The sequence below is a fragment of the Coprobacter fastidiosus genome (genome assembly GCF_030296935.1).
In the GTDB taxonomy this organism is placed as follows: domain Bacteria; phylum Bacteroidota; class Bacteroidia; order Bacteroidales; family Coprobacteraceae; genus Coprobacter; species Coprobacter fastidiosus.
In genome coordinates this window covers 3114256-3344941 of the sequence record NZ_AP028032.1, presented here as the reverse complement: position 1 = coordinate 3344941, position 230686 = coordinate 3114256, and the positions used below count along the sequence as shown (strand labels likewise).

Annotated in this window: 180 protein-coding genes, 3 tRNA genes and 4 pseudogenes (2 of these 187 running past the window's edge); 67 read left to right on the top strand and 120 right to left on the bottom strand. The window is 38.0% G+C overall.

All coding sequences use genetic code 11. The features are described from left to right. From QUE35_RS13230 to QUE35_RS13175, 12 genes and pseudogenes are all read right to left on the bottom strand, one after another. Positions 1-1075 carry the start of a cytochrome c biogenesis protein CcsA gene (locus QUE35_RS13230; RefSeq protein ID WP_022599755.1) on the bottom strand. Its footprint begins 1634 nt before the window's first position, so only the first 1075 of its 2709 coding nucleotides appear in the window; its start codon is at positions 1073-1075; the stop codon falls past the left edge of the window. A 33-nt stretch (positions 1076-1108) separates the two neighbouring features. Further along, positions 1109-1825 carry a GDSL-type esterase/lipase family protein gene (locus QUE35_RS13225; protein ID WP_022599753.1) on the bottom strand — a complete coding sequence of 239 codons (717 nt, stop codon included), beginning with the start codon at positions 1823-1825 and terminating at the stop codon, positions 1109-1111. A 152-nt stretch (positions 1826-1977) separates the two neighbouring features. Continuing rightward, positions 1978-5008, bottom strand: a pseudogene (locus tag QUE35_RS13220) (glycoside hydrolase family 95 protein). 338 nt (positions 5009-5346) lie between these two features. Then, positions 5347-6495 carry a chorismate transformation FkbO/Hyg5 family protein gene (locus QUE35_RS13215; RefSeq protein ID WP_022599720.1) on the bottom strand — a complete coding sequence of 383 codons (1149 nt, stop codon included), beginning with the start codon at positions 6493-6495 and terminating at the stop codon, positions 5347-5349. 241 nt (positions 6496-6736) lie between these two features. Then, positions 6737-9643 (bottom strand): glycoside hydrolase family 2 protein, encoded by a 2907-nt coding sequence (locus QUE35_RS13210; RefSeq protein ID WP_031258096.1) that lies wholly within the window; start codon positions 9641-9643, stop codon positions 6737-6739. 10 nt (positions 9644-9653) lie between these two features. Further along, on the bottom strand, positions 9654-11957 hold the full coding sequence (locus QUE35_RS13205) for a GH92 family glycosyl hydrolase (protein ID WP_022599718.1): 2304 nt from the start codon (positions 11955-11957) through the stop codon (positions 9654-9656). 24 nt (positions 11958-11981) lie between these two features. Next, the gene (locus QUE35_RS13200; protein WP_031258094.1) at positions 11982-13211 is read right to left on the bottom strand and encodes a glycoside hydrolase family 99 protein; all 1230 of its coding nucleotides are present in this window, start codon (positions 13209-13211) and stop codon (positions 11982-11984) included. Between the two features lie 216 nt (positions 13212-13427). Beyond that, on the bottom strand, positions 13428-15194 hold the full coding sequence (locus tag QUE35_RS13195) for a hypothetical protein (protein ID WP_022599716.1): 1767 nt from the start codon (positions 15192-15194) through the stop codon (positions 13428-13430). An 8-nt stretch (positions 15195-15202) separates the two neighbouring features. Further along, a complete protein-coding gene (locus QUE35_RS13190; RefSeq protein ID WP_286261028.1) occupies positions 15203-15757 on the bottom strand; it encodes a hypothetical protein in 555 nt (184 codons plus the stop codon). Then, positions 15732-17162 (bottom strand): alginate lyase family protein, encoded by a 1431-nt coding sequence (locus QUE35_RS13185; protein ID WP_286261026.1) that lies wholly within the window; start codon positions 17160-17162, stop codon positions 15732-15734. The genes QUE35_RS13190 and QUE35_RS13185 overlap by 26 nt, the downstream gene beginning before the upstream one ends. Positions 17163-17485: 323 nt before the next feature. Continuing rightward, a complete protein-coding gene (locus QUE35_RS13180; protein ID WP_022599712.1) occupies positions 17486-19264 on the bottom strand; it encodes a trypsin-like peptidase domain-containing protein in 1779 nt (592 codons plus the stop codon). 59 nt (positions 19265-19323) lie between these two features. Continuing rightward, the gene (locus QUE35_RS13175) at positions 19324-20754 is read right to left on the bottom strand and encodes a DUF3078 domain-containing protein (RefSeq protein ID WP_147404900.1); all 1431 of its coding nucleotides are present in this window, start codon (positions 20752-20754) and stop codon (positions 19324-19326) included. 261 nt (positions 20755-21015) lie between these two features. Here QUE35_RS13175 and pyrG point away from each other — a divergent pair, with 261 nt between their 5' ends. Beyond that, on the top strand, positions 21016-22626 hold the full coding sequence (gene pyrG / locus QUE35_RS13170; RefSeq protein WP_031258088.1) for a CTP synthase: 1611 nt from the start codon (positions 21016-21018) through the stop codon (positions 22624-22626). A 40-nt stretch (positions 22627-22666) separates the two neighbouring features. Then, the gene (gene yidC, locus QUE35_RS13165; RefSeq protein ID WP_022599705.1) at positions 22667-24562 is read left to right on the top strand and encodes a membrane protein insertase YidC; all 1896 of its coding nucleotides are present in this window, start codon (positions 22667-22669) and stop codon (positions 24560-24562) included. Positions 24563-24693: 131 nt separating this feature from the next. Here the strand turns inward: yidC and QUE35_RS13160 are convergent, their stop codons facing one another. The 3 genes from QUE35_RS13160 to dapF are packed head-to-tail and all read right to left on the bottom strand — an operon-like array spanning position 24694 to position 29011. Continuing rightward, positions 24694-26883 carry a glutamine synthetase III family protein gene (locus QUE35_RS13160; RefSeq protein ID WP_009317399.1) on the bottom strand — a complete coding sequence of 730 codons (2190 nt, stop codon included), beginning with the start codon at positions 26881-26883 and terminating at the stop codon, positions 24694-24696. Positions 26884-26920: 37 nt separating this feature from the next. Next, on the bottom strand, positions 26921-28150 hold the full coding sequence (locus tag QUE35_RS13155) for an LL-diaminopimelate aminotransferase (protein ID WP_009317400.1): 1230 nt from the start codon (positions 28148-28150) through the stop codon (positions 26921-26923). Positions 28151-28171: 21 nt separating this feature from the next. Next, positions 28172-29011, bottom strand: coding sequence for a diaminopimelate epimerase (gene dapF / locus QUE35_RS13150; protein ID WP_022599704.1), 840 nt, complete (start codon positions 29009-29011; stop codon positions 28172-28174). Between the two features lie 601 nt (positions 29012-29612). On the opposite strand from dapF, the gene glmS reads away from it, so the two are divergent. The 5 genes from glmS (at position 29613) to QUE35_RS13125 (ending at position 40305) form a co-directional block, all read left to right on the top strand. Next, entirely contained in the window at positions 29613-31457 is a 1845-nt protein-coding gene (glmS, locus tag QUE35_RS13145) for a glutamine--fructose-6-phosphate transaminase (isomerizing) (protein WP_022599702.1), read from the top strand. Positions 31458-31475: 18 nt separating this feature from the next. Continuing rightward, positions 31476-33353 carry an amidophosphoribosyltransferase gene (locus QUE35_RS13140; RefSeq protein ID WP_022599700.1) on the top strand — a complete coding sequence of 626 codons (1878 nt, stop codon included), beginning with the start codon at positions 31476-31478 and terminating at the stop codon, positions 33351-33353. Positions 33354-33375: 22 nt separating this feature from the next. Continuing rightward, positions 33376-34446 (top strand): glutamine-hydrolyzing carbamoyl-phosphate synthase small subunit, encoded by a 1071-nt coding sequence (gene carA / locus QUE35_RS13135; RefSeq protein ID WP_022599698.1) that lies wholly within the window; start codon positions 33376-33378, stop codon positions 34444-34446. An 11-nt stretch (positions 34447-34457) separates the two neighbouring features. Continuing rightward, positions 34458-37676: a carbamoyl-phosphate synthase (glutamine-hydrolyzing) large subunit gene (gene carB, locus QUE35_RS13130; RefSeq protein ID WP_087879936.1), complete on the top strand. Its 3219-nt coding sequence runs from the start codon at positions 34458-34460 to the stop codon at positions 37674-37676. 265 nt (positions 37677-37941) lie between these two features. Continuing rightward, positions 37942-40305: a glycoside hydrolase family 31 protein gene (locus QUE35_RS13125; RefSeq protein ID WP_031258086.1), complete on the top strand. Its 2364-nt coding sequence runs from the start codon at positions 37942-37944 to the stop codon at positions 40303-40305. A gap of 66 nt (positions 40306-40371) precedes the next feature. Here QUE35_RS13125 and QUE35_RS13120 read toward each other — a convergent pair whose 3' ends face one another. After that, positions 40372-41376 (bottom strand): Gfo/Idh/MocA family protein, encoded by a 1005-nt coding sequence (locus QUE35_RS13120; protein ID WP_022599693.1) that lies wholly within the window; start codon positions 41374-41376, stop codon positions 40372-40374. A 54-nt stretch (positions 41377-41430) separates the two neighbouring features. Beyond that, complete coding sequence (locus tag QUE35_RS13115) at positions 41431-42312, bottom strand: hypothetical protein (RefSeq protein ID WP_022599691.1); 882 nt, start codon at positions 42310-42312, stop codon at positions 41431-41433. A gap of 202 nt (positions 42313-42514) precedes the next feature. Between QUE35_RS13115 and QUE35_RS13110 the strand changes: the two genes are divergently transcribed. The 3 genes from QUE35_RS13110 to QUE35_RS13100 are packed head-to-tail and all read left to right on the top strand — an operon-like array spanning position 42515 to position 45820. Continuing rightward, on the top strand, positions 42515-43882 hold the full coding sequence (locus tag QUE35_RS13110; protein ID WP_022599690.1) for a DUF5690 family protein: 1368 nt from the start codon (positions 42515-42517) through the stop codon (positions 43880-43882). A 37-nt stretch (positions 43883-43919) separates the two neighbouring features. Next, positions 43920-44723: a phosphonoacetaldehyde hydrolase gene (gene phnX / locus QUE35_RS13105; protein WP_022599689.1), complete on the top strand. Its 804-nt coding sequence runs from the start codon at positions 43920-43922 to the stop codon at positions 44721-44723. 8 nt (positions 44724-44731) lie between these two features. Next, entirely contained in the window at positions 44732-45820 is a 1089-nt protein-coding gene (locus tag QUE35_RS13100; protein WP_009317415.1) for a 2-aminoethylphosphonate--pyruvate transaminase, read from the top strand. Positions 45821-45944: 124 nt separating this feature from the next. Here QUE35_RS13100 and QUE35_RS13095 read toward each other — a convergent pair whose 3' ends face one another. The 8 genes from QUE35_RS13095 to QUE35_RS13060 all read right to left on the bottom strand — a co-directional run bounded on the left by QUE35_RS13095 (position 45945) and on the right by QUE35_RS13060 (position 52934). Then, positions 45945-46640 (bottom strand): YjjG family noncanonical pyrimidine nucleotidase, encoded by a 696-nt coding sequence (locus QUE35_RS13095; protein WP_022599687.1) that lies wholly within the window; start codon positions 46638-46640, stop codon positions 45945-45947. Positions 46641-46730: 90 nt separating this feature from the next. Then, positions 46731-47609 carry a Cbp1 family collagen-binding glycoprotein adhesin gene (locus tag QUE35_RS13090; RefSeq protein ID WP_022599685.1) on the bottom strand — a complete coding sequence of 293 codons (879 nt, stop codon included), beginning with the start codon at positions 47607-47609 and terminating at the stop codon, positions 46731-46733. A gap of 11 nt (positions 47610-47620) precedes the next feature. Further along, positions 47621-48316, bottom strand: coding sequence for a 16S rRNA (cytidine(1402)-2'-O)-methyltransferase (gene rsmI, locus QUE35_RS13085; RefSeq protein WP_009317418.1), 696 nt, complete (start codon positions 48314-48316; stop codon positions 47621-47623). A gap of 7 nt (positions 48317-48323) precedes the next feature. Then, the gene (locus tag QUE35_RS13080) at positions 48324-48980 is read right to left on the bottom strand and encodes a DUF8457 domain-containing protein (protein WP_147404901.1); all 657 of its coding nucleotides are present in this window, start codon (positions 48978-48980) and stop codon (positions 48324-48326) included. Positions 48981-49366: 386 nt separating this feature from the next. Then, positions 49367-50341 (bottom strand): flotillin-like protein FloA, encoded by a 975-nt coding sequence (floA, locus tag QUE35_RS13075; protein WP_022599681.1) that lies wholly within the window; start codon positions 50339-50341, stop codon positions 49367-49369. A 24-nt stretch (positions 50342-50365) separates the two neighbouring features. Then, on the bottom strand, positions 50366-50848 hold the full coding sequence (locus tag QUE35_RS13070; protein WP_022599679.1) for an NfeD family protein: 483 nt from the start codon (positions 50846-50848) through the stop codon (positions 50366-50368). A gap of 12 nt (positions 50849-50860) precedes the next feature. After that, positions 50861-52318 carry a tetratricopeptide repeat protein gene (locus QUE35_RS13065; protein ID WP_022599678.1) on the bottom strand — a complete coding sequence of 486 codons (1458 nt, stop codon included), beginning with the start codon at positions 52316-52318 and terminating at the stop codon, positions 50861-50863. Between the two features lie 52 nt (positions 52319-52370). Next, positions 52371-52934, bottom strand: a complete 564-nt coding sequence (locus tag QUE35_RS13060; RefSeq protein WP_022599675.1) for a YcxB family protein — start codon at positions 52932-52934, stop codon at positions 52371-52373. A gap of 44 nt (positions 52935-52978) precedes the next feature. Here QUE35_RS13060 and QUE35_RS13055 point away from each other — a divergent pair, with 44 nt between their 5' ends. Beyond that, the gene (locus tag QUE35_RS13055) at positions 52979-53755 is read left to right on the top strand and encodes a tRNA 2-thiocytidine biosynthesis TtcA family protein (RefSeq protein WP_022599674.1); all 777 of its coding nucleotides are present in this window, start codon (positions 52979-52981) and stop codon (positions 53753-53755) included. A 29-nt stretch (positions 53756-53784) separates the two neighbouring features. Continuing rightward, positions 53785-54153, top strand: a complete 369-nt coding sequence (locus tag QUE35_RS13050; RefSeq protein WP_031258083.1) for a DMT family protein — start codon at positions 53785-53787, stop codon at positions 54151-54153. A 37-nt stretch (positions 54154-54190) separates the two neighbouring features. Here QUE35_RS13050 and QUE35_RS13045 read toward each other — a convergent pair whose 3' ends face one another. Beyond that, the gene (locus QUE35_RS13045; RefSeq protein ID WP_022599670.1) at positions 54191-54379 is read right to left on the bottom strand and encodes a PLD nuclease N-terminal domain-containing protein; all 189 of its coding nucleotides are present in this window, start codon (positions 54377-54379) and stop codon (positions 54191-54193) included. 333 nt (positions 54380-54712) lie between these two features. On the opposite strand from QUE35_RS13045, the gene QUE35_RS13040 reads away from it, so the two are divergent. Continuing rightward, positions 54713-55612 (top strand): helix-turn-helix domain-containing protein, encoded by a 900-nt coding sequence (locus QUE35_RS13040; RefSeq protein ID WP_009317427.1) that lies wholly within the window; start codon positions 54713-54715, stop codon positions 55610-55612. A 26-nt stretch (positions 55613-55638) separates the two neighbouring features. Then, complete coding sequence (locus QUE35_RS13035) at positions 55639-56514, top strand: helix-turn-helix domain-containing protein (RefSeq protein ID WP_022599668.1); 876 nt, start codon at positions 55639-55641, stop codon at positions 56512-56514. 87 nt (positions 56515-56601) lie between these two features. Here QUE35_RS13035 and spt read toward each other — a convergent pair whose 3' ends face one another. Then, positions 56602-57789: a serine palmitoyltransferase gene (gene spt, locus QUE35_RS13030; protein ID WP_009317429.1), complete on the bottom strand. Its 1188-nt coding sequence runs from the start codon at positions 57787-57789 to the stop codon at positions 56602-56604. 544 nt (positions 57790-58333) lie between these two features. Here spt and lpxD point away from each other — a divergent pair. The 4 genes from lpxD to QUE35_RS13010 all read left to right on the top strand — a co-directional run bounded on the left by lpxD (position 58334) and on the right by QUE35_RS13010 (position 62372). Further along, entirely contained in the window at positions 58334-59374 is a 1041-nt protein-coding gene (gene lpxD, locus QUE35_RS13025; protein ID WP_022599665.1) for a UDP-3-O-(3-hydroxymyristoyl)glucosamine N-acyltransferase, read from the top strand. 40 nt (positions 59375-59414) lie between these two features. Then, entirely contained in the window at positions 59415-60797 is a 1383-nt protein-coding gene (locus QUE35_RS13020; RefSeq protein WP_022599664.1) for a bifunctional UDP-3-O-[3-hydroxymyristoyl] N-acetylglucosamine deacetylase/3-hydroxyacyl-ACP dehydratase, read from the top strand. A gap of 11 nt (positions 60798-60808) precedes the next feature. After that, positions 60809-61585: an acyl-ACP--UDP-N-acetylglucosamine O-acyltransferase gene (gene lpxA / locus QUE35_RS13015; protein WP_009317553.1), complete on the top strand. Its 777-nt coding sequence runs from the start codon at positions 60809-60811 to the stop codon at positions 61583-61585. Between the two features lie 226 nt (positions 61586-61811). Next, a complete protein-coding gene (locus QUE35_RS13010; RefSeq protein WP_022599663.1) occupies positions 61812-62372 on the top strand; it encodes an IS1096 element passenger TnpR family protein in 561 nt (186 codons plus the stop codon). A 184-nt stretch (positions 62373-62556) separates the two neighbouring features. Here QUE35_RS13010 and recA read toward each other — a convergent pair whose 3' ends face one another. After that, positions 62557-63597 (bottom strand): recombinase RecA, encoded by a 1041-nt coding sequence (recA, locus tag QUE35_RS13005; RefSeq protein WP_009317555.1) that lies wholly within the window; start codon positions 63595-63597, stop codon positions 62557-62559. Positions 63598-63609: 12 nt separating this feature from the next. After that, positions 63610-64065, bottom strand: a complete 456-nt coding sequence (bcp, locus tag QUE35_RS13000; RefSeq protein WP_009317556.1) for a thioredoxin-dependent thiol peroxidase — start codon at positions 64063-64065, stop codon at positions 63610-63612. Positions 64066-64339: 274 nt separating this feature from the next. On the opposite strand from bcp, the gene QUE35_RS12995 reads away from it, so the two are divergent. After that, positions 64340-65239 carry a glycerophosphodiester phosphodiesterase family protein gene (locus QUE35_RS12995; RefSeq protein ID WP_022599662.1) on the top strand — a complete coding sequence of 300 codons (900 nt, stop codon included), beginning with the start codon at positions 64340-64342 and terminating at the stop codon, positions 65237-65239. Between the two features lie 140 nt (positions 65240-65379). Here the strand turns inward: QUE35_RS12995 and QUE35_RS12990 are convergent, their stop codons facing one another. From QUE35_RS12990 to QUE35_RS12950, 9 genes are all read right to left on the bottom strand, one after another. Further along, complete coding sequence (locus QUE35_RS12990; RefSeq protein WP_009317558.1) at positions 65380-66576, bottom strand: saccharopine dehydrogenase family protein; 1197 nt, start codon at positions 66574-66576, stop codon at positions 65380-65382. A 193-nt stretch (positions 66577-66769) separates the two neighbouring features. Then, positions 66770-67687: a CDP-alcohol phosphatidyltransferase family protein gene (locus QUE35_RS12985; protein WP_022599657.1), complete on the bottom strand. Its 918-nt coding sequence runs from the start codon at positions 67685-67687 to the stop codon at positions 66770-66772. 639 nt (positions 67688-68326) lie between these two features. Continuing rightward, on the bottom strand, positions 68327-69427 hold the full coding sequence (gene pdxA, locus QUE35_RS12980) for a 4-hydroxythreonine-4-phosphate dehydrogenase PdxA (RefSeq protein ID WP_022390663.1): 1101 nt from the start codon (positions 69425-69427) through the stop codon (positions 68327-68329). Positions 69428-69552: 125 nt separating this feature from the next. Beyond that, positions 69553-70590, bottom strand: a complete 1038-nt coding sequence (gene rlmN / locus QUE35_RS12975; protein WP_022599653.1) for a dual-specificity RNA methyltransferase RlmN — start codon at positions 70588-70590, stop codon at positions 69553-69555. A 134-nt stretch (positions 70591-70724) separates the two neighbouring features. Further along, entirely contained in the window at positions 70725-72857 is a 2133-nt protein-coding gene (locus tag QUE35_RS12970; protein WP_022601018.1) for a peptidylprolyl isomerase, read from the bottom strand. Between the two features lie 110 nt (positions 72858-72967). Continuing rightward, complete coding sequence (locus tag QUE35_RS12965; protein WP_022601019.1) at positions 72968-74227, bottom strand: hemolysin family protein; 1260 nt, start codon at positions 74225-74227, stop codon at positions 72968-72970. Further along, positions 74224-74907, bottom strand: a complete 684-nt coding sequence (gene lptC, locus QUE35_RS12960; protein ID WP_022389825.1) for an LPS export ABC transporter periplasmic protein LptC — start codon at positions 74905-74907, stop codon at positions 74224-74226. Before lptC ends, QUE35_RS12965 begins: the two co-directional genes overlap by 4 nt. Before the next feature lie 153 nt (positions 74908-75060). Beyond that, positions 75061-76308 carry a BamG family beta-barrel-assembly machinery protein gene (gene bamG / locus QUE35_RS12955; protein WP_022601021.1) on the bottom strand — a complete coding sequence of 416 codons (1248 nt, stop codon included), beginning with the start codon at positions 76306-76308 and terminating at the stop codon, positions 75061-75063. Then, the gene (locus QUE35_RS12950) at positions 76295-77023 is read right to left on the bottom strand and encodes a type III pantothenate kinase (RefSeq protein ID WP_031258515.1); all 729 of its coding nucleotides are present in this window, start codon (positions 77021-77023) and stop codon (positions 76295-76297) included. Before QUE35_RS12950 ends, bamG begins: the two co-directional genes overlap by 14 nt. Before the next feature lie 194 nt (positions 77024-77217). On the opposite strand from QUE35_RS12950, the gene QUE35_RS12945 reads away from it, so the two are divergent. Then, positions 77218-77535, top strand: a complete 318-nt coding sequence (locus QUE35_RS12945) for an FtsB family cell division protein (RefSeq protein WP_022389828.1) — start codon at positions 77218-77220, stop codon at positions 77533-77535. Beyond that, positions 77532-77870: a hypothetical protein gene (locus QUE35_RS12940; RefSeq protein WP_022601023.1), complete on the top strand. Its 339-nt coding sequence runs from the start codon at positions 77532-77534 to the stop codon at positions 77868-77870. The genes QUE35_RS12945 and QUE35_RS12940 overlap by 4 nt, the downstream gene beginning before the upstream one ends. Positions 77871-77941: 71 nt before the next feature. On the opposite strand, the gene rplI is transcribed toward QUE35_RS12940, so the two are convergent. Genes rplI through rpsF form a run of 3 tightly spaced genes read right to left on the bottom strand, consistent with a single transcriptional unit; the run spans position 77942 to position 79032 of the window. Continuing rightward, the gene (rplI, locus tag QUE35_RS12935) at positions 77942-78385 is read right to left on the bottom strand and encodes a 50S ribosomal protein L9 (RefSeq protein WP_009317569.1); all 444 of its coding nucleotides are present in this window, start codon (positions 78383-78385) and stop codon (positions 77942-77944) included. 23 nt (positions 78386-78408) lie between these two features. After that, complete coding sequence (rpsR, locus tag QUE35_RS12930) at positions 78409-78681, bottom strand: 30S ribosomal protein S18 (RefSeq protein WP_009317570.1); 273 nt, start codon at positions 78679-78681, stop codon at positions 78409-78411. Positions 78682-78684: 3 nt separating this feature from the next. Then, complete coding sequence (rpsF, locus tag QUE35_RS12925) at positions 78685-79032, bottom strand: 30S ribosomal protein S6 (RefSeq protein WP_009317571.1); 348 nt, start codon at positions 79030-79032, stop codon at positions 78685-78687. 279 nt (positions 79033-79311) lie between these two features. On the opposite strand from rpsF, the gene QUE35_RS12920 reads away from it, so the two are divergent. The 3 genes from QUE35_RS12920 to QUE35_RS12910 all read left to right on the top strand — a co-directional run bounded on the left by QUE35_RS12920 (position 79312) and on the right by QUE35_RS12910 (position 81668). Then, entirely contained in the window at positions 79312-79770 is a 459-nt protein-coding gene (locus tag QUE35_RS12920) for a MarR family winged helix-turn-helix transcriptional regulator (protein WP_031258517.1), read from the top strand. Positions 79771-79826: 56 nt separating this feature from the next. Beyond that, the gene (locus tag QUE35_RS12915) at positions 79827-80837 is read left to right on the top strand and encodes an alpha/beta hydrolase (protein WP_022601025.1); all 1011 of its coding nucleotides are present in this window, start codon (positions 79827-79829) and stop codon (positions 80835-80837) included. A gap of 609 nt (positions 80838-81446) precedes the next feature. Continuing rightward, entirely contained in the window at positions 81447-81668 is a 222-nt protein-coding gene (locus tag QUE35_RS12910) for a winged helix-turn-helix domain-containing protein (protein WP_009317574.1), read from the top strand. Positions 81669-81872: 204 nt separating this feature from the next. Here the strand turns inward: QUE35_RS12910 and QUE35_RS12905 are convergent, their stop codons facing one another. The 3 genes from QUE35_RS12905 to QUE35_RS12895 all read right to left on the bottom strand — a co-directional run bounded on the left by QUE35_RS12905 (position 81873) and on the right by QUE35_RS12895 (position 86298). Further along, the gene (locus QUE35_RS12905) at positions 81873-82628 is read right to left on the bottom strand and encodes a hypothetical protein (protein WP_009317575.1); all 756 of its coding nucleotides are present in this window, start codon (positions 82626-82628) and stop codon (positions 81873-81875) included. Between the two features lie 573 nt (positions 82629-83201). Further along, on the bottom strand, positions 83202-84059 hold the full coding sequence (locus QUE35_RS12900; RefSeq protein ID WP_009317576.1) for a hypothetical protein: 858 nt from the start codon (positions 84057-84059) through the stop codon (positions 83202-83204). A gap of 22 nt (positions 84060-84081) precedes the next feature. Then, positions 84082-86298: a RelA/SpoT family protein gene (locus QUE35_RS12895; RefSeq protein ID WP_286260970.1), complete on the bottom strand. Its 2217-nt coding sequence runs from the start codon at positions 86296-86298 to the stop codon at positions 84082-84084. 127 nt (positions 86299-86425) lie between these two features. Here QUE35_RS12895 and QUE35_RS12890 point away from each other — a divergent pair, with 127 nt between their 5' ends. Then, on the top strand, positions 86426-87946 hold the full coding sequence (locus QUE35_RS12890; RefSeq protein ID WP_022601028.1) for a DUF4301 family protein: 1521 nt from the start codon (positions 86426-86428) through the stop codon (positions 87944-87946). A gap of 135 nt (positions 87947-88081) precedes the next feature. Here QUE35_RS12890 and QUE35_RS12885 read toward each other — a convergent pair whose 3' ends face one another. The 8 genes from QUE35_RS12885 to QUE35_RS12850 form a co-directional block, all read right to left on the bottom strand. Next, complete coding sequence (locus tag QUE35_RS12885) at positions 88082-88768, bottom strand: Dph6-related ATP pyrophosphatase (protein ID WP_044261808.1); 687 nt, start codon at positions 88766-88768, stop codon at positions 88082-88084. Between the two features lie 45 nt (positions 88769-88813). Beyond that, entirely contained in the window at positions 88814-90265 is a 1452-nt protein-coding gene (rodA, locus tag QUE35_RS12880) for a rod shape-determining protein RodA (protein ID WP_122329741.1), read from the bottom strand. Continuing rightward, positions 90246-92108: a penicillin-binding protein 2 gene (gene mrdA / locus QUE35_RS12875; protein WP_009317580.1), complete on the bottom strand. Its 1863-nt coding sequence runs from the start codon at positions 92106-92108 to the stop codon at positions 90246-90248. Before mrdA ends, rodA begins: the two co-directional genes overlap by 20 nt. Continuing rightward, positions 92105-92614, bottom strand: coding sequence for a rod shape-determining protein MreD (mreD, locus tag QUE35_RS12870; RefSeq protein WP_009317581.1), 510 nt, complete (start codon positions 92612-92614; stop codon positions 92105-92107). Before mreD ends, mrdA begins: the two co-directional genes overlap by 4 nt. Beyond that, entirely contained in the window at positions 92607-93455 is an 849-nt protein-coding gene (gene mreC / locus QUE35_RS12865; RefSeq protein WP_022602153.1) for a rod shape-determining protein MreC, read from the bottom strand. The genes mreD and mreC overlap by 8 nt, the downstream gene beginning before the upstream one ends. A gap of 102 nt (positions 93456-93557) precedes the next feature. Next, entirely contained in the window at positions 93558-94577 is a 1020-nt protein-coding gene (locus QUE35_RS12860) for a rod shape-determining protein (RefSeq protein WP_009317583.1), read from the bottom strand. Between the two features lie 69 nt (positions 94578-94646). After that, positions 94647-96170, bottom strand: a complete 1524-nt coding sequence (gene purH / locus QUE35_RS12855) for a bifunctional phosphoribosylaminoimidazolecarboxamide formyltransferase/IMP cyclohydrolase (RefSeq protein WP_022602150.1) — start codon at positions 96168-96170, stop codon at positions 94647-94649. 355 nt (positions 96171-96525) lie between these two features. Beyond that, a complete protein-coding gene (locus QUE35_RS12850; RefSeq protein ID WP_022602148.1) occupies positions 96526-97815 on the bottom strand; it encodes an O-acetylhomoserine aminocarboxypropyltransferase/cysteine synthase family protein in 1290 nt (429 codons plus the stop codon). Positions 97816-98455: 640 nt separating this feature from the next. Between QUE35_RS12850 and QUE35_RS12845 the strand changes: the two genes are divergently transcribed. Further along, positions 98456-98926, top strand: a complete 471-nt coding sequence (locus QUE35_RS12845; RefSeq protein WP_022602146.1) for an Lrp/AsnC family transcriptional regulator — start codon at positions 98456-98458, stop codon at positions 98924-98926. A 131-nt stretch (positions 98927-99057) separates the two neighbouring features. Here QUE35_RS12845 and QUE35_RS12840 read toward each other — a convergent pair whose 3' ends face one another. The 9 genes from QUE35_RS12840 to QUE35_RS12800 form a co-directional block, all read right to left on the bottom strand. Then, positions 99058-100878 (bottom strand): peptidase U32 family protein, encoded by a 1821-nt coding sequence (locus tag QUE35_RS12840; protein WP_031258842.1) that lies wholly within the window; start codon positions 100876-100878, stop codon positions 99058-99060. Continuing rightward, complete coding sequence (gene metA, locus QUE35_RS12835) at positions 100875-101792, bottom strand: homoserine O-acetyltransferase MetA (protein WP_022602142.1); 918 nt, start codon at positions 101790-101792, stop codon at positions 100875-100877. The genes QUE35_RS12840 and metA overlap by 4 nt, the downstream gene beginning before the upstream one ends. Positions 101793-101917: 125 nt before the next feature. Continuing rightward, positions 101918-103534: an ABC-F family ATP-binding cassette domain-containing protein gene (locus QUE35_RS12830; RefSeq protein WP_022389840.1), complete on the bottom strand. Its 1617-nt coding sequence runs from the start codon at positions 103532-103534 to the stop codon at positions 101918-101920. Between the two features lie 195 nt (positions 103535-103729). After that, positions 103730-104464, bottom strand: coding sequence for a porin family protein (locus QUE35_RS12825; protein WP_052330529.1), 735 nt, complete (start codon positions 104462-104464; stop codon positions 103730-103732). A gap of 11 nt (positions 104465-104475) precedes the next feature. Continuing rightward, positions 104476-105654 (bottom strand): PCMD domain-containing protein, encoded by a 1179-nt coding sequence (locus QUE35_RS12820; RefSeq protein WP_022602138.1) that lies wholly within the window; start codon positions 105652-105654, stop codon positions 104476-104478. Positions 105655-105970: 316 nt separating this feature from the next. Continuing rightward, complete coding sequence (locus tag QUE35_RS12815) at positions 105971-106909, bottom strand: ribose-phosphate pyrophosphokinase (RefSeq protein ID WP_009317595.1); 939 nt, start codon at positions 106907-106909, stop codon at positions 105971-105973. A gap of 71 nt (positions 106910-106980) precedes the next feature. Beyond that, positions 106981-108696, bottom strand: coding sequence for an alpha-amylase family protein (locus QUE35_RS12810; RefSeq protein WP_031258841.1), 1716 nt, complete (start codon positions 108694-108696; stop codon positions 106981-106983). 15 nt (positions 108697-108711) lie between these two features. Further along, positions 108712-109533 carry a patatin-like phospholipase family protein gene (locus QUE35_RS12805; protein ID WP_009317599.1) on the bottom strand — a complete coding sequence of 274 codons (822 nt, stop codon included), beginning with the start codon at positions 109531-109533 and terminating at the stop codon, positions 108712-108714. A gap of 252 nt (positions 109534-109785) precedes the next feature. Next, complete coding sequence (locus QUE35_RS12800) at positions 109786-110085, bottom strand: Dabb family protein (protein WP_022602134.1); 300 nt, start codon at positions 110083-110085, stop codon at positions 109786-109788. Between the two features lie 112 nt (positions 110086-110197). On the opposite strand from QUE35_RS12800, the gene udk reads away from it, so the two are divergent. The 7 genes from udk (at position 110198) to QUE35_RS12765 (ending at position 116280) form a co-directional block, all read left to right on the top strand. Then, a complete protein-coding gene (udk, locus tag QUE35_RS12795) occupies positions 110198-110809 on the top strand; it encodes a uridine kinase (protein WP_009317603.1) in 612 nt (203 codons plus the stop codon). An 11-nt stretch (positions 110810-110820) separates the two neighbouring features. Then, complete coding sequence (locus tag QUE35_RS12790; protein WP_022602132.1) at positions 110821-112200, top strand: MltF family protein; 1380 nt, start codon at positions 110821-110823, stop codon at positions 112198-112200. Positions 112201-112213: 13 nt separating this feature from the next. After that, entirely contained in the window at positions 112214-113071 is an 858-nt protein-coding gene (locus tag QUE35_RS12785; protein WP_022602130.1) for an alpha/beta hydrolase, read from the top strand. Positions 113072-113305: 234 nt separating this feature from the next. Continuing rightward, entirely contained in the window at positions 113306-113863 is a 558-nt protein-coding gene (locus tag QUE35_RS12780; RefSeq protein WP_009317609.1) for a DUF3332 domain-containing protein, read from the top strand. A 316-nt stretch (positions 113864-114179) separates the two neighbouring features. After that, positions 114180-114365 carry a type II toxin-antitoxin system YafQ family toxin gene (locus QUE35_RS12775; RefSeq protein ID WP_081705735.1) on the top strand — a complete coding sequence of 62 codons (186 nt, stop codon included), beginning with the start codon at positions 114180-114182 and terminating at the stop codon, positions 114363-114365. 499 nt (positions 114366-114864) lie between these two features. Continuing rightward, complete coding sequence (locus tag QUE35_RS12770; RefSeq protein ID WP_022602128.1) at positions 114865-115434, top strand: hypothetical protein; 570 nt, start codon at positions 114865-114867, stop codon at positions 115432-115434. A gap of 369 nt (positions 115435-115803) precedes the next feature. Continuing rightward, a complete protein-coding gene (locus tag QUE35_RS12765) occupies positions 115804-116280 on the top strand; it encodes an RNA polymerase sigma factor (protein ID WP_022602126.1) in 477 nt (158 codons plus the stop codon). 175 nt (positions 116281-116455) lie between these two features. Here QUE35_RS12765 and QUE35_RS12760 read toward each other — a convergent pair whose 3' ends face one another. Both QUE35_RS12760 and asnA read right to left on the bottom strand, forming a co-directional pair. After that, entirely contained in the window at positions 116456-118645 is a 2190-nt protein-coding gene (locus QUE35_RS12760) for a glutamine synthetase III family protein (RefSeq protein ID WP_022389538.1), read from the bottom strand. A 123-nt stretch (positions 118646-118768) separates the two neighbouring features. Continuing rightward, positions 118769-119803, bottom strand: coding sequence for an aspartate--ammonia ligase (gene asnA / locus QUE35_RS12755; protein ID WP_022602124.1), 1035 nt, complete (start codon positions 119801-119803; stop codon positions 118769-118771). Between the two features lie 287 nt (positions 119804-120090). Between asnA and QUE35_RS12750 the strand changes: the two genes are divergently transcribed. Next, positions 120091-120591 carry a 3'-5' exonuclease gene (locus tag QUE35_RS12750; protein WP_009317617.1) on the top strand — a complete coding sequence of 167 codons (501 nt, stop codon included), beginning with the start codon at positions 120091-120093 and terminating at the stop codon, positions 120589-120591. Positions 120592-120617: 26 nt separating this feature from the next. Here the strand turns inward: QUE35_RS12750 and QUE35_RS12745 are convergent, their stop codons facing one another. Next, on the bottom strand, positions 120618-121790 hold the full coding sequence (locus QUE35_RS12745) for an exo-beta-N-acetylmuramidase NamZ family protein (protein ID WP_022602122.1): 1173 nt from the start codon (positions 121788-121790) through the stop codon (positions 120618-120620). 129 nt (positions 121791-121919) lie between these two features. Here QUE35_RS12745 and QUE35_RS12740 point away from each other — a divergent pair, with 129 nt between their 5' ends. Together QUE35_RS12740 and QUE35_RS12735 are read left to right on the top strand one after the other, a co-directional pair. Continuing rightward, positions 121920-122435 (top strand): hypothetical protein, encoded by a 516-nt coding sequence (locus tag QUE35_RS12740; protein WP_009317619.1) that lies wholly within the window; start codon positions 121920-121922, stop codon positions 122433-122435. Between the two features lie 166 nt (positions 122436-122601). Next, complete coding sequence (locus tag QUE35_RS12735; protein WP_009317620.1) at positions 122602-123027, top strand: Hsp20/alpha crystallin family protein; 426 nt, start codon at positions 122602-122604, stop codon at positions 123025-123027. A 99-nt stretch (positions 123028-123126) separates the two neighbouring features. Here QUE35_RS12735 and QUE35_RS12730 read toward each other — a convergent pair whose 3' ends face one another. From QUE35_RS12730 to QUE35_RS12720, 3 genes are all read right to left on the bottom strand, one after another. Further along, positions 123127-124293: an AIR synthase-related protein gene (locus QUE35_RS12730; RefSeq protein WP_009317621.1), complete on the bottom strand. Its 1167-nt coding sequence runs from the start codon at positions 124291-124293 to the stop codon at positions 123127-123129. Positions 124294-124378: 85 nt separating this feature from the next. Beyond that, positions 124379-124921 (bottom strand): nitroreductase family protein, encoded by a 543-nt coding sequence (locus QUE35_RS12725; RefSeq protein ID WP_022602119.1) that lies wholly within the window; start codon positions 124919-124921, stop codon positions 124379-124381. Between the two features lie 10 nt (positions 124922-124931). After that, positions 124932-125537, bottom strand: a complete 606-nt coding sequence (locus QUE35_RS12720; RefSeq protein WP_009317623.1) for a riboflavin synthase — start codon at positions 125535-125537, stop codon at positions 124932-124934. A 125-nt stretch (positions 125538-125662) separates the two neighbouring features. Between QUE35_RS12720 and QUE35_RS12715 the strand changes: the two genes are divergently transcribed. From QUE35_RS12715 to QUE35_RS12705, 3 genes are read left to right on the top strand one after another with little or no spacing between them, the layout of a single operon-like run. After that, positions 125663-127243, top strand: a complete 1581-nt coding sequence (locus QUE35_RS12715) for a DUF4435 domain-containing protein (RefSeq protein WP_022602117.1) — start codon at positions 125663-125665, stop codon at positions 127241-127243. A gap of 12 nt (positions 127244-127255) precedes the next feature. Continuing rightward, on the top strand, positions 127256-128140 hold the full coding sequence (locus QUE35_RS12710) for a 1,4-dihydroxy-2-naphthoate polyprenyltransferase (RefSeq protein ID WP_022602115.1): 885 nt from the start codon (positions 127256-127258) through the stop codon (positions 128138-128140). Between the two features lie 12 nt (positions 128141-128152). Beyond that, positions 128153-129046, top strand: a complete 894-nt coding sequence (locus tag QUE35_RS12705) for a CPBP family intramembrane glutamic endopeptidase (RefSeq protein WP_081705729.1) — start codon at positions 128153-128155, stop codon at positions 129044-129046. Between the two features lie 29 nt (positions 129047-129075). On the opposite strand, the gene lptB is transcribed toward QUE35_RS12705, so the two are convergent. Continuing rightward, complete coding sequence (lptB, locus tag QUE35_RS12700; RefSeq protein ID WP_009317627.1) at positions 129076-129891, bottom strand: LPS export ABC transporter ATP-binding protein; 816 nt, start codon at positions 129889-129891, stop codon at positions 129076-129078. Positions 129892-130552: 661 nt separating this feature from the next. Between lptB and QUE35_RS12695 the strand changes: the two genes are divergently transcribed. The 8 genes from QUE35_RS12695 (at position 130553) to QUE35_RS12660 (ending at position 139500) form a co-directional block, all read left to right on the top strand. Continuing rightward, the gene (locus QUE35_RS12695) at positions 130553-131296 is read left to right on the top strand and encodes an MlaE family ABC transporter permease (protein WP_195596639.1); all 744 of its coding nucleotides are present in this window, start codon (positions 130553-130555) and stop codon (positions 131294-131296) included. After that, complete coding sequence (locus QUE35_RS12690; protein ID WP_022602101.1) at positions 131293-132078, top strand: ABC transporter ATP-binding protein; 786 nt, start codon at positions 131293-131295, stop codon at positions 132076-132078. The genes QUE35_RS12695 and QUE35_RS12690 overlap by 4 nt, the downstream gene beginning before the upstream one ends. Before the next feature lie 165 nt (positions 132079-132243). Further along, positions 132244-133287: a sugar kinase gene (locus tag QUE35_RS12685; RefSeq protein WP_022602099.1), complete on the top strand. Its 1044-nt coding sequence runs from the start codon at positions 132244-132246 to the stop codon at positions 133285-133287. 133 nt (positions 133288-133420) lie between these two features. Continuing rightward, complete coding sequence (locus tag QUE35_RS12680; protein WP_031258837.1) at positions 133421-134089, top strand: bifunctional 4-hydroxy-2-oxoglutarate aldolase/2-dehydro-3-deoxy-phosphogluconate aldolase; 669 nt, start codon at positions 133421-133423, stop codon at positions 134087-134089. Between the two features lie 79 nt (positions 134090-134168). Beyond that, positions 134169-135608, top strand: coding sequence for an MFS transporter (locus QUE35_RS12675; RefSeq protein ID WP_022602095.1), 1440 nt, complete (start codon positions 134169-134171; stop codon positions 135606-135608). Positions 135609-135782: 174 nt separating this feature from the next. After that, a complete protein-coding gene (gene pckA / locus QUE35_RS12670; RefSeq protein WP_122329733.1) occupies positions 135783-137384 on the top strand; it encodes a phosphoenolpyruvate carboxykinase (ATP) in 1602 nt (533 codons plus the stop codon). A gap of 495 nt (positions 137385-137879) precedes the next feature. After that, a tRNA-Ser gene (locus QUE35_RS12665) sits at positions 137880-137969 on the top strand. A gap of 109 nt (positions 137970-138078) precedes the next feature. Continuing rightward, the gene (locus QUE35_RS12660) at positions 138079-139500 is read left to right on the top strand and encodes a lipopolysaccharide biosynthesis protein (protein WP_022601410.1); all 1422 of its coding nucleotides are present in this window, start codon (positions 138079-138081) and stop codon (positions 139498-139500) included. A gap of 13 nt (positions 139501-139513) precedes the next feature. Here the strand turns inward: QUE35_RS12660 and QUE35_RS12655 are convergent, their stop codons facing one another. Further along, a complete protein-coding gene (locus QUE35_RS12655; protein WP_022601411.1) occupies positions 139514-140473 on the bottom strand; it encodes a glycosyltransferase family 2 protein in 960 nt (319 codons plus the stop codon). Positions 140474-140651: 178 nt separating this feature from the next. Here QUE35_RS12655 and QUE35_RS12650 point away from each other — a divergent pair, with 178 nt between their 5' ends. Next, positions 140652-141218: a pentapeptide repeat-containing protein gene (locus QUE35_RS12650; protein WP_022389585.1), complete on the top strand. Its 567-nt coding sequence runs from the start codon at positions 140652-140654 to the stop codon at positions 141216-141218. A gap of 230 nt (positions 141219-141448) precedes the next feature. On the opposite strand, the gene QUE35_RS12645 is transcribed toward QUE35_RS12650, so the two are convergent. Genes QUE35_RS12645 through mce form a run of 5 tightly spaced genes read right to left on the bottom strand, consistent with a single transcriptional unit; the run spans position 141449 to position 145959 of the window. Continuing rightward, a complete protein-coding gene (locus QUE35_RS12645) occupies positions 141449-142609 on the bottom strand; it encodes a sodium ion-translocating decarboxylase subunit beta (protein ID WP_022389584.1) in 1161 nt (386 codons plus the stop codon). A gap of 4 nt (positions 142610-142613) precedes the next feature. Further along, entirely contained in the window at positions 142614-143045 is a 432-nt protein-coding gene (locus QUE35_RS12640; RefSeq protein ID WP_022389583.1) for a biotin/lipoyl-containing protein, read from the bottom strand. Positions 143046-143063: 18 nt separating this feature from the next. Beyond that, on the bottom strand, positions 143064-143951 hold the full coding sequence (locus QUE35_RS12635; RefSeq protein ID WP_022389582.1) for an OadG family transporter subunit: 888 nt from the start codon (positions 143949-143951) through the stop codon (positions 143064-143066). Positions 143952-143974: 23 nt separating this feature from the next. Continuing rightward, positions 143975-145528, bottom strand: a complete 1554-nt coding sequence (locus QUE35_RS12630) for an acyl-CoA carboxylase subunit beta (RefSeq protein WP_022601414.1) — start codon at positions 145526-145528, stop codon at positions 143975-143977. A gap of 17 nt (positions 145529-145545) precedes the next feature. After that, the gene (gene mce / locus QUE35_RS12625) at positions 145546-145959 is read right to left on the bottom strand and encodes a methylmalonyl-CoA epimerase (protein WP_009317641.1); all 414 of its coding nucleotides are present in this window, start codon (positions 145957-145959) and stop codon (positions 145546-145548) included. 635 nt (positions 145960-146594) lie between these two features. Between mce and dnaK the strand changes: the two genes are divergently transcribed. Continuing rightward, a complete protein-coding gene (gene dnaK, locus QUE35_RS12620) occupies positions 146595-148505 on the top strand; it encodes a molecular chaperone DnaK (RefSeq protein ID WP_022601418.1) in 1911 nt (636 codons plus the stop codon). Positions 148506-149090: 585 nt separating this feature from the next. Further along, positions 149091-149504: a GtrA family protein gene (locus QUE35_RS12615; protein ID WP_044261709.1), complete on the top strand. Its 414-nt coding sequence runs from the start codon at positions 149091-149093 to the stop codon at positions 149502-149504. Between the two features lie 25 nt (positions 149505-149529). On the opposite strand, the gene QUE35_RS12610 is transcribed toward QUE35_RS12615, so the two are convergent. From QUE35_RS12610 to QUE35_RS12485, 26 genes and pseudogenes are all read right to left on the bottom strand, one after another. Continuing rightward, positions 149530-149982, bottom strand: coding sequence for a GNAT family N-acetyltransferase (locus QUE35_RS12610; RefSeq protein ID WP_022601422.1), 453 nt, complete (start codon positions 149980-149982; stop codon positions 149530-149532). A gap of 380 nt (positions 149983-150362) precedes the next feature. Then, complete coding sequence (locus QUE35_RS12605; protein ID WP_022601424.1) at positions 150363-151844, bottom strand: T9SS type A sorting domain-containing protein; 1482 nt, start codon at positions 151842-151844, stop codon at positions 150363-150365. Between the two features lie 68 nt (positions 151845-151912). Continuing rightward, a complete protein-coding gene (locus QUE35_RS12600; protein ID WP_022601426.1) occupies positions 151913-153364 on the bottom strand; it encodes a hypothetical protein in 1452 nt (483 codons plus the stop codon). A gap of 28 nt (positions 153365-153392) precedes the next feature. Next, a complete protein-coding gene (locus tag QUE35_RS12595) occupies positions 153393-154271 on the bottom strand; it encodes a DUF4843 domain-containing protein (RefSeq protein WP_147404896.1) in 879 nt (292 codons plus the stop codon). Between the two features lie 25 nt (positions 154272-154296). Beyond that, positions 154297-155769 (bottom strand): RagB/SusD family nutrient uptake outer membrane protein, encoded by a 1473-nt coding sequence (locus QUE35_RS12590; RefSeq protein ID WP_022601429.1) that lies wholly within the window; start codon positions 155767-155769, stop codon positions 154297-154299. A gap of 33 nt (positions 155770-155802) precedes the next feature. Then, the gene (locus QUE35_RS12585; protein WP_031258648.1) at positions 155803-158892 is read right to left on the bottom strand and encodes a SusC/RagA family TonB-linked outer membrane protein; all 3090 of its coding nucleotides are present in this window, start codon (positions 158890-158892) and stop codon (positions 155803-155805) included. Positions 158893-159092: 200 nt separating this feature from the next. Continuing rightward, positions 159093-161768 carry a zinc-dependent metalloprotease gene (locus tag QUE35_RS12580; RefSeq protein WP_022601434.1) on the bottom strand — a complete coding sequence of 892 codons (2676 nt, stop codon included), beginning with the start codon at positions 161766-161768 and terminating at the stop codon, positions 159093-159095. Positions 161769-161948: 180 nt separating this feature from the next. Beyond that, positions 161949-164312 carry a leucine-rich repeat domain-containing protein gene (locus QUE35_RS12575; RefSeq protein ID WP_122329734.1) on the bottom strand — a complete coding sequence of 788 codons (2364 nt, stop codon included), beginning with the start codon at positions 164310-164312 and terminating at the stop codon, positions 161949-161951. Between the two features lie 741 nt (positions 164313-165053). Beyond that, a pseudogene (locus tag QUE35_RS12570) lies at positions 165054-165230 on the bottom strand (GGGtGRT protein); the annotation flags it as partial. A gap of 166 nt (positions 165231-165396) precedes the next feature. Further along, complete coding sequence (locus tag QUE35_RS12565; protein ID WP_022601437.1) at positions 165397-165990, bottom strand: putative polyvalent protein kinase domain-containing protein; 594 nt, start codon at positions 165988-165990, stop codon at positions 165397-165399. A 77-nt stretch (positions 165991-166067) separates the two neighbouring features. Next, positions 166068-166454 carry a hypothetical protein gene (locus tag QUE35_RS12560; RefSeq protein WP_022601438.1) on the bottom strand — a complete coding sequence of 129 codons (387 nt, stop codon included), beginning with the start codon at positions 166452-166454 and terminating at the stop codon, positions 166068-166070. A 135-nt stretch (positions 166455-166589) separates the two neighbouring features. Next, complete coding sequence (locus tag QUE35_RS12555; protein ID WP_022601439.1) at positions 166590-167045, bottom strand: lipocalin-like domain-containing protein; 456 nt, start codon at positions 167043-167045, stop codon at positions 166590-166592. Next, a complete protein-coding gene (locus QUE35_RS12550) occupies positions 167042-168115 on the bottom strand; it encodes a penicillin-binding transpeptidase domain-containing protein (protein WP_022601440.1) in 1074 nt (357 codons plus the stop codon). Before QUE35_RS12550 ends, QUE35_RS12555 begins: the two co-directional genes overlap by 4 nt. After that, positions 168116-168541, bottom strand: coding sequence for a hypothetical protein (locus tag QUE35_RS12545; RefSeq protein ID WP_022601442.1), 426 nt, complete (start codon positions 168539-168541; stop codon positions 168116-168118). Between the two features lie 23 nt (positions 168542-168564). Then, entirely contained in the window at positions 168565-168768 is a 204-nt protein-coding gene (locus QUE35_RS12540) for a hypothetical protein (protein ID WP_022601444.1), read from the bottom strand. A gap of 13 nt (positions 168769-168781) precedes the next feature. Beyond that, positions 168782-169102 (bottom strand): hypothetical protein, encoded by a 321-nt coding sequence (locus QUE35_RS12535; RefSeq protein ID WP_022601446.1) that lies wholly within the window; start codon positions 169100-169102, stop codon positions 168782-168784. Positions 169103-169854: 752 nt separating this feature from the next. Continuing rightward, positions 169855-170442 (bottom strand): tyrosine-type recombinase/integrase, encoded by a 588-nt coding sequence (locus tag QUE35_RS12530; protein WP_022601449.1) that lies wholly within the window; start codon positions 170440-170442, stop codon positions 169855-169857. 150 nt (positions 170443-170592) lie between these two features. After that, positions 170593-171039, bottom strand: coding sequence for a JAB domain-containing protein (locus QUE35_RS12525; protein WP_022601451.1), 447 nt, complete (start codon positions 171037-171039; stop codon positions 170593-170595). 88 nt (positions 171040-171127) lie between these two features. Next, the gene (locus QUE35_RS12520) at positions 171128-172147 is read right to left on the bottom strand and encodes a DUF3871 family protein (protein WP_031258650.1); all 1020 of its coding nucleotides are present in this window, start codon (positions 172145-172147) and stop codon (positions 171128-171130) included. Positions 172148-172621: 474 nt separating this feature from the next. Next, positions 172622-173278 (bottom strand): hypothetical protein, encoded by a 657-nt coding sequence (locus QUE35_RS12515; protein WP_031258651.1) that lies wholly within the window; start codon positions 173276-173278, stop codon positions 172622-172624. Next, positions 173232-173414, bottom strand: a complete 183-nt coding sequence (locus QUE35_RS12510) for a hypothetical protein (protein WP_081705678.1) — start codon at positions 173412-173414, stop codon at positions 173232-173234. Before QUE35_RS12510 ends, QUE35_RS12515 begins: the two co-directional genes overlap by 47 nt. A gap of 397 nt (positions 173415-173811) precedes the next feature. After that, the gene (locus tag QUE35_RS12505; RefSeq protein WP_022601458.1) at positions 173812-174903 is read right to left on the bottom strand and encodes a hypothetical protein; all 1092 of its coding nucleotides are present in this window, start codon (positions 174901-174903) and stop codon (positions 173812-173814) included. A gap of 286 nt (positions 174904-175189) precedes the next feature. Continuing rightward, positions 175190-176029: a hypothetical protein gene (locus QUE35_RS12500; protein ID WP_022601460.1), complete on the bottom strand. Its 840-nt coding sequence runs from the start codon at positions 176027-176029 to the stop codon at positions 175190-175192. A gap of 80 nt (positions 176030-176109) precedes the next feature. Then, positions 176110-177327, bottom strand: a complete 1218-nt coding sequence (locus tag QUE35_RS12495; protein WP_031258653.1) for a site-specific integrase — start codon at positions 177325-177327, stop codon at positions 176110-176112. Positions 177328-177671: 344 nt separating this feature from the next. Next, positions 177672-178682: a GGGtGRT protein gene (locus QUE35_RS12490; protein ID WP_022601464.1), complete on the bottom strand. Its 1011-nt coding sequence runs from the start codon at positions 178680-178682 to the stop codon at positions 177672-177674. A gap of 18 nt (positions 178683-178700) precedes the next feature. Beyond that, complete coding sequence (locus QUE35_RS12485; RefSeq protein ID WP_009317717.1) at positions 178701-179402, bottom strand: iron-sulfur cluster assembly scaffold protein; 702 nt, start codon at positions 179400-179402, stop codon at positions 178701-178703. Between the two features lie 224 nt (positions 179403-179626). Here QUE35_RS12485 and QUE35_RS12480 point away from each other — a divergent pair, with 224 nt between their 5' ends. The 3 genes from QUE35_RS12480 (at position 179627) to QUE35_RS12470 (ending at position 182776) form a co-directional block, all read left to right on the top strand. Next, positions 179627-180349, top strand: a complete 723-nt coding sequence (locus QUE35_RS12480; RefSeq protein WP_009317718.1) for a hypothetical protein — start codon at positions 179627-179629, stop codon at positions 180347-180349. Between the two features lie 18 nt (positions 180350-180367). Beyond that, the gene (locus QUE35_RS12475) at positions 180368-180937 is read left to right on the top strand and encodes a hypothetical protein (protein ID WP_009317719.1); all 570 of its coding nucleotides are present in this window, start codon (positions 180368-180370) and stop codon (positions 180935-180937) included. 195 nt (positions 180938-181132) lie between these two features. Next, positions 181133-182776: a diphosphate--fructose-6-phosphate 1-phosphotransferase gene (locus tag QUE35_RS12470; RefSeq protein WP_009317720.1), complete on the top strand. Its 1644-nt coding sequence runs from the start codon at positions 181133-181135 to the stop codon at positions 182774-182776. A gap of 167 nt (positions 182777-182943) precedes the next feature. Here the strand turns inward: QUE35_RS12470 and QUE35_RS12465 are convergent, their stop codons facing one another. From QUE35_RS12465 to QUE35_RS12435, 7 genes are all read right to left on the bottom strand, one after another. Further along, positions 182944-184266, bottom strand: a complete 1323-nt coding sequence (locus QUE35_RS12465) for a glycoside hydrolase family 99-like domain-containing protein (RefSeq protein WP_009317721.1) — start codon at positions 184264-184266, stop codon at positions 182944-182946. Between the two features lie 41 nt (positions 184267-184307). Then, positions 184308-186248, bottom strand: coding sequence for a SusD/RagB family nutrient-binding outer membrane lipoprotein (locus QUE35_RS12460; RefSeq protein WP_169721133.1), 1941 nt, complete (start codon positions 186246-186248; stop codon positions 184308-184310). 15 nt (positions 186249-186263) lie between these two features. Beyond that, positions 186264-189593: a SusC/RagA family TonB-linked outer membrane protein gene (locus QUE35_RS12455; protein WP_022601467.1), complete on the bottom strand. Its 3330-nt coding sequence runs from the start codon at positions 189591-189593 to the stop codon at positions 186264-186266. A gap of 232 nt (positions 189594-189825) precedes the next feature. Beyond that, a complete protein-coding gene (locus QUE35_RS12450) occupies positions 189826-191973 on the bottom strand; it encodes a T9SS type A sorting domain-containing protein (protein WP_022601469.1) in 2148 nt (715 codons plus the stop codon). Positions 191974-192923: 950 nt separating this feature from the next. Then, positions 192924-195131 carry a glycoside hydrolase family 3 C-terminal domain-containing protein gene (locus QUE35_RS12445; RefSeq protein ID WP_009317725.1) on the bottom strand — a complete coding sequence of 736 codons (2208 nt, stop codon included), beginning with the start codon at positions 195129-195131 and terminating at the stop codon, positions 192924-192926. 124 nt (positions 195132-195255) lie between these two features. Next, the gene (locus QUE35_RS12440; protein ID WP_244925462.1) at positions 195256-195480 is read right to left on the bottom strand and encodes an Arm DNA-binding domain-containing protein; all 225 of its coding nucleotides are present in this window, start codon (positions 195478-195480) and stop codon (positions 195256-195258) included. A 162-nt stretch (positions 195481-195642) separates the two neighbouring features. Beyond that, positions 195643-195715: transfer RNA gene (locus QUE35_RS12435), tRNA-Lys, on the bottom strand. A 340-nt stretch (positions 195716-196055) separates the two neighbouring features. On the opposite strand from QUE35_RS12435, the gene QUE35_RS12430 reads away from it, so the two are divergent. From QUE35_RS12430 to QUE35_RS12410, 5 genes and pseudogenes are all read left to right on the top strand, one after another. Then, positions 196056-196646: a hypothetical protein gene (locus tag QUE35_RS12430; RefSeq protein WP_022601470.1), complete on the top strand. Its 591-nt coding sequence runs from the start codon at positions 196056-196058 to the stop codon at positions 196644-196646. Positions 196647-197142: 496 nt separating this feature from the next. Further along, on the top strand, positions 197143-198384 hold the full coding sequence (gene cls, locus QUE35_RS12425; RefSeq protein ID WP_031258658.1) for a cardiolipin synthase: 1242 nt from the start codon (positions 197143-197145) through the stop codon (positions 198382-198384). 199 nt (positions 198385-198583) lie between these two features. Continuing rightward, positions 198584-199270: an SGNH/GDSL hydrolase family protein gene (locus tag QUE35_RS12420; RefSeq protein ID WP_009317732.1), complete on the top strand. Its 687-nt coding sequence runs from the start codon at positions 198584-198586 to the stop codon at positions 199268-199270. A 106-nt stretch (positions 199271-199376) separates the two neighbouring features. Continuing rightward, a pseudogene (locus QUE35_RS12415) lies at positions 199377-200009 on the top strand (GDSL-type esterase/lipase family protein); the annotation flags it as partial. Next, positions 199945-200694: an alpha/beta fold hydrolase gene (locus tag QUE35_RS12410; RefSeq protein WP_286260918.1), complete on the top strand. Its 750-nt coding sequence runs from the start codon at positions 199945-199947 to the stop codon at positions 200692-200694. The pseudogene QUE35_RS12415 and the gene QUE35_RS12410, both read left to right, overlap by 65 nt. A 107-nt stretch (positions 200695-200801) precedes the next feature. On the opposite strand, the gene QUE35_RS12405 is transcribed toward QUE35_RS12410, so the two are convergent. The 3 genes from QUE35_RS12405 to tamL (QUE35_RS12395) all read right to left on the bottom strand — a co-directional run bounded on the left by QUE35_RS12405 (position 200802) and on the right by tamL (QUE35_RS12395) (position 204785). Next, positions 200802-201425: a DUF975 family protein gene (locus QUE35_RS12405; RefSeq protein ID WP_009317734.1), complete on the bottom strand. Its 624-nt coding sequence runs from the start codon at positions 201423-201425 to the stop codon at positions 200802-200804. 877 nt (positions 201426-202302) lie between these two features. Continuing rightward, positions 202303-202376 (bottom strand) — tRNA-Arg (locus tag QUE35_RS12400). An 87-nt stretch (positions 202377-202463) separates the two neighbouring features. Then, a complete protein-coding gene (gene tamL / locus QUE35_RS12395; protein WP_022389594.1) occupies positions 202464-204785 on the bottom strand; it encodes a translocation and assembly module lipoprotein TamL in 2322 nt (773 codons plus the stop codon). A 496-nt stretch (positions 204786-205281) separates the two neighbouring features. Between tamL (QUE35_RS12395) and ilvD the strand changes: the two genes are divergently transcribed. The 7 genes and pseudogenes from ilvD to QUE35_RS12360 all read left to right on the top strand — a co-directional run. Then, positions 205282-207111: a dihydroxy-acid dehydratase gene (ilvD, locus tag QUE35_RS12390; RefSeq protein ID WP_009317738.1), complete on the top strand. Its 1830-nt coding sequence runs from the start codon at positions 205282-205284 to the stop codon at positions 207109-207111. A 30-nt stretch (positions 207112-207141) separates the two neighbouring features. Continuing rightward, positions 207142-208851: a biosynthetic-type acetolactate synthase large subunit gene (gene ilvB / locus QUE35_RS12385; protein WP_022601477.1), complete on the top strand. Its 1710-nt coding sequence runs from the start codon at positions 207142-207144 to the stop codon at positions 208849-208851. 13 nt (positions 208852-208864) lie between these two features. Next, entirely contained in the window at positions 208865-209413 is a 549-nt protein-coding gene (gene ilvN / locus QUE35_RS12380) for an acetolactate synthase small subunit (protein WP_009317740.1), read from the top strand. A 4-nt stretch (positions 209414-209417) separates the two neighbouring features. Further along, positions 209418-210167, top strand: coding sequence for an acyl-[acyl-carrier-protein] thioesterase (locus tag QUE35_RS12375; protein WP_022601478.1), 750 nt, complete (start codon positions 209418-209420; stop codon positions 210165-210167). A gap of 51 nt (positions 210168-210218) precedes the next feature. Then, positions 210219-211265, top strand: a complete 1047-nt coding sequence (gene ilvC / locus QUE35_RS12370; protein WP_009317742.1) for a ketol-acid reductoisomerase — start codon at positions 210219-210221, stop codon at positions 211263-211265. Positions 211266-211729: 464 nt separating this feature from the next. Further along, positions 211730-213310: a hypothetical protein gene (locus QUE35_RS12365; protein WP_022601479.1), complete on the top strand. Its 1581-nt coding sequence runs from the start codon at positions 211730-211732 to the stop codon at positions 213308-213310. 335 nt (positions 213311-213645) lie between these two features. Further along, a pseudogene (locus QUE35_RS12360) lies at positions 213646-213996 on the top strand (MobV family relaxase); the annotation flags it as partial. Between the two features lie 93 nt (positions 213997-214089). On the opposite strand, the gene QUE35_RS12355 reads toward QUE35_RS12360, so the two are convergent. The 3 genes from QUE35_RS12355 to QUE35_RS12345 all read right to left on the bottom strand — a co-directional run bounded on the left by QUE35_RS12355 (position 214090) and on the right by QUE35_RS12345 (position 216700). Then, a complete protein-coding gene (locus tag QUE35_RS12355; RefSeq protein WP_022389598.1) occupies positions 214090-214851 on the bottom strand; it encodes a class I SAM-dependent methyltransferase in 762 nt (253 codons plus the stop codon). 59 nt (positions 214852-214910) lie between these two features. Beyond that, a complete protein-coding gene (locus tag QUE35_RS12350; RefSeq protein WP_022389599.1) occupies positions 214911-215717 on the bottom strand; it encodes a KilA-N domain-containing protein in 807 nt (268 codons plus the stop codon). Positions 215718-216241: 524 nt separating this feature from the next. Continuing rightward, positions 216242-216700, bottom strand: coding sequence for a PepSY-like domain-containing protein (locus QUE35_RS12345; protein WP_022389600.1), 459 nt, complete (start codon positions 216698-216700; stop codon positions 216242-216244). A 186-nt stretch (positions 216701-216886) separates the two neighbouring features. Between QUE35_RS12345 and QUE35_RS12340 the strand changes: the two genes are divergently transcribed. Further along, complete coding sequence (locus QUE35_RS12340) at positions 216887-221608, top strand: translocation/assembly module TamB domain-containing protein (protein WP_022601482.1); 4722 nt, start codon at positions 216887-216889, stop codon at positions 221606-221608. Beyond that, positions 221608-223920: a translocation and assembly module lipoprotein TamL gene (tamL, locus tag QUE35_RS12335; RefSeq protein ID WP_022389602.1), complete on the top strand. Its 2313-nt coding sequence runs from the start codon at positions 221608-221610 to the stop codon at positions 223918-223920. The genes QUE35_RS12340 and tamL (QUE35_RS12335) overlap by 1 nt, the downstream gene beginning before the upstream one ends. A gap of 71 nt (positions 223921-223991) precedes the next feature. On the opposite strand, the gene QUE35_RS12330 is transcribed toward tamL (QUE35_RS12335), so the two are convergent. The 7 genes from QUE35_RS12330 to QUE35_RS12300 all read right to left on the bottom strand — a co-directional run. Further along, on the bottom strand, positions 223992-224870 hold the full coding sequence (locus tag QUE35_RS12330) for a phosphate ABC transporter ATP-binding protein (protein ID WP_022601486.1): 879 nt from the start codon (positions 224868-224870) through the stop codon (positions 223992-223994). Then, positions 224870-225718: a PstA family ABC transporter permease gene (locus tag QUE35_RS12325; RefSeq protein ID WP_031258663.1), complete on the bottom strand. Its 849-nt coding sequence runs from the start codon at positions 225716-225718 to the stop codon at positions 224870-224872. Before QUE35_RS12325 ends, QUE35_RS12330 begins: the two co-directional genes overlap by 1 nt. 13 nt (positions 225719-225731) lie before the next feature. Further along, complete coding sequence (gene pstC / locus QUE35_RS12320) at positions 225732-226598, bottom strand: phosphate ABC transporter permease subunit PstC (protein WP_256998645.1); 867 nt, start codon at positions 226596-226598, stop codon at positions 225732-225734. 46 nt (positions 226599-226644) lie between these two features. Further along, positions 226645-227595, bottom strand: a complete 951-nt coding sequence (locus QUE35_RS12315; protein ID WP_022389606.1) for a PstS family phosphate ABC transporter substrate-binding protein — start codon at positions 227593-227595, stop codon at positions 226645-226647. 332 nt (positions 227596-227927) lie between these two features. Beyond that, entirely contained in the window at positions 227928-228539 is a 612-nt protein-coding gene (locus tag QUE35_RS12310) for a C40 family peptidase (RefSeq protein WP_022601491.1), read from the bottom strand. A 145-nt stretch (positions 228540-228684) separates the two neighbouring features. Then, on the bottom strand, positions 228685-230391 hold the full coding sequence (locus QUE35_RS12305; RefSeq protein WP_022389609.1) for a phosphoethanolamine transferase family protein: 1707 nt from the start codon (positions 230389-230391) through the stop codon (positions 228685-228687). Further along, positions 230378-230686, bottom strand: the 3' end of a protein-coding gene (locus QUE35_RS12300; protein WP_244925464.1) for a BamA/TamA family outer membrane protein. The gene runs 936 nt beyond the window's last position; 309 of the gene's 1245 nt are visible here — the last part of the coding sequence; its start codon lies beyond the right edge, outside the window — the gene reads right to left on this strand; it ends in the stop codon at positions 230378-230380. Before QUE35_RS12300 ends, QUE35_RS12305 begins: the two co-directional genes overlap by 14 nt.

The window sequence follows — 230686 nt, the reverse complement described above, 5'->3', positions numbered from 1 at the left end:
ATACAGAAACAGAGAAAAACAACAAAAAAGACAAACCAATTGTTTTTCTATTTCCGGTAAGAACAGTCAATTTCCTGTTCAGAATTCTGAAACGAGAATCCTTATGTGCAAAAATCGAAATCATACCCAATAACAACATGGCATACCCAATATATGTTACAGATGTACCGAACGTATCATTATTTACCGAAAGAACAGTTCCCTGTTCATCGGTATCATAAGATGATTGATACAAACGATAGTTCTGTTCATATACAACTCTATTCATGTATATCTTTTCTTCCCGAACCGTACCTCCTGAAATAAGGATCAAATCACTCTCAAAAGAAGAAGGACTATGTGAACCCGGATAGCGAATCAATCTGAAATCCTGAAGACGAATCGTAAACGGTAACGTCTTGAAAACAGAACCATAAGCAATGGATATGTCGACATTTCCGACTTTTACATTCTCCGGCTCGCCGACCTGATAATCTTTCCCCGACAAAAAGACCGTACGTTCATCATTTCCGACTCTCAAAGACATTTCCAATAAATGATCGCCATTTTGCAACGATGAATATTTTACTTTATCAAGTCTGATACGGATTTTCTTATCTTCCAAACTGATTATTTCAGAAAAAGGCTGCGTAAACAATGAGTTGATCTCTACCGGAAATTCAAAATTTACAGAATGCCCTTTACTCTCGGCTACACCGGAAATGTAACACTGGTGTGTTAACATCCGGGACGTTTGTTCTCCCTCCCGAATATGTATAATCCCTTCATATCCCCAAATGCGGGTGATCAACGCTCCGGCTAACACGACAGCAAAAGCCCAATGAAATATAATAACCCCATATTTCCGATGCCTCCATAAATGTACTTTCAATGAAATCCCGACAAAATTTATGATTAAAAGCAGTTGTAAGAGATAGAACAGGACATTGTTATACACAACCGCACGAGCTGCCGAAGATCCGTAACGACTTTCGATAAATGTCGCAGCAGCCAATAATACGGCATATAACGCCAATAATATCAGCATCAATTTATAAGAGGTAAAAAAGGATAAACAACGGATACTTTTTTTCATGTGATTATTTTCTTCCGGTATAGAGAACTCAAATTATTTTTCTTTCTCCTGCATTAATAAATCATACATTTTATTCGCCATCATTTTCGCACCCTCAGCATTGGGATGTATTTTATCTTTCAATAAATCGGGACGATCTTCCAATAAAGGATGCATATCAATAATTTCTACTCCCTCTTTACTCGCTGCTTTTTTAGTCATAGGAACAATATCCCTTGCAATAACCGTATTCCATATCCCGGTTGTATCGGTCACGAACGAAACAATAGGCGTCAACAATATAACTCGTGGATTCGAAGGCAAATTCCTAAAAGAACGTATCATGGCTCTGCAATCAGCCTCAAACTCATTCAGATACTTCCGATTAATCAATTTACTGTCATTTCCTCCCAAATCGATAAACACAACATCCGGACTACAAGATAATGCTTGCAGATACTCCTTTGTATTCCAATAAGACAGATTGCCTTTTTTCAACATCGTACAACCGCTTACCCCGTAATTAAATACTTCATACCCTACACCAAGCAATGCCCCCAACTGAGCCGGATAAGCATACTTCTCTCTTTCCGGTATCGTAGCGCCATAAGTAATACTCGCTCCTATACAAGCTACACGCTGTGCATACATTTTTGCATTTCCTAAAAAGAATATAAAAACACAGATCAAATATTTATACATATAATCAATCATTAAATCTAAAAAAGAGTGAAGATGCCGACTAATAAAAATATCTCCACTCTTTTCCATCTTTCATAGCTAAATTTTACACAGACATTCTTTATGTTATTTTCAAAAACATTTTTTCAGCTCCAACAAGAAACAAATCAAAGAATAAACTCAAAAAGATCAAATATATATTTTTATCGCAAAACTTAAACAGACTCTTAATATTTTATTTTTTATCTACAAATTTCATATACCGCACCTGCTGTTGTAATAAATGATATTTTATCATTATCGATGACTTTTTTTGCTACAGTATCTCCATTTTTCGACTTAACTATCAAATTTTTTGCGTCAGGATATTTTATAACGCATTCTTTGCCTGAATTAGAAGTTAGCTCGGCCGTAACGAGAACTCCGTTTTTCCATTCGGCATCGATCTCAAAATTTCCTCTCGCTTTTAACCCCTCGAATGTTCCATTCGCCCAATCATCCGGTATGGCAGGAAGCAATTCTATATAACCGCCTTGACTTTGAAGCAACATCTCCGCAATACCCGAAGTTGCTCCAAAATTTCCATCTATCTGGAAAGGCGGATGCGTATCGAACAAATTCTGATAAACTCCTCCGATATTAGCCGGATTACCTGTATATGTAAGGGTCAGCGCCTCTTTCAATAATTTATGAGCGCGGTTACCGTCTCTCAGACGAGCCCAGAAATTAATCTTCCATGCTTTACTCCAGCCCGTACCGCCATCACCTCTTGTTTCCAAAGTTTTTTTCATTGCCTCCACATACTTATCTTCCTGTACGCTTCTTCCGGCAACAATCTGTGATCCCGGATGCAACCAAAACAGATGATTGACATGTCTGTGCTGCCCGTCTCCGGTTATATCTTTCGTTACTTCGTCTTTCCACTCCATAAACTGTCCGCCTAATCCTATTTGAGGACCTGCCAATTTACTTTTCGCCGCCTTTATCTCGGCAACCTCTTTCGTATCTTTTCCCAAATCCTCACTCGCTTTAATTACAATATCGAATATTTCGGCAATCATCGCCTGGACCGTAGAACAGCCTAATGAATATTCGCCATGTTCAGGAGAATGAGACGGATTAGCGACCAACGTTCCATCCCGTTCATCCGTCCACAAGTTATCCACCCAAAACAAGGCTGCGCCTAAAAGCGTATTATAGTTTTGTTCCAAAAATTTCTTGTCACAATTAAATTGATAATACTCCCATATATCCTGACACATCCATGCTGCCCCGGCAGGAAAATGAAATGCCCCGTAACTCGTTCCCGGAGCAGTATTCCCCCATATATTATTTTCATGATGCGTTACCCAACCACGCACATCACCGCCATCAGGTTTGCAATAATAGTGCCGAGCTGTTATCTTGCCTCTGGGAACTAAACTGTTAATATAAGAAATCAACGGTATATGACAAGGGCTTAAATTGGTTTGCTGTGCCGGCCAATAATTCATCTGTACGTTAATATTGGTATGATAATCGGCATTCCACGGATTGGACAATCTTTCGCCCCATACACCTTGTAAATTCGCCGGCAAAGAGTTCTCCCGAGAGGAAGCGATCAGCAAATATCGTCCGAATTGATAATATAACATTTCGGTATATAGATTTTCTTCAACAGTATTGCCTTTGTAAAAATCTTTCAACAATATATCGGTAGTCTTAGTCGGCATTCCGGTTATATTTCCCAAATTCAAACTCATTCTGTCATACAATGCCTTATAATCCTTTTTATGCGAAGAGAGTAAATCTTCGTATGTTTTCGACTCTGGCCGCTATCAGCGTCTGTTTTACGGTCGTCAGAGGATCTTCATCCGAGAAATAATCGAATTTTTCATCCATAGACTGCTGATAATTCGTTGCTGCAGACATAAGCAAGATCACTTCATCAGCATCTTTCACTCGAATTTTTTTATTACCGACAACTTCAGAATGCCCACCTTTATTCAACACTTTTACTTGCTGGGCAAACTTCAATCCGTTTTCCTTATGCAAAACAGGTTGTCCCGTCATCGTTATTGTATTTCCAGATGCAGATATTTGCTTTTTTGACTGAAGGGACGTTATCGCAAATGTACGAGAGATTTTACCCTTTTTATCTGCCTTCAATCGCATTACCATTACATTATCCGGATAACTCATAAAACATTCACGGGTAAACGTCGTTCCGTTCTCCTTATAAGTTACCGAATGTACTGCATTATCTATATCAAGCATCCGCACATAATCACTATACGGCTCTAAAGGTTCATCTAATTGTTCATATTCGAGCTCTATATCCGATAGTTGCGGAGGTGTAGTCATATTGCCGGCTGCAACACCTGTAATCTCTAATTTAAAAAATTTATAACTCACTTCTCTTTTTAACGGAAACTTCAAAGTTTTTTTACGACTCTCAAAACTTATATTAGACTGTTTATCAATCAATAAATATCTTTTACCATCATTTGAACCATAAAAATTCCACGATATGGGATCTCTATCCGGAACATCATCTCCCGATGTAAGACTATAAGATTTTATTTTCTGTTTCGTCTCGTACTCCCAAGCAACATAACAGGGAAATTTCTGTTGAAACCCTTTATCAGCATACCATTTCGTATCACGATTTCCGTCAAACAATTTATCCACCCGCTGATCATAATTATTGATATTATCACAATCACTATCAAATCTTATGACATCCGGAATAACCAATGAATTATAGGCTATTTCAATATTACCTAAAGTCTGATACGAACCAAAATTATTCTTAGCTCCGCGAAGACTTTCGATGAGAGGTTTTATTCCGTCTTTTTCCTCATTACCATAATCTTTGGTAATCAACTTTCCGGTAGAATTAAAATGAGCAGCATCATTTTTAGAAAATTCATTCATTTTCTGCTGTAAAGCTCTCCTGACTTTCTGCAAATTAGCTCTATTTTCTGCAGATGTTCCCAAATGCCCCCCATCATAATCAGGATTCTCTCCCGGACCACCGGACCATAACGAATGCTCATTAACTTGAATGACATCCCGATAAACATCGCCGAAAATCATAGCCCCCATATATCCGTTACCGATAGGAAGCGCTTCGCTTTCCCATACTTTAGCCGGTTTATTATACACAGCTTTCATTTCAGGTTGACGAAAACCAGAAAAAGATGCAGCATCTGTTTTCCAAGGACACAGGAATATCAACAGTATTCCCCAATAAATTCTACTTATTCCTCTCATCTTATAGATAAATTTCATATTAAAAACATATTTATTCGACCGACAACAGGAACTCATTCACCAATTAAAAAAGTAACATTATTTCTCTCTGTTACTTATTCTCCAACTAAAAAGATTCCTGATATCATCTTCAAAAGGGAAACTGAGACATCCTGTTCATTACTGGTCCTTTCATAACCTACCCAATAATACATCAACATCTAATGATCAGTAATAAAGTTCTTATTCAAGATTCTAACCTTACGAAGAATTTTAATTACAGATCAAATATAAAAATTGTTTTTCGATATAAAAAGGAATTAAAAATAATTTGAAGACTTTATTAACTATGCGAAAACTTTACAATTCAAAATCAATCATACAGAAGCGATTCCTTCTATTTCTATCAATAATTCATCCCGACACACATCAGCTAAAAGATAAATAGACTCAACATCGGAATATAGCTTTTCAACAATCACTCGGGCATTTTCCATTAAAGAAATATCTTTCAGATATACTCGGCAACTTTTTAATCTATAAGAAGACCCGAAAAACGAAATACCTTGCCTTCGAATATTTTCTTCTGAAATCAGATAATCGATATTTTCTATTGTTGCTTGAGTCTGCTTTTCAATACCGACTTCCAAAAGACTTTCTTCTCCACGTATAGCTGCAGTTCCCGACACATAAACTATTTCATAATTTTCCTGCTTTACCCGTTTAGCACGTTCAAATTTAGGAGTAGTCTTACTTTGAAAACGAGGATCTTTCTCTCCGAATAGAACATTTTGCGAATAAGCATGTGCCGCGACTTGCCAACCATTATCTATTGCATCGATCTTTATAGAAGCGTCATCCGCATAAACCGCATTGATATCGACAACAATTCCTCCACACGCCATTCCTATTCCTGTTGCCGCAGGATAACCTTCAGGCCATTGTGAATAATTATAAAAAAAACTTCGTGCATCATTAAAATCCTGATAATGTTGATGTTCTCCGTCAAATGCCGTAATCTGTTCAATATAATTCCATTGTCGGACGATAGAATGTACAGGCATGTTCTCTATCTGCAATATCTTTTCGACAATATCAAATACATTGTAAGATTGAACGGAAAAACTTTCGTCTAAATTATCGCTCATTACTCCTCCTAAAAAGAGATGTTTCACATGAGAGGATGTCACTGTAATATAAAAATTTGTCCACAACGATTTATATTCAACCGTCTCCCCTTGAAGTATTTTCAATTCATGAGCTTCCATAACCAAACCGCTACCGTCCAAGGGTTTCTGAGCTACATAACTAATTACAGGGAGTTTATCTCCAAAATGGATATCGGCTTCTTTTCGAATAATATCAAGCTCTTCCCGATAACGGACATTATCCGTAACGTCTCCGAAAAAGACCAGACGGACAGGGACATTTTTCGGTTGATACCTATTCAATAAAGACCTTACCATGGCAGAAAAGTCCGCCTGGCTTTCCCTTAAAGAGCGACATATATAACGACAATCATTCATTCCTGCTATTCTTATTTTTTCGCAATATTTTTTGCAACGCTTAATTTTGATACAAAAGTACAAAATGATACAATCCTGTTGCAATACCTAAAAATAGGTAAAAATAAAAATGCCCGAACATCAAATGACGACCGGACATTCTTAAAGCCTATCTAAATTTTACGATGAGGAAATTCTCAAACTCGACCTGTACAAAATTCAAACAGACTCTTACCCCTAATAATGAAAACCTAATAATTATTTATTTACTATCTACAGGTCCGTCCAACAATAAATCGTGCTGTACCTTTTTACTTTTTCCAGACTGTACATTATCCTTATTCAAATCTATTTTCATCACAGAAAAGAATCGTTCCCAAAAAGCCGCAGTCTCTTTTGTATCGACAAGATAGTTTATAGAAGAAACTGCTATCACCGATTTTCCTAAAGGATAGGTAACCATTGCTACCCCTGATGGTTTCTGTAGCTTTTCATATAATACTACTTGTGCACATTTCCTATTCTCCGGAGCCCGATTAAAGAGAGACCAATCGACTCCCGAGGCATCGAAAACGATAGTTCCCTCATCGACAAAAGCTCCTGAGAGTCCCTGTTTAAGGATGGGTTCTTTACTATCTATTTCTGAAAAATAAAGTGCCGGGACAGTAAAATATCCTCCCCATTCAGATCTTTCACCGGGATTAAATGCCGTCGCCGTTCTATTTGTCGTTTCAATATTTGCAGGCAATAACGGTAAAATCTTCGAATCAATACCTTTAGTGGCCGTCATTATCAGAATCGTACGACCGGATTTTTTAGCAGATTTCATAACAGCGGCAAATTGCTTCAATTGATCGTCACCGATGTTCTCTCCATCAACAATTACCACAGAAGACTTTTTATTCTTAGAAAACGTTATCCCTGTTTTTCTTAAATGACCAGCCAATGCTCCGGTTTTATCTCCGATAAAAAATACTTCGGAATGCACCGGCTGAGGAAGAGCTGCGGGTTTCGGAATTTTCAACTCCGTATAATGATCCCATTCGCAAGGTTTATCTGCTAATGCAGCCTTTAAGGCATGAAACATAGGCAACGGTTTATAGAGAGGCAATGAAGGATCGATTCCCGGATTAAAAGTTGTCACATAAGGCGGAATGCGCTCAAATTGATATCCAGGCTTACCCTCTTCATAAACTTTTCCAGCAAATACACCGTCCTGCCCATCTGGTAAACGGGAATAATCGCCATAACCGAGATTCAGATGTTCCAATCCGAACCAACAAACTTCGGACGGTGAATAATAAGCCAAAAACGGTTTTGCCATTTTCTGTACATTCTGATATACATCTACTGCCAAAGCTTCATTACGTCCGTAATAAGAAATATATGGCTTATCTCCTGCAAACTGATACAATTGATCAGGTTTCCCATAATAGGTGGCTCCCGATTCTCCGACAATCATCGGTTTATCTTTCTTCTCCGGTAATAAATCCAATTTCAGCCCGTGCCCGAAATGCTTACTCCACACAGGCAATCGCCCGTCTAAATCCCGGTCTCCGTCACAAGTTATAAAACCCCTCGTCGGATCCCATGCCGGCACACGATCTGCAAGTTCTACAATTTTATCATCCCATTTTTTCGCCACCTCTTTAGACGGTTTATTTAAAAGAGCAATAGCAAATAATTCATTACCGACACTCCAACCAATTACAGAAGGGTGATTTCTGTCTCGAAGAATCAGACGTTCCAAATGTTCCGCATAATGTTCCCAAGCTTCAGGTGCTTCAAAATTAAGATTGATAGAACTTCCGAACAATCCGGTTTCATCCAATACCATAATTCCCATCTCATCCGCCAAATCATAATACACACGCGGCCACGGCTGTGCGTGAGGACGTACCGAATTCCCTCCAAAATCCTTAATCATCTGCAACCATGCCCAAGCAAAACGACGTGAACAGATATAAGGACCGAAAGGGTGCTGTATATCACCGACACACTGAATTTTCTTACCGTTCAACAAAAAGTCTGTTCCCGACAGTTTGAACTGACGCCATCCGAAACGAATATCCTTAATATCATACGTTTGTTTCTTATCTGAAATTTTCAAAGAAAGCATATACAAATTAGGGGTTTCGGGTGACCAAAGTTTCAATCGATTTCCTACTTTAGTTTGCAAAGTTACTTTTTGTGTTTCTCCCGGTTTTAAAGTCACAGATACCGGATCTATCGTCAATGCCGTATGTCCTAATGTCCATTTAATCTCAGGAGCATCCAAAATCGTTTTTCCGGCATTGTTAATCCACTCACGAGCATCACCTCCTAATAAAATAGTTTTAAGTTGTCGAGACTGATTGATTATATTTACATCTATTTCCAATTCATCACGATCTACCCAAGGCTTTATAAAAGCTTCCGTTACCCGAACTTCAGGTACAGCCCACAAAAATACATCTTGCCAAATACCGACGATCTTATCGGTATTAGAACCCAATGCATAAGTTGTTTTCATTTTTTTATATTCCGGATGAAATTTCTGGAAAAGAGTATTATGGCGTACACCTACTAACAACTCATTCGGCTTATTCCAATCAATATAATCGGTAACATCCGCATCAAACGGCAAATATTGGTCAAAATTCCGACAAACTTCTTTACCATTGACCTTTACAACACATTCTCCTGCAACAGCTTCAAAATGAAGTATTAGACGATTATCTTTTTTCCAATCGGCAGGTATCGAAAACTCCCGGCGTAACCACCCCATTTTTTCTCGTATCCAAGAGGATGGATATGAGGGATAATAAACAGAACTCGGAGCGTAAGGATTCTTTGAACCCTCTCCGGTCTCTATTCCACCGCCCCAATCATTTACATTCCACGGTGACGGAATTTTTATTTTTACTTGTTCCCACTGCCCCTCTCGAGGCTCTGTCAATATGGGGGCAACTCCATTCCCCTGCTTCCAATCACGAGGCACGGCTACCGGTTGAAAATCCCACAACCCGTTCAAACATATTTCTTGCCGATACGGTTTTTCTTGCGGTGACACAAGTCCTTCTGCAGGAGAAAAATCCCGATTAAACACGACTTTATCCTTTGCAAACAACAAATCTCCTCCCGTCAATAATGCTGCCGTCAAACTCAAAATTGCAATAGTATCTCTCATGTAAATCAAATTAATACGTTTTAAATAATTCCTTATTCGGTTCTTTCCCCATTTCAAACTCCAATACTCCCCCACTGGCAAGCATTTGATGAGAAAAACGAGGTTCGGATAACGGTAAACCGTTCCATTTTACAGACTGGACATACTTATTTTCTTTACTGTTATTTAATGCTTTTACTACAAATGTCTTATCCCCGGACAATCGCACCGTAACTTCGTCAAACAACGGACGGCCGATCTCATAAACCGGAATACCCGGACAGAAAGAATAAAATCCCATGGAATTAAGGACATACCAAGCCGACATTTGACCACAATCTTCATTTCCCGAAATTCCATCCGGATCATCGTGATATAAAGTACAAAGAATAGAATCGACCAAAGCCTGGGTCTTCCATGCTTCATCTACATAATTATAAAGATAAGGGATATGATGACTGGGTTCATTTCCATGTGCATATTGTCCTATCATTCCTGTAACATCGAGAGCTGCACCGGCATCTCCGGTCAACTCCGAGGACATTGAAAACATAGAATCCAACTTGGCAACAAAAGCATCCTTTCCTCCCATTTCTTCGATCAATCCGGGGACATCTTGAGGAATAAACCAACTCCACTGCCACGCATTCCCCTCTACATAGCAAGAACCCTTAAAAGTCGCTCTCGGATCAAAAGGCGTTACCCATGAACCATTCATATTGCGACCTCTCATCAAACGGGTCTCAGGATCGACGTAGTTTTTCCAATATTCTCCTCTTTTCGTATAAGCATCAGCTATATCTTTCTGATCCAAAGCCTCTGCCATCTGTGCGATCAGCCAGTCATTATATGCAAACTCTATACCTTGCGAGACCGATCTTCCGCAACGATCGGCCGGTACATAACCTAATTCGTTTTTATACTTTAATTCCAAAGGCATAATACGAGCAACAATAGAAGCCGGCATCATAGGTGTAATGCCCGTCGTATCATAAGTAGATGAACGGACACATGCCGACAAAGCTCTATTTACGTCAAAATTACGTTGATTCTTGAAAAAAGCATCGGCAATTACCGATACAGCATGATAACCGATCATCGTACCGGTTTCGTTCGAAGCCAGTTCCCATTTGGGAAGTACGCCGCTCTCATCGTATTTTCTCAAGAAAGCCCGGATAAATGCCTGATTAATATCGGGACGAATCACCGTATATAACGGATGCAATGCCCGGAAAGTATCCCACAAAGAAAAAAGAGTATAATTCGTATAAGAAGTGTCTTGTACGATCGTGTGTCCCATTGTCCGGTAACGTCCGTCAACATCAGAAGCGATACAAGGCGATATGGCCGTATGATATAAGGCTGTATAGAAAATTTCCCTTTGTTCAGCATCATCGGTCTTGACATCGATAACCGAAAGTTCGTTATTCCATATTTTACGGGCATCCGCTACGGTTTTATCAAAATCCCATCCCGAAATATCAGCCTTCATATTTTTCTTCGCACCTTCACAATCGACAGAAGAAATGCCGACTTTAACCAGAACCTCTTTTTTTGCCTCCTCAGGAATAAAAGTCAACAACGCCTTTGCCGTTTTCGCTTTCACGAGATTTCCCTCAATTAATGTATCTCCCGAATACAACGTATGAGTAAATGGTCTTGAAAACTCTGCATAAAAATAAACATAATGATTTTTTGCCCATCCCGTCGTATATTTCATTCCCGAAACAGTAGAATCATTTATAATCCGTATTTCCGTAACCGGATGTTGATGACCATGAATCGTAGGCTCCATATCTATAATCAAATTGGCAGCTTTACCTTCCGGATATGTATAACGATGAAAACCTGTTCTCAGGGCAGCAGTCAACTCAGCGGTAATATCATAATCGGACAACCTAACTTTGTAATATCCCGGAACAGCCTCTTCTTCTTTATGAGAAAAACGAGAACGATAGCCTGAATCAGGATCTTCCGCACTTCCTGATACCATAAATTTATTTTCTCCGGAAGTAGGCATCATCAGTATGTCCCCGTAATCTCCGATTCCCGTACCGCTCAAATGCGTATGACTGAACCCGATTATAGAGCTATCAGCATAATAATATCCGGAACAGCCGTCCCACCCGAACAATCGCGTATCAGGGCTCAACTGCACCATACCGTGAGGCAACGTAGCACCGGGATAGGTGTGGCCGTGCCCACCTGTCCCGATGAATACATTAACATAATCTACATACTCTTTGACAACATGAGTTTGCGAACAAGAAAAAAACAATCCTGAAAAAACAATAACTGCTGCCAGATGACACCCTATTAATTTCATATTCTTCATAACTATTCTTAATTAATTCTGCGATTATTTTCTAACAGGTTGGGATATACTCAACGGTATCTCTTTCCTCAACATTTTCCCGGCTTCCCCTACCAACCATAAATAATGATCGCTTTGCAATCCCTCTTCTATCGGCACAAACGATTCCGGGACACGGGTAGCGCATTTAAATATCGCAGTTCCCTCGTCTATTTCATCGAACATAGCTATATACAACATCTCTGCACCCATAGAAATAGCTCCGGATAACTGTGCCCAGAAAAAATCACCTTTATTTCTCGGTATTTGAGTAGTATTAGGACCGTACATATTTTTCCAAGAAAAACCGGGAAAAGCCAATGGTGCATAATCAACCCCATTTTTATTACACCAATCTAAATGTTCCGCTATAATCGGCTGCATATTCAGATATACCTTATCATTATACCATCCCACAAACCAAGGCATTACGATATCACATTTTTTTATTAGATCTAATAACTTGAGCTGATCTGCAGAGGGCTTTTTCCCCTCTTTGGGAAGCCATCTCGCCGGAGTCCCTAACATAACGCTGTATCCCCGTTTTTGAATTCCCTCTACCAACTTCGCAGCATCTTCTACATCATAAGAACGGCCGGGGAATCCCACTCCCCAAACAGCTACCAACGGTTTTTTATTATGGAAAAGATAGGTCGGCACTTTTTTTCTTTTCTTAAACTTATAAGTACTATCCAGCTCATCTAAATCCGACAGTACAAAATCGACATCAGCCTTTTTCATTCCGCTCAGATCATACATTATGCAAATCGCCCTGTCATATTTTCGGGCAGAAGAAACAGCAGAATCTAACACTTTATTAAAATGCATTTTCCCACTCTTCCCTTTTACTTCATTGACAAATCGTTGCATGAATACTCCATTTAAACCATACTCTTTCATCCAACGGAAATGGGTATCTACCGTAGAAGGGTCATGTGAACTGAATGTGTAAGCCGGAGTACCGTCATCAAAAACAAACTTCGTCTTATAGACTTTTTCATATTCCCGTACATCAGGCCACATATCGATAGTACAACATCCCGGTTCGAAACGACCTTTCGGTCCTGAATAATGATACCAGCCCCGTCCCGCACCGTCATCGGGAGCATTGAACCAACCTTGGTAGCCTGCCATTATCAGTCCCTTATATGAATTATATTTTGTATTTTTCGCAGAGATCGTGATAAACGGAAAGATCATTATAATCACGAAAAATAAACGATTCTTGTTCTTCATGCGTATATGCTTTTAATATTCCTTTTTCATTATCGATTACGAAAACAAAGTAAAAACCCCATTATTAATTTTTACTTAATAAGCCGATAAATAAATTCTTAAAAAAGTGTACAATTGACCTTTTAACTGCATTTTCTCAAAAAAAATATCCGCTGACAAAGATTTTCTGCCCCTGTCAACGGATATTCTTACTCGATCACAGTCTATACCGCTATATTATTTCAGCATCGATTTCCAATTTCCCGAATAATATGCAACAGTCAACTGTTTTAATTTTTCCTGATCTCCTTTCTGCATAAAAGTGTGTTCAAGATCTTTATAGATATAGAACTGCAACCAATAACCGTTATTGTATTGCTGACGGACAGAAAGCGCCTGCATCAATTTAGCATACCACAATGTCTGTACATTATATTTATGCGCAACTTGAACGGCAGTCATTGCATTTTTCCACATCGACTTAGACATTTTCTTCATCATAGAAGTATAATCTTTATATTTGAATGTAGAAATATCAATCAACTCACAGCGATCATCCAGCCCCAGTGCCTTTAAATCTATCGTCATCTCGAACTTTTTATCTCCGTCAAGATCATATTCGATATAATCGAAAAAGCCGTTGTCATCTTTATCGGTATATTTTACAGTACCGAATTTTCCGGGCTGCCGGTCCATACCCATCCACATACGATCCCAGCCTTGATAATAATTGGCATTCTGGTCTATGCGCCAGCAACCCCATTCAGCTCCATATAAATGTAAACGACCGTCGAACTTACCTACATATAATTTACCTTTTCCCGAATTATCCATATCCCATTCTCCCCGGTCTCCGGCAGCATCAGACTGTTTATTATTATCAATACCGCCATTTTTCCAGCCGATTTTGAACGGATCTAACGGATCATAAAATTCTACTCGCTCCCAACGTCCGCAATCATCGTCCTCGTCATATACAAAATTGACTCTCGACCACTCTCCTCTTTTAAAGATCATCTCTTTAGCACTTTTATGGTCGGGATACAAAAATTCTGTCAATTGACGGTAACGAGGATCCATGAAAAATTTATCCGCCTCAGGCATGCCTCGCAAATTATTAACTTTATGTACCTGATCGGTATAATCAAAACCTTTACCCTGGAAACCTATTGTAAAATCAAAATCAAATTCGTTACCAGGAGCATTGTCGTTATCTAAATCGACAGCCATAGAAACCCAATCGATACGTCCTTCCAACTGACGGTTTACATAACTATTCGAAGGTTTGCTTCTATCTTTTATTTTAGGAGAATCGACAAACCGTATGGCCATTTCGGTCAGACCATCGCCATCTTCATCATAAAACAAAAACGGATTTTCCCAATTCAAACGTAAATCTTTAATGTCATAAGTAGATGTATGAATTTTCATGAACATCGTCTGACCGCTATAATCTTCATAAAAATCGCAAACTCCGTTTTTATCCCAACAGCGTAAACTAAAATCATTCCAATTAATATAATTGAAAATATTATCTTTATCCAAATCACGCATAATCATATAATGCCCGTTCGGCCAGACTTCTCCGGTATTTTTTTTCGGATATTCGATTACGATCTGCATATCTGCTTTACCGTCATCATCCGTATCGACCCAATCGATAATCAAGTCCCCTTGTCCACCATAAATTCCATCTTTATTACGGTCAATCAACAAACAATCATTGATCATATCTCCCTCAATATCCCCTTCTTTCATGTTACCGTCGTCATCTAACCAAAGAATAGGAGTATCGTTTACTGTAACGGATTTAATCGCGTCAGGCTTTCCATCTCCATTTAAATCGATATACTCTACCTGATAACCTACCGGAGGCAAAGGCAGACGAAACGGTTCGATCTGTAATTTCTGATTCCAGTACTTCTGGTCATACGGCAAAGCCTGTGCTGTAGAAACAGCAAAAACTCCCAACATTGCCAGATAAATAAATTTACATTTTTTCATTGTGTGTGTTATTTATTAGTATTCGCATTAAATATCGTCCATCTCGCACTTATCCGCATATTCTTCGATCCTTGTAAACGAACAATGACAGGATAACATAACTGAGCTCCTGTTCCCTCTTCTGCAAGTTTCAACGCAGGTATTCCGGGAGCTTCACCAACCAACAGCTCCTTAACCGGCGCTTCCGATAACTTCAAGAGCAGATCTCCCGAAGGAGTTTTAAATGAAACTTTTTTACCGACTTTATATTTCTTTACATTTTTAATCCGCGAATGTACTTTCGACTCATCCAACACGACAGACTGTCCCTTTCCGGCTTTAAACACAGGCTTTTCATTGAATAAAAGTACATACTCATACACATGTACAGAATCTGAAGCACAATCAAACGTATCGTCCAAGATATTTCCCTCCAGATTCATCTTCCGTAACATTCTCACTCCTGAATAAGCTGTCGTACACTCAGCTTCTGCCCGACCTCCGTTCGGAGTAGCCTCATAGCTGATCAATTTTCCTAAAGCCTTGCGATTCTGGTCCTTATAATCTACGGTTACCATGATCATGAGGCAACGAGTTTCGATACCAATCTAAATACAATTTAAGTCCGTAAGCACACGTACCGAAATCAGAAATCAGTTCTTTTTCTCCGTTATGTATCGTTATAGATAATTTATCGGGATGTCCGTGCCCTATTCCCTGACCACCGAATTTTAATACCGAAGAAACAGCTCCGCTTCGCAAACAAAGAAATCCGGATTGCGGGTAACAATAACTCGGTTGTATCATCGGTTCTTTAACAGGCTTTATATCCTGCCCCGTAAGCAACGATTCATATGCCGTTCGATCTGTCATTCCGTAAGCATGTTCCAAGACAGTTTCAATAACCGGGTCTTTTAAACGGGCGAAAGCCAGTTCATGAATAGGCAACTCACTCAAAACACTCGCACCATACCAACCGTCACTATGTGCAGGATAGCTTAAATCGGGGTAAGTTCCCTTAATCGGAGCAACAAACATCTTCCTCATATCCTCATTATACAAATTTATTCCACGACAGCGCATGACATCTGCCGTATGAATTAAAGCTTGTAACGGGAAATAATGATAATTAGGAGAACCTTCATCTATCCACCCGTCGGGTTTCAAATGCTTTTTCATCAAAGCATAATATCCCCTTACCGGATCATTCATAGCAACGTCGATAATAGAGTCATTCTCTAAAGCAACTCCCAAAACCGCAAGACCGCTATTATGCCACATCTGCCAATTTGCCCCGGCAGGGCGATTAAGCAATAATTCAGCGCAAGGACGCAAAAGTCCGCTTTCTATCTTACCGATCTCTTCTTGTGTCAGATATTTCTTTATAACCGTGTAGGACGGAAGTGCATAGGTAGCCCAAGTCGCTTCATCTAAACTTTGCGCAAAAGCCTTGCCGCTATGTTTGTCACTAATAACCCGAGCAGCATTATACTCTTTATATGCTGCATATTTCGATGCATAATCGAGCAACATATCTTTGATATAATTGACATACAGCAAATCTCCCGTAGCCATATAAGCATACATACAAGCTTGCAGATACTCTTGATTTTTACGGTGTACCATATAAATCCAAGCCCAATCGAAACGGTTTACATGGGTATAAGTCGTTTTACAAGCCGAGCAATAGTGCGCATGAGGCTTATCCCAGTCAAAAGTCAACCGCTGACCGTCTTTATCACAATAATAATGATGAATATGTCCTCCTTCGACAACGGGAACTGTAAGATCATGGGAACGGCGTTCAGCTATATCCGTTTTAATCCGGTCAAGAATCTTCCTCCCCCATGAAGTCTGCGCAGATTTTCGAATTTGAATGATGTCATCCGGAGAATAACAATAATATGATTGTCCACCTGCAAATACAGGTAATACGGTTAAGACAAAAACAAAAAGAAACAAAAGGCTTTTTAGTGATGTGTGTTTCATAAGATATTTCTTTGCATTAAACTTTATTGCAAAGAAAAAACCGACACATTAAAAAGTGCTTAAAATTTACACAAAAAACAATTAATATATCAAGTAATACGAAAAAAATCAGAGATAAGAGTCTGTTTAATTTTTTCAAGAAGATTTTAAGACAGATTCAGTACAAACCCAAAAATCCAAATAACCTTCAATATTATAGAAATACAGGTTTTATTGTAGAACTTATTCGAATTTTCCAATAAAAATATGGTCAGTCACCTTGCTCTTTCTTCCAGACTGTTTTATTGTTCTCAAAACTGATTGAACAAAATTGAAACACTCCCTTACCGGTATCTTTCTAACCACTGTGCGGCATCCTCATCACCCATTGAAGCTGCCTGCTCCATATCCAACCGAGCTCCGGCAAAGTCTTTTAAAGCAAACTTAGCCAAGGCCCTGAAATAATAAGCAGTCGTTATTCTGTTTCCTTTTTCAATTGTACGAGTAAGATCATCGATACATTTCCCATAATCTCTCAAATAATAATAAATACAGCCCCGAACTTCATAACTTTTTGCATCAGACTCATCTGCTATAATTGCTTTATCTATGGTTTCCAACGCACCATTGTACGCTCCGACAAATGCCTGACAAATAGATTTATTCTGGTATATTTCCGACAAAGAATAGTTTGTACTTTTTCCTTTATGATATTTCAAAACAGAATCATAATCAAGAATCGCCTCATTTTGCCGTCCCAGTGCAGAATAACATAAAGCTCTGAAATAATAAGCATCAGCCCAAAGAGAGTCTTTTTGCAATTCTTCGGAAAGGATATTCACCGCGTCTTCATAATTTCCTGAACGGTGTTTCTCTTTCACTTCATTCAGGACAGAAACACGATTGCCATTATCCTGTAATTCCGGACGAGGTATCGAATTTATCGATTTATCGGTAACTATATTATTTTTAGAACTTTCAGGCTCACTATTGCTGACTTTTATTAAATATACATTATCTTTCACCTGCCTGACAATCTCGGTCAACGACCTTTTTACAAGTATAGGTTTAAAAGTCAACTTTCTTAAAACAGGATCACTCTCCAACAACAATTTAAGATAAGATGCCTTCACGGCAAGATTTGCCATATACCCGGCTTTATCTCCATAACCGGCAGAAATTATACCCAAAACATTTCCATTACCATCGATCAGAGGTCCTCCGCTGTTTCCGTAGGTCACCGGAACGGATATCTGGCAAAAGACAGGTCCGGCTTTTCCTGCATTCACAGCACTGATGATCCCATTCGTCACCTTCACATTATCCCCCAAAAGATCGGCACGTGGATATCCTATTGCATAACAAGGTTCTCCTTCGACAGGGACATCTGTCCGTAAATCATAATTTACCTCCCCCAAAGTCTTAAACTCAGGATCATTGATTTTTATAACAGAAAGATCTGTCATGGGATCGGAAAGAATGACTTGAGCATTATAAAAACGAGTAAAATCACCGTTGATTCCTGTCACCTGAATATGCTTTGCATCTTCTGTTACATGATTGCAAGTAGCGATATACCCGTCAGAAGAAAGAGCAAAACCGCTTCCCGTCCCGGTATAAGAATCCTCTGCCGATTTCGACTCAGAAGTAGGATAAACTTTCATAAGTCTGAAATTCCATAACCAGCCTTCTATATCGAGACGATTACGATATAGCAACGTCGCTATATGATTTATATATCTGACTTTACCGTATCTGTGGCACACCACAAGATTAAAAGTTCCTTTATCCGCCGTCAATTCTAAAAATCCGTCAACCATTCCCGGCGTCAAATACTTAAAAGTTTTAACCTTGACTATTCGATACTTAAACTGTTCCGGTATATTCTGATCCGTAAAACGTTCTATAGACCATCGTTCTCCATTATAATTTTGCCAAATTCCCTCTATCGGGTCTATTTCTCTGGAATTATGTAAAAGCCGGGCTTCTTCCTCTGTATAACCTTCGACACAATAACTCTGCTTATACCACTTTTTAACAGGTTCATCTTTTTTATCCGACTTTGCAGATACAGATAAAATTAGTGACATCAGCAAAACAAATAAAGAGATATATTTTTTCATGGTTTTAAAGAATCTATAAAAACACGAACCATACTGTTTAAAAAAGGTACAAAAATCAATTAAAAGCTATAATTGAAGCCGAAACTCAGCAATTCTTTAAATTGGAAATGAGTCTTACGGTCTTTTTTCTCCCGGGCATCATCATACCTTAAGTGAAGGAAAAGACGAGTTGAGAAAAAACGATTCAGAATGAAATCAAAACTATTTTCAAAATCAGATTGAATTTGCTCATAATTAGTAAAATAGAATAGTCTTGAGCTCCATTTCATATTTCTGTAAAATTCCCATTTAACGGTTACCTCGAAAGAAGAACCGAACTGATTGAGCGTATTACCCGCATTAATACCGGAATTGGCCGGATTTATATCTCGATCGTTCGCTACAAATTTCAAATTATAAGAAAACGGAGATAATACTACCGATGACTCAAACTTCCACTTCTCTTGTTTATAATTGTATGACATACCGAGACCGGCATTAAACTCTCCAGGAGAAAGGAATTCCGCTAATTTTTCGGTTGTATTGGCCTTATAATTATCAAACAACTGTGTTTTAAAAAATAGTGTAGCAGTATAATACCAACTTTTAAAGGCTTTAAAACCGAACTTTGAATTAATCTGGAAGAGATCTTCGCTTATTCTTATTTTTCGTATAGTATCTTCCGGAGCACTATTAACGTTTACTTTCCACTGAACCGTATTTTCAAAAATCATCCGGTCATAATCATCGAACTTCAACGTATATACCTGATTGCTGACAATATTTAAATTACTTTCTCCACCTTGATACCAATTTTCTGAAATATGTACTTGAGAAAACTGAATAGAGCTTTGGAGTCCTGAAATCCAATGTTTCAATTTTCTTTCTCCGGCATTTATAGATGACTGAGATACCGAAACCGTCATATCCTCCAATTTCAACAGATTTTTTCTCGGAGAAGTTTCCATTACTTTAACTTTAGGAACTTCCGGCAAATTATCCGTATTATATTTTACACATTCCGGATGATTTATAATCACCCAGAAGCGACCTCTCTCCCTCATGGTTTGCAACCCTTTAACCCGCATCAACCATTCGGGTTCTTTAAAAGTATAGGAAAAAGGTTTGAACGATGAATATGTTTTTTTGAACGGAATAAATACATTTAGCGAATCCGGATTTTTATACCGGTCAAAAATAATCGGCAAAAAATAAGGAGAATCCAACAATGACATTTCGTCATCCTGAACTATACTATCCGGGAACAATACCATATCCAAAGCCTCCTGTACCTCCGGAGTCAAAGAAATAGAGTCCGTAGATATCAACTGCAACAACATACTCTGTTTGCCCTGTAATGAATCGGACTGTTCAACAGTAACCGAATCCGGCAAATGTCGTTGAGAAAATGCGCTAACCTGAAAAACCGAATCGTTAGCAGCAGAAGCAGCTATAAAATAAACAAGGCACATTAATGAAAGAACCGTACTCCGGCAAAATTTTAAAAACATATTCCAGTCTTTTAAATAAGATCTATTTGCCGAACCCTTTGCTCTCCAAAACAAGACCGGCACAGCAATATTTTGCAAATGTAATTATTTTATAGTTAAATACATATTTCATAATTACAAAAAACGAAATGCGGAAAGCCTCAAAAGAATATTGTTAATTGATAATTAATTAAAAACAGTTTTCCCGTAAATCTGAAGTTTTTTTTCTACTTTTGCGTTTTGAAAAATTATCTGCACATAAATTAATGTATTAAATATCATATAGTAGTGGATACAAAGTATATTTTCGTTACAGGCGGAGTTGTTTCTTCTTTAGGGAAAGGCATTATCTCAGCATCTCTCGCCAAATTGCTTCAAGCCAGAGGCTATAATGTTACCATTCAAAAGTTCGACCCGTATATAAACATTGATCCGGGGACATTAAATCCTTATGAACATGGGGAATGTTACGTTACAGTAGATGGACATGAAGCCGATCTCGATTTAGGCCACTACGAACGGTTTACCAATATTCGTACAACACGTGCGAACAATATCACCACAGGACGTATTTACCAAAATGTAATTAATAAAGAAAGACGCGGTGATTATTTAGGTAAAACGGTACAAATCATACCGCATATTACCGATGAGATAAAGAGAAACGTAAAATTACTGGGAACTAAGAACGAATTCGATTTCGTTATCACCGAAATCGGCGGTACTGTCGGAGATATAGAATCTCTTCCTTTTCTTGAAAGTGTCCGCCAACTAAAATGGGAACTCGGTAAAAGCTGTCTTTGCATCCATTTGACTTACGTTCCTTTTATTGCTGCGGCAAAAGAGGTAAAGACAAAACCAACTCAACATTCTGTAAAGCAGTTACAGGAAGTAGGGATACAACCGGATATTCTGGTTTTACGAACAGAACACGAACTAAGCAATGAGATTCGTCGTAAAGTAGCATTATTCTGTAATGTAGCACCGGAAGCTGTCATACAGTCTATCGACGTACCTTCTATTTATGAAGTTCCATTAAAAATGCAACAACAAAAACTGGATGAAATAGTACTGACCAAGACCGGCATGCCTGTCGGATCGACCCCCGAGCTGAAACCGTGGAAAGAATTTCTTGCCCGCGTGAAGAATGCTAAAGAAAGCGTTCGCATCGGATTGGTCGGGAAATATGTTGAATTGCAAGACGCATACAAATCGATCGACGAAGCTTTATTTCAAGCAGCAACATACAACGACCGTAAATTGGATCTGCAACTTATTCATTCGGAAAAATTAAACGAGTCCAACGTTGAAGAATTGCTCGGTTCTATGGACGGGCTTCTCATCGCTCCGGGATTCGGACAAAGAGGTATCGAAGGTAAATTCACCGCTATAAAATATGCCCGCGAACATGATGTACCGACATTCGGTATTTGTTTAGGCATGCAATGTATGGTAATCGAATTTGCCAGAAACGTACTGGGCTATGCCGATGCCAACTCGACAGAGATGGAAGTAAGTACCAAACATAACGTAATCGATTTGATGGAAAGCCAAAAAAGCGTTTCTAATATGGGCGGGACCATGCGTTTAGGCGAATATGATTGCGTACTTGATCCGGATTCGAAAACTGCCAAAGCCTATCAATCGACTCATATTAAAGAACGTCACCGTCACCGTTTCGAGTTTAACAGTGATTATCGTGCTGAATTTGAAGCGGCAGGGATGAAATGTGTTGGAGAAAACCCGGAAACACACCTTGTAGAGGTTGTAGAAATACCTTCTCTTTCATGGTTTATAGGAGTACAATACCATCCTGAATATAACAGTACGGTATTACGTCCTAATCCTCTCTTCATAGATTTTATTAAAGCTGTCATTAAAAACAAGAAATAATCCGGAAACCGGAAAAGAATAAAAACGATCATACATATATATGGATAAAAATACGATTATTGGTTTTGTTCTTATCGCTGCCGTTCTTTTCGGCTATTCGTGGTTTACAAAACCTACACCCGAACAATTGCAAGAACTTCAACGCAGAAACGACTCCATTGCTCAGGTTGAACAGAAAAAACTGGAAGAGATACAACAAAGCCAAATGGTAGCCGGTAATGCAGATTCGACTATCACCGTTCTAAACGAGGATTCTCTTCGTCAAGTACAAATGAAAGAAGCGTTCGGAATCTTTTCGGACTTTACGACAGGAGAAAATGAAAAAATAAATCTGAAAAATGATCTTGTATCTCTCTCATTCTCAAGTAAAGGAGGAGCTTTGACCGAAGCTACTTTAAATAAATACAAGACTCATGACTCGCTGCCTCTTACTCTTTTCGACGAAAAGGATAACGAATACGGATTTATTTTCAAGACCGGAGGGCGTATTGTAAACACGACCGATCTTTTCTTTAAACCTATTGCAGGAAAAGACGGAAAATCTGTAACGATGCGGCTCGATTTCGGTAATGGCAAATTCTTTGATCTTGTCTATACTTTACCAGAAAACAGCTATATGGTCAAAATGGATATCCGCCAAAAAGGAATGGAAACTATTCTTCCCGGTAATACGGCAAGTCTGGATTTATTCTGGAATCAGAACCTGCGCAGCCAGGAAAAAGGGCGCATGTTCGAAGAAAGAAATAGTGCATTATATTATAAATTCGTAGGTTCGGACGTCGACCATTTGAGTGAATCTAAAGATGAACAGGAGACCATTTCGTTAGGACTTAAATGGATCGGATATAAGAATCAGTTTTTCTCATCAGCTTTGATACCTGACGGAAAATTCAATGGTGCTCTCATTCGTTCAGGGATGAATAATGATCCGGCATATTTGAAAAACTTCCATACAGAAACGACAGTGGATTATAATCCGGCGGATAATAACGGACCGGGATTTCGTTTTTATTTAGGACCGAACCTTTATCCTCTATTACACAGCTATGACAAAGGCGTCGATGATGACAAAGCCCTCGATCTGGATAAACTTGTACCGCTGGGATTTAAATTTTTCCGATGGATCAACACATGGATAATCATACCCATATTTACTTTCTTAGGAAAATATATTGCAAATTACGGAATCATCATTCTATTGATGACAATCATCATCAAAATATTCTTAGCTCCGCTTACATTTAAATCCTACATGTCCAGCGCCCGTATGCGGGTATTGCGTCCTCAGATCGAAGAAATAAACGCCAAATATCCGGGACAAGACAAAGCTATAGATCGTCAAAGAGCGACAATGGACTTGTACAGCAAAGCAGGAATCAATCCGATGAGCGGATGTTTGCCTATGTTATTGCAGATGCCGATTCTATTAGCGATGTTTGCATTCTTCCCTTCATCTATCGAATTAAGACAACAATCATTCCTTTGGGCTCAAGATTTATCATCTTATGATGCCATATTCAGTTGGGATGCCTATATACCCTTGATTACTCCGTATTTCGGAAATCATATCAGTTTGTTCTGTCTGTTAATGACTATTACGAATATTTTATATACAAAGATCAATATGGACAATACCGGCGGAAGCCAGCAAATGCCGGGTATGAAAGTCATGATGTATCTCATGCCCTTAATGTTCTTGTTCATTTTCAATAACTACGCTTCAGGGTTGAGTTACTATTATTTTGTTTCTACATTGATCACAATTATCCAGACCTACATATTCCGTAAATGTATCAATGAAGAAAAAGTTCTTGCGCAACTTAAAGAAAATCAGAAAAAACCTCGCAAGAAATCAGGATTTATGGCTCGTCTGGAAGAGGCTCAACGACAACAACAAGCAGCTTTGAGACAACAACAAAAAAATAAACGGAGATAAAATCCGTCTATATAGAAAAGAAACGGTCGGAAAGAGATTATTTTCGACCGTTTCTTTTTCATTTATTTTAATCCTATAAGAAATACCTCTTCCGAAAGGCATCTCCAATAAATTAAACATCCTTATTTTTTCTAACGAATAAAAAGCAACTCCCGATATTTCGGCAAAGTCCACATTTGGTCATCCACGATCAGTTCAAGTTTATCGATATGATAACGGATTTCATCAAACTTGGGTGCTACCGTATCATGGTATGCTATCGCCTTTTCTCTTTCATCGGCAATTTTATTAGCCTTTTTACGTGCTTCGATCATCTCTTCGACTTTCTCTTTTATCGCTAATTCCCGATGTCCGATTTCCTCGATAATATCCAAATCCTTACCACACAATAAAACGGCTTTATCTTCAGAAAAAAGACTTCTTATTTTGTAAACATTATCGATAAGTTCAGATTGATATTTCGTCGAAATAGGAATAATATGATTCATGGCGAGATCTCCCAACACACGCGCCTCGATCTGTATCTTTTTAGTATAAGTTTCCCATTTCACTTCATTACGGGCTTCCAATTCTTTACGGGTCATTACTCCGGTAGATTCGAACATTTTAACGGATTCCTCCTTTAGATAATTATCGAAAATAACCGGAACGCTGGTCTCACAATCCAGACCTCTTTTCAGAGCCTCGGCTTTCCATTCCTCACTATAACCGTTACCGTCAAAATGAATCGGTTTACTCTCTTTTATATATTTACGCACGACATCTAAAATAGCAGAGACTTTCGGTTCACCTTTCGCTATCAAGGCATCTACTTCAGATTTGAACTCTATCAATTGCTCTGCAACAGCCGTATTCAAAGCAATCATAGCTGAAGCACAATTCGCCTCAGAGCCTACAGCACGGAACTCAAAACGATTTCCTGTAAAAGCAAAAGGCGAAGTCCGATTACGGTCGGTATTATCAATCAACAATTCCGGAATTTGAGGAATGTCCAACTTCATCCCGTGTTTCCCGCTCAACGCAATCAATTCATCATTAGAACTCTCTTCAAGATGATCGAGTACTTGAGTCAATTGCGTCCCCAAAAAACTCGAAATAATAGCAGGAGGAGCTTCATTCGCACCCAAACGATGGGCATTGGTAGCAGAAGAGATACTGGCTTTTAACAATCCGTTATGACGATAAACCGCCATCAAAACATTTACAATAAACGTCACAAAACGCAAATTGTCCTCTGCCGTTTTTCCGGGAGCCATCAATAAAACCCCGGTATCAGTTCCTAAAGACCAGTTATTATGCTTGCCCGATCCGTTTACACCTTTAAATGGTTTCTCATGAAGCAAAACTCGAAATCCGTGCCGACGAGAAATTTTCCGCATCAAAGCCATAATCAATAAATTATGGTCATTTGCAAGATTACACTCTTCAAATATAGGAGCTAATTCAAATTGATTGGGAGCGACCTCGTTATGTCGAGTTTTCACCGGAATACCCAACTTCAGACTCTCTATCTCGAGATCTTTCATAAAAGCTGCTACACGTGTAGGAATAGCCCCGAAATAATGATCTTCCAACTGTTGGTTTTTCGAACTTTCATGCCCCATAAGCGTACGTCCTGTAAGCAATAAATCTGGACGAGCGGCATACAAGCCTTCATCAACCAAAAAATATTCCTGTTCCCAACCCAAATATGCAAAGACCTTTTTTACATTATGGTCGAAGTAATGACATACATCTACGGCCGCTTTATTGACACTATCCAAGGCTTTCAACAAAGGAGCTTTATAGTCCAACGATTCTCCGGTATAAGCTATAAAAATAGTAGGAATACAAAGTGTATCATCTACAATAAAAGCAGGCGATGAAGGATCCCAAGCCGAATATCCGCGAGCCTCAAACGTATTACGAATACCTCCATTCGGGAAACTCGAAGCATCCGGTTCTTGCTGAATCAATAATTTTCCGGAAAATTCTTCTACAACACCGCCCTTACCGTCATGCTCCACAAAAGCATCATGCTTCTCCGCAGTACCTTCGGTTAAAGGATGAAACCAATGAGTATAATGAGTAGCCCCCATCTCGATAGCCCATTTTTTCATTCCTTCTGCCACAGAATCGGCAATTTCACGATCAAGGGGAGTACCATTGTCGATTGCATCGACCAATTTCCGATATGTCTTTTCCGGAAGATATTTAAACATCTTCGCCCGGTTAAACACATATTTACCGAAATATTCCGAAGGTCTCTCATCCGGAACTGCGACATCCACCGCTTTTTTAGTAAAAGCGGTTTCTACAACTCTAAATCTCAATGTTGACATAATACCTATTGTTTGATTGTTTTTACAAATTAATAAATCAACGCAACCATTTTTTTAGCCGGAACATAGCCTCCATGCAGTCATCCCGATCACCGAATGCCGTTAAACGGGCATATCCTTCTCCAGATGGGCCGAAACCTACTCCCGGAGTACAGACAACGTTCGCTTCATACAACATTCTCTCAAAAAATTTCCATGAAGAAAGACCGTCCGGTGCTTTTACCCATAAATACGGAGCATTCTCCCCGCCATATACTTCCAAACCCGTTTCGGAAAGTCCGGTTTTCATAATACGAGCATTCGTCATATAATACTGAATAATCTCTTTTACCTGCATCTGTCCTTCGGCAGAATAGACAGCTTCAGCTGCCCGTTGGGTAATATAGGACGTTCCATTAAATTTTGTACATTGTCTTCGATTCCATAATCGATTCAAAGGAATCCGTTCTCCAGTAAGAGTAGCGGCACTTACCTCTTTCGGTACGACCGTATACCCGCAACGGACACCTGTAAATCCTGCTGTCTTAGAAAAACTACGGAATTCGATAGCACATTTTTTCGCACCTTTAATTTCATATATAGAATGCGGAACATCCGAATCCTGTATATAAGCCTCATAAGCAGCATCAAAAAGAATCAACGTATCATTAGACAAAGCATAATTCACCCATTTTTTCAATTCTTGTTTCGAAAGTGCCGTACCAGTAGGGTTATTCGGATAACAGAGATAAAGAATATCGATACGATTCTCCGGTATTTCGGGAATAAAACCGTTCTCGCTCCGACAAGGGATATAAGTCACATTACTCCATTTTCCATTTTCTAACGTTCCGGCCCTCCCACACATCACATTAGAATCTATATATACCGGATATATAGGATCAGTTACTCCGATACTATTATCATGCCGCAAAATATCTCCAATGTTTCCAGTATCGCTTTTTGCTCCGTCATTAATAAATATCTCCCCTGGTTCAAAATGGATTCCTTTAGGAACAAAGTCATTTTTTATGACTGCATCAATCAGGAAACTGTATCCCTGTTCAGGACCATATCCTCTGAATGTATCCCTAACCGCCATTTCATCTACTGCTTTATGCATAGCTTCGATTACAGCTTTCGGCAAAGGTCGTGTAACGTCCCCTATCCCCAAAGAGATCACCTTATCTTTCGGGTGGGTTACCTTAAAAGTATTTATTTTCTTAGCTATATCCGAAAATAAATAACTATCCGGAAGTTTCAGAAAATGTTCATTTACGAGCGCCATATTCTTTCTGCATTAAAAAAATTAATCTATTTCTACTTCTCCGTCAAAAACTTTTACGGCATCTCCGGTCATTAAAACATGATCGGTCTCTCCATCCCAACATATCGTCAACACTCCGCCATCCATATTTACGGAAGAAATTCGTTCTGTACGTCCTGTCATAAAACCTGCCACTGCCGTTGCACAAGCACCCGTTCCACAAGCCTGAGTAATTCCCGACCCCCTCTCCCAGACCCTCATTCTAATAGAATTTTTATTTTTCACTTGAGCAAACTCCACATTGATCCGATCGGGAAACAAAGGATTATTTTCCAACATAGACCCCACTTTTTCTAATTCGATTCGATCGACATCATCAACAAAAATCACCAAATGAGGATTCCCCATAGATATTGCCGTCGCTTTAAAGGACTTTTTCCCTACCATTATCGGCATATCAATCATGCAACCAGCATATCCCTCAGACATAATATAAATTGACTCCGGAATACCCATATCTACCGTGACATAAGTTACCTTTCCGTCAACAACCTGCAATTTAAGTAATTTTATGCCCGATAAAGTATCAAGCAAAAGCTCCGTTTTATCTGTCAAATGATTGTCATACAAGTATTTTCCCACACACCGAGATGCGTTCCCGCACATTTTAGCCTCCGAACCATCTGCATTAAAAATGCGCATACTAAAATCTGCCTTATACGAATTGCCGATCAACACCAACCCGTCACTGCCTATACCTGTGTGGTATTTGCTCCATTTTATTGCCAATTTTTCAGGATTTCTAATCGGAAAAACCGATGTATTCACATATATATAATCATTCCCTGCACCTTGCATTTTAGTAAATCCAACTCGATACATAATATATCATTTTGACAATATAAATAAACAATACAATCTTTTTTGCTTTATTTATTCGCAAATATATATCGTTTTGAAAAATAACTACTAAGAATGTGAACTTTTTTCTATTTTAAAAACGAAATATTATAAATCGGATATTCATTTACCATATTTATTACGAAATATTACTTATATGCACACAAAATGGAATAATTATAAGATATTATTTCTTGATCACAAAAAAATTGAAAAGGATTATGAATAAAATTATTCAAGAAAACAGATAATTGCAAGAATAGATTTCGCAGGAAATAGAAATAACAAAATTAATAAATTCTATTCTTTTCTTTTTTATGATTTCGACATTATTAATCTAAAAAAAATTTGATCTTACAGATTAAAATATCACACAATCCACAAATAACAAATTATGAAAAAGAGGAGAATTCAGAAACGAAATAGTAAGATAACTTATTTCTTCTATTCAGAATTACAAATTAACTTTTTAAAATACATATTTCATTTTAAGTATCTTTTTGCTCATTATTTTATATATAAAAGATCAAAATGTCATTTTATATAATTATCTTTGTGCCGAAATAAATTAACCCAATCATTTATGTGTGGAATTGTAGGATATATTGGAGCTCAAAACGCATACCCAATTCTTATCAAAGCTTTGAAAAGGCTGGAGTACAGAGGTTATGACAGTGCAGGTGTAGCACTCATCAGCGATAATCAACAATTAAATGTTTATAAGACAAAAGGGAAAGTTTCAGACTTGGAAGTTTTTGCCGCTCAAAAAGATATTAGTGGAACTATAGGAATAGCGCACACACGCTGGGCTACCCACGGAGAGCCATGTCAAGCGAATGCACATCCTCATTATTCGGAATCTGAAAATCTGGCTATAATACATAACGGTATCATTGAGAATTATGCAGTCCTTAAAGAGAAATTACAGGAAAAAGGATATACATTCAAAAGCAGCACCGATACAGAAGTTCTGGTACAATTAATTGAATATATCAAAGTATCCCATAACCTCGACTTACTGACTTCGGTACAGCTTGCTTTACATGAAGTCATCGGAGCATACGCCATCGCCATCTTAAATCGAAATAATCCCGACGAAATCATCGTAGCGAGAAAAAGCAGTCCGTTGGTGATAGGAATAGGAAAAGATGAATATTTTATCGCATCAGATGCTACTCCCATTGTAGAATACACCGATAAAGTTGTATATTTAGAAGACGGAGAGATCGCTGTAATACACCGCGGACAAGAATTGAAGATCGTAACTCAAGATAATATTGCCGTAAACCCGACAATCAATACTATAGAATTAAACCTCGGACAACTCGAAAAAGGAGGTTATCCCCACTTTATGCTTAAAGAGATATTCGAACAGCCCGACTGTATTCACGATTGCATGCGAGGACGCATTAACATAGAAGGGACTGATATTGCACTATCCGCCATTATCGATCATAAAGAAAAACTGCTTCATGCAAAAAGATTTATTATCGTAGCATGCGGTACATCTTGGCATGCCGCTCTTATCGGGAAATATCTCATCGAAAAATTTTGCCGTTTCCCAGTAGAAGTCGAATACGCTTCCGAATTCCGGTATCGAAATCCCGTCATCAATCCTGGTGACGTCGTTATTGCTATTTCCCAATCGGGAGAAACAGCAGATACATTAGCTGCAGTCGAAGAAGCTAAAAATAAAGGAGCATTTATATACGGAATATGCAATGCTGTCGGATCTTCTATCCCGAGAGCTACGCATACCGGATCGTACATACACGTAGGACCGGAAATTGGTGTTGCTTCTACAAAAGCATTTACCGGTCAAGTTACAGTTCTCACAATGTTGGCTCTTACTTTGGCACGAGAAAAGAACAGTATCGGTAATGAAGAATTTCGACAAGTAGTACATGAGCTGAGCACAATACCCGAAAAGATGAAAAAGGTTCTCGAAAAAAACGACAGCATAGCCAATCTTTCACAAATATTTACCTATGCACATAATTTTATCTACTTAGGCAGAGGATTTAATTATCCGGTCGCTTTAGAAGGAGCTCTCAAATTAAAAGAAATATCATACATCCACGCAGAGGGTTATCCGGCAGCAGAAATGAAACACGGACCAATTGCCCTGATAGATACCGAAATGCCGGTTGTAGTCGTAGCGACGCACAATAACCAATATGAAAAAATAATCAGCAATATACAAGAAATAAAAGCTCGAAAAGGGAAAGTAATAGCCCTTGTGACAGAAGGTGATACAACTATTAAAAATATTGCCGATTTTTGTATCGAATTACCGAAAACAATACCGTGCCTCGATCCGTTAATCACGACAATTCCTCTTCAATTACTGGCATACCATATTGCCATTTGCAAAGGGAAAGATGTAGATCAGCCGAGGAATCTCGCAAAATCGGTAACCGTAGAATAAAAATGATTCTAAAAAGAGATGGAAGAATTAAAACATGAATGCGGAGTAGCAATGATACGTTTGCTAAAACCGCTCGAATATTACGAAAAAAAATACGGGACATGGATGTACGGACTCAATAAGCTTTATTTGCTTATGGAGAAACAACACAACCGAGGACAAGAAGGCGCTGGATTGGCCTGCGTAAAACTCCAAGCCAATCCGGGAGAAGAATACATGTTCAGGGAAAGAGCTTTGGGAACAAGCGCCATTACCGAAATATTCGAGGCCGTACATTCTAATTACGTATCTCTGACAGAGACACAGTTGCACAACGCTGAATATGCCGAACAGGTATTGCCCTTTGCCGGAGAAATCTATATGGGACATCTCCGTTACAGTACGACAGGAAAATCGGGGATTTCATATATACATCCTTTTTTAAGACGCAATAACTGGAGAGCAAAAAATCTGAGTTTGTGCGGTAATTTCAATCTGACCAATGTCGATGAGATATTCGAAAAAATTACGGCTAAAGGACAGCATCCCCGGAAATATGCCGACACATATATCATGTTGGAAGAGGTAGGACACAGACTCGACCGAGAGGTCGAAAGATTATATGCAAAATGTGAAAACGAAGGCCTGGAAGGAATGGATATTACGTATGCCATAGAAGATCAGATCGATCTGGCAAACGTTCTGAAAAAGACTACCCCCGGATGGGATGGCGGATATGTGATCTGCGGCATTACGGGAAGCGGAGAATGTTTTTCGATTCGTGATCCGTGGGGCATTCGTCCGGCATTTTGGTATGCCGATGACGAAGTCGTAGTACTGGCATCGGAACGTCCGGTCATACAAACAGCCTTTAACCTGTCAAGCGATTCTATAAAAGAATTGCTTCCGGGACAGGCTTTATTCGTAAATAAAAAAGGGAATATCCGTACGGAACAAATCAACTCTCCTAAAAAGAACAATGCCTGTAGCTTTGAAAGAATATATTTTTCTCGCGGCAGCGACAAAGATATTTACCAGGAACGCAAGCAATTAGGAAAAAATCTGGTAAAACCGTTACTCGATGCAATAAAAAACGACGTAGATCACACGGTCTTTTCTTTCATCCCCAATACTGCGGAAGTTGCATTCTACGGCATGCTGGAAGGCTTCGAAGTGTACCTGAACCAACTAAAAAAGAGATATCTTACAACGTTAAAAAACGGAGTGTCGGAACAGGAACTCGAACACATATTATCGATGCGCATCCGATTCGAAAAAGCTGTTATTAAGGATATAAAACTCCGCACATTCATCGCCGAGGGAAATACCCGGAACGATCTCGCCGCACATGTATACGATATCACATACGGCAGTGTAGAGCCTTATTCAGACAATCTGGTCGTCATAGATGACAGTATCGTCAGAGGAACTACTCTCAAACAAAGTATTATAGGCATATTAGATCGGCTGCATCCTAAAAAAATCATTATCGTATCATCTTCTCCACAAGTAAGATATCCTGATTACTACGGTATAGATATGTCTCGAATGAAAGAGTTTATCGCTTTCAGAGCAGCGATAGCTTTATTGAAAGAACGAAATATGAAACAGTTAATAGCCGACGTATATCAAAAATGTATTGCCCAGCGTAATTTACCCAAAACCGAAATGGTCAATCACGTGAAAGAAATATACGCGCCTTTTACCGCTAATGAAATTTCAGGAAAGATAGCGGAACTGCTTACTCCTTCAGACACAAAAGCTGAAGTGCAAATTGTTTATCAAACATTAGAAGGTCTGCACTCATCTTGTCCCGACCACCCCGGAGACTGGTACTTTTCTGGAGATTATCCTACTCCGGGAGGAATGAAACTGGTAAACGAGGCTTTTATTAACTATGTAGAACAGGAATTTTAATATAGAATTTATAAAGTTCAAAATGCAAAAACAAAAAAATGTTTCACTAATACTGGACGACGGAAGCAAATTTTCCGGAATCTCTTTCGGATACGAAAGGCCGACAGCCGGAGAAGTCGTTTTTAACACTGCAATGTCCGGTTATCCGGAAAGTCTGACCGATCCATCCTATTCCGGACAAATAATGGTGCTCACTTATCCGCTCATAGGCAACTATGGTGTTCCGGCACGATCGTTTTCAGGGAAACTCTCAACTTTTCTCGAATCTGAAAAGATACATGCCGACGGAATAATCGTATCGGATTATTCTGAAAATTATAGCCACTGGAACGCGACAGAGAGTTTGGGCGAATGGCTGAAACAAGAAAAAATCACAGGAATTACCGGGATCGATACTCGTGAACTTACCAAACTGTTGCGCGAAAAAGGAAGTATGAAAGGCAAAATCGTTTTCTCAGACGAGAATGAAATCGATTTCATCGATCCGAACAAAATCAATCAAGTCGCACGAGTAAGTACGACCGAGATAATTACTTATGGAAACGGGAAGAAACGTATCGTATTAGTAGATTGCGGTGTAAAACATAATATTATACGATGTCTTCTAAAACGAGATGTTACCGTTATCCGTGTTCCTTGGGACTACGATTTCAATGCAATAGAATATGACGGATTGTTCATCTCCAACGGACCGGGTGATCCCGATACTTGTGGAATTACGGTAAAACACATTCGGGAAGCTATGAAAAAAGAAAAACCGATTTTCGGAATTTGCATGGGTAACCAATTGCTCGCCAAAGCCGGAGGAGCTAATACTTATAAACTGAAGTACGGACACAGAAGTCATAATCAGCCGGTACGCTTAGTCGGTACAGAAAAATGTTTTATCACTTCGCAAAACCACGGTTTTGCAGTCGACAATAATACATTAAGCGATGAATGGACACCTTTGTTCGTCAATATGAACGATGGTACAAACGAAGGTATTCAACACAAGAATAAACCTTTTTTCTCCGTACAATTTCATCCTGAAGCCGCCAGCGGTCCTACTGACACAGAATTTTTATTCGACCGATTTATAGAAATGATATAATCTTGTCCGCCATTATGAGTACAATAAAGAAAGTTTTATTATTAGGTTCAGGAGCTTTAAAAATCGGGGAAGCCGGAGAATTTGATTACTCCGGTTCTCAAGCCCTGAAAGCTCTTCGGGAAGAAGGTATAGAAACCGTATTAATCAACCCGAACATCGCCACAGTACAAACTTCGGAAGGGGTAGCCGATCATATTTATTACCTTCCCGTAACTCCGTTTTTCGTAGAAAAAGTAATCAAAAAAGAACATCCCGACGGTATCTTACTTTCCTTCGGAGGGCAAACGGCCTTGAATTGCGGGGTAGAACTTTATAAAAAAGGAATACTCGAGAAATATAACCTTCAGGTATTAGGTACTCCCGTACAAGCAATCATGGACACTGAAGATCGGGAACTTTTTGTCAAAAAACTGGATGAAATACAGGTTAAAACCATTCAAAGCGAAGCTGTAGAAAACATCGAAGACGCTCGCATTGCTGCAAAACGACTCGGATATCCGGTAATCATTCGTGCCGCCTACGCTTTAGGAGGGTTAGGAAGCGGATTTTGCGATAATGAGGAGGAATTGAACAAACTGGCAGAAAAAGCATTTTCTTTCTCTCCGCAAGTATTAGTCGAAAAGTCTTTAAAAGGCTGGAAAGAAGTAGAATATGAAGTTGTCCGCGATCGATTCGACAACTGTATCACGGTATGCAATATGGAAAATTTCGATCCGTTAGGCATCCATACAGGTGAAAGTATTGTAATTGCACCTTCTCAAACACTGACAAACAGCGAATACCACAAACTTCGGGAACTGGCAATCCGCATTATACGCCATATCGGAATTGTCGGTGAATGTAATGTACAATATGCATTAGACCCGAATTCGGAAGACTACAGAGTTATTGAAGTAAATGCCCGACTGAGCCGTTCATCTGCCCTCGCATCAAAAGCGACAGGATATCCGCTAGCATTCGTCGCAGCAAAATTAGGATTAGGCTACGGACTTTTTGATCTGAAAAACTCGGTTACACAAACAACTTCGGCATTTTTTGAACCCGCTCTCGATTATGTTGTTTGCAAAATACCTCGCTGGGATTTAGGAAAATTCCACGGCGTCGATCGCGAACTGGGCAGTAGTATGAAATCGGTAGGAGAAGTTATGGCTATCGGACGCACATTTGAAGAGTCTATACAAAAGGGGCTTCGAATGATCGGGCAAGGTATGCATGGTTTTGTCGAAAATAAAGAACTAGTTATACAGGATATAGATAAAGCGTTGCGAGAACCTACCGACAAACGAATTTTCGTTATCAGCAAAGCCCTACAAAAAGGCTATACGGTGAATCAGATACATGAATTGACAAAAATAGACAAATGGTTTCTGGAAAAATTAAATAATATCATTCACACGGCAAAAGAGATCGAAACTTTTTCTTCTCTGGAAGCTTTACCGTTAGAACTACTGAAAACAGCAAAAAAACAAGGGTTCTCCGATTTCCAGATTGCTCGGGCTCTTTTTAAAGATCAAGGAGATATAGACCGACATCTGCTTGAAGTACGGAAGTTCCGAAAAGAAAAAGGCATCGTACCGGTAGTAAAACAGATAGATACTTTGGCTGCCGAATATCCGGCGCAGACCAACTATCTGTATCTGACTTATAACGGTACGGCAAATGACGTCCATTATCTTGGTGACCACCGTTCAGTCGTTGTATTAGGGTCAGGAGCTTACCGTATCGGCAGTTCGGTAGAATTCGACTGGTGCGGTGTAAATGCCCTTAATACGATCCGTAAAGAAGGGTGGCGCAGTGTTATGATCAACTATAATCCGGAAACCGTATCGACCGACTATGACATGTGCGACCGGCTATATTTCGATGAACTGACATTCGAACGGGTAATGGATATTCTCGAACTGGAATCGCCACATGGCGTTATCGTCTCTACTGGAGGTCAAATTCCGAATAATCTTGCTTTGAAACTCGATGCTCAAGGCGTCAATATTTTGGGAACATCGGCAAAAAGTATCGACAATGCCGAAGACCGGAACAAATTCTCGGCAATGTGTGACCGCTTGGGGATAGACCAGCCCAGATGGAGAGAACTCACCTCGATGAAAGACATTCATCAATTTGTCGATGAGGTGGGTTTCCCGGTGCTGGTTCGTCCATCCTATGTATTGTCGGGAGCTGCAATGAATGTATGTTCAAACAATGATGAACTGGAGCGCTTTCTAAAATTAGCTGCTAACGTATCTCAAAAGCATCCGGTAGTAGTGAGCCAATTTATCGAACACGCAAAAGAGGTAGAAATGGATGCCGTAGCAGATAAAGGTGAAATTATCGCATATGCTATCAGCGAACATATAGAATTTGCGGGTGTACATTCAGGAGATGCCACCATACAGTTCCCTCCGCAAAAATTGTATATGGAGACTATCCGCCGGGTAAAACGTATTTCTAAACTGATCGCAAAAGAATTACAGATATCAGGACCTTTCAATATTCAATTTCTTGCCAAAGGCAATGCAATCAAAGTTATCGAATGTAATTTACGTGCATCGCGAAGTTTTCCGTTTATCAGCAAAGTTTTGAAGATTAATTTTATCGATTTGGCGACACAAATCATGTTAGGTAAAAAGGTCGAAAAACCTCATAAAACATTATTCGACATCGATTATGTCGGGATTAAGGCTTCTCAATTTTCATTCTCCCGATTACAAAAAGCCGATCCTGTTCTGGGTGTAGACATGGTAAGTACCGGAGAAGTGGGTTGTCTTGGAAATGACACGAACGATGCGATTCTTAAATCAATGCTTTCGGTCGGATATAAGATTCCACAACAAAGTATTCTGCTTTCGACCGGAACGGCAAAACAGAAAGTAGACATGCTTGCTGCAGCCGAGCTTTTACATAAAAACGGATATAAACTCTTTGCAACAGGAGGAACACATACCATGCTGGCGGAAAATAATATTCCCTCTATCCGAGTAGCATGGCCGGGTGAAGAAGGTTATCCTCAAGCTCTCAATCTGCTACACGAGAAAAAAATAGATATGGTGGTCAACATTCCTAAAAATCTGACCGCAGGAGAGTTGGATAACGGTTATAAAATACGAAGGGCTGCAATAGACCTGAATATTCCTCTGGTAACCAATTCTCGCCTCGCATCTGCTTTCATTACCGCATTCTGTACGACACCGATAGAAGAACTGGAAATAAAAGCATGGGAAGAATATAAATAAATATTTCCTAATCGATTAGCAAGGATATTCTCAAATCGGGAATATCCTTGTTTTTTATTCATTACTTTACCCCAATTTTAAACGCTAAAATGTTAAATAATAAGAAATAAATAAGGTTTAATAGTTAACATTTTATATCTTTATTGATATAAAAAATGAAATTTACGATCAAACAAATCAGAAAAATACAAGAACATTTTTTATATCCGACAATCTGACAATACATTAAACACTAATTCAATATACACACTAATACACTATGCTCATGAAAAATGTAAAAAATCGATTTTTAGTCTTGCTCACTCTTTTATTTACGGGAAGTTCGCTCGCATCAGCAACAAAACAACCGGACAGAATTTTTGTAAAAGGAGTTTGCACGGAAATAACGTTTTATTCTCCGACTACTGTCAGGATATTAAAATATCCACAAAACAAAACTCCTCTAAAAGAATCTTTGGTCGTCTTGCAAAAACCCGAAAAAGTAAAATTAACCAGAAACAAATCTGAAAACAGTTATTCTATAAAAAGTAAGGAAATAGACGTTACCGTCGATAGCAATACCGGTGAGATCATTTTTAAGGACTCTAAAGGGAACATACTCCTAAAAGACAAAAATACACAATTCTCTCCCCGTAAAGATCTGAACAAAGATTCTTACCAAGTAAAACAAACGTTTAATCTCGATACAAATGAACCGATCTACGGATTGGGACAGATACAAAACGGAAAACTGAACCAACGGAATCAAAAAGAATTATTACGTCAAAGGAACACGGTGATCTGTATCCCGTTCTTCCAGTCTATTAAAGGATATGGTGTCTATCTGGATAATTACTCCCCTACCCGCTTCAGCGACTCACCTGAAGAAACGGTCTTTGATTCTGACTTGGGAACTTGCAGCGATTACTATTTCATGTACGGAAAAAACACAGACGGAGTTGTTAAAGCAATGCGTCAACTGACCGGAAAAGTTCCTATGTTGCCCGAAAGCGGATTCGGATTTTGGCAAAGCCGGGAACGATATGTTTCTCAAAAACAGATTGTCGAAATACTAAAGAAATACCGAGACTTGCAAGTCCCTATCGACGGGATTATTCAGGATTGGAGATATTGGAGCAACGATAATAAACATTGGAACGCTGTAGCTTTCGATAACCCGGAGTTTTCGAATCCACAAAAGATGATTTCTCAGATACACGACATGAACGCCCGATTAATTATATCTATCTGGCCTTCTTTCGGTCCGACAACCGATATCTACAAAGAATTAAAATCCAGAAATATGTTATTCGATTTTGAGACATTCCCCACGAATAACGGAGTTCGGGTATATGACGCATTCAATCCCGAAGCCCGGGACATCTATTGGAGGTATTTCAATAAAAATATGTTCTCTATCGGAATGGACGGCTGGTGGCTCGATGCAACAGAACCGGAATACCAAGACAAAAACGAAACTCATCTCGATTCGGCTTGCTATTTAGGGTCATACCGAAATTACTATAATGCGTTTCCTTTAGTCTCTGTTGAAGGTGTATATAAAAATCAACGTAAGACAAGCAGCGACAAGCGAGTTTTTATTTTGACTCGTTCAGCTTTCGCCGGACAACAAAGAACCGGAGCTATCTCCTGGTCGGGAGATATAGACGGAAATTGGAACGCTTTAAAAGCTCAAATTCCGGCAGGATTGAATTTCTCCATGACCGGTATTCCGTATTGGAACTGCGACATAGGCGGTTTCACTGTTCGTCAATATCCGGGAGGAAACAAAAATCAGGCCTATCAGGAACTATATACCCGATGGACACAATTCGCCGCATTCTTAGGGATGATGCGATCTCACGGGACTTCTACTCAACGAGAAATTTTTCTTTTCGGAGAGAGGGGATCTTGGGCTTTCGATGCACAGGAGAAATTTATCCACCTTCGTTACAAGTTATTGCCTTATATCTATTCTACGGCATGGGATATAACCCGAAATGATGCCTCCCTTATGCGTCCTTTATTTGCCGATTTCGCAGAAGATAAACATACTCACGATCTCAATACTGAATTTTTGTTCGGAAAATCGATCCTCGTTGCTCCTGTTTTAGATCCGCAATATACCGACGGGAAAGGAGCAGACGTGAAAATCGACTTCAGCCGAAACAAATCGATAAAAGTTTACCTTCCTTCAGGCTGTGAATGGTATGATTTCTGGACGAATGAAAAAATATCCGGAGGAAAATCTGTAAATAAGGAGACCCCTATCGATATTATGCCTATTTATATAAAAGCAGGATCGATTCTGCCAATCGGACCTAAAGTGCAATACGCAAAAGAAAAAAAGGACGCACCCCTCGAAATCCGCATTTATCCCGGTAAAAATGCAACTTTCACGTTATACGAAGACGAAGGAGATAACTACAATTACGAAAAAGGGAATTATTCAACCATTGATTTCAAATGGGACGATTCGACTTCCACGCTATCAATCGGACAGAGAAACGGCAACTTCAACGGAATGCTCAAAAAGAGGACATTCAAGGTCGTACTCGCATCTACCGAGTCCGGTATCGGAATGGAGGAAAACAATCCACAGTCGAAAACGATAAACTATAACGGAAAAGCGGTTTCCGTCAAACTTTAATCTCACATATAATACGAGGAGAACCCGGATAATATGACCGGGTTCTCCTCGTATTTATACAAAAGATTAATTTTTATCTGCCGGATATACAACACCTAATTGACGGCGTACCTCATCGATAATTTCAAGAGTTATCAATGAATTCAGATGAGAATTAACAGAAGACTCTCTATCTCCGGATTGCACCAAATCGATAAACTCCTTTACTTCATAATAATATTCATTTTGCCGGTCGGCAACAGAAATATCTTGAGAGATTCCATTCCGGTACTTCAAAAGAATCCGATCCGGAGATTGTATCTTATCAATAACAATAGTCCCCTCTTCACCCTGTATTTCCGACGGAAGCAGAGAATCTGCAACTTTAGAATACAATATCGTAGCACACTTATCCTCATATTCAAAATTTACAGCACCTTGCCCGTCCACACCGGTTGAAAGCAATGTCCCGGTCGCTGAAATCCCGAGCGGTCGTCCCCATAAAACAACCAGAGGATAAATGGTATAGATTCCCAAATCCATCACTGCACCATTGGAAAGTTCCGGTTTGAAGGCATTCATGACCTCACCCGCTTTCAACTTGTCATAGCGTGAAGAATACTGACAATAGGATGCAAAATAACGTCGTACCGTCCCTATTTCAGGTAAATGCTGCAAAACGGCTTTAAATCCCGGCATCAATGTCGATTTCATGGCCTCCATAAATACAACGTCATACTTCTTTGCAGTCTCAATCATCCGACTAAGCTCACGGACATTAGAAGCGGAAGGTTTCTCACATAATACATGCTTGCCATGTTCCATAAAAAGTATAGCTTGTTCAGAATGCAATGCCGTAGGCGACGCAATATAAACGGCATCTATCAAAGGCGATGAGGCCATCTTTTCCAATGAAATAAGCGTGTGCGGAATATTGTGCTTTTCAGCAAAAGCATTTGCTGTATCTTGCGAACGGGAATAAATAGCCGCCACTTCAAATCGGGGATCTTCCGCAGCTCCTTCCAATAACCAGTCCGATACAAAATTCGTCCCGATAACCCCGAATCGTAATTTAAAAGCAGTACAACTCATCGACAACTATTTTATATTAACTTGTTCAAAAATAAGAATATTTAAAATAGGCAGCTATATTTTCAACATTTTTTTCTCCCGTTCTAAATCTTTCTCGTTAAGTTGAGGAGAAGGAACGGTACAGGTTTTAATATAGTCTCCCTCTTGACAAGTATAATTATAATAATGTAATTGTTCTTCCGTCAATTTATCCTTAGGAACGAGTTCTCCTTCCAACTCCAAAAAATCATCCATACAGGTACTATCCGAATATTTTATAAAAAGTATCCGTCTCGCTATCGGATTGCGGTTATAATCCAAACAAAGATACAGTCCTTTCAACATACGGGGATATTCATACATAGGCAGTTGCAAATAAATCGTAAACAACGCTACTTGCGGAGTTTCCCGTTCATTGAACATGATATACGAATTCTGATGGTTACTGAATATACCTACCCCCCAATGTGTCGTATTATATGCGCTCATGTGAGCAACCTTTACATAATCGTTATTCTCCGAAGGGGCAATAAGATAGGGCTCTATTTTTAACGAATCTGAAGATGATGAAAGACTATAACTAATATATATACCGCTATAATTGTACACATCTTGGGCAGAACGCAACATCTCTTCTGTCAGCATATTCATAAAGGGATTATCTTTTTGTCCGTTGTTCATTGCAGGCTCTAATTCGAACAAGGCTTCTTTCAATTCTGTCAAATTTCCCAACAAACGTTTCTTTGAAACATTATTGACCTGCGAAAGAGCATAATCTAAAGCGTCCTCTTCCGGCATACCATTTTTAACACAACTTACAAAAGCCGGAAGAACACTCGAATAAAGAGAAGACAAAACACTGGCCGCCATATTGACATGATCTGCTATCTCTTTCATTTTCACACCCTTATTACGTAAATATTCAATACGTTTATATATATCCAATAGATCATTCATATAAATACAAACAATAGGCAGTTTAACAAAATATATTGCAAATAAATATCTATCATATTATATCGGCATTGCATTAATATTACATTAATGTTACTTTATAAAATGCTATTTACATGAACTTTATTAATAATAAATATTCATTTTTAGTATCATAAACCGCCCATATATTTGCCGTCGAAATCGAAAAATCGACAAATGCAATATGGTTACCGATAGTAAAACAACAATCATCTCTAAAAAGAAATTATCTGACTTCTTATTTATACTTTGGGCCGGAGGTGCTGCTCTTCTTTCTTATTCATTGGTATATGCTTTGCGTAAACCTTTTACGGCCGCAACTTTTGACGGACTCGATTTTTTCGGGATGGATTATAAAACGGCTACCAGCATTGTTCAAATATCAGGATATCTCATTTCAAAATTAATCGGTATCAAGCTAATATCCGAATTAAAAAAAGAAAACCGACTGAAATTTATTATTTCATCCGTAGCTGTGGCCGAATTATCACTGATATTATTCGGAGCATTACCTCGCCCTTTCAACGTATTCGCCTTATTTTTCAACGGTCTCTCATTAGGATGCATGTGGGGAGTTATTTTTAGTTTTCTCGAAGGGCGTAGAGTCACAGATTTATTGGCCAGCCTTATGGGGCTGAGCATTGCTATCAGTTCAGGAACAGCAAAATCAATCGGACTATTTGTTATGAATAATTTGGGAATCGGAGAATTCTGGATGCCAGCTTTAATCGGAGCTTTCGCATTTCCGTTATTATCCGTTTTAGGATGGCTAATGACATGTATGCCACAACCGACAAAAGAGGACATCGAACAGCGGACAGAAAGAGTAACCTTAGACGGAAAAGCCCGTATCAATATATTCAAAAACTTCATGCCCGTATTGGTCATGTTATTTTTTGCCAATTTATTCATTACAGTTTTACAGGATATAAAAGAAGATTTCCTTGTAAAAATTCTGGATATAAAAACCGCAGGACTTTCATCGTGGGCTTTTGCCAAAGTAGATGCAAGCGTAACAGTAATAATCCTTTTAATGTTTGGATTGATGTCATTAATAAAAAGTAATATAAAAGTGCTTTGTTTTTTGTTAGGACTTGTTTCTTGCGGAACTGCAACACTCAGTTTTATCGCATTCAACTACAATTCACTCCAAATTTCCCCTATCATATGGCTGTTTCTCCAAAGTCTTTCGCTCTATACAGTTTATCTCAGCTTTCAAACCATATTTTTCGACCGCTTTATCGCTTGCTTCAAGATAAAAGGGAATGTCGGATTCTTTATCATTACATTAGACTTTATCGGCTATACAGGAACAGTACTCGTCTTAATATTCAAAGAATTTTTAAATCCGGATATCAACTGGCTCGAATTTTATAACTTTATGTCCGGTTATGTCGGCATTATTTGTTGCATTGTTTTCTGTGGTTCTGCTATCTATATAATACAACGGTACAAAAAAGAAAGATTACCGGAAAACAAAAAATCGATATCTGCAGATTCTACAAAGAACGATAGTGAGAATGTACTGATCATAAGATCTCAAACAATTTAATGAATAAAGAAATAATAAATTACATAATAACAGTTTTATGAAAAAAATCGAATGTATCATTATGGACTGGGCCGGAACAGCAGTCGATTATGGTTGTTTTGCTCCTGTTGCGGCATTTCTAAAAGCTTTTAAGGAAATTGGAATCACGATAAGTATGGAACAAGCCCGCCGACCGATGGGAATGGCTAAAATTGATCATATCCGGGAACTTTTCAAAATGGACGGTATCGGAGACGCTTTTGAAAAAGTTTATGACCGGCAATGGACAGAAGATGATGTTATTGCTATGAATAAAAAATTTGAAGGTTATCTTTTCGCTTCATTGGCTGACTATACAGATCCGATTCCCGGTGTTATAGAAACTCTGCAAAATCTCAGATCTCAAGACCTAAAAATCGGCTCTACAACCGGTTATACCCAAGCTATGATGGATGTAGTATTACCAAATGCGGCTGCAAAAGGATATAAAACAGACAACTGCGTAACTCCCGACAGATTGCCTGCCGGACGCCCTTATCCATATATGATATATCAAAATATGATTGATCTCGATATCCCGTCTGTCGATTATATTCTGAAATACGGTGATACTATCGCTGATATTAAGGAAGGTCGGAATGCTAAAGTGTGGACTGTCGGTGTAATACTCGGCAGTAACGAAATGGGACTGACAGAAAAAGAAGTTGCCGACATGCCGGATCAGGAACTGGAAACACGCAAAGCCGAAGTAAGAAAACGTATGCTCGATGCCGGAGCACACTTCGTGGTCGATACGATCAAAGAACTTCCGTCCGTAATCGACACTATAAATAAAAAACTAAATAACAACAATTCTAAATAATAATTATTATGAGACCCTATATTTTACTAACTCCCGGACCGCTTACGACATCCGAATCTGTAAAAGCAACCATGATGACCGACTGGTGTACATGGGACGAAGATTATAACCTCCATATTGTCGAAGAAATAAGAAAATCTCTTGTCGAACTGGCAACCAAAGCGACAGATGAATACACCTCCATATTGCTTCAAGGAAGCGGAACTTATTGTGTAGAAGCTGTTATCGGAAGCACCATAAAAGCCGGAGATAAACTACTTATACTAAGCAATGGTGCATACGGTGACAGAATGGGTAACATTGCAGAATATCATGGTATCCATTATGACATGCTGGCTTTTGACGAAACAGAACAGGTTTCTGTAGAGTACGTAGATGACTATCTTGCCCATAATGCCGAGATTACGCACGTTGCAATAGTTCACTGTGAAACTACTACCGGAGTACTGAATCCACTGAAAGAAATTGCCCATATTGTAAAAATGCACGGGAAAAAACTAATTGTAGATGCAATGAGCAGTTTCGGCGGAGTTCCTTTAGATGTTCAGGAACTCGGTATCGATTTCATGATCAGCAGTGCAAATAAGTGTATCCAAGGTGTTCCCGGATTCGGCTTTATTATTGCCCGGAAATCGGAACTTAAATACTGTAAAGGTGTATCCAAATCCTTATCTCTCGATATCTACGATCAATGGGAAACTATGGAAAAAGGTCACGGCAAATGGCGTTTTACTTCCCCGACACATGTAGTACGAGCATTTAAACAAGCCATGGAAGAGTTAAAAGAAGAGGGAGGTGTCACAGCCCGCTACAAAAGATATTGTGAGAATCACGACATTTTGGTAAAAGGTATGCGTTCTTTAGGCTTCGAAACATTATTGCCCGACAATATACAATCTCCTATTATTACCTCTTTCCTCTATCCGAAAAAAGATTTTGATTTTAAGAGTTTCTATGCTCAGTTGAAAGAAAAAGGATTCGTCATCTATCCGGGAAAAATATCTCAAGCAGATACTTTCCGTATCGGCAATATCGGTGACGTTTACCCTGAAGATTTCAAGCATCTGATCGAAGCCGTACAAAGCACCAAATATTAACTATAAGAGTTCACTTAGATTTAGACTCTAATCTATATAAATCGGGGCTGATTAATAATCAAAGAATTAACTAGCCCCGATTTTATTTCTCCGAAATCCGGAAATTACCACGAAGTCTGTTTTTCTACAATATATCACAGATCTCAGATAATGTTTGTACTTCATAAGTAGGAAATTCATCCGGAATTTGTTTCTGAAGAGGATTAAAATACACTTGATCTAAACCGCTTCGCATAGCTCCCAAAATATCGGCATCATAATTATCTCCGATCATTAACGATGTATTTTTCGATGAACCGGTTTTATTCAACGCATACCTGAAAATATCAGGATGCGGTTTATTGACTCCGACCTCATCCGATAATATTATTTTCTCAAAGTAGTTCTCTATACCGGCAGATTTCATCTTTTTAAACTGGACTTCTTTAAAACCGTTACTGATAATATGCAAACGATACGAACGGCTTTTCAAATAATCAAGCAACTCCCTTGCCTGCGGAACAAGTTCTCCTTGTTCTGACAATACTGACAGGTAATCTGCATTCAATTGTAAAACCAGTTTATCGTTATATGCTCCCACCCGCTGCAAAGGGTAACGAAATCGCTCTACAATTAGTGTCTCTTTACTGATACGATTATGATGATACAAAGACCACAACTCCGTATTTTTCTCACTATATACTCTATAATATTCATCAAACAACGGATAATACTCACTCAACCCATAACGATCGTAAATTATTTCTAATGCAATTTTAGAATTCGTACGAAAATCCCAAATCGTATCATCCAAATCAACGAATATATTCTGATATTTCATTTACTTATATCCCCTAAAAATAGATGCGAAAATAACATTTTTAGAGGTTATTTCCGCATCTATCTATAAAACTTTATCCGAATCGAGAGATCAATCTACATTTACTACTAAATATTTAGATAAGCTCCAGAAATTTTGAGGATCGCTAATCACTAATGTCAAAAGTCCTTTATCGTTTTTTACCAGAGAATAAGAGCCTTCGGGATGATTGGTTAGAATCTTTGCTTTTTTCATTTCAAGAGGAATCTCTTTTAACGTCCGCAAATCGGCTTTAGTAAAATAATCCTTGTTAAAATCCCCTTTCATCACCTCTTTTGCCTTAAACAAACCACCACCGGAAAGAATCTTCTGTTCTTTCAACTCCTTGGTAGTTCCAAATACATAAAATACAGTATTCAATTCTTTATCCTGAGTAGAAATCGTATTTTTTTGTTCTTCGGTTTCTTGAGAAAGATCTGTCACCTTACCCGAAAGATCTGAAACAGCATCATCGAGTTCTTTAATACGAATATCCCGTTTTGCCAGATCTTCCTGCAATGAAGTAATCATAGCCGTCTTGCTCTCTATTTCTGCAGACAACCGATCTACAGTTTGTTTTAACTGAGAAGACTGATATTTACTGTTTTTCAACTGACTTTGCAACTGCGCCAATTTTTCTTTATTTTCTTTCAAAGTCTGGGCAACTAATTGCATATCCGACTTTAATTTCTCCCGAGTCGTTTTATCTACATCACCCGTTGCATTTTGTTGCACGATAAGATAATTTTCCGCTTCTTTCATTTGACGGAATCCATCCTCGACTTCATTCATCAATTGCAACATTTCTTCAAAATCCGCTTTTGTCTGGACATTGACCTGCATCAAAGAATCATTTTCTTGCTTCAGCCTCTGAACCTCTTTTCCGCCTCCTTGGCAAGAAATCAAACATGTCGAAGCTATTACGGCAACTGTCAAAAAAAACTTTTTCATAACTTTTTCTTTTAGATTTCTACATATCTTGTTTTACCCGGAAGACCGCCTACCACAATTACAAATTCACCTTTCGGCTCTCTTTCAGTAAAATGAGCAATAATTTCCGATAATGTTCCACGAACAGTTTCTTCATGGATCTTCGATATTTCCCGGCTTACCGAAGCATCTCTATCTGCACCGAATACTTCAGCAAACTGAATTAATGTCTTCAACAAGCGAAAAGGAGATTCATAAAAAATCATCGTACGCGTTTCGTTCGCCAATTCGGACAAACGTGTAGAACGACCTTTTTTCTGAGGCAAAAAGCCTTCAAAACAAAATCTGTCATTCGGTAGTCCTGAAGCAACCAAAGCCGGAACAAATGCTGTCGCACCCGGTAAACATTCTACATCGATTCCTGCTTTCCGACATTCCCGAACCAATAAAAAACCGGGATCAGAAATTGCAGGAGTACCGGCATCCGATATGAGTGCTATATTTTCACCCCCTTGTAATCGGGCAACAAGTCCTTCTACCGTTTTATGCTCGTTGAATTTATGATGCGACTGCATACGGGTTTTTATATCAAAATGTTTCATCAAAATACCACTTGTACGGGTATCTTCTGCTAAAACACAATCCGCTTCTTTCAATACTCTGATCGCTCTCATCGTCATATCTTCAAGATTTCCCACCGGGGTAGGAACTACATAGAGCTTTGCCATGCTAATATCAATTAGTAAAACGTTTCTCCAAAATATTAAAAAATTCTACAGCCGGCTCATTATTTTCTATATCCCAGCCAAACTGATCCTGAAGAAAAGCGACCGATTCTTCAAAAGAAGAAATTTCATTCAACGCCTCAAGAGTATTATTCATCACCTCATCGCTGTTGACAAATAACTCACGTCTAAAACGGAATTTATCATTCAAACTCATCAACTTACGAATATCTTTCAACTCTCTCTCTTTTTCAACTGCACTCAGATTTTCAGACTCGGGACAAGACTCTTCCATCCCACCTGTAACAACAAAATCCAACGAATTTTGTTCCATCATTAAAGAATCTTGCACAAGTTCAACCTTCTTTTCTTGAAAACTCTTCTCATCAGATCGAGTCGCCGATGTCTCCGGTTCTTCTGTTTCCATGCGCTTTTCTCCGCCGCAAGCGCATGTATCAACAATAACATCCTCACTATCATTACCGGACACCATCTTATCTTCAGGAATACCAGAATTCACACTTGGTAAACCTTTTACTTTTTCGGTAACGGCCTCTGCCTTTTCTACCGCCAGTTTATATAAGATATCAGGAACTTCCGGAGAACTTTTATCTATTAGTTTCAGCAGTTCCTCCAATTCCTGCAGAGTCCGAAAAATCTGTTCCATATACATAATCGTAACAATTTGATCGTTTTATCCTCATTATATTACAAATGTAAGTATAAAATAGATACGAACCCTTCACTTGCACTTATTTATTTTACTCTAAAAATTAAATGCAACACAATATCTATAAACTGTCTACCAATTATACTACAAGAATGATACCTTATAAAGAAAAGAATAATAAATAAATGATTATCAGATAAATAATTTCAAGATAAGAAAATATACGATATTGATACCACTCCACATATTTGTAGATAAATTCTACACATCAAACCACACATCAACATGTTGTACGGTTAAAAATAAAAAACGAAGTGCATCTCAAAAGTCTTACGTCCGACTTTTGAAATGCACCTCACTAATATTCTATATTAAATATTTTCTTATTTAGAAGGGCCAGCTGAAGGTTTCGCTATGGCTTCCCGCATCGTCGTATCCGCCTCTATATTTTTCATTTTATAATAATCCATTATGCCAAGATTACCCGACCGGAACGCTTCAGCCATAGCTTTCGGAACTTCAGCCTCAGCCTCTATTACCTTAGCCCGAGCTTCCTGAGCTTTCGCCTTCATCTCCTGTTCAAGGGCTATGGCCATTGCTCGCCTTTCTTCAGCCTTTGCCTGAGCAATATTTTTATCTGCTTGAGCTTGGTCGATCTGTAAACCGGCACCGATATTTTTGCCTATATCAATGTCGGCTATATCGATAGAAAGTATTTCAAATGCAGTTCCCGAATCTAATCCTTTTTTCAAAACTAATTTAGATATAGAGTCCGGATTTTCCAATACAGATTTATGGGATTCCGATGAACCGATAGAAGAGACAATACCCTCTCCTACACGAGCCAAAATAGTATCTTCTCCAGCTCCACCAACCAACTGACGGATATTCGCACGTACAGTTACCCGTGCCTTAGCGATCAGTTGTATTCCATCTTTTGCCACAGCAACAACCGGAGGAGTATCTATCACTTTCGGATTTACCGACATCTGTACCGCCTCAAATACGTCACGACCCGCAAGATCGATGGCCGTCGCCATTTGGAATCCCAGATCGATATTCGCTTTAGACGCCGATACCAAAGCATGAACAACACGTTCTACATGACCACCGGCAAGATAATGAGCCTCCAATTCATCTCGGGTTATTGCGTTTAGTCCAGCTTTGTGCGCCTCAATCATTGCCCGTACGATAATTTGCGGCGGAACTTTACGAATACGCATCAGGAAAAGCTGTAAAAGAGAGATATTGACACCGGATACTATTGCCGATATCCACAATAGAAACGGAACAAAATAAAAGAAAATTACTACTAATACAATAATAGCGATCAGTAGCAAAAAACTGAATCCCACCATAAAATTTACATTTTTAATTTATACTTATTTCTCATTCTCTTTTTTCTGCACAATCACCGTAGTCCGATCTACTTTTTCAACGACAACCGGAGTATCCTCATCAATAAAATCTTCTCGTGTACGGGCTTCTACAGTAACATCATTTATCAAAACAGACCCCATCGGATTAAGACGAGACAAAGTAACTCCTTCATCTCCGACTTTTATTTGATCCGAAACTAACGTAGGAGCAACTGAGTCTATCGTAGTCTTCAAAGCCATCCGATCAAGGCTACGAGAGCGAATAAATATAACTATTCCGACAATGGTTACAATAACCGAAACAGCAATCGTAATATAACCGGCAAATTCGCCCAATTGCATGAATGCATAAAAAACAGCTCCTACAAAAAAAAGAACAGCACTGATTCCGGCAATCGTTATTCCCGGTAAAAAAAAGACTTCCAGAATAACCATTACCAACCCTATAAAAATCAATAAGGCAATAATAAAAATATCCATTCCCATGATCGGTTTCTACTATTTTTTCTTTTGATTCTGCATTTTGATAAGGTATGAAATTTCTTCAGCTCTGCTTTTTGCCTCCAACTCTTCAGGTTGGCCATAAAGTTTAAGTAAAATCTGTTCCAATCTGACAATCTGCGACTCAAACGGTTTCTTGTTCTGAGCAAGTCGATATTCATTCCTCAATCGCTGTAATTTATCTTCAGTTTCTTGAATCGATTTCCGAATGTCTTGTGCTTTAATAAACAAGTTTCGGGCTTCATCACTATCAAAATCCTTTAATGTGATATAAGTAATTCTGTTATTAATCTGAAACAAGAAATCTCCCTTTTTTATATTACCTTCATCTGGATTGCCTATACGGGCAATCTTTTCAAGTATAGGTTTATAATCAGCGCCTTTTATCCACGAATCCTTAATCGCACTGATTCGTGCCAAAGAACGAGCATGAGCTTCATCTCCTCCCCGATAAATCTTTTTCTCCGTATTCGGAATAAATAAATAGACGATCAACTTATCCTCCTCCTGAAAACGGTCACTGACAAACCATCCCACATTATTCAATTCATCGATAACCAACATATAGTCATTATAAATCGAATTGAAAGGCATTCCTATATTTTCAGGAACCAAGTAATTCCCTGTATTCAAATTCAAACGAGTGACAAATATATCATAGCCCCCTAATGATTCTTCACCGGAAGACGCAAAATAGAGCGTTGTTCCATCCGATAACAAATAAGGGTAATTTTCATTTGCCGAGGAGTTAACCGGTGCAGGTAATGCTATCTCTTCGCCCCAATTATCATCGATCAATTTACTACGAGTCATAATATCATACCCGTTCTTTGCTGTCTTCGCTCCATAAAGGATTTTATCACCCCGCTGATTTTGATAAACAGTACTGCTATTTTTCGATGAAAGATTGAAAAACGTATTGTAATCATGCAGTGTTCCCGACTCGGAAGAAAGTTTATATTGTTTAAAGAATGATGCTTTATCTACAATAAGACTATCGATTATCTGGACTTCTTCAACACGACGAAGCATTTGGGCGGCTCGTTCGGCATTTTTAATCAACTTCTCCGCCTCCGCCGTATTCATCTTTTTCTTCTTCAATTGTTCCAAATATTTATTATATTGACTCAAAGCGTCTTCAAAACGATAATCCAAATAATATAAGTTTCCTAAATAACGAAATGATTCCAATATATTACGGGATGCTGCATATTTAAGATACTTCTCGGCCGCTTTATAATCTCCAGTTTCAAAAAGACAAACTCCATACCATTGGTTCAAACTCGAGTTGGAAGGATTCTTTCGAATATTTTCCTCAAAAATAGGTTTAGCCTCTGCAAATTTACCGGCCTTATATAATTCTTTTGCCCGTTCTAAACCCTGTCCGCAAAGCGATATGCTCCAACTCAAGGCAACAATAGAAATAATAAAAGGTTTCAATATATCCAATCTCATTTTTCCAGTTTTTTATCACATCCAATATGATGATACACAAAGATATTCTTTTTTAAGGAATGTTTTGCCTATTCCGATACATTATTTTAAACAAAATCTCCCGTTCGAACCAAATACGATCCTCATCATTGTAAAATATATTCTTAGGAATATAGAAAAAACGATTCTTATCAAGGTAAAGCAGATAGTATGACGAGAACGGTTCTGCATTAATTACATCAGACCACCTGACAGTTTCCGTCTTATCATCTTCAAAATGAAAAATCATCTGCTCATTATCCATATCCAACTGTTTCTCTAATAAGAGAAAACGGTTATGAGGGCGAGTAGCGATCTTAAAATAGGCATTTAACAACAAAAAAGGAAATGCCCCGAATACCAATATAATAACTACATACACGACATCTGAAGTATGAAAAGCCAACGCCGATAAAATAAATACCGGCAAAAGAAACCAGCCCCAGTTTCTTTTCCAATATTGCCGGAAAAGAAGTTTCAGATACCGTTCTCCGGAAATTTTATACGGTTGCGTAACAATCACCTCTATGTATGTTCTGATTATAAAATTATGAGGGTAAAGATAAAAATATTTTCCTAAATCCGATTCTCCGATCATCTAAAATATACTACTTTTGTCAACTTAAAAAAACAGAGAGGGGTATGGCTGAAAAAAGTGAAAAGGATCTATTATTATATCACCTTGACCGAAAAATAAAAAAAGCGATAGAATCGTACCGGTTAATAGAAAACGGAGACCGCATTCTTATCGGATTATCAGGAGGAAAGGATTCTATCGCTCTGGTCGAGTTGTTAGGAAAACGGATGAAAATATTTTCTCCCCGATTTACGGCAATAGCCGTCCACATACGTATGAAAAATATTTCATATAAAAGCGACACGTCTTATTTGAAAAAGCATTGTGAACAATCGGACATTCCATTCCTCGAATACACGACGGAGTTTGATCCTGAAAACGACAAACGAAAATCTCCTTGTTTCCTCTGTTCATGGTATCGGCGCAAAGCGATGTTCTCCATAGCCAAAGAACAGCAATGTAATAAAATAGCTCTGGGGCATCATCAAGACGATATAATACAAACCTTGCTTATGAATATGGCATTTCAAGGCTCATTCGGGACTATGCCTCCTCGTTTATCGATGAGTAAATTTAAAATGACTCTTATCCGTCCGCTTTGTCTGATAGAGGAAAAAGACCTCCTCCGATTATCACAACTATCGGGATATGTCAAACAAGAAAAAGTCTGTCCTTATGAAAAATCATCAAATCGTACTGAAATGAAAGAGGTATTAAGAAACTTAGAAAAAATAAGTCCTCAAGTACGTAACCATATATGGAATAGCATGACCCATATACAACCTGAATACTTACCGGGATTTATAGAACCCGACCCGAGCAAAATTAAGACAGACTCATAAAACAACACAACATAAAAAACAATTATAACATGCAAGGACTTTACACTATTCTACTATTAACCGTATCGAACATTTTTATGACTTTTGCATGGTACGGTCATCTGAAACTTCAAGAAATGAAAGTCATTTCGAACTGGCCTTTATACGCTGTAATCTTATTTTCATGGGGAATTGCTCTCGCCGAATATTCATTTCAAATACCGGCAAACCGTATCGGATTTAACGGGAACGGAGGACCTTTCAGCTTAATGCAATTAAAAGTAATTCAAGAAGTCATCACTCTTATTGTCTTCACCATATTTACTACCGTTCTTTTTAAAGGAGAAGCTTTACACTGGAATCATTTTGCAGCTTTTATATGTCTGATATTGGCCGTTTATTTCGTATTTATGAAGTAAAGGCAAAGAATTTAAATTCTTTGCTTTTACTTTAATTTTACGATTTACACCATTCTTCGATATGATCTTTCCCATAAAATAGATAAAACAACAATCCTATCCAACTCGTAAGCAACAGAATTATCGTCACTCCTAATTTACAAGCTGTAGATATATTCTTTTTAAAAACATCCATAATCGCATAAACCGTTGCGATAATACCGATAATGTAAATAATCAATCCCATAACTTTTTATTTTACAAACAAATTATTACTCAAAAAACAAAGATAAATATAATTGGTTCTTCTCCAGGCACTGATATTAACGTAGAATCCCATGCTTTAGACATATTAATCTACTTAACACGTCATCCAAAATAGAATAAAATCTATTTTCAAAACATTTTGAGGTCAGATAAGCTCAAATTTTAAGAAATCCCAGAAACAAAAAAATTACCTCCATACAGATATTTGTGTAAATATTACGGATAGTTGTAACATAATTACTGATTCCGAATAAAGAGGAGCGGCACTCATGTTTATATTGATTACATTTGTAACGGAATAAAATAAAGCGCTATGGAAAAAATCTTAAAGTTGGACACAGTAGATCGGTATAACGAATTATTCGGTCTTGAAACACTACATCCGTTAGTAGGTGTAGTAGATTTATCGAAAGCCACAAAATTTCCAACTCATTTCACACTGAATTACGGACTATATGCATTATTTCTGAAAGAAACCAAATGCGGAGATATTCGCTATGGAAAGCAGATTTATGATTACCAAGAAGGTACTGTTACCAGTTTTGCTCCCGGACAAGTCGTCGAAACAGAAATTACAGACGGAATAAAACTAAGTGCTCATGGTATTTTATTTCATCCGGATTTGATAAAAGGTACATCATTAGGTAAGAATATAAAACAATACTCTTTCTTTTCCTATGCTTCGAACGAGGCTTTGCACTTGTCAGAAGAAGAAAAAGAAATTTTTCTCGACTGCTTGAAAAAAATAAGTATAGAACTTAGTCATCCGATAGATAATTATAGTAAATGCTTAATATCAAAAAACATCGAATTATTATTAGATTATTGCATGCGGTTCTATGCACGGCAATTTATTACAAGATCGACTGTCAATAAAGATATTCTCTCAAAATTCGAAAATTTACTTGAAGAATATTTTGCAGATAATAAACCTAAAGTAGACGGTTTGCCTTCTGTTAAATATTTTGCAGATAAAGTGTGCCTTTCTCCCAACTATTTCGGAGATTTAATAAAAAGAGAGACCGGAAAAACAGCACAAGAATATATACAAAATAAAATCATAGATCTTGCCAAAGAGATGATTATCGGGACAGAAAAAACGATTAGTCAGATATCTTATGAACTGGGATTCCAATATTCACAACATTTTAACCGTATATTCAAAAAAAATGTGGGGTACACCCCGAATGAATACAGAAAGCTTCAGGTTTAAGAACAACGAAAATTTATCAGGTAGACATGATAGTGCAATGTGACAAATCGTTACACAGCAAAACAATACATCCGTTGATAAACATAGGCTGTTTATCCGATATATCGAATACTTTTATAGAAACCGGTTTTTACCGTATTATACTAAAAGGCAGATCTTCATGCCCTGACTTCGGAAGATTGTGTTGCGATTACCAAGATGCAAGCGTAATATTCTTATCTCCTGAATATTCTCTGTCTTGTTTAACATCAGAAGACTTGAGTTTTTATAAAAAAAGCATATTTTTGTCTATCCATGCAGATCTGATCAACACTTCTGCTATAAAAAAACATTTTAACGATTACTCCTTTTTCAATTATCGACAGAACGAGTCTTTACACATCTCACTACGAGAAAAGAAAATTCTCACGACACGCTTCGAAGATATTTCTGATGAATTGAACTGGGGCATAGACAAATACACCAATATCTTGATCTCAGGAAAAATCGAACTACTCTTGAATTATTGCAAACGTTTTTATACCCGACAATTTATTACAAGATCAGAGGTGAACAGATGTATAATACAAAAAACTAAAAGGTTGATCGATGAATATTTCTTTATGAATAAAATATCGGAAAAAGGTCTACCCACTTCCGACTACTGTTCAAATAATTTGAATCTGTCTTCTGCATATTTCGAAGATCTGTTTAATCACGAAACAGGAATGAGTATAGCCGAATATATTCAATTAAGACGTGTGCATCTGGCAAAAGAACGTCTTTGCAATACGAATAAAACAGTCTCTTGTATTGCCCGAGAATTAGGTTATCCATCCCAACAATATTTCTGCAAATTATTTAAAAAATTATCAGGATATACACCGGATGAATACCGAAATCCTTGCAGAACAATATCATGACAAGACCAATACAAAAAATCCCTCTATTCTTCTTATATCATAATTGAATAGAGGGAAAATTATGAATTTAAAAAATCGATTTTTTAACTATTTCAACAAGTCATACCGTTTAAAGCACTTTTGGATTTTATCAAGAGCAAAATCCAACTGTTCTTTTGTATGTGTAGCCATCAAAGAGAATCGAATCAATGTACTGTCTGAGGGTACGGCAGGAGACACTACCGGATTTACAAACACCCCTTCGTCGAAAAGTTCACGAGTAATGCGGAATGTTTTATTATTATCCCGAATAAATAGCGGAATGATAGGAGTAGATGTATTGCCTATCTCACACCCCATATTACGAAAACCGTCCAACGCATAATGAGTCATTTCCCAAAGGTGCTCTATACGTTCGGGTTCACTTTCCATAATATCCAAAGCGGCAGACACCGCCGCCGTAGAAGCGGGTGTAATACTGGCACTGAATATATAGGACCGAGAATTATGACGCAAATAATTTGCCGTAATAGAGTCGGTAGCGACAAAACCACCTAAAGAAGCGAATGATTTAGAGAATGTTCCCATAATCAAATCGACATCTTGAGCTACGCCGAAGTGATCGCAAGTTCCTCGTCCTTGTCTCCCGAAAACTCCGATCCCATGAGCTTCATCTACATAAATCGCAGCATTATATTTCTTTGCTAAAGCAACAATCTCAGGCAAATTGGCAACATCCCCTTCCATACTGAACACACCGTCTACAACAATCAATTTCACTTTGTCTTCGGGACAAGATTTCAGGACCTTTTCCAAAGAGGCCATGTCATTATGCTTAAATTTCAGCTGAGTAGAAAACGAAAGACGACGACCTTCAATAATCGAAGCATGATCGAGTTCGTCCCAAATAATATAATCCTCTCTTCCGGTAAGACAAGATATTACCCCCAAATTCACCTGAAAACCCGTCGAATATATAATCGCTTCTTCTTTTCCGACAAAACGAGCCAAGCGTTTTTCCAATTCTACATGAATATCAAGCGTTCCGTTCAGAAATCTCGATCCGGCACAACCAGTACCATATTTTTTTATTGCAGCAATAGCTGCTTCTTTAATTTTCGGATGATTAGTCAGCCCCAAATAACTGTTTGACCCGAACATCAATACTTTCTTGCCGTTGATAATGACTTCAGTATCTTGATCACTTTCTATTTCGCGAAAATACGGATAAACGCCTAAAGCTTTCGCTTTTTGCGGGGCATCATATCTCGCTAATTTTGCTTGTAACAGCTTCATAATAATTAAAGAAGTTAACAGGTTATATAATTAAGCCATCAGATTTTCAAGGTATTACGCAAAATCGCCCAATACAATTAAAAATTTACAAGATGCAAAAATAAGTAATTATTTTTAATGTGGGATATTTCTGAATTAAATTTGTCACTTTTATTTTTATCTGAAATCGACAAATACGTTAAAAGTATGTTTGAATTTTCCGATGCAGAAAATATTATCAAGTCATTTTTTTGTTTTCTTCCGGTCTTTTTTTCCTCATCAGACAACCTACGACTATTCCTCGTAAAAACAATAAAATATCCTCGAAAGAAACTCTCAAATCTGACCTGAGCAAAATATAGACAGCATCTAAGAGTCTATTTCTACCCGATACACACTGAGGACCATAACCGGTTAAACAGACAAAGAATATGCAAAACTTTTTATAATACAGAGGTTTCCATACTTGAATAAAAACAGATAAATATCCGTCATATTTGAAAAAAAAATGCGTAATTTGCAAAATGAAACAATTTTGTAACCATTAGAATATAACTTAATACGAATGGAATTTTCCGCACAGCAAATCGCCGATTTCCTTCACGGCGAAATTATCGGAGACAATCAAGTTAAAGTGAACAACTTGTCTAAAATTGAAGAAGGGAAACCCGGAACACTGACTTTTTTGGCCAATCCCAAATATACTCATCACATCTATACGACCCAAGCCAGTATAGTTTTAGTAAATCGGGATTTCGAACCCGAACAAAAAATAAATGCGACACTAATTAAGGTTGATGATGCGTATTCTTGTCTGGCACAATTACTTAACTTAGTAAACCAAGCACGCCCCGAAAAAAAAGGTATCGATAAAGATACATACATTGCAGCGTCTGCAACAATTTCTCAGTCTGTATATATAGGTGCGTTCGCTTACGTAAGTGAAAATGTAAAAGTAGGAGAAAATGTCAAAATTTATCCTCAAGTTTACATTGGTGATAACGTAACGATCGGAGATAATACGATTTTATATCCCGGGGTAAAGATCTATCATGACTGTGTGATCGGGAAAAATTGTATTATCCATGCGGGTGCGGTAATCGGAGCTGATGGCTTCGGCTTTGCTCCTCATAACGGTGCATACGTAAAAATCGCACAGATCGGGAACGTGATCATCGAAGATCAAGTAGAGATCGGAGCAAATACAACGATCGACCGCGCCACAATGGGATCGACTATTGTAAGAAAAGGAGCTAAACTGGACAATTTGATTCAAGTCGCCCATAATGTAGAGATCGGAGAAAATACGGTTATGGCAGCCCAAGTGGGCGTTGCAGGATCAACGAAAATAGGCAGTCATTGCATGGTTGGCGGGCAGGTTGGTTTTGCAGGACACATCACTATCGGTGACCGGGTGAATATAGGTGCCCAATCGGGAATTCCTAACCACGTAAGTTCCGACACAAGCATATTGGGTTATCCGGCAGTACCGGCAAGAGAATTTGCCCGTTCTACTGTAATGATAAAAAAGTTACCGGAATTAAATCAAACCGTCAAGCAGTTGCAGAAAGAAATCGAAAATTTAAAGAAACGACTCGAAAAGTAAGGCCTTTTCTCATTCAGAGTGCATTATTTAGAGAATATTTATGAAACAACAGACTTTACAAAACAGCTTCTCCTTAACAGGGAAAGGATTGCATACGGGAATGGACATCACAATCACATTCCTTCCCGCACCTGAAAATCACGGGTATAAAATTCAACGTATAGACCTTCCCGAACAACCGGTTATCGAAGCTGTCGCAGATCAGGTAAGTGAAACCCAACGAGGTACTGTAGTGGGAAAAAACGAAGTTGTCGTAAGTACCATAGAACATGCCATGGCTGCCCTCTACGGAGCAGGAATAGATAACTGCCTAATACAAGTAAACGCTCCCGAATTTCCGATACTCGACGGTAGTGCCCAATATTATACCGATGCAATCGAAAAAGCCGGTATCGTCGAGCAAGAAGCAGAAAGGGATTATTACATTATCAAAGATAAAATCGAGGTTAAAGATGAAAATACCGGATCATCGATATTAGTATTACCGGACGATCATTTTAGTGTAAACGTACTGATAAATTTCGATTCGCCTGTTCTCAATAATCAATATGCTTGTTTGGAGGATCTGGAACAGTTCAAAGACGAGATTTCGGCAAGCCGTACATTCGTATTTGTCCGAGAAATAGAACCTTTGGTAAAACATAATCTTATAAAAGGCGGTGATCTCGATAATGCAATTGTTATATATGATAAAAAAACATCACAAGAAGAACTTGATCGTCTGGCCGATTTGATGAATGTTCCTCACAAACATGTAGATGAACTCGGCTATATCAATAATAAACCCTTAGTGTTCGATAACGAACCTGCACGCCATAAGCTCTTAGATATACTCGGAGATATAGCTCTTATCGGAAAACCAATTAAAGGCCGCATCATAGCTACTCGTCCCGGACACAAAATCAACAATCAGCTGGCACGCTCTATCCGTAAGGAAATGAAACGGCAAGAAATACAAGCCCCGTCATACGATCCGAATAAAGAGCCGATTATGGATGTAAATCGGATCAAACAATTGCTTCCTCATCGGTATCCGATGTTATTGGTAGATAAAATCATCGAAATAGGGAAAAATCATATCGTCGGGATAAAAAACTTTACATCGAACGAGCCGTTTTTTCAAGGCCATTTTCCACAAGAACCGGTCACTCCCGGAGTCTTGTTGATTGAGGCTATGGCACAAACAGGGGGATTATTGGTATTGAACACAGTCGAAGATCCAGAAAAATATTCGACCTATTTTTTAAAAATAGATAACGTAAAGTTCCGTCAAAAAGTAGTTCCGGGAGATACTGTTATATTCCATATTTCATTCATGACAGAATTACGCAGAGGATGTGCCTATATGAAAGGATACGCTTTCGTAGGTAACAAAATCACAACCGAGGCTGAATTTATGGCTCAGATTATAAAAAATAAATAATACCCACTTTTATGAAACAACCATTAGCTTATGTACATCCGGAAGCCAAGATAGCTCCTAACGTAGTTATCGAACCGTTCGTTACTATCGATAAAAACGTGGTTATCGGTGAAGGGACGCGCATTGGTTCCAATGTAACAATTCTTGAAGGAGCCCGTATCGGAAAAAATTGTAACATTTGTTCCGGTGCTGTTATCTCAGGAATTCCTCAAGACCTAAAATTCAAAGGGGAAGAAACAACCGCTGAAATCGGAGATAATACCACTATACGCGAATGTGTTACAATCAATAGAGGTACTGCATCGAAGGGTAAAACCGTGATCGGCAATAATTGCCTTCTTATGGCTTATTGCCACATTGCCCATGATTGTGTTATCGGTGATAATATTATCATGTCAAATGCGACACAAGTAGCCGGAGAAGTACGAATCGATGATTTTGCAGTTATCGGAGGCGGTACTCTTGTACACCAGTTCTGTCATGTAGGTGCTCATGTTATGATACAAGGAGGATCACTCATCAATAAAGATATACCCCCTTATGTCAAAGCCGCCCGTAATCCTATTTCTTATGCCGGCATTAACTCTATCGGTTTGCGCCGACGTAATTTCACCAACGAAACCATACGTGATATTCAAGAAATATACCGATATCTCTATCTATCCGGCTTAAATAACTCGGATGCAATAGAACGTATCGAAGCAGAATTACCCGCAACTAAAGAAAGAGACGAAATCGTGTTATTTGTACGTAACTCTCAACGAGGAATTATTCGCGGTTATTTATAACATAAGAAATATATTCTATAAGAAAGGCGCTATCACAAGCGCCTTTCTTGTATAAGGTAACTTAATAAAGTATTAGTAAATAATATAATGAAAATAATCAGAATAAAAAAATCGGATAAGGGTTATACTATACAAGATATTTTTATTATTTTTACCCAATAAACAAAGGGGTTCTTTTTAAACGAAACCTGAAAAAACGATTTAAATAAACTAATTGTATCTGATTATGATATTCAAATTCTTAATCCTATCTGATGAGGTTGATGACTTTGCAAGAGAAATCAGCATCGACTCTGAGGCCACTTTTTTGGAGCTGAATGATGCGATTTTGGAATCGGTCAACTATACTAAGGATCAAATGACTTCCTTTTTCATTTGTGAAGATGACTGGGAAAAGAAAACGGAAATCACTTTAATGGAGATGGATACCAACTTCGAAGACGACTCTTGGGTAATGGCAGAAACCCGACTCAGCGAATTATTGGAAGACGAGAAACAACGGCTGATCTTCGTTTTCGATAATATGACCGAACGATCATTTTTTATGGAATTACGAGAAATCGTTCCAGGTAAAAACCTAGATAAAGCCATTTGCTCCAAATCTAAAGGTAACCCTCCTACTCAACTAATGGATTTTGACGAACTGGAAAAAACCTCAAATAACACCGATAACGGACTCGGAGAGAACTTCTATGGTGATGAATCTTTCGACCCGTCAGAATTGGATGAGGAAGGCTACAACGATTTAGATATGACCGAAGGAAACAATTCTTTCAATGATTATTAATTTCCTTATCACAATATAAAACAATAAAAATAAAAGAGTTATCTAGGGAATATCACAGATGACTCTTTTATTTTATCAACCTCTCGAAACAAGAAGATAACCTTGGAAACAGGTCTCGAAAACAAGAAATAGCAGAACTCCCTAAAATCCTGCTATTCCATATTTGATCTTCCTAAATTCAATACTACTTAGTTGCAGGCCGTAAAGCTTCCATGATCTTAGCTTCCAATTCTTCTGCCAACTCCGGATTATCCTGAATACATTTCTTTGCAGCATCCCTACCTTGTCCGAGTTTTGTATCATCATAGCTAAACCAAGAGCCGCTCTTTTTGATTATACCTTTTTCCACTCCCAAATCAATGATCTCTCCTGCACGAGAAATACCTTCTCCGAACATAATATCGAACTCGGCTTTACGGAAAGGAGGAGCAACCTTATTCTTCACAACTTTTACCCTTGTCTGATTACCGATCACTTCGTCCCCATCTTTAATCTGGCTGACACGACGTATATCCAATCGAACAGATGCATAAAACTTTAATGCATTCCCCCCTGTCGTTGTTTCCGGATTACCGAACATTACGCCTAATTTGTCACGCAACTGATTGATAAATATGCAAGTAGTATTTGTCTTACTTATTGTAGCCGTCAATTTACGCAAAGCCTGAGACATAAGACGTGCCTGTAATCCCATTTTAGATTCTCCCATATCTCCTTCTAACTCAGCCTTAGGAGTCAACGCTGCAACTGAATCGATAACAACAATATCTACGGCAGAAGAGCGTATCAGTTGCTCTGCAATCTCCAAAGCCTGTTCTCCGCTATCCGGTTGAGATATCCATAAGTTCTCTACATCGACCCCTAATTTTTCTGCATAAAAACGGTCAAAAGCATGTTCTGCATCTATAATTGCCGCAATGCCTCCGGCTTTCTGAGCTTCGGCAATAGCATGAATCGCCAATGTCGTTTTACCAGAAGATTCCGGACCATAAATCTCGATCACACGGCCTCGTGGAAAACCTCCGACACCTAAAGCGGCATTCAAACCAATAGAACCTGTAGGAATTACGGCAATCTCATCGATATGGTCATCCCCCATCTTCATAATTGCACCCTTGCCATAATTTTTTTCTATTTTATCCATAGCGGCCTGCAAAGCCTTCAATTTTTCACTCGGAACAGGAATTTTACCCATCGGAGCTTTTTTTTCTTCTGTATTCTCCATATTTATCTTATTTTATTTTCCATTCAAAATCTGAGCAGCGTGCTCTTTTGTATTTACTTTTTCTATCACACGCTCTATGATTCCGTTCTCATCAATCAAAAATGTTGTCCTTAAAGTTCCCATATAAGATCTCCCGGCCATCTTTTTTTCTGCCCATACACCAAACTCTTGATTCAACCGTACCTCAGTATCAGCTATTAAAGAAAATGGCAGCGATTGTTTTTCTATAAACTTCTGATGAGACTTTTCATTGTCTTTACTGACTCCTATTATTTCATACCCCGCTTTCTGCAATTCTGAATATGCATCTCGTAAACTGCAGGCCTCCGCCGTACATCCGGGGGTATTATCTTTAGGATAAAAATAAAGTACCAATTTTTTTCCTTTAAAATCTTCTCGTTTCAACTCTTTCCCCGTCTGGTCATAACCCAGAATCTCAGGTATTTTATCTCCAACTTTTAATGCCATAATTAAATATTTTATTTCTCAAAGATAAGAATTTATATAAAAACATCAAGGTTCTCCATTTCATTTATAACATTCATCCTCGTACCATCGATAATGCAAATTAAACAAATATATATGCCAAATAATAGCATATATGATAATTTCTTTATAAAATCTTTCGGGATAATATAGAGATTGACTATAAATTATTATTTTTTGATTTGTTATTTATTGTATTCTCTTTCGGATTTTCGCTATTTTGCATTGTCTAATCGATAATTCATATTTTCAATTAATGAAAAAATATCACTTATTATTTTATCTTATACTCTTAAATCTTACCGTTACGGCCAATAATCGGACAGAAGCATTATTGTCTATTCTAAAAAGCAATAAACCCGATTATATTTTTGTCGTTGCTCATCGGGGTGATTGGAGACATGCCCCGGAAAACTCTATTGCAGCAATCAAAAGTGCTATATCGATAGGAGCAGATATGGTCGAGATAGATATACAAAAGACTAAAGACGGAGATTTTGTCTTAATGCACGACAATAGTATAGATCGCACGACAAACGGAAAAGGATATATAAATAACTATACGGTAAAAGAACTCAAGAACTTCAAGCTACGTTACAATAGCGGAGAGCTCTCTAAGGAAACTATCCCGACTTTAAAAAAGGCATTATCAGCCTGTAAAGGGAAAATTCTTGTCAATATTGATAAAGGTGAGAATTATTTATCAGACATTGAACCCATTATAAAAGAAGCCGGGATGGAAAACTACATCATTTTAAAAGGACGCGGTTCTGTGAATGATGTAAAAAAGAAATTGTCTCTGTACAAAAATATTATATATATGCCTATTGTCGATTTAGATACATCCGGAGCTATTCCATATATCGATTCTTTTTTAAAAGATTTTCAGCCGATAGCAATGGAAATAGGTTTTAAAACCGATGATTTCGAGCAATTATCTTATATCGATAAGATAGCCGAATCGAATTGCCGAATATGGATCAATACCTTATGGGAAAGTCTATGCGGAGGACATGATGATGAAAAAGCAGTCAATAATCCGGATAATAGTTGGGGATGGGTTCTGAAAAATAAAGCAACAATAATTCAGACTGATCGTCCTCAAGAACTAATAACTTATTTAAAACAAAAAGGGCTACGAAAAATAGATTGGTAACTGTCTCTCATCAAAATCTCGAAAGTAATAAAAAAGGTTTATACAAAGATCGAACAGGCTCTAAAAATAATATTGTCATTCCGGTATCTTCTCCAGAATGACAATAATTCAATATATAATCGTTCAAAAACGAATGTCGATCAGACTTCCAAGTCTTCATTAAATATTTCATGCCAAGGCAATCCTTGCTTGTTCAACTGTTCCATAAACGGATCGGGATCGAATTCCTCTACATTATAGACTCCGGGCTTTTTCCACAGACCTTTTAAGAACATCATTGCACCTATCATAGCCGGAACTCCGGTAGTGTAACTGACTCCTTGTGCTCCCGTTTCGAGATAAGCAGCATGATGGCTACAATTATTATAGACATAATAGGTCATCTCTTTACCTTCTTTATCAATACCCTTAATACGACAGCCGATAGATGTTTCACCTACATAATTTTCACCGAGCTCTCCAGGATTAGGAAGCACTGCTTTCAAAAATTGTATCGGAACAATTTCCACCCCATTATACATAATAGGATCGATACGCGCCATTCCTATATTTTGAATTACTCTTAAATGAGTCAGATATTCCTGTCCGAAAGTCATCCAGAAACGCGCACGTTTCAATGTCGGATAATTTTTCACCAACGACTCCAATTCTTCATGGTAAATCACATACGATTCTTTCGGACCTATATTCGGGTAATTCAGCGGTTTATGAATTTCATGAGGCTCTGTATAAATCCATTTGCCGTTTTCATAATATTTTCCCTTTTGCGTAACCTCCCGAATATTAATTTCCGGATTAAAGTTTGTCGCAAAAGCTTTACCATGATCTCCGGCATTGCAATCGACAATATCCAGATAGTGCATTTCTTTAAAATAATGCTTTGCGGCATAAGCCGTATATACACCCGATACACCTGGATCAAAACCGCAACCCAGAATAGCTGTCAATCCCGCCTTTTTGAAACGTTCCTGATATGCCCATTGCCACTTATATTCAAATTTAGCTTCATCAAGCGGCTCATAATTTGCCGTATCCAAATAATTTACACCGCAAGCTAAACAAGCATCCATAATCGTCAAATCCTGATAAGGAAGTGCAACATTAATTACAATATCCGGCTTATGCGTATTGAATAACTTTATCAATTCGTTTACATTATCGGCATCTACCTGATCTGTGATTATCCGGTCGCTACCGATTGCCTTTGCAATAGCATCGCATTTCGATTTCGTCCGGCTTGCCAACACTATTTCTGTAAAAACATCCGGATTTTGCGCTACTTTATGAGCAACTACCGTACCTACTCCGCCGGCTCCTATAATTAAAACTTTTCCCATCCTTAATACTTTACTTTATTTCGGTTAAATATTTGTCGGACACTCAATTTATTCCGATCCGTAAACTTTTCACAAAGATACGACTTTTTAAAAAGATACAAAGCCACATATATTAAGATTCTTAAAAGCAATTTTTTAAACACACTTCTATACCTAACGAACGAACTCTTTGGTTGTGTTTAAAATCTGAAAGCTATATTCGATTCAACTTTTCAATAAAATAACGGCAAACTTTTTCATGTCTGTATATCAGATAGAACAATATTGCATTCAATATCGTAAGTTCGAACAGAAAATAAATCCACAGAGCATCAAACAAAACAGCAATAAACAAGGTAATAATACGTATATTAAAAGATAACATACCACTATACATCATCAACGGAAGACTTTTTTCTTCGAATTGTATCCTCAACCAATCCGGAATATCATTGCCAAACCGTTTCTTTAATAACCGACGCAACTCTTGCATATCCGGAGTAAATCTTTCTTGATAAACCATATATTGAAGATAGAAAGACAAAAAAAATTTCCTATAAAAATCAGCCTTCCAACTCAATCGTTTATACTTCAAGTGCAATTGCGTCTTATATTCAAATTCACAAACTAATTCTTTCCGTGAAAAAAGATAATAAAAATTACGATAATAATCGATAGCAGAAGCTTGCCTAAAATGAAAATATCCGGTAATCAAGGCTAAAAAAAAGACAGAAAAATCCCAACCTGAATTCATTAAACGTAAACATAACGCCATATAAACAGAAACAGACCAGGCACACCCGCTCAAATGATCTAAAATCCGTCCTAACCGAGAATAACGTCCGATCATTCGTGCTAATTGTCCGTCCGTACAATCCAAAAGATGTGTGCAAAACAATAATAATATTCCAATTATATTATACCATATATCCTCAAAATATAAAAAGAATCCCGAAGATATCCCCAATAATATGGAAACAACTGTAATAGTATTGGGCAACAAGCCTAACTTATGGAAAAACAAAGCACAACGGTATCCGACAGGACGAAAAAAAAATAAATCTACAGGATCAGTGTCGATCGGTTTCAATGCTGCCTCAAACATAATGTTCTGATGTCTGTTTTGTTTCATATTCCTCCCTTCGTAGCACAGTTATACACCGTACACAATAATTCTATTTAAATGCAACTGACAAGAGTGTCCGATTTAAACACGATATAATAAACATCTACAAATACAGGTCTTCTCAATATTTTTATCTACAACAAAATTCCTATTTCCATCTTTTCCAAGACCTCCCTTATTTATATATGTAACCGTTCGACTCCATTTTTGTTTTGGAGACTATCTAATTTTTCCAATAAAAATACTATCAGGTCATCTTTGCGCTTTCTTCCGGTCTGTTTTCCCTTCTTCACTCATCAGATAGCCCGCTATCCTCCTCATAAAAACGACAAAACATACTCGAAAAAACTCCAAAACCTTACCCGAGCAAAATTCAGATTGGCTCTGAAGGAATATTCTTTTAATCAAAACAATCTCTGAATTTCACACATCTATCAGTTCTCTATTAACAAAAGAATTATTAACTAACGATATTATAGATTTTATCTGTCCGAAAATATAAACACATTTCCCCCCTCCCTGCTATCGCCTCTAAATACTTATGAAAACAATAACAAGCTATCTAACAAATAAAAAACAGGAAAAGAGTTTGAAAAAATCTAACAAAATATTACCCCTATCAGGAAGGTTGAGACCCCAAACAAATCACTCCTTCTCAGGAGCATTAAGATCAAGAACTTCATTGTCTCCACTTTTATCAAAATATTGACGACGAAGAGGATTAGCTTTCATTTGACGATAATTATTACGACAAGCAAAAACATCTAATGCCAAGTAAAGAGCATGCCGGAACGACTCTTCCGAAGCTTTATTCTCTCCGGCAATATCATACGCTGTACCATGGGCCGGCGAAGTGCGTATAAAAGGTAGCCCGGCAGTATAATTTACGCCATCTTCCATCGCTAAAGTCTTAAACGGAGCAAGCCCTTGGTCATGGTACATAGCCAAAACACCATCGAACTTAGAAAAATGACCTGAACCAAAGAATCCATCAGCTGCATAAGGCCCGAAACAAAGAATATCCATTTCTTCGGCCTCTTTCAATGCAGGAATAATAATCTCTTTCTCTTCATTTCCAAGAAGTCCGTCTTCTCCGGCATGCGGGTTCAATGACAAAACCGCAATACGAGGCTTTACAATACCGAAGTCTTGCTTTAAACAGTGATTGAAAATACGCAATTTCTGTACAATATCCGATTTGGTAATCCGAGAAGGTACTTCAGATAAAGGAATGTGCCCTGTCACTAAAGCTACACGCAAAATATCATTCAATAATATCATTAAAGATTTTTTGCCTTTTCCTAATTTTTTCTCCAAATATTCGGTATGCCCGGGAAACTCAAATTTATCGGACTGGATCGTATGTTTATTAATAGGCGCTGTCACCAACACATCTATTAACCCGTTTTCTAAGTCATTCGTAGCACTCTCCAAAGCCCGGTAAGCCGCTTCACCTGCCTGAGCCGTTGGTCTTGACAATTCGACTTTTACTTCTTCATCGATACAGTTGATCATATTCAACTTCATGTCCGATATCTGCTCGGCATTGGTAATAATATTGAAATTAATAGTCGGCAAATCCAATGCCTTACGATGATAGGCCGCCACTTTTGAAGAGCCATATACCACAGGGGTACACATTTCTGTTATACGAGGGTCTGACAATGTCTTCAAAATAACTTCATATCCGACTCCATTTATATCACCTTGAGTAATTCCTACCTTGATCTTATAATCTTGTTCCATGAGTTTTTATTCTTTATATAAAACAGACAAATACTATTTTAGATTATACTTGCCTAATTCAATGCTCTAAGATAAGCAATTATTTTAACATAATATCTCTACACGGTCATAATATATAAGCTTATTCAGCATTTATTGCCGATCTCGCCTTTCTTTGCAGTCGATAACATTCCGCACGCAGCGAATATATCTTCACCTCGCGATGTACGTATCGTACAAGTAAATCCCTTGCGATTCAAATAATCCCTGAAAATAACCATATCCGATTCAACTGACGTTTTAAGGTTTACTCCCGGAATTGCATGAAAACGAATCAAATTTATCCGACAATCCAATCCTTTTAACAATTTTGCCAGCGCCTCCGCATGTTTAAGGGAATCATTAAAACCACTAAACATGATATATTCGAATGACAGCCTGCGCTGATGACTGAAGTCATAATTCCGGAGCAGTGATATTATATCTGCAATAGGATATGCTTTCTGTACAGGCATAATAGACAAGCGTTCCTCCGGAAAAGGATTATGCAAACTTACAGCCAAATGACAATCCGTTTCTTCTAAAAAACGGGTCAAGTTTCGTTTTACTCCGATCGTAGAAACTGTTATTCTCTTCGGACTCCAAGCAAATCCCCATTTTGCAGTCAAAATTGTTAAAGCCGTCATTACTTCATCCAAATTGTCCAAGGGCTCTCCCATCCCCATAAATACCAAATTTGTCAACTTGGCACTTTCCGGTATAGAAATAATCTGATTCATAATTTCACGAACTGTAAGCTGGGAATTGAACCCTTGCTTACCGGTCATACAAAAATAACAATTCATCTTACATCCTACCTGAGATGACACACATAGCGTCGCCCTATCCCGATCAGGAATATATACAGACTCGACAAAGTTTCCGGAAGTCGTTTTAAAAAGATATTTGACAGTACCGTCCACCGAACGCATTTCCTCCACGGGCACAGAATAGCCTATCTCATACTCAGCTGCGAGATGTTCACGATTCTGTTTAGATAAATTTGTCATTTCATCTATATTCCGAACCCGTTTTTCATATAGCCATGCAGCAATCTGCCCGGCTGTAAAACGAGGCATTCCCATACGGGCGACGATCCCGCTAAGTTCATCTAATGTTTTCCCTGCCAAATATTTTTTTTCCACTCGTTTCGTTATTTAGTACAAAAATAAACAAAGAGTATAAAGATCACAACGGAATATACAGAAATCTTTAATCAAAAGAATAAAACAAAAAGGGAGGACTCATCATCCTCCCTTTTTGTTTTATCATCATCAATTTAGAAAAATTTCACACGGTTATTTTCTATATCGGCTTTATCCTTCATAACTTCCATAATCTGACTGGAAAGAATCGAATACATCATCTGTTCATATTTTTGTTTTTCCATTTCGGCATTCATAGGAACAGAACTTTCATCTTTCTTAGTTACAGCCAATACATACACTCCATTATTCCCCTTGACAGGACCTTGTAATTGCCCCACCGAAGCATAAGGAGCTACACCGCACAATACCGGCTCACGGCCGATACCTGTAATTACAGAAGTGTTGAAAGTTACAAACTTAGCCGTATCGATCTTCGAACTCATAGCTGAAGCATAGGCATCAAGAGTCTTCGGTGATTTTTCAGACAATGACTTCATAATCATATCTGCCTTTTTATCAGCCAACAACTGCATTTTAAGATAGCTCTCGAGACTTTTTAACGGTGCATAACCTGCAGGGGTTACATTCGTAAGAGCTGCTACCAGAAACTTATTTTCTATATTGAAAATTTCTGAAATATCACCTTTATCCGATTTATAAGCCCATTTCACGATTTCACGCCCGTCGTTCAACATACCTACGCTAATATCTTCAGGAGTCAATTCAACCGTATTCAAGGAGAAACCTTTATCCTTTGCATTTTTCTCGAATGATTCTAATTTCCCGTTTTCAGCGATATAAGAACTTACCTTGTTATATAATGTACTATAAGTCTCTGAACTCGGACGTACCTTTAGAACCAATTGTGCCACTTTAGCCTTAGGAACAGAAGCTGTACGCTCAGTTACCTGCATAATATGCTGTCCATACGGCGTTTCCACAGTAAAATATCCTGATCCTCCATTAAAAACAGAAGAAACGAATTTCTGTCCGAATTGTACAGCAGAAGTTTCTGTCAACCAGCCGAGATCACCACCATTAGCAGCAGAATTCTGATCTACCGAAAATTGTTTTGCCAAAGCAGCAAAATCTCCGCCGTTTTTCAAAACAGTCAAAATACTGTCCATCTGAGCCTTAACTTTTGCATCTGCCTGAAGAGGGAACATAATATGACGTACCTTCACTGAGTCAGGAGCTACGCTCTTACCTATCAAACGATACATTTTATAAGACTCATCTTCAAAAACAGGACCATAAACTTCATTTATTTGAGCTGTTTCTGCAAATTTTTTCATTTCCGGATCCATGTCTCTTTGAGCAACGTATGCGTCTACATAAGGAACATCCGTATTAAAGCTCAACATTCCGGCAATATCGTCTGTCGTAGAAAAATTTTCTTTAAGGTTATTAATCTTTTCTTCGGTCATCTTATAATCACCTTCACTCGGAACTATATCTACTGCAAAGAATTTTACTTCACGCTTTTCATCCTGCTTAAAGTTTTCTTTCTGCTTGTTGTATAGATTTTTCAACTCAGATTCGCTGATAACTACCGTAGAATCGGGTATAGAAGTATAAGATTGTTCTGCATACGCAAAATCTACACTATTTTTAGCACCGTTATAAGCAGCTTCCAAATCGAGCTTATTCGGAGCCATAGATTTTGACAACAAAGTAAAATATTTTCCGACCAGCTGTTGTTGTTTCACTGTCTTTTCAATATTTAACCAAGCCTCGCGTCGAGCTTTGAGCTGTTGTGCCATTTCTCCATTAAGATTCGACTCATCCTCATTAAGGACCACTTGCAAGAAATTCAACAACAAGTCTTTATTAAAAACTCCGGTTTGAGGATCGGTAAATTGTTGTTTTACCATAGGCACGATATTATCTCCCTGCAACAAATCGGCCAACTCTTCTTTAGATACCGTAAGGCCCAATTCGGCAGTAGCATCCGTTAACAAAATATCCTGCACCATCTGATCATATACTTCCTTGTTTATACGAGAAGCTGCACCTTCGGGAAGAGACATGCCATATTGTCTTCTATACATATTCTGCATCTCTTCGGTACGAGTCTGAACTTGTGCCTGAAATTCTTCCGGAGTAATTTTTTTACCGTTAACTACCGCTATTTTATTGCGGTTCATGTTAAAGAAAGTATGACCTGAATTTAAAAGGTCTCCCACGATAAAAGCCAGTAAAGCCACCCCGATCACTCCGACAAGAAGGCCGGCTTTACCTCTGATTTTTTGTAACGTAGCCATTTATTAGATTGTGTTTTTAGTTTTATATTTTTTTAAATTATTTTCCAAGTAAGTGCACGAAGATACGAAAAAAAGCATTTACAAACATATCGTAAAGTCAAAAATTTCCTTTAGTTCTCAATTTTCATTTTCACCAACTCTATTTTGGTTCTATTTCCTTTTAATATCTCAAATTTATAATTCTCTATTTCAATCGTTTCTCCGGGCTTAGGTATCGTTTTATAATGATAAAGAATATATCCGGCAATTGTCATATACTCATCAGACTCGGGTAACCCTATATCAAAAAGCTCATTAATCTTTTCTATTTCGACACGTCCTGAGAACTCATAACAGTTTTCTCCGGTTCTCCGTGCAATATAATTCAACGTATCGTGCTCGTCTTCAATATCTCCGAATATTTCCTCAACCAGATCTTCAAGCGTCACAATACCGGCAGTTCCGCCAAACTCGTCCACAACGACAGCGATACTTTTTTTCTGTTGCATCAAATTTTTCATTAATTTCTGAGCGGTCATCGTCTCCGGAACTAACAATATAGGCTTAATATAAGACTTCCAATCTGCTGCTTGTTTAAACATTTCGGAAGAATGTATATAACCCAATACATTATCAATATTATCTCTATAAACCAAAATTTTAGAAAGTCCGGTTTCAATAAATAGAGTAACCAAATCCTTCTCCGATGACATATCGATATCAACCGCTACAATCTCTGTACGGGGAATCATACATTCACGAATGCGTAAATTAGAAAAGTCCAAAGCATTCTGAAAAATTTTAACTTCTGTATCGACTTCTGCTTCTCCCTGCGACTTATCTATACTTTGTTGAATAAAAAAATCAAGATCGACCTTACTCATAGTCCCATCATCCCCCGACCGATCGATGCGAACCCCTCCTATCTTTAAGATTCCGGATGAAAGCAATGATGTAAATTTCGCAATCGGATATAGCAACAGATAAAAAACATAAAGCGGTATGGCAAAAACTTTTAATGATAAGTTAGGATTAATCCGAAAAATAGTTTTAGGCAGAAATTCGGCTGTCAGAAGAACGATCAATGTCGATACGACAGTTTGTCCCAATATAATAAATATCTCCTGATCCCAAATAAAGGAGAATACCGGAGAGAGCAAATCGGCCATACCGATACCGTAAACGACCAACGCGATGTTATTGCCGACAAGCATCGTAGAAATGAACTCTTCCTGATGATGATAGAATAAATTAAGAATACGCCCAAGAAGCGTCTTTTTCTTCATATCCAATTCAAAACGGACCTTATTTGAAGATACAAATGCAATTTCTATGCCCGAAAAAAATGCAGACAACAGCAATGGAATAATTATCATAAAGACCGTAGTCATGATTTTTCTCCTTTCTTTTGCGGTGCATAACGACGAGCATTCGTATCTCTCACATTTTTTAAACTGTCCGATTCACCCCGCTGTTCTTCGGCAGGCGATTTCATTGGAAAAATTCCGGTTGTCCGACGTATCGTGTACTGAGTCATAGGTTCATTAGAAACAAAACCGATCCCTTCTATTATGCGATCCACTTTTTCAATATGAATGGCACTATCCGAATATATCTCACGTTTTTTTTGATCCCAGAAAAGTAACTCGGTAAAGAATCTTTCATCCTGCAAATTAGCCATCTTTACATTCCCCCTGAGTTCCCAAAGCTGCTTATATTTATAAAAAATAGCTGAATCTCCCATAATAAAAGCATCTACATGAAAATTCTCATCGAATTTTTCCACATAAATTCCTTGCGGAAATAACCAATACGGTTCTTTCGCATTTTCAAACATCAACCATTCTTTAGCCTTGATACGATAACGAGTAATTCCCGAATCCGAAATCAATGTCGTTACATCGAAACTACTTAACGAGGGAACTTTATGCGGATCTGAAAAGGCTTTAACCACTTCATTTTTTACTTTCTTATCACAGGAACTAAAAAAAACGGACATTAAGATAAATGCCACTGCAAACGCAATACCGGTAAGCGGAAATCCTAATAAAGTTCTGCGAATCGTATTCATTCTGTTTTTCGGTTCTTTATATTAAAGGCAAAATTAAATATTTAGTTACAGAGCCGCAATTAATATCTCTCTTTTTATTGTTTTTATAAAAAACAGAAAGAGATGTTATTCTTTTTATCGAACAACATCTCTCTGTATTTTGTAAAACAACGGTTATTCAAATTTCCGTTTAAAGAACCAAAGTTCATTAAAGGTAAGACTCAATGAAACTCTTAAAAAGTTTTCACGAATAAATGATGTCGGCGTAGATTGCCTATTTAAATATTCCAAAGAAAGGTTCAATATAGATTTATCTCGTCTTACCGGAAATCCGAAACCGCAAGTAATCCCATATTCATCTATATCACATCCCTTGACTTTGAGATAAGAATGATTATAAAATGCCCCTAACCGATAACGCATACGTTTCATATAATTCCCCGACATCGGATTTGGCAAAAACTCCGCACCAATAGCCACTTTTAAACGATTGTTCAAACTGTCTTTCACTCCGTCATACCTCACACTGCTCCAATCCTGAAAAGTGACATCAGCTCCTACAGTCAATCGTTCATCCCATACATAGGTAAAACCTGCACCTATGGAGGTAGGAAGAGAATATCTCGATTTTATACTCGATGAATCTGATCTCGATATAGAAGTCGACCCGGAAGTTGTAGAATAAATTTCCTCATAAGTATAAGTACGGCCGAGCAATTTTTTCTCTGGAGTATAAACCGCCCCTACGGTAATCCGGTTTTTCTTATTTATATTGTGCGTATATTGTAACCCGAACTCAACTCGAAAATCCGAAACATGCAATTTTTTCAAGAAAATACTTCCGATCGTATTATCCGTAGGCAACAAAGTCGTGGTATGCTCTATATTTCCAAAAAGATATGACACATTAGCCCCGAGATAAAGGCCTTTATAAATATGTCCGCTCAATCCGATAAAAGCCTGACTGATACCACCTTCCCCGACTTGTGTATAAGAACCGTTCGGAATCGAACCGCCAAAACTGTATCCTACCGAAGAGAATGGTGTCAATCCGGCACTTCCCGCCATATGACGCCCCAATGGGAACTGCAAAGCGACATAATCTAAGTTTCCGTTTACTTCAGATTCTTTCAAGGAATTTTCTTTCATCCATGTATTTTGCAAACTGACTCCTATGTCGAAAAGAAATGTCAAAGAATCCATCGCTGCGTACGAAGCCGGATTCTTTATATTAATCTGTCGTCCACTTTGAAATCCATATCCGACTCCGCCCATTCCTCGATTCGCACCGACCGCATTATCTTCCAGAATACCATACCCGTAACGTGAATACGGAGAATTCGTGTTATTCTGTGCCAAACTACTCATTCCCCCTAACAAGGACAACGCTATTAAGACAATAGATATTTTATTTTTCAGCATTATAATAAAGTATTCTGTTTAACCCTTTTAATACAATATTTTTATCCACAAATATGGGAGTTTTTAATCTTTCAGCCAATAAAAAAGCATCGCCGCCCGTTAAAAAAACCAAAAGATCCGGATATATAGCCTTCAGCTCCCTTATATAACCTTCCATTTCAAATAAAACTCCCTGTATTACTCCAGCACGTATCGCAGTCTCCGTATCCGTACCCATAAGCGAAAAATCTCCGACTTTCTCAATCAAAGGCAGTTTTCCGGTAAAATGATTCAATGCTTTCAACCGCATCCTGATACCCGGAGCAATATTTCCTCCGATAAACACTCCTCGTTTCAGCAATAAATCATATGTAATCGCCGTACCGGCATCGATTATCAATATATCGCAATCCGGTTTTTCATAAAAAGCGCCTACCACCCCTGCAATCCTGTCCCGTCCCAATGTCGTCGGTGTCCCGTATTCGATTTTTACAGGTATAGGAGTGTCTGCATCTAAAAAACAAAACCGGGATATTCTTTCCTGCAGATAGTCCAAAAAACAAAAAGGGACATCAACCACTGAAGAATAAATACACGACGTAACCCGATATTTATCAAGCAAAGTATCAACAAGCCGCTTATCCGGCTTTACAACAGTCATTACATATTCTAACTTATCTTGACAAAATAAAGCAACTTTTGTCGTCGTATTTCCCTGATCTATGATTAGATTCACATTTGCAAATTTTGGACAAAGGTATAAAAATAGCTCAATCGCTTTCGAGGAAATCCTAATAATTTCCTTTTTTTTCACGCTTTTTAAAAATGCACACTCTTGACCTGACAAATTCATAAAAAAAGGTTGTATCGGACAACAAAACTTTTAGAAACAAAAAAGATTATGTACGTTTGTAAAAAATAAAATTCAATATGAAGAATATTTTTTCAGCATCATGGCGTTTCATAAAAAAGCATGTTACCTTAATGCGAATTTTGGTAATATCTTTTCTTTTCATCATGATCTTTGTAGACGAAAACAGTTTTGTTCAAAGTTTCCTTTATGACCAACAAATTCATGGTCTAAAAAAAGAAATACAACACTACCAGGGAGTTATCGAAGAAAGCAAAACAAAACTGAACGAACTGCAATCGAATGAAAAAAATCTGGAAAAATTTGCCCGGGAGCAATATTTAATGAAAAAAGATAATGAAGATATTTATATAATAACAGAAGAAGAACAAAAATGAGCAATAAAATACGCAACACGATTCTAGTTGTTTCAGCCTTATTTATCCTGGCAGGGACGGCATTATATTTATTCAGATTACCGTTCACCGTTTATATATTTGCTGCCGGAGCTGTCGGAATGACTGTCGCACGGGCGACAAATTTATACAACGGCTCAAATTTCCGGCTTAAACGCTTATACCGCATCGAATTGATTGCAGCGATTGTTACCGTCGGGTCTGCATGGTTCATGTTCAAACAACAAAACGAGTGGATTTTATTACTGCTCGTTGCAGCATTTCTACAATTATACACCTCTTTTATGATTCCAAGAGTAGAGAAGAACGGAAAATGACCTTCAAATAAAAAAGAAAGGCGAAGTTTCAATGAACCTCGCCTTTTTTCTTTATTTGAAATCCGAAAATATTATTCGGCAACTACTTCAAACGGAATTTCGACACTTACTTCTTTATGAAGTTTCAAAATAGCTTTATAAGCACCGACTTCTTTTACAGATTCTTTAATGAAGATAACCTTACGATCAACCTCATAACCGGCTTTTTCTAAAGCTTCAGCTATTTGAATATTGTTAACCGAACCGAAAATTTTACCTGTAGAACTGGTCTTAGCACCAATTGTCAAAGAAACTCCTTCCAATTTAGCTGCCAACTCTTTAGCATCATTTTTGATTTTCTCAAGCTTATGAGCACGTTGCTTCATGTTTTCAGCTAACATCTTCAATGCAGAAGGAGTAGCGATAACAGCCTTACCTTGAGGGATAAGATAATTGCGACCGTATCCGCTCTTAACGGTTACTACGTCATCTTTATACCCAAGATTTAAGATATCTTCTTTTAATATTACTTGCATTACTATTTTCCTCCTTCTTTAAATTATTTCATCATGTCTGTCACATAAGGAAGTAACGCCAGATGACGTGCTCTCTTTACAGCCTGAGCAATACGGCGTTGGAACTTCAACGAGGTACCGGTTATACGACGAGGTAAAATTTTACCTTGTTCGTTCAGGAACTTTTTCAAGAATTCGGGATCTTTATAATCTATATATTTGATACCGCTTTTTTTGAAACGACAATATTTTTTCTTCTTAATATCCACTGAGGGAGGAGTCAAATATCTGATCTCAGATTGATTTTGTTGTGCCATGACTTAATTCTCCTTTACTTCTTTAGATTTAACACTTCTTCTTTTTGCAGCATATTCTGCAGCATATTTATCCATTCTAAAAGTCAAGAAACGGATAACACGTTCATCACGACGGAAATTAATTTCCAATTTTGCGATTACAGACGGATCTGCGTTAAACTCCAGCAATTGGTAGAAGCCTGTAGATTTTTTCTGGATCGGATAAGCCAATTTGCGTAATCCCCAGTTTTCTTCATTCACGATTTCAGCACCTTCTGCCACCAAAATCGCTTTGAATTTTTCTACCGCTTCCTTCATCTGTACATCAGATAAAACGGGAGTTAAAATGAAAACGGTTTCATAATGATTCATACTCATTTAAATTAACTTGTTATTTAATTTTTTGAATTGCGGGGCAAAGGTAGTCATTATTTACTAAAATCCAAATACTTTGCTATTTTTATTTTAGATCTTTCTCTAACTTTTCCCGAAAATCAATCTGTTCAAAATAGATTTTTTTAAACCTTTTTATCGACAAAGACCAACATATAACGAAATAGGAATGCAACTTATATTAATAACATTTTTTATCGAAGCCTCAACCGGAAAATAAAATATTGTTTGTATTTTTGTTGTCTAAACAATTATTACATAATGAACCTTCTCTCTATCGACAACGAAATGTTATTCGCCTTGCTAAGCGGTAAACTATCATCAGCAATCAATCGAAAATTATACAGAAGTTTTCGAAAAATAAACATAGATATTACTCCGGAACAGTGGACTGTTCTTTATTATTTATGGTCAAAAGACGGTGTCACGCAACAGGAACTTTGCAATGCGACTTTCAAAGACAAACCAAGTATGACCCGCTTGATAGACAATCTTGAAAAACAAACTCTGGTAACTCGTTCGGCAGATAAAAACGACCGACGTATCAATATCATCAATCTTACAGAAAAAGGTCGAAATCTCGAAGAGATGACACAGCCCATAGTTGCAACAACGATGAAAGCTGCGCTGAACGGATTAAACGAGGAGGAAATAGAAACCGCTCGCATTTTGTTGAACAAAGTATTCAATAATGTGAAAATATCACTGGGAGACTAAACTTCTGGTTTAAGCTTTCTGTTTTATCAAAATAAAAAAAGCTCAACATAAAAATCATGAGAAAAAAGATCTTACTACTTCTCTTCTCAATCTTGTCGTTCGGCACAAATAGTTTTGCACAATATCACAAAGATATATTAGGGGAGAACTTCGTTCAACAAACAATACAGATGCCCGATGACTATGAAGGAAAAGTCATCATCACCATTGTCCGAAAAGAAGCTGCGCTCCCTACGACAAAAGCAATACTTTACGTACACGGATTCAACGACTATTTTTTTCAGAAATCTCTGGCGGAACATTTCAATGACGCAGGCTTTAATTTTTATGCCGTTGATCTACGAAAATACGGACGCTCAATGCTATCCAATCAATATCCATTCCAAGTTCACAACTTAAATGAATACTTTGCCGACATAGACACGACCTTGCAGATTATAAAACAAGAAGGGAATCACGAAATTTTATTAATGGGGCATTCTACCGGAGGTTTAATAACCTCTCTTTTCTGTCACAAATACAGAAAAGCGCTCCCCGTCCAAGGACTAGTTTTGAACAGCCCGTTTCTTGACATGAATCAAAGCTGGTTCAAAGAAAAAATATTGATTCCCACAGTCTCCTTTTTTGCACTTTTCTCCAAAAAAACAAAAATAAAACAAGGTATTTCTACTGCTTACGGAGAAAGCCTATTAAAATCGCATCATGGAGAATGGGAATATGACACGACAAAAAAATTTATGCAATCCCCTCCTCTCACAACAGGATGGATACGGGCTATCCACCGGGGACAAAGAAAAATACATAAAGGATTAGATATCCCCTGCCCTATTCTGGTACTTTACTCCAATAGATCAGTTTACGGAAATGAATGGAATCCCGAACACCAAATCGGAGATGGTGTACTGGATGTAAAAGATATCGCTAAGTATGGCAAACGTTTGGGGTCTAAAGTTACCGAAATAGAAATACAAGACGGGATGCACGATCTTATTCTTTCCAAGAAAGAAGCCAGAGATGCAACTTATCAGGCTATTTTTAATTGGTTAAAACAAAATCAGTTGAACTAATCAAGACTTGCGATCTTCTTAATCGTTTATAAATTTATCGTATTGAAATAATGTGCGATAAATCACCAATTTATTCTTATGGATTAATAACCTGACTAATCTTGTCAACAAAGAAACACGATCAGGTCATTTTTACGTTTTTTCCGATCTTTTTTCCCGTTTTCATTCATCAGACAGCCAGTTACACAACAACAACATCCTCGAAAGAAATTCTCAACCTGACCCGTGCAAAATTTATACAGGCTCTTAGAATAATAAAAAATAAAAAGAATAATACCGATTTACCAAAAATAAAATTATCTTTGTCTTATAAATAAGTGTTCATTGAAAAAAACATATCGAAAAGCGTCCAGTCTTTTTACTTTGTAACAAAACTACCAATTTCTGTTATTTAAAACGTGTAAAAATGGCTGGACGCCTGCGCTGTCATATGCGTGGGCGTTCCTTTCATTTAAACGTTTGGGGATTGGTAGTTCCTGTTACAATACATGAAAGATAACTCTCCACGCTTTTTTTATGTCTTTTCTATACATAAACAACAATTTTTCATGCGTATTTATCGCTGTTAAAAGTTAAATTTATTCTACCAAACCCTTAAATATTTATTGTATGGATAAGATGATCATCGGTGAAAATGCCGGAAAAATCTGGCAAGCAATGAAAAATATAGAAGAAATATCAATTCCTGAATTAGCACGTAAGCTCGATTTAAGTGCTGAAAGTACAGCCTTGGCAGCCGGATGGCTAGCGAGAGAAAACAAAATTTGTATTAGACAAAAAAACGGTGTAATAAAACTATTTAATGAGAACTACTACGCTTTTCGTTATTAATAAATATCCAATAAATATTTTTATTTCTAAATCATTTCATCAACGCTAAACCGGCTTTTCAGTGGTTAACTATCCGACTCATTAGAAAACAAAAGCCTTAAATATCTTTTCAAAAAATTTCTAACTTACTCGATACCTTTCTAAAAAAAAGAATGAACTTTGTTTTTAAAGTTCATTCTTTTTTTATTATTATTTTTCTTTTTATTAAAATACCAATCCAAGTTTAAAAGCAAATCCTTTTGCCTTATTCTCGCTTTGAAAATTCATTCCGATATTCAACTTTTTATAATTAATACCAAAACCGACATTAGCTAAAAATCCAGAACCTTCTATCTCTAAAACACCGATAGAACACCCTAAACCTAAATCTATATAAGGAGCAAAATCATCTGTTACCGGATAATAACCTTTCATATCAAGAAAAACAGGTACTGTCATCCCCCAAACGGTTTCTAAATCTCCGTCATATTCATCAAAACTCAATATATCTTTATACGCATTAAATCCGAAACCGAGACCGACAAAAGCATATTTACTGATTCGCGAACCATGTATGGTTTCGAAAACAACTCTGTCCAAACCGTTTTCACCTAAACCCAAAGCATAACCGAGATTAACTTCTCCTTGATAACGAGGATATTTCTTATTATCCCCGACACTTTTCTGCGAAGATGAAGCATACGTTGACATTATATCCTTCTTTCCGTTTTGATATTTAATCATAAAAATCTCGGAAGCCGGAATTCTATATATCGGACCATCTTGATAATCCCACATTTTATATTTAATTTCATCTCCGGAGACCTCCATTACTTTCGACTTAATTTCTTCTCCATCTTTTTTAACAATTACATCTTGAGAATAAGCCCCCATTCCTATTCCTAAAAAACAGAGTAAACAAAAAAGAACTTTAGAAATTCTTTTCGAAAAAACAGCATGCACAATCTTCACAAATTCCATATAACATCATTATTATACATTGCCTATAGTCTCCCCTGAATCGGCAAATACTACAATAAAAAAGCGTGGGAAACTGTTTAATATTTTGCCTTAATATTAAACTCGACACATTAATCGTCAACCTGCCAGGCACCAAGGCATATCATAAGCCAATTATGATTCTCTTTTCATCAGATCTATACAACTAAAAATATCGAGAATTCTAATATATGGTAATATTTAAAAACGCTTTAACTATAAAATAATCACTGCAATTTTCTAATTATAAACAGATTTTAATAATGTTACAAAATTAGAAAATATTCCATATCGAACCCTCGAATCAAGCACTCTGACGCTATAATTATATATATCTATATTTATCTAAGAATCAATGATATGATTAAGAAGAATAATACACCAAATAGAGAGACAAGAAAAAAGCAAGTTTAAGAGCCTTCCTAAAAAGCCATTTATAAAATTCCGCAAAAAATGAAAATCATTTCTTGCGGAATAGCTTGTATAAAAATAAATACCTATCCTATCTTTCGAATAAAAAATCTGTCAGATTTTAACGATCTATACCATTTCTAATCATGATTTTTTATCGAGACTATCATGTTCGTGATCAGCAATTTGCTTCTTTAATATTTCGATAGTCTTAGTGGCAATAGCCTTTTCCCGCTGAAGTTGTTTTATTTCAGACATCACCAAAGCAAGTTCATAAGAAGCACTAATAGCTTCTCTTGTATTATTATCCATAATAAAAGAGAAAGGTCGCTTACCTTCATAACTTACCTTTATTTTTGCACCATTACTATTATAAACCAAATCTGCTACCGAACGCATCTGTTTCCCTTTATACGTCACAACCTCAGTCGTATTTCCGGCATTTACAAAACGATAATTATTCGCACCGTCATAAGGAATAACCGATGTAAGAGCAAATGTCCCGTCCGGTAACTCCACTTTTACCGACTCATGATTCAATTTTGTCGCTCCGGAATAGACACTCATCAACTGCATCTGTCCATCTTCTGTCACCTGAATGCGCAAACATGAACGGTTGACACTCCCGGCATTCCGGTCTTTTTTGAAAACATAATTACCCTCTTCCTGATATTTTTCATCTTTCTGCAACTTAAATTTAGAGAGTAAATCTTTCTGAAAGGCTTGACGTATAGGCAACAAACTATCCACATAAGCGAGATTACGTTCATTTATACTCAAATCCACACGGCGCATCAATTGCATTCCGGCACGAATTTCATCAAATGCCCGAGGATCGATCTTGGCAATACTGTCAATCGCAACTTTAGCTCGTGCATAATCCCCTTGCCGGTATAGCTCTTCGGCTTTCTGATATTGCTCGGCAGCCGGATTATTTTTTTTTGAACATGCCCCTGAAAACAGGGCTAAACCGATAATCGAAATAAAAAAGATTCTTTTCATATATTATCTATCTAAATATCATTTAACTCAACGTAACCCGATCTACACTCTTAACACCCTTTACGGTCTTCAATTTTTTCATCAAAGCATTCAATGCAGACAAATCATCGACCAAAACCGTAATATGTCCTTGAAAAAGTCCGTCATTAGAATCTATGGATATACCTCGCATCGCAATATTTTTCTCTTTCGAAATGATCGACGTTATATTCGTCACAATACCGATATCATCATTTCCGACGACACGCAAAACGGTAGCATACTGAGAGCCTTGCTTTCCCGACCAGCGCGCCTTAACGATCCTATACCCGAAACGAGTTCTTAAAGCCAAAGCATTAGGGCAATCCATTCGATGTATTTTAATACTCCCCTGAGTAGAAACAAATCCGAATATATCATCTCCATAAATAGGATTACAACATTTCGATAACTTATAATCTATTCCTTTCAAATTCTGATCGATCACCAGCACGTCTTCTTTCCCAAATTCTTCAGAAAAATGCGGTTGTACATAATTCTCCGCAGTACGCGACTCGGTCGATTCTTCATTCTCTTTCCTATCCAAATCGAGATACGAATCTATAACAGCATTCACATCGATTTTTTCTTGCGACAGATCATAATAAAAATCAGTTACCGTCTTATACCCTGTTTTTTTTATCAAACGCATCATGATCGCCTCATCAACATCGATTTTCCGATTTTTAAACCGACGCTGCAACAATTCTTTTCCAAATTCGGCCTCTTTATAAGTGGCCTCATTCAAAGCTTGCTTGATTTTTACACGGGCTTTAGAGGTTGCAACAATGTTCAGCCAATCTTGCTTAGGCGTCTGTGAAGGTGAAGTCAGAACTTCGATCGTATCCCCACTCTTAAGAACATATTTGATCGGCTGATTTTTATCGTTCACTTTTGCTCCGACACACTTGCTGCCCAAAGCGGTATGAATTAAAAAAGCGAAATCCAGAACCGTCGCACCTTTAGGCAATTTATACAAATCCCCTTTCGGAGTAAATACAAAGACCTCTTTATCATAAAGATCCATCTTAAACTCCTTCATCAGTTCCATTGGCCCGGTAGCATCGGCAGACTCTAAAATATCCCTGACATTATTCAACCAGTCATCCAGTCCGCTCTCGCTTTTTATACCTTTATATTTCCAATGTGCCGCCAACCCTCTTTCAGCAATTTCATCCATACGTTTGCTTCGTATCTGTACCTCGACCCAACGGTTTTCGGGTACCCACACTGTTATATGCAACGATTCATATCCATTGCTTTTGGGTATAGAAAGCCAATCTTTAAGTCGTTTCGGATTAGGCTGGTACATATCGGTAACAATAGAATACACTTTCCAACAATCTGCCTTTTCTTGATCTTCAGGTGTATCCAAGACTACCCGTATGGCGAACAAATCATAAATATCTTCAAGCTCGGCCTTTTGCTTCCTTATCTTATTCAGTATAGAAGATATAGACTTTGTTCTTCCCTTAATCTCGAATTTCAATCCGGCAGCCTCGAGTTTAGCCTTCACCGGTTTTATAAATTCATAAATATATTTATCCCGGGCAGCTTTCGTTTCATTCAGTTTTCGGGCAATCTCATTGAAAGTAGGCCGATCGGTATATTTCAGAGCGAGGTCTTCTAATTCGGACTTAATCGTATAAAGCCCTAAGCGATGTGCCAAAGGAGCATACAGATAAGATGCTTCACAAGCCACATTTACTCTGAACTGCTCATCAGGATGATGGTTTATCATCCTCATCAGACATAACCGATCTGCAATCATAATAATGATGACCCTCACATCTTCTGCAAAAGTCAATAATAATTTTCTGAAATTATCGCTCTCTACCGTTGCCTGCTTAGCATAAAGACCGTTCGCTTTAATTAATCCACGTATGATTTTTGCTATATCTGATCCAAATATAGCTTCGACTTGTTCATTGGTATAGCTTCCTCCGGAAACCAAATTATAAATCAGGACCGAAATTAACGTACTACGTTCAAGACCGACTTCTTTGGAAAGGATAAGAGCCGTATTAATATTTCTCAACAAGACATTTATCCCCTTTTCGTCCCGTAAATAATTACCTTTTTTTACAGCATCGGTAATCATTTCTCGAATACGCTTGAAATCGTCTTCCCCGATCAACGAATGAGAGGATCGCCACAATGCCCGGTAAGCAACCAGGAACTCTTTCCGTTCAGGAACGGTAAAATATGTACTCTCTCCCATAATTCATATTATTTATTATCTAAAAACAATTCAAATATATATTTTTTGAACTTACTATTCACGAATTTAATAAGGTTTTTGTAAATTTGAGTGGTTTTGCAACATATCATTAACTAAATAATATACTATGACATTTACACAAGAGGATCGTGATTTATTGATGCAGAAAGGCATTAGTGAATCCCAAATAGAAGAACAATTGTCTTGTTTTAAAACAGGATTTCCGTTTCTGAAGTTGAAATCGCCTGCCTCTATCGGCAACGGCATCTTGTCTTTAAATGAAAAAGAGAGTGAGCATTATCTCGAAATATGGGAAAAATACTTGTCGGGAAATCCGGTTATCGTCAAATTTGTTCCGGCTTCGGGTGCTGCAAGCCGGATGTTTAAAAATTTGTTCGAATTTTTAGATGCCGACTATGCCGTACCGACCACCGATTTCGAAAAAAAATTTTTCAACAATATTACCCACTTCGCTTTCTATAATGATTTGAATGCCATCTGCATTAAAAATGAGGGGCAAGATATCCCGACTCTGATTGCAGAACAAAAATATAAGCTGATAATCGCAAATCTGTTATTAGAAAAAGGGCTGAATTACGGAGCACTGCCCAAAGGAATGTTGAAATTTCACAATTACGGAGATATTAACCGTACAGCCATGGAAGAACATCTTGCCGAAGGAGCTTTGTATGCACGCAATGCAGCAGGGAATGTCAATGTGCATTTTACCGTATCAAAAGAGCATTTACCCTATTTCAAACAGTTAGTTTCTGAGAAACAATCCGATTACGAAAAAAAATTCAACGTAAAATATTCGGTTAGTTTCTCAGAACAAAAACCGTCGACAGACACAATCGCCGCTGATATGCAGAATGAGCCTTTTAGAGACAATGGCAAATTGGTATTTCGTCCAGGTGGACATGGCGCTCTGATCGAGAACCTGAACGATATCGATGCTGATGTAATCTTTATCAAAAATATCGACAACGTCGTGCCTGATAAAATCAAGGATTCGACTGTCTTGTTCAAAAAAATAATCGGAGGGGTATTGATCTCTTTACAACAACAAATAGATAAATATGTCGAACTACTCGAAAGCGGGAAATATACAATGGATAACGTACGGGAAATTATCACATTTGTACAACAAAAACTCTTCATCCGCAATCCGGAAACAAAAATTTTTGAAGACAGCGATCTGGTTGTTTATCTATTGAAGAAGTTAAGACGTCCCATTCGCGTCTGCGGTATGGTCAAAAATGTCGGAGAACCCGGAGGAGGTCCGTTCCTCGCTTATAATCAAGACGGATCTTATTCTCTTCAAATCCTCGAAAGCTCCCAGATCGATCTTAAAAATCCCGAATCGAAAGCCATGTTCGAGGCATCGACCCACTTTAATCCGGTAGATTTGGTTTGTGCCGTTAAAAACAGAAAAGGAGAAAAATATAACCTTCCTGACTTCGTCGATAAAAATACAGGATTCATTTCTCTGAAATCTAAAAACGGAAAAGAATTGAAAGCCCTTGAATTACCGGGATTATGGAATGGCGCTATGTCCGATTGGAACACCGTATTCGTTGAAGTACCGATTTCCACATTCAACCCTGTAAAAACAGTCAACGATTTGCTAAGAGAGCAACATCAATAAATAACAAGCTGTAAAAAAAAGTAATTCCGGAAAAAATTTCCGGAATTACTTTTTTTACAAACTTCTAATGAGTCTATCTTATAACAATAAAGTTCTAAAACAAGAAATTCTCTAATCAATCCAACAGTACCACATTTATTCTAACGCAAGATAACAATATTCGTAAATATCTTTTGTCTCAGGATCTCTATATTGTTTACAATACTTATTTCCTACTTTAAACTCAATAGGATATTTAAAAATAGGTCCATCAAAAACAAATGTATGGTACTCTCCATTTTCTCCACATATATCTACATCTGGCGGGAATTCTTTAAGAAACTCTTCATCAATTATTTTCCCTACAAATTCTTCCGATAAAACCGCTTTATCCACACAAATTATAATAGCTTTAAAACCAAGCCGAATAAATTCAGACATAAGCTCTTTTGCAGGAGTATTCCACAATGGGAACTCAGCTTGTATCCCTGCTTTATTACACTTTTGTTCTCTACTTTTACGTAATTGTTCTAAACGCAAATCCCCGAATAAGGCTGTCGTGATATTTTGTTCTTTAAACCGGTTTATCTGTCCGCTCATAGCCGATTCATACTCTTCTACCGTCCATTTCGGATCAAAATCAAATGATACCAACGGAATGCCGATAGATTCTGCTTGTTTTTTCAATAATTCTATCGACACTCCATGCATCGCAATTTCTTCACTGTCTGATTTCAAAACAGAAAACAAAGCTTCAACAACAAATTTATCTGAACATATAGCTCGATATAAAGCCAATGATGAATCTTTACCGCTGCTCCAATTAAAATAAGCTATTTCCATACCGATATATAAAACCGTATCGAGATATTATTTTCACGGGGATCATTAGTAATTTTCCAACCGACCAGCATCGATACGAAGCAGTGTGAAAAGCAAAATAGTAAATCCCCAAAGAGATGATCCGCCATAACTGAAAAACGGTAAAGGTATACCAATCACCGGACATAACCCGATCACCATTCCCACATTAATGGCTAAATGAAAAAACAATATACTGGCTACACAATAGCCATATACCCGACCAAACACAGAACGCTGACGCTCGGCTATCTGAATAATACGTATAATCAGGGCAAAGAATAATATCACGACCAAAGAAGCTCCCCAAAAGCCTTCTTCTTCTCCGATCGTACAAAATATGAAGTCGGTATCCTGTTCGGGTACATACTTTAGTTTTGTTTGCGTTCCATTCAAAAAACCTTTTCCCCATAAACCTCCCGATCCGATTGCAATCTTCGATTGATTTACATTATATCCCGCTCCTCTGGGATCATCTTCCATTCCCAAAGCGACCTTAATACGAGTCTGCTGATGAGGCTCCATAATATCGGTAAACACATAATTCACCGAAAACAGAAAAACTACCGATGCTATGGCAAAACAAAGTGTAAGAAGAAGTTTCGTATTGCGACTTTGCAGATATAAAAAAACAATATACAAAGAGGATAGAAAAATCAATGATAAGATAACATATACCCAATTAAAAGATATTCCTAAAACAGACAGCAGATAACAAATTACGGAAACCGATGCCGACAGCAAAAGAAGATTCCGTACCACGACAGAGTCTTTATAAAAATAAGCGATCATACCGATTATGACCAAAACGATCAATGCCAGCACAAGCACCTCACCCACAGGGGTACTTCCCCACAACATATCGCTATATTTCACTCCTACCACAAAATAAACGATCGAACATAACCCGGCAAAAAGAATCAGTCCGGTCATGCCTTCACGATAAAGCATAAATATCAATGAGGCATATACCAAAGCCGATCCGGTCTCTTTCTGCATCATGATCAATGCCATAGGTAACAAAATCAAAAGGCAGGCTTTAAAAAAATTAGACGGCACGGTCAGCACGAAATTATATGAACTGATCAGACGTGCTAACGCCAATGCAGTCCCGAATTTTGCAAATTCGGCCGGCTGAATATTTACCGGTCCTAATACCAGCCATGACCGAGAACCTTTAATCTCCGGTGCTAAAAAAATAGTCGCTACCAGAAGTATCATAAAACCGATGTAAATAGGATAGGCCAAAGCTTCATACATGCGGCTGTCAAGCATCAGCAATACGAACGCTATACCGAACGAAAGCCCGATCCACAATAATTGTTTCCCGGAACGTTCCGAAAAATCGAATATACTGGCATCATCGAAATTATAGCTTGCGGCATAGATACTCACCCATCCGATAAATACAAGCACCGTATATAATCCGATCGTGTACCAATCAATAGACTTCCATATACTAATTTCCCTTAATGCCACTGTATATCATTGTATTTGATGTTACCATTCTTTCTTCTAAATAAGCTCTCTCAGGAGCTATAAAACCATTCAGATACTTTTCGATCATCAGGCTTCCTATCGGGACTCCGAAAGTAGCTCCAAATCCTGCATTCTCTACATAGACGGCTATTGCGATCTTAGGATTGTCCATCGGGGCAAATCCCATAAACGCAGAATGATCCTTTCCATGAGGGTTTTGCGCCGTACCCGTCTTTCCGCAAACATCTATTCCCGGAATAGCTCCAACCCGACAAGTTCCTCCCGTAACAGCCATTCGCATTCCTTCTACTATATAATTATAATATTCACTATCTATATGTGTATATCGACGCTGCCTGAACTCTTCATTTAAAACCGTATCTTGTATTTCTTTTACGACATGAGGTGTATAAAAATATCCCCGATTTGCAATCGTAGCCGCCAAATTTGCGATTTGCAACGGTGTAGCCAAAACTTCGCCCTGACCTATGCCGATAGAAATTACAGTCAGCGCCCGCCAGCGATTCTCACCATATATTTTATTATAAAACTTGCTATTCGGAATAAATCCCCGACTTTCTCCCGGCAAATCTATTCCTAACCGATAGCCATATCCCATCGAAACAAGATAATCTTTCCATATATCAAAAGCTTCGGCTGTATTTTTATATCTCGAACGACTGTCGAGCATGGACCGAAGCCCGTAACAAAAATAAGCATTACAAGAGGTCTGTAACGCCGGAAGCAACCCTAACGGAGATCCATGAGCATGGCATCCTACCTTCAGTCGTCCTGCAACAAAGCCATGATAGCAAGGATACATTGTATGAGGAGTTATCACTTTCTCTTGTAGAAATATAAGCCCTTGCGTCGGCTTGAAGGTAGAACCGGGAGGATATGCCGCCATAAATGCCCGGTCATATAACGGTTTATAAGGGTTCTTATTCAATTTCAAATAATTTTTCCCCCGCTCACGTCCGATTAATGCAGATGGGTCGTATGTGGGGCTCGATACCAAAGCCAATATCTCTCCGGTCGAAGGTTCTATCGCAACGATAGCTCCGATTTTGTTCTGCATCAAATATTCACCATATTGCTGCAAGTCCGCATCAATAGAAAGTTTCAGATTTTTCCCCGATTTAGGGGCTATATCATATATCCCGTCTTCATATTTCCCTTTTATTCGTCCATGTGCATCCCGAAGCAATATCTCTATGCCTTTTTCTCCTCTCAAATACTTCTCATAAGATTTTTCTACTCCAAGATCTCCGGTATAATCTCCTCGTATGTAATAATCATCTTTTTCAAGATCACGAGGAGAGACCTCCCGGATATTTCCCAATACATTGGCTGCACTATTTACGGCATATTGTCTGAGTACCCGATTCTGAATAAAGAATCCGGGAAATTTATAAAGCTTTTCTTGCAAACGTCCATAATCTTGTGCAGATAATTGGGAAATAAATGTTTGAGGGGTATAGGCCGAATATCCGGGATTTAACCTGCGATCTTTTACCATAGCCCAACGACGGTCGAACTGTTCGCGAGTAATACCCAGTGTCCGGCAAAAATCCAACGTGTCAAATTCCTGAATCTCCCGAACAATCATCATAACATCGTATGCCGGTTGGTTATAGACCAATAATTTACCGTTCCGGTCATAAATCAGTCCCCGTGAAGGGTATTGTATCTTTTTAAGAAACGCATTACTATCGGCAAACCGTTTATAATCATTATCCAATACCTGTAATGTAAAAAGACGTACCAGATAGATCAAGACCACAACAGTCATGATACCGATGATTACCCACTTGCGGTTTCCTAAATTGTAATCGACGTTCACTTCTTTTTCCAATTTAAGCTTTCCAATGCCAAGATCAAAATAAACGTAAGCAAAGTACTTGACAAAATACGTAATACGAGAATCAAAGGGGTGAAAAATGAAAAAGCTTCTATAATAAAAACTAAAATGCAAAATAGAAAAATCACACAAAATGCATATATCGAGAAATATCCCGATCCGAACGAACGAAACGACGGTACTAATGAAACTTCTTCATTACCCCGCTGTAACACCAAAGCGATAAACGTACGTCTTACAAAAGCAACGGAAACAGATGCCAAAGCGTACATACCGGGTGTATTACTGAATATATCGATAACAAGCCCCATCAAAAACGACAGAGTCATTGTCCAATTAGCAGACAACGTTGTAGGTAATTTCAAGATGAAATAAAGAAACAGAAAAGGGGTGGCATATCCGAACAAAGCAATACGGTTAAAGACCGATACTTGCAACAGCACCAGTATAATAAACGAAAATATATAACCGATTGCCGATTTACTCATCTTTTTTAGCCTCCATTTCCAAAATCCGACGTTCTTTTTGTCCTTTATCATCAAGAATCCGGACATCATTCAGTCGGAAAAAATCAGTAGATAGTTTCACTGTTAAAGCATAGAAATTATCATTCCGCTGTTTTGAGAAACCGTCGACCGTACCCACCATCAGTCCTTCCGGAAAAACAGAGGAGTAACCGCTTGTCACGATAGTATCGCCTTTGACAAACTTCACATGTCGGGGCAACTCCTCCAACACGGCAAAACGAGGATCTTTTCCATCCCATACTAAAGAGCCGAAATAATTACTGCCCTTTACTTTACAACTCAACCTTAATTTGGGATTCAATAACGATATAGCAACAGCATAATGATCTGAAACGACATTGACAATACCGACAATTCCATTCTGATCAATTACCCCCATCTCCGAATGAATTCCGTCTTTTCTACCCTTATTCAGTGTAATATAGTTATGAGTCTTAAAAACACTGTTATTTATCACCTGCGCAATTTGAAAATCATATCGGGAAAGAGATGAATCTGCAGACGTGCGAACCAACAGGGAATCTCCACTCAAGCGACTGACTTCATCCCGCAAACGAATGAGCTCCATCTCAAGATTGCCGTTCTGTTTTTGCAAATCCCGGTTTATCTCCTGTAACCCGAAATATCCTGTAATTCCACTGGTCATTATATAGAAACGGCCTGCCATTTCATTTGCCGAACTGAAAAAGACACTTTGCTGATAAGGATTGAATTTGAACAGCAAAACAAAACAGATGACAAGATAAAAAGCATACACAAAGATCGGACTGTGATTTATCAAAAAAGAGATCAGTTTGCGCATGTGCCGAATCTGACTAATTATTACTACTACGAGTCACCGACTGTTAGAAAGGATTTTCCCTTCCCGACAAACGGTAACTCGTTTATATCTAAAATCCCGGTATTACCGGATCAGGAATGAGAACTTATCGATATTTTTCAAAGCAATCCCTGTTCCTTTAGCAACCGCATGCAACGGATCTTCGGCTATATGGAAAGGTATTCCGATCTTATCGGTCAAACGCTTGTCCAGACCTCTCAGCAAAGCTCCTCCGCCTGCCAAATAAATACCGTTGCGCACAATATCTGCATATAACTCAGGAGGGGTTTGTTCTAATGCACTCAATACGGCAGCTTCTATTTTTGAAATAGATTTCTCGATACAATGCGATATTTCCTGATATGATACGGGAACTTCCATCGGAAGAGCCGTCATCCGGTTCGGACCATGTACGATATAATCCTCCGGAGGATTAGCCAATTCGGTAAGAGCCGAACCCACATTGATTTTAATCATTTCTGCTGTACGTTCTCCGACTTTAACATTGTGCTGACGCCCCATGTACTCCTGAATGTCGGCCGTAAGATCATCCCCGGCTATACGGATAGACTTATTCGATACGATTCCACCCAATGAAATTACGGCGATTTCGGTAGTACCGCCACCTATATCCACAATCATATTTCCCTCAGGAGCTTCAACGTCCAGACCTATTCCGATAGCAGCGGCCATCGGTTCATAAATCATATAGACATCCCGGCCTCCGGCATGTTCGGCAGAATCCCGTACAGCACGAATTTCCACTTCGGTACTTCCTGAAGGAATACAAACTACCATACGCAAAGAGGGAGTAAACCAACGGTTTTTCGTATTCACCATTTTCACCATCCCCCGAATCATTTGTTCGGCAGCATAGAAATCCGCTATCACACCGTCTCTTAAAGGGCGTAATGTACGTATATTTTCATGAGTCTTACCATGCATCTGACGAGCAGTTTCTCCAACTGCTTTCAACTTATCGGTACGTTTATCCAATGCAACCATAGAAGGTTCATCTACCACTATTTTTCCATTGTGAATTATAATGGTATTCGCCGTACCCAAGTCTATCGCGATCTCTTGAGTGAAAGAAAATAATCCCATCTTACTATTTTATTTTTATAAAGCACAGATCATTCCGGGAAATATCCGATACCTGATCTATACCCTATCTTAATGTTTAAAATGTCGAATACCGGTAGTAACCATGGCTACTCCGTTCTCATTACAATAATCGATCGTCTGGTTGTCCCGCACCGAACCTCCGGGTTGGATAACAGTATCGATTCCTTCTTTGTGAGCAATCTCCACACAATCAGGGAAAGGGAAGAATGCGTCCGAAGCCATCACACAACCTTTCAAATCGAAATCGAACGATTTAGCTTTTTCTATCGCATGACGTAAAGAGTCTACTCGGGAAGTCTGCCCCACTCCGCTTGCATAAAGTTGTTTTCCTTTAGCTAATACTATAGCATTCGATTTACTGTGCTTTACAATTTTATTGGCAAATAACAAATCTTCTACTTCTTCCGGTGTTACGGATTTTTTTGTAACCTGCGTCAACTCTTCCGGTTTCTCACAGTGTAAATCCCGTTCCTGCATCAACACTCCGTTAAGTAAAGAGCGGAATTGCAAAGATTTTGTTTTATTCTCTTTTAGAACCAATATAATACGGTTCTTTTTCTGTTCCAAAATTTCTAAAGCATCAGCATCGTATCCCGGAGCGATAACGACTTCGAAGAAAAGATTGTTCATTTCTTCCGCCGTAGCTTTATCGATTTTACCATTTGTAACCAATACACCACCGAAAGCAGACACCGGATCGCCTGCCAACGCAGCTTTCCATGCATCTACCAATACAGGACGCGATGCTAAACCGCAAGCATTATTATGTTTCAATATAGCAAACGTCAATTCATCGAATTCCGCAATCAAAGAAACTGCGGCATCTATATCCAATAAGTTGTTATATGAAATTTCTTTCCCATGAAGTTGTTCGAACATTTCATCGAACTTCCCAAAGAAAAGACCTTTCTGATGAGGATTTTCGCCATAACGCAATACTTTGGCATCGTTCTCGGCATAACGGAAATAAGAACCTTCTCCGTTATCGAAATAATTAAAAATTGCAGTATCATATCCTGAAGAAACAGCAAAAGCCTCTTTTGCAAACCACTTGCGATCTTCTATCGAAGATTCCGCACCTTTCTCATTCAACAACTGCATCAGAGGAGCATATTGTCCTTTCGAAGCAACAATAACTACATCTTTAAAATTTTTCGCAGCAGCACGTATCAGAGAGATACCGCCGATATCGATTTTCTCGATAATGGCGCTTTCGTCAGCTCCCGAAGCTACAGTTTCTTCAAAAGGATAAAGATCAACAATCACCAAATCTATTTCCGGAATCTCATATTCTGCAATTTGTTTCTGATCGCCTTCCAGCTCACGACGACATAATATACCTCCGAAAACTTTAGGATGAAGGGTTTTCACACGCCCTCCCAATATTGAAGGATATCCGGTCAGGTCTTCAACAGCTTGACAGGGCAATCCCAATGATTCTATAAAAGCCTGCGTACCACCGGTAGATATAAAACGTACACCTTCACTATGTAATTTCTTTAATATCTCATCTAATCCATCTTTGTGGAATACCGAAACCAAAGCGGTTTTAATTCTCTTGTTTTCAGACATATATGCAAGTTTAAATTTTTCAAAGCACAAAAATACGAAATAATGTGATTGAAATACACAGATTATGCGAAAGTTTTAGAAAAAATAATGTTACAAACTTTTTGATTCTCACAAACGTATCGCTTCTATCCCCAAAAACAAAAAGGAATGTAAATTCGAACAAAAAAACAGTCCTTTTTACCGCCTTTCAAAAAGAAAATATATAAAATCAAATTCTATTTTCACTTTCTTAAAATTCTCAAATCATCGGTTTACACCCTGAAATACCGTTCGATCTATCCCGGTTCAACCGAACAAAATCATCCCGATACTTGCCATCCCAACGAACAATGGTCACATCTCCCGACATGCCTGTTTAAATTTTAGAAAATGCCTGATCAAGATCTGCAAGAATATCATCTATATGTTCCGTACCTATCGAAAGCCGTATAGTCGAGGGTGTAATATGTTGTTGCGCCAATTCGTCCGGTGTCATTTGAGAATGTGTTGTAGTATATGGATGGATGACAAGACTTTTTACATCAGCGACATTGGCCAGTAACGAAAAAATTTCTAATGAATCGATAAATTTCCAAGCCTCTTCTTTTCCTCCTTTTATTTCAAACGTAAAAATACTGCCAGCCCCTTTAGGAAAATACTTTTCGTAAAGGGCATGATCGGGATGATCCGGTAGCGAAGGATGATTCACTTTCGATACTTTCGGATTATTTTTCAAATAATCAACCACTTTCAAAGCATTTTCGACATGCCGTTCTACTCGCAGGGATAAAGTTTCCAGCCCTTGCAACAGGATAAAAGCATTGAACGGAGAGATAGCAGCACCGGTATCACGCAAAATGACCGCCCGTATGCGGGTAACGAATGCCGCTTGTCCTGCCACATCTGCAAAAACAGCTCCATGATAACTCGGATCTGGTTTAGCTAAAGTATGGAATTTTTCTGCATCTTTTTTCCAATCGAATTTACCGCCATCCACAATAACTCCCCCTAAACTAGAACCATGTCCACCGATAAATTTAGTCGCAGAATGGATTACTATGTCCGCTCCATGCTCAATGGGACGAATCAAGTACGGAGTCCCGAAAGTGTTATCTATAATCAACGGAATATTATGACGATGAGCGACTTCTGCAACAGCATCGATATTCGTCACATCAGAATTCGGATTCCCAAAAGTTTCGGCATAAATCGCTTTCGTATTAGGTCTGATTGCAGCCTCGAGCAATTTCAGATCATTCACATTGACGATAGTATAGCTAACACCTTGTGCTGCCAACGTATGCGTAATGAGATTGAACGAACCGCCATATAAATTGTCTGCGGCAACAACATGATCTTCCACTCCAAGTATATTCTGCAAAGAATAAGTAACAGCGGCGGCACCCGAAGCGACGGCCAACCCCGCAACCCCGCCTTCAAGAGCTGCTACCCGCCGTTCAAAAACATCTTGAGTCGAATTTGTCAACCGTCCGTAGATATTTCCTGCGTCACGCAATCCGAAACGGTCGGCCGCATGCTGAGAATTATGAAATACATAAGAAGTGGTCTGATAAATAGGTACTGCACGTGCATCTGTTGCCGAGTCCGGATGTTCTTGCCCTACATGAAGCTGTAAAGTTTCAAAATGATAATTTTTCTTTGACATAACAGTATATGTTTATTATTTACAACGACAAAGCTACATTATACAGGATAATAATCCAATATATTTTAATAATACAGAAAATTATTCTAAATATATTCATTGTTTCGATTTTTTAATCTATACAAATTCTTCAAATTCGCCATTCTAAAGAATATTATCCTAAAGCTTAAAGTCTGAACTCTACAATAAAAAATCAGGTCATTTCCGCATTTTCTTCCGGTCTATAACGATTAAAAGAAAAACATTATTTTTGTAACGAGCTTCGAGCCTATTCAAAATTTATCCGGTTTTGTTTCGGGAATTTTTTTTAAGAACATATTTCTGTTTGTATAAAGTTAATAACGAAAGGCTTGACGAATAAAAACAAAAATAAAGCGAAAGGTAATTTAAAGAAAGCCCGAACAAATTATTCTATCGAAAATTTTAGAGTCTGTCGTACATTTGTACTCGGGTAAGTTTTGAGAGTTTCTTTCGAGGATATTTTTCTGTTTTTAGGAGGAGGATAGCGGGCTATCTGACGAGGGAAAACGGGAAAATAGACCGGAAGAAAACGCAAAAATGACCTGATAATATTTTTTTATTGGAAAATTTAGACAGGCTCTTAAATAAGTTCCTATTATTGAATTTCAAAAAACAGACTATGAATAATCCGGTTAAAATAGACAAAGTCGATTTACAAATACTCCGCACGTTACAGGGAAATGCACGACTCACGCTCAAAGAACTTGCCGCGCAAGTAAGTCTTTCTTCAACTCCCGTATTCGAACGGCTTAAACGTTTAGAAAACGAAGGATACATCAAAAAATATATTGCGATTCTGGATGCAGAAAAGTTAAATCAAGGGTTCATTGTATTCTGCAACGTAAAGCTGAGCAGAATAAATCAGGAAATAGCAACCGAGTTTACCCGGATCATTCAGGACATTCCAGAGGTAACCGAGTGTTATAACATATCGGGAAGTTTTGACTATCTGTTAAAAATCCACGCACCCAATATGAAATATTATCAAGAATTCATACTGAACGTATTGGGTTCAATAGAAAGCTTAGGCTCGATAGAGAGCACATTTGTCATGGATGAAGTAAAACATAATTACGGTATTCATATTTAAAAAGAAAAGCTGTCTCCCACAAAAGAAATCGCAAAAATGACCGGATAATATTTTTTTATCGGAAAGCCCTCAACACTCCTCATAAATCCCAGTATAGGTTAAAATAAACTATCACCAATCTATAAAAGACTCTATTCTTTATAAACTCTCATCTCACATAAACGACAATCGAACTCAAGGCGTAAACGGGTATCTTTATAACATAAATAAAGCGGAGCTTTCCATTCTCCAGCACTTTTTTCACGAAAGCAATGTCCCGATTCGCGACGTATGCAATGACGGGTAAACATCAAAGGTACATTATCTTGTACTTGTACTTCAAATGCAGGATCGATTTCCGAGACTCCATGTCCGGCATAAAATTTTCGCGCCTTTGCATTATAGACATTCCCAAGATAGGTCAATTTCGATTGAGGAAAAGGATAGATACCCTTAGCCGACTTTCTTTTTTCTGTACGATATGCCTCTTTTCGAGCTTTTAACAAAAGCTCCGCTCCTTGCCTACGCATATCCGCCAACAAAGAAGCCGGAACAAAAAAGTTTTCCGTAGCATTTAAAACGACTTTGTCCATCCGAAATGGAGTATCCCCCAATTTTCCCAATTGATTTTTCTGATTCTCAGATTGCGGACTCCTTGCTTTTTCTCCCGACCATTCCCGAGAAATGGAAACCGATACCCCGGTTTCATCCGTAATCAATAAGCACAGCTTTTCTAATGTGCCGGATAACTCCAAGTTTACTGCAATTCTCCTGTCTGCACTTTTTCGGGCAAGAGTTTTCTCAAATTCCTGATCATAGTTACGGTACAGTTTCGTTTTAATCCTTATCCGAGGCATTTCTGCCGGGAATATAAGATTTCCTTCCGCCCTATTCACTCGAAACCCTTCAAATATACCGGATTCATTAAAAAAACATATCCCATCTCCATTATTCAACTTTTGTACTCCGGCTACAGTTATCGATTTAGAGGAAACCTGTTTTACCATACCTATATATTCTCCCATCGACTTAGGCGTATCAGGAGACGATATAGATTTCGAGTCTTTTTCATTCAACAAATACGGAGTAAAGCCTCTATTAAAACTCTTGTTCGGATCGGGAGTAAAAAAGAAATCGGTCTTTCCGGAAGAAGACCTCACATACTCCGGACGACGCTCCAATATCGCATCTAACTTCTTGCGATACCAAGCCGTCACATTTTTAACATAAGACATTTCCTTAAGACGTCCTTCAATCTTCAAGGAAGAAACTCCGGCATCCAACAAAGCCTCAAGGCTGTCGGTACGGTTCATATCTTTAAGAGAGAGTAGATGTTTATTTTTTTCCAATACCTTTCCGTCTGCATCCAGTAACGTATAAGGAAGCCGACAATATTGTGCACACTCTCCACGATTAGCGCTGCGTCCGCTCAAACAATGACTCAAATAACATTGTCCGCTATAACTTACACACAAAGCTCCATGTATAAAAACCTCCAAAGGAACTGTCGTATTTTCTGAAATATGCCGGATTTGTTCTAACGACAATTCTCTGGCCAACACCACCTGCGAGAATCCTGCATTTTCAAGGAAACGGACCTTTTCTACCGTACGATTATCGGTTTGCGTACTGGCATGTAAAGCTATCGGAGGTATATCCAGTTCAAGAATCCCCATGTCTTGAACAATGAGAGCATCGACACCGACAGAATACATATTGCCAATAATCCGTTCGGCCTCAAGCAATTCATCGTCTTTCAATATCGTATTCAACGCCACATACACCCGCGCATCATATTTATGGGCATAATCGACCAGTCGGGCTATTTCGGTCGTATCATTGCCCGCAGCAGCACGAGCTCCGAAACGAGGCGCACCTATATAAACGGCATCTGCCCCGTGATTAATTGCTTCGATACCGATCTCGGCATTCTTGGCAGGAGAGAGAAGTTCGATAGGTCTTGATGATATCATTTTATTTCCCGAATATCGTATGGTGTTTGTTGATATACAAAATAATTCAGCCAATTAGAGAACAAAAGGTTGGCATGCCCTCTCCAGCGAACCAACGGTCCTTCCTTCGGATCATTATTCCGGTAATAATTCAACGGCATCTCTATCGGTAACCCCTTATCCAAATCCCGACGATATTCCGTGTCTAAAGTATAAGGCGAATACTCCGAATGCCCGGTAATAAAAAATTCCCGGCCTCCACGTGCCATAACCATATATACTCCGGATTCTTCAGACTCCGAAAGCAGGGTCAGTTCAGGAACTTTCTCTATATCGGACTTACGCACCTCCGTATGCCTGCTATGAGGCACATAAAATTCATCATCGAATCCTCTGAATATCGGATTTTGATGATCATACACTTTATGTTTAAAAATCCCGAACATTTTTTGCGGCAACGGATATTTAGGAACACCATAAAAATGATACAATCCTGCTTGAGCCGCCCAACAAATATATAATGTAGAGGTCACATGCGTACGTGCCCAATCAAATATCTCAGAAACCTCTTTCCAATAATCGACTTCTTCAAACGGCATCTGCTCTACCGGAGCCCCGGTAATAATCATACCATCATAATTTTCATTCCGCAACGTCGAAAAATCCTTATAAAACGTCATCATGTGCTCTACCGGAGTATTTTTCGATATGTGTCCCGATATTTTCAGAAAATCCACCTCTATCTGCAATGGCGTATTGGATAATAACCGGATAAGATCGGTTTCGGTCGTAATCTTCAACGGCATCAAATTCAATATGACAATACGCAAAGGCCGTATATCTTGAGTAGATGCCTGCTGAGAATCCATTACGAAAATATTTTCAGATTTCAATATCTCTACAGCCGGTAATCTGGATGGTAAATTTAATGGCATAAACGCGTCCTCCTATTCAATATGTGCAAAAGTAATCAATAAAGAGAGAAACTCAAAACCGCTTTTTTCCTTTATAAAAAGAGCGCATTAATAAATGCGCTCCAATAACCATATTTTACTATTTGTCATGATCGATATAACTTTTCACGAAGAGCTTTCACTCGTTCATCGGTAATATAGTCGTCATAGTCCATCATTTTATCGATTATGCCATTCGGAGTAAGTTCGATAACCCGGTTACAAACTGTCTCGATAAACTCATGGTCATGAGAAGACATCAGAATATTTCCTTTAAATGCCTTCAATGTATTGTTAAACGCCTGTATAGACTCCAAATCAAGATGATTCGTAGGAGAATCCAAAATCATCGTATTAGCATTTTTCATCATCATACGGGCAATCATACAACGCATTTTTTCCCCTCCGGATAATACCGAAGCGCTTTTCAACAACTCTTCTCCGGAAAACAACATTTTTCCGAGAAACCCCTTTAGATACAATTCACTGGTATCTTCTGAGAATTGAGCTAACCAATCGATCAGGTTCATATCGGTATTGAAAAATGCCGAATTGTCAAGAGGCAAATAGGCGGTCGTAATAGTTTGCCCCCACTCAAACGTACCTTTATCAGCCTTAACCACATCATTTATAATTTCAAAAAAAGCGGTCATGGCACGAGGATCTCGAGATAAAAATACGATCTTGTCGTCTTTCTCAACCGTAAAATTCACATCCTTGAATAGCAAAGTTCCATCAACTGACTTTTCAAGCCCTCTCACTTCGAGAATTTTATTCCCCGGCTCTCGATCGGGAGTAAAAATAATGCCCGGATAACGACGTGAAGAAGGTTTGATTTCCTCGACATTCAATTTTTCCAGCATCTTTTTACGACTCGTGGTCTGCTTTGACTTTGCAACATTGGCACTGAAACGCTGAATAAACTCCATCAATTCTTTACGTTTTTCTTCAGCTTTCTTATTTTGTTGCTGTTGTTGACGCAAAGCCAATTGACTCGATTCATACCAAAAGCTATAATTTCCGGCAAACAACTCGGTTTTACCGTAATCGATGTCAACGGTATGTGTGCAGACTGAATCTAAGAAGTGTCGATCATGCGAAACAACCAATACCGTATTTTCAAACTCCGACAAATAATTTTCGAGCCACATAACGGTTTCAAGGTCGAGGTCGTTGGTAGGTTCATCAAGCAACAGGTTATCCGGCTTTCCGAACAAAGCTTTTGCTAACAAAACACGTACTTTTTGTTTACCGCTAAGATCTTTCATCATCATATAATGCAGATCTTCTTTTATTCCCAAACCACTTAACAAATTAGCAGCATCACTTTCGGCATTCCAACCTTCCAGTTCTGCAAACTTTTCTTCCAGCTCAGAAACTCGAATACCATCAGCATCGCTAAAATCCGGTTTCGAATAAAGGGCATCCTTTTCTTTCATTATATCCCACAAAACCGTATGTCCCATCAATACGGTATCCATCACGGTAAACTCGTCAAAAGCAAAATGGTCCTGACTCAATACCGATAACCGTTCACCCGGACCTAATGCAATTGTTCCGTGATTCGGATCGATCTGTCCGCTGATCGCTTTCAGAAAAGTGGATTTTCCTGCCCCGTTAGCCCCTATAATACCATAACAATTTCCCGGAGTAAATTTAAGATTCACATCTTGAAAAAGTACCCGTTTCCCGAATTGTATGGCCAAATTATTTACTGTTATCATATTTCGTTAATTGCTTCTTTTGTTAATTTTAAATCCGAATGTGACATATATCACGCATTTTTGCATGATTTTTCAAATTCGGCACAAAGGTAGTTATTTTTATAACATCAACCTAACAATGCATTTCCCGAATACGACAAAAGGCTGCTCCGACAGAGCAACCTTTTATGTATCTTCTCCTTTCGGACCGCTTATTTAAAACACATACGCAAAACCGAGATTCATATATACATTATACATCTTAAAACTTATCGCCGTAAAGTCTCCGGGGAAAAGTGGGGTCAAACTCCACGTCAAATCACCGTAAACCGATAAATGTTTATACGCAACAAACTCTGCTCCAAGCTCAAGGCCTGCATTAAATTTTTTAATATCGTCAGAAAAATCATACGTAGCATCCACGTTCATTTTCTGACTTAACGGAGTCCCTTCCCGAATGTAACCGTTCCGTGCAGTTCCAGAAAAGTCACCTCGGGTTAAAAAAGACAAGAAGCCTCCGAATTTCAAATCCCACCGCTTCGAAATATCATATACCGCCAATATAGGTATCGTGACATAATCATTCTTCACTTTTGTCTCTACATCTCCAGTAAAAATTCCTTCAATATAACGTCCGTCATTCAACAGTCTTATCTGATAGTTCTTTACTTGAGCATCGGTTTCCATAGCCCGTGTCTCTAATCGAATCCCGGTCATAACTCCCCACTTCTCGGTCAGCTCCCGTTTCACGCTTCCTTCCAACGAAAAAGAAAGTGTCGGATTATAAGAATTAATACCTCGTATTTCGGCAGGAAGTCCCATCGGAGAAGTCCCTCCGATATTAATACCGGCCTTCACACTGAACTCATATTTTTTGGCCTCAGCTTCAGAAACTGTACCTATCAATAGCGACAGCATTGCTGCCAATCCCATTTTTTTCAGCGTTTTCATCGTATATTTTTTCAATTTTCTTCACATTCAATTTTTACGTCATCGATCCACAGAGTATTCCCCACTCCTCCTATAAAATGATCGCCATAAAAACTGGAAGAGAATACAATTGCAAGGCTATACTCATAATTTTTCAAACGATCGGGATCTACACTTTTCCCTTCTCTATATTTAAAATCGAATACATGATGTTTATATACACCTCCTGTGCCGTATTGATCAGAGTTGTCAGCCTGCTCATGCAGTCCGGCAATAGCAATAATAGGATTGTCGCCATCCTCTTTCAATATCGTATTTCCGTCAAGATAAGAAACTCCATATAAATTTTTTGCTTTTACATTATCATACAAAACAGCATATACGGCACAATAATCTCGACCGTCTCCATATTGTGTTCCATTGCCATCTTTATCGTAAGACATATTGACATTGCTGCCATCATACTTAAACCAAACACTCATCCGCAGAGGTTTTTTCCTAAAAGGTAAACCGAAATGCGTAGCTTTCATCGGTTCTTTCATAATATTTATCCCTTTAGACGTAAATTCTCCTAAAAACAGATTCCCCGCAGCAATCGGCATTCCCTGTGATGCTCCTAAAGAACCTGTTTTTCTGGTCTTTAAACAAGCTGCACCCTCTCCCTCATGCACATCTATAGAAGTCGCCTTAAACGTCGGATAATCTTTAGGTCCTCCACTTGCAACCAACGAGAAACCAAAATTTCCGGATGCCCAAATATACTGATCTACAGGAATATCTTCTCCTTCAACATATTCTACACTATGCTCATAAACCTCTTCCCACTTATTAACCGCCCAATATTCAAAATTGTAAACAGTCGGAATTTCTGTTTCAAGAAATACGACAGTATATGTTTTTTGCCAATTTTTATCTTCTGACGTCACAATATATTTCTGAGGTTTTGTAAAATCTAATTTACCGGTATTCACCGGAGCAATTGTTGCCCCCGGGGAAAGAGTAAAAGAAGGTTCTATATTTGTACGATCGACCATCCCCTCCTTTAGAAATACCGAAACTCTATTCTGATCTATTTTCACATTCAGCACACTACTCATATCCGGGATAGTAATATCCTCAATATCGGCTTCTACATTAGGAGCTTCATCTTTTATACAAGATGAGAACATAGTGAGTAAGCCGAACAATATATACAACCATTTATTTTTCATATAATTACAGTTTTATTTCCGAATAAATTACAAAGCAAAAGTACACCAAATTTCCGAATTAAAGCTCTAAAAACAATTATTACCCGTAAATCGGAACCGATTCATAAAAATAATCTTGTAACTATTACAAAACCCATCATTTATCAATGATAGATATCAAATTACAAATCAATTATTTATAACAAAACCACGATCTTTCTCGAAAGATATGATATTAAAGAGTTAAAAAACAATAAACACAAACTTAAAAAAAACCGTTTTATCTCTTTTATAAGAGAGATAAAACGGTTTTACACATGATTTTACAAAATTCCAACTATATAATATATTGAGAACTGATCGACTCATTCTCATATACTCTACGAATAGTATCTGCAAACATCTCTGCAATGCTTAATATGCGAACTTTAGGACAATCTTTATAATAAGGGATACTGTCGGTAAAGATCATTTCGGTCAATTTTGACTCATTTACCCGATCTGTTGCAGGATCGGACATAACGGCATGACTGGCAATCGCCCGCACAGAAAGAGCTCCCTTACTCATCATCAAATCTGCAGCTTTAGTTATAGTTCCTGCCGTATCTACCATATCATCGATAAGAATGACATTTTTATTTTCAACATCACCGATTACTGTCATACTCTCTACTTCATTGGCTTTTGCCCTGGACTTATGGCATAATACCAAAGGCACACCGAAATATTTCGCATACGAATTAGCGCGCTTCGAACCTCCGACATCCGGTGTTGCAATAACCATATTTTCGAGTTTCAGAGACTGAATATAACGACTGAATACAGAAGAGGCATACAAATGATCTACCGGAACATTAAAGAATCCCTGTATCTGATCTGCATGCAGATCCATAGTGATCAAACGGTCGATACCGGCAACACTTAACAAATCGGCTATCAGCTTTGCAGCAATAGAAACACGAGGTTTATCTTTGCGATCTTGCCGCGCCCAACCGAAATAAGGCACTACGGCGATTATCGATTTCGCAGAAGCTCTTTTTGCAGCATCGATCATCAATAAAAGCTCCATCAAGTTATCAGAATTAGGGAATGTCGATTGTACCAAATAAACTTGGCTTCCCCGAATAGATTCTTCAAAAGATACTCCAAATTCACCATCCGCAAAATGCTGAATTTTCATGTTTCCCATTTCGCAATTTAAAGCGTTACAAATTTTTTCGGCAAGATAACGGGAATTTGTTCCCGCGAAAACCTTGAAAGGTGGTTTCTGGCTCATTGTGTTTTTTAAATAAATCCGATTGGTTAATTTTTTTGCAAAGGTACAATTTCATTTATTATTTCGACACATTAAATCTTTTTTTTTCGATTATTTGTATCGGTACATTTCCATATTACAGCTCCATAAGCTTTTACCGATGATCGGAACAAAATTTCAGGTGAAACGACTTTCTGGTCTACATCTCCCGTCAATAACTCTTTTGCCGAATATTCTCTTGCTGCCATATTCCACAAATCAAAAGCATGCTGAGGCAACTTCACCCCTACATCAACCGCTCTATCACAGAAATTTACAATAATAACCAGCAATTCATTATCCTTTTTCCGTAAAAATGCATATTGCTTGCGAGCATCAAAATTCGGATTGTCCCCATTTACATACATCAAGTCAAAAAAAGCGCCTTCTCTGATTGCCGCCTCTTTATTACACAACGTCAACACTTGTTTATAGCGGCGACGCAACTCTTTCTGTTCCGGTGTAAGACCGACTACGGAACATGTTCCTCCAGCATACCATGCACGAACCGAAGGTACGCTCCAATAATCGAAAATCGTCGTGCGTCCGTCTAATCCGCTGAAACCTTCGGCATCTGCAGCCGGCTCTCCCAACTCCTGCCCGAAATAAATCATCATCGGATTTACATTCATCATTGCCGAAACAATTAAAGCCGGATAAGCCCGGAAGGGATCTCCTGCAAAATTAGGGGATGCAATACGCTGTTCATCATGATTCTCAAGAAAATTCAACATGTGAGTTGTTATCCCATCTAAAGATTGCCAACAGCGGGTAATCTGAGAAGCTGCCGCATGCCCATTCACAATACTGCGTAATAGATCATACAACCCGACTTTATCATAGAGATAGTCAAATTTACCGCCTTCGATATAATACCTGTATTCATGCGGATTATATACTTCGGCAATAAAATCGACTCCGGAATATAGTTCTTTGATCCGAGGAATCACCCATCCCCAAAACTCAACAGGAACCATTTCTGCCATATCGCAACGAAACCCGTCTATACCTTTACTACACCAAAACAGCAATATGTCTCTCATCTTAAACCATGTGTCAGGTATGGGATCGAAACATTTCCGACGGCCATGTAAATAATCTACTCCATAGTTCAACTTAACGGTTTCATACCAATCATTTCTATTCGGATAAGCTCCGAAACAATCATTTCCGGTGGCCTTGGCCGGATATTCCCTATACTTTTGGTCTCCTTCTCCTATATAAAATTGTGGTTGGAACTCTTGTCGAGGAATATAATAGAAATTATTTTGGGGATCAAAATGAACCTCCGAATTATCATTCTGTCCCAAATCGATGACTCCGTCAGGTTTTGCATCGGAATGGTAACGGCGGGCAACATGGTTCGGAACAAAATCTATTATGACTTTCAACCCTGCGGCATGAGAACGCCCGACTAAAGATTCGAATTCCTGCATCCGTTCAGATATATTAACAGCAAGATCGGGATCGACATCATAATAGTCTTTTATTGCATAAGGAGAACCGGCCTTCCCCTTTACGACAAACATATTGTCCCGCTCAATCCCGTACTGGGTATAATCGGTTTGCGTGGCATGTTCAATAATGCCGGTGTACCAAATATGCGTACATCCAAGCATTTTTATTTCACGCAAAACTTTCGGAGTAAAATCTGCCAGTTTACCGACTCCGTTCTCTTCTATCGTACCGTTGCATTTACACGCATCATTCTGATTCCCGAACAGGCGCGGAAGCACCTGATAAATAATCATCTTTTGTCTTCTGTTCATAATAAAAAGGATGTCCTATGTGCGAAAAGGAATTTTTAGATTTTTAAGATTTTCTTTATCTAAACTTATAACCTCTTGAGTATCTCGATACCCACAAGCAGCAATCTCCCTAAGATTCTCTATATCAAATATGTTATAATCTATAATTTCTTTAGTTTGTATAAGTATGTCACATAACTTCATATCGGCAAGCGTATTACTTTTGAAAATAAAACCGTATGAACGTTCTGCTATTCCGATAATCGACTTTTTGTACTCTTTCGCAACCATCGGATTCACATTTACTCCCATAACAATATCGCAAAACGGGCGGATAGGAGTAACCGGAAAATTTCTCAATACTCCGCCATCGACATAATGAACATTATCGATTATTACCGGACTAAACAACACAGGGATGCTGCATGAAGCGCAAACAATATCTATAACAGGTCCTGTAGCAAAGGTCTTGCTGCATCCCTGATCCAGATCTGTAGCTGTAACCATAACCGGAATTTCTAAATCTTCAAGATAACGAGCCCGCAAAACTTTTTTTAAAAAATTTCGAAAACGCGTTATCTTGAAGAATCCCGAACGAGGGATTGTTATTTCTGCCAAATCACTGAAATTAAGAGACGAAAACAAGTCTATAATTTCATCCGGAGTATATCCGTCGGCATACAATACTCCGATCAAAGAGCCCGCACTCGTTCCCGAAATAATATCGGGACGCACTCCCATCTCATCAAGGACCTTCAATGCACCCACATGTGCAAAACCGCGAGCACCGCCCCCGCTTAAAGCTAATCCGAAGTGATACGGTTTTATTACCGCTACATTTTTATCATTTTCTATCATGTAGCTAAGATAACAAAAAAAGAAAGACAATCCTATACGAGAAAATAAATATTCTTAGAGCCTGTCGTCTAAATTTTGCCCGGATCAGGTTTTAAAGAAATCTATAGAACAGTCAGTTTCCCTTTCGAAGGGAATCATGCCGATGCCGACAACATCGTTACAGAACGAAAAAAATGCAAAGATACCTTGACAATATTCCCTATAAGAAAACTTAAACAAACCCTCACCCATCGAAAAACCGGAAAAATTCCATCAGAATGTGTAATCGACACAAGCCCTTCCCTCCTTTATATCTTTTATAATTTGGGTCGCTGCCACATGGTCGGGATGCACCGCATAATTTGCCAGATCTTCCATTGAATCGAATTCCGTAACAAGGCACATATCAAAATCCTCTTTCGGATTCTCATTGACTCCGACTTCTATAAAACGCAAAAAAGGAATTTTATCCTTTAATGCTTCCAAAGCAGATTTAAACTCTCGCATCGTAGCTTTTACCAATGCAATATCTCCCGTTTTTTTGAACTTAAACAAAACTATGTGCTTTACCATAATCAAATTTATTATATTTGTAAATATTTTTCGGTTTCCGGATTCTTAAAAATCCGGATATGTTCACTGTGAATGCAAAAATAAATATTATTTTGTCGTTATCTGAAATTATATGCTAATTATTGGTATTGCCGGCGGAACAGGATCCGGGAAAACGACCGTTGTCCGCAAAATTATACAAAGTTTACCGGAAGGTGAAGTAACCGTAATTCCTCAAGACTCATATTATAGGGATAATAGCAATTTACCCCTGGAAGAACGCCTGAAACTCAACTTCGACGAGCCGGCAGCCATAGAGTTCGAATTACTTGTCAATCAACTGAAAGATTTAAAAGCCGGCAAACCGGTCGAACAACCGATCTATTCATATCTAACATGCACTCGGTCTAAAGAAACGATTCCGATCCAACCGAGAGACGTGATTATTGTCGAAGGTATTTTGATACTTTGCGATGAAGAGTTACGCAATATGATGGATATGAAAGTATTTGTCGATGCAGATGCGGACGATCGGCTTATCCGGGTTATCAATAGAGATATTATAGAACGGGGACGTACCGTGGAAATGGTAATAGACCGATATGAAAAGGTACTGAAACCTATGCATTTGCAACATATAGAACCAACAAAACGATATGCCGATCTAATTATACCTCAAGGTGGAAACAACCTTGTTGCAATCGATATTCTGACAAATTTTATAGCCCATAAACTGAATCCTTAATCAAGCCCGATATGGTAAGAATAACGGCTTACATACTTTTGTTTCTGTTTCTATTTTCTTGCCAACATGGAAAAAAAGAAAAGAATCAGGAGTTAAATGATCCGGAATCGATCAAGAAAAAAGGTGAATTGACCGTACTCACATTATACAGCTCAACTTCTTATTTCTTGTACCGTGGTGAAGAAATGGGATACGAATACGAATTGATCAAACAATTTGCCGAATCGGAAGGATTAAAGACCAAAATAGTTGTTGCGGAAAATATCGGAAAACTGGTCGAAATGCTGCAAAAGGGGGAAGGAGATATTATTGCTTACGATATCCCGATCACAGGTGACTTAAAAGACCGATTACTCTATTGCGGGCCTGAAATAATTACTCACCAGGTCCTTATCCAACGAATAGAAAAAAATAAGACATTATTACGCAATGTTACCGAACTTGTCGGAAAAGACATATATGTAGAAAAAGATTCGAAATATGAAACCCGTATCAATAATCTGAATAGTGAACTGGGAGGAGGAATCAAAATACACTTAATGAATAAAGACACCATTATTACCGAAGATTTGATAGAAATGGTGGCTAACGGTAAAATAGATTATGCCCTCGCCGATAATAACATAGCCCGTCTCAATAAAACTTATTATAATAATATAGACATAAAATTGAATATCAGTTTTCCTCAACGGTCGGCTTGGGCGGTCAGGACAAACGAGCCTGAACTGGCAAAAGCTATTGACAAATGGACTGAAAATAATACAAAAAGCCCTAAATACAAGGAAATTTTAAAACGATATTTCGAACTAAGCAAGAACTCTCCGATACCTGAAGTTTTATCTATAAAAAAGGGACAAATCTCTGTATATGATCCTCTATTTAAGAAATATGCAAAAGAACAAGGCTGGGACTGGCGATTGATAGCAGCTCAAGCTTACCATGAATCGAGATTTGACACATCGGTGGTATCATGGGCCGGAGCTAAAGGACTAATGCAAATTATGCCTCGTACCGCAAGAAGCAACGGTTTAGCAGACAAAGACATACAAAATCCGGAAAAAAATATCGCAACCGCAATAAAAATAATGGCATCTTTAGACCGGAGTTTTTCGACAATAGAAGATACTCAAGAACGCATGAAGTTTATTCTGGCTTCATACAACTCCGGAATAGGGCATGTCCTCGACGCCATCGCTTTAGCGAAAAAGTACGGCAAAGATCCACAAAAATGGGACGGAAATGTTGCTGAATATATTCTGCTGAAAAGCAATCCCGAATATTTCAATGATGAGGTCTGCAAATTCGGATATTTCAGAGGACGCGAAACATATAGCTACGTAAATAAAGTCTTGAAACTATACGAATATTACAAAAGTAAAATAAAAGCTTAACGACTCTAAATTTATGAAATGGATATTCTCTATTATAGCATTATTTTTTAATACAATGATCTTTTCTCAAAATCCATTCACGATACCGGTGTGGCCTAATGGCGCAAAAGAAAATAACGGTATTATTCTCCCTGAAAAAATAATTGAAGGAGGCAGATTGTTAAACAGTCACACTGCAGAAATGTATGTTTACCTACCCGATAAAAAAATCAACACAGGAACAGCTATCTTAATTTGTCCGGGAGGAGGATATGCTCGTCAAGCAATGCAACATGAAGGTCATGATTTTGCAAAACTTCTTACCCGAAAAGGCATTGCCGGAATAGTCTTAAAATACAGGCTGCCCAACGGACATGCCGACATACCGCTTTCTGATACTAAAGAAGCGATGAATATCATTCGACAAAATGCATCAGAATGGGACATAAAGGCTAACCAAATAGGTATAAGCGGTTTTTCTGCCGGAGGCCATTTAGCAGCCACTTTAGGGACACATTTCGATAAACAAAATCGTCCGGATTTCATGATTCTTTTCTATCCGGTCATTACTATGGATAATAACTTAACTCATAAAGGAAGTAAAGAAAATCTATTAGGGAAAGGAATAGAAAACGACAATTTTTCGAACGAAAAACAAATCTCCCCGACAACACCACCGACATTGCTTTTGCTGAGTGATGACGACAAATCTGTTCATCCAGCAAACAGTACTCTATTTTATAACGAACTCAAACAAAAAGGCATCAATGCTTCTATGTATATTTTCCCATCCGGAGGACATGGTTGGGGATGCAATACAAATTTTGCTTATTATAAAATATGGCAAGATCTTCTTTTCGATTGGTTACGGCATCAAAAATTTATCAGATAAAAATAATCAAATACCGGTATCTATAAAAAATTAAAACAAAAGCGAATTTAAGGGCCTGTCTAAATTTTTACAATAAAAAATACTAATAATATTGATCTATATCATAACAAATCATTGTTTATTAGTTGCATTTATCTAATGTTTATCTTATATTTGCAATAAAACGAACAATTATTATTATAATGTGTTAATTAAGCAAAGAGTACTAATAAACTATTTTTAATTCATACAATTATGAAAAGAAACAAATTGACTATGGCTGTAGTCGTATTACTTTGCGGCAGCCTGATGTTTTCCTCTTGTATAGGATCTTTTGGATTGACAAACAAGCTCCTCGGATGGAATAAAGGTGTAGGAGGAAATAAATTTGTAAGTGAACTTGTGTTTTTTGCATTCTGGGTTCTTCCGGTATACGAAATTTCTCTATTGGCCGATGTCGTAGTATTGAACTCTGTCGAATTCTGGTCAGGTTCTAATCCCATCGCAGATAATACTCAGCAGATCAAAGGTGAAAACGGTCATGAATATTTAGTAAAAACACACGAAAACGGATACACCATTACCGATGAAACTGCGAACAAAACTTTTGAACTCGTATTCGACGATAGCGACAAATCTTGGTCGGTAGAAGCAAACGGACAGAGTACAAAATTTATGACATTCATCGATGATAACCATGTAAATATGTATAATGCAAACGGAGAGACTATGACTGTAGAACTTTCTAAAGCAGGAGTTATGGCTTATCAAGATATGATAAAAAATAATACTGCAGTTTTTGCTTGCAAATAAATTTGTAATAGTAATAGAGGGTGTGCCAAAATATTGTATATTCAAGTACATTTTGACACACCCTCAAATAATATGAAAAACAGTAGTAAAAAAACAAACTTCGTTCCGATTACGTAGAGACTTATTATATTATATAGGTATTACAGGAAAAAGCGAAAAAAACATTAGAAGTATAAACAACTTGTTGAAAACACATTGATGAATACAGTGTATTCAGAACCAAATAAGAACACCGTTGCAACCATAATGGAAACATGCACAGGCAAATTTGCTGGTATGACAAACACAAGCAGTATGGAAGCCTTTATAAAGTCCTGTGAATGATAAAAAATACTACGTTACTCAACACACAATACCCAAAGACTTCAAAAGGTATCGGAATAACCCGAGTAAGTTGGAAAAGTTGCTGAAAGCATTCCGGATACTGGAGAATAGAGTAGAATTGCCTGCCGAATACAAGGCTCACATGCTGAAAGGAGAACATGAATGCCATATCGAGTGAATTTTCTTTTGACACGGATAGATATGAAGAATAATGTAATCAGATCAGCCGTCGATAGCAGGTGTAAATGAAGAAAGGAATGTTACCGCTGAAAGAGTTGGAGAAACATACATAAAAGCAAATAACGAGACATGTAAAGTAACGGGTTGCATATACCTAATAGAGATTCAAATTCTAATTCCCTTACGTATTCAGACCAAATTAAATCGTTAAGATATAATTGCAAATCAAAATCAACAACGAAATATGATTATTCAAAAGAGTTAAACTCTTTATTAAATAAATTCGAGAAACAAATACAAAAGCCGTAATTTAATAATCAAATAATTATTTCTTCAATATTAAAAAGGAGCTTACAAAATGCCGGTAGGCTCTTTTTCTAATAGGTTACCACAGCAAATTTCAGATAGGGCAATTGATACTTTCATATAAATTGCTATATTTGTAAAAAGAGTTACTATACAGGATTTATGATGTGAGGATCTAAAACTTACTCGATATGAAAAAGGCATTGTTCATTTGCGGATTTTTGATGCTTGTAATGTCGTCTTTCTCACAAAAGGAAGTAGAGTTTTTCTTACAATCAAACGGGAGTTTTCTTACAGCAGACAGTTCGGATTATGTTGTAGTTCCGTTTGAGGGAAAAACAGCAAGTGAACTTTATTCTATGGTAAAGTCCAATGCCATGTCTCTTTATAGAGACCCTAAAGAAGTGATGAGTGAAGATGAGAATGTTGCAATTAAAATATGCGAATTAAAGAATCTTGATTGGAAAGAGGGTTGTATCTATGCTTATTATGATTATTACGGAGATTGTAGTTTCTTGTTTCAATTTAAAGACGGGAAAATAAAAGTTGATGCGCCCTCTGTCAGTAATCAAGTATATGATAAAGAGAGTAAGAGTTATAAGTCATTTTATTTTCATGTTAGAAGTTTATTTACAAGGGAAGGAACAGTTAAACCAAGAAAATTAAAGCATAAACTTAGGATTGAAGACAGTATTAATTATCCGATTAACTATTTGTTAGGTTTTTATCAAAAGAATACAGATAAAGATAATAATTGGTAATCGTGTATATTTGACCACGAAAAATATATCATAAGATATTATTTTTTTAAGAAGTGTTTTTAAAAGATGTGTGTATTTATATTGTGTTGATTTATAGGTATATTACTATTGTTTTAAGCAAAAGTGTAAGTATAAATATTTTATTTGTTTTAAAATAATGTCTGAAATGTTTTTTTAATTCGGATTTTATAGTTACTTTTATTAACGGAAAGACATAAAAGTGTAAAACTTCAGAGTGTGGTTCTGGGGTGAAGGTATTGAAACCTCCATTCCAAAAGCACTCAAAGAGTTGATGCTTTTATGTCTTTCTATTTATTCCAGAACCGGGAATGGAGGTTTCTTTTTTGTTCAATGTTAATCTTAAAGCAAATGGAAAACTCCGATCTTGAAAACGAGTTGGTAAAATACCAGCCGGATATGATTAAATATGCCGTGTATCTTACTAATGATTACGAGTATGCATTAGATATCGTGCAAGACGTAAATTATCAGATACTTAAAAATAGAGACAAATTCGAGTCTCGGCAATATTCTCTAAAAATATCTTTTATATTTATAAGAAACCGTTTTATCTCTTTGACGAGAAAGAGCAAAGTTTTATATAAAGAACAAGAAACTCTGTGTAATGTTCAGGTTGAAAACAATACTATTCTCTATGATTATAACTACATTTTAAATTTAATAGACAAAATGGACATTCCTACTCGTGCATTAATAGGGCTGTTGATTCAAGGGAAAAGCTATAAAGAGATAGGGAATATTCTAAATATGAAGGAGGGCACGGTTAAAAGCAGAATCCATAATGTCAGAAAAAAGATTAAAAACTTGTTGCCGGAATATTTTTAATTATAAATTCAAATAATATTTTTCCATCATAATCTTCTTCAATTTTGCAAATCTATAAAATAAAAAATACGGAACTCGTCCTGAATCCCGTATTGCCTTACATAAAATATTTTATGATGCCTTATTTTTAAAAACATTTACTGAATATCTCTTGGTATATCTTTAGATATGAAACTTAACGTACAAATAACATTTCCCTATATTTAGGCAAAGGCCACATCTGATTATCGACCATCAATTCAAGCTTATCGATATGATACCGTATCTCATCTAACATCGGAGCAACAGTGTCATGGTATGCAATAGCTTTTGCCCTTTCCCCTTCGATTTTATTTGCCAACTTACGAGCATTCACCATAGTAGCTACCATTTCTTGTATAGAAAGTGTATGGCGGGCTATTTTACGAATTATTTCCATATCTTTAGAAGACATCGCAGCAGCTTCTTCAGGCGGAAATACTTCCTTAATTTTACAAACCGTATCTAATAATAAAGCTTGATACCTCGTTGCAACAGGCAAAATATGATTCAAAGCCAAGTCTCCCATTACCCGAGCTTCGATCTGTATTTTTTTAGTGTACATTTCCCATTTTACTTCATTGCGAGCAGCCAACTCTACAGCATTCATCACCCCTACTGCCGAAAACATCTCGACAGAAGCAGGTTTTATATAAGCATCAAAAATAACAGGAGTACTGGTCTCACAATCCAATCCACGAGCAGCAGCTTCCGCCTTCCATTCATCGCTATATCCGTTACCGTCAAAACGAATAGGCTTACTTTCCTTTATATATTTTTTCAATACTCGAATAATCGCCTTCTCTTTACTTTCCCCTGCCTGAATTTTCTTATCAACCTCTTCTTTAAAGAGACGAAGTTGATGGGCAACTGCAGAATTAAGAACGATCATAGCCGCCGCACAATTGGCAGACGAACCGACTGCTCTGAATTCAAAACGATTTCCGGTAAAAGCAAATGGGGATGTTCTGTTTCTATCCGTATTATCCATAAGCAATTCGGGAATCTGAGATATATTGAGTTTCACCCCTGTTTTATCACACAACTCTATTACCGCATCATCCGAACTGTTTTCTAAAGCATCAAGAACATCTGACATCTGCGATCCCAGAAAAATAGAAATTATTGCAGGGGGGGCTTCGTTCGCCCCTAAACGATGCGCATTAGTAGCTGAAGATATACTGGCTTTCAGCAAAGCATTATGTTTATAAACAGCCATGATCACATTTACAAGAAATGTAACGAACTGCAGGTTTCCTTCGGGTGTTTTTGCAGGAGCCAACAACGGTATTCCGGTATCCGTTCCTAAAGACCAGTTATTATGCTTACCCGACCCGTTTACGCCTTTAAATGGCTTTTCGTGCAGTAACACACGGAATCCGTGACGACGAGCAACACGGCGCATAAGTTCCATAATGACCTGATTATGGTCGTTCGCCAAATTACATTCTTCATATATGGGGGCTAACTCGAATTGATTAGGAGCGACCTCATTATGACGAGTTTTCACCGGAATGCCTAATTTCAAACTTTCAATTTCCAATTCTTGCATAAAAGCCGATACACGAGTAGGAATAGCACCAAAATAATGATCTTCAAGCTGCTGATTCTTAGAGCTTTCATGTCCCATAAGCGTTCGTCCTGTCAGCAACAAATCCGGACGGGCAGCATATAATCCCTCATCAACCAAAAAATATTCTTGTTCCCAACCCAAATAAGAATAAACTTTTTTTACTCGCGAATCAAAATAATGACATACCTCCAACGCTGCAGAAGTAACGGCATCAATCGATTTCAACAAAGGAGCTTTGTAATCGAGAGACTCTCCTGTATAAGAAATAAAAATAGTAGGAATACATAACGTATCTCCCACTATGAATGCAGGAGAAGAAGGATCCCATGCACTATATCCGCGGGCCTCGAACGTATTTCGTATTCCACCGTTCGGAAAACTCGAAGCATCTCCTTCTTGCTGAATCAACAGCTTTCCCGAAAACTCCTCGACCATTCCGCCCTTACCGTCGTGTTCTACAAAAGCATCATGTTTTTCTGCCGTACCGTCGGTCAAAGGATGAAACCAATGAGTATAATGCGTCACGCCCATTTCTATTGCCCATTTTTTCATTCCCGCAGCAACAGGATCGGCAATCTCCCGGTTTAAAGGTTTTCCATTATCGATCGCATCGACCAATGCATCGTATGTTTTCCGAGGCAAATATCGAAACATCTTTTCACGATTAAATACATACTTGGCAAAATACTCGGACGGACGTTCTTCCGGGCGTTCCACAGGAACTGCTTTCTTTTTAAAAGCTTCCTCTACAACTCTGAAACGTAAGGATGACATAGAATTTTCTTTTTATTTTTTAGAATAGCTATACAAAGGTAGAAAAAAAACAGAAAGCCCGCTATTATATAAATATATTATACAATAACGGGACTGTTTTATTTTACTGAACGAGTTCGATTATCACAATAAATAAATATGGTGCTTAGCACATTCGGTAATTTGATCTTCAGGCCAAATACTCGCTTGCACCTCCCCGATATGCGCTTTTTGCAACAAAAACATACAAAGACGCGATTGCCCGATTCCTCCACCGATGGAAAGCGGTAGTTCCCCTGATAATAAAGCTTTATGAAAATCTAACATCTCTCGTTCGGGACAACCGCAAATTTCCAACTGTCGGCGCAAGGCTATACGATCGACACGAATACCCATAGAGGAAAGTTCGAATGGACATTCTAAAATAGAGTTCCATAAAATAATATCTCCATTCAATCCGTTATATCCATCCGAATTCATGGAAATCCAATCATCATAGTCCGGAGCACGCCCGTCGTGAGGTTCTCCGTTAGAGAGGTTACCTCCTATCCCGATAATAAATATCGCTCCATATTTCCGTGCGGCTTTCGCTTCCCTGTCTTTTGGAGACAAAGTCGGATACATCTGCAAAAGCTCTTCGGCATGAATAAAAGTAATTTTATCCGGCAATATAGGAGTAATATGGGGAAAGTCGGCATATACCTGACTCTCCAGTTCTTTTACAATATTATAAATTTTACGAACGACATCCTTTAGATAATCTAAATTCCGATCTTGCTCGGTAATCGTCTGTTCCCAATCCCACTGATCTACATACAAAGAATGCAAATTGTCCAAATCTTCATCCGAACGGATCGCATTCATATCCGTATAAAGTCCATATCCCGGAGCAATTCCGTAAGCCCCCAACTTTAATCGTTTCCATTTGGCAAGGGAATGTACGACCTCCGCCTTTCTGTCTCCCATACATTTAATTGGAAATGTAACAGCCCTTTCATGCCCATTAAGATCGTCATTGATACCTGTTCCGGCTAATACAAACAAAGGTGCTGTTACCCGACGAAGGTTTAATGATTTAGACAATTTTTCCTGAAAACTGACCTTCAATGTTTTTATCGCCTGTTCGGTGGTTTCGGGAAGCAATTTCAATTTATACTGTTTCGGAATAATCAATGCCATTTTTACCTTGTATTTTTCAATATTATATCAATGATATACAATTTGTTAACCATATCGATCAACTAAAAATATATTTTTCATTCTATTTTTTGCAAAGCCACATAGGTATTTTGCAGGGACAAATATAACACTTTTGCATAGAATAACCCAAAAATATAATCTTTTTGCTACTATATTTTTTAAATCAATAACATTTAGATCCACTTATCCATATCGATAAGCAATAAAATTTCTAAAATATTCGATCAGATAGTTCTTTTTGAGTATGTTTGCACCAAGAACAAAATATGATCAACAATTTTATCGCAATAGATTTTGAAACTGCCAACAAATACAGAAGCAGTGCTTGTTCTATGGGATTAGTAATCGTTAATAACGGACTAATAACAAGAGAATGGGAAACTCTTATAAAACCTCAGCCTTTTTTCTTTTCACACTGGAGTACGGCCATACATGGAATTACCCCCGATAAGGTAATGGATGCTCCGACGTTTGAAGAAGTCTGGAGTCGGATCGATTCGTGGTTTGTCAAATGCGACGCGATTGTCGCACATAATGCACCTTTTGACATGAGCGTTCTGCATGCTTGTCTCGAAAAGGCTCAAATCGCCAGTCATCTTCCGGAAAGTATCTGTACTTATCGATTAGCCCGCAAAAAACTGCCATTTCTCAGAAATCATAAACTCAACACTGTCAGTGAATATTTTCAAATTCCTCTTAACCACCATGATGCATTGAGTGACGCCCGAGCAGCTGCAAAGTTGATGCTTCGTCTCTCCGAAATTTAAACAGGCTTTAAATTTCCAACAACACATTAATCAAAATTACGAAAATCAGGATAAAGTAAATATCGCTTTCTCATCTGCCGGTATTCTTTCAATTCATCAGCCCAGCGCCCTTTTATTTGACTCTCATTTTTTCCGGCAATTATGTCCATTCTGACCTGCGTATTTCCCATCAACATATCAAAAAAACGAGGTCTGGTAAAAAAGGATTTTCCTTGATCTGCAATCCGGTAAAAATCAAGGATATATTTCAATGACAATCCTCCACTCACTTCAATCTCCCGTAAATCGATTCCGAAACAAGTCTTATCTTTCTGTAATGGATTCTTATCAAAGCCGGGAAGCGCACGAGGTGTGAAACTAAATGTTCCGAATTTCTTATCCGGATAGCCCAATACTTGAAAAGGGTAACGAGTACCCCGCCCTACACTAATATCTGTCGCCTCAAAAAAACATAATGACGGATATAATGTGATAGATCGACTATTCGGCAAGTTAGGAGACGGTTTCACAGGAAGAATATAAGAATCTCCATGTTGCCAACCTTTTACAGGGATTACCGTAAGTTTTAAGGAATGAGTATCCCCCCAATTTTCACCCCGAATCATTCCGGCCAATTCCCCGATTGTCAAACCGTGTAGAACCGGAAGCGGCAACATTCCAACAAATGAACGCAAAGAGTCTTGCATGATCGGTCCGTCAATATAATCGTTCGGATTAGGACGATCCAACACGACCATCTCCACTCCTGTTTCAGCACAAGACTGCATTACATAATACATAGTACTTATGTAAGTGTAAAAACGAGCACCGACATCTTGAATATCGAATACTATAACATCTATTCCAGACAGCTGTTCCCTTGTCGGCTTTTTATTTTTCCCATAAAGGGATATAACGGACAAACCCGACTGCTTGTCACGACCATTCATGACAACTTCTCCGGCATCTGCATTTCCGCGAAAGCCGTGTTCCGGTGCAAAAACAGAGACGACATGAACTCCCCGACTCAATAATGTATCCAAAAGATGTACTTGCTTATCCCCCACCAAAGAAGTATGATTAACGACTAATCCGACCCGTTTGGATTTTAACAAAGAAACAATTTTATCAATCTGATCCGCCCCATTCAATAAAGGAACAGCTTGAATTACACCTAAAGATAAAACCCCCAATATCAATAGAAATGTATGACGTTTCATTTTTTTATTTTTGTCTGTAAAGATACAGAAATGCGTTTTCTAATATACATTTTCTAAACAGAATTACCGCCATTTATCCTAAAAATCTTATTTTTGTAACTAAAGTTAATCATTTATAGCTATCCTATCATGAAACATGTACTCTTTTTGATTATAGTGCTTTCTTGTAATTGTATCTTACTATCCGGACAAAACAACGTTCCGAAAAATCCGTTCGTACCACGAACACAGCCGGCACGAATCATTACAAACAAAAAGGATACAGTACAAAATACTTTATGCGGGAAATCCGGAAGTCTAAGAAAAACAGATTTTGCCCATGCCATAGACATGTTAGGTTTTGAAAAAAGGCTGAATGACCGTACCGAAACATTCATGCTACAAAACAATACCGAAAATCTGGTTACCCGAGTAAAACTAAAAATCACATATAGAGCTCCCAACGGAAAAATGATTGATTACCGGGAAGTAATGGTCGATGGAGAATTACTGCCCCATACAACTCGGCAATTTGAAATAGAAAGTTTCGACAAGGGCAAACGATATTATTTTCATAAAAGTACCGGAGGAAACAAAAAATTAGAGGGCTACCCTTTCCATATACAATTCTCTCTACTGCGATACGATATTGCTATTACCCAATAAAATTTGAGCTTATATCGTTTTTTTTAACTGCCAATACCGCCGCAAATTCTTTTTGTGGCATGTTCTTTGCAGTAGTACTAATAGTATTTTGAATTGATATTTAAACAGTTCAAAGTTTTTTTACTTAATAGTTATATGTTTAATTTAATTTTTAGGAGGTACAATTATGACACCTGCAAAACATTCTCAAAACTGGTTACCCGGTATCTTTAATGATTTTTTCGGAAACGAATGGATCGCAAAATCCAACAGTTCAGCACCTGCTGTAAACATTATCGAAAACGATAAAGAATACGAAGTAGAAATAGCTGCTCCGGGTCTGACTAAAGATGACTTCAGCGTTCGCATAGACGATAATGATCATCTTATAATCACGGTGGAAAATAAAAAAGAAAATGAAGAAAAAGATAAAAAAGGCAAATTCCTAAGAAGGGAATTCTCCTATTCTCAATTTCGTCAAACTTTGGTTTTACCGGAAAATATCAATAAGGATGGGATTGAAGCTAAGCAGGAAAATGGCATATTAAGTGTCACAATTCCCAAAAAGGCTCTTCCCGAATCTAAAGAACCGAAACAAATTCCGGTAAAATAAAACAACAAAATTTATCGGATAAAACAATAAAAAACAAACCGTTCTTCGGAAATGAAAAATTCCGGCGAACGGTTTGTTTTTTTATCATTTCCAGAAGTTCTAATATTCGAAATGTCCGAATTCCGATTCGATAACGAGACTATTCTTATCAGCTTTTTCGACAAATCCGATAATCTGGGCATCGATCCCGAATGAGCGGGTAATATCTATGACTTCTTGTGCTCGGTCTGGTGTCACATACACTTCCATACGATGTCCCATATTAAACACTTTATACATCTCCTGCCAGTCAGTTCCTGACTGTTCTTGTATCATCTTAAAGAGAGGCGGAACAGGGAAAAGATTATTTTTCGTGACTTTCACACCTTCTACAAAATGCATTACCTTAGTTTGTGCTCCACCCGAACAATGTACCATACCATGTATTTCCGGCCTCATATAATCCAATAATTTTTTAATTACTGGTGCATAAGTACGGGTAGGCGACAATACAAGTTTACCTGCATCAAGCCCCAATCCCTTAATCTCGTCTGTAAGACGAAGTCCTCCGGAATAGATAAGCTCTTCAGGAACAGCCGCATCATAACTTTCGGGATATTTCTCAGCTAAATATTTAGAAAAAACATCATGACGTGCAGAAGTCAAGCCATTACTACCCATGCCTCCATTATATTCTTTTTCATAAGTAGCCTGTCCGAATGAGGCCATACCTACGATAACGTCACCATCCTGTATACGATGATTCGATATGACATCCGACCGCTTCATCCGGCATGTCACCGTACTATCCACAATAATCGTACGCACCAAATCCCCTACATCGGCTGTCTCGCCTCCGGTAGCATAAGCGTTTACACCTAACTCACGCAATTCCGAAAGCAATTCGTCCGTACCGTTAATAATGGCAGAAATGACCTCACCGGGAATCAACAATTTATTTCGTCCTATGGTCGAAGACACAAGAATGTTATCGGTAGCACCGACACACAAAAGATCATCGATATTCATAATAAGCGCATCTTGGGCAATCCCTTTCCAAACCGAAAGATCTCCGGTTTCTTTCCAATATATATACGCTAAAGAAGATTTTGTCCCCGCCCCGTCGGCATGCATGATATTGCAATACTCCGGATCTCCCCCGAGAATATCAGGAATAATTTTACAAAAGGCTTTCGGGAAAATTCCCTTGTCTATATTTTTTATGGCATTATGAACATCCTCTTTCGATGCGGAAACGCCGCGCAGATTATAACGTTGATCGCTCATTATGGTAATTTTCTGATTCGCTTACAAAAGTAATGTAAAAAAAAACGTGTACAAAATTGTACACGCTCTTATTTCTCATTCACATTCAATAGTGATTGGCAGATATTACCGTATCTGCCGATTTTCTTTTTTTATCACGATGTTCCTGCACCGAATATCCTATTACAATATCGAGTATAACTCTTTTTCCGGAAGGAATTCCCAAAACCTTACGCATGGCTTTTTCGTCGAACCACCCCAGCATACAACTGCCCAATCCTTCGGCAGCCGCAGCCAAAACAATATGTGCTGCGGCTACTCCAATATCGATATGCGGAAAATGCTTCCGCTTGATCCAGCCTCCCAAACCGGCAGAAATATTAGCACTTTCCTCAACAATAACAATATGTACCGGAGCTTGTTTGGTAAAGTGGTTAATGTTCAATATTCGATTCGATGTCGCATCTGCTACACGATTTTTCAACTCCGGATCATCGACTACGATAAAATGCCAAGGTTGCGAATTACAGGATGACGGGGCAAGCCGTCCCGCCTCTAAAATGCGCTCCAGCTTTTCCGGCTCGACAGAACGTTCCGGATCAAAAGCCCGATCGCTCTGCCGCTGTTTTACAAGAGAAAGGAAATCCATATATGCAGATTTAATCAGAATACTTCATCATGCGGCTGATATACTTACCGATAATGTCAAATTCAAGATTTACTACACTCCCGACTGTAATCTGATGAAAGTTCGTATGTTCATGAGTATAAGGAATTATAGCTACCTGAAAACTGTCATCTTTAGAATTGCAAACTGTAAGGCTCACACCGTTTACCGTTACCGATCCTTTCTCCACTGTCATATATCCTTCGCGAGCTTTCTTTTTGTCAAAATCATATACAAAAGTATAATACCAACTGCCATCGGCTTCTTCTACAGCAGTGCAACGAGCTGTCTGGTCAACATGTCCCTGAACGATATGCCCGTCTAACCGTCCGTTCATCACCATACTTCGTTCGAGATTGACTTTATCGCCGACCTTCAACAAGCCCAGATTGCTTCTGTCAAGAGTTTCTTGAATCGCTGTCACGGTATATGCCCCTTCTTCTATACTCACCACGGTAAGACATACTCCGTTATGTGCCACGCTCTGATCTATTTTCAACTCGTCAGTAAACGAACAAGAAAGAGTCAAATGCAAATTTCCCTGTTCTTTTTTAAGAGCCACAACGGTAGCTGCTTCTTCTACAATTCCTGAAAACATAATATTCCGTTTTTAAATTATATCTGCCTCAAAAATAAAAAAAAAATGGCAGTCGGGCACTTTTATAAATGATAATTCCGTACATTTGAGAAATACAAGTTTTTCTAAAGATAACATGTTTGTATATGGAAATCACATTACCTCCTAAAAACGATTTATCGGAAAGAATTGTTTTACAGAACCCTCATAATATAGTTATAATCGGTGCAAACGGAGCAGGCAAGAGTCGTTTCGGAGAAGAAATAGAACGGGAATATCCTGAACAGACATTTCGCATATCCGCACTGAACTCGGTTTGTATCGTTCCTGACTCTCCCGATTCTCCCAACTCCATTGCCCGACAGTTTAAAGAAGCTTTCAGCGAAAAATCGGCTTCTCAAACACAAACGGAATTCGAGCAACTGTTTTGCCTACTTCAATATGAAGAATTCAAAACGCTAACGGAATATAAAGAACGGTTAAAGAATGAGATCGGAGTAGCCATCCCGATTACAAAACTCGACAGAACTCAAGTTATATGGGAAAAAATATTTCCACACAGTCGGCTATTGCGCAAACCTGATCGTTTGGAAATCATATCGGATAAATGTAATAATCCATATAATGCTTTGCGCATGAGTCAAGGCGAAAGGGTGGTATTCTATCTAATCGCAGCGGCACTATCGGCATCGCCCGACTCTATTTTGATTATCGAAGATCCGGAAGTTCATCTGCATCGCTCGATCATGAGTTCTTTATGGGATTATATAGAACAAGAACGCCCCGACTGCACATTTGTATATCTGACACACGATATAGAATTCGCAACGACAAGAACCGGAGGAATAAGAATATGGGTAAAATCATACGATGCAGATCAACACTCTTGGGATTACGAACTCATAGAAAATCAAGAACTTTTTCCAGAAGAAGTTTATCTTGAACTGTTAGGAAGCCGGAAACCTATTCTTTTTATAGAAGGCACGGACTCATCCAGTATCGATATAAAATTATACCCGTATATTTTCCCGGAATATATGGTAAAACCGCTCGGAGGATGCTCTAAGGTCATAGAAACGACTAAAGCTTTTGCCGAAATGAAAGGATTTCATCATCTCGAATCAAAAGGAATTGTAGATAGAGATAGACGTACACCGCATGAAATCAAATATTTAAGAGAACGAAACATTTATGTTCCGGATGTTGCTGAAGTAGAAAATCTGCTAATGCTCGAACCTATAATCCGAGTAATTGCCAGAAGAATGTTACAGAATGAAGACGAAGTGTTTCATGCTGTAAAACAGAACGTAATAGCTCTTTTCAAAAAGGATATAGAATCTCAAGCCTTACTACACACCCGTCACCGTACCCGCAGAGAAATCGAATACACGATAGACCGGCGTTTAAACACCATCGAAGAGTTTACCCGGCATATAGAAACGTTGACCGATAATATAGACACGGACTCTATATATAGAAATATTCTCGAGGAGTTTATCCGATATGCTGAAAATGAAGATTATCCGGCCATTTTAAGAGTATATAATCAAAAAGGGATGCTACCACAAAGCCGAGTGACTCATTTATGCGGATTGGCAAATAAAGAAAAATATCTTAGCTTTGTGCTTTCGATTTTGAAAGAAGACAAAGAAGATGCCGCAACAATACGTAAAGCGATACAAGCTTGTTTCGGTATCGTACAAAAGGAAAACGAAGAAGAACTTTAAGATAGAGTTTCAATGATAAAGAAATGGATAGAGGCTGCCCGTCCCCGTACTTTACCGACATCGGTAAGTCCTGTAATTGCAGCTTCGGCATACGCATGGTATCAGAATACATTCAACGGATATGCAGCTACAATATGTCTTATATTCGCATTATTGGCTCAAATCGCTTCAAATTTCGGCAATGATTACTTCGACTATAAAAAAGGAAGTGACAATGCTGATCGTGTAGGACCGCGTCGAGCCGTAGCATCCGGTGATATTTCTCCCCAATCCATGCTTCTGGCAACAATGCTGACTTTGGCTTTAGCATGTGTTACCGGCTGTTTGCTAATCCCCATAGGCGGTTGGGGACTTCTTTTTGCCGGCATATTTATCGCAATTTTTGCAATAGCTTATTCTGCAGGACCTTATCCCCTATCCTATCACGGATTGGGAGATATCGCCGTATTCATTTTTTTCGGACTCATAGCTGTTAATCTTTCTTTTTATGTCCAGGCGCTTTATTTCGAACGGCAAGTGTTTCTTTGCAGCATAGCTATGGGCTTATTATCGGTCAATATTCTCATGGTCAACAATTATCGGGATAAAGAGACTGATGAAACTTCGAATAAAAAAACACTCGTTGTATTATTTGGGCATAAATTTGCAGAATACGCATACCTTTTGAATGGAATTGCAGCATTAGCTGTTACCGGAACTATCTGGTTCACGACCAGCATAACCGGCTATATTGCCGCTATTCTATATTTAAGTATACACCTGAAAACTTGGTATGCAATGACAAAAAAGAAAGGAACAGAACTGAATCCGATTTTAGGGAAAACTGCTCGAAATCAACTGATATTTACGCTATTACTTATTCTTATTTTAATTATAACCCGGTCGGCAAGCTTTTAACATTCATAAAATATGACTTTTTCAAATATATACGGAACAGCTTCTTTTTGGACGAAAATATTCATTACGCTTTGTATTATGCTGATAATGCTCATCATATCGGCAATATTGATATGGTTATTCAGCACCGGTTTTAGTAACATTTTATCCCAATCGGATATTCTTGTAGGAAGCATGTCCATCCAATGTATTTTTCTTTTTATTTCCACAGCCGTAGTTACAGCCGGACTATTCAGTTCCCGTCCGTTTTCTTACTTGAAAATGGATAAAAAACCGACTGTTACAGCACTTATCGGTGTCATAATCTGTATGATCGTATTTGCACCCTTCATGAATCTAGTCATAAGCTGGAATCAATCTTTGTCATTGCCCGAGAAATTTTCGGCTGTTGAAACGTGGATGCGTAATAAAGAAGCCTCAGCCCAGCTAATTACCGATCAACTACTAAACATACATTCTTTAGGAGCTCTGGTATTATTAATTTTTGTTATCGGTATTCTGACCGGTATAGGGGAAGAGGCCTTGTTCAGAGGACTCCTTCAAAAGTTATTATGGGAAAAAACAGGTAACAAACATGCCGCAATATGGATCGGAGCAATAATATTCAGCACTGTACATTTTCAGTTTTTCGGATTTATTCCTCGCATGTTGCTCGGAGCTTTTTTCGGATATTTGCTCGTATGGTCAGGAAATATATGGTTACCGATAACCGCACATTTTTTTAATAACAGTATAACCGTTGTTTTCCGTTATATAGAAAATCAGGGATACGAACTTTCTTACTTTGAAAAACTCGGTACTATGGAAAACGGTACTTGGGATATTGCCGTATATAGTTTGATACTTTTTGTCTTATGCAGCTATACCTTATATAAATATCTACAAAAAAAGTCGTTACGGATATAAAAAACTACCGTGGTATATTCCTCGAAAAATCAATCGAATTTCTTACGATGAAAAATAAAATTACGCCCAAGATATTTTTCCCGAACTACCGGATCGACGGCCAGCTCTTCAGAAGTTCCTTGAAATAATATCTTACCCTCAAATAACATATACGCCCGATCGGTGATACTCAAAGTCTCAGGAGCATTATGGTCGGTAATCAAAATTCCGATATTTTTCTCTTTAAGCTTATATACAATATACTGAATATCTTCTACGGCAATCGGGTCAACCCCGGCAAAAGGTTCGTCAAGCATAATAAACTTAGGGCTGATAGCCAGACAACGAGCAATCTCCGTACGTCGTCTTTCTCCCCCGGACAACTGATCTCCCAAATTTTTCCTTACCTTTTGTAACCGAAATTCAGCAATCAGACTTTCTAATTTCTCTTTCTGAAATTCCTTACTCTTTCCGGTCATTTGCAAAACCGATAAAATATTATCCTCAACCGACATTTTACGAAACACCGAAGCCTCCTGCGCTAAATATCCGATTCCATGCTGAGCACGTTTATATACGGGAAACTTCGTAATCTCAAGATCATTCAGAAAAATACGCCCTTCATTAGGGGTGACTAAACCGGTAGTCATATAAAAAGTCGTGGTCTTTCCAGCTCCGTTCGGTCCTAACAAACCGACAATCTCACCTTGTTTTACATTAATAGAGACATGATTGGCAACCGTACGTTGTCCGTATTTCTTCACTAAATTTTCGGTTCTCAATACCATCAAATCGTCATCCGACACGATACGGGTATCCGTCGTATTTTTTTCTGTCTCAACATTCGGGATAAACTTTTCTGACATTCCTAATATCTGATTTACTTGCGACTGATTATTTTTATTGCAAAGGTAAAGATTTTCATGAACTTCGGTAATTTGGCGTTCTAAATTTTATAAACATAAAAAAATAAAGCCAGCCCGTCTTTATCTCTTTGGTGTTGTAGACGGTAATATAACCGTTTTTTAGGAGCTCAGCGATTCACATCGCATATTTAGGTGTGTAAGAGTATGACAAGCCGACTTTAATACATTTTATATGTGCAAATATACATTTATTTTTTCATGAAAATTTTCCATTTCCTTATTTTTTTCGTTTTTTTAAAATATTCTTATAAAGAACTGTTACACTGTATGCAAATGAAAGATAAAGGTATTTTATATCAATTTTTAAGTTTAAAACAGCCATGCCTGAAAATTTTTCCCTAAGTTTGTAGAGTCTGATTAAATTTTACTCGGGTCAGGCTTGAGAGTTTCTTTTGAGAATGTTTTATAGTTTTTATGAAGAGGATAGCTGGCTATCGAGTAAAAACGGAAAAACAGACCGAAAGAAAATGCAAAGATGACCTGATTATGTTTCTTTATTGGAAATTTTAAACAGGCTCTCATTAAAATATACATATTGTTGTCGTAAAAAGAATACTCTTTTTACTGAAATGGTATCTATTAAAAACGAAAAAATATGTTTATATTAAAATCGCTAAACAAGTTCGGCGAATATATTTTATTAATGGGTAAAGTTTTCTCGATTCCCGACCGATGGAGCGAATTTTTCAGACGATATATAATGGAAGTTTATCAACTCGTGATAGACTCTATTGCTATCGTGGTAACGATCTCTCTGTTTATCGGTGCTGTTATAGCCATACAGACATCTTTGAACATCATGTCTCCGTTGATTCCCCCCTATACGGTAGGTTTAATAACGAGAGATACCCTACTGCTCGAATTCTCATCATCTATAATGTGCCTTATCCTTGCAGGAAAAATAGGCTCTAACATCGCATCCGAAATAGGGACAATGCGAGTAACGGAACAGATAGACGCATTGGATATCATGGGAGTAAATTCGGCCAATTATCTTATCTTACCTAAAATCACGGCATTAGTAACGTTTATCCCCATCTTGGTAGCATTCAGCATGTTCACAGGATTGTTTGGAGGGTATCTGGTAAGTATTTTCACTTCAATTATTCCGACATCCCGCTATGTTTACGGACTACAATCATATTTCAATGAATATTATATCTGGTACTCGATCATCAAATCTCTTTTCTTCGGATTTGTGATTAGCAGCGTAGCATCTTTTTACGGCTATAAAGTAAAAGGCGGTGCTCTTGAGGTAGGGCAGGCAAGTACCGACTCTGTAGTCGTAAGCAGCGTAACAATCTTATTACTTGATGTCTTACTGACCAAAATATTATTGCAATGATAGAAATTAAAAATGTTACAAAATCGTTTGACGGAAAAACTATCTTGCATGACATTTCTGCGACCTTTCACACCGGAAAAACGAATCTGATCATCGGCCAAAGCGGATCGGGGAAAACCGTATTGATGAAATCGATTGTCGGATTATTACGCCCAGAATCAGGACAAATACTATATGACGGCAAAGATTTATTACAAATATCCGGGGCACAAATTAAGGCCTTACGCTCCGAAATCGGAATGTTGTTTCAGGGATCGGCACTATTCGATTCTCTGACCGTAATAGAAAATGTCATGTTTCCGTTAAAGATGTTTACCCGCAAGTCTTTGGCCGAACGAATAAAGCGTGCAGAATTTTGCCTGGATAGAGTAAACCTGAAAGGTGCAAACAACCTCTTTCCTTCTGAAATAAGCGGAGGGATGCAAAAACGTGTCGCAATTGCACGTGCGATTGCCTTAAACCCTAAATACTTATTTTGCGACGAGCCTAATTCCGGATTAGATCCCCGGACTTCGATACTCATTGATGAACTGGTCAGAGACATCACCCGCGAATATAACATTACAACAATTATTAATACACACGATATGAATTCGGTTATGGGTATCGGAGAAAATATCGTATTCCTGGATAAAGGACACAAAGAATGGGTCGGAAATAATGAAGAAATTTTTACTTCGGACAATAAAGCGTTAAATGATTTTGTTTTTGCGTCCAACCTTTTCAAAATGGTCAAAAAATATGTCATAAAAGAACACCTGTCCGATTCTCTGAAAGAATAGCACAAGTGCAAATTCCGTCAACGAACACGAAATTTGTAACACATTTATTGACAAGCGTCTAAAATAAAGCTAAAAAGTTTGCTTTTATTTTTGCGCAATCGATTGTTTTAAATCAAAGATTTAGTGTATATTTGCACACTGATATTTTATAACTATATTTGAACCATGAGTAAAAAAGTAGTCACATTCGGAGAAATCATGTTGCGGTTGGCCACACCGGGTTACCAACGCTTCAGTCAGGCAACGGAATTCACAGCCACATTCGGAGGGGGAGAAGCCAACGTATCGGTATCGCTGGCCAATTACGGTATGGAATCGGAATTCGTAACCCGTCTGCCCCAAAACGATATAGCCAGAAGTTGCGAGATGGATCTCCATAAACACGGAGTAAAAACCGATCATGTCATTTACGGAGGCGACCGTCTGGGAATCTATTTCCTCGAAACGGGAGCGGTAGCCCGTGCCAGCAAGGTGGTTTATGACCGGGCACATTCGGCAATCGCCGAAATCAAACCGGGGATGATCGACTGGGACGAAGTCTTCAAGGGAGCTGACTGGTTTCACTGGACCGGTATTACCCCTGCACTTTCACAGGGTGCTGCCGATGCCTGTCTCGAAGCCATACAGGCAGCCAACCGTCTGGGCGTAACCGTATCGTGCGACCTGAACTACCGGAAAAACCTGTGGAAATACGGCAAACAGGCATCAGAAATCATGCCCGAGTTGGTAGCCGGCTGCGATGTCATACTGGGAAATGAAGAGGATGCGGAAAAGGTATTCGGTATCAAACCGGAAGGTTTCGACGTGGCACAGACCAATGGAGAGGTGAACGCCACCGAGTTCGAATCGGTATGTACTCAGTTGATGAAACGTTTTCCCCGAGCCCAAAAAGTCATCATTACGCTCCGCGGATCGATCAACGCCAACCACAACACATGGGGCGGTGTATTGTACAGCGGCGGGAAACTGTATCAATCCCCGCGTTACGATATTACCCATATTGTAGATCGTGTAGGAGGAGGCGACTCATTCATGGGCGGACTTATCTATGGGTTACTGACCTATACCGGAGACGATCAGAAAGCGTTGAACTTCGCTGTAGCGGCATCGTGTCTGAAACATACCATTTACGGAGACTTCAATTTGGTAACGGTAGAAGAGGTCGAGAAACTCATGAGCGGTGATGCTTCGGGGAGAGTGTCGAGATAATTGACAATAATACTTAAAGCCTGTCTAAATTTTCCGATAAAGATAATCTAAGCAGGCTTCCATTTTCATAATATAGAGAAGACTTTTTGCCAAATGGCTTCTCAATTATTATTTCGTCTTTAACACAAATTATATGGCAAGATTTTCAAAAATAGAGGTACTCAACGCTATGGCCTCTACAGGTATGGTTCCTGTATTCTATAATAAAGACGTTGAGATTGCAAAAAGTGTAGTAAAAGCATGTTACGAAGGTGGAGTAAGAGCTTTCGAATTTACCAATCGCGGAGACTTCGCCCAAGATGTTTTTGCCGAATTAGTAAAATTTGCAGCAAAAGAATGTCCTGAAATGATTTTGGGAATCGGTTCTATCGTCGATCCAGGAACAGCATCTTTATATATACAGTTGGGAGCGAACTTTGTTGTCGGTCCGTTATTTAATCCTGAAATAGCAAAAGTATGTAACCGTCGTCTTATCCCTTATACTCCGGGATGCGGATCGGTATCTGAAATCGGATTTGCGCAGGAAGTCGGCTGTGATCTCTGTAAAGTATTCCCTGCCGGAAACGTCGGAGGCCCGTCATTCGTAAAAAATGTAAAAGCTCCTATGCCTTGGTCTATGCTTATGGTCACCGGAGCTGTAGAACCTACCGAAGAAAATCTCTCAGCATGGGTCAGAGCCGGAGTTACATGTGTAGGTATGGGCTCGAATCTCTTCCCTGCTGATATCATAAAAGCAAAAGACTGGGCTGCCATTACAAATAAATGTAAAGAGGCACTGGCAATTATTAAGAAATATAGATAAACACATATAAAAATACTTTTCCGGTTCTTTCATCGGAAAAGTATTTTTTCATTTGAAAAACACAAAAACAGAATAAATAATGAGTAGATTACAAGAAAATGCCGCGAAAATGACAAATTACAGGTGGGCGATCTGCGCCATGTTATTTTTCGCAACAACTGTCAATTATCTCGACAGACAAGTATTATCACTAACGTGGGATGAGTTCATAAAACCCGAATTCCATTGGGATGAATCACACTACGGAACTATTACATCCGTATTTTCAATCGTATATGCGATATGCATGTTATTCGCAGGTCGATTTATCGATTGGATGGGAACAAAAAAAGGATATTTATGGTCTATCGGTGTATGGTCGGCCGGAGCATGTCTACACGCTGTATGCGGTATCATCACCGAATCATACGTTGGATTGCATAGTGCCGCCGAGCTAATGAGCGCAACGGGAGATGTTGCGGTTATTATTGCAACGATAAGCATGTATTGCTTCCTTGCCGCCAGATGCGTACTGGCATTAGGTGAAGCCGGGAACTTCCCTGCAGCGATTAAAGTAACAGCAGAATATTTCCCTAAAAAAGACCGTGCTTATGCAACATCTATTTTTAATGCTGGTGCTTCGATCGGAGCATTGATCGCACCGCTAAGCATTCCCGTATTGGCGAAAATATGGGGATGGGAAATGTCTTTTATTATCATCGGTGCTCTCGGATTCGTATGGATGGGATTCTGGGTATTCATGTACAGCGCTCCTTCTAAAAACAAATTTGTAAACAAAGCAGAATTAGAATATATCGAACAGGATAAAGACCAAGATGTAACTCCTGTCGAAGAACTTAAAGAAGCCCGTAAAATGAGCTTTTTGGAATGTTTCTCTTATAAACAGACATGGGCTTTTGCTTTCGGAAAATTCATGACAGACGGCGTTTGGTGGTTTTTCCTTTTCTGGACACCATCTTATTTAAACACTCAGTTCGGAATTAAAACATCCGAAGGATTAGGGATGGCCTTGATTTTTACACTTTACGCCATCACGATGTTATCTATTTACGGTGGTAAATTACCGACCATATTTATCAATAAAACCGGAATGAATCCTTACGCTGCCCGTATGAAAGCTATGCTCATTTTTGCATTTTTCCCATTACTCGTACTATTAGCACAGCCCTTAGGTACAATTTCTCCTTGGTTTCCTGTAATTATGATCGGGATCGGAGGTGCAGCACACCAATCATGGTCTGCCAATATTTTTTCCACCATAGGCGATATGTTCCCTAAAAGTGCAATTGCTACTATCACCGGTATCGGCGGTATGGCAGGAGGTGTAGGATCTATGATCTTACAGAAATGTGCGGGAGACCTATTTGTATATGCAGACGAAGTACAAATGGAATTCATGGGATTTATAGGTAAACCGGCAGGGTATTTCATTATTTTCTGCATCTGCGCCGTAGCATATTTGATCGGATGGATCGTTATGAAAACTCTCGTACCGAAATACAAACCGATTGAATTATAAAAATATACAAGGTTTTTACCCGATAAAAAATCCCGGAATCTGCCGGGATTTTTTTATTTATAATATCCCCCTATGTATTTATTTGATATTTATTACCATATACTTACAAAACAAATATACTCAAACAGATGTTTTAATTGCACAAAAGAATAAAAACTAAAAAATATCAGGAATATGGTAAAAATAGATTTAAGTAAATACGGAATTACGAATGTAGAAAAAATCATCTATAATCCCTCATACGATGAACTTTTCAAAGCAGAAACCGATCCGTCACTCACCGATTATGAAAAAGGCATAGTAACCAACACCGGTGCTGTCGCAGTAAAAACAGGAAAGTTTACAGGAAGATCACCTAAAGACAAATATACGGTTAAAGATAAAACGACAGAAAATACCATGTGGTGGGACGGAAAAATCAACAAACCGATCTCCACTGAAATATGGAATGAGTTGAAACAGCTCGTAATTAAGGAACTATCCGATAAGAAAAAACTATATGTCGTAGATGCATATTGCGGAGCAAATAAAGACACTCGGTTAAAAGTCCGTTTCATTATGGAAGTTGCATGGCAGGCACATTTTGTGAAGAACATGTTCATACGTCCGACCGAAGAAGAGTTAAAAGAGTTCGGAGAACCGGATTTTATCGTACTCAACGGTTCTAAAGTTACCAATCCCAAATGGAAAGAACAAGGATTAAACTCCGAAGTCTTCGTTGTTTTCAATCTGACAGAACGTATGCAGATCATTGGGGGAACATGGTATGGCGGTGAAATGAAAAAAGGGATGTTCAGCATGATGAACTATTATCTGCCGTTAAAAGGAATAGCCTCTATGCACTGCTCTGCAAATGTCGGATTAAACGGAGATGTCGCTCTCTTTTTCGGATTATCCGGTACTGGGAAAACGACCTTGTCAACCGACCCGAAGCGTCTATTGATAGGAGATGACGAACACGGATGGGACGATAACGGAGTATTCAATTTTGAAGGAGGCTGCTACGCCAAAGTAATCAACCTAAGTCAAGAAAACGAACCGGAAATCTGGAGCGCAATACGAAGAGATGCTTTATTGGAAAATGTTACCGTACACGCCGACGGAAGTATCGATTATGCAGATAAGTCAATTACGGAAAATACTCGTGTCAGTTACCCCATTTATCATATAGACAACATCGTAGAGCCATCGAAAGCCGGGCATGCTTCCAAAATTATTTATTTATCGGCAGATGCATACGGTGTATTGCCTCCGGTATCGATACTTGATGAAAAACAGGCACAATATCATTTTATCAGCGGATATACATCAAAACTTGCCGGGACAGAACGAGGTATTACCGAACCAGGACCCTCTTTTTCCCCTGCATTCGGAGAAGCGTTCCTAACCGTGCATCCAATGATGTACGCTGCTGTATTAGCCAGAAAAATGAAAGATCATCATTGCAAGGCATATCTTGTAAACACCGGTTGGAATGGAACGGGAAAACGTATTTCGATCAAGGAAACCCGCGCTATTATCGATGCAATACTTTCGGGTGATATTGAAAAAGCCCCGACCAAGCATATTCCTATTCTCAATTTGACCATACCGACCGAACTGCCGGGAGTAAATTCTGGAATCCTCGATCCGAGAGATACTTACCCTAATGTCGAAGAATGGAGTAAAAAAGCACAATCTCTGGCCAATAAATATGCCGACAACTTTGTGCAATACGCCACAACACCCGAAGCCGAAGCATTGATAGAGTTCGGCCCTCAACGTGAAAAGAAATAAGAAACTCTTTTTTCATATTCCCTGTCAAACGTCTTCTAATCCGGAATCCCGCAAGCAATGTCTAAGTGAGAGAGTTTTCCTCACGGTATCAGGGGTTTCTCATTGGCTGAATCTGACAGGGATTTTTATTGAAAAGTCTGTCCTCTACATTTTCAAACAATCATTCCTTACAATAAACTCGCCATCGATAAATATATTAAAAACTAATCTCAATCGTTTTTCCTGAATAATTTATCCGTTTTGTCGGCAAAGAATGTGAAATAAAAAAATACTCAATACAGAGTACTACTGATCCGTTAACAAAATTTAGACAGTTCCTCAATATCATGAACAAAATTTTAAACAAATTACAAGAAACTCATATACAGACAAAAAGCTCTTTTATCAAAGGAAAAGTAACAACATCTGAAAATAAAATTTGTCTGAAATAATTTTGAGATTTAAGAATTAGTGCTACCTTTGCACAGCATTACGAAAGCAACTCATGCTGCTTAAGGAAGGATGGGTGAGTGGCTGAAACCAACAGTTTGCTAAACTGTCGTACTCGTAAGGGTACCGGGGGTTCGAATCCCCCTCCTTCCGCCATACAAAAGCCTGTAAATTGAATTTACAGGCTTTTGTATTAAAACGACATTCAATATTTCTCAACTAAACAAAAAATCAATATTTTTGTAAACAAACCATCGAAACGATATTGAAAGGCAATACCCAAAACCGGATAGATAAATTCTTAAAGGATATAGGCATTTATGCGATAGGCAATTTAGGATCAAAGCTGATCACATTTATGCTTGTGCCGCTATATACACACTATATTACGAATACAGATGAATTCGGATATTATGATATTTGCCTTACCGTAATCTTTCTTTTTATCCCGTTCGTGACATTGCAATTAAGGGACGGCGCTTTCCGATTCCTTCTTGATTGCAATACAAAAAGAGACAAAGCTCAAATAGTATCCTTCGTATATCGCACGCTAATCACATCCATATCGATCTCCGCAACAATAGCCTTAATTATTTCATTTTTCATAAAAGTCGAATATTTATGGTATTCTTTATTATTACTATGTGTAATGTCCTTTTATGAGGTAATTACGCAAGTGACACGAGGATTAGGATACACAAAAGTTTTTGTTACTACCGGAATTATTTCATCCTTTTGCATAGGAATTTTCAGTATCCTATTTGTCGTATTACTAAATATGGGAATCACAGGAATATTTCTCGCCAATATTCTTGCACGTATAGTAGCCCTTATTTATATAGAGATGAGAATAAAGATTATAGCAAACTATTTTCATTTTAACATAAAAAACCGTGCGTTGAAACGTGATATACTGAAATATTCTCTTCCGTTATTACCCGGAGTGATATGCTGGTGGCTTACCGGAAGCAGCGACCGTTTTTTTATCGAACACTATTTAGGATTAAGTTATAACGGAATATATGCAGTAGCACTGCGTTTCACGTCTATATTGCAAACTTTAGTAACAATTTTCTATCAAGCATGGCAAGAAACCGCTATCCGTCAATATGAAAGCAAAGATCGGAATAAATTCTTTTCCGACATGTTCAATGGCTATATATATATACTTTCGATCATCTTACTACTTTACTCATTTGGTCTTAAACTAAACTATTTCTGGCTTATCGACAAAAGTTATCAAGAGAGTGTGAACTACATATATCTCATGGGGGTTTCAACCATGCTTTTCGCAATAGCGGCATTTCTTGATATGGGCTACCAATGTGCACGTGATACAGCACGCACACTACCTGCTATCATATTAGCGTCAATTGTAAATGTTGTTATGAATTACTTCATGGTACAAAAATTCGGCATATATGGAGTAATAACAACATCGATAGTAACATACGGAGTACTTTTAGCATATCGTCTTCACGACATGAGACGCTACTTTAAGCTAAAATTATATCGACTGACATGGATTCCGATTTTCATAACCGTAATAAGCTCAATTGCTTTCCATATATGCAATATATGGTGGCAAGATATTATTTATGTTACAATCATGTTATCTCTATTAATTATAGCTATTCCTAAAAAACTTCTAAACAAAATATCTCAGAAACTACACCACTTCACATAACCTGCCTGTAGAATTATACATTAGAGATAGCTTTTATTTTAGTTTTAACAAAGCGATTTGCTTTAATAAAAAAATTACAAAATACCGGATAACGAAGCAACATCTTTAATACTCGTGTCTTAACAGGAAAATCCGAAGAATCACAATGAAGAACTTGCTTTACCCAATCATCATTTTTATCGACACGTGATAAATAAAATGCTAATCTGTCGATCTCCATAATACGGACCGATTTCTCATACTTCTCATATAGACCTCTATTCTCTAAATCGGTTCGAATAATTTCAAAATATTGTTTCCAAAGAATCTGATTACTAAGCTTTCCTGTTATCGACAACGATGTATCGATACAATAATATTTATAAACAATATCATTAAATATTCCGGCCTGATTTACATATTTCGAAAGTTTGATATTCATCAATACATCTTCACTCGGAAGTTTAATATTGCTATCAGTAAACACATCATCATGCCAAATATCGCGACGAGTCATAGAGAAACAACCGCATATAGATCTTAAATCCAAAATATAGGATAAAAACTCTTCTCCCGACAGAATCTTTTCAAAAGGATGGTAAACCGGATATTGCTTTTGAGATAAAATCCTCATATAAGCACCATAAGCAATATCGAGATTGTTATCTATACAATGATGATACAATGTTTCTACAGCCGTCGAAAGTATTTCGTCATCAGAATCCACAAAAAACAAATAGTTTGCAATAGAAATCCTTATTCCTGTACGTCGTGCTTCAGCAGCTCCCATATTTTTTTGATGAAAAACTCTTATTCGGGAATCTTTATGTGTATATGCATCTGCAATCTGACCGGAATTATCAGAAGAACCATCATCGACAAGTATAATTTCAATATTTTCCAATGTCTGAGCAATTACACTATCAACACAACGTGATAAATACCTTTCTGTATTATAAACAGGAATTATAACTGCAACGTCAGGTTTTCTCATAAATTCATTTTTTTTTCGGATAAACAAATATAATCAAATAATAAATAACCATCAATATTTTCTAAACTCCACAAACATTACCTATTCTTTTTATCCATAACAAAGAACTCTTTTTATAAAATTCTTACTTTTGATCTGATTATTCTCATATATGATAAAAATATAAAATTCTCAATCTATGGAGTCATATATCTTTGGTCAACTGATTTCCGGAATCAACTTTAATGAAACTCCTCTCTGCAACGAATATGAACAATGCATTTTTAAGAATTGCATATTTCATAATTGTGACCTATCCCATAAAATTTTCAGAGAATGCAAATTCGAAAGCTGCGACCTCAGCTTATCCAAAATGAACAATACGACTTTAAGCGAAATAGACTTTCTCGGATGTAAGATTCTGGGAGTTCAATTCAATGAGTGCCGTCGTTTTCTCCTTTCGTTCAGATTCGAAAACTGTTCATTGCGACTATCTGTTTTTTATAATCTCAAGTTAAAAGAAGCTTGTTTCAATAAATGTGATCTGCAAGAAGCCGATTTCACCGAAACAGATTTAACCAACGCATCTTTTCAGGAGTGCAACTTATACAGGGCAATATTCGATCACGCAAATTTGGAGAAAGCCGACTTCCGCACATCAAATTACTATTCCATCAATCCAGAAACAAACCGATTAAAAGGCGCTCGTTTTTCCCTCAACGGACTTCCAGGATTATTAGAGCGATACGGAATTATAATCGAATAACCCTACCAATTAAGTGTCTTGTTTAAATTTTATGGAAATGTTTTCTTTTTCCAATCCACTCCACTTGTAATAAAATGCTTTTTTGACTCTCTCCCCTAATTATAATCAATTCTCACCCCCTCTGTCTCAATCATCATTATTTATCTCCAGATAAAAATTTGAACAAACTCTAAAAAAAACAGAGATTTTACTTTTGGTAAAATCCCTGTTTTTTCTATACAATATATGCCTTATGCAAGGAATCCCAACAAAATACCGGCTGCAACAGCAGAACCTATAACTCCCGCAACATTAGGTCCCATAGCATGCATCAACAAATAGTTAGTCGGATCATATTCCAACCCTACTACCTGAGATATACGTGCCGAATCGGGCACAGCCGATACTCCGGAATTTCCGATCAACGGATTGATCTTATTTCCTTTTTTCAAAAACAGATTAAAAAACTTAACAAATAAAATTCCGGCAGCCGTAGCAATTACAAATGACAAAGCACCTAAAGCGAATATTTTCACAGAGTCCATCGTCAAGAACTGCGATGCCTGAGTCGAAGCACCTACCGTAACACCCAGCAAAATCGTAATGACATCGATTAGCGGTCCACGTGCTGTTTCGGCAAGACGACGAGTTACTCCACTCTCTTTCAATAAATTTCCGAAGAATAGCATTCCCAACAAAGGAAGGCCCGAAGGCACTAAGAAACAAGTCAACAGCAAACCTGCAATAGGGAAAATTATCTTCTCCGTCTGAGATACGACACGAGGAGGTTTCATCCGGATAAGCCTTTCCTTTTTAGTCGTCAGCAAACGCATAATAGGAGGCTGTATCACCGGGACTAATGCCATATAGGAATAGGCTGAAATAGCGATAGCACCCATAAGGTTAGGAGCAAGTTTCGAAGACAAGAAAATTGCAGTAGGTCCGTCAGCCCCGCCGATAATACCGATCGCCCCTGCCTGATTGGGCTCAAACCCCATCATCAACGCAATTGCATAAGCTCCGAAAATACCGAATTGAGCAGCAGCTCCTATAAGCATAAGTTTAGGATTCGATATCAAAGCCGAAAAGTCGGTCATTGCACCGATTCCCAAAAAGATCAAAGGAGGATACCATCCCTGCACCACACCTTGATAAAGGATATTCAACACCGAGCCTTCTTCATAAATCCCCACCTGCAATCCGGCATCTTTAAAAGGAATATTTCCGATCAAAATACCGAAACCGATAGGAATAAGCAACATCGGTTCAAACTCTTTTGCAATAGCCAGATAAATAAAAAGGATACCGCAAAGAATCATTATCAGGTTTCCCATCTCAAAATTGGCAAACCCGGTATAAGTGAAAAACTCCTGAATATTCTCACTTAAGAATGCTAAAAATTCCCCACCCATACGCTTATCCTATAATCAGAATATCCGCACCTTCGAGTACAGAATCTCCTTTGTTTACTTTTATTTCAGTTACTTTTCCATCCCGATCGGCATTAATGACATTCTCCATTTTCATAGCTTCAAGAATCGCCACTTTCTGACCGCGTTTTACCGTGTCTCCAACCTTAACCGATATTTCGAGAATAACACCGGGCAGCGGAGTGCGGACAGCACCTGCCGTTGTAGAAGCTACCGGGCGGCTCACCACCGGCTCTCCGGTAGGAGTCACAGGAGCAGCTTGCGGACGAGTCAACGGTTTTATTTGTTTTTTTGCAGGTTTATCCAATTGCACTTTATAAGGAGTTCCATTTACCTCCACTTCGGCAACAGACTCATCTACACTATTAATACTTACCTTATAAAGATTACCGTTTATTTTATATTTAAAATCTTTCATGTGTATAAAATTTCTGAGTTATTTTTTTGTAGGTAATTCACGCAAGCCGTAGATCTTAGAGTTCCACGGAGAATAACGGCGCGTAACATGCTTCATCGTCAGAATAGTTTCTTCATAATCATGTTCTGCCTCCATATACTCATATAAAGCCAACGATATCACAGCCAAAACTTCTCCCGGGATATCTGCTTCTTCTTTAGCACTCTTCAAATCTCCTCCTTTAGCTTTCATTGCCCGTTTGGCGCTCATCCAAACGGCCGTACGACCAATCTGCTTAAATACCAAATATAAAAGTATCAAAGCGAGAAATACAACAGACATCGCCGTCAATGACATAGCAACGCCATCCGGATCTTTTTCTGCAAATTTATCTACTTTCGGATTGCTATTTTCTACATAGTTTGCCGCATCAGGTGTAGGATGCGGAAGTATTTTCAATTCCCTGCTCCCATCTACCGGAGCACCATAGCTCTCATCAGGTCCTAGAGGAGGAACAATGACCTCATCGATCAGATTCTTACCACTTGCATCGAACAGACCGATATAATTTTCTTTATTCGGCTCTAATACGAAATTCGTATGAAATGCTCCATGATGGGTCAGATTATCCGCCCACAAAAGAACACGCTGACGAGGTCCTATCTTTGTCTTAAGATCTCCTTTAGAGATCATGTATTTTTTCGGGTTACTCTTATCATTAGTAATATAACAACCCGCCATCTGCACTGTCCCGGCAGAAGAATTATAAATCTCAATCCAAGCTCCCCGATTACCAAAAGGATCGACATAATTGCTTACATTATTCGTCAACACCTCGTTGATCCGCAAAGCTGAAGTCGATTGCGCTGTTACAGTACACACAGAAGCCAAAACCAGCAGCAATACTCCTATACTACGTTTTACCATACTTCTCAAATTTTTAAGAGTTACTACAATGGCAGATTATCGTGTTTCTTTGCCGGATTAGTCAACTTTTTCGTCTGTAATTGCTGCAAGGCACGAATAATACGGAAACGGGTATTGCGCGGCTCGATCACATCGTCGATATAACCGTAACGGGCTGCATTATAAGGATTAGCAAAAACTTTTTTATATTCAGCCTCTTTTTCAGCAGCCGTAGCAGCAGGATTCTCCGAAGCTGCTACTTCCTTAGCAAATATCACTTCTACTGCTCCGGACGGACCCATAACGGCAATTTCAGCAGTCGGCCATGCATAATTGACATCCCCCCGCAAATGTTTAGAACTCATCACACAATAAGCTCCTCCATAAGATTTACGTAATGTAACGGTCACTTTAGGTACGGTAGCCTCACCATACGCATATAATAACTTAGCACCATGTAAAATTACTCCGCCATACTCCTGTCCCGTTCCCGGCAAGAATCCCGGAACATCTACCAAAGTTACTAAAGGTATATTGAAAGCATCGCAGAAACGCACAAAACGGGCGGCCTTCCGAGAAGCATTTATATCAAGTACTCCGGCCATCTTATTGGGCTGATTAGCAATAATACCTACCGACTGGCCGTTAAAACGAGCAAAACCTACAATAATGTTTTGTGCATAATCTTTATGCACTTCAAGGAACTCGCCATTATCGATAATCGCTCCGATTACTTCATACATGTCATAAGCACGATTCGGCTCATCCGGTATAATATCATTTAACGAATCTTCAAGGCGATCTATCGGATCTTCACAATCTACCAACGGCGGTTCTTCCATATTATTCTGAGGCAAGAAACTCATCAGATGCCGGATCAACTTCAATCCGTCTTCTTCCGTATCTACCGCAAAATGTGCCACTCCCGATTTTGTAGCATGCACACTTGCCCCGCCTAACTGCTCTTGAGTCACATCTTCACCCGTAACAGTCTTTACGACTTTCGGTCCGGTAAGAAACATGTAACTAGTACCACGGGTCATAATATTAAAATCGGTAAGAGCGGGAGAATATACCGATCCTCCGGCACATGGTCCGAATATACCTGAGATTTGAGGGATGACCCCAGATGCCAAAATATTCCGCTGAAATATTTCGGCATATCCAGCCAAAGCATTAACCCCTTCTTGAATACGAGCACCACCGGAATCATTGATCCCGATTACCGGTGCACCCATCTTCATGGCCTGATCCATAATCTTACATATCTTCATAGCAAAAGTTTCGGAAAGAGAACCTCCGAACACGGTAAAGTCCTGAGCAAAAACATACACCAGACGTCCGGCAATCGTTCCCGTTCCGGTCACTACGCCATCGCCCAAATAGCTTTCTTTGTCAATTCCGAAATTTACGCTTCTATGCCGCACAAACATATCTATTTCTTCAAAAGAGCCCTCGTCCAGTAGCATAGAAATACGTTCGCGAGCCGTATATTTACCTTTCTTATGTTGAGATTCGATACGTCTCTCTCCCCCTCCTAAACGAGCCTGTTCCCGCAAAGCGATCAGCTCTTTCACTTTTTCAAGTTGATTACTCATGGTAATGGATTTATTGTTTATTTTTTATTTGGATCTTCACACAATTCGGTCAATACGCTGCAAGTCGATTTCGGATGCAAAAACGCTATATTCAACCCTTCCGCTCCTTTACGAGGAGCTTTATCGATAAGTCTCACTCCCTTGCTTTCCACTTCGGCTAAAGCATCGGCCACGCCATCTACGGCAAATGCGATATGATGAATGCCCTCTCCCCGTTTCTCGATAAACTTCGCAATCGTACTATCTTCACTAGTAGGCTCTAACAATTCTATTTTAGTCTGGCCGACTTTAAAAAAAGCAGTTTTTACTTTCTGATCGGCAACCTCTTCTACCGAATAACATTTTAAACCTAAAACTCCTTCATAATAGGGAAGAGCTTCTTCAATACTTTTCACAGCAATCCCCAAATGTTCGATATGTGTCAAATTCATAATATAAAAATTTAATTAGTCAATTTAATCAATATAAATAAGAATAAAGAAACCGGGTTTCCAGAACGAAATCCCGGACCATTCCCGACAAATATAAAAGAATAAACCCATATAAAGAAATATTTCCATAAATAAATACGGTTACAAATCTATACAAAACCGACTTTCTCTTATTTTCAATACGTCCAAGACTTCTTTCCGATTCCACCGACTTCAGAAAAGCGTTTATCCGTTAATCTCAATCTCGTGATTTAAAACATTTCCATATCAGTTCCGTCCGACATATCGTAAATGATTTTCACGACAAATACCAAATTAAAAAACAGGCTGTTCCGGTGTAAACTATTTCTTTCCGAATTTGTTAGAAATCTATCCGGTCAACCCTGATGAAAGAATGAATATAGAATTTATTTTTTACTTAAATTCTGCCAATTCGACAGAAAAATATGACAAATATTTGGTAAAATAGCCGTACAAACTGACAAAAAAATGGAAACATAAACTCATTTTTTCTGGCACATGATTTGATACACTACTTGTGCTACCGTTTAAAAGGTACGGATAAATCAATACTCCGATCAGACAAACGATACAAATTAAAATCAAGAATATAAACAATTAAAAAAATAATTACGATGGGAAAAATTATTGGAATAGACTTAGGAACAACCAACTCTTGTGTTTCCGTTATGGAAGGTTCAGAACCGGTTGTTATTGCGAACAGCGAAGGTCGTAGAACGACTCCTTCTATTGTTGCATTCGTAGACGGAGGTGAACGTAAAGTCGGAGACCCGGCAAAACGTCAGGCGATCACCAACCCTACACGTACGATTTTCTCCATTAAACGTTTCATGGGAGAAACTTATGATCAAGTAGCTTCCGAAATAGCTCGTGTTCCTTATAAGGTTGTCAAAAGCGAAAACAATACTCCGAGAATCGATATTGACGGACGTCTTTATTCTCCTCAGGAAATTTCGGCTATGATTCTTCAGAAAATGAAAAAAACAGCCGAAGACTATTTAGGCCAGGAAGTAAACGAAGCCGTTATTACCGTTCCGGCATATTTTAACGATGCTCAACGTCAAGCGACTAAAGAAGCCGGAGAAATCGCCGGATTGAACGTAAGACGTATTGTAAACGAGCCGACTGCCGCAGCTTTGGCATACGGGCTCGATAAAGCTAATAAAGACATGAAGATCGCCGTATTCGACTTAGGTGGAGGTACATTCGATATTTCTATCCTCGAATTAGGAGACGGTGTATTTGAAGTAAAATCCACAAACGGTGACACTCACCTTGGGGGTGATGACTTCGACCATGTTATCATCGACTGGCTTGCTGATGAGTTCCAGAAAGAAGAAGGCGTAGATTTACGCAAAGATCCGATGGCTTTACAACGTCTGAAAGAGGCTGCTGAAAAAGCGAAAATCGAACTATCGAGTACGACTTCTACTGAGATAAACTTGCCGTATATTATGCCTGTGAACGGAGTGCCCAAACACTTGGTGAAAACTCTAACCCGTGCTAAATTCGAACAACTGGCAGACAAATTGATTCAGGCGACTATCGAACCTTGTCGTCAGGCTTTGAAAGATGCAGGATTAAGTGCTTCTGATATAAATGAAGTAATCCTTGTCGGTGGTTCTACTCGTATTCCGGCAGTACAGGCTATCGTCGAAAAATTCTTCGGCAAAGCTCCTTCAAAAGGTGTAAATCCCGATGAAGTCGTTGCTGTCGGTGCTGCTATTCAAGGTGCTGTATTGACAGGAGATGTCAAAGATGTATTGTTGTTGGATGTTACCCCGCTTTCTTTAGGTATCGAGACTCTCGGTGGCGTCATGACGAAATTAATCGATGCGAATACGACTATTCCGACACGTAAATCGGAAGTATTCTCTACCGCCGTAGATAATCAGCCTTCTGTAGAAATACATGTACTGCAAGGTGAACGTCCTATGGCAAAAGATAACAAAACAATCGGACGTTTCCATCTCGATGGAATCCCCGCTGCTATGCGTGGTGTTCCTCAAATCGAAGTAACATTCGATATCGATGCCAACGGTATATTGAACGTATCTGCAAAAGATAAAGGAACCGGTAAAGAACAAAGCATCCGTATCGAAGCTTCAAGCGGTTTGACAGAAGAAGAAATCAAACGGATGAAAGAAGAGGCTGCAGCAAATGCCGATGCTGATGCTAAAGAAAAAGAACGTATCGACAAATTGAACCATGCAGATTCTCTGATCTTCCAAACTGAAAAACAGTTGAGTGAAATGGGTGATAAAATACCGGCTGACAAAAAGTCTGCTATCGAAAGTGCTCTTTCTAAATTGAAAGAAGCTCACAAAGCACAAGACATGGTCGGCATAGATTCGGCAACAACCGAATTAAACACTGCCCTTCAATCGGCAGCCCAAGATTTGTATAATGCTCAACAAGGAGGAGCACAGCAACAGGCTGGCGCTCAACAGCAGCAACAATCAGCTCCGAACAATGACAACAACGGTGATCACGTAACCGATGTTGACTTTGAGGAAGTCAAATAAACTGCAATAAAAGACAGTAACAATAAATAGTAAAAAGCGTGCAGCTCAATGAGCTGCACGCTTTTTGCGTTTATGGGGTTCATGGTTGCTATGCCTTTGATACTAATACAGATCCTTATTACTTCCGATGGCTTCATCTACAAACAGTAATATTTCTCCCTCAAAAGTCGTATTTCACAATTAAAATATGAATATAAACAAGATAACAGAACTATAGATATTGTCTATCGATGTTCAAGAGTTTATTAAAGCCATTTTGAAGGATGTAGTAAATGGTGAGATCAGGCTTTATTGCAATAAAATGAAATGCCCTTTTATTGAACTTTATATCTCCCAATTCTCTAAAAAAATCCATTGTAAATTTCCACATTCAATTAACTGTTTAACAACTATTCCTGTAAACAGGATACATCAATCAACCGACAACAAGCTTCCAAAAAGCTCTTAAAAAAATCATACTACAAAATATAAAGCAAATCGGTAATAAAATTGTGTATCTAATCTTTTTACATTACATTTGTCAGAATTTTATAATTCATAGTTCCACAAAAACGAATATTTATTAAGTTAGAATTAATGCCGTTTATGAAACAAAAGCTTCGTTACCGTGAACTTTTCCGCTTCATTGTCACCGGTACGATCATTACGGTCATACATTATAGCATTTATTTAGCACTAAGCAATTTTCTCTCTTTAAACATTGCTTATACTACCGGATTCATTATCAGTTTTGTCTGTAACTTCTTATTATCGAACTACTACACATTCAAAACCAAACCTTCGGTTAAAAACGCAATCCGATTTTGCGGAAGTCATGTCATTAACTATCTGTTGCAAATATCTTGTTTCAATTTATTCATATTTCTCGGTGTACCCAAAGCGTATGCCCCTATGCCTGTTTGGATTGTCATTCTTCCGATCAATTTTTTACTGGTACGTATGGCTCTGAAGCCATCTTTCAAATGGATAAAAAAGATTCACCCTCATAAAAACAGATAAATATCTCTGGAAATTAATTTCACTTTCAACGATTTGACGGCTGTTGTAAGTGTAGAATAGGAAAAGGTTTACCTGAAGAATCATATTCATCTCGTCCTATGGCTTCATACCCCATATGCAAATAAAATTGATAAGCCTGTTCGTTATCTTCATTCACATCTACTTTATAGATATTACATTTGTTGATCGCATAATCCACTAATCCTTTGCCATAACCATTTCCTTGCTCTTCAGGCAGTACAAACAACATTTCTAACATATCATCACTTAACCCCATAAAAGCGACAATTTGTCTGATTTCATTTCGTATTACAAAAAGTTCAACTGCCGGAAAATATTGATTTCGAATTAACGGTCGGAAATATTCTATATCTTCTTCTTTTAAGAAATGATGAGAACTACGTACAGACTTTTCCCATACTATCAACAACTCATCTAAAATTTCATCTGATAAATATTGTAATTTTTCTATTTCCATTTTTGAATGTATAATCGATTAAAATAGGCTATAAAGTTACAAAAAAGCACTATTTATCGTTTATGAAGAACAGAGCTTTTTTGTATTTCTGCGTAATGAGTATATTACAATTTTATTCTTTCGTTTTTCCATTGCGCAGAAAAACGATGAAATCTACTACACCCTCTCATAGAGTATAATGAACCGATGACCGGACTTCTGTGCAATTTGGCTACAATAAGGTTTTCTATGCCTTAATACAAAAAAAGCGTAACGAAAGCTATTTATGCTAATTCATTACGCTTTTCTCAAATTTATTTTTGCGATGTATTATTTTAAAAGCCCATCCAAATCCGATAATATATCCGGACTTTTTGGCTCTATTCTTCTCGAAATAATAATTAAGGGACCATTACTTTAACAGCATTAACACCGACTTTTACAACATATACACCCGCCGACAAAGAACTACATATCGTACTATTGCTCTTTATCAATTTACCGTTCAGGTCATAAAAGGAAACCGGGCTGTCATCCGATACTTCAACTTGTATAGTGCCGGTTTGTACCATAACTTTAAAATTCATAGTGTCGGACTTCGCTTCAGAAATACCTCCGGTATTATGAACCGTATAATAATATGTATGTACATATTGGTCCATATATTCGAACCCGTCAAAAACATCTTCTTTTATAGATGCGATATCGTCATTTTCATTATAGGTAGTGGTTTCTTTCTTTTTCCCTTCCCAATTATTGTCAAACGTACTCCACTGATAAGTAGTTTTTTCAATTTCCTGATCTTTATCATTAAAAACATATTCAGATTTTAAAGTTCCCATTTTCACACCACTCGAATAAGTATAATAAGCAGTCATATTTTTCCGTCCCTGATCATCATATCCATACCCCGTTTCGGAAAAATCTTTCAAACTACCATCATCCTCAACTGTCCAAATGTGAACAAGAGTCATATTCCCAATATTATCATATTGATTCTCTGACTTTTTAGAGACTTTCCAATTATCATTTTCCCACTCATACCCTAAATAACCAAGTATATCTCCTTTTGTATTCAAAGTATATTCGATTTTCGAAGAGCCTTCCCATTTTTTTAAAGTTTCATCATAATCCCAATACTCTATAAGTGTCAAATTATCGGAATCGTCAAACGCTCTGATTGTTTTACTAGACGGTATCCATTCCCCATTTTCACAATTTTCATATAACTCAAGAGAAGCATCTTTCAGTCTTTCATTACTATATTCAAAAGTTTTTCGGCTACTTTTTTCCGTCCATTCTTCTGAAGCACTTTTATCGAAGGATTCTTCCAATATTACACGTCCTTGATCGTCATAGGCATAAACATACATCAATTTATCCGTATAAGGTTGCACAGTTCCATCTCTATAACCGCCACTTGCCATCAACTTAGTATGAATACTCCCATTATCATAATAAGTATAGGTATATCCACTATTCGCATACCATTCCCCTTCGGTATCGGCATTCGGTTGAAAGTAGCTCCAACTTTTTTCCTTATAAAGTTTCCCATCTGCAGAATATTCATTTTCTTCCCGAGAAGAACCTCTCCATCCGGGATACTTTGAAGTGCGCGGGTATGTCCATTTCTCACGAAAGACCATATTCCCCTGCGCATCATAGCGATAAAAGGTACTATCCTGTTTCAGACTGCTTCCCGTATTATCCCATTTGATATATTTCACAATCTGCTGTTTCTCGTCATAAGTATATTTTTCCGATTTCCACAAATCGTTATACGCGTCTCTGGTCATGATGCTGTCCAGAGTCACCACCTGCCCGTCGGCATACAAACTATACGCACAGAGGGCAAACAAAGCAATTAGTAAATTCTTTTTCATACACTGTCAATTTTTACGGTCGGGCAGAAAATTTCTTTTTTGCCCGACCTGATTAATCTTCTATTTTTTTACATCCTATATTTATAAAGAATTTTTACAGGCTTATCGACAATTCCTTCGTAACTCTTCACCAAATTTTGGGTCGCAAAATCGTAAATATACAGGCTTCCTTTTTTCCCTGATCTGGCAGGGTTATAAGTACCTACATAGAGATAGTTCTCATCATAACTACGTCCCAAAGTCGTTATTTCTTCCCCTGCAGGAGGAGTAATAGCAGGCTTCGAATTTATTGTCGGAATACGGGATGCGTAATCCCAACGATAAACCTTGTTGTCATAATTATAGTACATCTGCGCCGATCTCCGTGTGGTAATCATTACCGAATTTTCATCCATAGCCATAGGTTCTGTTTCAGCATAATCCAATCGTTTGGCATATTGAGTAAAAGTACTGGACATCTTGTGCAATACAATATTGTTATCGGACTTGCGACGAGTAATTACCCATAATTCTCTTGAACCTCTTCTTCTGAAAACCATGTTTACGATTTTGTAATCGGTCAATGACGATCCGTTTGCAACCGATGTACTATCGATCTTAGCATAGCTTGGAGCATAAATTACCGATTCTTTATAGAAGAAATGATAATGATCGTCATCAAATGTGCCATAATAAGCTTTTTCGACCCCTAAATTTCTCGAATCCGTACGAAGCGCAACATCATTTGTCAACAGGTCATACCGGTAAATGGCTCCGTCCGTTCCGTTCATCATCGTATATCGGCCACTGGCAGACGAAGAAAATCCGGCAAAATTGAGGCATTTTACACCGGGATAAAGTTCCTCGACTTTTAAAACTTTCTTCAATTCAAAATTCCGGGGATCCATGCTGATAATCGAGCCTTTGTCATCGGCCGAAGAAACGACCAGATCGGGATAGTTACCTTCTGAATTCTTATTGGCGATATAAAGATCGACGCCTTTTGTTATCTCAATACCCGGATTTATCATCCCGACAATATCTTCATATATTTCCTGCGCTCCTTCTTCTTCCTCTTCCGGAGTTCGGGTTTTAATGAATGTCAGCAAACTATGATCCTGATCATCGGTATTCAAGATCAAGATTCCTTCGTCCAACCCCGAATTGACATTTAAAGTATAGAATTTAAAGACAATAGACTCGCCGTTATCTATCTTCAACCGCATAATATAATTGCCGACACGAGTAAACGTATATCTTATGTTAGGATCTGTCGAGATTACTTTCAGATCACCTTTTATAGGATATACAGCCGAAGAAGACGGGTTCGGAGTGCCATAAGCCCATTCATATTTTACCGTTTGGTCATTTGCACTGGATACCTGAGCATCAAAAACCAATTCGATCCCCAAATCGGCATTAATCACATCGGTAGGATTACCGATTGTCAATTCTGCCAACGGAGTCAGTTCTTGCTCTTCCACACCGTAACATCCTGTCAACAACAGCAGTATCAAAAAACATATATTAATTTTCCGCATAAGAAAAATATTTTACAATTAAATAATATCATCTGTACAACGCAACCGGATCACGCCAAAACTCACCTTGATTGCCGGACTCGGCAAAAGGACAATCATTCGGAATAGGGTTCGCCTTATAATGCTCATACAACGGGATCAGAACATACTTAGCCCAGACAGCAGGATTGTCTTTTTGATAAAATCCGGCCGTAATACCCTCTTTATCCAGATATTTGCCATACTTACTTACAGCTTCTTCATAAAATTCAGGTTGTGTTTCTTCCATATCCCAATAATATTCAAGCATCAGCCTGAATTTTTCCGGGAAAAACTTACCGATATACATTTGCCACCCTTCAATGAGTCCCGTACCTGTACCTCCGTTGTTCCACCATGTCGGAAGAGGCACATCTCCATCGGATATAAAGAACCGATAATAATCTCCGTATAACGGTATAAAATTTTCATTCGTACCGATTTCCATCAACACACTTCGATAGGTATTTTGCATCTCCGGAATGCGATGCAATGTAAATACGATTTTTCCCATGATAGAATCTGCTGGTATAATCAAATTTCCCATATCGAAATCTTTTCCCAATTCGGCTGTTTCGACAGGATAGCTGACACCTCCCGCCTTTATCGTAGTCATTGTATCTTGTTTTAATGTCACTACAAATTCCCGGTCATAATTGCAAGGCATCCCCATCAGTTTTACCGGGACTTCATAGGTTATCTCATCCTCAGCTTCAAAAACAAACGAACATACCGGAGCATCGGCCGATGCTGTTTTTACAAAGTACACAGTACCCGGCTGAGAAACATCATACATAAGACCCGTATTCTGACAAGAGCTGAACAGCAAAAGCAACGACAGCAAAAAACTCCCGACTATTCCTGTTTCATATTTTTTTAATCTGTCCATATCTTTACTCAATATTATAATGAATTTACTCATAATTATCACGCAAATCCTCATCATTCGGGATCAACATTTTATAGTTTTTATCTAAACGACCGTCCAGAACATTCGACTCGCTGATCTGAATATCTTTCTTCAAACGCTTCATATTGAACCACTGCTGTCCTTCTCCATAAAATTCTTTCCGCCGTTCAATATAAATATCGTCTGCTGTAATTCCGCCCTCGACGCGATCGGCAAATTTGACCATGCCTCGCGATTCGATTACTTTATCAAAATAAGCCGTCGCTTGCTGAGGATCTTTTTCAAGCAACGCCTCTGCCATGATATAATACATCTCCGGAACTCGAATCAAACTTACTCCAAGATATGAATCTCCTGAATATTGTGAATCGGTAGAACCGCTATCAAACATCGAATTGATCATTTTCACACAAGCCGGGCTTACTTCAAGTGTAGAACCGAACCATGCAGATAGACGTAAATCAGAGCCTTCCGGTGTAGGTCCTTGTGTATCACTATACCAATTTTCATAATCAGGATTTAACGTTAACATATCCGTACTACCTGTTTTCCCGAATATCGAATAACAATTTGAAGCATAAGTAGGTGCATAAAGTCCAAAAATCGTCTCTTTCATATTCAATACCCCTCTCTCGAATTGAACAAAATCAGAAGATGTCATCAACGGGAACTTTTGACTGTCGATTACTTTCTTGGCATAAATAGCTGCACTATCCATATCCTGTTTCATCCAATATACTCTAGCCAAAAGAGCTTGTACAGCATAAAGATTCATGTGAATAACCCGACAATCGGTAAAAGAACTGCCGATATTAGTGCGTTCTGCCTGAACCAATTGCCGATCCTCTTCTAAACAAACTTCAGCATCTTTCAAGTCCTTTATCACTTTATTATATACCTCACCTACCGTATAAAATGGAGTGATATCATAGGAGTAACGCGTGACATAAGGTATAGCTTTATTCCAAGCTTCCCTGTCATTAGCATTATAATCCACGGCAAATAGCCTTAGCAAGTCAAAATGCAACATTGCCCGCAGTCCCAAAGCTTCTCCCTTATACAAATTATAATATCTGAACTTTGTCGGACTGATTGCTTCCAAATTCTGTATTATATTATTTACATAACCGATAGCCTGATAAGATTTTTTCCATGTAGCATTACATAAAGAACGTGCAGAAGCATTCTCAAAATCGGCATGAGCAAGGTAGTCTAAGCCTCCACCACCTTTTGCGGAAAAATTTAAAGACATAGCTTCCGGATAAAGTATAGATATATATTTTCCATAAATCTCATTAGACCGATAAGTCGTATATACCCCATAAAGAGCATCCTCAACACCTTCATCCGTTTCAAAAAGATCTTTATCAAGCACTTCCGCCTTCGGATTAACATCCAAGAAATTTGCACAACTCGCCAACAACAACGGTAATACCGTCACACAAAGCAGGAGTTTGATATATTTTATTGTTTTCATATTCTTTAATAAAATAAATTGACAACACGTTTATCAGAAAGTCGGTCGGAATATAAGATTCAGACTTCGTTGGTAAGGATATGAAGTACCTCTTTCCATTTTTACCGACGAAATTCTGAATACGTCGTCGTAAGCAATTCCGACAACTAATCTCTCCAATTTGATTTTTTTCAGAAACGACTTAGGCAACTCGTACGTGAAAGTTATGTTCGACAGATAAAATTCATTTTTCTTTTCTACAAACCTTTCAGAACGATAGGTCTCTTTCTTCTCACCTAATCCAAGAAAACGCGTATGGTCTCCCGGTTGTTTCCATCGATCGGTAAAAGCTCGAACGTCAACGTTGAAATAAGGATCAATATTCTCAACAGCATCGGCAATCGTCGAATTGTAAATATCTCCACCAAACGTATAGCTCGAAGTAAGATTCAATCCGAATCCTTTGTACGCCAATGTCATTCCCCAACTTCCTTTCAATATAGGATTTTCATTTCCCACAGCAACTTTATCATCTTCATTATACTTCAAAGTATAATGTCCGTCTTTGGTAATAAAAATTTCCTGCCCAGTAGCCGGATCGATACCGGCAGAACGCACTGCATATATATCGTACTGAGAACCGCCCTCTTTGTAAAGAAGTTTAGGTTTAGTCCCGGTATCTCCTCCTTGATTGGTTTTTTCCAAGGCATCGCTGATCTTCGTTATTTTATCGAAATTATGAGACCCGTTGATATAAGAGCTCAGATACCAGTCTTTTGTTTGCAAAATTCTTCCGGACAAACTAAAACTAAGTCCTTTATTCAGTAATTCTCCCATATTGACTTTCACACTGGATACCCCGACTGAAGGAGGCAAATCGATGGGTACTAACATATCAAAAGTCTTATCTAAATAGAAACTAAAATTAAATGAGAGACGATCCTGAAACATACGAGTATTTATCGCAAATGTATTCTTCAAGGTCTTTTGCCATTTCAATAAGGGATTTCCCATATTTATCGGGGTAGCACCGACTCCTGTATAATAATCATTATCCTGATCATATTGATATCGGGTTACCGCCTGTTTTGCACTAAACCCGGCATTTCCCGTAGATCCCATATTCCAACGGAGGCTCAAATCATTCAGCCAACTCTTTCTAAAAAATTTCTCTTCATGGATATTCCAACGAGCACCGACCGACCAGAACGGTCCGAAACGCTTATTTGCACCGTTCGAAGAATTTCCCGAGTAAGAGAGATTTCCGTCTATAATATATCGTTTTAAAACAACAATCGTCGTATTTCCATAAAATCCTACACTTGTGCTGATATTCTCATCACCACTCGGCTTTCCATTCTTGGTATATCCCATAGCAAACTTGATATCATTCAAATTATCCTTCATAAACCCGATCCCTTGCGCAGAAAAATCGCTGGAGTATTTATAAGATATACTTGAACAACCTGCATTAACAGAAAACCCGACATCCTTAAACTGTTTTCTATAACTGGCTGTAAATTTTCCGTCCCATGCCGAATTATTTGTTCCGGAGATCGTATAAGAACCTTTTTCGGCAGGATTTACCGTTGACAGATATTGAGAATCATCCGGAGAAACATATACATCGGACTGACTGTAATCTGAAGAATAATTTATTTGTCCGGTAACATAAAATTGAGGTACGATATCCCAACGTATCATTACCGAGTTTTTCATATTCCGGCTCTGATTTTTACTAAAACTCGATAAAGTCGCATTATACAAAGGATTTTCGATCTTTTTTTCTGATCCGGAAGGATCGAAAGGATCGAAATAATATTCTTTGATATATTCCCCGTATTCATCATAAATCGGTTCATACGGATTCATTTTACTATATGTGGAATAATCTCCATAAGGAGAACTCTTACTTCCGCCCAATCCATAACTTCCTGTAAAAGAGACAGTCAACTTATCAGTCAACCGATAACCGAAATTTATATTGAATCCGTAATTACGACGATAGTCTCCTTTCATAATACCATAAGTATCTCTAAAGCTAAGTCCCGCCGAATAAGATAAGTTTTGCCCCATACCGGTAAGTGTCAGAGAATGGGAATGGCTGAAGGCGAACCGCAACGGAGCTTTATACCACTCTGTATTGATTCCTTTCCGAATATTTTCCAATTTATATGCATATGCCTGATCTAAAGAACCGTCATCGGTATCATAAAGGCCGGCAAGACGTTCCAATTCCAGTTTCTGCTCGGCATTGGTCAAGTTCATCGAAGAAAGATCGGCATAAGCAAATGTCGGAGTAAAACTATAACGTAAACGCACTTTACTATCCTTTGCCCTAACACGTTCTACCAAAATTACACCGTTGGCAGCCCGTTCACCGTAAAGTACCGTAGCCGAAGCATCTTCTAATATCGTAACAGATTCTATTTCATTGATTTCCATATCATAAAGCTCTTCCATAGAAATCTCTACTCCATCTAATATTACCAACGGGTTATTAATTCCCTGCTCTCCACTAATAGCCAAAGAGTTAGCACCACGAATTATTAGTTCAGGAACTACATTCGGATTTGATCCTGCTGCATTATTCTCTACAATCTTCATATTAGGAGTCAATGCCGTAATCGCTTTCAAAACGTTCGTACTGGAAACCTTCAACAAATCATCACGCTGTAACGTCGTCGCAGTTCCCGTAAAAGTTTTCTTATCTTGCGCAAAAAAACCATTTACCACAACCTCACTTAAAGCGACATTATCTTCTTTTAAGTGAACAATTAACTTACGTTCAGGCTTTACAACCTTAATAGAATGCGGCAACATACCTACAAACGAAAAATCAAGAAATATGTCTTTATCCGATTTAGGTATCTGTATGATAAACCGCCCGTCAACATCCGTAGCTACCGCCTGTGTTGTTCCTCTTACTTTCACAACAACCCCCGGTAACGGTTCTTCTTTACTATCAAGTACCGTACCGATAACCGTAACACGCTGGGTTTTAGGTTGCTCTTTCTTATCTGAAGTTTGTTTATTTTCATTTTTAGGAGGGGTTTGAGCATTGATTAAGCCGGTTATCATCATTAAAACAGATAACAGCAAAACTCTCTTCAACCACCGTCTCAGAACAAAAGTGTATAACATATAATTTCTGAGTTTTTATAATCTTTCCCCGTTCGGAGAAAACATGTTCGACTATTTTACATAAAATTAGAATCCGGAATCAGTTCAGGTTCAGTATCCGGAACGATATAACCTACAATCTTACAAATCTTGCATAGTTTAGGAAAAGGTCAGGTTCGGAAAGAAAATAAGAATTTTCTTCCGAACCGTTCAAAACCCATTTATTTAGATCTTGCATCCAAAGCTTCATCGATCAAGTACAACATAGCTTTAAAGTGAGCTTTTGTATCGGTATCGACAGCACCCATTCGTGACTTCAATAAAGATTGAACACGTAAAAGTTGACCGAATAACAGATCTTTCGAATTATCTATACTTCTCAAATTTACTCTATATTGCCAACCGTAACCATAGCCGATCTCATCTTGAGCCATTTTGCGTGCGACAACACCTGAGCCTTCTTTCATTTCCAATTCACGCAAAACATCTTTATAACGTTCTACAACTCCGCTTTCATCCAGTCCCATAGAGATAATTTCGTCAACAGACGGAGCATAAGCTGCAGCAACACTATTTTCGTCGGTCAATCCCATTTTTTGTAAAGGCTTGGTTGTTTTACCGGCTACATATACAGCTCTTTCTAAGAAAAGACGTTGTAACATACGGTCAGATTCGGGTACATGATTCTTCTTTATGGCACTTTCCCAAACCAAAGAATAAAGATCATCAAAGTATTCTTTAGGAGAATATCCCTCTTTACCGGCAATATGAGACGAGAAAATAACATTGCTGTACGAGTTAAATAATTCAAGTCCAGTATAGTATCTCATAATCGGAGCTAATCCGACTCTTAATCCGAAATTCTTTGTTACCTCTTCATTGTCTAACCAATCGCAATTTTTCAATTCGTTTATCACCCATTTAAGAGCAGCTTTTTGTTTCGATTTTTCTACTGCCCGAACTCTTTCGCCCGGAGTACCGGCTTTCAAATCGGTCAAATAAATTCCTCCGATATTCAACATAACATGGCGGAAATAGCGGTCATATTGTTTAGCCAAGTTCTCATAAGTCATCTCCCTGTATGAACCGTCCGGATCCATTTCATCTGTTATCCATTCATTCATGTGAGCAAGAATATATTTCAGATTCTTTACACCGTAATCAGATGCCTTGATCGCATCATCGCCAAGATCCTCCTCCACGGCACTCGGATCATAACGGCCTGAAACTTGTTGTCTTCCGTAACGATAAAGCGGATCTCCAGCTTTTGCATCGATCATAGCTTCGAGATACGGAATCTCTTCCATCTCATCTTTTGCCTCAAATATCGGTTTATAAGCATATTCTACCAAATAATAATCATATACGCCTAAATCGGGAGGAGTCAGTTTAACCCCCTTATCTCCCGGTTGAGCAACATAATTGAAACGAGCATAATCCATGATAGAAGGCGTAGTTCCGTATTTCTGAGTAAAGCTTGCCGAACGTAAAGAATCGACCGGAAAAGCGGCAGATGCTGCCATATTGTGCATAAATCCGAGACAATGTCCGACTTCATGAGCTAAAATATAGGCAATAGATTCGGTAACCATATCCTCATCCATTTTCTTACATCGAGCTCTTTCATCTACCTGTGCAGTCTGTACAAAACGCCATTGGTTTAACAGCTTGACCACATCATGATAAACCAATACCGATGCATTGATAATTTCTCCGGTAGAAGGATCTACCCATGAGGGACCCATAGCATTCATAACTCGTGCAGGAACATAACGAATACAAGAATATTTTAAATTGTCTGGATCAAAATTAGGATCATCTTTCGGAAAATCGAGAATCTGAATCACATTCTTAAAACCGATTTTTTCGAATGCTTTATTCCAGCGAAGAATACCCATACGCGCACCTTTAGCCCAAGCTGCAGGAAAAGCGTCATCTAAATAAAAAACAATCGGCTTCACCGGCTCAACCAATTCACCTCGTAAATAAGCCGCAGTATCTTTAGGCTGCAAATTCCAACGGTGAATCATCGAATAGGTCTTGATAAAATCTTCATTCTTATCGAAATTCAAACGGTTTGTATTAAAAATACCTATTCGTGAATCTGAAACACGAGGACGCATTTTCTGCTCCGGTAAAAGTAGAATCGTACGGGTTACCTGAAATGTCACCGGAACATTCTGCGATAACGTGTACAGTCCCATCAGTTTTGTCGAAACCGAATAAGACATATATGATTTGATAGAAGCATTATCTTCGAATGCTTTTATCCCTGTCACAGTCGAAGCTTTAGAATTGAAAGTACCTGAAACACTTACTACACCACCGCCATTCGACATAGGAGATAATTGGTCGTTCGATCCGGTAAAAAGAGTAGTCATATCGAATACAACCGCCGAACTGTCAGGAGTATAGCAAAAAACAGGCATTGTATTCAGAATCGGATCTAAAGTACTGATACCAATAGCCTTTTTCATTGCTGCATCTCCTTCATCATATCGTGGAGCGACATTTACCTTCGACATACAGATAAGACTGTCCATCTTGACAAATTTCACATGCATCGGCGGTTTAGGCTTGTACCCGATCATCCCGAGATCCGTATCACTCGCACCTGAGATAGTAGAAGCAATCAAAACTTCCCGACCTAGATATTTTACCGGCATTTCAAAATAGATTTTCCCTTTAGTCCAATGTAATGTAAGAAAGTCTCCTTTCGCCGTTTCACAAGCTTTCGTCTTAAAAGTCCGTTTGTACTTGCTACTCTCTTTTTTCACTGAAGAATCTTTCGAAACTTCCGTTTTTTTAGACTTTTTAGATTTCCCCCTTTTGGCATAAACATCGGGAGATCCGAACAATAATACTGCCGACAGCAATATTAATCCAACTTTTCTCATTTGCACTTACCTATAATTTAATTATTAATCCTAAACATGTTCTATGATTTTCATAGTTAAGTTAAACAGCTAAAATACAGAACACGCCTTTTCTCTATTTCCAATTTCTAATATCCAAACAAAGGAGATTCCCCGTAATTCAGCGGGGATCTCCCTGTTTTTCATATATATTCTTCAACTTTACGGAACTATTACCGAACACCGTTTATTACCGATTTTAACAATATATGAACCCGGCACGACTTTTATAGTCTCCATATTTTCGGACACCTTACGGGTTGTAACTAAAGCTCCATTCAGAGAAAATACCTCGATCATATCATTATTTTCGGCATTCAATACTTTAATCAAGCCGTTTCCGGTAGTTATGATTCTACTACTTACTGTATTTTCGTCTACTCCTGCAGGAACAGTAATATGGACATTTGTTGTTTTAAACATATTTGCAGTACCCGTAAATTTAGGATAAGCTGCCGTCGCCATAACGCAATACACACTGTCAGCAAGTTCAGTCCCGGTAAATGTGAACACACCGTCTTTTTCTGTATAATCCACATCTTTTTGCAATGCTGTTCCGGAGGTCTTCAAACGCCATGTATATGTCGTAGTCTCTTCTTTATCCGACACCCCGAAAGCTTTCAATTCAGAAGAAAGATCGACAACCGTTCCGGCAGTAATATCTTTCGGTAACACATAAGGCGCTTGAGGAGCATAAGTAAGACGACTTGCAGAAGACATACCTAAGGTTTTCTCAGGGAGAGTAGAAATTGTCAGTTTATTATTTTTCACATCCAATGTCGTTGTAGGAGCAACCCCTTCACTCGGCATGATTATTTCTTCCAAGTTATTGTTGCTTAACCGACATGGACCTAAATCATTACATACCGAAAGATCGATACTTGACAACAGGTTTTCGCTCAAATTTAAATTATATAAATCAGAGCAAGCCGTTAAATCTATACTTTCGAGCTTATTTCCATTGGCAGACAACCAAATTAATTTCGGACAATGAGTCACATCTAAAGCTGACAATTCATTCTCTTCTGCATAGATATAGTACAGTTCCTCATTATTAGTAACATTCAATTCTCCCAATTTATTAGTCGGAACTTTAAGGACTCCCAACTGAACGGCTTTCGTCACATCTATAGAAGTAACTTCCTGCTCATCTGCACCGAAGTACAACATATCTCTTCCATAAATTTTTATTGTACCTTTAGGAATTCCCGTCACAACTGTCGGTTTCATCGTATTCTGTCCGAAAACAGCAAGTGAATCATTGATCTCTACCGTTTCTACCGGCATGCCGTCTCCCCAATCGATAAACACCTTATGCCCGGTAGCACAACCAAGCTGTAATTCCACTTCTTCGACTTTTGTAGTATTTAATGTAATTGCAGCTTCTGTAACCACTACCGAAAGATCTGTCTTGTAAGAATTTGTAGTACCTGTAAATTTAGGGAATGCATTAGTTGACATTACACAATAAATCGTATCTGACAACTCTTTATCAAACTTAAATACACCTGCACTGACTTCTGTATAATCCGTTCCGGGTGTTAAAATCGTATTGTCTTTCTTCTTTATCCACCTATAAGTAGTTGTTTCTTCTTTATCGGATAATCCTTGTAATGTCAATTCGGATGAAAGATCTATTGTCCCTCCCAACGCTATTTCTTTAGGAGACGGGTACGGATTTTGCGGATAATAAGTATAAGTTCTGGCTGTCGTAACAGGCAAGGTAGATAATTTAAAATAATTATCTTTCAATAAAACTTGTGTTAGATTGGCACTTGATGTCGGGAAAATTACCGAATTCGCAGCTGCGAATCTATTCCCTGACAACCGAAGATATTTTAAACTTTCACATGCCGAACAGTCAATCTCTGTCAAAAGATTATTCGTTAACGCTAATGTCGTCATTTTAGTATTAGCGCTTACATCAATCGTAGTAATTTTATTATCTGCAAGATTTACATTTGTAAGACTGGGACATCCGGTCAGCTTGATCTTGGCTATCGACATACCGCTTGCCAAAAGTTGCGTCAAATTAGGAGCATCGCCCAAAGTAAGAGTTTCAAGTTTATTATCGTCAAGACTCACATATTCTAACTGATTATTTTTCGATAAATCAATTGTCGTAAAGCTATTATCATTGACTTTAATATATCCCAAATTTGTTGCCCCCGTTACATCCAATTCAGTAATCTGTTGATCTGCATCAATAACAAAAAACTTAATATCATCTGCATAAATCTTTATTTTTCCACCATTTACAGGAGTTCCAGTAACAACAGTAGGATGAATTGCTGCAGAAGAAGCTGTCGGATAAACGGTCGCTGAATCGGCAATTTCTACCGTTTCGACAAGTTTTCCATCTCCCCAATCAATATGAATCGTATGAGCTGTTCTACAACCAAATTTCATTTCTATCACATCAGTCTTAGTCGTAGTCAATGTAATAGAAGGCGTAGTAGTTTCTGCATACATATGTGTAATAGAAAAAACACACAATAGAGCAGATAAGAGTAAACATCTTTTCATAAGCCTTAAGTTTTAGTTATTTAAGAATAAAATTAACACTATCAAAATCCTATTAAAACCTTATAATCCACAGATGTCTATATTAACGAACGTTTCTTTGGATTTTTTTAAGAAAGATATTGTGTTGGTGAGGAAAAGTGAATATTGTCCTGAAAAGTAATTTCTTAAGTGCTAATGGAAAAAATGTCCTTATTCAAAAAAATCGTCCAGATTAACGTTCAATTAATTGGACGATTCACCTTATATATAATAAAATATTAGCATAAAAATACGCTAACCCAGCATAAACATTCAAGCCTAACGGCTACAAATATAATAAATTTATTTCTTTTCTTATCAAAAACATATTTTTTTGTGTAACATATGCTATACAGCAACTATTTTATCAAGAAAAATGATAAAATATACACCATTTATACAGAATTATGTTTTCATTCTTTTATTACTACGAATTGAAAATTTATTTATTGATCCAAGATTATTAGTTAAAAAAAACGACTAAATTCTACTTAGATCAGTTTCGAGAGAAATCAACATGAATAGTCAATTCTCCTCTCGAGAAAGAAACATCAACACCATTACAGACTAAAAGAAAACGTAAAGATGACCTAATAATATTTTTTATTAGAAAATTCAGACAACTTTAAGAAAACAACACTACTCTTTATCTACAAATAAACAAAAAAAGAATCCCTATAAACTGAGAAGTTATAAGGATTCTTTATAAAATAGTATTGTTAATTACTTACTCAAAGCAGTAGCAACATCAACCGCACAAGCCACTGTACATCCTACCATCGGGTTGTTACCGATACCGAGGAAGCCCATCATTTCCACGTGAGCGGGAACTGATGAAGAACCAGCGAACTGAGCATCAGAGTGCATACGGCCCATTGTGTCGGTCATACCGTATGAAGCAGCGACACAGCATCCCTGTAAGTCTTTGCAATCTGTTATTAATCAATGCTATAATAGCAATGGGTAAACTCCTTGTTAGTAAATAAAAGAACGAATTATCAAAAAGGGCTGCATCATGGGCAAATGCCTATGCGTTATCCTTTAGATGAGAGTACTCCTAATGGAGTTAAGACCGTAATCTAATCTGCGTGTCAATGAAGTATAAATCTCCGTCTATGCCATAAAGTACATTATTGGGAACTGCATCAAACACTTCATAATCCGAATTATGGTATTCGTCGTAATAGTCCATTTCAAAGCCAAGTGCTTGCATATAGGTAGCAATTTCATCTTCCGTAGCTTCTCGTTCAGCTAATATATAAGGTTGTACGAGAACTGCACAAAATTCTTGTTGGCTGTTATAAGCGAAGCCTATCATTTGATAAGGCACATTGCCAAAGAACTTATTATGTGCAGCAATGCGGATGAAGAAGTTCTCTAAATCATCCCCTGCGTATTCAAAGTTGTTCAGCTTGACAACAATGTCGTCTTTATCTCCTGTATAGACTTCATTCTCTCCGCCTTTATTAAGGAACTCCACATTTAAATTAGGAAGTGAAATCCATAAGCCGTTGGCATTGGCAAACTTTATGAGTTCTTCTGTTTGCCCTCTCTTATAGCCCTCTGTTGGTTCAGTTTCTCCTGCTGCTTCCTTTTGGCTTCTAACGATATGGGCTGCTTGCTCCAAGAGGCTATTGATTGACGAGTGCGTTCTATCCATTCTTTGTGAAATTCATTAATATATTCCATAAATCTTCTGATTATGAGTTTAAGGCAAAGGTAATCATTTCTTTGATATTAGTCTATAAATATCATGGTTAATAGCTTGGCAACACCGTTTAAAACATATATAGGCAAATTACCAGATACTGTAAGTACATCTATGCCCTCGTCATTCTTACTATAATTTACTTTTAGAATCATTCGCGGTTTACCTGCTCTTATATAAATTCCTTCAGTGCCATTATTAGAGGTCTTAACTGATAACTCATTAATCCATTCATAGCTTTGTGTATTGATAATTTCATAAGGCTTTGACGTGGACACTTGTTCTACAAAAGGTTGGCAAGGTATGAGTTTTATAGGCTTTTCAATTAGAGTACAATTAGGCAGTTGGTAAAACTTTTGTCCAACTTTGGCTACTATGTTTTGGGCATCGGGTATGTAAAATAATCTTAACTTCATGCTTTATAACTTAAATGGTTAATCAATGATTGAACCGTAAAGTTACTAATTTATTTTAGAATGAGGCTCATTAAAGGAAAGAAAGCAGCATAAGAGTTTCCTCAAATGCTGCTCTGTCTTAAATTAATTTGGTTATTAGTCAATCTTCTTGTAAGTGGTTGTTGTAATATCGTCCAATTCCTCGCTGCCATCTTCCATTGTGTCCCAATCTTCAAAAGCAAGAACTAATTTAGTAGCTGTAAGTTCATTGACAGTAAGGACATCTGAATAGCCGTCATCGTAAGAGATAGTCAGCTTATTATCTTTCAAAGACCAGCGACTTGTTTCTGTATATCCACCGTCCACACGGCTCTCTATGCAAGTACCGTCAGCCTTGAACTCCCATAAGCCATTGGTATATGCTTCATCACCAAGAATGACTTCTTTACCATTCTCTATTTTGTGAATCTTCTCCCAAGTGGACTGCCATTTACCTATAAGGTTGGCTTGTTCAATGATTGTCTGTTCATCTTCATCATCACTGCAAGCTGTAAAATTCACAGCACATAAGACCATTAATAAGGTCGTTCCAATTAGTCTTAATGTTCTCATTTTGAATTAAAATATTTATTGTTAGTAGAAATATATTCTGCAATTCTCCTAAACACATTACCTGCCATCAATCCACCACTTGCAGGTAGTCCTTCTTTATGAATAGAAACAATGATAGAATATTGGGGAGCATTGGCAGGGAAGTAACCACAGAACTCTACAATATAGCTTCCATCTTCAAGCTGTATTGTCTCTGTCTCACCTGCAACTTGTGTCTTATCAGACTTGGCAGGTTGTCCCAAACCATCAGTTACCACATATTCCAATGCCTGTTTCAGACTGTCAATGTTGGCTTGACTTGCTATCTGTGGATTGATTACTGTTGTACTGTTTTTGTAAAGTTGAGGCTGTACCATCTTTCCACTATTAGCAATAGCATTATAAAAGGTTAGCATTTGTATAGGGGTAATAGTTTGATTATATCCAATGCAGAGCCATGCAAAAGCCGTATCACTCCAACCACTATCTTTAGGAGTAACAAAGTATGCAGGTTTCAGATTAGCTATTCCTGCGATGCTGTCTGGTTTACCATAACTCATATTATTCAACAGATTGAAGTATGCTTGTGCATCATCTCCAAATGCTTTCTCCATTGTTTTATAAACAGCAATGTTTGAACTTGAAGCTAAACCTTGCTTGATAGAGATTTCACCATATCCACCTCTATGCCAATTATAGTCTTTGATGGTATCTCCCTTGCAAATATAAATGCCGTCACCTACATCTACTGTATCAGCTAATTTGACTTTACCTGTTTCCAATGCTGCCAATATGGATATAGGGTGTATCAGTGCTGATTCGTGTACTTGGGAGAAATTCTCACAAGGTAGGTAGTTAGCACTATCTTTCCTTTCAAGCCCAACCATCGCCTTGATATGCCCTGTCTGAACTTCCATGATGATAGCTTGTCCTGATAGAGCATTTAGTTCAGTTAGCTTGCTCTCTAAGATAGAGGTTACTTTGACTTGTAAAGTGCTGTCTATGGTGGAATCTGATTTACCTCTATACTCAATAAAAATATAAGCTATAAGTGTTGTTATGCTAATAAGCAGAATAATGATTTTCTTCATTTATATTTTTGTTCTATAATTAACTCTTTCATCATTTTGTAGAACTTTGTAATAAGATAATGGAGTAGTGTCTTTCATATCCTTTTTTGCATATTCCATAACTTTATTTACACGTTCCTCTAAAGAAGTAAATAAACTAAGTGGAAAGTCGCAATGAAATTTTATTTGCATACTGGAAATATCTTCAATAAATTCTTGAACACTGTCATCAGTCCATTTTCTTATAATTTCTATATTTTGCTGATTATTTATAGATAAACTATTTTGTTCTGCGTATTTAGTAGCTAAATGACTATATAACTCATTTTTAATCGTCTGGTACACATAATTCATATTGGGAGTACACTTTATTTGAAATCTATCGCAAAATCTTTTTCCAATTACAGTTATATCCCATCCATTATAGTTTCTTTCAATCTTTTCCATTATCAAGTAGAGTTATGATTAATTTATCCAAATAGTTTACTAAATAGCCACAGCACAAATATAATCCCTGCACCAAATATGAATATTTGGAATAGGATGTAGCCACAGCCCATTCCACCCATAATAGCACCAGAGAAAGCACCAGCACTTCTTTCTCCATCATTAGAGCTTGAAGCTCCCCATATTGCACCAATGATAATAGCAATAATAATAATCCAAATCCACATGAAATATTATATATTATTCATAAACTTTTTCATCAATCTTGTTGCCTGACTTATCATATTCTACTTTCTTGTAATAGCGTCCATTTTCATCTTTATATTTGGTAGAAGCGGGCTGTCCATTCTCATGGTAGATTGTTCTTGATATAACTTTACCGTCCTTATATTCCTTTGTTGTACCATTCTTAAATTTAACTGTACCTGTAAAGGCTTCATCACTTCCTTTTTCGTATCTGTAGCCATTGATAGTTTCAGTATCTTCACTATTGACAGTTTTATTGGAATTACCACAACTGGTAAATGCAATGATAAGTGAAATGAAAAACAAGTATCTCATAATGTGATAATGATATTATGCCCACCTGTTCCCTATGGATAAGCTGTTAAAATAAAATAGGTGTGGGAACTATATCTGTCTTATCCTAAAGTCAGGTCTTCGCATTACCTTTGGAATGGATAAAACAATAGCCCCACACCAAAAGGTATATAGAAACCTTACAGACATAAGGTAAATATATATCCAGTGTGGGTGCTATTGCTATCATCTTCATTCCAATATCAAAGTTGCGAAGTTTGACTTTAGAAGATAATTTCAATAACACCTTTCGTTAAATATGTCCTTCCAATTCCCTATCTCATTAGTTCATTGGAATTGGTGCAAAGGTAACAAAAGGTTTTAAATCTATCAGCATGGAGTGAGGATAAATAGTAATTATTGTGTTACTAAACAAGGAATTAATGGAGTATTTAAGCAGAATTGCATCTGAACTCTCTAAATCCATGTGGGTATCAAATTCACTTCTCCCCATATAAGGACTAAATTCTGAATATTCTTACCCACCTTGAATTATCATCTTTAAGTCAGCATATTGTTGGATATTCAAGAAGTGCTACCTGTAACATGATTAATAAGAGTTGAAATAGTTCTAAAGTCTGTAAACTTATGGAATTGAGCTACTTCTATAAGGCTGAAATGCCAAACATAAATAATCAGACTTTAGATATATCTGGAATTTAAAATTTAGGTAGGACAAATTTTGATTAGGGTATATAGAACTAACCTTGTTCTTGATTTGTCCTACCTGTTATTTAGAAGCTCAAACAGTCATAAGTCTGTAAGATTTCTTCCTGCCTTAACCCCAAGTATCTTTTAGTAATAGCGACAGAACTATGGTTGAACAGTTCCATCAGCTTTACTAAGGCAAGTTCAGCATTATCACTGTTCATGTTATAGACCTGTCTGCCGAATGTTTTTCTAAGTGAATGGCAACTAAAGTTCTTAATCTTTAACCTGTACTTCTTCTTTACCTCTTTAAGAATGATATTGATTCTCTGAACTGTGAAGATAGTGCCTTTCTGACTGATAAGGATTGGCGCATTGATTCCAACAGGATTTATATGTTCGTAGCACTCTTTGATATGCTGCTGTAATTGTGGGTTCAGTCTGATAGTCCTTACCTTATTTGTCTTTTGCTCAATTACTGTAAACTCGTCAGTACCTAATATCTGTTTCCACCTTAGAGATAGAATATCAGATATTCTTAATCCTGTGAAACACCCCAAAGCTATAAGAAGTGAGATTTTATAATTCCCGTCTTTGGCTAACTTCCTTATGAGGTTCATTGCATCAGACCATATAAGATAGTCTGCCGTTGTGCTTGAATATTTAAGTGACATAATGTTCTGTTTTATAAGTTAATGAATAGAAGTGAATATTAATTCAGAGTTGGATTTGCTAACTCACTGATTACTAAAGGAACATTCACTAATAGTAGAAGTGAATATGATAAGGACACCCAACTTAGAAATTGAGTGCCCTTTACCTTATTATAATTCTCCCTCGTCAGCGAAACTATAATATCCTGCATCTATAAGTATGAGATGGTCTAAGACTTTAATCCTCATAAGCTGTGCTGCATCCTTGACTTGCTTAGTAATCTCCATATCCTGCCTACTTGCTTTCAGATTACCGCTTGGATGATTATGTGCAAGGATAATGGCTACTGAATTGGTAAGCAATGCAGCTTGTAGAATTACTCTGACATCAGCACAAGTTTCAGTAATTCCACCCTCTGATATAAGAGTGTAGCCTAAAATTTGGCTGGCTTGGTTTAGGAACAGAACTTTGAAGTATTCCTTGTAACAGATTGTACCCTCCTTATAGGTAGGGAGTAAGTATTTATAAGCGTCCTCTGAACTGGCTACCTTATGCAGTTTATTGAATTTGGGTTTGTAGGACAGTTCCACTTCGCCCACAGTATAATCTATATCCATAATGTACAATGTTTAATAAATTGGTAGAAATAAAGAAAGGACAACTAACCAAGTAGTTGCCCTTTCCTCTCTCAATCAATAAGCCCATTTAATCAATGAACCATTTGTAACGCTCATCCCCATGTAAAGCCGCATTGATTCCCAAAGCCATTTCAGTGGCATTCAAAGAACGGTCTAAGAATGAATCAATGTAGCTTGACTTGTTAGCTCCTGTAAGCAGGTTATAGAACTTCCACATATTAAGCTCACTCCCAAAGCTGCCAAAGTTATCATCGTGAATGTATGCTTTGGCTACACTGTTTATCTGTGTGTCTGTAAGCAACATTCTTGGCAGTGCCTTTTGATAGCCTGTTGGCAAGCATTGGTAAAGTCGCATCTTGCCTATAATCTGTGCGAATTGATGTTCACTCATGGAAGTGTTGCCTAATTGCTGCATCAGATAAAGATGTTTGGCAGGGTTGTAGTTATTGAACAGTTCCAAGGCTGCACGATAGAGTTCAGTTGTGTTACTTACCCTTAAATCATCCTTGTAGCCATTGGTAAAGATGCACATATTACAACAAACTTGGTTCTTGAAGCCAATCGCCAATCTGAACAGCTCTGGAACTTTCTTGCTGTACAGGTTCATCTGATTATAAGCTCTCACACCTACAATGGAAAGATTGAGTTTATTTCCACCCACCGTTTCATAAATGGTAGGAACATCAATGCTGAATGCTGCCCTCTCATAATAAATGGTCTTGTCAGATTCCAACAGTTGGTTGGCTGGCTTATGGATAGCTTCAGGGATTCTGCCTTTGATAATGTGGCTTACTCTTATATCTGCCTGTTCCACTTTCTCACCGTTAAAGAATGATTGGGCTGCATCCTGTATGGTTTCCACAAATGCGGCATGGTTAATGGTCAGCTCGTTGTCCTTAGAGAACACAGGTGTGATGCAGTCATGTTTCAAATGATGTAAGGTTACTTCCTGCGTGTTTGCTTCAATGAAATGGGTTACAGGTCTTACAGGTTCGTCCACAATGATTGTAGCTTCCTCTGCGTATTCACCCCAATTCATTCTCTCACGGTTGTTTGCCATAGCTGGCATGATAACTAAATTTCTCATAATGATAAATTGTTTAAATGATTATTGATTGATTTAACTCTCGAATTGGTAAAGCTCCTATCGCCTTGGATTGTTCCATAACGATTTTGACTTTACTACAATCCGCTGAATTACATTTAAGTGATATTACAATTAGACTATATTACCATTATGTCTTTATTGTGTATCTCTTTAAGAAGTCCATGAATGATGTGAGGTGAATAGTAAAATTTATAAGGATTGAGGGGGTGAGCAGGTCTATGCCCAATCTCATTTTTATTCTGTTTGGTGAGAGGGGGTGTAAATTAGTGGTATGGTATCGCGTGTAACATTTTGAAGATTGGGGTTATAAAATCCATTCTTTACCTTAAATGTTGCATCCGACTTTAAATATTCAACTTCAAGTGCTTATAAAGTGGATTTAAGGCAGACTTGGGATTATTCGTACCATCTATTAATATATTAATAAACAGTACGAAAAATCCTGCTTGCCTGTTATTTGGACTTGAAAGCTATCTGAACCACGTTTTTTGAGTTGGTTGGATTCCACTCCTTACGTTGTTTTGCTATATCATTGTCTAATAATAGTTCTTTTGGAGTAAGCTCAAATCCGTTGGGTATATATTTTAACAGACCTGCATCATATAAATCCAAATTATAATTCTCAACACTTTTCTTACCCATTCCCAATTTATCAGCCAACTTATTAAAAGTAAGCAGTATCTTATTATCTTCTGCTATTAATAGGAGCTTGATATAATATCCTTTCACTTTAATATCCAAATCCACTTTCATAAAGAGATGGCAGAGTGTTATAAAGTTGGGGCGGTCTATGGGTGGGATGCAGTATAGACTTCTCATTGTAAATTCATATATAGGGTGGTTAATTGGTACAGGGTATCTTTTTCTAATCAACACAGCTTCTATATCCTTATTGAAGTTCTTTAATGCGTCCTCACTCTCTCCTGTCCGTTTGGCTAAATCCTTGATTCTCCATCTGACCTTATAATAGTCATTTCTATATAAGGACAGACAGAAGAACCTGTACATGTTGGGTGGATTAAGTTTGTTCACTATTGATTTATTAATGGTAGCATAATCCTGCCTAATGCTGCTTGTCCTGTTTTGCAGGTATCTTTGAGGTATCTTCATATTCATTAGTAGCTGATTGAATAAACTTTAAATCTTTCTTCTCTCGTTCCATCCTGTAATAGTAGGCAGTTCCAAAGTATATCTTGGCTTCCTTTCTGTTGTGGAACTTCTTCCCTGTTGGCAAATGAATTATCATGTCAATTCAAGTATTAGTAAGTTAATAAGCCAATTTCTGCAATGAGATATAATAGGTAGTAACCTTTCCATTTTTCTTTCTCCTTGTCTTTAGATAGTTGTTAAGATTAGCCCACAATCCAATGTGAACCTTGTTATCTTTTACTCCCTGTTTAAGAGCCTTAGCCCTTATCTGTTCATAGGTAAATTCTTCCATTTTAGATATTCTGAATAGTTTGTAGTCTGCTTATCTGTGTGGTGGGATTATCTGTTTGTGGTACTGTAAAGATAAGAACTTCATAGGTTAGGTACTAATGATAAGACCACACATTTAAGAATCAAACCTTATGCTATTCAGAATGTCTAAGAACTTGGGGGAGAGCAAGCCCACCTGTCACATGGGCTTTGCTGTTAGTGGCTTATGCTTCCATAGCTTCTTTCAATATTTCTATGAAGTCATTTTCTTCTTTGACCTCTTTCCAGTCTTTTTCTGTATAGTTCAGCTTTTTCAATTTGTTTAATGCTTCAAATGCCTGTTCCTCACTTGTGGATTTGGCATAACTGTTGAAGTCTTTGATGAAGTAACGTTTGGTAATGAAACTGACGCTCATATTGGCGGCCTTGCATAAATAGATAAACTTGTTACCTCTTTCAATATTAATCTCTGCACCTTTGGGAAGTGCTATCTCTTCTCCTTTTAAAGCCTTGTTCACTTGTTTGTCAGATAAGCTCTTACCTGTGTAAATCAGCATGGCGGTAGATGGGTTGAAACCTTCATTCAACAGTTCTGCCACATTTTGGAACAGTTCATCATTAGAAGTCAAAGAAGCTACAACCAATCTGTCCTTTTTATCCCAACTGCTGCCTACATTATTAATATCAACCAAGTATTCACCTACATTCTCTACATCTCTCATATAAACATTGGGAATTGTTTCAGTGTACTTTCCTGTTGCTACCAACTTGGCGAATGCTGTACATCTGTGCTGACCGTCAAGGATAACGAGATAGTCCGCTGCTTCCTCTTTGGTTAATTCTCTGCCTTTAATACCAGTAACAGTATAGCCTGCTTCAATCAGCTTTGTTGCTTCTACTACAATAATAGGAAATGCTTTCTCATATTTATTTGCAGCTATTAGAGCAATGAATCCATCTACTTTCTTGGAGTTTACAGGTCTGTTGTGTTTAACGAATGCTATCTTCTTCTGTTGTTCAGTTCTTGCTCCTGTTTCTTCATTGACTATTGAGAATGTAAGGAAGTCATTTCCTATATTCTCATTGGATTCATTCTCAAATTCCTGTGCCTGTTCCAACTTAGCTTTGGCACTATCAACTACATTTTGTTGTGCTGCTATTACAGCTTCATTTGCATTTCTCTTTATGAGACGCTGTAATTCTTTCTCTTCTTGTTTTAAAACCTTAGTCAGTTCCTCTACGTTACCCATAACTACGTTGTTTGATTCTACACTGTTGTTTGTCATCTCTGCTGCATTAATGTTCAATGTTTTCATATTTGTTTGTTTTTAATAGTTATTAAAATGTGCTGTGCAACCGTCAAACCTATGTACACTTAGTTATCTGATTACGCTGCAAAACTACTTGCTTCTGGGCTGACTAAAAGAGAGAAAATAATGAGTGGTTTTACTTCCCCTCTTAATTGGTTGCTCGTCCGCTATCGTTTTGACGATGCAAAGATGGGATATAATGGCAGGATTAAAAGAGAGAAAAAAAGTCCTGCTTTCATGTACCCTCTTAATGGCATGAAGCAGGACTGTATTAATTATCAGAAATTTATTGTCAATATATGCTATTCACTGTATCAATTCTTTTGTCTTTGTATTGCTTGATGTAGCCTTTTAAAGTAAATTCATCCTCTGAGAGGTTTTTATTTGTAGATAACTTGGTAAAGTAGATAAGCCTTGATATGAGCAGTGTCTTACTAAGTGATATGGTGCTTCCTTTCTTCTGTCTGACATTAAACTGCTTGTTATATGGAGATAGATTGAAGAAGTCATTGAACATCTTATAGAACAGCCATATCTGAATGGATTCCTTTTCTTCTGCATGGGTGCTTATGCTGACTTGTTGGCTCTGCATCCAAGGGTGTTCCTCTATCTCTTTTAGGTTGTTGGCAATGGTAGTAGCCAAGTAACCTATTGCATTGGCATTGTCAATTACTATCTGATGCTTGCCTTCAATCTTTACAGAGACAGTAATAGGCTTTTTAAAACTCACTCCAAATTGGTTAATCTCCTTATGGTTGTCAGCTATGGCTTTGGCGAATTTGGTGAGTTGTTCTATTCCAATGCCTGTAGCTTTCATTCCGTCCAAGCACGTTCCACAAGTATAGTCAAAGATGAACAGAAGTAGAAACCAGAACTTATCTATATCAACTCCTAAACCTTTCAGTGCATTCTGTATGTCCTCATTGGATATATAATCTTCGTATGTGAAGTTGCCGTATAGTTTATTCTGATTGTATCTCCTTATGAATAGAGGTAAGGCGGTAGTGCCACAGACGTATCTTTCTCCTGTGGCTGGGTCTATATCTATGTCTGGAACATATTTAACGGTTATGGCTTCCATGTATTCCAAACGGGTATCAATGCTTATGTAATCTTCCTTTAGCTTCTCCATAATTATTAGTTTAAGGCAAAATTAAAAAATAATCCCCACCTGCATTGCTACAAGTGGGGAATTTGTGGGTAGGATATGCTTTAGTAATCAGAATCTCCTGTAAACGTATCCATGAGTTTATCCATCTGTTCACCTATGCACTTGTCTATTAGCCTTGCATAGTGGGCGGTCATTCGTGTATTGGTATGTCCCAACATCTTAGAAACAACTTCCAGCGATATGTTATTGGCTAATGTAACGGTACTTGCAAAGGTGTGCCTACTTGTGTGGAAGCAGATTCGTTTATTGATTCCACAGAGTATAGCTATATCCTTTAGATATTTGTTGATGTCCGCAGGGTCTTGAATAGGGAGTAGTTTCTCTCCACCCTTGTACTTATCCAATATCAGCTTGGCAATGGGGAGTAGGGGGATGCGTGATAGAACTCCTGTTTTAACTCTACGCTTCTTAATCCATATTCTGCCTGCACTGTCTTTCTCAAAGTGTTCTGGCGTCAAGGTCTTAATGTCAATGTAACTAAGCCCAGTGAAGCACCCAAAGAGGAACATATCTTTAGCTCGTTCCAATCTTGGCAGGGGAGTGTCAAAGTTGATAATCTTCCTCAATTCTTCTTCATCCAAGAAATCCACTTCTACGGGTTCGCGTTCTACTTTATAAGCATTTACAGGATTGTAGGATATATAAGAGTTGGCGACAGCTAAATTTAGCAACTTCTTTAAGAACTTTAAATGCTTGGTGCAGGAGTTTTGCCCCATCTTCTTCTCTCCTAAAAGGTAAGCATGAAATCCTTGAATGAAGCCCAAGTTTATCTCTCTTAAATATAAGTCCTTACGCTCATATTTCTTCTGAATAAACTCTTTGAATAATCTGCCTGTATATTCAAACACCCAATAAGTGGCAGGGGCAACAGTTTTACCTACCATTGCTTTGCGTTCAGTGTTATGTTCGTTCAGAACATCCAATAAAGTCTTTTCGTTCAGAGCTTCCACCTTATCTGTGATAGCTTCTTTTAATAGTTCAGCAGTGATAAGATAACCCTTTTGGAGTAGCTCAATTTCTTTCTGATATATCTTATTCCGTAGTTGAATCAGATAACCGTTGATTAGTTGCGCTTCTTCACTCTTACCTTTTACAGCTTGCTTCTCTTTGTTCCAATCGGCAGCAGATATGTGCTTACCTGTACTAAAGTAGATTCTCTTCCCGTTGGTGGTGATTGAAACCTCAATAGGTGATAGACCTTTCTTGTTTTGCTTACTTTCTCTTAATGAAAAGTAAACCATTGTACAATGTTTCTCCATTTTAAATTAAATGTTATATGGAGTGTATTGCATTGTATTATAGTTGATTATGCCAATTCTTGCAGCCGTTTTTAAAGAATGGCAAATTCGGCTGCAAATCGGCTGCAAAAGTAACCTGTTTATGGTTTGATTTGAGGGGTAATTGGCTACTCTTTACATAAGCTGTTTGGACTTAAATAAAGCAGGATTTATCTTGTTATCTCCTTACTGATTCACCATTCATTCACTCTGAATAGTGAGTGATGCAAGGTGCTTCAATCTGTTATCTAAGCCAAGTTATCTCAAATAAAAAACTCCTGCAACCACAAGGATTACAGGAGTTTATCTATATAAAGTAACTTGAATTACTTATTCAAAGCAGTAGCCACGTCAACCGCGCAAGCCACTGTACATCCTACCATCGGGTTGTTACCGATACCGAGGAATCCCATCATTTCCACGTGAGCGGGAACTGATGAAGAACCAGCGAACTGGGCGTCTGAGTGCATACGACCCATTGTGTCCGTCATACCGTAAGATGCAGGACCAGCAGCCATATTATCAGGATGTAAAGTACGCCCCGTACCACCACCTGAAGCAACAGAGAAATAAGGTTTGCCTGCCAATACACGTTCTTTTTTATATGTTCCGGCAACCGGATGTTGGAAACGGGTCGGGTTGGTAGAGTTACCTGTGATAGACACATCTACGCCTTCTTTCCACATAATAGCCACACCTTCGCGAACATCGTCAGCACCATAGCATTTTACTTTGGCACGAGGACCATCGGAATATGCAATTTCTTTAACCACCTTCAGCTCTCCGGTATAGTAATCGAACTGAGTCTGAACATAGGTAAATCCGTTGATACGAGAGATAATCTGTGCAGCATCTTTACCAAGCCCATTCAAAATACAACGTAAAGGTTCTTTACGTACTTTATCGGCCTTTGCAGCAATTTTGATAGCACCTTCAGCCGCAGCAAACGACTCGTGACCAGCCAAAAATGCGAAACATTTAGTTTCTTCACGCAATAACATTGCAGCCAAATTACCGTGTCCTATACCTACTTTACGATCATCGGCAACAGAACCGGGAATACAAAACGCCTGCAATCCTATGCCGATAGCCTCTGCTGCTTCTGCCGCATTCTTGCAACCTTTTTTCAAAGCGATAGCAGCGCCTACGACATAAGCCCATTTCGCATTTTCAAAACAAATAGGCTGAGTTTCCTCACACGTTTTATAAGGATCGAGACCATATGATTCGCAGATAGCATTTGCTTCTTCGATATCTTTAATTCCGTTTTCGTTCAATGCAGCAAGAATCTGTTTGATACGACGGTCTTGACTTTCAAATTTTACTTCTCTAATCATTATCTGTTCCTCCCTATATTATTCGTGACGTGGATCAATATGTTTAACTGCACCCTGTTCTTCAGTGAAACGTCCGTAAGTGCCGGTCACTTTTTTCAAAGCTTCATTGGCATCCGTACCTTTCTTAATCTCATCCATGAATTTTCCGAGGTGAACAAATTCATATCCGCAAATCTCATCGTTCTTATCGAGAGCGATAGTTTTAATATAACCTTCTGCCATTTCAAGATAACGAGGGCCTTTTGCCAAAGTACCATATAAAGTACCTACCTGACTACGCAAACCCTTACCGAGATCTTCTAACCCTGCACCGATCATCAAACCGCCTTCAGAGAAAGCTGACTGAGTGCGTCCGTAAACAATTTGCAAGAAAAGTTCACGCATAGCCGTATTGATAGCGTCACATACAAGGTCGGTATTCAATGCTTCCAAAATGGTTTTCCCGGGAAGAATTTCAGATGCCATAGCAGCTGAATGAGTCATACCCGAACAGCCGATAGTTTCTACCAGGGCTTCCTGAATTACACCGTCCTTTACATTCAAAGTCAGTTTGCACGCACCTTGTTGCGGAGCACACCACCCCACACCGTGAGTCAAGCCTGAAATATCAATCACTTCTTTGGCTTTCACCCATCTACCTTCTTCAGGTATAGGAGCCGGACCATGATTAGGTCCTTTCTTTACAACACACATGTGTTCTACTTCGTGTGAATAGATCATAATAATTCGCTCTTTTTATTTAATGAAAATTTAAAGCCTTTTATAAGCACCGCAAAGTTAGAACTTTTCCCGATTTTAACAACATATATATTTGAAGAAAAATCAGAGTAATTGGCATCAATCTATCATCATCAATCAAATTTAAGATAAATATTATTGAATAAGCCCAATATTTTTATACATTTGTATTACATTCACATTACTATTCACACACTAACTACATCATGAAAAAATTAATTTCAGTTCTGTTAATTTTCATTCCCGAAATTTTATTTGCAGCAAACAAAGAATGGAAATCGGGATATGTTGTCACCACCCAAAATGACACAATAAAAGGATATATCGCCTATCGGAAAAGCATGGAAGATCAAGAAAAATGCTTGTTTAAAAAAGACATACGATCTCCAGAATTTAACTATACTCCGAACGAATTGATCTCATATCAATACGATGACGGACTATGTTTTCAAAGTAAAAATATAAAAACAGCTCATCTCAACGGAAAATATTTCGTAGAATGTTTATTGGAAGGAATCATCAATTTATATTGCGCACAAATAGATTATTCGAAAGAAATGAATAATCGAAAATCATTCGGGCCTATCGTCACAGCATTCTTAGCCGAAATCCCGAAAGAAGACAGTTGGGTTGAGATAATCTGTCCGGCTGATATTTTCAACGACCAACTGGAATCGAAACAAAACGACAAGAAATTGGCCAGCCTTTTTATAAATCAAATAGAGAAATTGAAAAACGATATACCTAAATCAAGTTATAACCAAGATAAGATGATCGCTCTGTTCAAAAAATATCATGACCTCGTATGTACAGACAAAGATTGTGTCATATATAAAGAACCCCATAAAAGACCTTCTCAATTTTTGACTTGTTTCACAAGTTTCGGATTTCAAAAAAGACGTACAACAGATCTGCTCGATCCAAAATAAGAAAATTTTCTCTGTCCCATGGCACATGTCGGAGTGACATATAGCCGCAGCCTTAATAAATTCACAGACAGGCTTCGATTAAATGTCGCACTTGGTCTGTTCTATCTGAATGCTAAAAAAAACACCTATTACGACAAAATATTTTATCATCCCGGATATGAATTCACAGATAATGAAGGAAACGTTACAGGACCAAAAACATATCACGATATAGAATACCATTACTTATTTCGTACTTTAGGGATATATAATCAAATCAGTGTAGAAGGCAGATTGATGGTGAAAAAGGAAATACAACCTCTACTCGAAATAGGATTTTATCAACAAGTATATATTCCGGTAAAAAATAAACTCGACATATCTGTTCGAGAGTTAGAACACAACATCAATCCGATGGAATATCCTCACTATATTGTCGGGATAATTGCTTCAGCTGGAATATCCATTAACAAAGAAAAGTATCAAATTCCGATAAAAATAAACACTTATCTCCCATTTACCGAAAGTATAGACAGACCGATGGAATTACGGACACAATTCAACCTTTCTATCGGATATACGTTCAGCATCGGAAAAAATAACCGATAAATTTCAATGGTATCTCATCATATCCATGATTAAAACGGTCGCATATCACTACAATGCGCAATCGATTTTATCTTTATTTTTTGTCAAATTGATAAAAGCTCTTTTTGCATTCTGAAAAAAATTGACGAAATTTGTATCGCTTTTGTAAGATTGACAGTAGTTTTAATTATTAACACAAATAAATTCTCAATTACAATGAAAAAAAGTGCTCTGCAAATAGCTCGCGCAGCTTATCAACCGAAGTTGCCTAAAGCGCTTAAAGGGTCTCTCAAAATCCAAGAAGGAGCTCCGACTCAGTCTGTAGCTGACCAAGATGCTATTGCGAAATTATTCCCCAATACTTACGGAATGCCGGTATTATCGTTCATAGAAAGCAATGAAGTAAAAAATTACCCGGCAATTAATGCAGGAGTTATACTTTCGGGTGGACAAGCTCCCGGAGGTCATAATGTAATTGCAGGACTCTTCGACGGATTAAAAGCGCTGAACAAAGACTCCCGTTTATACGGATTTTTATTAGGACCGGGAGGTCTAGTCGATCACAAATATATCGAATTGACCCAAGATATTATCGATGAATATCGGAATACCGGTGGTTTCGACATTATCGGCTCAGGTCGTACAAAACTCGAGACAGAAGACCAATTCGATAAAGGGTTACAAATTATTAAAGAATTAAATATCAAAGCCCTCGTTATTATTGGAGGAGATGATTCTAATACCAATGCTTGCGTATTGGCAGAATACTACAAAAAAAACAATACGGGTGTACAGGTAATCGGTTGTCCCAAAACAATCGACGGAGACCTCAAAAACGAAATGATAGAAACATCTTTCGGATTCGACACGGCTTGTAAAGTTTATTCCGAAGTTATCGGAAATATCCAACGTGATTGCAACTCTGCAAAAAAATATTGGCACTTTATTAAATTGATGGGACGTTCGGCTTCTCATATTGCTTTGGAATGCGCATTACAGACCCAACCAAATATCTGTATCATCTCAGAAGAAGTAGAAGCCAAAAACATGTCATTAGACGATGTTGTGACATATATTGCAAAGATCGTTGCCGATCGTGCAGCACAAGGTAATAATTTCGGGACTGTTCTTATCCCTGAAGGATTGATCGAATTCATTCCAGCCATGAAAAGACTTATCGCCGAATTGAACGACTTCCTTGCACACAATAGCAATGAATTTGCTATGATTAAAAAATCAGAACAACGAAATTATATCATCAATCACCTCTCTTCCGAAAATTCGGCTATTTATGCAAGCCTTCCTGAAGGTGTCGCCCGTCAATTATCATTAGACCGCGATCCGCACGGAAACGTCCAAGTATCATTGATCGAAACTGAAAAATTACTTTCAGAAATGGTTAGCAAAAAATTGGCCGAATGGAAAGCTGAAGGCAAATACAACGGCAAATTCGCTGCTCAACATCATTTCTTCGGATACGAAGGTCGTTGCGCTGCTCCTTCTAACTTCGATGCCGACTACTGCTACTCATTAGGATACACAGCGGCAATGTTGATCGGTGAAGGTAAGACCGGATACATGTCTTCGGTACGTAATACTACAAAACCTGCAGATCAATGGATTGCAGGAGGTGTTCCTGTAACCATGATGATGAATATGGAACGCCGCCACGGAGAAATGAAACCGGTTATACAAAAAGCATTGGTAAAATTGGATGGTGCACCTTTCAAACATTTTGTAGCACAGCGCGAACAATGGGCTAAAGAGACTTGCTATGTTTATCCCGGACCGATCCAATACTTCGGACCGACAGAAGTTTGCGACCAACCGACAGAAACATTGAAATTGGAACAAGCCTAAAGATTATTATTCTTATATAAAAACGAGTCTCGTTTAACTGAAATGAGACTCGTTTTTTATATAAAAAAGCCTGTTATTCCATTTCTTTAAACAACCGGTCTGATCATAAAAAAATGCAGAGAATAAAAATATCCTCCGCATTTTTCTCAAAACATATTATACTTCCTTTATCTCTTAAACTGTGCCCTTACGAAATCAAGATATTCTGTTCCATAGCCATCACCGTAAGCCGGATCGGTAGGTTCTATCGCTGTATTGGTATTCCAATCGTTAAACGAATCGACAAACACGATAGGATGTCTGCCCAAATTACGTTTTGCCACATTACATAATGTTTTAAACGTATCTTTATTACGAACGACCAACGGGTATTGAGCATAATTCTGCAGATTCTCTACATACCAATTAAATGCAGGAGAAACTGTCGGAATAAATTCGTGCCCGAAGTTGCTGGACAAGAAACTCTGGAAATAAGCCCAGTTCTGGTCTATCAGTTGCGGGTACATTTGCGAACGGTTATAATTAGTCTGTTTATACATCGTTTCACAACACAATGCATCTACATTGCCTACAAAATAATATTGATAGCGTCCCGGAGGCGTAAAAGCTCCCTGACGGGCGACCAAGAACATATCATACCCTCTTTCTTCTTTCACATAAGCCCTCATATCGGCATATAGCTTCTTGCTATCTAAAGAATGGGTTTTATCTGCAGCAATAATAACAACCATAGGTTTCCCGTCAACCTTAAAATAATTAGGATCACTAAAATAATCGGCAATACGCTTAAAGATATCATTAAAACGCTGAAGCCGAGTCTGATACTTCAAAGGACGAGTAGAAACCACATCTTGCACCTCTTCAACACGCCCGCCCTCTTCGGCTTTCAATGCCGTCGGCTGATTATTAAAATTATTCATATTCACCGAAATCACATACTTCAGTCCCTTTAAATCGACAAGAGCACCACAAGCCGGATCATTCGCCGCCTTTCCGGTTACATCACGACGTCCTGTCACCACATTAACGAATGCAGTATCTCCTAACACATTAGGATATTTACCCATCGAAGTATTGCAATTCGGTAAAATGAAAAAGTCCAGTCCCGCCTGTAATGCCCAATCTACTTGCTGCTGAGCTATAGCGATAAACTCCTCATTATTCGGGTTCATCGGATAAGGAGCATCTGTGGCTTTAGATCCTTCCTCCGGATAATTGACAGAAGACAACATCGGTATGACATTCGCTCCTAAAATGGAGTTGGCATAGTCCAAAGGTTGTTTCAAACGCGCATATTTCTCTGCATTCATTCCTCCGCCTCCCAGATTCATATAATAAGCTCCTAACTGCAAACCGGCAGGTGGCTCAACATCGGGAATTTCATAATTCAGAAAATAATCATCTATACTGGGCCCGTCATCCTTCGCACAAGAAGAAAACATCAATAATCCGGCACAGAGATACAATCCTATTTTACTATTTCGTTTCATTCTATATTGATTTTATGTGTTCTAACTTATACAAATATATATTACCAATAGGGCGTAAACTCAACTTGTTTAATCACCTTCATATCGATATACTTGCCAAATTCCGTAGTATCCTTGATTGCCGGGAACTCTTTCTTTACGCCTTCCAAGAAATGATCCCAATCTTTACCATACCATTTTTGCGCAAATTTCGCACTGTACACTACTGTACCGGTTTTCCATTTGGCATCTCCGGTTGCTACATCAAACGGTTTAGCGAATTGCAACAAAGTAAAGAAGTTATCACCCCAATGAAAAATAGGCGATGATTGCGGAGAATTGGCTTGTAACAAATCGATAGCTTTATAATATTGCACCTTATTTTTAGTAAGTTCTTCCGTCGGATAAACCAACCGTTCCGGAATATAATCATAAGTCGTTTTCGAACCTTCCGGCAAATTATTAACAGATGCATAAAAATAAGGAGGATAATTCATTACCCTTGTACGACGTTCCAAAGTCCACGCAGCATGGCCATTAAAGAAATCAGCTAAATAACGTTGCTTCCATATTTGCTCCAAGTGGTTTTCATCACCGCCTTCTCCATTAACTTCAACTTTGTAAATACCCTGATAATCATACATACCTTCTCCATTCGTATTCCATTTCACACCATCTTGCTCATAATAATCGGAAGCGCCCGATACCCCCCATTGGTCGAATGAAGCAATAATACCGGCTTTATAATAATCTTCAGCAGATTTTGCTCCCAATCCATATTTAATTTGGGCTTCAGCAGCCAGAAAGTTAGCATCTGCAGCTGTCAGAATCGGATGAAATGCATCCATCTTAACAAGATCATAAGCGACTTTCGAATAAGTATCTCTACTAACATTGGCACTTGAGAACGGACTTGGGATTTTATTGACACCGTCATAAGTACCTACTTCCCAAGCACCTGTCGTAACCGGAGAATACTCTTCACGAGGACAATACGGAACTTTATATGTAACAATCATAGAGTCCATCATCAATTCATGCCCCTCAATTACACTTTTACGGAACAATGTATCCCGCACCTCAAAACGATCTTCAAAATCAAACGTTTTCTGACAATACGCTTCCAAACGCGGATCATTGAAAGATCTCAGCCAGATAAAGAAGTAGAGATTAACATTCGGATAGGAATCGATATTATTCGGTTTTGTATCAAGTTCTTTCAAAAAACGAGTATAATACCAAGATACATCGATATCTTTCTGAGTTCCCCATCTCGGACACATATTATCTTCTACAGTAGACATCAATAAATCTTCCCTGCCCATACTTGCCTGAATAGCCTGAAGCGAACGTTCTGGAATCGCACTTTGCGTATTCATTGCCACTTCAAGGCGCAATGTATTGGCAAACTTCAACCAACGAGACATATCGCTCTTTCCTCCAGAAACAGCATACACAGGATCTTTATCAAAACCGTCTTTATTCAAATCGATCTTGCCGATTGCATCATCGAGCATATTCAATACTGCCGTATAAATCGACTCTTCTGAGTCATACCTGTATTCATTCAAATCGGCATTTAAAGCATCCTGCATAGGCATAGGACCGAAAGAGGACGCCATAAAGTAATATAGGTATGCTTTCCAAATTTGGGCGATCTGCACTCTATTTACAGCTTCAGGTATATCTTTTTCTCTATCAATACCGATCTGCAGATTCTTTAAAACATCAATATACATCTTATTGAATGATCCGCTCGTATTATCTTTATCGCTTGGACCTCTGAAAGTAAGGAACGAATAGCGAGAAAACCACATAAAGTAGTTATAATTCATCTCTGCCATACAATCAATACTTTTATAAATTGTACCAGGAAATACATCCTGCAAGCGAACAGTGTATATTTTATTATGATTTGTATTAGCTTCCTCAAAACGGTCTTCACAAGAAGTAATTCCAGTAAAAAGCAAGAGTCCGGCTAATAAATACATTATCTTTTTCATATTCATCTCTATATTTTAGAAAGTTACTTTCAAGTCAAAACCATAAGTTGCGGTAGGCAACGGATAACCTTGCTCAAAACCTTGACCGTTCCCAGTCGTAGAAGTCGCTTCAGGATCGATTCCTTGTGGAGTATTCTGGAACAGAATAGCCAGGTTACGTCCAACAGCCGACAAACGCAAACTCTGGAAAGGAGTTTTCCGCAAAAGCTTTTTCGGGAAAGTATATCCCAATGCAACTTCACGCAATTTCACATAAGTCGCATCATAAGTGTTCATCTTGGCATTACGTCCGGATATGTGACAGAACATTACGTCCGGCTTCACCCAATCATTTACAACCGGATGTCCGCCTATTCCTTCAATACTTGCTTCAAATACACGTCCCGGGAAATATACCCCCTTAGGACGAGCACCATCCATATACGGCACACGATTAGCCAAATTATCGGCCGGGAAAGGCACATCGGTCGGTCTCAAATAACCGGCACGTTCCTGGTCGCTCTCATCCAATACCCATTTAGAGAAGAAATATTCATCACGGCCTTCCAAAGATTTTATACTGTTACCCATATTGTTCCCTTTATAAGCCGTTTCAGAATAAAATAATCCGCCTTTTTTAAAGTCAAACAAGAATGAGAAATCAAAGCCTTTATATCTGAATTGGTTTTTCCAACCACCCAAAAAATCCGGTTCTACATGACCGATATATACATCTTTTTGTTCAAGAGGCTTACCGGATGAATCAGCAATAACATTACCTGCAGCATCTCGTTGCCAGTCAGTTCCATACATCTGACCATAGGGTTTACCCACTTCAACATAACTGATACAACCATCCGCTCCGGCAGCACGCACCTGATAACGGTCTACTCCAGGAGTCAGAGAAACTATTTTAGAATTATTCTTAGACCAGTTGAAAATTGTTGTCCACTCAAAATTTTTCGTTTTTACCGGAGTAATAGAAGCTGTCAACTCAGCACCACGGTTTTGAATCTCTCCGGCATTTACGAAACGTTCTCTATAACCTGATGCTGAAGATACGCTCGCCCGCATGATTTGATCTGTCGTACTTTTCCAATAATAAGTAAAATCGACAGAGATCCTATTGTTCCAAAAACGGAAATCGGCACCTACCTCATAAGACGTTGTCTGTTCGGGTTTCAAATTAGGATTTTTACGAGTATTATCAGTCATATAATAAGGCATTCCCAAATAGGTGTTTGCAAGATTCAAACCATCATATAATGAATCGAACGGGGCATCATTACCAACTGTAGCGACAGATCCGCGCAATTTTCCGAATGTCAATATCTCTTTAGGAATCTCAAATGCCTGAGTCAATATAAAACTCAACCCCGTTGACCAATAGAAATAAGAATTATTTCCGGGAGACAAAGTAGAAGACCAGTCATTTCGTACTGTCCCGTCTAAATAGACCATATCTTTATATCCGACATTGGCCATCGCAAATACAGAAACTTTCTCTTTACCATCATAACTGTCGTTTCCAGTCAAAATAGCTCCATTATTTGCCAAACTCGGCATATCCGGTTGAGAAGTCGTTCCTACAGTCAAATTTGTACGCTCATTTCTCCGATTCTGCCATGAATAACCCAAGGATGCTGTCAGATTCCAGTCTTTCTTAAAACGTTTATTAAAGTTCAACATCGCCTCGATATTGTTATTCTGAGCCATTTGAGAGAACTCTTTGAACTGACCGTCCGTATCGAACTGGCTATACATATTGGTATATTCCCATCCTCTGGCAGTTTGCAAATCGGTAGCAATACGCAAACGGAAATTCAAATAATTCAAAATACGGTAATTCAATGTGATATTCCCCATAAACCAATGTTTCGTATCATGGTTCGGCAATTCATATAACAACCAGTACGGGTTAGTAAACCCACCATTCAAGTTATATGGTTTTCCTTCTCCATCTTTCCAAGGAATCAATTCTTCAACAGAAGTATCTCGAGGCAAATTTCCCAATATAAACAACGGATTACGGCTCGAAGAGTTACGGTATCCACGGTTATCCATGGCATCGTATGTATAACTTGCGTTGACATCGGCTGTCAAACGATCGGTCAACTTAGATTGTGTACGCAAATTGAACGAATGACGAGTACGCTCATTCCAATCTTTTACTACATCATTAGCTGTTAATACGGTATAAGAAAAACGTATCGAAGCTTTATCCGTTACCTTATCAAAAGACAAAGAGTTTGTCCAGGCAATACCGGTTTTATAAAGATCCGAAATATTATTTTTATTCGGAGAATAAGAACGAAGTTCTCCTCCACGCCCGATAATCGGGAAACCCAACATAGGAAGACCGTAGCTACGATCACTGGCATCTTGAGATGTCAAGTTAAATATTCCCCAAGGCAAATTAGGATTATAGGTAGTATTTAATCCGTTCTTACCTGTCATATTCAATGCATTCTGATTAATTTCGGCATTCATACCGGAACCATAAATATTCTGATATGCCGGATATTGGTACAGACGACTCAACTGCACGTTAGAAGAGAATGAGACACCCCAGCCTGCACGAGCCTGAGCCTTTTTCGTCGTAATCAAAATAACACCGTTCGCACCGTCTGACCCGTACAAAGCCGATGCATTTGCACCTTTCAGAATTTCTATACTCTCTATATCGTCCGGATTGATGTTGGCAGCAGCATTACCATAATCGAGTTCACCATTTTCTCCCATATCATTCATAATAGGAATACCGTCGATCACATAAAGCGGCTGGTTATTACCCGTAATAGAGTTATTACCGCGTATAACTACACGTGTCGAACTTCCAGGACCTCCACCAGATATAATCTGAACCCCCGAAACCTTACCTTGCAACATATTCAACAAGTTCGCATCACGGGTCTGGGTCATTTCATCATCCATCTTTACGGTCTGACGTCCGTAAGTCAAAGATTTAGCATCACGACGAATACCCAAAGCCGTTACAACTGTTTCTTCCAACTCTTGAACTTTCGGTTTTAACGTGATTTTCAAGAAAGTCGTTTTAGAATTGACTGTAATGTTCTGCGGTACACATCCGATATATGTCACATTAATCGTGGCATTCTCAGGAATCTGTAACGTAAACTTTCCATCGATGTTAGTTGTTGTTGTCCGTTTCGATGACAAATCCCGTATCGTCGCACCAATCACAGGTTCCCCTTGCTCATCAAATACCGTACCTTCTAATTTACGGTTTTGTGCAGACAATGTCTGAAAAGAGGAAAGAATCAGAGCAAAGATCAGAGCAAAAAAACTCATTCGGAACGGACGTCTAACCGTCATCCGATCTTCACATTCTCTATTGTTTTCCATAATTATAAAATAAATTTAATAAATGTGTGTATATCTCCTCGCTAAAAAAATTTTAGCGTAACAAAGATCAAAAAGCATAAGTTCAACAGGAATTTTCTTAAAAATATCAGATATAACAAAATCTATTTTTCTTACAAAATCTGACTTCCATGGCATCAAGAAAATCTTAAAATTAGAAAATTGAAGTGTCTGTTTAAATTTCCAGACACTCCTATTTTCCAGCACTCACTAACTATTTTACACTAACTAAAATACTTTTTACTTGATTTCCTGCAATAACCTGTACCGCATAAATACCAGAAGACAAGTTTACCGGAACTTCTTGAGCAAAAGCTCCCGCTTCTATAGATTTAGTAGCAGAAGATAGCAATTGAGAAGACATATTATATATATTGATCTTAACAACTGATGATTCAGAAATACCGTTAACATGAATATTTCCATCTGCATAATATATATTCAATTCAGAATCGGATACAATACTTTTATCTACAGCCAAAGGATATACTTCCGAATCTTGTTCGATAGCTCCAATCGCACATTTTCCATCTGTAAATTTACGGTACAGATCTCGTCCGTCTGTTTGTGAAAAAGGTTGCAACAAACGACCTTCTCCAAAAGTCAAACCTTCATTATCGGAAGGTAAAAACAGATATCCTTCATCAATATAATAATCAAAATTATCCCAAAGTGAAAATCCTGCTTTAAGCTCTCCATTAGAGGAATAGTTCCAGCGATTTTCTTCTTTCAACTTAGCCAATTCTTCTTCTGTAGCAATGGCCGCATCAGCAGAAGTTCCTACTAACGCATATTGACCGCCGAAAGAGATACGTCCCAACCATGAACGTCTCAAATCCAAATTGGTTACAACATCTTTATTTTTTGAATTCTGGAAATTAACATCTCCATAATAAAGATCGGGACGTCCGTCATTAAGTTGCTTTGGAATCGATGCGTGATTGTTCTCAATTATGCTATTCCAAATTCTCTTTTTCATTGCTTGAGGCGACAAGTCTCCGTCCGCATCCAAAGTGCGTATTCCTGCGTCATTATATCCATTACCGTCAAGAGCTCCGCTCATATTCTCGGTTATCGTACAATTTATAATATTCAACTCATTAGTCGACCGACCATATTTACAAAGAATAGCACCACCTGCACCTTGCGCATAATTATAAAGAATCGTCGTATTTACCAGATTAAACTTTACAAAAAATCCTTGCATATTGGGAACAGCATTGTGCATATAAATAGCACCTCCACCCTTTCCAGCATCAGCGTTTCCGTTTCCATTCCAACTCGACATTGCAAAATTATCTGCTATAACACAATTTTCAAATGTGATAGGAGTCTCCGCTCCATTATTGGCAGCCCCTGTTTCTTCAAAATAAATAGCACCACCGGAATTATTAGCTCCATTATGGACCATACGACAATTTTTTACATGCAATTTATTATTCTTTCCATTGCTCAAAGAAATACCTATTGCACCGCCTTTATTCGCTGCGCCATAACCATCGGGAATTCCCCAAATACCACCTCCTGCATCGTCCGACACCCAAGTAGCATTATTAGCATAAAAGAGTGTATTTGTAATATTAACAGCACCACCGCCCTGCCAAGAAATAGCACCACCGAGACCACCGAAATTATGACGGAACTCACAATTATCCATATTGATGTTTGCTGCAATAATCACCATAGCACCTCCTTGATTACTGTTGTCATTACCACGAGTCAGGACTTTGTTCCCCGTAAAAAAACAATTTTCAAAATCGACACTTATACTTCTTATATAACAAGCACCTCCTGTATCACTAGCGCCTTTACCATTCGTAAAACGCAAGTTCTTAAAAGTATGTTTTCCACCGGTCAAACCTCCGTCAATCCGAAATATACGACTTCTATCACTTCCGGTAAACCCACAAGTCATGGTATCTTTCCCGATAAATGTCATCGGTACATCCAAAAATAATACACCCATATCTCCACCGTTTGCATTCCATGTGCGATATTCACGCTCTACTCCATCAGGACCTTTTAACGATTGAGGATAACCGGTAGCGTAATCTCCCGCATTACCGATAATATCTCTCCATCCCCCCGATTTTGAAGGTTCTTTAGTAATATCGATAATTCCGTCTACATAAACCTCCACAGGTGTATGCCCCATTGTATCTTGAGCCAAAGTCGGACTTTTATAAATTTCAGTAATTACACCACTAACCGAGGCCTTAGCTGTAGCCTCTGTCAATCCATCATTATCATCACTACCTTCAGGTGACAAATAATACTTCTTGGCATCAGCATAAGATGAAGTAAAAAGACCTGCAAACAAAATAGCAAGTGCTATCCTTTTCAGAGTACTTACATTTCTCATGATAATCAAGTTTTAATTCTACAATTTGTTATTAATTTATTATTGATTTAAGATCAATCTTTCTATCATATTAAAAAAACTATTACATTTTTCAAATTCAAAACCCACAGTGTAAATTTTCAGCAAATCCTATTATTGCCTACTATTTCTGAAACAAAAGTATATCTAAAGTATTAATTCACCTCTTTATTTTATATTAATTAGTGATTAAAAAACAATTAAATAAGGAATCCGATAGAAATATTCTTTAGCACTCAAATCAAACTTAAACCCGGTAAAACAATTAAAATATACAACAAATACAAATTAATTTTATCATACTCAATTAAAATACAAATAAATTGACATCTAAAAAAATAAGCATATAAGATTTTCATATCAATGATAAAACTATTTAATATTTCAAATAATTACCTATCAAAAATAATTTACAAAAAACTTCTATCAGCATTTCTATAATATTACAAAACTATTAATAGAGTAAGGCAAAGAAATGAATAAATCTATAATCACAGTTCATTCAATATCATTTTTAACAGACAACTTTCACATGATTTATATAAACATTTTTCTATTCGAATTAAAAAAAAGATATTTAGCATGTCTTCTCTGTCAGTATATCTATACATTAAGAATTCTATTTCCGATATTTTTCAGAAGCACTCCGATTTTACTATTAATGAACATAGCAAAAACAAACATCTATTTTTAACTAAATAACAGAAAGGAAATAATGAGTATTATAGCAGACTCTTATATATTTTGGTCCTATCATAACAGAAGTTGTTTCTCAATATATTTATTTTTAAGAGTATTTTCAGCCTCGATAAGAAAGACAAACAAAGCCTCATGACAGCAAAAAAAATAGAAAACAGATTGTCTAAACAAAAAATAAGGCGGTCAAAATGACCGCCTCAGAATCTGTTACAAATTATACTTCTAAAACCCAATCATCTTATTACATAAGCATCTCCTGTAATCTGGCATACAGAACTTTTTACCAATCCTTTCGACTTAGCCTCAGAAGTAGGCGACATTCCTCCTGCGTATATTGTTTTCTTACCCGGAAATACAGTTATGATCCCGTTATCATCCGGCAAAGACATATCTCTCGGAGAAATCTCGAACGAAAGCGTTTTTTCTTCTCCTGCTTTCAAATAAACTCGCTTAAATCCTTTCAAAGCCGTAATCGGAGCTTTTTCCACACCTTCATGAGAAAGATACAGTTGGACAACTTCATCCCCATTTTTCTTCCCTATATTTTTAACTTTTACCGAAACTTTTATCGGCTCACCGACTTTTCCTCCGGATACGACTTGCGGTACAGAATAATCGAACATCGTATAACTTAACCCAAAGCCGAACGGATACAACGCTTCACCTTTGAAATAGCGATAAGTTCTATTTGCCATAGAAAACGCTCCGAAAGGCGGCAAATCGCTATCCGAACGATAGAACGTAACAGGCAGCTTCCCCGAAGGATTATAATCGCCAAATAATACATCTGCAATTGCTTGTCCTGCAAATTGACCGCCATACCATGCATTCAGGATAGCAGGAATATTCTGAGATTCCCATTCTATACCTAAAGCACTACCCGTCATCATCACAAAAATAACCGGCAAACCCGCCTCTTTCATTTTTTTCATCAATTCAGTCTGTACTTCAGGTAAAGCAATTGTCGTACGGTCTCCACCTCGAAATCCATCGACCGAGATCGGCAATTCCTCACCTTCAAGACGAGGAGATATTCCCCCTACAAAGATCACCTGATCTACACCTTTTAAGCGTTCTATCAAAGCATTTAAGGTTTTTTCATCCGAAGGTTTCACACAATCTATCGCTCTATCGTAAATGACTTGTGTGCGCTTTCCGACTTTCGAACGTATTGCCTCCAGCGGAGTAATCACCTTGGAGGGAAAGCCGTTATAATTTCCCAATACAACAGTCGAGTCATCGGCATTCGGACCTATAACAGCAATTTTCTTTAAATTTTTACGTAAAGGCAATACATTATCATTTTTCAACAACACAACCGATTCCCTGGACATTTTCAAAGCCAATGCCTTGTGTTCGTCACATTCAAGAACAGACAACGGAGTATCGGCATATTTTACCCGATCTGCAGGATCAAAAAGGCCCAAACGGAACCGGGTCATAAAAAGGCGCTTTACCGATTCATCGATCTGAGCTTCGGTAATAAGTCCTTGTTTCACGGCATCGACCAGTTTTACATATATATTCTGCCCACACTCAAGATCTGTTCCATGCAATACGGCATCAGCCGAGGCATGAGCAGCATCGGCGTGAGTTTTATGCTTCAAAAAATCATCAATAGCTCCGCAATCAGATGTCACATAACCGGTAAACTTCCATTGTTTTCTTAAAATATCCTGCATTAAAAGGTCATTTCCACAACACGGCTGACCGGCCAAAGCATTGTAAGCACACATTACGCTCGACACTTTCGCATCCACGACCAAATCCCTGAAAGCAGGTAAATATGTGTCCCACAAATCATACATGCTCACTTCTGTATTGAAAAAATGCCGGGAAATTTCCGGACCACTATGCACGGCATAATGTTTTGCGCATGCCGATGCTTTTAAATATTTAGGATCATCACCCTGCAAACCGTTGACGAAAGCTTTTCCTAAAGTTCCGGTCAAATAAGGGTCTTCTCCGTAAGTCTCCTGTCCTCTTCCCCAGCGCGGATCTCGAAAAATGTTAATATTCGGAGTCCAATAAGTCAATCCATGATAAATTTCATGAACCCCTTTCGATATGGCATCATGATATATAGCCCGGCCTTCATCGGCAATAGATGATGCAACTTGTTGAAATAAAGCATCATCCCATGTTGCAGCCATACCTATGGCTTGTGGAAATACCGTCACCTTATAAGGTGTACGTCCAACTCCATGCAAACATTCATTCCACCAATCATAGGCCGGAATGCCCAAACGCTCGATAGCCGGAGCTTTATTCAACATTTGGGAAATCTTTTCTTCCAATGTCAACCGAGATACCAAATCATCTACCCTTTTTTCGAAAGAAAGATCAGGGTTTTGAAACGGAAAAGTATTCTGAGCCTTTCCCGTATGAGCGCAAAAACCCCATAAAACAAATAAAACGCAATAAAAAATTTGATTTTTCATGTATGATAGTGTTTATGTTGATGATTAAAATTCAAGATATGCAAAAATAGCATTAATTTATAATCCCAAAAAATTACATTCACAAAGATCACGATTCTATATTAAAGAAATAAAAACATCTCGATTAAATACAAATTAAAAAAGGCATAAATAAACAGATTAGAATCCGGGGATACTTAAGTACCAAACTTTCAATAAAAACGCTAATCCTCTTGTTTATAATAAACAATGCTTCATGGTTGGGACACTTGGGCTTGGGCAGATTCTTCTTGAAGTCCCAATGTGCAGGATTGACTGAGATTCCTAAGCTTTTGTACTTCTTCTTACCGTCTTTACAAATTCTCACCATAAGTAGTGATTCATTATTCTTAAAATTTTTGATTTACAGGATATTACATTAACCGTTATTATCATTCTTAGTTTAACTCTCGGTTTAACTGAACCATGTAAACCAACGCAATTTAGACATAAAAAAAGAGAATTACTTTGGCGTAACTCTCTGATTCCTAAGTGATCCGCCTGGGGCTCGAACCCAGGACCCCAACATTAAAAGTGTTGTGCTCTACCAGCTGAGCTAGCGAATCATCGCGGGCATTTGTTTTTCCAAATGCGTTGCAAAGGTACGCTTTATTTTTATTTCTGCAAATTATCCATGCACTTTTTTATCACTTTCCGATACATTTTCAAATATAAAAGTCATGTATAAAACATACATACTTATTTTTTAAACAGTTATACACATACAATAATAAAAAAATTTCTCATCTTACTTTCCTCTAACATCTCTCTGATTAATTACAAGCAAATAGCTTAATAACATCAATTTGGATTTCTTTCTATTGATCTAATCGCATAATAGAAATCATGACTTCGATATTTTCCTTCAAAATATTATATTTGCTTTTTACTAACTAAAAATATAATATGGAGAACCCTATATTTGCCCTCGCCGAAAAAAATCAAAAACGAGCAAAAAACATCATAGAAGAAACAAACATAATAAATATATGGAAGTCGATAGGAGCAGAAATCAATCTGGTCGGTTCTTTAAGAATGGGCCTACTCCTAAAACATAAAGACATCGACTTTCATATTTACACCACACAGCTTAACATCTATGACAGTTTCAAGGCCATCGCACAATTAGCCCAAAGTCCTTCTATAACAAAAATCGAATACAACAATCTTATCGATACAGAGGAACATTGCATCGAATGGCATGCTTGGTATATAGATAAAGATAACGACCTGTGGCAAATAGACATGATCCATATTTTAAAAGGATCTCGATATGATGGCTATTTTGAAAAAGTTGCCGACAACATTTGTGCAGCTCTTACCCCTGAAAAAAAATTAGCCATTTTAACTCTGAAGAACGAAACTCCAGATACGGAAAAAATCATGGGAATAGAATATTATCAAGCCGTAATTGAAAACGGAATAGATAATTACTCTGATTTTATCGAATGGAGAAAAAAACATCCTGCAAATGGAATCGTAAATTGGATTCCATAAATAACAGAATCCTCCTTTTTTGAAAAAAGGGGGAAAAGGCCATAAAAAGAAAGATTTTGACAATTTTTTTAGTAGAAATAATAAAATAGCGGCTTGACAATCTTTACATTTTTAGGTAATTTCGTAAAATAATTTAAGAGCCTATTTCTTTTTTTCCAAAAGAAAATATTATGAGAATATTCTAATTATTACAACAAAATAATTTTAGAATTTTGAAAGACTCTTAAAACTTAAAACAAGAGGCTATTCTCTCTTTTTTAAATAATCCGAAACAGGTTTATTTCATTCCGGATAAACTTTTGAACAGGTTCTTAATTCTAGCTATCGTACAAACTATTTATTATTTATGTATAAACTTTAGAACAATAATTTTTTTATAAAAACGAATTACCCAAATACAAATCTGAACATGTCTTTTATCTATCATTTTATTTATCGCATAATTCTAACTGCAGACTATCTAAAAAAAGGATTTTTCTTTTTCCTGCCAATCATCATGTTCGGATTTGTAAACAACTTATATGCCCAACAAGATACAATATTTTTTCATTCAAAACCATCAGATACCATCACCAGTGACTCGGCAGTAATTCAATTTTTATCTGATGCCGACATTCCCGTTACAACAGATAATAAAATTCATTTGCTTAAAAGCGGAAAAGAAAAATTTGATGATTTATTCTCTGCTATAAAAAAAGCCAAACATCATATACATCTTGAATACTTCAATTTCCGCAACGATTCTATTGCTAATGAACTTTTTACCTTACTGGCTCATAAAGCTCAAGAAGGCGTAGAAATACGAGCTCTGTTCGACGCATTCGGAAACTGGTCAAACAGCCGACCATTGAAAAAAAAACACTTAAAGAATTTACGTGAAAAAGGGATCGAAATTTATCATTTCGACCCCCTGCGTTTTCCCTATATAAACCACGTATTTCATCGAGATCATCGGAAAATTGCTGTTATAGACGGAACAATCGCCTATGTCGGAGGTATGAATATTGCCGACTATTATATTAAAGGCTTGCCGGAAATAGGAGAATGGAGGGATATGCATGTACGCATCGAGGGAAAAGCCACACATTATCTGCAAGAGATATTCCTTTCTATCTGGAATAAGACTACTAAACAGAATATCAGCGGGACAGTGTATTTTCCCATTTATTCAGATACAACATTTCATAAAGGTAAATCGATAGCTATTGTTGATCGAACTCCGAAAAAATCGCCAAAACAAATAAGACAAACCTATGCAAAGTCAATCGACGTAGCAAAATCGAATATACAAATTGTAAATCCATATTTTTTACCTACTCGTTCTATAAGAAAAGCTTTAAAATCGGCATTAAAACGCGGGATCAATGTAGAAATCATGATTTCCGCAAAAGCAGATATCGCATTTACACCTGAAGGTTCGATTCGTGTTGCCCATAATCTAATGAAAAAAGGAGCTCATATTTACTTATATAACGGAGGATTTCATCATTCTAAAATCATGATGATAGACAGTACTTTCTGTACTGTAGGAACAGCGAATCTCGACAGTAGAAGCTTACGATATGACTATGAAGTAAATGCGTTCATTTTTGATAAAGAGATAACAGAAGAACTCTCTGAAATTTTTGAAAAAGACAAGCAAAATTGCACTATGCTTACACCGGAAAAATGGAGAAAAAGATCGGTATGGAAACGTTTTGTAGGGTTATTGGCTCAAATGTGCACTCCATTCCTATAAACTTTGTTTAACTCCTGCAATTACCTATACCGAGATAAGAAATCAACCAATCTTTACAAAATCGAGCTTTTGAATTTATAAATTTATACTTATTTAACAGAAAGGTATTTCATATTCAGATAAAGGAAGATAATTTTGTTTATCATTTTATAGTACATTTTTTCTTTTCATAAAACACACATATTAAACACACAAAACCATGAAACTTTCAAAGATCATTTTTATCATTGCGATTTTTATTTTTACAGCAAATTCGGTTCAGGCGAAAAAAATTACACCTAAACGAGAAACAGTAGAATGGATAGATGTATGGTTACCACATACTAACGATGACAAATTACCAAGAGTATTGCTTATCGGAAACTCCATTACACGAGGATATTATCCTAAAGTTGAAAAATTACTCAAAGGGAAAGCTTATGTAGCGCGATTAACAACTTCCAAAAGTTTAGGAGATCCGGCACTCATTCAAGAAATAAATCTGATAATGAGTTACGAGAAATTCGATTTAGTACACTTCAATAACGGATTACACGGCTGGGAATATACCGAAGACGAATATGATGCAGCATTTCCCGACATGATCAAAGCTATTTGCAAAAATGCACCGAATGCGAAACTGATTTGGGCTACAACCACACCTATACGCACAGGGAAATACTGCGAACGACTCGAAGAAAGAGTAGCTCGCATTGTTACCAGAAATGAAATAGCACAAAAACATATTTCAAAAGCAAAAGATATAAAAACCAACGATTTATTCAATCTAATACTCGACCATCCCGAATATTTTATCGGAGGAGATGGTGTGCATCCTATAGACAAAGGCTATCAAGTACTTGCAGAACAAGTTGCAAAAAAAATTTTAGAATCTTTGAGTGAATAAAAAGAACTTAAAGAAAATATTTTTCATTAATACACAAACACACACAATGAAAAAAATAGTATTATTTGCCTTTATTGTATTTCTATATTCGACAGCTTATACACAAATAAAAGTTGCCTGTATCGGGAATAGCATAACTGCAGGATCAGGTATAAAAAACCGAGATAAAGATAGTTATCCGTCTGTATTGAACCAAATGCTGGGAAAAGACTATTTAGTGCGTAATTTCGGGATCAGCGGACGTATTATTATAAACAAAGGCGATAATCCCTATATGAAAGAAAAAACATATCGGGATGCCTTAAAATTTTTACCGGACATAGTCATTATCAAATTAGGGACGAATGACTCCAAGCCTCAGAACTGGAAATACAAGAATGACTTCAAATCTGATTTGGAAACAATGATTCAAGATTTTCAGGCTCTTTCATCCCAGCCTAAAATATATCTATGCACTCCGGCAAAAGCTTATGGAATACAATGGGGTATCAATGACAGTATCATAACCAAAGGAATCATACCCATCATCCGACAAATCGCACAAGAAAAAAAGCTACCTGTCATCGATATACATACAGCGACCGATAATATGCCAAATCTCTTTCCGGATAAAATACACCCAAACCCCGAAGGAGCAATTATCATTGCAGAAACAGTTTATGAAAGCATCAAAAATGAAAAGCAATACCATGACTCTGCAAGCTTTTCCCGGAATAAAAAGCAAATGGGAGCGATATGATCGATATGATTTCAAATTTAAAAACCGTAACGCCATCGTAGTAGTTCCCCAAAAAGCTGCTCCGGGAAATCCTTGGATATGGCGACCGGCGTTTTTCGCAGCATTTCCCAGCGTAGATATTGCTCTGTTAGCAAAAGGGTTTCATGTCGCCTATTATGATCTCACTCATTTATACGGAAGTCCTCATGCCGTAAAGTTAGGAACTGAATTTTGCAACTATATGAGAGATTTTTATCAACTTTCCTCCAAAGTAACCGTCGAGGGGTTCAGCAGAGGAGGATTCTTTGCGTTCAACTGGGCTGCACAAAATACCGACCGAGTAGCATGTCTGTATGTCGATGCACCTTTATGTGATCTTTTTTTATGGCCTGGAAGAGACAATAAAAAATTATGGAACGATGTATTGAAGGAATGGAATTTAAAAGACAATCAAATGACTGAAGATAAAGGAAAATCTATTTACAGGCTCAAAGCTTTGGCAGAGGCAAATATTCCGATTATCAGCGTTTGCGGTGACAGCGATGAAGCTGTACCCTTCGAACAGCACATGGATATTATCAGAAAACGTTACTTAGAACTGGGAGGTACAGTTAGAGTAATCACAAAACTCGGTTGCGGACACCATCCACACAGTTTGACAGATCCGACACCCATTGTCAATTTTATTCTCAAATACACAAAATAAGCATTTTCTGATGCAAACAAATATGGCAAATTTTAATAATGGTCCTCAAAAAGCTAAATAGAGAACTTTTTGAGGACCATTATTTTTGACCATTTTTCAATTTTATTTTATTCTGTAACAGTATTCAAAGACCCAGTATCTTTATTCCTCAACTGTTCATAGAATGCGGCAATAGAGGTATTTATATAAGGAATAACCCAGATAAATCCGATAACGGTAATGAGACCAAGTATTGCCCACCCAATAAAACTCAACTGTAAAATAAACAAATCGGCTTTATGACCGTTCATCAAGCGCATACTTTCTTTTATGGCTTCTGCCGGAGATAGTTCCGGACGGTCCTTCAATATAAAATAAGACATTGAGTAAGATAATCCCTTTATTATTCCCGGAACAAACAAAAGCAACGACCATAATATAATAAACATTAGCACCTGAATATAACAGGTAACAATACGTCCGTATTGTCGAAAAGGAGTAAAGAGATCGGCAACTCGAGGCTCTTTTTTATCACGATACAAATCAAGAAAGACATACGTACACCCGATAGAAACTATACTTCCAAAAAGCACAAAAACAGCATAATATAACAGCACTGAAACGTGCTGTAATGCAATACTTCCCCCTATGATAAGCATAGTCACAAGCGAAACAATAACAGATGGCTTCCATTTCCCCGAAAGAGCTTTCAAAGCTTTGTCTTTAAAAATAGAAGATTTAAATGATTCCATAATTACAATTTTAAATGATTTAGTCCAAATAATGTTTATATCTGTGTATTCGATATTATAATGAACAAAAATACATTTTTTTAATACAGAAAAAAATTTTTAATTATACAAACAATAAATATTCAGACATGAAATAGGATAAATTCCTTATTAATAACAATTTAAGAATATTTATATTAAATCTAATATAAACAAAAGTGTTTTTTACAGCAAAAACAATTCCAATTAGAATACAAATGAACAGATATTCATAATTTATACAAAAAAACCTATACAGACTTTCTTAAAAAAAGAAAACAGAAAAGTAAAATTTTCAATACTAAAAGCTCAATATAAAAAAATAGTATCATTATTTTTTAATATAAAAAGATTATATTTAATTTTAATAAAAAACAAGCTTATAAAACAACTATTTAAATTCTACTTTTATGAAAATAAATTTATATACCAAAAGTACTTTAACTATTATTGCTATTTGTCTAATCACTCTGATTTTCAAAAATAATGGAGTAATTCCTACCCTTAGAGCCGCTTCTACAACATTAAAACAATTAAACGATGGAGGCGTTGACGTTCGTATCACCGGTGTTAATTACACAATACTGAAATTCCCGTCAAAATAGAATCTGTAAAATCGGCAATACCGATAAAAGGGGAATCAAGTTTTGATAATGCCATTCCTGTAAGTATAGAAAATATTAAATATAGTATCAGTAATTCACTACCTGTAAAAGTAAAAAAATTGACAGATCTACACTTATTATTGCCATTCATCAAGTTTTAACTGTGATAGCAAATCCAGTCCAAAACAAAGAATTGCAAGAAAACATATAAATAATAAGCAGTTAATCATTCGACTAACTGCTTATTATTTCGGTGATCGGGCTGGGATTCGAACCCAGGACCCACAGCTTAGAAGGCTGTTGCTCTATCCAGCTGAGCTACCCGACCGGCCTTACTTTTTATTCAAAAGCGATGCAAAGGTAATATTTTTTATCGGATTTCCAAATATGACAAATGTATTTTTATATACAACCATCAGAAGGGATATCCTACAGCAAAATGCAATGTCGCATCCCGATTAAAATTTTGATAAGAAATCACCCACTTACTTTTATTCACAACTGAAGGATCATACAACTTCATCCCCAAATCAAGGCGTAAAATAAAATAGTTAAAATCTAGTCTCATACCTAAGCCATAAGCCATCGCAATCTCCTTATAAAAAGATTTCAATTGAAATTTACCTCCGGGTTGTGACGGATAATTACGTATTGTCCAAATATTCCCGGCATCTAAAAATGCAGCCAGTTCAAGTTTCCAAATCAATTTACTGCGATATTCTGCATTCATATCTAATCGAATATCCCCGCATTGATTCATAAAATCCGTCATAGGATTCGTTCCTCTGTAACGTCCCGGGCCAAGACCTCGGACCGACCAACCTCTCACACTATTAGCTCCCCCCGAAAAATAACGCTTTTCAAACGGTACCATCTCAGAATTTCCATAAGGAACTGCGATTCCTGCCCCTACATGCAATGCCAGCGAATTACGCTCATTCAACAAAATAGTATAAGCATAATCCAAGTCGGCTTTTGCATACTGCGCATAACGAATTCCCAATATACTGTATTCTCCATATTCTCCCGGCTTATGTCTAGTAAGTTTAGATATACCATACAACAAGTTACCGGCTATCTCTCCCGCAGCTCGTAAAGTGTAAATATTTCCGGAAACTTTCTTTACTCCCGGCCTCAAGTTTGATTGATAAAAAACATAGGAAGAACGCATAATAAAATGGTTCTCGTAGCTATACCTCAACAAAGGATTACTCGAAGCAATACTATCAAGATTACTGATAAACCGCTCGGTCGTTTTCGGCAAATAAATATAACTGATATCTACCAAGTCGAGATGATGCCGATACATATTATTATGACTATACCATTTATAATTCCATCCGCCACCTGCAATTACCCGAGTATATTCGGGACGTTGCTGATAGTTGAAATTCAATGTGAATTCGGTTGTCGCACGCATACGCCGACGTACCGTCGGACTAACAAAAGGGAAAAGGAACTTCGGAAATGAAATTCCGACTTCCGCACCCAACTCAAGGTAATTATCGTTCAAAAGCCCTCCCAAATCCCCCGAAAGGCTTTCGTAAGCTGCTCTTAATTTGGTCGTAAATGTTTCCGACCCGTGAAACATGTTCCGATGCTGATGCGTCAAACCAAGCGCAAAACCCAGATCTCCTGCCGAATTAGTACCTTCAACATCTACAGAGATCGTCTGAGGCTTGCCTTCGGTCAACAAAATATAACAATCCAATACAGGATCTCCGTCAATATTGAGAGGGTGAAATTGTATATTGACATATTTTACTACCCGAAGACGACCAAATGCAGAAAATGTGTTATCGACCGCCCTATTACTGTAACGCATTCCGGGACGTATATAACAATTTTCCACTAAAGTTGCAGGCGTCAAGTATTTTTTATTCCCATAAAATATCCTGAAGCCCTTATAATCGACCGTATCTTTTACATTGAAACGTAAATCTTGCTCGATATTCATCGGGTTATAATCGGTCATAAAATAGACATTCCGGATATGATATACTTCATGCTTGCTGAATACCATATCCGAACGAGTGGTATCCTGCAACAAAGGAGGCATAAGATTCAGTTCCAGATCCACTTCATAATTTCGAGACGTCGTATCAGCCGTATAGGTAATATATTCTTTATTAAAAGCATAATATCCCCTGTTTCTTAACAACGTAGAAATACGCTGACGTTCCTGCTCCAACAAGTTCCGATCAAAAATAGCCCCTTTCTTCAATAGAAAAGCCGAAGTATCAGCTAATATAATACGGGCAATGCTATCATTAGGAATATTATAAGTTATATTTTCAATATGATATGGTTTTCCCGGCTTAACCTGGTAACGGACTTTCATCTTTTTTTTCCGGGCAATAGTATCTACCGTCACCACGGCATTTTCATATCCTCGGTTACGTAATGCTTTCGTAATCTCTAAACGTGACTTCTCTGTCAAGTCAGGATCATAAATCACCGGCGGTGTCCCGACTTTTCTCAGCCACCGATTCCAACGAGTATCTTTGTCTCCTGAAAGATTATAGAAAAACAAAGGAAGCCCAACTAAACCAAAAGTTTTATGATTAGGTTCTTGCCTTACATACGATTTTAACTCCGATGATTTCACATTCTTATTATCAGAAGTTACACTCACCTTATTCAAAAGATATTGCCCCTCTCCTACATGCCGAGTCGTATTGCAAGATGCAACCAGCAATAAACCGAACAAACAAAATAAAAAGCGGAAGTATCTCATATTTTTACCTTATCCGAGGAGCAGATGTAATTTCAGAATCTCTTTACAAACGTACAGAAATATTGTTTTATGCACAAAATTAACAACTCAAAATTATGTTATCAACAATAAAACATAGTTTTCAATTATTTAGTCCAATACTAAATTTAAAATTCATCGTTCTTTGTTTTATAATAATTTATCATTAAAACAGGACTATATATGATATTTTTTTACTATCAATGTTTTTTTTCTACTATTTTATTTGGAATATAAAATGAAAGCTATACCTTTGCATCGTAATACAAAATGACAATGTAATACAAATAACGATTATGATTAGTATTATTCTACATATCATTAACCTTCTTGGTTTATCTCTACTCGATGTCGTCGTGTGGGAGTGAAAGAAGAAAGGTATGTAGTTACTTTATGTGAATAGCATAAATAAAATAAAGTAAAAAGACCTTTCTTCATATAGTAGAAAGGTCTTTTTGTATATAAAACGATAAGAATAATGAAACATCAATTGCATAGTGCAACCAGCACACAAGGACGCCGAATGGCCGGAGCAAGAGCATTATGGCGGGCCAACGGGATGAAAGAAGATCAGATAGGAAAACCCATTATCGCTATTGTTAATTCGTTTACACAATTTGTCCCGGGACATGTACATTTGCATGAAATCGGACAAAAAATCAAAACAGAGATTGAAAAATCAGGCTGCTTTGCAGCCGAATTCAATACAATAGCGATCGATGACGGTATTGCTATGGGACATGACGGTATGTTATATTCTCTCCCTTCTCGTGATCTTATCGCCGATAGTGTCGAATATATGGTAAACGCCCACAAGGCAGATGCAATGGTTTGCATCAGTAATTGCGACAAAATCACCCCGGGTATGTTAATGGCAAGCATGCGGCTTAATATCCCGACAATATTCGTATCCGGAGGCCCTATGGAAGCCGGTAACCTAAACGGGCGTTCTCTTGACCTTATCGACGCGATGATAGAATCGGCAGACGAAACTATAAGTGATAAGCAAGTTGCTGAAGTAGAACGTACTGCTTGCCCGACTTGCGGTTCATGTTCTGGGATGTTTACGGCAAACTCCATGAACAGTCTGAACGAAGCCATAGGTCTGGCACTTCCCGGTAACGGCACTATTGTCGCTACCCATGTCAACAGAGAAAAATTATTTATCAAAGCAGCAGCGCAGATCGTTGAGAACTGTTACAAATATTACCGAGATGGAGACGAATCGGTACTACCCCGCAGCATAGCCACACGCAATGCATTCCTTAATGCTATGACTCTCGATATTGCTATGGGAGGATCTACTAATACAGTACTACATCTATTAGCGATAGCTCAAGAAGCCGGTGTCAATTTTACAATGGACGATATAGATCGTCTATCTCGCAAATCACCCGTACTTTGCAAAGTCGCTCCCAACTCACATTATCATATTCAGGATGTAAATCGTGCCGGCGGCATTCTATCCATTATGAGTTTATTAGCAAAACAGGGATTATTGGACACCCATGTGCATCGAGTCGATGGTCTGACTTTGGAACAGGCAATCGCCCGATATGCCATCGACGGGTCAGAATACACAGAAGAAGCTGCCGAACTATGGAAAAGCGCACCCGGTAACAAATATAATCTCAAAATGGGGTCTCAAGACAACCGGTATGACTCTTTAGACAATGACCGCATCAACGGATGCATTCGGGATTTTGAACACGCATACGTAAAAGACGGAGGTCTTGCTGTACTCAAAGGGAACATTGCAATTGACGGATGTGTTGTAAAAACAGCCGGAGTAGATGAAAGCATATTTCACTTTACCGGGAAAGCCAAAGTATTCGAATCACAGGAAGAGGCCTGCAAAGGAATTTTAAAGGGTGATGTCGAAAAAGGTGATGTTGTCGTCATCACTTATGAAGGTCCGAAAGGTGGACCCGGCATGCAAGAGATGCTATATCCGACCTCTTACATAAAGTCTAGACATTTAGGAAAAGAATGCGCTCTGATCACCGACGGACGTTTCTCCGGAGGAACATCAGGATTATCGATAGGACACATTTCTCCAGAAGCGGCAGCCGGAGGAAATATCGGACTTGTCAAGGATGGAGATATTATCGAAATCGATATCCCGAAACGTACGATCAATGTCAAACTAAGTGACGAGCAATTAGCCGAACGCCGCTCTGCAGAAGAAGCTCGAGGGAAAAAAGCTTTTACTCCGGCAAAGCGAGAACGGAATATCTCTAAAGCATTAAAAGCATATGCAGCTATGGTTAGCTCGGCCGATAAAGGAGCGGTACGTATTATAGAATAAAAGCAATAGTTTTTTGCAGAAAATATTTATATGGCAACAGATAAAATATCAGGATCAGAAGCTTTGATCCGTTCTTTATTAGAAGAAAATGTAAAATTGATCTACGGCTATCCCGGAGGAGCTATCATGCCGGTTTTTGATTGTATGCACAATTACAAAGACAGGCTAAAACATGTCTTGGTAAGACATGAACAAGGGGCGACTCATGCAGCTCAAGGCTTTGCCCGAGTATCCGGTGAAACAGGTGTAGTGTTGGTAACTTCTGGTCCGGCAGCAACAAATATCATTACAGGAGTAGCCGATGCCATGGTAGACAGCACTCCCATGGTTGTTATTACCGGACAAATCAGTTCCTCACTATTAGGTACTGACGCTTTCCAGGAAACCGATGTCGTAGGAATTACTCAACCGGTTACCAAATGGAGTTATCAAATACGCCGTACCGAAGATATTCCTTGGGCCGTAGCAAGAGCTTTCTATATTGCCCGTTCGGGACGTCCAGGGCCTGTAGTACTGGACTTCACCAAAGATGCGCAAGTAGGAACAGCTGAATTTCATTATCAAAAATGCAATTTCATACGAAGCTACAATCCCTATCCCCCAATTAACAAAGAGGAAATAAACCGTGCGGCAACATTAATCAATCAGTCAAAAAGGCCTCTGCTTCTGATAGGGCAAGGTGTCATCTTGAGCCATGCCGAAAATGAAATATTGAGATTAATGGAAAAAGCCGACATTCCTGCAGGCTGCACATTATTAGGACTGTCCGCAATACCGACCGCCCATCGTCTAAATAAAGGGATGTTGGGAATGCATGGGAATATCGGTCCGAATATAAAAACCAATGAATGTGATCTTCTCATTGCTGTAGGAATGCGTTTCGACGATCGGGTAACCGGAGGTTTAGACACATATGCGAAACAAGCAAAGGTGATCCATTTCGATATAGATCCCTCAGAATTCAACAAAAATGTTCATGCAGATGTCACTGTATTAGGGGATGCAAAATCCACACTTTCGGCACTGCTCGACAAAGTTAATATAAATAAACATACCGAATGGCTATCGGAATTTGAAATCTGTGAGAAAACCGAATATGAAAAAGTCGTCCGTCCGGAAGTATATCCCGAAAACGGAGCTTTAAAAATGGGTGAAGTAGTCCGAAAGATTTCTGAAGCAACAGGCAACAACGCCATTCTGGTTACCGATGTAGGACAAAACCAAATGATGGGAGCACGATATTTTAATTATACTCGTACGCGAAGCATTGTTACATCCGGAGGTTTAGGAACTATGGGATTCGGTCTTCCTGCAGCCATTGGAGCTAAAATGGGAGCACCCGAACGTACCGTTTGTTTTTTTACCGGAGACGGAGGCATTCAGATGACCATTCAAGAGTTAGGTACAGTCATGCAAACAGGGACAGATATAAAGATCATCATCTTAAATAATAATTTCCTAGGCATGGTACGCCAATGGCAAGAATTGTTTTTCGAAAAAAGATATTCCGAAACGCACATGCTTAATCCTGATTTCAAGGCTATAGCAGCCGCATACGGCATCAAAGGACGCGATGTTACAGACCGTTCTCAATTAGACGAAGCCATTGCCGAAATGATCGCCCACAAAGGAGCATACTTATTAAATGTCGCTGTAGAAGAAGAAGGCATGGTATTCCCCATGATTCCTGCAGGCGGATGCGTTACCGATATTTTATTAAACAGTACTGAAAAATATTAATTGAACGAAGCATATGGAATCTATATTATATACAGTAACGGTATATACAGAAAATCAAGTCGGTCTTCTAAATCAGATATCGATTATTTTCGGTCGCCGCCGTCTGAATATCGAAAGTCTTTCAGTTTCTGCTTCGGCAATCGAAGGGATACACAAATTTATCATTACAACAAACAGCGATCGAGATACGATACAAAAAGTCGTACAACAAATAGAAAAACGCATTGATGTACTCCGTGCATTCTTCTATACCGAAGACGAAATATTCTACCAAGAGGTGGCTCTTTACAAAGTCGCAACAGAAAAATTATTGGACGATAGCGGAATAGAAGAACTTATTCGCCGCCATAACGCCCGAATTCTGGAAGTAAACCGAACTTATACAGTGATAGAAAAATCAGGCCACACGGAGGAGACTCAACAACTGTTCGAAGAATTGAGTAAATTCGGAGTTATGCAATTTGTCCGTTCAGGACGTGTTGCAATCACCAAATCGACCGTAGAACATGTAAGTTTGTTTCTCGAAGCACAAGAGTGTCGACGTCTCTCTACCAAAGAATAACATTATGGAGAATGAACAGAAAAAGATCGCGGCATATATTTATGATTTAGAACCTGCCGAAGGAAATGCACAACAGGAAATTCCATTGACCTTATTGGTCAAACGAATACTTGAAACAGCTACATATCATGCAGAGAACTGGGGAGTAGGATACAGTACCCTGATCAAAGAAAATCGGGCATGGGTACTGGCCAGACTGGCGATAGAGATGTCTTCCTATCCGGGTATTTACGATAAATACAAAATAGAAACATGGATCGAAAGTTACAATAAACATTTTTCTGCGCGAAATTTTTGTTTCAGCAGTCCCGATGGAAAACTATATGGATATGCCCGTTCTATCTGGTCAGTTATAGATATACAAAATCGTACTTCGGTAGATATTACAACATTCCGCCATATCGAGAACAATGTAGGGGAGAAAGATTGTCCGATTGCCCCGCAATCAAAAATAAAACCGGTAAACGATGAAAATCCGATCATCTATCCTATTCGATACAGCGATATAGACATTAATCGTCACATAAACAGTGTAAAATATATCGAACATATACTCGATATGTTCTCGATGGATATGTATGACAAAAATTTTATTCGTAGGTTTGAGATCAATTATATCAGTGAAGCCCGTTATGGTGACAAATTGAGTTTTTATCGTGAACAACTTGCAGAAAATATTTATACATCGGAAATACGAAACAGCAGTGGAGAAACTATATGTCGAGGAAGAATAGAATTTTCTAAACGTAATTAGTAAAGAATATATACAAAAAATTTCATTAACTACTTTATAAATTAAAACATTATGGCAATCATGAATTTTGGCGGTGTTGAAGAAAATGTTGTAACCCGCGAAGAATTTCCTTTGGAAAAAGCAAGAGAAGTTTTGAAAAATGAAACCATAGCCGTTATCGGATACGGTGTTCAAGGTCCCGGTCAGAGCTTGAATCTTCGTGACAACGGATTTAATGTGATCGTCGGACAACGTAAAGATTCTAAAACATGGGATAAAGCCGTTGCAGACGGATGGGTTCCCGGAGAAACATTGTTTGAGATCGAAGAAGCCTGTGAAAAAGCAACCATTATCCAATATCTGCTTTCCGATGCGGCACAAATCGAAGTATGGCCTAAAGTAAAAAAACATCTGACTGCAGGTAAAACCCTCTACTTCTCACACGGATTCGCCATCACATACAAAGAACGTACAGGCATCATTCCTCCTGCCGATATCGATGTAATCCTTATTGCACCTAAAGGCTCTGGAACTAGTTTGCGCCGTATGTTCCTTCAAGGACGTGGTCTTAACTCAAGCTATGCCGTATTCCAAGATGCAAGCGGAAAAGCTAAAGAAAAAGTCATTGCATTAGGAATCGGAGTTGGTTCAGGTTATCTGTTTGAAACAACTTTCAAACGCGAAGTATATTCCGACTTAACCGGAGAACGCGGTACTCTGATGGGTGCTATCCAAGGTATTTTCGCTGCTCAATATGATGTATTGCGAGCAAATGGACACACTCCGTCTGAGGCTTTTAACGAAACAATAGAGGAACTTACTCAATCTTTGATGCCACTGATTGCAGAAAACGGAATGGACTGGATGTATGCTAACTGTTCTACCACAGCTCAACGAGGAGCTCTCGACTGGTGGAAAAAATTCCGTGATGCAACTAAACCCGTATTTGAAGAATTATATAGCGAAGTCGCTAAAGGGAATGAGGCTCAACGCTCTATCGATACCAATAGTAAACCGAACTATCGTGAAGGTTTAAATCAAGAGTTAAAAGAACTTCGTGAAAGTGAAATGTGGCAAGCCGGTATGGTAGTACGTAAATTACGTCCAGAAAACAACTAGTTCAACATTTCATAAAAATACAAGAAGCTGAACTCTAAAATTTTTGAGACAGCTTCTTGTATTTTTTATATAAATAATTTCTATTTTCCACTCCATACCAAGAAAGGAAGATATAAAATTTGTATATTACTATATCCCACCTATTATCTGGCGAGTAACATGTCCTATATTATACTTTCCTTCCAGTAATTTCATGAAAAACAAAAAACATTCCCAAAAAGAACTCTCAGTACCGTTCCAAGGGAAATTAAAACAAACTCTAAAACATACAATCTTTAACTAACTGTATTACAATTCGTTATACATAACAACCTTTCTTATCTAAAAACAAAAAATCCGCTTATGTGGAAAAAAATGGCCACAATTATGTCAATTAATCCTATTATCTCAAAAAACTCCGGACTAAATTTGTTGTGTTTAAAAATATAATATAGCAATAAAAATATTACACCATACAAAAAACTATGAAAACAAGAAAAATGACTTTATCCGGAATTTTATTGTGTGCATCGATATGTTTTATTTCTTGTGGAAAAGATAACGAAACATTTTCTGCCGGAGGTAATATAGACACACCAGGGAATGGCAATAATAATACACAAATACAAGAAACGGCTTACGCTTTTCCCGGTGCAGAAGGAGCTGGCCGCAATACGACAGGAGGAAGAGGTGGGAAAATATACTATGTCACTTCTCTTAATGATGAACTCAGTGACAACACTACCTTAAGGTACGCTTTGTCTCGAAACGAACCTCGTATTATCATTTTCAAAATATCAGGAACAATCAAACTTAAAAAAGAACTATCTATCGAAAACGGAGACGTAACCATAGCCGGACAAACAGCTCCGGGTGATGGAATATGCCTTGCCGGATATCCAGTAATGATAAAAGCTGATAATGTAATTATCCGTTACATGAGATTCAGATTAGGTGATGCCCAAATGAAAGAGGATATTGCAGCAGGCAAAATAGACCCTACTTATGCTGACGGGGCGGATGCTTTCGGGGGAACGAAAAGAAAAAACATCATGATAGACCATTGCTCTGTCAGTTGGTGTGTAGATGAATGTGCCTCATTTTATGACAATACCAACTTCACAATGCAATGGTGTTTGATTTCGGAAAGCCTCAGACTTTCACTACACAGCAAGGAAGCTCACGGTTACGGAGGAATATGGGGAGGTAAAAACGCATCGTTTCATCATAACTTGTTAGCGCACCATGACAGCCGTAACCCTCGTTTCAACGGTAGCCGGATGTCTGCCCTACCCGATCTTGAAAAGGTCGATTTCAGAAATAACGTTATTTATAACTGGAGAGGAAACAGCAGTTATGCCGGAGAAGGAGGATCTTATAATCTGGTAAACAATTATTATAAACCAGGACCTGCGACCGAAAAAAGTTCTGCGACCGTAAAATACCGAATATTTGCACCGAATGCAGATTTAGGGGAATATAGCAACGGGCAAATGAGCGGTCAATGGGGTACATTTTACATCAACGGGAACTACATGGGAGCAACTACATCAACTGCTCAAGAAGCAAATAACGTATGTAATGACAACTGGATCGGCGTACATCCCGATGAAAGAAATTATTCGCTTCCGGGTGGAACAATTTCCTCTATCAAATCCTCTGTCATATTTACCGATATGGGAGATGCCACCGAAGTCACTACTCATTCGGCAGAAAATGCATACACCCGTGTATGCGAATATGCCGGATGTTCTTTAGTTCGCGACGCTGTCGACAAAAGAATTATCAACGAAGTAAAGAATGGTACAGCCACTTATAGCGGAGCTAACTATCCGGGTATAATAGATTCACAAGAAACAGTAGGTGGCTGGCCGACACTAAACAGTACCGAGCCTCCGGTCGATACAGATGGTGACGGTATGCCCGATGAATGGGAAAAACAAGTAGGCCTGAATCCGAATAGTTACAATAACCCTAATGCTCACACTTTAAGTTCGGGATATACCGATATAGAAGTTTACCTCAATAGTTTAGTAGAGACCATTACAGAAGCTCAGAATAAATAATAAAACGGAATTGCCGAAAACATTAATTTCGAAAAATCCAGATAAACTTTAAAATAAACACATAGCGAAAAAGTAAATTTGGGCAAAGCGTAGCGAATTAGCTGATACAGCGTTTGTTACGCTTTGTTTTTCTATGGAGGGCAGAGCCAACGAAATACCACCTCGAAGCCAAACGGTGCAGAAGTTCAGTTACCACCTCGTTACTCCCGTAACGGGTACATATTTCTTACTAAAATGTTCTGTTTCTACGTTTTGCATCGATTCACATAGCTATCGATAACTCACTAACAACTAATTTTGTCCCCCCCCCAAAGGAGTGAGTTATGCGTAGTTGAAAAACGGTAATCGCAAAGGCGACGGCATGGTTTCCCTATTTCCGTGAAATGCTCCGTATCGAAAACCTCTGCCGCCTTGTCGGGTTTGATGAAAGGCAGACCGCAACGCTCGTCAAGGGAAAGCCGTTGGAGTATGCAGGGGAACTCTATTCGGAGGAACACGGACGGAAATTCACGACCGAAAAGGCAGGGTTTCAAGTGCTGAAAGACCCCACGGACGGGACGAAATTAGTTCTTGCCATTGACCGAAAACCCATTGCCAAGTGGTTCAAGGAACAGTTCGAGAAGTTAAGGCAGAACATACGCCGACCTATACAACCGCAAAGAAAAGACAGAGAGATGAAGTTGTAACCGTTCATTTCACAGAAGGCAAAAATACTGCTTACAATTTTTAGAAGAACAGTGTTTTTGTTGTATTTTGTCTATGATTTTATCATTTTGCCCTTACTCTTTAAGTTCCAAAATGTATATTTGTTTCTCTGAATTGTCATCAAATTCTCCCTCTGTAAAATCCCCGAATTTATGGACAATATTAAATCCAATTTGTTTGAGGTATGAATTTAATTCTTGAGGAAAGAATAATCTCATGTCCATATTTTGGACTGAATGAAATTTATCGTCAATAAAATATTGCCACTTTATACGATTAATTTGAGATGCGCTTTCATAGTGCATGCTTTGTTTTATTAATACTTTTCTTCCATCATTGGTTGTATATTCGGCAATAACCTGTTGCTTCCTCTCGTTTTCAACAATATATTGGATATTAGGATTGAAGCAGTCCAATAAAAACAAACCTTTTTCTTTCAAGTGATTTCTTACGACTTTCAACGTATCAAATAAATCCTCATTTTTATACAAATGATGGATTGAATTAAACGGAATAAAAATAAGATCAAATTTTTCTCCTAAGTTCAATTCTCTAATATCTGCCTCAATGAAATCTATTTTTAACTCAGCTTGAAATGCTTTCTCCTTTGCCCGTTCAAGCATGGATAAAGTATAATCAACTCCCTTAATATTATACCCATCCTTTGCTATTGGAATCGTAAGTCTACCCGTACCACAACAGAGTTCAAGTATCTTGGCATCTTTATTTTGAGGTAGCCATTTTTTGTAGAATTCCAAATCGAACAGAGAATTATTCAACCCGTCATAAATATCTGCATTATAAATAAAATCACCAACTTTATAATCGGTATTCATATTCTTTATTGATTGCTAAAACATTACAATGCTTATCTGTAAAGAGATTCTTCAATTCTTTATTTCAACAGCTTACGATTTTGATTATCATCACTTTCCAATATATTCATTTGATGGATAGCTATTTGGTTTAGCTTAACAAGACGTTCCCTTTGTGACATGTTCTGTTCGATAAACACAGCATTTAGATTCTCCATATTCGACAAACAGATAAGTTCATTGATAGTAGCATAATCACGGATATTTCCTTTCAGTTCGGGATTCGCTTCTCTCCATTGTTTTGCTGTCATACCAAACATCGCCACGTTCAGCACGTCGGCCTCATTGGCATAAATAGTGCTTGCCTGTATCGGTGAGACTTCCATCGGAATAAGGTTTTGCTTTATGGCATCAGTATGTATGCGGTAGTTGATTTTCGACAATTCACGTTTCGCTGACCAACCGAGTAGCCTTTGTTCTTCTATCTTTAGCCGCTGATACTCCTTAACAAGAAGTAATTGGAATTTAGGAGAAATCCACATACCAAAATGATATGCTATATCCCGATGTGCATACGTACCACCATAGCGACCAGCCTTAGAACGAATGCCAATTGCACCGGTCCGTTCTATCCACGTTTTCACCGAAAGCACAAAATTGTTGCTTCCTGCCGCATTTTTAATTGTACCGAATTCGGTACAATTAAAATCGGGATTATATAACATTTCCCATTCACCAAGATACTCGATAGTGCTTTTAAGGCTAAGCCAACGGAAGATAATATGCTCTTGCAGTTGGCTTCTTGCCATGTCTGTAAGACTAATGTAGTCTTCTTCATTGTACCTGACAACGCTAATATCTGTATTTTGAACGGTAATTTTTGCCATTGTAATTGATACGTTGATTTTCAATCACAAAGGTCGCTATAATTTGTGAGATTGCATTCTTTTTAATGGACTATTTACAAAGATAGGATGCAGTTTTTTGATAGTAGGCATTATTTCCTGAATAATTATTATACCTTTGTAAATGCAAAGAGTTATTTAACAGCATAGCACCGCTAATCGCTGAAAATTGCACGGTTGCTAATTCGTTACCTCTATTTCTCAAATACTACGCTAAAAGTTTATTCTTCAATCGGTTAAATCTAACCGATGAAAATTTAAAATAAAAAGAACAGCCGATATATAAATCTCCGGCTGTTCTTCTCTTTTTCTAAGGACCTAAATTTTCCAATGTAGGAAATTCAACCATATCTTCTTTGAGTTTTCTTTCGATCTGTTTTTTATTATGATAATCTGCTATCATACTCATAAAAACAAGAAAACATACTCGAATGAAATCCTCGAATCTGAGTTGAGCAAAATTTAGACAGGTTCTAAGAGCCTGTTTAAATTTTCATATACAAAAATCAATCAACCTTTTTACTTAAAAATCTTCCATCTTTACTGAAATGTATCTCTGTCTCTTCGGGCTGTGTATTGAGACTTACCTTAAAACCTTTTTTCTGGCGTTCAATTTTCTCTACAGAAACACCCGAATAATTCGATTGCAAGTAGCTATAAGAGCGTTGAGGAAGAACGCCTAATATCGATGAAGAAATGCCGCCCTTTTCTTTCTGGATCTCAGTCCAATTTCCAGCCCGATCAAATTCCAGTTCATAGCCGTTGGCCATTCGCACATCGAATTGCGTCCAAGGAGACTCGACTTCACATTTAACAACCTTTACCCCTTTAAAATGGGTATGAATAAATTCTTGAGCCATTTTCGGCAACTTTTCAAAAGGAATCGGTTTTTCCGAGCCTTTCGTGGCTGAAAAGGCCAATACTGCACTGGCCAGAAAAACCATGAGCATCATCATTTTTTTCATAATCTATCGTATTTTTATGTTTCTACGTTTATTAAAAACAAAATAAAGGATAGAATGTTTATATCTTATAAAACAAAAGAGAGGTGTTTTTTTGAATAATCACAGTAAATATAACCGCTTTTTAAGCAATAATATTTATTTTTATAGCATGATTCATTTTAAACGACCTGAGTTCGAAAATACGAAATGAAGAAAATTTTTAAATATTGCTTTATATCCATAGGAATATTATTCCTGACTTTACTAATATTGCCTTTCACATTATATATTCCGGCAATACAAAGCTGGGCGAAAGACCTGGCGACAACGTATGCTTCGAAACAATTAAACATGAGTATCGCTATTGAACGCATACGTCTCAAATTTCCGTTAAATTTGGTTTTGGACAACAGCAAAATTATCACCGCCGAAGGTGATACTATGTTATATTGTGATAATCTGCAACTTGATGTAAATTTCCGATATTTATTACAAAAAAAAGTCCAAATAGAGAAATTTTCATTCCAAAACACTCATTTTCATTATAATGACACTATATCACAACTCAATCTAAAAGGAGATGTCGGACTATTAGCTCTCAATGCAAAACCGGTAGACCTTGGAAATGAACGAGTTGAAATCCCGAATATAGAACTTCGAAACGGAACTGTATCATTAGACTTGGGAGAAAGCGAACCCGATACTACAAACAGCGAATCGAATCCTATCCTATGGATACTCGATATAAAGCAATTGCAATTAGAGAACATTGCTTTCGGCATGACTATATCACCCCAAACAAGCGATTTGCAAGTTAAAGTCGCATCAGCTTTACTAAAAAAAGGCTTCGTTGATTTAGGGAAACAGTTTGTGGGAGTAGAATCGGTTACAATATCCGAGGCAGGATTTAGCTATCTGAACGACACAACATCAATGTCTCCCGTTCAACCGGAAACGGCAGAAACAGATACAGCAACATCTCTCCCGTGGACAATCGATGTGCAATCTCTTCAATTAAAAAATAGTTCGGGAACATACGGTCTCATGCATCATATTCCCCAACAAGGATTAGACCCTGACTATATTCAATTATCGGGACTAAACCTTGGCGTAAACTCTTTTTATAATAAGGGAAGTGAAATAAAACTCAAATTACAACAGTTGGCATTTACCGAACGTTCCGGATTATCGGTCTTACGAACGCAGGGAGACTTCGATATGAATTCCGAACAAATCTCGTTAAGTGGATTCAGTCTGAAAACTTTTCTTTCCCAAATAGATGCGGATATAAAAGTAGGAGGAGATATAATCGAACAAAAAAACGAAAGTCCCGTTTCCGCATTGCTTTCTTTACGAGTCGCCATGCAAGATATTTATGCCTTGTATCCCGATTTACAAAAAGAAATAGCCTTACTACCGATAGAAACCTTAAAAGCCAACACCCATATAACAGGGTCATTAGGGGAATTAGATATAAAACAATTTGACTTAACATTACCCGGGCGATTCCTCTTTTCCGGAAAAGGTACAATGAATGAAATTATAAATTCTGACAAGTTAAATGGAGCATTTTCTTGGCAAAGCACTCTTGTACATAGCTCTTTTGTTAAAAATATTTTTCCAAAAGATCTGAACGATCAGATAGATATCCCTAACGGAATAATATGCAACGGATCTATACGCATGAATGGGAAACAATATTCTCCTTCTATTTTATTGAAAATCGGAGATGGAAATCTTTCTGCTAACGGGCAAGTCAATCTTGCTTCAGAGGCATACAAAATAGATATGGACGCATCTCAATTCCCCATAAATTCATTTTTACCGAAAGATTCTTTGGGATGTTTAAGCATGCATTTAAAAGGAGAAGGAAAAGGCTTTGACCCTTTATCAGTTAAAACCTATACAGACATAGCTCTCACGATAGATCGATTCGATTATAAAAAATATGATTACACCGACCTCATCACAATGCTGCATCTAAAAGACGGTATTCTAACGGGTATTCTATCCAGTAGCTCCGAAGCCTTAAATCTCCACATGGACATCTCAGGAAACTTATCTCCCGAAGAATACAAAGCTTATATCATCGGAGAAATAAAAAACATCAATACATGGCAAATGGGATTTACCGATACTCCCCTCAGCGTCTCAACACAATTAAATATTTCCGGCAGCGGAAATTCCAAAGGAGAATATACATTAGATACCGAACTTCATAATCTGCAAATAGAGGCCGATCAAATAAACGGAGAATTTAAAAGTCTTGCGCTACAAGGAGAATTGTTAAATGACAAAATACAAGTTAACTTCAAAACTCCCGATATTTATGTTTCTTTCTCATCTCCTTCTGGATTAGACGAATTTTTAAAACGAATAAATGAAACAAACCGGCTTATTTCAGAACAGATCGAGAAACAAAGTATAGATATAGAAACCTTACAAAAAAATCTTCCTCGTCTGGAATTAAAAGCTGATATCAAATCGGATAAAATCCTCAATAATTATTTAGAGAGATACGGAATTCAAATGAATTCTGCAAATATGGACATTTCTATTCTCGAAGATAAACCATTCAGTCTTTCGGCATTCGTCGATAAATTGACTACCGGAGGCATCAATTTAGATACGATTTCATTTAAAGCTCGACAAGATAGTGCTCGGTTATTATACGGATTGCATATCGGAAACAAATCGGGAAATCTGGATCAGATTGCATCTTTAGGATTTAACGGATATATAACCGACAATCATCTACGTTTAAGATGTTTGCAACGAAACCGACAATCAGAACAAGGATTCCGTTTCGGATGCGATGCCTACATGCAAGATTCTTTGGTGCACATTACATTTGCCCCGACCGATCCTATATTGGGATTTTCGACATGGACGCTAAATGAAAATAACTATTTCGATTACTACTTCGATAAACACATGGCCGCCAATATCAATATGGAGAACGGAGAACAACGCATATCTTTACAATCGACAACCAACCGTCGCGGCAGACCGGGAGCACTAAATATCAACATGAAAGGACTTGACATAGCTTCATTACTCAGCTCCTGGCCTTTAGCACCACCCGTTGCCGGGAAACTATCGACCGATTTGGTCCTCGATTTTCCGAAAGAGCAAGTTAACGTATCGGGAGATATCTCCATTGCAGAATTATTATATGACAAACAGCGAGTCGGTAACATCGATCTGAACATGCGATACAGGCTCAACGATGAAAACAGGCAACAAGTACGATTAGGGTTATTGGTAGACCAAAAAGAGGCGCTTGCCGTAAAAGGATACTACCAACCGGACACTACAAACGCTATACAACTAAAACTCCAGCTATTATCATTGCCTCTTGCAATAGCCAATCCTTTTTTACCTGCAGATGTATCAAAGATCGATGGAGCACTTAACGGAGAAGTAGATATCTCCGGGAAAACAGATGCCCCCATAGCGTCTGGATATCTGCAATTTGCAAACACATTTATATCTGTTCCGATGATCGGAACTTCATTCGGACTATCCGACAAAAAAATAGAAATTATAGAGAATGATGTCGTACTGAATAACTATGCTATAAACGGACCGAATAAACAGCCCCTTACGATAAACGGAGATTTAAATTTACGGGATTTTTCAAGGATAATGACAGATATTACAATAAAAGGTTCTGATTTTCAAATGATCAACGTTCCCAAGAATAATAAAACAATGTTATACGGTAAGGCCAATGCCGATTTGGACATTTCTGTCAAAGGAGCTATCGATGAGTTGAAGCTACGAGGAAATATCGGATTATTAAACGGGACAGAGGTGACTTATGTCATGAGAGATTCTCCATTGGAGCTTAAACAACAAGCTAATACCAATATGGTCACATTCGTATCTTTCAATGATAGCACGGCTTTGGCCGACACTCTTTCTGTAACTGCTGCTAAAATAAGCGGGATGGACATTCTCATGAATGTAGATATTGCCAACGAAGTGAAAATGGCAGTAAATCTCTCCGCCGACGGAAAGAATCGCATAGATCTCAAAGGCGGAGGAAATCTTACTTATACAATGAATACTCTCGGAGACAGCCGGTTTACAGGAAAATACGAATTGACTGGGGGTACAGTCAGATACAATCCACCGATCATTTCCGAAAAGTTATTCAATATACAACAAGGCAGCTTTGTTTCATGGAGTGGAGATATAGCCGACCCCAGTATGAATATCACAGCAATAGAGCCTCTGAGGATTTCAGTCACAGAAAATGATAATAATAGTCGTCCGGTTACTTTCAATGTTATTATCAACATCAAAAATACGCTCGAAAATCTCGCAATCACATTCAATGTTTCTGCTCCGGAAGACCTGACTATTCAAAACGAACTCACTGCTATGACTGCAGAACAAAGAGCTACCCAAGCCATGAATCTGCTTATCTACAATACATATAGTGGTCCAGGTACATCGACATCATCGAGCCTGACATCGGGAAATCCTCTAAATTCATTCATACAGAAAGAACTGAATCAATGGGCTCAAAACAATCTGAAAAATATCGATGTAAGTTTCGGAATCGATAGCTACGACGATACGATGAACGGCGGACAAGGGACACGGACCGACTATTCGTATAAAGTTTCTAAAACTCTGTTCAACGATCGTTTTAAAGTAATCATCGGTGGAAGTTTCAGCCCGGATGCTGCAGCAGATGAAAATCTGAAAGAAAATCTTGTCGATGATATTTCTTTAGAATACAGACTCGATAAAAGAGATAACATGCTTATCAAAATTTTCAGACATACAGGTTACGAAAGCATTTTAGAGGGAGAAGTGACACAAACCGGTGTCGGGTTCGTTGTCAGAAAGAAATTACTCAAACTGTCGGAACTTTTCCGATTAAGTAGCCGTAAAGAGAAGAAAGAGACAAAATGATGAAAAAATATATAGCGAACATAATTATTATATTATCGGGTATAGTTTTCATAACCGGTTGTTCCACGACAAAAAGATTGGGAGAAGATGAGGTTCTCTATACCGGAGTGAAAAAAATGAAAATAGAACCGATAGAAGGCGTTAAAGTTGACGGAGATGTAATCTCTGCCGTAAAAGATCCTTTATCCGTTCCTCCTAACAATCCGCTATACAGTCCTTACTACCGTACCCCGTTTCCTTTTGGATTATGGGTTTACAACAATTTTGTTCCTAAAAAAAATAAAGGATTCAAGCATTGGTTTTACAATAAATTCGCTAAAGAACCTGTGCTCATATCCGGTGTACAACCCGAGTTGCGTATTAAAGTCGTCGAAGATATTTTAGCAAATTACGGATATTTCGGAGCTGAAGCCAGTTATTCATTACTCTATAATAAAAAAAACAAGAAAAAGGCGAAAATCAGCTACTCTGTAAAAATTCCGCAAGCATGGACCTATGGCAGCATTTCCTATCCGAAGCCGACAGACGGAATTACACAATTGATTGACAGCACCAAAGCCCAGTCCTTACTACGAGTCGGATCTCAATATAATGCAGATTCCCTGTCGGCAGAACGAACGAGAATCGCTACTCTCGCACGAAACAACGGATACTACTATTTTCGTCCTGAATATATAGAATACCTGGCAGATACAACACAAGAACATTTGAAAGTCAACCTTCGAATGATTATAAAAAAAGGTATTCCGACAATGGCTCTGAAAGCATATACTGTGGGCAAGATAGACATATCATTACAAAATTCTACCGGAAAAGGCATTTGGGATACCATATATTATAAAGATATGAAAATGGCATACCAGAAACCGCTAAGAGTCAAGCAATCTATCATGCCGTCAAATATAACTTTACGTCCGGGGCAAGTATATTCGGTAACCGAACAAGACCAATCTCAGACCAATCTAAGCAGGCTGGGTATATTCCGATATATAAATCTAAATGTTACGCCCATAGATTCCTTACGGGGAGCAGACTCTCTTAATGTACAAATAGACGGAGCTATGGACATTCCCCTCGAATCGGAGTTCGAAATAGACGTTTCCTCTAAATCGAACAGTTTTATCGGTCCGGGAATGATTTTCGGAGTAAATCATAAAAATATCTTTAGAGGGGGAGAAATTTTAAGTGTAAAACTGAACGGATCATACGAATGGCAAACCGGGAAAAAACAAAGCGGATCTAAATCGTCTCTTTTAAACTCCTATGAAATAGGTCTAAATGCAAACCTATCATTTCCTCGACTATTAGTTCCCAAATTTATTCCCCGACCTCAAAAGTATGGCGCACGTACCAACTTTCAATTAGGTACGGATCTGATGAACAGACCACATTTTTTCCGAATGATTTCATTCAATGCCTCAGGCGGATATGAATTTCAGACGTCAGACGTCAGTTATCATAACCTAACTGTTTTAAAACTAACTTATAATAAACTGCTGAACACGACTAAAAATTTTGATGAAACCATGGATAAAAATCCGGCCATAGCCCTTAGTTTCAGAAATCAGTTTATTCCGACAATAAGTTATACCTATACATTCAATAAATCGTTCGGTAGAAAAGGCAATAATCGTATTTTATGGCAAACAAACGGAACTCAAGCAGGAAATATACTCGCCGGAGTAATGGGGTTATTGGGAGACAAAGGTGAAAAACATCTGTTCGGCAATCAGTTCTCCCAATTTGTAAAGGGAAGTACCGAATTGAAATATTATCGTCGCCTATGGGGAGATAACTGGCTGGCATCCCGTTTTCTTGTAGGTGCAGGACATGCCTATGGAAACTCAAAAGTAATGCCGTATAGTGAACAGTTCTATATCGGTGGAGCAAACAGTATCAGAGCTTTCACAATACGGACATTAGGACCAGGTAGCTATCGACCGCCACAAGACAATCCCAATGCTTATTTTGACCAAACCGGAGATTTCAAGTTAGAAGCTAATATAGAATTTCGGTTTAAGATTATAGGAGATCTGCATGGAGCTATATTTATGGACGCAGGAAATATCTGGCTATTAAAAGAAGACCCGCAACGTCCCGGAGGAAAACTGACATTAAAAAGCTTCGGAAAAGACATTGCTTTAGGTACCGGATTCGGGCTACGTTATGACATTAGCTATATCGTATTACGAGCCGACCTCGGCATAGGTTTGCATACCCCTTATCCCAATCCCGATAAGAAAGGATACTATAATCTATCCAGTTTTAAAAACAGTCTGGGATTCCATTTGGCTATCGGATATCCGTTCTGATATTAAACACAAATAAAATTTTAAAGGAAACAAATATGTGTATCTTCCATTATTTTAATGACCATCGATTTTTAACTGAACACTCCGCTTAAATATTGCTTAGTCAATTCATGCTTAGGATGATTGAACAATTCGTCTGCAGTCCCTTGTTCTATCATCTCACCCATATACATAAATACTACATAATCAGCGATACGCAAAGCCTGACGAAGCGTATGAGTTACCATAATAATTCCATAACGCTCACGCAATTTCATAAACAGATCCTCTATATTTTTACTGGAAATAGGATCAAGGGCGGACGTTGACTCATCCGCTAAAATAAATTGCGGTTCGACAGCCAAACCTCTTGCCAGACACAAACGCTGTTGCTGCCCGATAGAAAGAGCCGAAGCAGGAGTATGTAAACGATCTTTCACTTCATCCCACAAACCGGTAGCATGAAGGTATTTTTCTACAACCTTATCTAAAGTTTTTTTATTTCTCATGCCATGTATCCGACAACCGAACGTAATATTATCATAAATAGACATAGGCAACGGCGTTGGACGCTGAGAAAGTAAACCTATCTTTTTACGAATATGCGTAATCTCAGCTTTTTTATCGTAAATATCCTCTCCGTCCACAAAAACACGTCCCTCCACACGTACATGTTCGGTCGTATCTATCATTCTGTTTATACTTTTCAGCAATGTCGTTTTTCCACACCCCGAAGGACCTATAATACAGGTAATTTTTTTATCATGCAGTTGTAAGCTTATGTCTTTCAGAATATGATTATTCTGGATATAAATATTCAATTTTTCTATATCGATCGTAGCATCTTTTTTCGTATCCGATCCTAAATTTAACTCTTCTCCGATCTTATCAGAAGCAGTTTTACTAACATTATTGCGCCACTCTTCAAAACGATTAAAAGCATTTGTGAACTTAGAACTGTCTTTCTCCATTATTTTATTTTATTTTTTGAGAATCTATAAGTAATCATCCGACCTATAATACTTAATATCAATACGATAATAGTTAACAAAAGAGCTGCGGCGTAAGCCCGCTCCCGTACTTCAGGAGTAGGACTGCTTAATTGGAAAAATATAGAAAGCGGAAGAGTTGCCGCCGGTTGATTCAACGAAGTAGGTATGCTATCGGTAAAACCGGCAGTAAACATGACTCCGGCAGCATCACCAATCGCTCGACCGACAGAAAGCAATGTTGCTGTCGCAATTCCCGGAGCAATCTGTCGTATAGCGACTTTAATAGCTTCTAACCGAGTCGCTCCGAGCGAATAAGTAGCATCAAGCAATTCTTTAGGCAATTGTCTGGCAACTTCATCCATCGACCGGACAAATATAGGAATAATCAACAATGTTATTACAATAATACCTCCCAACAAAGAGGTTCGTAATCCGAAAAAAATCATAATCGTAAATGCGAATGCGCCATACACGATAGATGGAATTCCATATAATACATCAAAAGACAAACGTGTTAAATTCGCCAACTTCGAATCTTTTTTCAAATAAATATTGACAAAAAATACTATCGGAATACTGATGCACAAGCCTAATACAGTAGAAGCCCCGACAATATACACAGAACCCACAATAGCATTCAAGACTCCACCTTCTTTTCCTATATAAAAACCTCCACCCGGCAATTTCGTCACCATATCCCAAGACATAGCCGGCCATCCGTTTTTAATAATCGTTATCAGAATACTCCCTAAAAATGCAAAAACCAATAATAAAGAGAGCACCATCAAAACATAAAATATCTTCTCTACAACAAATTTCATTTTCATTTTAGTCCCCCCCTTACAACTTAAATTTTTTCTCGACATGCTGCAACATCATTCGTGATGCTAGATTGAACACCAAAATGATAAAAAATAAAATAAATGCTGCGAACATCAATGCCGATTCATACAAAGGCAACGACAACATTTCTCCATAATTATTAGCGATAAGAGCCGGAAGAGGGTAACACGGATCAAAAAGGGAATGCGGAATCTCTGCATAATTTCCACAAACCATCAATACCGCGATTGTCTCTCCGAAAGCTTTAGAAATAGCCAACACTACTGCAGCAATTATTCCCGGCATCGACTTTCGAAGAATTACTTTAGTCGATATTTGCCATTTAGTCGCACCTAAAGATGCTGCCGCATCCCTATAATCCTGAGGAACAATAGTAAATATTTCGATAAAAAGGCTTACCAAAATAGGCAATATCATTACCCCAAGTACTATCCCGCTGGCCAATACAGTATATCCGCTAGTATATTCTACAAAATGAGGTCCTAACTTATCCGCAATCCAAGGCACGATAATTAATGTACCCCATACACCGAATACTACGGAAGGAATTCCTGCCAAAATATCCAATACAGGAAAAATGACCCGTTTTGTCCAAGAATGAGCATATTCGGAAAGATAAATTGCCGATAACAAAGAAATAGGCAATGCAATAAGTATAGAAAGAGCGGTTACCGCCAAAGTACCTATAATGAACGGAAGGAATCCGAATTCTTCGCTTAAAGGTTTCCAATCGGCATTGGTCAATAAATCCCATAAGGAATGTTCATTCAATATCATCCGAGACTTCATATAAAGCCCCACTCCCATAAAGACCAATACAAGCAATGACAAAACCGTCAATATAAACATAAACGATTTTGTCATTTTATCCTTTAATAATCTTTTTCTCAACAAAGAAACAGCCATCATTCTATTTTTTCAGTTTAGCAAGCTCCTGATTAATCGTTGTTTTAGACAAGCCTATATATCCGGTAGCATTAGCATACTTCTGACCTTCAGTCAATATATATTTTATAAATTCAATAACTTCAGGCTTTTTAGGGACTCCGTTAGAAACTAAAAACAGATTACGTGCAGGAGGAGAAGGATATTTTCCGCTAACTATGGCTTTAATCAATGACAAACTGTTATCATAAAAATTTTCTTCCGGATCTATTTTCCCGTTCCCATTAACATCCAATGGAATAATGGCAAGTCCGGCATAAGGTCGTCGGGTTTTCTGATCATAAGCATAAGCTATATTATTGAATCCTATCCCGACCTTATCTTTTTGTACGGCCGAAGCCACACCCGGATCTCCAAACACTGCAGTTCCCTCAAGGTCTTCTTGTCTTTTCCCGAACCAAGCAGCCCAAGTCTCCGCCGCTCCGCAAGCATCAGAACGGGTATAAACATGCACAGGCACTTTGGAGGTAGTACCCAACACATTTCCCCATGTCTTACATTTTCCACTCCACAAGCTCAAAGCTACATTACGCTTAAGCCCTTTAGCTTTAATATCCCGAATTAAAGGATTGGCAGCATTGACAGTAGGTACTACCGCATCTTTAACAACAGCAAAAGCAACTGCCCCTTTTTTAAATTCGACATCATGAACATCTCTGGAAACCATTCCGAGATCGACGACTTTAGCTAAAGCGTCCGTCATTCCTTTTCCAGCACCACCTCCAGAAATATCAATACGCACATTCGGATGTATTTTTTTAAATTCTTCCGCCCATTTAACCACCATAGGATACAAAGCAAAAGCTCCGGATAAGGATATTTCGCCTTTCAAATTATCTTTTGTCTGAGCTTTTACCGGTTGCGCCAAACCTCCTATATATACAGCTAACAATAATCCGACAAAGGTTCTTTTCATACATATATATTATTTAATTATCACTCTATTTCTAATTCTGAAAACGACATGATCATTTTTACGGGCTTCCGATACCTCTTAAAATTAAAGGAAGTTTATCTGTTTTTACCGAATAAACAGCTATAAAAATTGTATTGATTCGACACAAAATCAATAATATAAACATCAATATATCGATTACAAATGTATATAATTAATTTGAAAATGAAATAATTGTTTATAGTTTTTTAGATAATGGCCTGAAATAAGAACAAACTATTTTTAAACCAAACAGGACAAACCTTTCAAACAAGGTCTGTCCTGCTTCTATCTTCATATATATAGTCGTTAGTCTATTCTTTTAATAAAGCCGAATGGCCACTTTCAATCACTCTCCTCGCCCCTACATAACGTTTGGCATAATAAAGAGCATCACTAGATTCTTCACAGATTCCTTTCGAACAAGAAGCGTGTATAAATTTAAATTTCCCTCCGGGCAAAACCTCTGATACTAAACCTACATGCCCTACTCGTGAAGAAGTGCTATTGCGCCCTTTAAAAAACACAAGATCTCCCCGCCGAATATCCTCTTTATCAACAGATGTTCCTTGCAAATACTGGGCTGCCGAAGACGCATTCAATTTTAACGCGATTTTTTTAAACACATAATACGTAAAACCTGAACAATCAAAACTCGACGGACCTTTACTTCCTCTGCAATACGGACGTCCCTTAAATTGAAAAGCATACTCAAGTAAATGATCCACAACAGACTGTCCCGAATCCACAGAAAGTGAAGGCAACAACTTTTGCATATCCTTCGAAGGCCAAGTTTGCGTCAATCTACCTTTCGATATATCAAATACCTCTTTCTGCGATTGAGCATAAACTGGTATGACAAAAAGAGAAAACAACATGACGAATAAAATGATCAACGTATTGATTTTCCAACAAGAGTAAGCCATCCTCTGCAATTTCTTTTGTTTTTCAATGATTCAAATTTAAGCTAAAAATTTTGAAAAGGCAACTATTCCTATACTTAATCACATTTTTTTAAAGAAACAAAACAGTAAATGCCCTCATTGTTAAACGGCACTTTATTTAACAAGACTAAGGAAATGCCATTCCTTTTTTTCTAAACATAGCTTTATCTTCTTCTTTAAGTCCGCAATTATCAAGTGATTCCGGAAGATTATGATCATTCAAATAACTTCTTTTACGAGGAGAGAAGTCTGCATTCACAACCGAAAATACCGAATCGAGATGAGCTGTGGCAATGCCTCCTAAATCGAGCATTGTATGAAACGCAGCTCTTGTAGTTATAGGAGACGAATGATGCGAAACAGCATTTTTTATCGCTTCGGGGTAACGATTGTTATATTCATCCGAGAACCAAATTAAAAAAGGGATATGCAATTGATAATATGTAGGACACGGAGACGCATGAAGAAAACGATGCCGATCATCATCCATAATATCTTCACCATGATCGGGAAGATAAAACATACATGTCACAGCTCCGGTATTCCTCAACTTATCGATAACTGATGCCAAAAAGTCATCGGTACTCAAAATCGAGTTATCATAAGAATTAATCAACAAGTCACGATGTCGATATTCAAGATTTACACTGTTGTCAGGAATAAATACTTTGAATTTATCGGAATAACGGTCACGATAATTAAAATGCGACCCATAAGTATGCAATACGATAAACTGCTTATTGCCACTTTTTGCTATAAAATTATCTAACAAAGGTAACAAATCATGATCTAAAGGATTATCGCTGATAGCTAAAGGATCACCTCTCAAAAGCTTTACGACATCGGCTTCTCTTGAAAAAAAATCAGTGAATGTATTATTCGGCACTTGATTTGACAAAAATGCCGTCTTGAAACCAGCTTCCTTAAAAGCCGTAATAATACTTTTCTGCTTATATATTATTTCAAAATTATCGGCCGATGCTGCCGACAAAATCAAAGGTACACTTTTATGAGTCGCATTACATTGCGTAACGACATCGGTAAAACATACCAATGATTTTTCTTTTGACAACCGAGGATTAGTTTCTCTCTCATATCCGTATAAACTCCAATTATCTGAACGGGAAGTCTCACCGATCACCAAGACATAAATTTCTTTATCGTTTGACGGATGCCGAGATTTAGCCTGAAATGAAAACGACTCTGAAGTTTTTCTATAATTTTTACTTTTATGCCAACTTTCTCTGGCAAATTTCATATTATAGAATACATTAACCGGATATATATTTAATAATACATTGTCGTTCGGTTCTTGAACTTTTGCCGTCACACCCCCTATAAAACCGATCAATAAACTACAGACTGCTATAATAACCAATTTTTTCCGGACGCTCACATGCAAACGGTCCTCTATACGAATGGAATGAAACGCCAAATAAATCGCACCGAAAAATACAAAAAAGACCAATATCAACGCCGGTATAAGATTACTTAATAATTCGGAAGCTTCTCCAGTACTGGTCGTAAACAAATTTAGAAACATATCGGAAGCAATGATAGAGTTTCCAAATAAATAAAGCAATACTTCCTGAAAAGCCCCGAGCAACAAAAGTAAAGAAAGCCATAACAACACTATTCCCGGCTTCTGCCGCATAGCAAGCAATCCCATATAGACCGACAAAGGCAGAAAAAAGTATGCTACTCGCATCGCCATACTCATTTCTTCTGTATATAAAAGAAGGCAAGTCGGTATCATCAATATAATCGTAAACAGTATATATAAATTTTGCTGCTTACTTAACCAATCCGATATTTTTTTCTTAAAATGCCTCATTTATATTAAACAAAAAACCTGACTGTCCTTTTCCGAAGCCATAATCCAAACGGACATTAACTCGTTTTTTAAATTCCCAACGGTATCCAAGACCATAATTGGGTAATGTATGAGACCATTTAAACGATCTGAAATCATGAAATACATTTCCCGCTCCGACCCAAAAAACAACTCCATTCCGTTTCCAGACATGTTGTCTGAGTTCTACTTGAATTTCTCCGACATTTCTGTCTCGGTATTGACCTTCATAATATCCTCTCATACGGAGTGAACCTCCCAGTTTAGGCATCATAGT

Bases quoted from the DNA above. Each gene is read 5' to 3' on its own strand.
- QUE35_RS13225 (WP_022599753.1), bottom strand. From the start codon at position 1,825: ATGGAAAAGAGTGGAGATATTTTTATTAGTCGGCATCTTCACTCTTTT.
- QUE35_RS13215 (WP_022599720.1), bottom strand. From the start codon at position 6,495: ATGAATGATTGTCGTTATATATGTCGCTCTTTAAGGGAAAGCCAGGCG.
- QUE35_RS13210 (WP_031258096.1), bottom strand. From the start codon at position 9,643: ATGAGAGATACTATTGCAATTTTGAGTTTGACGGCAGCATTATTGACG.
- QUE35_RS13205 (WP_022599718.1), bottom strand. From the start codon at position 11,957: ATGAAGAATATGAAATTAATAGGGTGTCATCTGGCAGCAGTTATTGTT.
- QUE35_RS13200 (WP_031258094.1), bottom strand. From the start codon at position 13,211: ATGAAGAACAAGAATCGTTTATTTTTCGTGATTATAATGATCTTTCCG.
- QUE35_RS13195 (WP_022599716.1), bottom strand. From the start codon at position 15,194: ATGAAAAAATGTAAATTTATTTATCTGGCAATGTTGGGAGTTTTTGCT.
- QUE35_RS13190 (WP_286261028.1), bottom strand. From the start codon at position 15,757: ATGATCATGGTAACCGTAGATTATAAGGACCAGAATCGCAAGGCTTTA.
- QUE35_RS13185 (WP_286261026.1), bottom strand. From the start codon at position 17,162: ATGAAACACACATCACTAAAAAGCCTTTTGTTTCTTTTTGTTTTTGTC.
- QUE35_RS13180 (WP_022599712.1), bottom strand. From the start codon at position 19,264: ATGAAAAAATATATCTCTTTATTTGTTTTGCTGATGTCACTAATTTTA.
- QUE35_RS13175 (WP_147404900.1), bottom strand. From the start codon at position 20,754: ATGTTTTTAAAATTTTGCCGGAGTACGGTTCTTTCATTAATGTGCCTT.
- yidC (WP_022599705.1), top strand. From the start codon at position 22,667: ATGGATAAAAATACGATTATTGGTTTTGTTCTTATCGCTGCCGTTCTT.
- QUE35_RS13160 (WP_009317399.1), bottom strand. From the start codon at position 26,883: ATGTCAACATTGAGATTTAGAGTTGTAGAAACCGCTTTTACTAAAAAA.
- QUE35_RS13155 (WP_009317400.1), bottom strand. From the start codon at position 28,150: ATGGCGCTCGTAAATGAACATTTTCTGAAACTTCCGGATAGTTATTTA.
- dapF (WP_022599704.1), bottom strand. From the start codon at position 29,011: ATGTATCGAGTTGGATTTACTAAAATGCAAGGTGCAGGGAATGATTAT.
- glmS (WP_022599702.1), top strand. From the start codon at position 29,613: ATGTGTGGAATTGTAGGATATATTGGAGCTCAAAACGCATACCCAATT.
- QUE35_RS13140 (WP_022599700.1), top strand. From the start codon at position 31,476: ATGGAAGAATTAAAACATGAATGCGGAGTAGCAATGATACGTTTGCTA.
- carA (WP_022599698.1), top strand. From the start codon at position 33,376: ATGCAAAAACAAAAAAATGTTTCACTAATACTGGACGACGGAAGCAAA.
- QUE35_RS13125 (WP_031258086.1), top strand. From the start codon at position 37,942: ATGAAAAATGTAAAAAATCGATTTTTAGTCTTGCTCACTCTTTTATTT.
- QUE35_RS13120 (WP_022599693.1), bottom strand. From the start codon at position 41,376: ATGAGTTGTACTGCTTTTAAATTACGATTCGGGGTTATCGGGACGAAT.
- QUE35_RS13115 (WP_022599691.1), bottom strand. From the start codon at position 42,312: ATGAATGATCTATTGGATATATATAAACGTATTGAATATTTACGTAAT.
- QUE35_RS13110 (WP_022599690.1), top strand. From the start codon at position 42,515: ATGGTTACCGATAGTAAAACAACAATCATCTCTAAAAAGAAATTATCT.
- phnX (WP_022599689.1), top strand. From the start codon at position 43,920: ATGAAAAAAATCGAATGTATCATTATGGACTGGGCCGGAACAGCAGTC.
- QUE35_RS13100 (WP_009317415.1), top strand. From the start codon at position 44,732: ATGAGACCCTATATTTTACTAACTCCCGGACCGCTTACGACATCCGAA.
- QUE35_RS13095 (WP_022599687.1), bottom strand. From the start codon at position 46,640: ATGAAATATCAGAATATATTCGTTGATTTGGATGATACGATTTGGGAT.
- QUE35_RS13090 (WP_022599685.1), bottom strand. From the start codon at position 47,609: ATGAAAAAGTTTTTTTTGACAGTTGCCGTAATAGCTTCGACATGTTTG.
- rsmI (WP_009317418.1), bottom strand. From the start codon at position 48,316: ATGGCAAAGCTCTATGTAGTTCCTACCCCGGTGGGAAATCTTGAAGAT.
- QUE35_RS13080 (WP_147404901.1), bottom strand. From the start codon at position 48,980: ATGGAACAGATTTTTCGGACTCTGCAGGAATTGGAGGAACTGCTGAAA.
- floA (WP_022599681.1), bottom strand. From the start codon at position 50,341: ATGGTGGGATTCAGTTTTTTGCTACTGATCGCTATTATTGTATTAGTA.
- QUE35_RS13070 (WP_022599679.1), bottom strand. From the start codon at position 50,848: ATGGGAATGGATATTTTTATTATTGCCTTATTGATTTTTATAGGGTTG.
- QUE35_RS13065 (WP_022599678.1), bottom strand. From the start codon at position 52,318: ATGAGATTGGATATATTGAAACCTTTTATTATTTCTATTGTTGCCTTG.
- QUE35_RS13060 (WP_022599675.1), bottom strand. From the start codon at position 52,934: ATGATCGGAGAATCGGATTTAGGAAAATATTTTTATCTTTACCCTCAT.
- QUE35_RS13055 (WP_022599674.1), top strand. From the start codon at position 52,979: ATGGCTGAAAAAAGTGAAAAGGATCTATTATTATATCACCTTGACCGA.
- QUE35_RS13050 (WP_031258083.1), top strand. From the start codon at position 53,785: ATGCAAGGACTTTACACTATTCTACTATTAACCGTATCGAACATTTTT.
- QUE35_RS13045 (WP_022599670.1), bottom strand. From the start codon at position 54,379: ATGGGATTGATTATTTACATTATCGGTATTATCGCAACGGTTTATGCG.
- QUE35_RS13040 (WP_009317427.1), top strand. From the start codon at position 54,713: ATGGAAAAAATCTTAAAGTTGGACACAGTAGATCGGTATAACGAATTA.
- QUE35_RS13035 (WP_022599668.1), top strand. From the start codon at position 55,639: ATGATAGTGCAATGTGACAAATCGTTACACAGCAAAACAATACATCCG.
- spt (WP_009317429.1), bottom strand. From the start codon at position 57,789: ATGAAGCTGTTACAAGCAAAATTAGCGAGATATGATGCCCCGCAAAAA.
- lpxD (WP_022599665.1), top strand. From the start codon at position 58,334: ATGGAATTTTCCGCACAGCAAATCGCCGATTTCCTTCACGGCGAAATT.
- QUE35_RS13020 (WP_022599664.1), top strand. From the start codon at position 59,415: ATGAAACAACAGACTTTACAAAACAGCTTCTCCTTAACAGGGAAAGGA.
- lpxA (WP_009317553.1), top strand. From the start codon at position 60,809: ATGAAACAACCATTAGCTTATGTACATCCGGAAGCCAAGATAGCTCCT.
- QUE35_RS13010 (WP_022599663.1), top strand. From the start codon at position 61,812: ATGATATTCAAATTCTTAATCCTATCTGATGAGGTTGATGACTTTGCA.
- recA (WP_009317555.1), bottom strand. From the start codon at position 63,597: ATGGAGAATACAGAAGAAAAAAAAGCTCCGATGGGTAAAATTCCTGTT.
- bcp (WP_009317556.1), bottom strand. From the start codon at position 64,065: ATGGCATTAAAAGTTGGAGATAAAATACCTGAGATTCTGGGTTATGAC.
- QUE35_RS12995 (WP_022599662.1), top strand. From the start codon at position 64,340: ATGAAAAAATATCACTTATTATTTTATCTTATACTCTTAAATCTTACC.
- QUE35_RS12990 (WP_009317558.1), bottom strand. From the start codon at position 66,576: ATGGGAAAAGTTTTAATTATAGGAGCCGGCGGAGTAGGTACGGTAGTT.
- QUE35_RS12985 (WP_022599657.1), bottom strand. From the start codon at position 67,687: ATGAAACAAAACAGACATCAGAACATTATGTTTGAGGCAGCATTGAAA.
- pdxA (WP_022390663.1), bottom strand. From the start codon at position 69,427: ATGGAACAAGATTATAAGATCAAGGTAGGAATTACTCAAGGTGATATA.
- QUE35_RS12970 (WP_022601018.1), bottom strand. From the start codon at position 72,857: ATGGCTACGTTACAAAAAATCAGAGGTAAAGCCGGCCTTCTTGTCGGA.
- QUE35_RS12965 (WP_022601019.1), bottom strand. From the start codon at position 74,227: ATGACTACGGTCTTTATGATAATTATTCCATTGCTGTTGTCTGCATTT.
- lptC (WP_022389825.1), bottom strand. From the start codon at position 74,907: ATGAATACGATTCGCAGAACTTTATTAGGATTTCCGCTTACCGGTATT.
- bamG (WP_022601021.1), bottom strand. From the start codon at position 76,308: ATGCTGAAAAATAAAATATCTATTGTCTTAATAGCGTTGTCCTTGTTA.
- QUE35_RS12945 (WP_022389828.1), top strand. From the start codon at position 77,218: ATGAAGAATATTTTTTCAGCATCATGGCGTTTCATAAAAAAGCATGTT.
- QUE35_RS12940 (WP_022601023.1), top strand. From the start codon at position 77,532: ATGAGCAATAAAATACGCAACACGATTCTAGTTGTTTCAGCCTTATTT.
- rplI (WP_009317569.1), bottom strand. From the start codon at position 78,385: ATGCAAGTAATATTAAAAGAAGATATCTTAAATCTTGGGTATAAAGAT.
- rpsR (WP_009317570.1), bottom strand. From the start codon at position 78,681: ATGGCACAACAAAATCAATCTGAGATCAGATATTTGACTCCTCCCTCA.
- rpsF (WP_009317571.1), bottom strand. From the start codon at position 79,032: ATGAATCATTATGAAACCGTTTTCATTTTAACTCCCGTTTTATCTGAT.
- QUE35_RS12915 (WP_022601025.1), top strand. From the start codon at position 79,827: ATGAGAAAAAAGATCTTACTACTTCTCTTCTCAATCTTGTCGTTCGGC.
- QUE35_RS12910 (WP_009317574.1), top strand. From the start codon at position 81,447: ATGGATAAGATGATCATCGGTGAAAATGCCGGAAAAATCTGGCAAGCA.
- QUE35_RS12905 (WP_009317575.1), bottom strand. From the start codon at position 82,628: ATGGAATTTGTGAAGATTGTGCATGCTGTTTTTTCGAAAAGAATTTCT.
- QUE35_RS12900 (WP_009317576.1), bottom strand. From the start codon at position 84,059: ATGAAAAGAATCTTTTTTATTTCGATTATCGGTTTAGCCCTGTTTTCA.
- QUE35_RS12895 (WP_286260970.1), bottom strand. From the start codon at position 86,298: ATGGGAGAGAGTACATATTTTACCGTTCCTGAACGGAAAGAGTTCCTG.
- QUE35_RS12890 (WP_022601028.1), top strand. From the start codon at position 86,426: ATGACATTTACACAAGAGGATCGTGATTTATTGATGCAGAAAGGCATT.
- QUE35_RS12885 (WP_044261808.1), bottom strand. From the start codon at position 88,768: ATGGAAATAGCTTATTTTAATTGGAGCAGCGGTAAAGATTCATCATTG.
- mreD (WP_009317581.1), bottom strand. From the start codon at position 92,614: ATGAGTAAATCGGCAATCGGTTATATATTTTCGTTTATTATACTGGTG.
- mreC (WP_022602153.1), bottom strand. From the start codon at position 93,455: ATGCGCAAACTGATCTCTTTTTTGATAAATCACAGTCCGATCTTTGTG.
- QUE35_RS12860 (WP_009317583.1), bottom strand. From the start codon at position 94,577: ATGGGATTATTTTCTTTCACTCAAGAGATCGCGATAGACTTGGGTACG.
- purH (WP_022602150.1), bottom strand. From the start codon at position 96,170: ATGTCTGAAAACAAGAGAATTAAAACCGCTTTGGTTTCGGTATTCCAC.
- QUE35_RS12850 (WP_022602148.1), bottom strand. From the start codon at position 97,815: ATGTCAAAGAAAAATTATCATTTTGAAACTTTACAGCTTCATGTAGGG.
- QUE35_RS12845 (WP_022602146.1), top strand. From the start codon at position 98,456: ATGAATAATCCGGTTAAAATAGACAAAGTCGATTTACAAATACTCCGC.
- QUE35_RS12840 (WP_031258842.1), bottom strand. From the start codon at position 100,878: ATGATATCATCAAGACCTATCGAACTTCTCTCTCCTGCCAAGAATGCC.
- metA (WP_022602142.1), bottom strand. From the start codon at position 101,792: ATGCCATTAAATTTACCATCCAGATTACCGGCTGTAGAGATATTGAAA.
- QUE35_RS12830 (WP_022389840.1), bottom strand. From the start codon at position 103,534: ATGATAACAGTAAATAATTTGGCCATACAATTCGGGAAACGGGTACTT.
- QUE35_RS12825 (WP_052330529.1), bottom strand. From the start codon at position 104,464: ATGAAAACGCTGAAAAAAATGGGATTGGCAGCAATGCTGTCGCTATTG.
- QUE35_RS12820 (WP_022602138.1), bottom strand. From the start codon at position 105,654: ATGAAAAATAAATGGTTGTATATATTGTTCGGCTTACTCACTATGTTC.
- QUE35_RS12815 (WP_009317595.1), bottom strand. From the start codon at position 106,909: ATGAGCCAGAAACCACCTTTCAAGGTTTTCGCGGGAACAAATTCCCGT.
- QUE35_RS12810 (WP_031258841.1), bottom strand. From the start codon at position 108,696: ATGAACAGAAGACAAAAGATGATTATTTATCAGGTGCTTCCGCGCCTG.
- QUE35_RS12805 (WP_009317599.1), bottom strand. From the start codon at position 109,533: ATGATAGAAAATGATAAAAATGTAGCGGTAATAAAACCGTATCACTTC.
- QUE35_RS12800 (WP_022602134.1), bottom strand. From the start codon at position 110,085: ATGGTAAAGCACATAGTTTTGTTTAAGTTCAAAAAAACGGGAGATATT.
- udk (WP_009317603.1), top strand. From the start codon at position 110,198: ATGCTAATTATTGGTATTGCCGGCGGAACAGGATCCGGGAAAACGACC.
- QUE35_RS12790 (WP_022602132.1), top strand. From the start codon at position 110,821: ATGGTAAGAATAACGGCTTACATACTTTTGTTTCTGTTTCTATTTTCT.
- QUE35_RS12785 (WP_022602130.1), top strand. From the start codon at position 112,214: ATGAAATGGATATTCTCTATTATAGCATTATTTTTTAATACAATGATC.
- QUE35_RS12780 (WP_009317609.1), top strand. From the start codon at position 113,306: ATGAAAAGAAACAAATTGACTATGGCTGTAGTCGTATTACTTTGCGGC.
- QUE35_RS12770 (WP_022602128.1), top strand. From the start codon at position 114,865: ATGAAAAAGGCATTGTTCATTTGCGGATTTTTGATGCTTGTAATGTCG.
- QUE35_RS12765 (WP_022602126.1), top strand. From the start codon at position 115,804: ATGGAAAACTCCGATCTTGAAAACGAGTTGGTAAAATACCAGCCGGAT.
- QUE35_RS12760 (WP_022389538.1), bottom strand. From the start codon at position 118,645: ATGTCATCCTTACGTTTCAGAGTTGTAGAGGAAGCTTTTAAAAAGAAA.
- asnA (WP_022602124.1), bottom strand. From the start codon at position 119,803: ATGGCATTGATTATTCCGAAACAGTATAAATTGAAATTGCTTCCCGAA.
- QUE35_RS12750 (WP_009317617.1), top strand. From the start codon at position 120,091: ATGATCAACAATTTTATCGCAATAGATTTTGAAACTGCCAACAAATAC.
- QUE35_RS12745 (WP_022602122.1), bottom strand. From the start codon at position 121,790: ATGAAACGTCATACATTTCTATTGATATTGGGGGTTTTATCTTTAGGT.
- QUE35_RS12740 (WP_009317619.1), top strand. From the start codon at position 121,920: ATGAAACATGTACTCTTTTTGATTATAGTGCTTTCTTGTAATTGTATC.
- QUE35_RS12735 (WP_009317620.1), top strand. From the start codon at position 122,602: ATGACACCTGCAAAACATTCTCAAAACTGGTTACCCGGTATCTTTAAT.
- QUE35_RS12730 (WP_009317621.1), bottom strand. From the start codon at position 124,293: ATGAGCGATCAACGTTATAATCTGCGCGGCGTTTCCGCATCGAAAGAG.
- QUE35_RS12725 (WP_022602119.1), bottom strand. From the start codon at position 124,921: ATGGATTTCCTTTCTCTTGTAAAACAGCGGCAGAGCGATCGGGCTTTT.
- QUE35_RS12720 (WP_009317623.1), bottom strand. From the start codon at position 125,537: ATGTTTTCAGGAATTGTAGAAGAAGCAGCTACCGTTGTGGCTCTTAAA.
- QUE35_RS12715 (WP_022602117.1), top strand. From the start codon at position 125,663: ATGGAAATCACATTACCTCCTAAAAACGATTTATCGGAAAGAATTGTT.
- QUE35_RS12710 (WP_022602115.1), top strand. From the start codon at position 127,256: ATGATAAAGAAATGGATAGAGGCTGCCCGTCCCCGTACTTTACCGACA.
- QUE35_RS12705 (WP_081705729.1), top strand. From the start codon at position 128,153: ATGACTTTTTCAAATATATACGGAACAGCTTCTTTTTGGACGAAAATA.
- lptB (WP_009317627.1), bottom strand. From the start codon at position 129,891: ATGTCAGAAAAGTTTATCCCGAATGTTGAGACAGAAAAAAATACGACG.
- QUE35_RS12690 (WP_022602101.1), top strand. From the start codon at position 131,293: ATGATAGAAATTAAAAATGTTACAAAATCGTTTGACGGAAAAACTATC.
- QUE35_RS12685 (WP_022602099.1), top strand. From the start codon at position 132,244: ATGAGTAAAAAAGTAGTCACATTCGGAGAAATCATGTTGCGGTTGGCC.
- QUE35_RS12680 (WP_031258837.1), top strand. From the start codon at position 133,421: ATGGCAAGATTTTCAAAAATAGAGGTACTCAACGCTATGGCCTCTACA.
- QUE35_RS12675 (WP_022602095.1), top strand. From the start codon at position 134,169: ATGAGTAGATTACAAGAAAATGCCGCGAAAATGACAAATTACAGGTGG.
- pckA (WP_122329733.1), top strand. From the start codon at position 135,783: ATGGTAAAAATAGATTTAAGTAAATACGGAATTACGAATGTAGAAAAA.
- QUE35_RS12655 (WP_022601411.1), bottom strand. From the start codon at position 140,473: ATGAGAAAACCTGACGTTGCAGTTATAATTCCTGTTTATAATACAGAA.
- QUE35_RS12650 (WP_022389585.1), top strand. From the start codon at position 140,652: ATGGAGTCATATATCTTTGGTCAACTGATTTCCGGAATCAACTTTAAT.
- QUE35_RS12645 (WP_022389584.1), bottom strand. From the start codon at position 142,609: ATGGGTGGGGAATTTTTAGCATTCTTAAGTGAGAATATTCAGGAGTTT.
- QUE35_RS12640 (WP_022389583.1), bottom strand. From the start codon at position 143,045: ATGAAAGATTTTAAATATAAAATAAACGGTAATCTTTATAAGGTAAGT.
- QUE35_RS12635 (WP_022389582.1), bottom strand. From the start codon at position 143,951: ATGGTAAAACGTAGTATAGGAGTATTGCTGCTGGTTTTGGCTTCTGTG.
- QUE35_RS12630 (WP_022601414.1), bottom strand. From the start codon at position 145,528: ATGAGTAATCAACTTGAAAAAGTGAAAGAGCTGATCGCTTTGCGGGAA.
- mce (WP_009317641.1), bottom strand. From the start codon at position 145,959: ATGAATTTGACACATATCGAACATTTGGGGATTGCTGTGAAAAGTATT.
- dnaK (WP_022601418.1), top strand. From the start codon at position 146,595: ATGGGAAAAATTATTGGAATAGACTTAGGAACAACCAACTCTTGTGTT.
- QUE35_RS12615 (WP_044261709.1), top strand. From the start codon at position 149,091: ATGAAACAAAAGCTTCGTTACCGTGAACTTTTCCGCTTCATTGTCACC.
- QUE35_RS12610 (WP_022601422.1), bottom strand. From the start codon at position 149,982: ATGGAAATAGAAAAATTACAATATTTATCAGATGAAATTTTAGATGAG.
- QUE35_RS12605 (WP_022601424.1), bottom strand. From the start codon at position 151,844: ATGAAAAAGAATTTACTAATTGCTTTGTTTGCCCTCTGTGCGTATAGT.
- QUE35_RS12600 (WP_022601426.1), bottom strand. From the start codon at position 153,364: ATGCGGAAAATTAATATATGTTTTTTGATACTGCTGTTGTTGACAGGA.
- QUE35_RS12595 (WP_147404896.1), bottom strand. From the start codon at position 154,271: ATGGACAGATTAAAAAAATATGAAACAGGAATAGTCGGGAGTTTTTTG.
- QUE35_RS12590 (WP_022601429.1), bottom strand. From the start codon at position 155,769: ATGAAAACAATAAAATATATCAAACTCCTGCTTTGTGTGACGGTATTA.
- QUE35_RS12585 (WP_031258648.1), bottom strand. From the start codon at position 158,892: ATGTTATACACTTTTGTTCTGAGACGGTGGTTGAAGAGAGTTTTGCTG.
- QUE35_RS12580 (WP_022601434.1), bottom strand. From the start codon at position 161,768: ATGAGAAAAGTTGGATTAATATTGCTGTCGGCAGTATTATTGTTCGGA.
- QUE35_RS12575 (WP_122329734.1), bottom strand. From the start codon at position 164,312: ATGAAAAGATGTTTACTCTTATCTGCTCTATTGTGTGTTTTTTCTATT.
- QUE35_RS12565 (WP_022601437.1), bottom strand. From the start codon at position 165,990: ATGGATAGAACGCACTCGTCAATCAATAGCCTCTTGGAGCAAGCAGCC.
- QUE35_RS12560 (WP_022601438.1), bottom strand. From the start codon at position 166,454: ATGAAGTTAAGATTATTTTACATACCCGATGCCCAAAACATAGTAGCC.
- QUE35_RS12555 (WP_022601439.1), bottom strand. From the start codon at position 167,045: ATGAGAACATTAAGACTAATTGGAACGACCTTATTAATGGTCTTATGT.
- QUE35_RS12550 (WP_022601440.1), bottom strand. From the start codon at position 168,115: ATGAAGAAAATCATTATTCTGCTTATTAGCATAACAACACTTATAGCT.
- QUE35_RS12545 (WP_022601442.1), bottom strand. From the start codon at position 168,541: ATGGAAAAGATTGAAAGAAACTATAATGGATGGGATATAACTGTAATT.
- QUE35_RS12540 (WP_022601444.1), bottom strand. From the start codon at position 168,768: ATGTGGATTTGGATTATTATTATTGCTATTATCATTGGTGCAATATGG.
- QUE35_RS12535 (WP_022601446.1), bottom strand. From the start codon at position 169,102: ATGAGATACTTGTTTTTCATTTCACTTATCATTGCATTTACCAGTTGT.
- QUE35_RS12530 (WP_022601449.1), bottom strand. From the start codon at position 170,442: ATGTCACTTAAATATTCAAGCACAACGGCAGACTATCTTATATGGTCT.
- QUE35_RS12525 (WP_022601451.1), bottom strand. From the start codon at position 171,039: ATGGATATAGATTATACTGTGGGCGAAGTGGAACTGTCCTACAAACCC.
- QUE35_RS12520 (WP_031258650.1), bottom strand. From the start codon at position 172,147: ATGAGAAATTTAGTTATCATGCCAGCTATGGCAAACAACCGTGAGAGA.
- QUE35_RS12515 (WP_031258651.1), bottom strand. From the start codon at position 173,278: ATGAAGATACCTCAAAGATACCTGCAAAACAGGACAAGCAGCATTAGG.
- QUE35_RS12510 (WP_081705678.1), bottom strand. From the start codon at position 173,414: ATGATAATTCATTTGCCAACAGGGAAGAAGTTCCACAACAGAAAGGAA.
- QUE35_RS12505 (WP_022601458.1), bottom strand. From the start codon at position 174,903: ATGAAAACATTGAACATTAATGCAGCAGAGATGACAAACAACAGTGTA.
- QUE35_RS12500 (WP_022601460.1), bottom strand. From the start codon at position 176,029: ATGGAGAAGCTAAAGGAAGATTACATAAGCATTGATACCCGTTTGGAA.
- QUE35_RS12495 (WP_031258653.1), bottom strand. From the start codon at position 177,327: ATGGAGAAACATTGTACAATGGTTTACTTTTCATTAAGAGAAAGTAAG.
- QUE35_RS12490 (WP_022601464.1), bottom strand. From the start codon at position 178,682: ATGATTAGAGAAGTAAAATTTGAAAGTCAAGACCGTCGTATCAAACAG.
- QUE35_RS12485 (WP_009317717.1), bottom strand. From the start codon at position 179,402: ATGATCTATTCACACGAAGTAGAACACATGTGTGTTGTAAAGAAAGGA.
- QUE35_RS12480 (WP_009317718.1), top strand. From the start codon at position 179,627: ATGAAAAAATTAATTTCAGTTCTGTTAATTTTCATTCCCGAAATTTTA.
- QUE35_RS12475 (WP_009317719.1), top strand. From the start codon at position 180,368: ATGGCACATGTCGGAGTGACATATAGCCGCAGCCTTAATAAATTCACA.
- QUE35_RS12470 (WP_009317720.1), top strand. From the start codon at position 181,133: ATGAAAAAAAGTGCTCTGCAAATAGCTCGCGCAGCTTATCAACCGAAG.
- QUE35_RS12465 (WP_009317721.1), bottom strand. From the start codon at position 184,266: ATGAAACGAAATAGTAAAATAGGATTGTATCTCTGTGCCGGATTATTG.
- QUE35_RS12460 (WP_169721133.1), bottom strand. From the start codon at position 186,248: ATGAAAAAGATAATGTATTTATTAGCCGGACTCTTGCTTTTTACTGGA.
- QUE35_RS12455 (WP_022601467.1), bottom strand. From the start codon at position 189,593: ATGGAAAACAATAGAGAATGTGAAGATCGGATGACGGTTAGACGTCCG.
- QUE35_RS12450 (WP_022601469.1), bottom strand. From the start codon at position 191,973: ATGAGAAATGTAAGTACTCTGAAAAGGATAGCACTTGCTATTTTGTTT.
- QUE35_RS12445 (WP_009317725.1), bottom strand. From the start codon at position 195,131: ATGAAAAATCAAATTTTTTATTGCGTTTTATTTGTTTTATGGGGTTTT.
- QUE35_RS12440 (WP_244925462.1), bottom strand. From the start codon at position 195,480: ATGGTGAGAATTTGTAAAGACGGTAAGAAGAAGTACAAAAGCTTAGGA.
- QUE35_RS12430 (WP_022601470.1), top strand. From the start codon at position 196,056: ATGGAGAACCCTATATTTGCCCTCGCCGAAAAAAATCAAAAACGAGCA.
- cls (WP_031258658.1), top strand. From the start codon at position 197,143: ATGTTCGGATTTGTAAACAACTTATATGCCCAACAAGATACAATATTT.
- QUE35_RS12420 (WP_009317732.1), top strand. From the start codon at position 198,584: ATGAAACTTTCAAAGATCATTTTTATCATTGCGATTTTTATTTTTACA.
- QUE35_RS12410 (WP_286260918.1), top strand. From the start codon at position 199,945: ATGAAAAGCAATACCATGACTCTGCAAGCTTTTCCCGGAATAAAAAGC.
- QUE35_RS12405 (WP_009317734.1), bottom strand. From the start codon at position 201,425: ATGGAATCATTTAAATCTTCTATTTTTAAAGACAAAGCTTTGAAAGCT.
- tamL (WP_022389594.1), bottom strand. From the start codon at position 204,785: ATGAGATACTTCCGCTTTTTATTTTGTTTGTTCGGTTTATTGCTGGTT.
- ilvD (WP_009317738.1), top strand. From the start codon at position 205,282: ATGAAACATCAATTGCATAGTGCAACCAGCACACAAGGACGCCGAATG.
- ilvB (WP_022601477.1), top strand. From the start codon at position 207,142: ATGGCAACAGATAAAATATCAGGATCAGAAGCTTTGATCCGTTCTTTA.
- ilvN (WP_009317740.1), top strand. From the start codon at position 208,865: ATGGAATCTATATTATATACAGTAACGGTATATACAGAAAATCAAGTC.
- QUE35_RS12375 (WP_022601478.1), top strand. From the start codon at position 209,418: ATGGAGAATGAACAGAAAAAGATCGCGGCATATATTTATGATTTAGAA.
- ilvC (WP_009317742.1), top strand. From the start codon at position 210,219: ATGGCAATCATGAATTTTGGCGGTGTTGAAGAAAATGTTGTAACCCGC.
- QUE35_RS12365 (WP_022601479.1), top strand. From the start codon at position 211,730: ATGAAAACAAGAAAAATGACTTTATCCGGAATTTTATTGTGTGCATCG.
- QUE35_RS12355 (WP_022389598.1), bottom strand. From the start codon at position 214,851: ATGAATACCGATTATAAAGTTGGTGATTTTATTTATAATGCAGATATT.
- QUE35_RS12350 (WP_022389599.1), bottom strand. From the start codon at position 215,717: ATGGCAAAAATTACCGTTCAAAATACAGATATTAGCGTTGTCAGGTAC.
- QUE35_RS12345 (WP_022389600.1), bottom strand. From the start codon at position 216,700: ATGAAAAAAATGATGATGCTCATGGTTTTTCTGGCCAGTGCAGTATTG.
- QUE35_RS12340 (WP_022601482.1), top strand. From the start codon at position 216,887: ATGAAGAAAATTTTTAAATATTGCTTTATATCCATAGGAATATTATTC.
- tamL (WP_022389602.1), top strand. From the start codon at position 221,608: ATGAAAAAATATATAGCGAACATAATTATTATATTATCGGGTATAGTT.
- QUE35_RS12330 (WP_022601486.1), bottom strand. From the start codon at position 224,870: ATGGAGAAAGACAGTTCTAAGTTCACAAATGCTTTTAATCGTTTTGAA.
- QUE35_RS12325 (WP_031258663.1), bottom strand. From the start codon at position 225,718: ATGAAAATGAAATTTGTTGTAGAGAAGATATTTTATGTTTTGATGGTG.
- pstC (WP_256998645.1), bottom strand. From the start codon at position 226,598: ATGACAAAATCGTTTATGTTTATATTGACGGTTTTGTCATTGCTTGTA.
- QUE35_RS12315 (WP_022389606.1), bottom strand. From the start codon at position 227,595: ATGAAAAGAACCTTTGTCGGATTATTGTTAGCTGTATATATAGGAGGT.
- QUE35_RS12310 (WP_022601491.1), bottom strand. From the start codon at position 228,539: ATGGCTTACTCTTGTTGGAAAATCAATACGTTGATCATTTTATTCGTC.
- QUE35_RS12305 (WP_022389609.1), bottom strand. From the start codon at position 230,391: ATGAGGCATTTTAAGAAAAAAATATCGGATTGGTTAAGTAAGCAGCAA.